The organism is Streptomyces sp. NPDC042201 (genome assembly GCF_055582185.1).
Genome location: NZ_JBVJDS010000004.1, coordinates 1 through 230,686, shown reverse-complemented (window position 1 = coordinate 230,686; position 230,686 = coordinate 1). Strand labels below are relative to the sequence as shown.

Annotated in this window: 88 protein-coding genes and 2 pseudogenes (1 of these 90 cut by a window edge); 55 read left to right on the top strand and 35 right to left on the bottom strand. The window is 71.5% G+C overall.

Features of this window, described 5'->3' with window-relative positions; all coding sequences use genetic code 11:
- The 3 genes and pseudogenes from ACZ6MZ_RS11425 to ACZ6MZ_RS11415 form a co-directional block, all read right to left on the bottom strand.
- Nucleotides 1-1,148, bottom strand: partial view of a DUF6056 family protein gene (locus ACZ6MZ_RS11425; protein ID WP_469351257.1) — the 5' portion only. Its footprint begins 358 nt before the window's first position; only the first 1,148 of its 1,506 coding nucleotides appear in the window; its start codon is at nucleotides 1,146-1,148; its stop codon lies off the left edge, out of view.
- 116 nt (nucleotides 1,149-1,264) lie between these two features.
- Nucleotides 1,265-1,567 (bottom strand): annotated as a pseudogene (locus ACZ6MZ_RS11420) (GtrA family protein); the annotation flags it as partial.
- A complete protein-coding gene (locus tag ACZ6MZ_RS11415; RefSeq protein ID WP_384193437.1) occupies nucleotides 1,564-2,556 on the bottom strand; it encodes a glycosyltransferase family 2 protein in 993 nt (330 codons plus the stop codon). The gene ACZ6MZ_RS11415 and the pseudogene ACZ6MZ_RS11420, both read right to left, overlap by 4 nt.
- A 590-nt stretch (nucleotides 2,557-3,146) precedes the next feature.
- Between ACZ6MZ_RS11415 and ACZ6MZ_RS11410 the strand changes: the two genes are divergently transcribed.
- From ACZ6MZ_RS11410 to ACZ6MZ_RS11385, 6 genes are read left to right on the top strand one after another with little or no spacing between them, the layout of a single operon-like run.
- On the top strand, nucleotides 3,147-10,043 hold the full coding sequence (locus tag ACZ6MZ_RS11410; RefSeq protein ID WP_469351255.1) for an SDR family NAD(P)-dependent oxidoreductase: 6,897 nt from the start codon (nucleotides 3,147-3,149) through the stop codon (nucleotides 10,041-10,043).
- A 5-nt stretch (nucleotides 10,044-10,048) separates the two neighbouring features.
- The gene (locus ACZ6MZ_RS11405) at nucleotides 10,049-14,524 is read left to right on the top strand and encodes a beta-ketoacyl synthase N-terminal-like domain-containing protein (protein WP_469351253.1); all 4,476 of its coding nucleotides are present in this window, start codon (nucleotides 10,049-10,051) and stop codon (nucleotides 14,522-14,524) included.
- Nucleotides 14,521-14,871, top strand: coding sequence for an acyl carrier protein (locus ACZ6MZ_RS11400; protein WP_384189157.1), 351 nt, complete (start codon nucleotides 14,521-14,523; stop codon nucleotides 14,869-14,871). The genes ACZ6MZ_RS11405 and ACZ6MZ_RS11400 overlap by 4 nt, the downstream gene beginning before the upstream one ends.
- A 4-nt stretch (nucleotides 14,872-14,875) precedes the next feature.
- The gene (locus tag ACZ6MZ_RS11395; RefSeq protein ID WP_469351251.1) at nucleotides 14,876-15,682 is read left to right on the top strand and encodes an alpha/beta fold hydrolase; all 807 of its coding nucleotides are present in this window, start codon (nucleotides 14,876-14,878) and stop codon (nucleotides 15,680-15,682) included.
- Nucleotides 15,679-16,863 (top strand): glycosyltransferase, encoded by a 1,185-nt coding sequence (locus ACZ6MZ_RS11390; protein ID WP_469351250.1) that lies wholly within the window; start codon nucleotides 15,679-15,681, stop codon nucleotides 16,861-16,863. The genes ACZ6MZ_RS11395 and ACZ6MZ_RS11390 overlap by 4 nt, the downstream gene beginning before the upstream one ends.
- 31 nt (nucleotides 16,864-16,894) lie before the next feature.
- On the top strand, nucleotides 16,895-18,787 hold the full coding sequence (locus ACZ6MZ_RS11385) for an ABC transporter ATP-binding protein (protein WP_469351248.1): 1,893 nt from the start codon (nucleotides 16,895-16,897) through the stop codon (nucleotides 18,785-18,787).
- 89 nt (nucleotides 18,788-18,876) lie between these two features.
- Here ACZ6MZ_RS11385 and ACZ6MZ_RS11380 read toward each other — a convergent pair whose 3' ends face one another.
- The 5 genes from ACZ6MZ_RS11380 to ACZ6MZ_RS11360 form a co-directional block, all read right to left on the bottom strand.
- The gene (locus tag ACZ6MZ_RS11380) at nucleotides 18,877-19,677 is read right to left on the bottom strand and encodes an SGNH/GDSL hydrolase family protein (RefSeq protein ID WP_469351247.1); all 801 of its coding nucleotides are present in this window, start codon (nucleotides 19,675-19,677) and stop codon (nucleotides 18,877-18,879) included.
- A gap of 104 nt (nucleotides 19,678-19,781) precedes the next feature.
- Nucleotides 19,782-20,459, bottom strand: a complete 678-nt coding sequence (locus tag ACZ6MZ_RS11375) for a 4'-phosphopantetheinyl transferase family protein (protein ID WP_469351246.1) — start codon at nucleotides 20,457-20,459, stop codon at nucleotides 19,782-19,784.
- Nucleotides 20,456-21,304, bottom strand: coding sequence for a metallophosphoesterase family protein (locus ACZ6MZ_RS11370; RefSeq protein ID WP_469351245.1), 849 nt, complete (start codon nucleotides 21,302-21,304; stop codon nucleotides 20,456-20,458). The genes ACZ6MZ_RS11375 and ACZ6MZ_RS11370 overlap by 4 nt, the downstream gene beginning before the upstream one ends.
- A 61-nt stretch (nucleotides 21,305-21,365) precedes the next feature.
- The gene (locus ACZ6MZ_RS11365) at nucleotides 21,366-23,201 is read right to left on the bottom strand and encodes an ABC transporter ATP-binding protein (RefSeq protein WP_469351243.1); all 1,836 of its coding nucleotides are present in this window, start codon (nucleotides 23,199-23,201) and stop codon (nucleotides 21,366-21,368) included.
- Nucleotides 23,179-24,936 carry an ABC transporter ATP-binding protein gene (locus ACZ6MZ_RS11360; RefSeq protein ID WP_469351241.1) on the bottom strand — a complete coding sequence of 586 codons (1,758 nt, stop codon included), beginning with the start codon at nucleotides 24,934-24,936 and terminating at the stop codon, nucleotides 23,179-23,181. The genes ACZ6MZ_RS11365 and ACZ6MZ_RS11360 overlap by 23 nt, the downstream gene beginning before the upstream one ends.
- 274 nt (nucleotides 24,937-25,210) lie before the next feature.
- Here ACZ6MZ_RS11360 and ACZ6MZ_RS11355 point away from each other — a divergent pair, with 274 nt between their 5' ends.
- From ACZ6MZ_RS11355 to ACZ6MZ_RS11335, 5 genes and pseudogenes are all read left to right on the top strand, one after another.
- Complete coding sequence (locus tag ACZ6MZ_RS11355) at nucleotides 25,211-26,245, top strand: GDP-mannose 4,6-dehydratase (protein ID WP_389785481.1); 1,035 nt, start codon at nucleotides 25,211-25,213, stop codon at nucleotides 26,243-26,245.
- 186 nt (nucleotides 26,246-26,431) lie between these two features.
- Nucleotides 26,432-54,928: a type I polyketide synthase gene (locus ACZ6MZ_RS11350; RefSeq protein ID WP_469351239.1), complete on the top strand. Its 28,497-nt coding sequence runs from the start codon at nucleotides 26,432-26,434 to the stop codon at nucleotides 54,926-54,928.
- Nucleotides 54,929-54,950: 22 nt separating this feature from the next.
- The gene (locus ACZ6MZ_RS11345; RefSeq protein WP_469351237.1) at nucleotides 54,951-71,312 is read left to right on the top strand and encodes a type I polyketide synthase; all 16,362 of its coding nucleotides are present in this window, start codon (nucleotides 54,951-54,953) and stop codon (nucleotides 71,310-71,312) included.
- A gap of 76 nt (nucleotides 71,313-71,388) precedes the next feature.
- Nucleotides 71,389-77,559: pseudogene (locus ACZ6MZ_RS11340) on the top strand (type I polyketide synthase); the annotation flags it as partial.
- Nucleotides 77,560-77,695: 136 nt separating this feature from the next.
- Nucleotides 77,696-78,880: a cytochrome P450 gene (locus tag ACZ6MZ_RS11335; RefSeq protein ID WP_469351235.1), complete on the top strand. Its 1,185-nt coding sequence runs from the start codon at nucleotides 77,696-77,698 to the stop codon at nucleotides 78,878-78,880.
- An 83-nt stretch (nucleotides 78,881-78,963) separates the two neighbouring features.
- Here the strand turns inward: ACZ6MZ_RS11335 and ACZ6MZ_RS11330 are convergent, their stop codons facing one another.
- The 4 genes from ACZ6MZ_RS11330 to ACZ6MZ_RS11315 all read right to left on the bottom strand — a co-directional run bounded on the left by ACZ6MZ_RS11330 (nucleotide 78,964) and on the right by ACZ6MZ_RS11315 (nucleotide 82,925).
- Entirely contained in the window at nucleotides 78,964-79,158 is a 195-nt protein-coding gene (locus ACZ6MZ_RS11330; protein WP_384189134.1) for a ferredoxin, read from the bottom strand.
- Between the two features lie 62 nt (nucleotides 79,159-79,220).
- Nucleotides 79,221-80,396, bottom strand: coding sequence for a cytochrome P450 (locus tag ACZ6MZ_RS11325; RefSeq protein WP_389785469.1), 1,176 nt, complete (start codon nucleotides 80,394-80,396; stop codon nucleotides 79,221-79,223).
- Between the two features lie 63 nt (nucleotides 80,397-80,459).
- On the bottom strand, nucleotides 80,460-81,518 hold the full coding sequence (locus ACZ6MZ_RS11320) for a DegT/DnrJ/EryC1/StrS family aminotransferase (RefSeq protein WP_389785468.1): 1,059 nt from the start codon (nucleotides 81,516-81,518) through the stop codon (nucleotides 80,460-80,462).
- Between the two features lie 12 nt (nucleotides 81,519-81,530).
- The gene (locus ACZ6MZ_RS11315; protein WP_469351233.1) at nucleotides 81,531-82,925 is read right to left on the bottom strand and encodes a glycosyltransferase; all 1,395 of its coding nucleotides are present in this window, start codon (nucleotides 82,923-82,925) and stop codon (nucleotides 81,531-81,533) included.
- Nucleotides 82,926-83,271: 346 nt separating this feature from the next.
- Between ACZ6MZ_RS11315 and ACZ6MZ_RS11310 the strand changes: the two genes are divergently transcribed.
- The 11 genes from ACZ6MZ_RS11310 (at nucleotide 83,272) to ACZ6MZ_RS11260 (ending at nucleotide 147,387) form a co-directional block, all read left to right on the top strand.
- Nucleotides 83,272-87,423, top strand: a complete 4,152-nt coding sequence (locus tag ACZ6MZ_RS11310; RefSeq protein ID WP_469351231.1) for a type I polyketide synthase — start codon at nucleotides 83,272-83,274, stop codon at nucleotides 87,421-87,423.
- Between the two features lie 44 nt (nucleotides 87,424-87,467).
- Nucleotides 87,468-97,061 carry a type I polyketide synthase gene (locus ACZ6MZ_RS11305; RefSeq protein WP_469351230.1) on the top strand — a complete coding sequence of 3,198 codons (9,594 nt, stop codon included), beginning with the start codon at nucleotides 87,468-87,470 and terminating at the stop codon, nucleotides 97,059-97,061.
- A gap of 19 nt (nucleotides 97,062-97,080) precedes the next feature.
- Nucleotides 97,081-129,759 (top strand): SDR family NAD(P)-dependent oxidoreductase, encoded by a 32,679-nt coding sequence (locus ACZ6MZ_RS11300; protein WP_469351228.1) that lies wholly within the window; start codon nucleotides 97,081-97,083, stop codon nucleotides 129,757-129,759.
- 252 nt (nucleotides 129,760-130,011) lie between these two features.
- Entirely contained in the window at nucleotides 130,012-130,767 is a 756-nt protein-coding gene (locus tag ACZ6MZ_RS11295) for a thioesterase II family protein (protein ID WP_389786282.1), read from the top strand.
- A gap of 277 nt (nucleotides 130,768-131,044) precedes the next feature.
- Nucleotides 131,045-134,032, top strand: a complete 2,988-nt coding sequence (locus ACZ6MZ_RS11290; protein WP_469351226.1) for a helix-turn-helix transcriptional regulator — start codon at nucleotides 131,045-131,047, stop codon at nucleotides 134,030-134,032.
- A gap of 63 nt (nucleotides 134,033-134,095) precedes the next feature.
- A complete protein-coding gene (locus tag ACZ6MZ_RS11285) occupies nucleotides 134,096-136,945 on the top strand; it encodes an AAA family ATPase (protein WP_469351225.1) in 2,850 nt (949 codons plus the stop codon).
- Nucleotides 136,935-139,715 carry an ATP-binding protein gene (locus ACZ6MZ_RS11280; RefSeq protein ID WP_469351223.1) on the top strand — a complete coding sequence of 927 codons (2,781 nt, stop codon included), beginning with the start codon at nucleotides 136,935-136,937 and terminating at the stop codon, nucleotides 139,713-139,715. Before ACZ6MZ_RS11285 ends, ACZ6MZ_RS11280 begins: the two co-directional genes overlap by 11 nt.
- 609 nt (nucleotides 139,716-140,324) lie before the next feature.
- Nucleotides 140,325-140,957 carry a PAS domain-containing protein gene (locus ACZ6MZ_RS11275; RefSeq protein WP_389786290.1) on the top strand — a complete coding sequence of 211 codons (633 nt, stop codon included), beginning with the start codon at nucleotides 140,325-140,327 and terminating at the stop codon, nucleotides 140,955-140,957.
- Nucleotides 140,958-141,725: 768 nt separating this feature from the next.
- Nucleotides 141,726-145,094, top strand: a complete 3,369-nt coding sequence (locus ACZ6MZ_RS11270; RefSeq protein ID WP_469351222.1) for an NACHT domain-containing protein — start codon at nucleotides 141,726-141,728, stop codon at nucleotides 145,092-145,094.
- Nucleotides 145,095-145,285: 191 nt separating this feature from the next.
- The gene (locus tag ACZ6MZ_RS11265) at nucleotides 145,286-146,536 is read left to right on the top strand and encodes a hypothetical protein (protein ID WP_469351220.1); all 1,251 of its coding nucleotides are present in this window, start codon (nucleotides 145,286-145,288) and stop codon (nucleotides 146,534-146,536) included.
- A gap of 41 nt (nucleotides 146,537-146,577) precedes the next feature.
- A complete protein-coding gene (locus ACZ6MZ_RS11260) occupies nucleotides 146,578-147,387 on the top strand; it encodes a M23 family metallopeptidase (RefSeq protein WP_469351219.1) in 810 nt (269 codons plus the stop codon).
- A 79-nt stretch (nucleotides 147,388-147,466) separates the two neighbouring features.
- Here ACZ6MZ_RS11260 and ACZ6MZ_RS11255 read toward each other — a convergent pair whose 3' ends face one another.
- Nucleotides 147,467-148,900 (bottom strand): lipase family alpha/beta hydrolase, encoded by a 1,434-nt coding sequence (locus ACZ6MZ_RS11255; RefSeq protein WP_469351218.1) that lies wholly within the window; start codon nucleotides 148,898-148,900, stop codon nucleotides 147,467-147,469.
- An 83-nt stretch (nucleotides 148,901-148,983) separates the two neighbouring features.
- Nucleotides 148,984-153,408 carry an AAA family ATPase gene (locus ACZ6MZ_RS11250; RefSeq protein WP_469351216.1) on the bottom strand — a complete coding sequence of 1,475 codons (4,425 nt, stop codon included), beginning with the start codon at nucleotides 153,406-153,408 and terminating at the stop codon, nucleotides 148,984-148,986.
- A 92-nt stretch (nucleotides 153,409-153,500) separates the two neighbouring features.
- Between ACZ6MZ_RS11250 and ACZ6MZ_RS11245 the strand changes: the two genes are divergently transcribed.
- A complete protein-coding gene (locus ACZ6MZ_RS11245; protein ID WP_469351214.1) occupies nucleotides 153,501-154,505 on the top strand; it encodes a translation initiation factor 2 in 1,005 nt (334 codons plus the stop codon).
- 29 nt (nucleotides 154,506-154,534) lie between these two features.
- Here ACZ6MZ_RS11245 and ACZ6MZ_RS11240 read toward each other — a convergent pair whose 3' ends face one another.
- Genes ACZ6MZ_RS11240 through ACZ6MZ_RS11225 form a run of 4 tightly spaced genes read right to left on the bottom strand, consistent with a single transcriptional unit; the run spans nucleotide 154,535 to nucleotide 158,687 of the window.
- Nucleotides 154,535-155,566 carry a LacI family DNA-binding transcriptional regulator gene (locus ACZ6MZ_RS11240; protein ID WP_469351213.1) on the bottom strand — a complete coding sequence of 344 codons (1,032 nt, stop codon included), beginning with the start codon at nucleotides 155,564-155,566 and terminating at the stop codon, nucleotides 154,535-154,537.
- Nucleotides 155,567-155,599: 33 nt separating this feature from the next.
- Nucleotides 155,600-156,466, bottom strand: coding sequence for a carbohydrate ABC transporter permease (locus tag ACZ6MZ_RS11235; RefSeq protein WP_469351211.1), 867 nt, complete (start codon nucleotides 156,464-156,466; stop codon nucleotides 155,600-155,602).
- Nucleotides 156,463-157,371 (bottom strand): carbohydrate ABC transporter permease, encoded by a 909-nt coding sequence (locus tag ACZ6MZ_RS11230; protein ID WP_389786251.1) that lies wholly within the window; start codon nucleotides 157,369-157,371, stop codon nucleotides 156,463-156,465. The genes ACZ6MZ_RS11235 and ACZ6MZ_RS11230 overlap by 4 nt, the downstream gene beginning before the upstream one ends.
- Nucleotides 157,371-158,687 (bottom strand): ABC transporter substrate-binding protein, encoded by a 1,317-nt coding sequence (locus tag ACZ6MZ_RS11225; RefSeq protein WP_469351209.1) that lies wholly within the window; start codon nucleotides 158,685-158,687, stop codon nucleotides 157,371-157,373. The genes ACZ6MZ_RS11230 and ACZ6MZ_RS11225 overlap by 1 nt, the downstream gene beginning before the upstream one ends.
- Before the next feature lie 201 nt (nucleotides 158,688-158,888).
- Here ACZ6MZ_RS11225 and ACZ6MZ_RS11220 point away from each other — a divergent pair, with 201 nt between their 5' ends.
- Both ACZ6MZ_RS11220 and ACZ6MZ_RS11215 read left to right on the top strand, forming a co-directional pair.
- Nucleotides 158,889-160,910 (top strand): beta-galactosidase, encoded by a 2,022-nt coding sequence (locus ACZ6MZ_RS11220; protein ID WP_469351208.1) that lies wholly within the window; start codon nucleotides 158,889-158,891, stop codon nucleotides 160,908-160,910.
- Nucleotides 160,911-160,995: 85 nt separating this feature from the next.
- On the top strand, nucleotides 160,996-162,579 hold the full coding sequence (locus tag ACZ6MZ_RS11215) for a glycoside hydrolase family 53 protein (RefSeq protein WP_469351206.1): 1,584 nt from the start codon (nucleotides 160,996-160,998) through the stop codon (nucleotides 162,577-162,579).
- Nucleotides 162,580-162,631: 52 nt separating this feature from the next.
- On the opposite strand, the gene ACZ6MZ_RS11210 is transcribed toward ACZ6MZ_RS11215, so the two are convergent.
- Nucleotides 162,632-162,826, bottom strand: a complete 195-nt coding sequence (locus ACZ6MZ_RS11210; protein ID WP_389786240.1) for a DUF1918 domain-containing protein — start codon at nucleotides 162,824-162,826, stop codon at nucleotides 162,632-162,634.
- Between the two features lie 170 nt (nucleotides 162,827-162,996).
- Here ACZ6MZ_RS11210 and ACZ6MZ_RS11205 point away from each other — a divergent pair, with 170 nt between their 5' ends.
- Entirely contained in the window at nucleotides 162,997-164,427 is a 1,431-nt protein-coding gene (locus ACZ6MZ_RS11205; protein ID WP_469351204.1) for a DUF2252 domain-containing protein, read from the top strand.
- 13 nt (nucleotides 164,428-164,440) lie between these two features.
- Here ACZ6MZ_RS11205 and ACZ6MZ_RS11200 read toward each other — a convergent pair whose 3' ends face one another.
- Complete coding sequence (locus tag ACZ6MZ_RS11200) at nucleotides 164,441-165,253, bottom strand: Fpg/Nei family DNA glycosylase (protein WP_469351201.1); 813 nt, start codon at nucleotides 165,251-165,253, stop codon at nucleotides 164,441-164,443.
- Between the two features lie 95 nt (nucleotides 165,254-165,348).
- Nucleotides 165,349-166,494: a glycoside hydrolase family 88/105 protein gene (locus ACZ6MZ_RS11195; RefSeq protein ID WP_469351199.1), complete on the bottom strand. Its 1,146-nt coding sequence runs from the start codon at nucleotides 166,492-166,494 to the stop codon at nucleotides 165,349-165,351.
- 266 nt (nucleotides 166,495-166,760) lie between these two features.
- Here ACZ6MZ_RS11195 and ACZ6MZ_RS11190 point away from each other — a divergent pair, with 266 nt between their 5' ends.
- The 4 genes from ACZ6MZ_RS11190 (at nucleotide 166,761) to ACZ6MZ_RS11175 (ending at nucleotide 169,922) form a co-directional block, all read left to right on the top strand.
- Nucleotides 166,761-167,204, top strand: a complete 444-nt coding sequence (locus tag ACZ6MZ_RS11190; RefSeq protein WP_389786229.1) for an SPW repeat protein — start codon at nucleotides 166,761-166,763, stop codon at nucleotides 167,202-167,204.
- 244 nt (nucleotides 167,205-167,448) lie between these two features.
- Nucleotides 167,449-168,750 (top strand): ThuA domain-containing protein, encoded by a 1,302-nt coding sequence (locus ACZ6MZ_RS11185; RefSeq protein ID WP_469351197.1) that lies wholly within the window; start codon nucleotides 167,449-167,451, stop codon nucleotides 168,748-168,750.
- A gap of 127 nt (nucleotides 168,751-168,877) precedes the next feature.
- Nucleotides 168,878-169,534, top strand: a complete 657-nt coding sequence (gene def, locus ACZ6MZ_RS11180; RefSeq protein WP_389786224.1) for a peptide deformylase — start codon at nucleotides 168,878-168,880, stop codon at nucleotides 169,532-169,534.
- Between the two features lie 58 nt (nucleotides 169,535-169,592).
- Nucleotides 169,593-169,922, top strand: coding sequence for an SCO4225 family membrane protein (locus ACZ6MZ_RS11175; RefSeq protein WP_469351195.1), 330 nt, complete (start codon nucleotides 169,593-169,595; stop codon nucleotides 169,920-169,922).
- A gap of 71 nt (nucleotides 169,923-169,993) precedes the next feature.
- On the opposite strand, the gene ACZ6MZ_RS11170 is transcribed toward ACZ6MZ_RS11175, so the two are convergent.
- Nucleotides 169,994-170,686 carry a hypothetical protein gene (locus ACZ6MZ_RS11170; RefSeq protein WP_469351194.1) on the bottom strand — a complete coding sequence of 231 codons (693 nt, stop codon included), beginning with the start codon at nucleotides 170,684-170,686 and terminating at the stop codon, nucleotides 169,994-169,996.
- A gap of 393 nt (nucleotides 170,687-171,079) precedes the next feature.
- Here ACZ6MZ_RS11170 and ACZ6MZ_RS11165 point away from each other — a divergent pair, with 393 nt between their 5' ends.
- The 3 genes from ACZ6MZ_RS11165 to ACZ6MZ_RS11155 all read left to right on the top strand — a co-directional run bounded on the left by ACZ6MZ_RS11165 (nucleotide 171,080) and on the right by ACZ6MZ_RS11155 (nucleotide 173,427).
- The gene (locus ACZ6MZ_RS11165) at nucleotides 171,080-172,624 is read left to right on the top strand and encodes an extracellular catalytic domain type 1 short-chain-length polyhydroxyalkanoate depolymerase (RefSeq protein ID WP_469351192.1); all 1,545 of its coding nucleotides are present in this window, start codon (nucleotides 171,080-171,082) and stop codon (nucleotides 172,622-172,624) included.
- Nucleotides 172,625-172,776: 152 nt separating this feature from the next.
- On the top strand, nucleotides 172,777-173,103 hold the full coding sequence (locus tag ACZ6MZ_RS11160) for a hypothetical protein (RefSeq protein ID WP_384188191.1): 327 nt from the start codon (nucleotides 172,777-172,779) through the stop codon (nucleotides 173,101-173,103).
- Between the two features lie 39 nt (nucleotides 173,104-173,142).
- Nucleotides 173,143-173,427, top strand: a complete 285-nt coding sequence (locus tag ACZ6MZ_RS11155) for a hypothetical protein (RefSeq protein WP_384188190.1) — start codon at nucleotides 173,143-173,145, stop codon at nucleotides 173,425-173,427.
- A gap of 42 nt (nucleotides 173,428-173,469) precedes the next feature.
- On the opposite strand, the gene clpX is transcribed toward ACZ6MZ_RS11155, so the two are convergent.
- Nucleotides 173,470-174,777 carry an ATP-dependent Clp protease ATP-binding subunit ClpX gene (gene clpX / locus ACZ6MZ_RS11150; protein ID WP_389786215.1) on the bottom strand — a complete coding sequence of 436 codons (1,308 nt, stop codon included), beginning with the start codon at nucleotides 174,775-174,777 and terminating at the stop codon, nucleotides 173,470-173,472.
- A 134-nt stretch (nucleotides 174,778-174,911) separates the two neighbouring features.
- Here clpX and ACZ6MZ_RS11145 point away from each other — a divergent pair, with 134 nt between their 5' ends.
- The 11 genes from ACZ6MZ_RS11145 to ACZ6MZ_RS11095 all read left to right on the top strand — a co-directional run bounded on the left by ACZ6MZ_RS11145 (nucleotide 174,912) and on the right by ACZ6MZ_RS11095 (nucleotide 201,643).
- Nucleotides 174,912-176,033, top strand: a complete 1,122-nt coding sequence (locus ACZ6MZ_RS11145; RefSeq protein ID WP_469351189.1) for a TetR/AcrR family transcriptional regulator — start codon at nucleotides 174,912-174,914, stop codon at nucleotides 176,031-176,033.
- A gap of 196 nt (nucleotides 176,034-176,229) precedes the next feature.
- Nucleotides 176,230-176,631 carry a hypothetical protein gene (locus ACZ6MZ_RS11140; RefSeq protein ID WP_469351188.1) on the top strand — a complete coding sequence of 134 codons (402 nt, stop codon included), beginning with the start codon at nucleotides 176,230-176,232 and terminating at the stop codon, nucleotides 176,629-176,631.
- A 264-nt stretch (nucleotides 176,632-176,895) separates the two neighbouring features.
- On the top strand, nucleotides 176,896-178,374 hold the full coding sequence (locus ACZ6MZ_RS11135; RefSeq protein WP_469351186.1) for an amino acid permease: 1,479 nt from the start codon (nucleotides 176,896-176,898) through the stop codon (nucleotides 178,372-178,374).
- Between the two features lie 896 nt (nucleotides 178,375-179,270).
- Nucleotides 179,271-181,673 (top strand): hypothetical protein, encoded by a 2,403-nt coding sequence (locus ACZ6MZ_RS11130; RefSeq protein WP_469351184.1) that lies wholly within the window; start codon nucleotides 179,271-179,273, stop codon nucleotides 181,671-181,673.
- 1,012 nt (nucleotides 181,674-182,685) lie between these two features.
- On the top strand, nucleotides 182,686-186,615 hold the full coding sequence (locus tag ACZ6MZ_RS11125) for a non-ribosomal peptide synthetase (RefSeq protein ID WP_469351772.1): 3,930 nt from the start codon (nucleotides 182,686-182,688) through the stop codon (nucleotides 186,613-186,615).
- Nucleotides 186,612-195,935: an amino acid adenylation domain-containing protein gene (locus tag ACZ6MZ_RS11120; RefSeq protein ID WP_469351183.1), complete on the top strand. Its 9,324-nt coding sequence runs from the start codon at nucleotides 186,612-186,614 to the stop codon at nucleotides 195,933-195,935. The genes ACZ6MZ_RS11125 and ACZ6MZ_RS11120 overlap by 4 nt, the downstream gene beginning before the upstream one ends.
- Before the next feature lie 76 nt (nucleotides 195,936-196,011).
- On the top strand, nucleotides 196,012-197,079 hold the full coding sequence (locus tag ACZ6MZ_RS11115; RefSeq protein ID WP_469351181.1) for a GSCFA domain-containing protein: 1,068 nt from the start codon (nucleotides 196,012-196,014) through the stop codon (nucleotides 197,077-197,079).
- Nucleotides 197,024-197,719: a hypothetical protein gene (locus ACZ6MZ_RS11110; RefSeq protein WP_384188174.1), complete on the top strand. Its 696-nt coding sequence runs from the start codon at nucleotides 197,024-197,026 to the stop codon at nucleotides 197,717-197,719. The genes ACZ6MZ_RS11115 and ACZ6MZ_RS11110 overlap by 56 nt, the downstream gene beginning before the upstream one ends.
- 58 nt (nucleotides 197,720-197,777) lie before the next feature.
- Entirely contained in the window at nucleotides 197,778-198,650 is an 873-nt protein-coding gene (locus tag ACZ6MZ_RS11105) for a TauD/TfdA dioxygenase family protein (protein WP_384188172.1), read from the top strand.
- Between the two features lie 41 nt (nucleotides 198,651-198,691).
- The gene (locus tag ACZ6MZ_RS11100) at nucleotides 198,692-199,477 is read left to right on the top strand and encodes a SpcZ (RefSeq protein WP_469351180.1); all 786 of its coding nucleotides are present in this window, start codon (nucleotides 198,692-198,694) and stop codon (nucleotides 199,475-199,477) included.
- 126 nt (nucleotides 199,478-199,603) lie between these two features.
- Nucleotides 199,604-201,643, top strand: coding sequence for a GTP-binding protein (locus ACZ6MZ_RS11095; RefSeq protein WP_469351178.1), 2,040 nt, complete (start codon nucleotides 199,604-199,606; stop codon nucleotides 201,641-201,643).
- Here ACZ6MZ_RS11095 and ACZ6MZ_RS11090 read toward each other — a convergent pair.
- From ACZ6MZ_RS11090 to ACZ6MZ_RS11080, 3 genes are read right to left on the bottom strand one after another with little or no spacing between them, the layout of a single operon-like run.
- Nucleotides 201,640-202,395: an FAD:protein FMN transferase gene (locus ACZ6MZ_RS11090; RefSeq protein ID WP_469351176.1), complete on the bottom strand. Its 756-nt coding sequence runs from the start codon at nucleotides 202,393-202,395 to the stop codon at nucleotides 201,640-201,642. The two genes, ACZ6MZ_RS11095 and ACZ6MZ_RS11090, sit on opposite strands and share 4 nt — an antisense overlap.
- Entirely contained in the window at nucleotides 202,388-202,810 is a 423-nt protein-coding gene (locus ACZ6MZ_RS11085; RefSeq protein WP_469351174.1) for an FMN-binding protein, read from the bottom strand. Before ACZ6MZ_RS11085 ends, ACZ6MZ_RS11090 begins: the two co-directional genes overlap by 8 nt.
- 30 nt (nucleotides 202,811-202,840) lie before the next feature.
- Nucleotides 202,841-204,205, bottom strand: a complete 1,365-nt coding sequence (locus ACZ6MZ_RS11080) for a ferredoxin reductase family protein (protein WP_384329805.1) — start codon at nucleotides 204,203-204,205, stop codon at nucleotides 202,841-202,843.
- 149 nt (nucleotides 204,206-204,354) lie between these two features.
- Here ACZ6MZ_RS11080 and ACZ6MZ_RS11075 point away from each other — a divergent pair, with 149 nt between their 5' ends.
- The 4 genes from ACZ6MZ_RS11075 (at nucleotide 204,355) to ACZ6MZ_RS11060 (ending at nucleotide 207,997) form a co-directional block, all read left to right on the top strand.
- The gene (locus ACZ6MZ_RS11075) at nucleotides 204,355-205,089 is read left to right on the top strand and encodes a response regulator transcription factor (protein WP_384188162.1); all 735 of its coding nucleotides are present in this window, start codon (nucleotides 204,355-204,357) and stop codon (nucleotides 205,087-205,089) included.
- Nucleotides 205,086-206,552, top strand: coding sequence for a sensor histidine kinase (locus tag ACZ6MZ_RS11070; RefSeq protein WP_469351171.1), 1,467 nt, complete (start codon nucleotides 205,086-205,088; stop codon nucleotides 206,550-206,552). The genes ACZ6MZ_RS11075 and ACZ6MZ_RS11070 overlap by 4 nt, the downstream gene beginning before the upstream one ends.
- Before the next feature lie 75 nt (nucleotides 206,553-206,627).
- Nucleotides 206,628-207,254: a GntR family transcriptional regulator gene (locus ACZ6MZ_RS11065; RefSeq protein WP_389677886.1), complete on the top strand. Its 627-nt coding sequence runs from the start codon at nucleotides 206,628-206,630 to the stop codon at nucleotides 207,252-207,254.
- A 47-nt stretch (nucleotides 207,255-207,301) separates the two neighbouring features.
- Nucleotides 207,302-207,997 (top strand): alpha/beta fold hydrolase, encoded by a 696-nt coding sequence (locus ACZ6MZ_RS11060; RefSeq protein ID WP_469351169.1) that lies wholly within the window; start codon nucleotides 207,302-207,304, stop codon nucleotides 207,995-207,997.
- Between the two features lie 42 nt (nucleotides 207,998-208,039).
- On the opposite strand, the gene ACZ6MZ_RS11055 is transcribed toward ACZ6MZ_RS11060, so the two are convergent.
- Both ACZ6MZ_RS11055 and ACZ6MZ_RS11050 read right to left on the bottom strand, forming a co-directional pair.
- Nucleotides 208,040-208,831 carry a carbon-nitrogen hydrolase family protein gene (locus tag ACZ6MZ_RS11055; protein WP_469351167.1) on the bottom strand — a complete coding sequence of 264 codons (792 nt, stop codon included), beginning with the start codon at nucleotides 208,829-208,831 and terminating at the stop codon, nucleotides 208,040-208,042.
- Between the two features lie 79 nt (nucleotides 208,832-208,910).
- Nucleotides 208,911-210,290, bottom strand: coding sequence for an MFS transporter (locus tag ACZ6MZ_RS11050; RefSeq protein WP_384188155.1), 1,380 nt, complete (start codon nucleotides 210,288-210,290; stop codon nucleotides 208,911-208,913).
- A 122-nt stretch (nucleotides 210,291-210,412) separates the two neighbouring features.
- Between ACZ6MZ_RS11050 and ACZ6MZ_RS11045 the strand changes: the two genes are divergently transcribed.
- Complete coding sequence (locus ACZ6MZ_RS11045) at nucleotides 210,413-211,099, top strand: DUF2848 domain-containing protein (protein ID WP_389786176.1); 687 nt, start codon at nucleotides 210,413-210,415, stop codon at nucleotides 211,097-211,099.
- Nucleotides 211,100-211,112: 13 nt separating this feature from the next.
- Here the strand turns inward: ACZ6MZ_RS11045 and ACZ6MZ_RS11040 are convergent, their stop codons facing one another.
- Nucleotides 211,113-212,027 (bottom strand): glutaminase, encoded by a 915-nt coding sequence (locus ACZ6MZ_RS11040; protein ID WP_469351166.1) that lies wholly within the window; start codon nucleotides 212,025-212,027, stop codon nucleotides 211,113-211,115.
- Nucleotides 212,028-212,269: 242 nt separating this feature from the next.
- Here ACZ6MZ_RS11040 and ACZ6MZ_RS11035 point away from each other — a divergent pair, with 242 nt between their 5' ends.
- From ACZ6MZ_RS11035 to ACZ6MZ_RS11020, 4 genes are all read left to right on the top strand, one after another.
- Nucleotides 212,270-213,085 carry an SAM-dependent methyltransferase gene (locus tag ACZ6MZ_RS11035; protein WP_386878975.1) on the top strand — a complete coding sequence of 272 codons (816 nt, stop codon included), beginning with the start codon at nucleotides 212,270-212,272 and terminating at the stop codon, nucleotides 213,083-213,085.
- 26 nt (nucleotides 213,086-213,111) lie between these two features.
- Nucleotides 213,112-213,840, top strand: a complete 729-nt coding sequence (locus ACZ6MZ_RS11030) for a ribonuclease H family protein (RefSeq protein WP_469351164.1) — start codon at nucleotides 213,112-213,114, stop codon at nucleotides 213,838-213,840.
- A gap of 149 nt (nucleotides 213,841-213,989) precedes the next feature.
- Nucleotides 213,990-214,160: a hydrophobic protein gene (locus ACZ6MZ_RS11025; protein ID WP_384188148.1), complete on the top strand. Its 171-nt coding sequence runs from the start codon at nucleotides 213,990-213,992 to the stop codon at nucleotides 214,158-214,160.
- A 170-nt stretch (nucleotides 214,161-214,330) separates the two neighbouring features.
- Entirely contained in the window at nucleotides 214,331-214,756 is a 426-nt protein-coding gene (locus ACZ6MZ_RS11020; protein ID WP_384188146.1) for an SRPBCC family protein, read from the top strand.
- A gap of 258 nt (nucleotides 214,757-215,014) precedes the next feature.
- On the opposite strand, the gene ACZ6MZ_RS11015 is transcribed toward ACZ6MZ_RS11020, so the two are convergent.
- Nucleotides 215,015-216,481, bottom strand: a complete 1,467-nt coding sequence (locus tag ACZ6MZ_RS11015) for a M20/M25/M40 family metallo-hydrolase (RefSeq protein ID WP_389786162.1) — start codon at nucleotides 216,479-216,481, stop codon at nucleotides 215,015-215,017.
- Nucleotides 216,482-216,847: 366 nt separating this feature from the next.
- Here ACZ6MZ_RS11015 and ACZ6MZ_RS11010 point away from each other — a divergent pair, with 366 nt between their 5' ends.
- The gene (locus ACZ6MZ_RS11010) at nucleotides 216,848-217,582 is read left to right on the top strand and encodes a helix-turn-helix domain-containing protein (protein WP_469351161.1); all 735 of its coding nucleotides are present in this window, start codon (nucleotides 216,848-216,850) and stop codon (nucleotides 217,580-217,582) included.
- Nucleotides 217,583-217,645: 63 nt separating this feature from the next.
- Here the strand turns inward: ACZ6MZ_RS11010 and secD are convergent, their stop codons facing one another.
- The 3 genes from secD to ACZ6MZ_RS10995 all read right to left on the bottom strand — a co-directional run bounded on the left by secD (nucleotide 217,646) and on the right by ACZ6MZ_RS10995 (nucleotide 221,738).
- Nucleotides 217,646-219,994 (bottom strand): protein translocase subunit SecD, encoded by a 2,349-nt coding sequence (gene secD / locus ACZ6MZ_RS11005; RefSeq protein WP_469351159.1) that lies wholly within the window; start codon nucleotides 219,992-219,994, stop codon nucleotides 217,646-217,648.
- A gap of 533 nt (nucleotides 219,995-220,527) precedes the next feature.
- Nucleotides 220,528-221,349 (bottom strand): rod shape-determining protein, encoded by an 822-nt coding sequence (locus tag ACZ6MZ_RS11000; RefSeq protein ID WP_469351158.1) that lies wholly within the window; start codon nucleotides 221,347-221,349, stop codon nucleotides 220,528-220,530.
- Between the two features lie 62 nt (nucleotides 221,350-221,411).
- Nucleotides 221,412-221,738: a TraR/DksA family transcriptional regulator gene (locus ACZ6MZ_RS10995; protein WP_469351156.1), complete on the bottom strand. Its 327-nt coding sequence runs from the start codon at nucleotides 221,736-221,738 to the stop codon at nucleotides 221,412-221,414.
- Nucleotides 221,739-222,298: 560 nt separating this feature from the next.
- Between ACZ6MZ_RS10995 and ACZ6MZ_RS10990 the strand changes: the two genes are divergently transcribed.
- Nucleotides 222,299-222,622 (top strand): SH3 domain-containing protein, encoded by a 324-nt coding sequence (locus tag ACZ6MZ_RS10990; protein ID WP_469351154.1) that lies wholly within the window; start codon nucleotides 222,299-222,301, stop codon nucleotides 222,620-222,622.
- Nucleotides 222,623-222,813: 191 nt separating this feature from the next.
- Here the strand turns inward: ACZ6MZ_RS10990 and ACZ6MZ_RS10985 are convergent, their stop codons facing one another.
- Complete coding sequence (locus tag ACZ6MZ_RS10985) at nucleotides 222,814-223,317, bottom strand: ATP-binding protein (protein WP_469351153.1); 504 nt, start codon at nucleotides 223,315-223,317, stop codon at nucleotides 222,814-222,816.
- A gap of 605 nt (nucleotides 223,318-223,922) precedes the next feature.
- Nucleotides 223,923-230,537 (bottom strand): SDR family NAD(P)-dependent oxidoreductase, encoded by a 6,615-nt coding sequence (locus ACZ6MZ_RS10980; RefSeq protein WP_469351152.1) that lies wholly within the window; start codon nucleotides 230,535-230,537, stop codon nucleotides 223,923-223,925.
- Between the last annotated feature and the right edge of the window lie 149 nt (nucleotides 230,538-230,686).

The following is a 230,686-nucleotide window of genomic DNA, read 5'->3' as shown; positions in this document are numbered from 1 at the left end:
ACGTACAGCAGGAGGTAGTCGTTCCAGGTGCGTGTCGCTGTCACCACCCGTGAGCCGAACATGGGGTACGTGATGACCGTGCACAGATAGCCGGCGGCGAGGAAGGTGAGGGCGCCGGCGGCGGCCAGGAAGAGAGGCCGGCACGGGAGCAGAAGCGACGCGCGCGGTGCCCGGCTGCTGGCCAGCAGACCCAGCAGCACCCCTGCCGCCACCGCCCCGGCGTACTGCCAGGTCATGAGGAGGCTCTCCAGGATGTCCGTGAACGCGCGCAGTGATGCCGTCAGTGACTCGGGCGCGAACATCGACGTGGTCTGCGCGCCGTAGCGTTCGCGGCGGTTGCGCGACCCCGGGGAGGTGAGCAGGACAAGCGTCCCGATGCCGACCCCGGCGACACCGGTCAGACACCAGGCACGCGCGAAGCCCCGTACCCGCGGGGTGAAGATTCCGCGGCTGATCAGAAGAACGGCCGAGAGCACCACCAGGGTGACCACCGACGCCTCCTCGGAGAGCGTGCCGATGAAGGCCCCGACGACGAGCGCGGCGGTGAGAGCGGCGATCCGTCCCCCGCGCGACCGCGCCCACAGCAGGGGAATCGCCGCGGCGCAGGCCAGTACGGGCGCCGCGGTGTGCGACACGGAGGAGGCGGGCCAGTAGAAGGTCTTGTACGTGTTGGGGGTCGCGAAGAGGAAGACCGCCGTCATCATGGACGCCACGAGCAGGGGGATCCCGCGCGGCGCCGTCCGGCCGGCCATGCGCAGCAGCCGGACGGTCACGGCCCACAGCAGGCCCAGCATGACCACACCACTGATCACACCGAACCACTGGTGGCCCGCGACCCCGAACTTCGCGTACACCCCGACCAGCAGGCCGTTGCCGAGGCGTCCGTTGTCCGCGTAGTAGAACTTCCCGATCAGCCCCGAGATGCCGGTGTCCCGCACGCTGGGCAGGAAGCACCACTCGTCGGCGCTGGGGCGGACATGACGGCCGAGCCACGAGGCCATGCCGAGAAGCCCGAGCGGCAGGAGCGAGAGGCACACCGGCCAGAACGCCGTCCACGCGCGTACGGATCCCCGGTGGCCGTCCCCGCCCGGCCGGACTCGCTCGCCCGGCTGTCTCGGGATGGTGACGCTCGATGCGCCCGCGGCCATGTGCACCACTGCCTTTCGGTTTGGTTCGAACCGGCCTCGGCGGCCGCGCCGGAGGTGATGGCCCACCGCGCGAGCAGGAACGAGAGCGGTGTGACGAGCACACCGGCGGCGACGGCGGCGACGTTCTCGTCCACGCCCAGCCTGCTGACGGTGATCTGGAGCAGGACCCCGGAGGCCACGAGATTGACCGCGCCCGACAGGGGATACCGGGCGAAGGCACGCCAGGTCGGCCGCGTCCGGCACGTGATGTACGAGTTCAGCAGGAACGATCCCGTAATGCTCACCAGGTATCCCAGTACATGGGCGGCCAGATAAGGGATCCAGACATTTATCGAGGCATAGACCGCGAAGTAGACAGCTGTGTTGGCGACGCCGATCACCGTGAAACCGGCGAACTGGCGCAGTGTGCGGGACCTCATGGCTCCGAACGCGCCTGCGCGACGGTCGTCGATGACGGGCCGCCGGCCGGGAAGGCCGCGCGGGTCTCATTCGTTTCGCGGACCACATAATGAGGGCGCCGTTTCGCCTCGTGATAGATCCGTCCCACGTATTCCCCGATGATGCCGAGCGTGGCGAGCTGAATTCCGCTGAGCGCCACGACGGCGGTCATCAGCGTGGTGTAGCCCGGTGCGTCGACCCCGTTCAGCGCGACGTTCATGATGATCCAGAGGGCGTAGACGAGCGCCGACAGGAAGAGACAGAGGCCGGTGTGGATCGCCAGGCGCAGCGGCCGGCTGTTGAACGAGAGCAGCCCGTCGATTCCGTAGTTGAGGAGGTTTCTGCCGCCCCACTTGGAATGCCCGGCCGCCCGCTGGACATTGCGGTAGGTGAAGCTGGCCGTGTCGAAACCGATCCAGGAGAAGATTCCCTTGGAGAACCTGTTGCTCTCGGGCAGCGACAGCACACTGTTCACCGCGCGGCGCGACAGCAGTCTGAAGTCTCCGGCCCCGTCGACGACATGGACCTCCATGCAGCGGCGGACCAGCCGGTAGTAGGCCAGGCTGAGCGCCGTACGCAGGGCGTTCTCGCCCGCGCGGTCGCGCTGGGCGATCACCTGGTCGTAGCCGTGCCGGTGCAACTCCAGCATGCGGGGGACGAGTTCGGGAGGGTGCTGCAGATCGGCGTCCATGAGGACCACCGCGTCGCCCCGGGACATACGGAGTCCCGCGAGCATCGCGGCTTCCTTGCCGAAATTACGGCTGAAGGAGGTGTAGCGGACTCGCGGATCCATTCTGGCGAGATCGCTCAGATGGCCTCTGGTCCGGTCGTTGCTTCCGTCGTCGACGTAGCAGATCTCAAATGTCTGCCGGGTTGGTTCGAGGGCGGTGATCAAAGCTTTGTGGAAGGTCCTGATCACCTCGCTCTCGTTGAAACACGGTACGACAACCGAAACCTGAAGCATTGTCATCTCACTCCACGCGACCGCGAAATGCCAGGATTCCAAAGGCTATGACCGCCCTCTTCTTCCTTGTTGACATTCGAGTTGACATCCGACGTTGATCGTCTTGTCTCCACCATAGAATTTATCGATCCCCCGTCAAGCGTCGCGGCGGCACGGCGTAAACGCCGTGAGGATGTTTCTTTGGGATGATCTGATTGTCGGTCTGAGATACGTTGTGAGGACTGGCCGGTTTCGCACGATGTGCGAGAGTGTGTCGGTCGGACCGACGTGTCGGCGGACGCTGTGTCACACCGTGTAGGCGCCTCGCGCGGATGGTCGCGCCAAGCCTTGAGTTGTTGTGATGTTGAGCACAGTGGTTATCCCCGGAGCCGGGTCAGCATTTCATGCACATGACAGGTCGATATCGCTTATGTGATCCCGCGATGGAGGTCCTGGGAAGTGCCGGTGCTACGTCCCCATACAGCAAACCTCCCACTACACACCGTGCGAAAAGGTATACGCAAGGTGAGGTGTTGCTCAGTGTGACCGGTTGACCCCGGGGAAGCCGGGCCAGTTAACTACCGGCCGGTACCCCCCACATCGATCCGGGAGACTTCATGCGGATGCCGGACCCCGGCGAGTCCATTGGCTTCTCGCTGACACATTCGGTCATCGCGGTCAACCCCCTGCACCGCCCGTCGCCACGGCTCACCGCCGTCGCCGCCCGCGCGGGAGCCGTCAGTGTGCTGGAGCTGCCCGTCGGCGATCCCAGGGATGTCGCCGACACACTGGACCGCACCTGCCGCTGGTCGCCGCTGCCGTTCGGAGTGCGGATACGGCCCGGTTGCACCGTGACCGCCGCCGACCTGCCCGAGCCCGTGGACACCGTGCTGCTCGCGGACCCCGGGCGGTCGCCCGCGGAGTTCGCCGGCCGCCGTGTGCTGGTGGAAGTGACCGACCGGGCGGGCGCGCGCCGTGCCGCCGGGGCCGGAGCCGCCGGCCTGATCGTCCGCGGCGCCGAGAGCGGGGGCCGGGCCGGCGAACTGAGCACCTTCGTCCTGCTCCAGCAGGTCCTGGCGGACCCGGCCCTCACCCTGCCGGTCTGGGCGTGCGGAGGCATCGGGCCGCACACGGCCGCCGCCGCCGTCGCCGGGGGCGCGGCGGGCGTCGTGCTCGACACCCAGCTCGCGCTGTTCGACGAAGCGGGGCTGCCGACGGACATCACCGGCGCGCTCACCGGGCTCGACGGCTCGGAGACCGTGCTGCACCACGGGACGCGCGTACTGCGCCGCCGTGGCCCCGGCGCCCCCGAACTCCCCGCCGACCCGGACGAGTTCGCGGCCAGGATCGGCAGCGACGATCTCCGGACGCAGTTTCTCCCGGTCGGCCAGGACGCGTTCCTCGCCGCCACCTTCGCCGAGCGCTGGAAGACCGTGGGCGACGCCGTCCGGGGCATCAGGACGGCGATGACCGCCGCGATCGAGGACGACGGGCCCGCCGCGGCGCTGGCCGCCGGATCGCCGGGCGCCAGGGCGCTGGGCACCCGACTGCCGGTCGCCCAGGGGCCGATGACCCGCGTCAGCGACCAGCCCGAGTTCGCCGCCGCCGTCGCGGCCGGGGGCGGGCTGCCGTTCCTCGCGCTGGCGCTCGCCGGCGCCGACCGGACCCGCTCGATGCTGGAGCGCACCCGGGACGCCCTCGGGGACGCCCCGTGGGGCGTCGGTGTGCTCGGCTTCGCCGACGAGGAGATCAGGGCCGCGCAGCTGGAGGTCGTCCAGGAGCTGAAGCCGACGCACGCGATCATCGCGGGCGGCAGGCCGGCCCAGGCCGCCGCGCTGGAGGCGGAGGGGATCACCACCTTCCTGCACGTCCCGTCACCGGGACTGCTGCGGCAGTTCCTCGCCGCCGGCGCGCGCACCTTCATCTTCGAGGGCGCCGAGTGCGGCGGACACGTCGGGCCGCGCAATAGCTTCCCGCTGTGGGAGGCCCAGACGGATGTCCTGCTCGACTTCGTGGCGGAGGCCGGCGACGAGGCGGCCGCCGAGCTGACGGTGCTGTTCGCGGGCGGCATCCACGACGAACGCTCAGCGGCGATGGCCGCCGCGCTCGCCGCCCCGCTGACCCGCGCCGGAGTCGCGTTCGGCGTGCTGATGGGCACCGCGTACCTCTTCACCCAAGAGGCGGTGGCGGCCGGAGCGATCCAGCCGCTCTTCCAGCGGCAGATCGTCGCCGCCGAGCGGACCGACCTGCTGGAGACCGCGCCAGGACACGCCACCCGCTGCGCGCACAGCGCCATCACCCAGGACTTCGCGGGCCTCAAGGACGACCTGCGCGGACAAGGCGTGCCCGACCGGGAGATCTGGGAACAGCTGGAGCGGTTCAACGTCGGCAGGCTGCGGCTGGCCAGCAAGGGCATCGAGCGGGTCGGCGACGAGCTGCGGCCGGTCGACGAGGCCCGCCAGGCCGGCGAAGGCATGTTCATGGCGGGGGAGGTGTGTGTGCTGCGCGACGCCATCACCACCGTCGCCGCGCTCCACATGTCCGTCGCCGACGGGGCCGCCGCATGGCTGCGCACCCGGGCCGCCGCACTGCGCGCCGGACTCGGCCTCGGCGATACGGCCGAGGAGCCGGCGCCCGAGCCGCTGCGCATCGCCGTGGTGGGCATGGCGGGCATGTTCCCCGGCGCCCCGGACGTGGCCGAGTTCTGGGCCAACATCCTCGCCGGCAAGGACTGCGTGACCGAGGTCCCGGCGCACCGCTGGGACGCGGAGCAGTACTACGCGCCGGACGGCGACGGCGAACGCACCCCGTCGCGCTGGGGCGGCTTCCTGCCCGAGATCCCCTTCGACCCGCTGCGCTACGGCATACCGCCGGCCTCACTGGCCAGCATCGAACCGGTGCAGCTGCTCGCGCTGGAGGCCGCACGGCGCGCGCTGGCCGACGCGGGGTACGCCGGTGAGACCGACCACGCCCGTACCTCCGTGGTGTTCGGCGCCGAAGCGGGCAGTGACCTGTCCAACGCGACCACCCTGCGCACGGTGCTGCCCGGGTACGTGGGCACCATCCCGCCCGCCCTCGACGAGCAGCTGCCCCGGCTGACCGAGGACTCCTTCCCCGGCATGCTCGCCAACGTCATCGCCGGCCGGATCGCCAACCGGCTCGACCTCGGCGGCGCCAACTACACCGTCGACGCGGCCTGCGCGTCCTCGCTCACGGCCGTGGACGTCGCCTGCAAGGAACTGGTCACCGGCACCAGCGATCTGGTGCTGTGCGGCGGCGCCGACCTGCACAACGGCATCAACGACTATCTGCTCTTCTCCTCCGTGCACGCCCTGTCCCCGTCGGGCCGCTCGGCCACCTTCGACGGCGCCGCCGACGGCATCGCCCTCGGCGAGGGCGTGGCCTGTGTGGTGCTCAAGCGGCTGGCCGACGCCGAGCGCGACGGCGACCGGATCTACGCCGTGATCGACGGCGTCGGCAGCGCGAGCGACGGCCGCGCCCTGGGCCTGACCGCGCCCCGCCCGGCCGGCCAGCGCGCCGCGCTCACCCGGGCCTACCGCAACGCCGGAGTCTCACCCGCCGACGTCGGTCTGATCGAGGCGCACGGCACCGGCACGGTCGTCGGCGACCGTACCGAACTGGCCACACTCACCGAGGTGTTCGCCGAGGCCGGAGCCCAGCCCGCCAGTTGCGCGGTCGGTTCGGTGAAGTCCCAGATCGGACACACCAAGTGCGCCGCCGGACTGGCCGGGCTGATCAAGACCACGCTGGCGCTGTACCACGGTGTGAAGCCGCCGACCCTGCATGTGCGGCAGCCCAACGCGGCCTGGGACGGCGAGAGCAGCCCGTTCGTCTTCCATACCGCCGCCCGGCCCTGGGCCACCGAACCGGCGGACCGGATCGCCGGGGTGAGCGCCTTCGGCTTCGGCGGTACGAACTTCCATGTCGTCCTGCGCGCGTACGACCAGCCGCCGCCCGCGCACGCGCTGAACGCGTGGCCGGCCGAACTCTTCACCTTCCGCGGCCGGGACGCCGCCGCGGCCCGGCGGGCCGCGCGCGCCCTGCTCGACCTGACGGAACGCGGCGGCCAGTGGCGGCTGCGTGACTACGCCCGTCATATGTCCCGCCGCAGCGACCAGGCGGCCGTCCGCGGTGAGTCCGTACTGATCGCCGTGGTCGCGGACAGCCTCGCCGGGCTGCCCGAGCTGCTGCGCCGCGCCGCCGACGGGGAGCACGCGCCGGAGGCCGGCATCTACGCGGCCGATGCCGTCGCCGAGGGCTCGTCCGAGGAGACCGGGACCGGCGCGCTGGCGTTCCTCTTCCCCGGGCAGGGCAGCCAGCGGCCCGGCATGCTCGCGGAACTGTTCGTCGCCTTCCCCGAGTTGCAGCGCTACCTCCACCTCGGCGCACGCTGGGCGGAGGCGCTCTACCCGCCGGCCGCGTTCGACGAGGAGGGGAAGGCCGGCCAGCTGGCCCGTATCACCGACACGGCCGTCGCCCAGCCCGCACTCGGCGTCGTCGAACTCGCGGCCGCCGAACTGCTCGCCTCGGTGGGCGTACGGCCCGCCATGGCCGCGGGTCACAGCTACGGCGAACTGGTCGCGCTCGGCGTGGCGGGAGCCCTCGCGCCGCAGGACGTGCTCACCGCGAGCGCCGCGCGCGCCGAGGCCATCCTGACCCAGGTCGAGGGGCGCGACGCCGGCACGATGGCCGCCGTCACCGCCACGCCCGAGCAGGTCGAGGAAGTGCTCCGGCTCGCCGGTCTCGACGAGGACGTCGTCGCCGCGAACCGCAACTCGCCCGTGCAGACCGTCATCTCAGGACCCACGGAGCCGGTGGCCGTGGCGGTCTCGCGGCTGCGCGACGCCGGTTACTCGGCCAAGCCGCTCCAGGTGGCCTGCGCCTTCCACAGCCCCCTGCTGGCCGGCGCGGGCGACGCCTTCGCCGACAGCCTGGACGGCATGACGGTGTACGCGCCCGCGTTCGACGTCTGGGCCAACCGCACGGCCGCGTCGTACCCCGCCGAGCCGGCGGCCGTACGGGCCGGGCTCGCCGCACAGATCGGCGCGCCGGTCCGGTTCGCCGAGCAGATCGAAGCCATGTACGCCGCGGGCGCCCGCGTCTTCGCCGAGGTCGGCCCCGGCCGCGTACTGAGCGGGCTGGTCGCCGCCGTGCTCGGTGACCGCCCCCACCGCACCGTCGCGCTGGACGGCGGCCGGGGAGCCGGGCTGACCGGCTTCCTCACCGCCCTGGCCCAGCTCGCCGTCAGCGGCGCCGATGTCCGCACCGGCCGGCTCTTCCAGGGACGGGACGCGGTCGACCCAGAGACCGCGGTCGCCGACCGGCCCGCCGGCTGGACCGTGGACGGCCAGCTCGTCCGCCGCGCCGACGGCACCATCCCGCCCAACGCCCTGCATCCCGCCCGACCCGTTACGGAGCTGATCGTGCCGGAGAACCACGCCCCCCACGGCGCCGCAGTGTCCGGTCCGGACGCCCTTGTCGCCGAGTTCCTGCGCACCAGCCGGGACTTGGTCGCGGCGCAGCGTGACGTCATGCTGCGCTACCTGGGAGGTCCCGAGACCGTCCCCGCCTACCAGGCCCCTGCCTACCAGGGCGTCGCTTACCAGGCCGTCGGCTACCCGGCGGGGCAGCCCGCGGCCGTCCCCGCCGCGCTGCCCGCGCCCGTCCCGCAGCATGTGCCCGTCGCCCCGGCGCCCTCGCCCGTGACGGAGCCGGTCGCCGCCGTCATGGACCTGGACACGGTGCTCGCGTCGGTGCTGGCGGTGGTGGCCGAACGCACCGGCTACCCGGTGGACATGATCGAGCCCGAACTCGATCTGGAAGCCGATCTGAGTGTGGACTCGATCAAGCGCACGGAGATCGCGGGCGAGCTCGCCGTCCGGCTCGGCCTGCCGATGGACGCTGGCGCGGATCTCGAAGGGCTGAGCGCCGCGCGCACCGCGGCCGGCATCGCCGAGCTGCTCGTCACCCGGCTCGCCGGCCCGGGCGGAGCGGACGACGGCCCCGCCGGGGCCCCGGCGGCCGAGCAGCCCGCGCCCGCCGGCGCCGAGGCCGAGATCGTGCCCCCGCAGCGGCTGGAGTTCACCGAGGCCCCTCTGCCCGAGGTGACCGGCGCGATCGAGAGCGGCAGTACGGTACTGCTGCTGGGCGGCGGCGAACTGGCCCCGGTGCTCGCCGAGCGGCTGCGCGCGGCCGGCGCGCTGCCCCAGCTCGTGCCCGCCGGAGAACTGCCGCAGGCCACCGCGGACGCCGTGCTCTACCTGGACACCCTCGACGCGGCGGACGCGCCCCTGCCCGAGGCGTTCCCGCTGTTCCAGACCGTGCTGGCCGGCGCGCCGCGCAAGCTGATCGCCGTCGAGCGCAGGACGGAAGGCGCTGCCAGCGGGCTGCGCGGCTTCTTCCGCAGCGTCGACCGCGAGTACCCGGACCTCTCCGCGACCCTGGTCGAGGTGGCGCCGGGCGCCGGACCGGAGGCGGTGGCCGAGGCGCTCGTCACCGAACTCGCCGCCACCGACCGGGAACCGGTCGTGCTGACCGACGGGGGCAGCAGGCGCGCTCTGCGGCTGACCCTCACCGACCTGGGCACGCTGGGCTCCACCGGCGCGGGCCCGGCCGGCGACGGCGTCGCCGAGGCCGAGGCGGCCGGGCTCGACCGGGAGTCGGTCGTCCTGCTCGTCGGCGGCGCCCGCGGGATCACCGCGCGGTTCGCCCGTACGATCGCCGCCGCGAGCCGGTGCCGCATCGAACTCATGGGCCGTACACCGGTGCCCGCGGGCACGGAGGACCCGGCGACCGCCGGCGCCGCGGACCGCGACGCGCTGCGGGCCGTCTTCCTCGGCTCCGGCATGACCTCGCCCGCCGACGTCGAGCGCCGGGTGTCCGCCGTACTGGCCGAGCGCGAGGTGCGCGCCACGCTCGCCGGGCTGCGGGCGCTCGGCAGCGAGGTGCGCTACCACTGCGTCGACGTGCTCGACACGGAGCTGGTGGGGGCCGCGGTGAAGGACATCCACGCCGAGCACGGCAGGCTCGACGGCGTGGTCTACGCGGCCGGCGTCATCGAGGACAAGCTGATCGCGGAGAAGCCTGTCGAGTCGTTCCGCCGGGTGTTCACCACCAAGGTGGGCGGCGCGCGGGCGGTGCTCGACGCGGTCGACGCCCTGCCCACCGGGCCGCGCTTCGCGGTGCTGTTCGGCAGCATCGCGGCGGCGCTGGGCAACCGCGGCCAGTGCGACTACGCGGCGGCCAATGACGCGCTGGAGGAGCTGGGGCGCCGCTGGTCCACCGAGGACCGCCGCGGTCTGACCGTCCACTGGGGGCCGTGGGCGGCCTCGGAGACGAACAGCGGCATGGTCACCCCGGAGCTGATGCGCTCGTACGCGGCCCGTGGCATCAAGCTGATCGACCCCGAGGAGGGGCCGCTGAGCCTGCTGCGTGAACTCGCCTGGGGCGCCCCCCAGGTGCACGCGGCGGTCTACACCGCGTCGGGCTGGTGACCCGCATGCCCTCCAGCACGCCGGTCGCCATCGTCGGCATGGCCGCGTTCTTCCCGGGCGCCAGGAACCTGGACAGCTACTGGCACAACATCGTCAACGGCGTCGACGCGATCACCGAGGTGCCCGCCGACCGCTGGGACGAGGAGTTCTACGCGCCCGACGGGCCCCGGCGCAGCGACCGGGTGTACTGCCGGCGCGGCGGATTCGTCGACCAGGACGCCGAGTTCGACGTCACCCGGTTCGGCATCATGCCCACCTCCGTGCCGGGCACCGAGCCCGACCAGCTGATCGCGCTGGAGATGGCCCACCAGTCCCTCGCGGACGCCGGTGGCGAGCCGGTGCTCCCGGCCGACCGGCAGCGCGCCGGGATCGTCCTGGGCCGGGGCGGCTATCTGACACCCGGTCTCGTCCGGCTCGACCAGCGGGTGCGCACCGCCAACCAGGTGGTCCGCACGCTCCGTGAGCTGGCGCCCGAACTCGGCGACGACCGGCTGGAGGAGGTGCGGTCGGCGTTCGCCGCGCAACTCGGCCCGGAACGGCCGGAGTCGGCCATCGGGCTCGTACCCAACCTGGCCGCCTCACGCGTCGCCAACCGGCTCGACCTGCGCGGTCCCGCCTACACCGTCGACGCCGCGTGCGCGTCCTCGCTGGTGGCGGTCGACCACGCCGTGCGCGAACTGGCCGCCGGGCGGTGCGACGTCATGCTGGCCGGCGGGGTCCACCACTGCCACGACATCACGCTGTGGAGTGTGTTCAACCAGCTCGGCGCGCTGTCGCCGAGCCAGCGGATCCGCCCGCTGCACCGCGACGCCGACGGGGTGCTCATCGGCGAGGGCACCGGCATCGTGGTGCTCAAGCGTCTCGCGGACGCCGAGCGCGACGGGGACCGGATCTACGCCGTGGTGTCCGGGACCGGAGTGGCCAGCGACGGCCGCTCGGCCAGCCTGTTCAACCCCGATCCCGACGGCCAGGTGCGCGCGGTCCGGCAGGCGTGGGACGCGGCGGGACTCGACCCACGCGCGGCGGACGCCATCGGGCTGCTGGAGGCGCACGGCACCGCCACCGCCGCCGGTGACCGGGCCGAACTGGCCACCATCACCGAGGTGTTCGGACCCGCCGTGGGTGAGCGGGCCGCCATCGGCTCGGTGAAGTCCATGATCGGCCACACCATGCCCGCCGCGGGGATCGCCGGACTGATCAAGGCCGCGCTCGCCATCCACCACGGTGTGCTGCCGCCCACCCTGCACTGCGACGAGCCGAACCCCGCCCTGGAGGCCACCAGGTTCGCCCCGCTGGAGCGGGCCAGGCCCTGGACGGAGTCCGCCACCGGGGCGCCGCGCAGGGCGGGCGTCAACGCCTTCGGCTTCGGCGGCATCAACGCCCATGTCGTACTGGAGCAGCCGGCCACCGCGCCGGCCGCACGCACCGCCCGTACGACGGTGAGTGAGCCGGAACGGGTACTGCGGCTCGCCGCGGCCGACCCGTCCGCACTGGCCGCGCTGCTGGACGCCGACGACTCCGCGGTGCTGGCCGCCGGGCTCGACGAACGCGCCCCGGCGGCGGGACCGGCCAGGCTGGGCATCGTCGACCCGAACGCGCGCCGGCTGAAGCTGGCCAGGAAGGCGGTGGGCAAGGGAGCCGCCTGGCGCGGCCGCAGCGATGTGTGGTTCAGCCCCCGCCCGCTGCTCGGTGAGGCCGGTGGCAGGACCGCGTTCGTCTTCCCCGGCCTCGAAGCCGAGTTCGAGCCCCAAGTGGCCGAACTGGCCGAGCGGTTCGGTCTCGCGTGGGCGGCCGGCGAGGACGCCAGGGTCGGTGACGTGGGGCGGCACGGCGCGGCGGTGTTCCAGCTCGGCAGGCTGCTCGACACCTCGCTGCGCAGGCTGTCCGTGGTGCCCGACGCGGTCGCCGGGCACAGCGTGGGGGAGTGGACCGCCATGGCGTGCGGCGGTATCCACTCCGCCGACGAGGTCGACACCTTCCTGGCCGGCTTCGACCCGGACGCCCTGCGCGTGCCCGGCGCGGCCTTCGCCGTCCTCGGCATGCCCGCGGAACAGGTGCTCGCCGAACTGGCCGGCCGCGGCGACGTGGTGCTCTCGCACGACAACGCGCCGAACCAGTCGATGATCTGCGGCCCGGAAGAGGCGGTCGGCGAGCTCGTCCAGCGCTTCAGGGCCCGGGGTGTGATCGGCCAGGTGCTTCCGTTCCGCTCGGGCTTCCACACCCCGATGCTCGCGCCGTACCTCGATCCCATCCGGCGGGCCGCGGAGACGTACACCCTGCATCCGCAGTCCACCCCGGTGTGGTCGGCGACGACCGCCGCGCTCTACCCGGACGACCCCGCCGCCGTACGGGAGCTGTTCGTCCGGCATCTGCTCGAACCGGTGCGGTTCCGGCTGCTGATCTCCGCCATGCACGACGCGGGCTACCGCGCGTTCATCCAGCTGGGCGCCGGTCAGCTCGGTTCGCTGATCGACGACACCCTGGCCGGCAAGGACCGGCTGGTCGTCTCCGCCCACTCCCCGGCCAGGGACAGCCTCGCGCAGCTGCGCCGGGTGGTCACCGCGCTGTGGGTGGACGGCGGGACGCCCGACGCAGGACCGCTCCTCGGACCCGTGTCCACGGTGTCCGCCACGGCCGCCAGGACATCTGGGCCCGGGGTCAGGCTCGACCTCGGCGGGGCTCTGGTGTCGCTGCCCCCGCAGGCCAGGAAGGCCCTCGCCGGGACCGTGACCCGCGCTCCCGCCCCCGCCGTCGCCGACGGCGGAGCGCTTGACCTGCTGGGACAGGCGGGCGCCCGCTTCCCGGTGGCGGCGGAACTGTCCGCGCTCCTCAACGACACCGCGTCCCTCGCCAACGAGCTCATCGGCGCCGGCGCCGCGCGCCGGGCGGCTCCGCCGGCCCGCCGCATCCCGCCGCGGCCGCCCGTGCTGCCGGGGCCGGGCCCGGCCCCGGTGCCGTCGGTGCTGCGCGTGGACGTCGCGGAGATGCCGTACCTCCTCGACCACTGCTTCTTCCGGCAGCGGCCCGGCTGGCCCGACGAGGCCGACCGGTGGCCGATCGTGCCCGCCACCACGGTGATCGGGCATCTCATGGAGATCGCGGAACGCGCCGTGCCCGGCATGCGGGCGGTCGCGGTGCACGACGTACGGCTGCTGAAGTGGATCGAGGCCATGCCGGCCGTCGAGGTGCCGGTGGCGGTACGGCAGGTCGCGCCCGACCGGGTCGAGGTCAGCCTGACCGGCTACTCGCGGGCGGTGGTGGAACTGGCCCCCGGGCATGCCCCGCCGCCGGAGCCGTGGCCCGTCGACCCGGCCGCCGAACGCGTCCCCGAACTGCGGGCCGAACAGCTCTACTCCGAGCGGTGGATGTTCCACGGGCCGCGCTTCCAGGGCGTCAGCGAGCTGACCGCCATCGGTGACCTCCACGTACGCGGCATCATCACCGCGCCGGAGGCCCCCGGCGCCCTGCTGGACAACGTCGGGCAGCTGCTGGGCTACTGGATCATGGCGACGCTCACCGAGCGCACCACGGTCTTCCCGGTACGCATGGACCGCATCCGCTTCCACGGTCCTGATCCCCGGCCGGGGGAGCGGCTGGTGTGCTCGATCCGCATCACCGAGGTCACCGACAGCACCCTGACCGCGGACATGCAGCTGGTCCACGACGGGCGGGTGTGGGCGGAGTTCACCGGCTGGCAGGACCGCCGGTTCGACACCGATCCCAACATCCGCGAGGTGGACCGCTTCCCCGGTGACCACACGCTGTCCACGCCGCAGCCCGAGGGCTGGACGATGGTGCACGAGCGCTGGCCGGATCTGGCGACCCGGGAACTGATCATGCGCAACATGCTCGGCGGCGCCGAGCGCGCCCGGTACGACGAACTGCCCCCGGTCCGCAGGCGGCAGTGGCTGCTCGGCAGGGTCGCCGCCAAGGACGCGGTGCGCGGCCTGCTGTGGCGGGAGGGCGCGGGCGAGGTCTACCCCGCCGAGGTCGCCGTACGCAACGACGACGCGGGACGGCCCCTGGCGTACGGCGTGCACGGGCGCGAGGTGGGCGAGTTGACGGTGTCCCTCGCGCATCGCCGGGAGACGGGGGTCGCCCTCGCCGGCCGCGGACCGTGCGGGATCGACATCGAGGAGATCACCGAACGGCCCAGGGCCACCGCCGAGATGGCCTGCGACGCCGGGGAACTGGCCCTCCTCGACGGGCTGGTGGCCGGTTCGGCCGGCAGCGGACCGCTGTGGTTCACCCGGTTCTGGGCGGCCAAGGAGGCCGTCGCCAAGGCCCGGGGCACCGGGCTGCGCGGCCGCCCGGCCGAATACCGCGTGGTGGCCGCGGACGCCGACCGGCTCCGCGTGCTGACAGAAGGCCGGTCGTACGAGGTACGCGTCCGGCAGGTGACCAATCCACCGGGACTGCCCGAGCGACGGTACGTCGTCGCCTGGACGACCGATGACAACGAGACAGGAGAGCGGGAATGAGCACTGAGGCGATCGGGTTCGCGGCCGCGGAACAGCGGGAGCGCACGCCACTCGGCCCCGATGATGCCGCTGTGCTGGCGGACATCACGGGCCTGCTGCGGGAACTGCTGGAGGAGGACGGCCTCGACGACGCCGAGATCACGCGGGAGACCACCTTCCACGACGACCTCGAACTGGAGAGCATCGACCTGGTGACGCTCGCGGGCAAACTGCGCGAGCACTACGGGGAGCGCGTCAACCTCGCGCTCTTCATCGCCGATCTCGACCTCGAAGAGATCATCGCGCTCACCGTCGGCGAGCTCGCCGACTACGTCGTGGCGTCGCTGCGCGCCACCGAGCAGGGCTGAGCCGATGAAGATACGCACCGGAGAGATCACCACCCATGTGCAGCGGCTCCCCGCGGCGAACCCGCCGGCCGACGGCGCCGAGCCGTCCGTCGTGGTGTTCGTCCACGGCCTGCTCACCGACAGCCTGGCCAGCTACTACTTCACCCTCGGCCCGGCCTTCGCCGCCGCCGGCTTCGACGTGATCATGTACGACCTGCGCGGTCATGGCCGCAGCGACCGGCCACGGACCGGCTACCGGCTGGAGTCCTTCGTCGACGACCTCGCCGGGCTGCTCGACGCGCTGGGCGAGACCCGCCGGGTCCATGTGGTCGGCAACTCCTTCGGCGGTACGATCGCCACCGCGTTCGCCGCGTGGCACCCGGACCGGGTCGCCACCGTCACCATGATCGAGTCCGAGCCGCCGGTCGCGGAGTGGACCCGGCACATGGCCGACGGCCTCGCGGACGCCAAGAACCAGCTCGCCCGCGAAGAGGTCATCGGCTGGATCTCCGCCAACCATGGCGCGCACACCGCCCGGCTCTCCCGTGGCGCCAGCCGCATCCTGCGGACCACCACACTCGCCGAGGACGTTCCGGCGGGACGTGTCATCGGCGACGACCTCGGTGACCTCGGCTGCCCCGTGCTGGCGATCTTCGGCGACGAGTCGGGACTGAGCGCCCAGGTCTCCTCCCTGGAAGCCAAGCTGGCCCGGTGCCGCACCGTGGTCCTCGCCGAGCAGGGGCACTCCGTCCTGGTCGAAAGGACCGACGAGACCCGCGAACTGATCCTGAAGTGGGTACGGGAACACGTACCGGCCGAGGCGGTGCGGTGACCCGCTTCCTGCTTGTCGTCCCCCCACTGGTCGGGCACATCAACCCCCTGGTGGGGGTCGCCCGCGAACTGGCCGGCCGCGGCCACCAGGTGGCGTGGGCGGGCCACGCCGACCAGATCCGCCGCCTCGCGGGCGAGAACACCGCGGTGTTCGACTGCCCGATGCCCGAAGGCGGGCTGAGCCGGCCACCGGGCATGACAGGACCCGCCGCGTTCCGGTTCCTCTGGGCGGAGTTCTTCGTACCGCTGGCCGATCTGATGGCGCCGGGTGTCGACGCCGCGATCGACGCGTTCCGGCCGGACGTCGTCCTCACCGACCAGCACGCCGTGGCAGGCGCGCTCGTCGCCGAGCGCCGTGGGATCACGCATGTCACCTCCGCCACCACCTCGGCCGAACTCATCGACCCGTTGGGCGGGTTGCCCAAGGTGGGCGCCTGGCTGAGTGAGCTGCTCGGCGCCCTGCGCGGACGGATCGGAGATCCGGAGCGGACGGGCGACCCGCGTTTCTCCCCGTACGGCGTCATCGCGTTCACCGGGCGCGAGCTGCTCGGGGACGCGCCGCTGCCGCACGAGCGGGTGCATCTGGTCGGACCGGCCATCGCCCCTCGCTCGGACCGCTCGGACTTCCCCTGGGAGTGGCTGGACCCGGAACGCAGCACCGTCCTCGTCTCGCTCGGCACGGCCAACGTGGACGCGGGCGGCCGGTTCCTCGCGGAGGCGGTCACCGCGCTCGACCGCCTCGGCGACCGGGTGCAGGGCGTCGTCGTCGACCCGGGACATACCCTCTCCGACGTGCCGCCCGGCGTACTGGTGCGCGAGCATGTGCCCCAACTCGACCTGCTGGCACTGGCCGACGCCGTGGTCTGCCACGGCGGCCACAACACCGTGTGCGAGTCGCTGTGGCACGGGCTGCCGCTCGTACTCGCCCCGATCCGCGACGACCAGCCCATCGTCGCAGGACAGGTGGTCGACGCGGGCGCGGGTGTGCGGGTCCGCTTCAGCCGGGTGGACGCCACCCGGCTGGCCGCCGCCATCGAAACCGTACTGGACGGAAGCGGTGGCCACCGGGCGGCGGCCGAGGCCATCGGCCGTTCCCTGCGCGCGGCCGGCGGCCAGGTGGCCGCCGCCGACCACCTCGAACAGATCGCGGCGCGGCACACGCATGTCCCCGCACCCCACTGAACATCTCCCGCCCGCGACCCCGGGACCTCCCATGACAACCGCTTCCGAATCCGCCGCGACCGACCGGGCCCGCCCACCGGCGGGGGCCGACGCGGCGTCGCCGCCCTCCCCGCCTCCCGGGACAGCCCCGCTGCGGGTGCTGCTGCGCTACGCGCGCCCGCACCGGGCGGTGCTGTTCGCCACCCTGCTCCTGGTCCTGGCGGCCAGCGCCGCCGGGCTGGTGCAGCCGCTGGTGGCGCAGCACGTACTGGAAGGGCTGAGCGACAGCCGCGGTGTGCTCGGCCCTGTCCTGCTGCTCGCCGCACTGGTCGTGGTGGGCGCCGGGCTCACCGGGCTGCAGTCGTGGTGGCAGCAGCGCACCTCGGAACGCGTGGTCCGGCAGATCCGCCGCGACCTGGTGTTCCGGCTGGTCCGGCTGCGGGTGCCCGAACTGGACCGCCGCCCGCCGGGCGACCTCATCGCCCGCGTCACCTCCGACAGTGCCCTCGTACAGAACGCGGCCACGGAGGGGCTGGTGATGGTCGCCAACGGGGTGCTCAGCATCCTGGGCGCGGTGATCCTGATGGGCGTGGTGCACCTCGGACTGCTCGCGGTGACCGCCGGCGTACTGCTCGCCGTCGCCCTGGTCATGGTCCTCATCCTGCCCCGGATCCGCGAGGCGGTGGCCCGTGGGCAGGAGTCCGTCGGCGCGGTGGGCGCCGCGCTCGACCGTACGCTCGGCGCCGCCAGGACCGTGAAGGCCAACGGCGCGGAACGCCGGGAGACCGCTCTCGCCGGAGAGGCGATCGAGGGCGCGTACCGGGCCGGTCTGCTCGGCGCCCGCTATGTGGCCATGGTGAAGGTCCTGTCCGGGGTATCCATCCAGGCGGCGTTCCTCGCCGTGCTCGGGGTGGGCGGAGCCCTGGTGGCCTCCGGCGAGCTCGAAGCGGCCGCGCTGATCGCCTTCCTGCTGTACGTCTTCTACCTGGCGAGCCCGATCGGCTCACTCGTGGCCGGCCTCAGCATGCTGCAGCAGGGGCTCGGCGCCGTCGGCCGTATCGAGCAGGTCAAACACATGCCGGTCGAGGACGACGTCGACGTACCCGACCGGCCCGCGGGACCACGCGGGCCCGGCGCGCCACCCGTCGAGTTCAGGGAGGTCCGGTTCTCCTACCCGGACCGCGCTCCCGCCCTGCGCGGGATCTCGTACACCGTCCCCGGCGGCACCCAGACCGCCCTGGTCGGACTGTCCGGCGCGGGCAAGACCACCATGTTCGCCCTGCTGCAGCGCTTCCACGAACCGGCGGCGGGACAGATCCTCATCGACGGGGTGGACATCGCCACCCTGCCCCGCGCGGAGGTCCGCCGGCGCATCGCCTATGTGGAGCAGGAGTCGCCGGTCATGGCGGGCACCATCGAGGACAACCTCCGGTACGCGGCGACCGACGCCTCCCCGGAGGACATCGCGGAGGTCCTGCGGCTGACCCGACTCGACACACTGATCGACCGCCTTCCGGACGGGCTGCGCACGGAGGTCGGCAACCGCGGTGTCACGCTGTCGGGCGGCGAGCGTCAGCGGCTGGCCATCGCGCGGGCCCTGCTGCGCAGGCCGGAGGTGCTGCTGCTCGACGAGGCCACCGCCCAGCTCGACGCGAGCAACGAACGGGCGCTGCGGGACGCGGTCGACCAGGCGGCCAGGCGCTGCACCGTGATCCTCATCGCGCACCGGCTGTCCACGGTGACCGAGGCGGACCAGATCGTGGTGCTCGAACACGGTCTGGTGCGGGCCGCGGGAACCCACCGGGAGCTGGTGGAGGCCGATGTGCTCTACCGCGAACTCGCCTCCTCCCAGATGCTGGTCAGCGCGTCGAGCGCCGGTGTCGGCCAGAGCGGTGACATCGGCGAGAGCGGTGACCTCGGCGAGCTCGCCGAGGCGCCGCGCTGACAGCCCTGGCGCTGACGGACCGGCAACGACAGTGAGGGCGTTCCGCAGACGATGCGGAACGCCCTCACCTGTTCAGTCGGCTTGCTTGATCATCCGGTCAGACCGTTGAGAGCGGCGAGGTAGCCGTCCCGGTGGCCCGCGGCGTTCGGGTGGTAGGACTCATTGATCTTGTCCCATTCGAGGCTGGTCACCCAGGTCGAACCACTCGAGCAGATGGTGTGCGGGTCGAAGACCGGCCGCGCGTCGAGGAATGTGAAACCGGCCTCTGCCGCCCGGGCGGACATGATATCGGCGAGCGTGTCGGCTGCCGAGTTCATGGCCGTGCGTTCTTTGTCACTCAGACCGAAAATTCCGCAGGAACCGCTGATGGTGTAAAGCCGCGGATAACCGACGACAATGACTCTCGCATTGGGGGCGGCCGCACGCACGGCGGCGTAGGTCTGCGAGAGCGCGGGGGACAGGTACGCCGCGGCGGCCTGCTTCGCGAGGTCGACCCCGTTGAGGCAGTCCTGGTCGTCGATGGTGAGGATGCAGTTCGTCAGTACGTCGACGAAACCGACGTCATTGCCGCCTACCTGCAGCGTCACCAGTGTGGTGTCCGCGGTCAGCTGGGGAATCTGCGAGCTGAGGACGTCGGCCGTGGTCGCGCCCGAGCACGACGCTTCCACGAACGCGGTCGACGGGTGCTGGGCCGCCCACAACCGGGAATAGGTGAGCGGGCCACGGCGGCACGCGTCGTCAGGGTTGTCGTAGGTCCAGGTGCCCGGGGCGACGGCGTAGGAGTCACCCAGGGCCACGTACTTGCCGTCGGCCGCTTGCGCCGGGGCCGATATCGTGATGGCCGCGGCGAATGCCAAGAGGACGGCGAAAAGTGGCTTTAATGAGCGCACGGAGATGCTTCTCCAATGGTGGGGGGACATGGACTCCACCTGGATATCAGCTCTGTGTGTCTTGTCATGCTCACTTCAAAGAAAAAATGATTACGATTCAGCTTTCACGGCGCTGTGGAATGCGGGATGTGGATGGCGGTGGCCACCAGGCCGTGCGCGGCGTGCCAGCGGCCGGAGAATCCGTCGAGGGTGCGGCCCCCGACCACCGGGCCCGGTACCAGGAGCCGGGCGTGGAAGGTCCGGCCGAGCGGATCGATGGCTATCTCCGCCTCGCTGAAGTCGAGCTCGCGTCCGGTGAGGGGGTACCACACCTTGAAGACGCTCTCCTTGGCGCTGAAGAGGAGCCGGTCCCAGCAGACCCCGGCATGACGCGCCATCAGGAAGTCCATGCGCGAGGACTCGTACGGCAGCGCGATGGAGTCCAGCACGCCCGGCGGCAGCGGCTTGTCGGGCTCCGCGTCGATGCCGACCGCCGCCGTCCCGGCCGACCTGGCCACGACCACGGCGCGGTATCCCTCGCAGTGGGTCATGCTGCCGACGAAGCCCGCCGGCCACTGCGGCGCACCCCGGGGGCTGGGCAGCAGGGGCACGGGAGGCTGCCCCAGACGCAGCAGCGCGCGCCGGGCCAGGAACCGTACGGTGGTGAACTCCTGCTGCCGCGTCAGGACCGACGTCGCCACGACGGCGCGCTCCTGCGGGAACAGCTTCTCGTCCGGCTCCGCCACACGGTCGTCGTACGCCACCTCCGTCACGACCGAGGCGGGCAGAATCGCCTCGATCACCGGACGCCCCGGCTTGCCGGGGCGGGCAGCACCTGACGCAGCGGCAGCCGTGGCGGCCGCTTGCGCCATTCGCGCGGGTAGCCGACCGAGACCTCTTCGAAGCGCACGCCGTCGTGCCAGGTGACCCGGGGGATGTGCAGATGCCCGTAGATCACCGCGGCGGCCCGGAAGCGCACATGCCAGTCGGCGGTCAGCTCGGTGCCGCACCACTGGGCGAACTCCGGGTAGCGCAGCACCCGGGTGGGGTCGCGCACCAGGGGGAAGTGGTTGACCAGGACGGTGCGCAGGGCCGGGTCGACGGCGGAGAGCCGGCGTTCGGTCTCCGCGACCCGGGCCCAGCACCAGGCGTCCCGGCCGGCGTAGGGCTCCGGATGCAGGAAGTACTCGTCGGAGCAGACCACACCCGCGTCGGTGGCGATACGCAGCGATTCGGCCGTGGTGGTGGCGCCGGGCGCCCGGAACGAGTAGTCGTACAGCACGAACAGTGGAGCCACCGCCACCGGGCCGCCGGCGCCGCGCCATACGGGATAGGGGTCCTCGGGCGTGGCGATGCCCAACTCCCGGCACAGCTCGACGAGATGGAGGTAGCGCTTCTCCCCGCGCAGGTCACACGGGTCCTGGGGGTGGGTCCACAGCTCGTGGTTGCCCGGCACCCAGATCACCTTGGCGAAGCGGTCGCTGACCAGCCGCAGCGTCCATTCGATGTCGGTGTACTTCTCGGCGACATCGCCCGCGACGATCAGCCAGTCCTCGTCCGATTCGGGTCGCAGCGTCTCGACCAGCGCGCGGTTCTCGTCGTAGACGACATGCAGATCGCTGACGGCCAGGAGTTTTCCGTCGGGCACAGTTCCGTCCTTCTCGCTCGGGCTCGGACGCCTGACCGGGCCGGCCTCGGGTGCTGCGGGATCAGTCGCCGGCCGGCAGCCCGGCGCGCGGCGACTCATGGGCGCGCGCAGCATGCAGTCGGGCGTAGGCACCCTGGTGGTGGATCAGTTCGTCGTGGGTGCCCTGCTCGACGATACGCCCGGACTCCATCACCACGATGACATCCGCGTCACGGATGGTGGACAGCCGGTGTGCGATGACAAAGCTGGTCCTGCCCTCGCGCAGGGTGTTCATCGCGCGCTGGATGAGGACTTCGGTACGGGTGTCGACCGAGCTCGTCGCCTCGTCGAGCACCAGGACCGCCGGCTTGGCGAGGAAGGCCCTGGCCACCGTGATCAGCTGCTTCTCGCCCGCGCTCACACCGGCCGACTCGTCGTCGAGCACGGTGTCGTAGCCGTCCGGCAGGGTGCGGATGAATCGGTCCGCGCAGGTGGCGCGGGCCGCCGCCACGATCTCGTCGCGGGTCGCCCCGGCGTGTCCGTAGGCGATGTTCTCGGCGATCGTGCCCCGGAACAGCCAGGTGTCCTGGAGCACCAGACCGAACTGTGCCCGCAGGTCGTCGCGGGTCATCGACGCGATGTCCGTCCCGTCGAGCAGGATGCGGCCGTCGCCGACCTCGTAGAACCGCATGAGCAGATTGCCCAGCGTGGTCTTGCCCGCACCGGTCGGTCCGACGATCGCCACGGTGCTGCCGGGTTCCACGGTGAGCGACAGATCCTCGATCAGGGGGGTCTCGGGGGAGTAGCGGAACGAGACCCGGTCGAACCGCACCCGGCCGCCGGCCCGGCCCGGCCTGACCGGGCGCTTCGGGTCGGGGCCCTGCTCCTCGGCGTCCAGGAGGGTGAAGACCCGGGCGGCGGAGGCGATCCCGGACTGGAGGCGGCCGGCCACGCTCGCGACCTGGACGATCGGCTGGCTGAACTGGCGGGAGTACAGGATGAACGCCTGGACGTCGCCGAGGCTCAGCGAGCCGTTCACCACCTTCCACGCGCCGACCACCGCGACGACCACATAGCCGAGGTTGGCGATGAACATCATCGACGGCTCGATGGTGCCCGAGGCGAACTGGGCCTTCCTGCCCGCGCGGAACAGCGCCTCGTTGTGCGCGTCGAAGTGCCGCTCGGCCTGTTCGCGCCTGCCGAAGCCCTTGACCAGCGAATGGCCCGTGTAGATCTCCTCGACATGCCCGTTCATCGCGCCGGTGGCGGCCCACTGGTCCGCGAACCGGGGCTGGGCGCGCTTGCTGATCCAGGCCGCCAGCACGGCCGACACGGGCACGCTCGCCAGCATGATCAGCGCCAGGGACGGCGAGATGACCAGCATCAGGATCAGCATCGTCACGATGGAGAACACCGAGGTGATCAGCTCGGCGAGGGTCTGCTGAAGCGTCTGCTGGAGGTTGTCGACATCGTTGGTGGCGCGGCTCAGCACCTCGCCCGCCGGATTACGGTCGAAGTAGCGCAGCGGCAGCCGCGCGAGCTTGTCCTCCGCCTTCTCCCGCAGAGCGAAGACCACCCGCTGCACGACGGCCGCGATCAGCCGCCCCTGCGCGAGCATGAAGAGCGAGGCCGCGACATAGAGGACGAGCAGGATCAGCAGCACCCTGCCGACCTCGCCGAAGTCGACGCCGGGCGCCTCGGAGCCGACGGCGGTGCCGGGAGCGTGGCCGAGGACGCCGTCGACGATCAGGTCCGTGGCCTTGCCGAGGAGCAGCGGGCCGAACGCGTTGAGCGTGATCCCGCCGATCCCCAGGGCGAGCGCCAGCGAGATGAGGGAGCGGTGCGGCCTGAGCAGGCCGAGGAGCCGGCGGCCGGGCCCGCGCGCTCCGGGTTCGCTACGGCTGCCGGGCGAGACCATCGACGGCCTCCTCTTCGGTGAGCTGGGAGAGCGCGATCTCGCGGTACGTCGTGCTGTCGCGCAGCAACTCGGCGTGGGTGCCGGTGTCGACGACGCGACCCTGGTCGAGGACCACGATGCGATCGGCGAACCGGACGGTGGCGACCCGCTGGGCGACCGTGATCACCGTCGCCCGGGCCGTCTCGGGCGCGAGGGCGGTCCGCAGCGCGGCGTCCGTGGCATAGTCGAGCGCCGAGAAGCAGTCGTCGAAGAGGTAGATGTCGGGCCGGCGCAGCAGGGTGCGCGCGATGGCCAGGCGCTGGCGCTGCCCGCCCGAGACATTCGTGCCGCCCTGAGCGATCTCGGCGTCCAGACCGCCGGGCATGCGCTCGACGAACTCGGCCGCCTGAGCGACCCGGAGGGCCTGCCACAGCTCCTCGTCGGTGGCGTCGGGATCGCCGAAGCGGAGATTGGTCGCGACGGTGCCCGAGAACAGATACGGCTTCTGCGGTACGAAGCCGACGGCGCGGCTGAGTACCTCCGGGTCGAGCTCCCGTACGTCGACGCCGTTGACGCGCACCGAACCGTCGGTGACGTCGAACAGCCGGAGGACCAGGTTGAGCAGTGTCGTCTTGCCGCTGCCGGTGCTGCCGAGGATCGCCACGCTCTCGCCGGGACCGGCGGTCAGGTCGATTCCTTGCAGTACGGGCTTCTCCGCGCCCGGGTAGCGGAACTCCGCGGCGCGCAGCACGAGATGCCCGGAGGCGGCGGGCGCGGTCCCGGCCGGCTCGGCCGGCGGGGTGACGCTCGTGGGGGTGGTGAGGATCTCCTGCACGCGTGCGGCGGACACCTTCGCGCGGGGCACCGAGAGGAACACGAACGCGACCATGACGACCGACATCAGGATGAGGGAGAGATAGCTGAGGAACGCGCTGATTGCGCCGATCCGCATCGTCCCCGCGTCGATCCGGTGCGCGCCGACCCACAGGATGGCGACCATGAACGCGTTCATGAGCAGCAGCACCACGGGGAGCATGGTCGCGATGAGCCGGCCGACACGCTGCGAGACCTCGAAGAGTTCCGTGTTGGTCCGGGCGAACCGCTCGCGTTCATAGGCGTCCCGGACGAAGGAACGCACCACGCGGACCCCGGTGATCTGCTCGCGCAGCAGCCTGCCCAGCCGGTCGAGGTAGGTCTGCATCCGCTCGTAGAACACCCCCATACGGGCCAGGAGCAGACCGAACGCGACACCGACGACCAGGACGAGCAGCACCAGGATCAGGGCCAGCGGAACATCCTGCTGAAGCGCCAGCGCGACGCTGCCCAGGCACATGAGGGGCGCCGACACCACGATGCCGAAGCCCGACAGGGCCAGGGTCTGTATCTGCTGGACGTCGTTGACCGTCCGGTTCATCAGCGACGGCGTGCCGAACCGGCCCACCTCGCGGGCCGAGAAGTCCAGCACCCGGCGGAAGACGACGGAGCGGATGTCACGCCCCATCGCCATCGCGGTGCGCGAGCCCAGCGACACCGCGCCGACGGCCGACACGATCTGCACGAGCGCCACGGCGATCATGATCGCGCCGACCCGTGTGATGTAGCCGCTGTCCTCTCTGACCACGCCGTTGTCGATGAGCGCGGCGCCGAGGGTCGGCAGCAGCAACGTGGCGAGAATCTGGGCCAGTTGCAGGAGGACCAGCAGAGCGGCCGCTCGCCTGTAGGGACGTACATGGGTACGCAGGAGTCTGAACAGCACGGAAAGACACTCCGGTTGACAGAGCCGGCCCGGACGCCGACGCACACAGTGCACCGCACGGGACGCCCGAAAATTACTAGTGTTCTCCGCTTCCCGCTTTCCGGCCGGCGGCGGGACTCAGGAATTCCCTAGTATGCCGGGGATTTCTTGACACCGTGGTCGGCGGCTTGCGAGCGTGCCGATGTCTATCGTCCGGACAGAAGCGTATTCGATGCAAGGTCGTCGACCGAGCTCTGCGTTTGGACGGTCTCTCCGTGGTCGAGAAGGGGTTGGAATGTCCAAGCGTGCGCTGATCACTGGAATTACCGGGCAGGATGGATCCTATCTGGCCGAGCACCTGCTCTCGCAGGGCTACCAGGTATGGGGATTGATCCGGGGCCAGGCCAACCCGCGAAAGTCGCGGGTCAGCCGGCTCGTCTCGGATCTGTCCTTTGTCGAGGGCGATCTCATGGACCAGGCCAGCCTGGTGTCCGCTGTCGACACCGTGCAGCCGGACGAGGTCTACAACCTCGGCGCCATCTCGTTCGTGCCGATGTCGTGGCAGCAGGCCGAACTGGTCACCGAAGTCAACGGAATGGGCGTGCTCCGGGTCCTTGAGGCGATCCGCATGGTGAGCGGCCTCAACAGCTCCCGCACCGCAGCGGGCACCGGCCAGATCCGCTTCTACCAGGCGTCGTCCTCGGAGATGTTCGGCAAGGCGGCCGAGACCCCGCAGCGCGAGACGACGCTCTTCCACCCGCGCAGCCCGTACGGCGCCGCCAAGGCGTACGGGCACTTCATCACCCGTAACTACCGTGAGTCCTTCGGGATGTACGCGGTCTCCGGGATGCTCTTCAACCACGAATCCCCCCGCCGCGGTTCGGAGTTCGTGACCAGGAAGATCTCCCTGGCGGTCGCCAGGATCAAACTGGGACTCCAGGAGAAACTGCACCTGGGGAACCTCGACGCGGTACGCGACTGGGGCTTCGCCGGCGACTATGTGCGCGCGATGCACCTCATGCTCCAGCAGGACGACCCGGACGACTACGTGGTGGGCAGCGGCACCATGCACTCGGTCTCCGACGCGGTGCGGATCGCCTTCGAGCATGTGGACCTCAACTGGGAGGACTACGTGGTCATCGACCCCGAGCTGGTCCGCCCCGCCGAGGTGGAGATCCTCTGCGCCGACAGCAAGCACGCCCAGACCCAGCTGGGCTGGAAGCCCTCCGTCGACTTCCCCGAACTGATGCACATGATGGTCGACGCGGACCTCGACCAGGTCTCCCGCGAACACCAGTACGGGGACCTTCTGCTGGCCTCCAGCTGGTAGTGGACCGCAGGACCGCGAAGAACTAGGGAATTCCCGTCGCGGTCGCGACGACACTCGCCACATGGCTTCCCCCGTAATCGGCTGTGAAGCCATGTGGCTTTCTCATTAATTGCATTGCACGACGAGCGCGAGATGTCCGGCGTGATTCATGTTCGGCCGCTGGCTGTCGAGATGGGTTGAGTTGAGATGGACAACGAACAGAAGCTCCGGGACTACCTCAAGCTTGCGACCGCCGATCTCCGACGGACGCGGCAGCGGGTGAGTGAACTCGAGACGTCGGCTCAGGAGCCGATCGCCATTGTCGGTATGACCTGCCGCTATCCCGGGGGAGTAAGCAGCCCCGAAGACCTGTGGCGGATGGTCGAGGCCGGCGAGAACGGCATCTCCGAGTTCCCCACCGACCGCGGCTGGGACACCGAGGCGCTCGCCTCGTCCAGCACCACCTCCGGCGGCTTCCTGCACGAGGCGCCCGACTTCGACGCCGACTTCTTCGGCATCTCGCCGCGCGAGGCCGTGGCGATGGATCCGCAGCAGCGCGTCGTGCTCGAATCCGCCTGGGAGGCCTTCGAGCGCGCGGGCATCGACCCGACTTCCGTCAAGGGCAGCCAGACCGGCGTGTTCATGGGCGCGATGGCCCAGGACTACCGGGTCGGGCCCGCCGACGGCGCGGAAGGATTCCAGCTCACCGGCAACACGGGCAGCGTCCTGTCGGGGCGGATCTCCTACTCCTTCGGCACGGTCGGCCCCGCTGTGACCGTGGACACCGCCTGCTCGTCGTCCCTGGTGGCCGTGCACCTCGCCGCCCAGGCGCTGCGCGCGGGGGAGTGCACCCTCGCGCTGGCCGGCGGCGTCACCGTCATGTCCAGCCCCGGTACGTTCATCGAGTTCAGCCGCCAGGGCGGACTGTCCGCCGACGGCCGCTGCCGCTCCTTCGGCGACTCCGCCGACGGCACCGGCTGGGCCGAGGGCGTGGGCATCCTCGTACTGGAGCGGCTGTCCGACGCCCGGCGCAACGGCCACGAGATCCTCGCCGTCGTGCGCGGCAGCGCCGTCAACCAGGACGGTGCCTCGAACGGCCTCACCGCGCCGAACGGCCCGTCCCAGCAGGAAGTCATCCAGCAGGCCCTGATCAACTCCCGGCTCTCCGCCGACCAGATCGATGTCGTCGAAGCACACGGCACCGGCACCACGCTCGGCGACCCGGTCGAGGCGCAGGCCCTGCTGGCGACCTACGGCCGCGACCGCGACGAGAGCCGCCCGCTGCTGCTCGGCTCGGTCAAGTCCAACATCAGCCACACCCAGGCCGCGGCCGGCGTCGCCGGCGTCATCAAGATGGTCATGGCGATGCGGCACGGAGTGCTGCCGCGGACGCTGCTGGCCGACGAGCCCTCCTCGCACGTGGACTGGACGCAGGGCGCGGTCAAGGTCCTCACCGAGAACGCCGCGTGGCCCGAGACCGGAGCGCCCAGGCGGGCGGCCGTCTCCTCCTTCGGCATCAGCGGCACCAACGCGCACACCATCGTCGAGCAGGCCCCGGAGCCGGAGGCGCCCGAGGCGGCGGACGGCGCGAACGCCGAGCCCGGCGTCGAGCCCGGTGTCGTACCCGTGCTGCTGTCCGGGCGGACCTCTGACGCGCTGCGGGCACAGGCCGCCGGCCTGCTGTCCGCGCTGGACGCCGACGCCGCGACACCCCTCCTCGACACCGCCTTCTCGCTGGCCACCACCCGGGCCGGCTTCGAGCACCGCGCCGTGGTCATGGCCGCCGACCGCGACGCCGCGCTCGCCGGACTGACCGCCCTCGCCGAGGACACGCCGGCGGCCGACCTTGTACAGGGCTCCACACAGGGCGCCGCGCAGGGCGATGGCAAGCTGGCGTTCCTGTTCACCGGCCAGGGCTCCCAGCGGCTCGGCATGGGCCGCGAACTGTACGGCCGCTTCCCCGTGTTCGCCGAGGCTCTCGACGCGGCGCTCGCCGAGCTGGACCAGCGGCTGGACCGTCCGCTGCGCGACGTGCTGTGGGGCGAGGACGCCGACACGCTGGACCGTACCGAGTACGCGCAGCCCGCGCTGTTCGCCGTCGAGGTGGCGCTGTTCCGCCTCGTGGAGTCCTGGGGCATCAAGCCCGACTACCTGACCGGCCACTCGATCGGTGAGATCGCCGCCGCCCATGTGGCCGGGGTGCTCTCCCTCGGCGACGCCGCCGCGCTCGTCGCCGCCCGGGGCCGGCTGATGCAGGCCCTGCCCGCCGGCGGCGCGATGGTCGCCGTACAGGCCACCGAGGACGAGGTCACGCCGCTGCTGGCCGGCCACGAGGACCGGGTGTCCCTCGCCGCGGTCAACGGTCCGACGGCCGTCGTCCTCGCCGGCGACGAGCACACGGTCGGCGAGATCGCCGCCCGGCTGGAGGCCGACGGGCGCAAGACCAAGCGGCTGCGGGTCTCGCACGCCTTCCACTCGCCGCTCATGGAGCCGATGCTCGACGAGTTCCGCGCCGTGGTCGCGGGACTGTCCCTCCAGGCCCCGCTGATGCCGTTCGTCTCCAACGTCACCGGTGAGCCCGCGACGGTAGGACAGGTGACCTCCGCCGACTACTGGGTGGACCATGTCCGCCGCGCGGTCCGGTACGCGGACGGCGTCGACTGGCTCCTCGGCCACGGCGTCACCACCTTCCTGGAACTCGGTCCCGACGGCGTCCTGTCCGCCATGACCCAGGACGGCGCCGACGCGGCGGGCGCCGACGGCGCCGCCGCGCTCCCCGTACTCCGGGCCGGCCGCCCGGAGACCCACACGATCACCACGGCCCTGGCCGGTCTGCACGTCCGGGGCGTCACCGTCCGCTGGGACGACTACTTCGCGGGCACCGGCGCCCGCCGCGCCGATCTGCCGACCTACGCCTTCCAGCGCCGCAGGTACTGGCCCAAGGGCACCCAGGGACACACCGCGGACCTGCGGGCCGCCGGACTGGGCGCCGCCCACCACCCGCTGCTCTCCGCCGCCGTCTCCCTGGCCGACTCCGAAGGCGCCCTGCTCACCGGCAGGCTCTCGCTCCAGTCCCACCCGTGGCTGGCCGACCACGCCGTACGCGGCACCACGCTGCTCCCCGGCACCGCCTTCCTCGAACTGGCCGTCCGCGCCGGTGACGAGGTCGGCTGCGACCGGGTCGAGGAACTGACCCTGGCGGCGCCGCTGATCCTCCCGGAGCAGGGCGGCATCCAGGTCCAGCTGTGGATCGGCAACCCCGACGACTCCGGCCGCCGCACCGTGAACGTCTACTCCCGCCCCGAGGGAAGCGACGAGAACGCGTGGACCCGGCACGCCACCGGCGTGCTCGCCCTCGGCGAGCAGCGCTCCGTCCTCGACACCGCCGTGTGGCCCCCGGCCGGCGCGGAACCGGTGGGCATCGACGGTCTCTACCGCCGGCTGGCCGAGGACGGCTTCGGGTACGGCCCGGTGTTCCAGGGCCTGCGGGCCGTCTGGCGCCGGGACGACGAGGTGTACGCCGAGGTCGTGCTGCCCGAGGGCGGCGAGGCCGACGCGGACGCGTTCGGACTCCACCCCGCGCTGCTGGACGCGGCCCTGCACGCCGCCTCCTTCGTCGAACTCGGTGCGGAGAGCCACGGCGGACTGCCCTTCTCCTGGGAGGGTGTGTCGCTGCACGCGACCGGCGCCTCCGCGCTGCGCGTACGGCTGTCCCCGGCCGCCGAGGACGCGGTGTCCCTCACCGTGGCCGACGCCTCGGGCGAGCCGGTCGCCTCCATCGACTCGCTGGTGCTGCGCCCCGTCGCGGCCCAGCAGTTCGGCACCGTCGCCCTGGTCGGCAGGGACGCGCTGTTCGGCCTCGACTGGACCCCGGTGCGGACCGGGACGGCGGCCCCCGGGCCGGTGGCCCTGGTGGGCCCCGACCTGTTCGGGCTCGCCGAGGACCTGGCGCCGGTGAGCACCGCCGTGACCTACCCGGATCTGCTGTCGCTGGCGGCGGCGGAGTCCCCGGTCCCGGATGTCGTACTGACGGCGCTCGCCGGTGAGTCCGGCGACGGCGCTGCGAGGTCCGCCCACGCGCTGGCGGCGGACGCGCTGGCGTCGGCCCAGGCGTGGCTGGCGGACGAGCGGTTCGCCGACGCGCGGCTGGTGTTCGTGACGCGGGGCGCCGTCGGCGGCCGTGACGTGGCCGCGGCCTCGGTGTGGGGCCTGATCCGCTCCGCGCAGGCGGAGCACCCCGGCCGGTTCGGCCTGGTCGATCTGGACCCCGAAGCGCCGGCCGCCCTGCCGCCGCGGGCTCTGGGCGTGGCCGAGCCGCAGTTGGTGGTCCGCGGCGGTGAGGTACGGGCCGGGCGCCTGGTGCGCCGGCGGACGGCCGGCGGCGCGGGCGTGGGCCCGGTCTGGGGCGCCGGCGGCAGTGTCCTGATCACCGGTGGTACGGGTGGTCTGGGCGCGGTGCTGGCACGGCACCTGGTGGCGGAGCACGGCGTACGGCGGCTGCTGCTGGTCAGCCGGCGCGGACGGGCCGCCGAGGGCGCCGAGGAGCTGGTGGCCGAGCTGGAGCTGCACGGCGCCGAGGTCGCGGTCGAGGCCTGCGATGTCGCCGACCGCGACGCACTCGCGGGCCTGCTGGCCGCGCACCCGGTCTCCGCCGTGGTGCACACGGCGGGAGTGCTGGACGACGGCGTCATCGGTTCACTGACTCCGGAGCGGCTCGACACGGTCCTGCGGCCGAAGGCCGACGCGGCCTGGAACCTGCACGAGCTGACCCGTGATCTCGACCTGTCCGCGTTCGTGGTGTTCTCCTCCGTGGCCGGCGTGTTCGGCAGTGCGGGCCAGGGCAACTACGCGGCGGGCAACGCCTTCCTGGACGCGCTCGTGGAGCGCCGGCGGGCCGAGGGCCTGCCCGGCTCCTCCCTGGCCTGGGGTCCGTGGGACCGTACCGGCGGAATGACCGGCGGTGTGACCGACGCGGACATGGAGCGGATGGCCCGCGCGGGCATGCCGCCGCTGTCGGTGGAGCAGGGTGTCGCGCTGTTCGACGCCGCGCTGGCCACCGGTGAGGCGGCGGTGGCGCCGGTGCGGCTGGACCTGGCGGTGCTGCGGGCCCAGGGCGAGGTCCCGCCGCTGCTGCGGACGTTGATCCGTACCCGCTCCCGCCGGGCCGCGGTCGCCGGCTCCGCGACGGCGAGCGATCTCGTACAACGGCTGAACCGGCTGGACGAGACCGACCGGCACGACATGCTGCTGGACCTGGTCCGCGCGCAGGTCGCGCTCGTACTCGGCCACGCCAGCGGTGCGGACATCGACGCGGAACGCGCGTTCCGGGACCTGGGCTTCGACTCGCTGACGGCGGTGGAGCTGCGGAACCGGCTCAACACCGTGACCGGGCTGCGGCTGCCGGCCACGCTCGTCTTCGACTACCCGACCGTGCGGAACCTCGCCACGTACCTCCTCGACGAGCTGCTCGGCTCGGACGCCGCGGCGCCCGCCGCCACCCGGACCGCGGCGGTGGCCGACGATCCGATCGTGGTCGTCGGCATGAGCTGCCGCTACCCCGGCGGAGTGACCTCACCGGAAGACCTGTGGCGGCTGGTCACCGAGGGCGCCGACGCGATCTCCGGATTCCCGGTCAACCGTGGCTGGGATGTCGAGTCGCTGTATCACCCGGACCCGGACCACGCCGGTACGGCCTACACCCGCTCGGGCGGATTCCTGCACGAGGCGGGTGAGTTCGACCCGGCGTTCTTCGGGATGAGCCCGCGCGAGGCGCTGGCGACGGACTCGCAGCAGCGCCTGCTGCTGGAAGCGTCCTGGGAAGCGGTCGAGCGGGCGGGTGTCGACCCGCTGTCCCTGCGGGGCAGCGCCACCGGCGTGTTCGCCGGCGTGATGTACAGCGACTACAGCGCCGTGCTGGCGAGCCCCGAGTTCGAGGGCTTCCGGGGCGGCGGCAGTTCGGCGAGTCTGGCCTCGGGCCGGGTGTCGTACACGATGGGCCTTGAAGGCCCGGCCGTCACCGTCGACACCGCGTGCTCGTCCTCGCTGGTCGCCATGCACTGGGCCATCCAGGCCCTCCGCTCGGGCGAGTGCTCGCTCGCCCTGGCCGGCGGCGTCACCGTCATGTCGACGCCCTCGGTGTTCGTGGACTTCTCCCGGCAGCGCGGTCTGTCGCCCGACGGCCGCTGCAAGGCGTTCTCCGAGTCGGCCGACGGTGTCGGCTGGGCAGAAGGCGTCGGCATGCTCGTCCTGGAGCGGCAGTCCGACGCGGTACGCAACGGCCACCGGATCCTGGCCGTGGTGCGCGGCTCCGCGGTCAACCAGGACGGCGCGTCCAACGGCCTGACCGCCCCCAACGGTCCCTCGCAGCAGCGGGTGATCCGGCAGGCGCTCGCCAGCGGCGGACTCTCCGCCGACGAGGTCGATGTCGTCGAGGCGCACGGCACGGGCACCACCCTGGGTGACCCGATCGAGGCCCAGGCGCTGCTGGCCACCTACGGCCGGGACCGTGACCCGGAGCGGCCGCTGCTGCTCGGCTCGGTGAAGTCCAACATCGGTCACACCCAGGCCGCCGCCGGCGTCGCCGGGGTGATCAAGATGATCATGGCGATGCGGCACGGCACCCTCCCGCAGACGCTGCATGTCGACGCCCCGTCCTCCCATGTGGACTGGACCGAGGGCGCGGTCGAGCTGCTGACCGAGCCGACCACCTGGCCGGACACCGACCGCCCTCGGCGCGCCGGTATCTCCTCGTTCGGCATCAGCGGTACGAACGTCCACACCATCATCGAGCAGCCCCCGGCCACCCCGGCCCCGGCGCGGACTGCCCCGCCCCGCGAGGCCGGAGCCGTACCGTGGCTGATCTCGGGCCGGACCCGCGACGCCCTGCGCGGCCAGGCGGCGCGGCTGCTGTCCTACGTACAGGCGCAGCCCGAACTCGACCTGGTCGACGGCGCGTTCTCGCTGGCCACCACCCGTTCGCAGTTCGACAGGCGCGCGGCCGTGGTGGCGCAGGACCGTACCGCGCTGCTGAGGTCGCTCAGCGCGCTCGCCACCGGCAGGACCGACGCCGGGGTGATCGAGGGCGAGGCCGCACGGCGCGGCAGGACCGCCCTGCTCTTCACCGGCCAGGGCAGCCAGCGGCCCGCCATGGGCCGTGAACTGTACGAGCGCTTCCCGGCGTTCGCCGAGGCGCTCGACGCGGTGTTCGCCGAACTCGACCCGCTGCTCGACCGCCCGCTGCGCGAGGTGCTGTTCGCCGCCGAGGGAACGGCCGAGGCCGCGCTGCTGGACGAGACCGGCTGGACGCAGCCCGCGCTGTTCGCCATCGAGGTGGCGCTGTTCCGTCTCGTACGGACCTGGGGCGTCAAGCCCGACTTCGTGGCCGGCCACTCGATCGGTGAGATCGCGGCGGCCCATGTCGCGGGCGTGCTGTCGCTGGCCGACGCGTGCGCCCTGGTCGCGGCGCGCGCCACGCTGATGCAGGCGCTCCCGGCCGGCGGTGCGATGGTCGCGGTGCAGGCCACCGAGGACGAGGTCGTCCCCCTGCTGTCCGAGCGGGTGTCGATCGCCGCCGTCAACGGCCCCACGTCGGTCGTCGTCTCCGGTGACGAGGACGCGGTCCTGGACCTCGCCGCCTCGTTCGGCTCCCAGGGACGCAAGACCAAGCGCCTGCGGGTGAGCCATGCCTTCCACTCACCCCGTATGGCCGCGATGCTCGACGCGTTCCGCGAGGTCGCCGAGGGGCTGACCTTCACGGCGCCGGACATCCCGCTGATCTCCAGCCTGACCGGCCGGCAGGTCACGGACGAGCAGGTGTGCTCCGCGGAGTACTGGGTCGCACAGGTGCGGGAAGCGGTCCGCTTCGCCGACTGCGTACGGACACTGCGCGACGCGGGCGTCACCACCTTCCTCGAACTGGGCCCCGACGGACCGCTGTCCGCGATGGCCCAGGACACCCTCGGCGACGACTACGACGCAGAACTGATCCCGCTGCTGCGCGCCGGCCGCGCCGAGGAACTGGCCGTCACCACGGCGCTCGCCCGGCTCCAGGTGCACGGCGTCGCCGTGGACTGGCCGGCCTACTTCGCGGGGCGCGGCGCCCGCCGGGTGGACCTGCCCACCTACGCCTTCCAGCACGAGTTCTACTGGCCGCAGCTGCCCGCGCTCCCCGCCGCCGCGACCGCCGACCCCGCCGACCAGCGTCTGTGGGCCGCCGTGGAGCGCGGCGACGCCGACGAACTGGCCACGATCCTCGGACTCGGCGAGCAGGAGCACTCCTCCCTCGGCTCCCTGCTGCCCGCACTGACCTCCTGGCGCCGCGGCAAGCAGGAGAAGACCCTGCTCGACTCGCTGCGCTACCGGGTCGAATGGACCGGTCTGCGCAAGCCCGCCGCCCCGGTGCTGGACGGCACCTGGCTGCTCGTCAGCAGCGAGGAGACCGACGACACCCTCTGCGACGACCTGGTGGGCGCGCTCAGCACGCACGGCGCGCGGGTGCGCCGTGTGGTCCTGGACGCGTCGTGCGCCGACCGCGGCGTGCTGGCGGCGCGGCTCGAAGGCACCGAGGACTTCGACAGCACGGCGAACGTGCTGTCCGTCCTCCCGCTGGACGAGCGCCCGAGCGACGCGTTCGCGCCGCTCACCACCGGGCTCGCGCTGACGGTCGCGCTCGTCCAGGCACTGGGCGACACCGGGTCCGCAGGACGGCTGTGGACGGCCACCCGGGGCGCCGTGTCGACCGGACCCGCCGACCCGGTCACCCGGCCCGTCCAGGCAGCGGCCTGGGGACTCGGCCGGGTCGCGGCCCTCGAACACCCCCAGAGCTGGGGCGGTCTCATCGACCTGCCGGCCACGCTCGACCAGCAGGCCGGACAGCGGCTGGCGGGCGTGCTCGCCACGAAGGACGCCCCCGACGGCGAGGACCAGGTGGCGCTGCGCGCCTCCGGGGTCTCCGGCCGCCGCCTCGTCCGGCACACCGTCGACGCACTGCCCACCGCCCATGAGTTCACCGCGCGGGGCACCGTGCTGGTGACCGGTGGCACCGGCGGCCTCGGCGCCGAGGTGGGCCGCTGGCTGGCACGCTCCGGAGCGCAGCAGCTGGTCCTGACCAGCCGCCGCGGCCCGGACGCCCCCGGCGCGGCCGAGATCCGCGCCGAGCTGGAGGAGCTGGGCGCCCGCGTCGAGATCGTCGCCTGTGACGTCTCCGACCGCGACGCGCTCGCCGCCGTACTGGACCGGATCCCGTCCGAGCTGCCGCTGACCGGTGTGGTGCACACCGCGGGCGTCGGCCACTTCGGACCGCTGGAGCAGCTCAGCCTTCCGGACTTCGCCGAGCTGACCTCGGCGAAGCTGGCGGGCGCGGCCCATCTCGACGCCCTGCTCGGCGACCGCGAACTGGACCTCTTCGTCCTGTTCGGCTCGATCGCCGGCGTCTGGGGCAGCGGTGGTCAGAGCGCGTACGGCGCGGCCAACGCCTACCTGGACGCCCTGGCCGAGCACCGGCACGCCCGTGGACTCACCGCCACCTCCGTGGCCTGGGGTCCGTGGGCCGAAGCGGGCATGGCCGTCGACGAGACGGTCTCCGGAAGCCTGAAGCGACAGGGCCTCGGCTTCCTGGACCCCGGTCCCGCGATGACCGAACTCCGCCGCGCGGTCGTACGGCAGGACGTGACCGTCACGGTCGCCGACGTCGACTGGGACCGCTACGCGCCGGTCTTCACCTCGGGACGGCCCAGCGCGCTGCTCGCCGGCCTGCCCGAGGTACAGGCGCTGACGAGCGGCGCCGAGCAGGACACGGCCGGTGACGCCTCCGAGTTCGTCACGCGCGTGCGCGCTCTGGCCGAGCCCGAGCAGGACCGGCTGCTCGCCGACCTCGTCCGCGACGAGGCGGCAGCCGTGCTGGGCCACAGCTCCGCCGACGGTGCACCGGAGGGGCGTGCCTTCCGTGACATCGGCTTCGACTCGCTGACCGCGGTCGAGCTGCGCAAGCGGCTGTCCACCGTGACCGGCCTGACCCTGCCGAGCACGATGGTCTTCGACTATCCGACCCCGCTGGAGCTGGCGCGGTATCTGCGCTCGGAGATCCTGGGCGCCGTGCTGGAGGTGGCAGGACCGGTCGCCACCCTGGCGGCCGACGACGAGCCGATCGCCATCATCGGCATGAGCTGCCGCTTCCCCGGCGGAGCCGGCTCGCCCGAGCAGCTGTGGGACCTCGTCACCAACGGCGCGGACGCCGTGACGGAATTCCCCGTCAACCGCGGCTGGGACGCCCAGGGGCTCTTCGACCCGGACCCGGACCGGCAGGGCAGGACCTACTCGACACAGGGCGGATTCCTGCACGAGGCCGACGAGTTCGACCCGACGTTCTTCGGCATCTCCCCGCGCGAGGCACTGGTGATGGACCCCCAGCAGCGGCTGCTGCTGGAGACCACCTGGGAGTCCTTCGAGCGCGCGGGCATCACCCCCGGTGCGGCACGGGGCAGCCTCACCGGCACCTTCATCGGATCCAGCTACCAGGACTACGGCATGGGCGCCGGCGACGGCGCCGAGGGCCACATGGTCACCGGCAGCAGCCCGAGCGTGCTCTCCGGGCGGATCTCGTACGTCTTCGGTCTTGAGGGCCCCGCGGTCACCGTCGACACCGCGTGCTCCTCCTCGCTCGTCGCCCTGCACCTCGCCTGCCAGTCCCTGCGCAACGGCGAGTCCACGCTCGCCGTCGCCGGCGGAGCCACGATCATGACCACGCCCGCCCCCTTCGTCGCGTTCAGCCGGCAACGGGCCCTTGCCCAGGACGGCCGCTGCAAGGCGTTCTCCGACGACGCGGACGGCATGACCCTCGCCGAGGGCGTCGGCATCCTGCTGGTCGAGCGGCTCTCCGACGCCCGGCGCAACGGCCACCCGGTCCTCGCGGTGATCCGCGGCTCGGCGATCAACCAGGACGGCGCGTCCAACGGACTCACCGCGCCCAACGGCCCCTCGCAGCAGCGGGTGATGCGGCAGGCCCTGGCCAACGCGCGCCTCTCGCCGGGGGACATCGACGCCCTGGAGGCCCACGGCACCGGTACGCCCCTCGGCGACCCGATCGAGGCGCAGGCGCTGCTGGCCACCTACGGCAGGGACCGCGACCCGGAGCGCTCCCTGCTGCTCGGTTCGGTCAAGTCCAACATCGGGCACACCCAGTCCGCCGCCGGAGTCGCGAGCGTCATCAAGATGGTGATGGCGCTGCGCAACGGCGTGCTGCCGCGGACGCTGCACGCGGAGACCCCGTCGTCGCACGTGGACTGGTCCTCGGGCGCGGTACGCCTGCTGTCCGAGGCGGTCGCATGGCCCGAGACGGGCCGGCCGCGCCGTGCGGCGGTCTCGTCGTTCGGGATCAGCGGCACCAACGCCCACACGCTGCTGGAGCAGGCGCCCGTCGAGGAAGAGACCGAGGAGACCGGGCCCACGGCCGAGCCGGTGCCCGTCGCGGGCGGCGTGGTGCCGTGGGTGGTGTCGGGCCGTACCGGTTCCGCCGTACGGGAGCAGGCGGCACGCCTGCTGTCGTACGTGGAGACCGCGGGATCCGCGTCGCGGCCGCTCGATGTGGGCTTCTCGCTCATCTCGTCCCGGTCCGTCTTCGAGCACCGGGCCGTGGTGGTCCCCGCCGAGGACGCGGACCCGCTGGAGGCCCTGCGCGCGATCGAGCGCGACGGACCGTCGTCCGTGGTGGCCCGGGGCGTGGCCGATGTGGAGGGGAAGACGGTGTTCGTCTTCCCGGGTCAGGGTTCGCAGTGGGTGGGGATGGGGGCTCGTCTGCTGGACGAGTCGCCGGTCTTCGCGGAGCGGATCGGTGAATGCGCGGCGGCTCTCAGTGAGTTCACCGACTGGTCGTTGGTGGATGTGCTGCGCGGCGTCGAAGGCGCCCCGTCGCTGGAGCGGGTGGATGTGGTCCAGCCCGCCTCCTTCTCGGTGATGGTGTCACTGGCCGCCCTGTGGCGCTCGCGCGGCGTCGAGCCCGCGGCCGTCGTCGGCCATTCCCAGGGCGAGATCGCGGCCGCCGTTGTCTCCGGTGCGCTCTCCTTGCAGGACGGCGCGCGGGTGGTGGCGCTGCGCAGCCAGGCGATCGGCCGGCGGCTCGCCGGACACGGCGGAATGATGTCCGTGGCGCTGCCCGTGGCCGACGTCGAGAGCCGGCTGGAGGCGTGGTCGGGCCGGGTGTCCGTCGCCGCGGTCAACGGCCCGCGCTCGGTCGTCGTCTCCGGCGAGCCGGAGGCCCTCGACGAGCTGTCCGCCGAGCTGACGGCCGAGGACATCCGGGTCCGCCGGATCGCGGTGGACTACGCCTCGCACTCCGCGCAGGTCGAGGACCTGCGCGACGAACTGCTCGACGTCCTGGCGCCGGTACGCCCTCAGGTCTCCGAAGTCCCGTTCTTCTCGACCATGACCGGCGCGTGGCTGGACACCGACGGGATGGACGCCGGGTACTGGTTCCGCAACCTGCGGCAGCGGGTGCTGTTCGCCGACGCGGTACGCGACCTGCTGGACGCGGGACACCGCGCCTTCATCGAGGTCAGCTCGCACCCGGTGCTCACCATGTCGGTGCAGGACATGATCGACGAGACCGGTGAACCGGGCGTCGCGACCGGTACGTTGCGCCGTGACACGGGTGGCGTGTCGCGGTTCCTGCTCTCGGCCGCCGAGGTCTTCGTCCGTGGCGTCGACGTCGACTGGGCGGGCGTTTTCGCGGGCGCGGACGCCCAGCGGGTGGACCTGCCCACCTACGCCTTCCAGCACGAACAGCTGTGGGCCATACCGCCCGCGCCCGAGAACGCCGTCGCCACCGACCCCGCCGACGCCGAGTTCTGGGCGGCGGTGGAGCAGGAGGATCTCTCCGCGCTGTCCTCGACGCTGCGTACGGACGAGGGTTCCGTGGCCGCCGTGCTGCCGGCGCTGTCGTCCTGGCGCAGGTCGCGCCGGGACCGGTCGACGGTCGATTCCTGGCGCTACCGCGTCTCCTGGTCCCCGGTGAGCACCGTTCCGCAGAAGTCGCTGTCGGGCGCCTGGCTGGTGGTGTCCGCCGAGGGAATCGACGACGCCGCGGTCGTCGGCGCACTGAGCGGCCATGGCGCCGAGGTACGGCGTCTGGTGCTGGACGAGTCGTGTGTCGACCGTACGGTCCTGGCGGAGCGGCTGGCCGGGAGCGGCGAGGTCGCCGGAATCGTGTCCGTGCTCGCCGGGGCGGAGAACCCGGGCGAGCAGTACCCCGGCCTGTCCCTCGGTCTCGCGCTGACGGTCTCGCTGGTGCAGGCCCTGGGCGATACCGAGACCGGCGCCCCGCTGTGGTTCCTCACCGAAGGCGCGGTCTCCACCGGCCGTTCCGACGAGGTCACGTCCCCCGTCCAGGCTCAGGTGGCCGGGGTGGGCTGGACGACCGCGCTGGAGCATCCGCAGCGCTGGGGCGGGGTCATTGATCTGCCGCCGGTGCTGGACCAGCGTGCCGGTCAGCGTCTGGTGTCCGCCCTGGCGGGCGCGCTGGGCGAGGAGGACCAGCTCGCCATCCGGTCCTCCGGCGTCTTCACCCGTCGTATCGTCCGCGCCGCGGCCGGCCGGCAGGGCCCCTCCCGGGACTGGACGCCGCGCGGCACCACCCTCGTCACCGGCGGCTCGGGCACCCTCGCCCCGCATCTCGCCCGCTGGCTGTCCGGACAGGGCGCCGAGCACCTGGTGCTGACGAGCCGTCGGGGCATGGACGCTCCTGGCTCCGCCGAACTCGTCGCCGAACTGGCCGAGCTGGGCACCGAAGCGACCATCGCCGCCTGCGATGTGACCGACCGCGAGGCCGTGGCCGCGCTCCTGGCGGAGCTCAAGGCCGACGGACGGACCGTACGGACCGTCGTGCACACCGCCGCGCTCATCGAGCTGTACTCGCTGGCCGAGACCGGCATGGACGCCTTCTCCCGCGTCATGCACGCGAAGGTGGTCGGCGCCCAGGTCCTGGACGAACTGCTCGACAACGACGACCTCGACGACTTCATCCTCTACTCGTCCACGGCCGGCATGTGGGGCAGTGGCGCGCACGCCGCGTATGTGGCGGGCAACGCCTACCTCGCCGCGCTCGCCGCCCACCGCAGGGCCCGCGGGCTGCGCGCCATGTCGCTCTCCTGGGGCATCTGGTCCGACGACCTCAAGATCGGCCGCGTCGACCCGCAGCTGATCCGCCGCAGCGGCCTGGAGTTCATGGACCCGCAGCTGGCGCTGAGCGGACTGAAGCGGGCCCTGGACGACGACGAGACCGTCATCGCGGTCGCCGACGTCGACTGGGACACGTACTACCCCGTCTTCACGTCGAGCCGTCCCACGGCCCTCTTCTCCGAGGTCCCCGAGGTCCGCAGGCTCACCGAGGCCGCCGAGCAGACCACGGGCACCGTCGTGGAGGGCGAGTTCGTGGCCCGGCTGCGCGCGCTGTCCGCCGCGGAGCAGGAGCGGCTGCTGCTGGAGGTGGTCCGTACCGAGGCCATGGCCGTTCTGGGGCTCACGTCCGCCGACGCCCTGCCCGACCAGCGCGCCTTCCGTGACGTCGGCTTCGACTCGCTGACCGCCGTCGGGCTGCGCAACCGCCTCGCGTCCGTCACCGGGCTGACGCTGCCGACGACCATGGTCTTCGACTATCCGAGCCCCGCCGCGCTGGCCGGCTTCCTGCGGTCCGAGCTGGCCGGGGCGCAGCCCGCGACCGGCGCCCCCGCCGTTGTCGCGTCGGCCTCCGCCGCCGATGACGACCCGATCGCCATCATCGGCATGAGCTGCCGCTACCCCGGCGGGGTCACCTCGTCGGAGGAGCTGTGGAAGCTCGTCCTGAACGGCTCCGACGCCATCTCCGGCTTCCCCGCCGACCGTGGCTGGGACGCCGAGGGCCTGTACGACCCGGACCCCGACCGGTCGGGCAGGACCTACTCCGTCCAGGGCGGATTCCTGCGCGACGTCGCCGACTTCGACCCCGGGTTCTTCGGCATCTCGCCGCGTGAAGCGGTGTCCATGGACCCGCAGCAGCGCCTGCTGCTGGAGACGTCCTGGGAAGCCTTCGAACACGCCGGAATCGACCCGGCCTCCCAGCGCTCCAGCCTGACCGGCACCTTCATCGGCGCCAGCTACCAGGACTACACCTCCGGCGTGGCCAACGCCGCCGAGGGGTCCGAAGGCCACATGATCACCGGCACGCTCTCCAGCGTGCTGTCGGGCCGGGTGTCCTACCTCTTCGGCTTCGAGGGCCCCGCCGTCACCCTCGACACCGCCTGCTCGTCCTCGCTCGTCGCGCTCCACCTGGCCTGCCAGTCGCTGCGCAACGGAGAGAGCTCCCTCGCGCTCGCGGGCGGCGTCAGCATCATGTCCACCCCCAGCGCCTTCGTCGGCTTCAGCCGGCAGCGGGCGCTCGCGGTCGACGGCCGCTGCAAGGCCTACGCCGAGGCGGCCGACGGCATGACGCTCGCCGAGGGCGTCGGCCTGGTGCTGCTGGAGCGCCTCTCCGAGGCCCGGCGCAACGGCCACCAGGTGCTGGCCGTGGTGCGCGGCTCCGCGGTCAACCAGGACGGCGCGTCCAACGGACTCACCGCCCCGAACGGCCCGTCGCAGCAGCGGGTGATCCGGCAGGCCCTGGCCAACGCCGGACTCCGGTCCCGCGAGGTCGATGTCATCGAGGGCCACGGCACCGGCACCGCGCTGGGCGACCCCATCGAGGCGCAGGCGCTGCTGACCACGTACGGACAGGACCGGGATCCCGAGCACCCGCTGCTGCTCGGCTCGGTCAAGACCAACATCGGCCACACCCAGATGGCCTCCGGCGTCGCCAGCGTCATCAAGATGGTCCACGCCCTCCAGCAGGGCATCGTGCCGAAGACACTGCACATCGACACGCCGTCCTCGCACGTGGACTGGTCCTCCGGCGCCATCGATCTGCTGACCGAGCAGACCGCGTGGCCCGAGACCGGCCGTCCCCGCCGCGGCGCCGTCTCCTCGTTCGGCCTCAGTGGTACCAATGTGCACACCATCCTGGAACAGGCTCCCCCGGAGGAGCCCGCCGAGCAGCCGGCACCCGAGCGGGAGCCCCGGCCTGGCATCGTGCCCCTGCTGGTCTCCGCCCGGAGCGAGGCGGCGCTGCGCGCCCAGGCCGGCCGGCTGCTGTCCCTGGTGGAGGAGCGGCCCGACGCGCACCTCACCGACCTCGCCTTCTCGCTGGCCACCTCCCGTTCGAGCCTGGACCGGCGGGCCGCCGTCGTGGCGGAGGAGCGCGACGAACTGCTGCGCGGTCTGCTGGCCCTGCGCGACGGACTGCCGGGCCCCGGTGTGGTCCAGGGCAGCACGGGCCGCGGCCGTACCGCGTTCCTGTTCAGCGGACAGGGCAGCCAGCGTCCCGGCATGGGCCGGGAGCTGTACGAGCGGTTCCCCGCGTTCGCCGACGCGCTCGACGCCGTACTGGCCCGGGTCGACGGTGAGCTGGACCGGCCGCTGCGCGAGATCATGTTCTGCGAGGCGGGATCGCCCGAGGCCGCCCTGCTCGACCGGACCGAGTACGCGCAGCCCGCGCTGTTCGCCGTCGAGGTCGCGCTGTTCCGGCTGGCCGAGTCCTGGGGCGTCACCCCCGACTATCTGGCCGGGCACTCCATCGGCGAGCTCGCCGCCGCGCATGTCGCGGGTGTGCTCTCCCTGGAGGACGCGTGCGCCCTGGTGGCGGCGCGCGGCCGGCTGATGCAGGCACTGCCTGCGGGCGGCGCGATGATCTCCCTTCAGGCCGCCGAGGACGAGGTCCTCCCGCTGCTGGCGGGAATCGAGGACCAGGTGTCGATCGCCGCCGTCAACGGCCCCGCCTCGGTGGTCGTCGCCGGAGTCGAGGACGCCGTCCTCGACCTCGCCGCCCGCCTCGGGGCCGAGGGACGCAAGACCAAGCAACTGCGGGTGAGCCATGCCTTCCACTCGCCGCTCATGGACGCCATGCTCGACGACTTCGGCCGGATCGCGAGCGGTATCACATACCACCCGCCGGTGATTCCCTTCGTCTCCAACGTGACCGGTGAACTCGCCACCGACGACCAGGTGTGCTCCCCGGAGTACTGGGTCCAGCACGTCCGCCGTGCGGTCCGCTTCGCCGACGGGGTGAGCTGGCTGTCGGAGCGGGGCGGGGTCCGTACGTTCCTGGAACTCGGCCCCGACGGGGTGCTCTGCGGCATGGCGCGGGAGAGTCTCGCCGACGCGTCGCGGTCCGCGCTCCTTCCGCTGCTGCGCGGCGACCGTCCCGAGGTACGGGCCGTCCTCACCGCGCTGGCCGGCGCGCACGCGCACGGCGTGGACGTCGACTGGTCCGTCTTCTTCGCCGACACCGGAGCACGCCAGGTCGAGCTGCCCACGTACGCCTTCCAGCGCGAGCGGTACTGGCCCGAGGCACCCGCACAGCAGGCGGGACCGCAGTCGGCCGAGAACGCGCTCGACGCCGAGTTCTGGTCGGCGGTGGAACGGGACGACGTACGGTCCCTGGCCGCCTCGCTGGACCTGGACGACGACACCGTCACCGCGATGGTCCCGGCCCTGACCGCCTGGCGCCGCCGCCGCGGTGAGCAGTCCGCCGTGGACGCCTGGCGCTACCGCGTCACCTGGAAGCCGCAGACCGGCTCCACCGCGCCGACCGTGCTGTCGGGGCGCTGGCTCGTCCTGACCCCGGCCCGCGCGGAGGACGCCGTGTGGGCCGCCGAGGTCGTCGGCGCCCTCGGGACGCAGACCGTCACGGTCGAGGTCACCGAAGTTGACCGCGCCGCGCTCGCCGCGCGACTGGAGGCACTCGGTGCCGAGGACGGTGGCTTCACGGGCGTCCTGTCGCTGCTCGCCCTCGCCGGCTGCGAAGGCGTCGCGCACTCCGGTGTCCCCGCTTCGCTCGCCCTGACGACCGTCGCCGTGCAGGCGCTCGGTGACGCGGGGATCGACGCACCGCTGTGGAGCGTCACCCGCGGCGCGGTGTCCGTCGGCCGCTCGGAGCATGTCGTCAGCCTCGACCAGGCGGCCGTCTGGGGCCTCGGGCGCGTCATCGCGCTCGAACATCCCGGCCGTTGGGGCGGCTCCGTCGACCTGCCCGAGCAGCTCGACTCCCACGCCGGCCGCCGGCTGCGCGGCGTCCTGGCCGGCGCCGCCGGCGAGAACGAGGCTGCCGTACGCGCCTCCGGCGTGTTCGTACGCCGCCTCGCCCACAGCCCCGCCGCACCGGCCACGGCCGGGCGCCCGCTCGACGCGTCGGGCACCGTACTGATCACCGGCGGCACCGGCGGCCTCGGCGGGCACGTCGCCCGCGGGCTCGCCCGCTCCGGTGCAGGACATCTGCTGCTCACCAGCCGACGGGGCGAGGACGCCCCCGGCGCCGACGAGCTGCGCCGCGAACTCACCGAACTCGGCGCCCGGGTCACCATCGCCGCCTGCGATGTCGCGGACCATGACGCCCTGGCCGCCCTGCTCGCCTCCGTCCCCGAGGACGCGCCGCTCACCGCGGTCTTCCACACGGCCGGTGTCGTCGTGGACAGCGTCGTGGACGCGCTGACGGCGGACAACTTCACTCCCGTACTGCGCTCCAAGGTCGTCTCCGCGCGCAATCTGCACGAGCTGACCGCGGACCTCGACCTGTCGGCGTTCGTCCTCTTCTCCTCCACGGCCGGCGTCTTCGGCGCCGCCGGACAGGGCAACTACGCCGCGGCCAACGCCTATCTCGACGCCCTCGCCGAATACCGGCGCGCACACGGCCTGACGGCGCTCTCCGTCGCCTGGGGCCCCTGGGCCGGATCCGGCATGGTCGCCGACGCCGCGGAGATCGAGAGCCGGGTGCGGCGCGGCGGATTCGAGCCGCTGGCGCCGGAACCCGCCGTCCGCGCCATGCTCCAGGCCGTCGAACACGACGACACGGCCGTCGCGGTCGCCGACATCGACTGGAGCCGCTTCCTCCGCGCCTTCGCCTCGACCCGCCCCCTGCCGCTCATCAGCGACCTGCCCGAGGTACGGCAGGCCGCCACCGCGTCGGCCGGGGCGGCTGCCGGGGAACCAGAGCTGCGGCAGCGGCTCGCTGAACTCCCCGAGGCCGAGCGCGGCGGCTACGTGCTCGACCTGCTGCGCGCCCAGGTGGCCGCGGTGCTGGGGCACTCCGACGCCAGGAACATCGAGGACGACCGCGCCTTCCGCGACCTGGGCTTCGACTCGCTGACGACGCTCGAACTGCGCAACGGGCTCGCCGCCGTCACCGGGCTGAGCCTGCCCGTCTCCCTCGTGTACGACCTGCCCACCCCGCGCGAGATGGCGGAGTTCCTGCTCGCCGAGCTGGTCGGCTCGCTGCCCGACACGTCGGCGGCGCTCCCGGTCGCCACCGGCCGGCCGGTGGACGACGACCCGATCGCCGTCGTCGGCATCAGCTGCCGCTTCCCCGGCGGGGTGTCCTCGCCGGAGGAGCTGTGGCAGTTGCTCCAGGACGGCGGGGACGGCATCTCCTCGTTCCCGGCCGACCGCGGCTGGGACATCGAGGCGCTCGGAGCGGGCGCCTCGGACACCCTCGACGGCGGATTCCTCACCGGGGTCGCCGACTTCGACGCCCGCTTCTTCGGCATCTCGCCGCGTGAGGCCCTGGCGATGGACCCGCAGCAGCGGCTGCTGCTGGAGGCGACCTGGGAGGCGCTGGAGCGGGCCGGTATCGACCCGTCAGGACTGCGCGGCTCCGCCACCGGCGTCTTCGTCGGCACCAACGGCCAGGACTACCCAACCCTGCTGCGCAGGTCCGCCTCCGACGTCCAGGGCTATGTGGCCACCGGCAACACCGCCAGCGTCATGTCGGGCCGGCTCTCCTACGCGCTCGGCCTGGAGGGCCCGGCGGTCACCATCGACACCGCCTGCTCGTCCTCGCTGGTGGCGCTGCACTGGGCCGGCAAGGCGCTCAGCTCGGGGGAGTGCTCGCTGGTGATCGCGGGCGGCGTCTCCGTGATGTCGAGCCCCGACTCCTTCGTCGAGTTCAGCACCCAGGGCGGCCTGGCCCCCGACGGCCGGTGCAAGGCGTTCTCCGACAGCGCCGACGGCACCGCCTGGTCCGAGGGCGTCGGCATCCTGGTACTGGAGCGGCTCTCCGACGCCCTACGCAACGGGCACGAGGTGCGCGGCGTCATCCGCGGCACCGCCGTCAACCAGGACGGCGCGTCCAACGGGCTCACCGCCCCCAACGGCCCCTCGCAGCAGCGGGTGATCCGGCAGGCGCTCGCCGACGCCGGACTGGCCACCGCCGACATCGACGCCGTCGAGGCGCACGGCACGGGCACCACCCTCGGTGACCCGATCGAGGCGCAGGCCCTGCTGACCACGTACGGCCGGGACCGCGAGCGCCCGCTGCTCCTCGGCACGGTCAAGTCCAACATCGGTCACACGCAGGCCGCGGCTGGCGTCGCGGGTGTGATCAAGATGCTGATGGCCATGCGGCACGGCACCCTGCCGAAGACCCTGCACATCGACACCCCGTCGGCGCACGTCGACTGGTCCGCGGGGGCCGTGTCACTGCTGCGCGAGCCGCAGGCGTGGCCGGAGACCGGCCGGCCGCGCCGGGCCGGCGTCTCGGCCTTCGGCGTCAGCGGTACGAACGCCCACGTCATCGTGGAGCAGGCACCCGCCGTCGAACAGCCCCCGGCCGACCCGGAGACCGCCGCCCCGGCCGTCGCGCCGACGGTCGTGCCGTGGATCGTGTCCGGCAGGACCCGTGAGGCGCTCCAGGCCCAGGTCGAGCGGCTCACCTCCTTCACCGAGCGCCACAGCGGGCTCTCGCCCCTGGACATCGGCCACTCGCTCGTGTCGGACCGTACGGCCTTCCCGCACCGCGCGGTGCTGCTGGCCGGGCCCGACGGCGTACGGGAGGCCGCGCGCGGCGTCGCGAGCCGCGTCCCCGGCAGGACCGCGTTCCTCTTCTCCGGCCAGGGCAGCCAGCGGGCCGCCATGGGACGGGAGTTGTACGAGCGCTTCCCCGTCTTCGCCGAGGCCCTGGACGCGGTGCTCGCCCATCTGGACAGGGAGCTTGAATTCCCGCTGCGTGAGGTGCTGTTCGCCGAGCCGGGCACCTTCGAGGCGGAGCTGCTGGACGAGACGGGATGGACCCAGCCGGCCCTGTTCGCCGTCGAGGTGGCGCTGTTCCGGCTGATGGAGTCGTGGGGCATCACCCCGGACTTCGTGGCAGGACACTCCATCGGTGAGATCGCCGCCGCCCATGTGGCGGGCGTGTTCCCGCTGGAGGACTCCTGCCGGCTGGTCGCGGCGCGCGCCTCACTGATGCAGGCTCTGCCCCAGGGCGGCGCGATGGTCGCGGTGCAGGCCACCGAGGACGAGGTCACCTCGCTGCTCGGTGAGCATGTCTCGATCGCCGCGGTCAACGGCCCCGAGGCGCTGGTCATCGCCGGTGCGGAGGACGCCGTCCTGGAGATCGCCGACCTCTTCGCCGCGGACGGGCGCCGCACCAGGCGGCTGCGGGTGAGCCATGCGTTCCACTCGCCGCTGATGGACCCGATGCTCGCGGACTTCGCCCGGGTCACCGAGGGCCTCGCGTTCGAGGAGCCCCGTATCCCCGTGGTGTCGAACCTGACCGGTGAGGTCGCCACGGCACAGGAGCTGGGCTCGCCCGCCTACTGGGTGCGGCACGTACGGGAGGCCGTCCGGTTCGCCGACGGTGTCCGCACCCTGCGGGACGCCGGCGTCAGCACCTTCGTGGAGCTCGGCCCCGACGGAGTGCTCTCCGCCATGGCCCAGCAGAGCCTGGAGGGCGTCGAGCCCGCCCCGGCCGTGGTGCCCCTGCTCCGCAAGGCCCAGGGCGAGGAGGCGGCCGTGGCCGCCGCGCTGGCCACCCTGCACACGCACGGAACGGGACCGCGGTGGTCCGCGTTCTTCGCGGGCACCGGAGCGCGCCGTGTCGAGCTGCCGACGTACGCCTTCCAGCGCGAGCGGTACTGGCCCGAGCCGGCGGCCCCGGCCGCCGTCGGTGCCCCGGACCCGGTGGACGCCGAGTTCTGGTCGGCCGTGGAGCGGGAGGACCTGGAGTCACTGGCCACCTCGCTGGACCTGGACGGCGACACCGTCACCACGATGGTGCCCGCGCTCTCCGCGTGGCGCCGCCGCAGGGGCGAGCAGTCCGCGGGCGAGAACTGGCGCTACCGCGAGAGCTGGACGCCGCTCACCGCACCGGCCACGGCCGCGGCGTCCGGCGACTGGCTGGTCATCGTGCCGGCCTCCGGCGCCGAGGACACCTGGATGTCCGACGCCGTCGCGGCACTGGGCGCGCGGGCGGTACGGGTGGAGGCCGACGCGGCCGACCACGCGGAGCTGTCGCGGCGGCTGGCGACGGCGCGCGAGGACGGGACCGGTTACGCCGGTGCCGTGTCGCTGCTCGCCGCCGCCCGCCCGGACGCGGAAGCCACCGGTGCGCATCTGCCGCAGGACCTGGCGTGGCCGACCGCGCTGCTGCGGGCGCTGGACGAGGCGGGGATCGACGCGCCGCTGTGGTGCGTCACGCGGGGCGCCGTTTCCGTGGCCCCGTCGGAGCACCTGGTGAACGCCGGACAGGCCGCCGTCTGGGGCCAGGGGCGGGTCACAGCACTGGAACACCCGGACCGCTGGGGCGGACTCGTCGACCTCCCCGAGACCATCGACGACCGGACGGGCGCCCGCTTCGCCGCGGCCCTGGCCGGCCAGGACGGCGAGGACCAGATCGCGGTCCGCCCCACCGGGGCCTTCGGGCGGCGGCTGAGCCGTACGGCACCGTCCCCGGCGGGCGGCTCGTGGCGGCCCACCGGCACGGTCCTCGTCGTCGGGGGTACGGGAACGATGGGCGGCCGCGCCGCCCGCTGGCTGGCCCGCGAGGGCGCCCAGCACCTCGTACTGACCGGCCGTCATGAATCCGACCTGGCGGGCGCGGCCGCGCTCGAAGCCGAACTGACGCAACTCGGCGCCACCGTCACGGCCGCCGTCTGCGAGGTGTCCGACCGCGACGCGCTCACCGCGCTGCTGGCGGCGATCCCCGAGGACAGGCCACTGACCGCGGTGATCCACGCCGAGGAGGCCGCCGGCGACACCGGCCCCGGAGCCGCGGCACTCTCCGCGGCGCTGGCCGGAGTCGTCCAGCTGGACGCCGTCCTCGGCGACCGGCCGCTGGACGCGTTCGTCCTGTTCGGCTCGATCGCCGGAGTCTGGGGTGTCCGCGGCCAGGAGACACAGGCGGCGCTCGGCGCGTACGTGGACGCCGTCGCACGGCAGCGCCGCGACCGGGGCGCCACCGCCCTGTCGGTCGCCTGGGGCGCCTGGACGGATGCTGTGGACCGCACCATGGCCGCGCATCTGCGGATGAACGGACTGCCCGTGATGGACGCCGACGCGGCGCTCGCCGCGCTCGGCCGCACCCTCGCCGACGGCGAGAGCGCGGTGACCGTCGCCGACGTGGACTGGGAGACCTTCGCCCCCGCCTTCACCGAAGGCCGCCGTAGCACCCTGCTGGCGGACCTCCCGGAGGCCCGCGCCGCCATCGCCGCCGCCGAACGCGAGCGCCGGGACGAGCAGTCCGCCGCCGGCACCTACCGGCAGGGGCTGCTGGAACTGCCCGAAGCCGAGCGGGCGGACGCGCTGCTCTCCCTGGTCACCGGGAAGGTCGCCGTGGTCCTGGGACACGCCGACGCCGGCGTGGTCGAGTCCGACCTGCCGTTCCGCGACCTCGGGTTCGACTCGCTGACCGCCGTCGACCTGCGCAACCAGCTCATGGCCGCGACCGGCCTCAGCCTGCCGGCCACCCTCGTGTTCGACCATCCGACCCCGGCCGAACTGGCCGGTCATCTGCGGACCGTGCTGCTCGGCGAACTGCCGGACGTCGCGGCGCCCGTGGCGGCCTCGGGGCACATCGGCGACGACCCCATCGCGATCGTCGGCATGGCCTGCCGCTATCCGGGAGGTGTCGGTTCCCCCGAGGACCTGTGGAAGCTCGTCACCGAAGGGACCGACGCCGTCGGTGAGTTCCCCACGGACCGCGGCTGGGACCTCGACACCCTGCTCGGCGGCGGAACGGAGGGCGGCAGCGGCCACAGCGCCACCGGCCACGGCGGCTTCCTCTACGACGCGGCCGACTTCGACCCCGGCCTGTTCGGCATCTCGCCGCGCGAGGCCATGGTGATGGACCCGCAGCAGCGCATCGTGCTCGAAGCCGCCTGGGAGGCGCTGGAGCGGGCCGGTATCGACGCGGCGACGCTCCGAGGGAGCGCGACCACCGGCGTCTACGTCGGCGGCGGCAGCGGTGACTACCGGCCGCCGAAGGAGTTCGGACAGTGGGAGACGGCCCAGTCGGCGAGTCTCCTGTCCGGCCGGCTGGCGTACTCCTTCGGCCTCCAGGGGCCCACGGTGTCGGTCGACACGGCGTGCTCCTCGTCCCTGGTGGCCCTCCACCTGGCGGCGCAGGCGCTGCGCTCCGGAGAGTGCTCGATCGCGCTGGCCGGTGGGGTGACCGTCATGGCCACTCCGGTGGGCTTCGTCGAATTCACCGCCCAGGGCGCGCTGTCCTCCGACGGCCGGTGCAAGGCGTTCTCCGAAGAGGCGGACGGCACCGGCTGGGCCGAGGGCGTGGGAATGCTCGTCGTCGAGCGGCTCTCCGACGCGCGGCGCAACGGCCACCACGTCCTGGCGGTCCTGCGCGGCTCCGCCATCAACCAGGACGGCGCCTCCAACGGTCTCACCGCGCCGAGCGGACCCGCGCAGCAGCGGGTGATCCGGCAGGCGCTCGCCAACTCCGGCCTGGCGCCCGCCGACGTGGACGCGGTGGAGGCACACGGCACCGGAACCAAGCTCGGTGACCCGATCGAGGCACAGTCGCTGCTGGCCACCTACGGCCAGGACCGTGACCCGCAGCGCCCGGTGCTGCTCGGCTCGCTGAAGTCCAACATCGGTCACACCCAGGCCGCTTCCGGCGTCGCGGGTGTGATCAAGATGGTGATGGCGATGCGGCACGGCACCCTGCCGAAGTCGCTCCACGCGCAGACGCCGTCGTCGCACGTGGACTGGACGGCGGGCGCCGCCCGGCTGCTCACCGAGCCGGTCGCCTGGCCCGACGCGGGCCGTCCGCGCCGCGCCGGGGTCTCCTCGTTCGGCGCCAGCGGTACGAACGCGCACGTCATCCTGGAACAGGCACCGTCGGCCGACGCCGACACGGCTCCCACGGCCCCCGCAGGGACCGAAGGGGCCGCACGCGAGGCGGGAACGCTGCCGGTGCTGCTGTCCGGCAGGACGGAGAGCGCGCTGCGCGACCAGGCCCGCCGACTGCTCGCCCAGGTGACCGCGCACCCGGACACCGCCCTGGCCGATCTGGCCTTCTCGCTCGCCACCACCCGCTCGGTCTTCGAGCACCGGGCAGCCGTCACCGTCACCGAACGCGAGGGTCTGCTCGACGGCCTCGCGGCGCTGGCCGAGGGCAGCACCGTCTCGCACGTGGTCGAGAACCAGGTGGAACGGATCGGCAAGCGCGCGTTCCTCTTCTCCGGCCAGGGTTCGCAGCGGCTGGGGATGGGCCGGGAGCTGTACGACGGCTTCCCGGTGTTCGCCGAGGCTCTCGATGCCGTACTGGCCCAGCTGGACGGTGAGTTGGACCGTCCGCTCCGTGAGGTGATCTGGGGCGAGGACGCCGACCTGCTGAACGAGACCGGCTTCACCCAGCCGGCGCTGTTCGCCATCGAGGTGGCGCTGTTCCGGCTGGTGGAGTCGTGGGGTGTGACCCCGGACTTCGTGGCCGGCCACTCGATCGGTGAGATCGCCGCCGCGCATGTGGCGGGGGTGTTCTCGCTGGAGGACGCCTGCCGCCTGGTGGTGGCGCGCGCCGGGCTGATGCAGGCGCTGCCGTCCGGCGGTGCGATGGTGGCGGTGCAGGCGACGGAGGACGAGGTCGCTCCGCTGCTGTCCGAGCGCATCTCCATCGCCGCGGTCAACGGCCCGACATCGGTGGTGATCTCCGGCGACGAGGTCGTGGTCCTGGAGGTCGCGGCCCGGCTCCAGGAGCAGGGCCGTAAGACCAGCCGGCTGCGCGTCTCGCACGCCTTCCACTCACCCCTGATGGACCCGATGCTGGCGGACTTCCAGCGGGTCGCGGAGAGCCTGGCGTTCCAGGCGCCCCGGATCCCGGTGGTGTCCAACCTGACCGGCGGCCTGGCGACGGCCGACGAGCTGTGCTCCGCCGCCTACTGGGTGCGGCACGTACGGGAGGCCGTCCGGTTCTCCGACGGCGTACGGACGCTGGCGGACCGCGGCGTGAGCACGTTCCTGGAACTGGGCCCGGACGCGGTGCTCTCCGCGATGGCCCAGGAGTCGGCGCCGCAGGGCGCGGTGGCCGTGCCGGTCCTGCGCAAGGGCCGCGGCGAGGAAGCCACCCTGGTGACCGCGTTCGCCCGGCTGCACGTCCACGGAGTGAGCCCGAGGTGGTCCGCGTTCTTCGCGGGCACCGGCGCCCAGTGGGTGGACCTGCCGACCTACGCCTTCCAGCACGGCCGGTTCTGGCCGGACGCCCTGCCCGGTGCGGACGCCACGGCCGCCTCGCAGGAGTCGGACGCGACCGACCGCGCGTTCTGGGAGGCGGTGGAGCAGGAGGACTTCGCCTCCCTGGAATCCGTCCTGGACATCGAGGGCGACACGCTGTCGAAGGTGCTTCCCGCGCTGCTCGACTGGCGCAGGCACCGCCAGGACGAGTCGGTCGTGGAGGGCTGGCGGCACCGGATCGTATGGAAGCCGCTGGCCGGCGCCACCACCGCCAACCGCAAGCCGCTGACGGGCACCTGGCTCGCCGTGGTCCCCGAGGAACAGACCGAGGACACCTGGGTCCGCGCCGCGCTCGACGCGCTGGGCACCACGGTGGTACGGGTAGCGGCCGGCACGCCGGACCGGGCCACGCTCGCCGGGGAACTCCGCGCCCTCGCCGACGACGCGCGCGCCGAGGACGGCACGGCCTTCGCCGGAGTCGTCTCTCTCCTGGCGCTGCGGGACACCACGGCGGGCAGCGTGCCCGAGGGCGTCGCCCTCACCGCGGTGCTGCTGCAGGCGCTGGGTGACGCCGGGATCGACGCCCCGCTCTGGGCCGTCACCCGGAGTGCGGTGTCCGTGAACCGCGCGGACACGCCACGCAACCCGCTCCAGGCCGCCGTCTGGGGCCTGGGCCGCGTCGCCGCGCTGGAGTACCCCGAGCGCTGGGGCGGTCTGATCGACCTCCCCGAGGAGCTGGACGAGCGGACGGCCGCGGGCCTCGCCGGAGCGCTGGCCGGGACGGACGGTGAGGACCAGATCGCCGTACGGGCCTCCGCGGTCCTCGCCCGCCGGCTGGTACAGGCGCCCGGCAAGCACCCCGCTCGCGTATGGGATCCGAAGGGCACGGTGCTCATCACCGGGGGCACCGGCGCCCTCGGCGCCCATGTCGCCCGCCGGCTGGCCAGGGACGGCGTCCAGCACCTGGTGCTGCTCAGCCGCCGCGGCCAGGACGCACCGGGCGCGGCCGGTCTGCGGGCCGAACTCGACCGGCTGGGCACCGGCGTCACCGTCGCCGCGTGCGACGTCGCCGACCGCGCCCAACTCGCCGCCGTACTCGCGGACATCCCGGCCGAGCACCCGCTGACCGGCGTGGTGCACGCGGCGGGTGTCCTGGACGACGGCGTGCTCGACCGGCTCACCCCGGAGCGGTTCGAGGCGGTCTTCCGCTCGAAGGTGACCTCGGCCTTCCTGCTCGACGAGCTCACCCGTGATCTGGACCTCACGGCGTTCGTCCTGTTCTCCTCCGCCTCCGCGGCCGTGGGCAACCTCGGCCAGGCCAACTACGCGGCGGCGAACGCGGTGCTCGACGCACTGGCCGAGCGGCGCCGGGCACTGGACCTCCCGGCGACCTCGATCGCCTGGGGCGCCTGGGGCGGCGGCGGAATGGCCGAAGGGGCCGGGGCCGACGAGGCCGCCAAGCGCGCCGGGGTCGGCGCCATGGACCCGGAGCTGGCCTGCGAGGCACTCCTGCGGCTGGTCATGGGAACCGAACCGACCGCGGTGGTCGCCGAGGTCGCCCTCGAACGCTTCGTGGGCGCCTTCGGCGCGGCCCGGCCGAGCGCCCTGCTCCGGGAGTTCCCCGGATACCGGGACATGGTGGCCGCGACGGCCGCGGCGCCCGAGAGCGGCGCGGGCGAAGCCGGCCTGCGGGACCGGCTCGTGGGCATGCGGGCGAACCGGCGCCTCGAAGTGGTCGTGGATCTGGTCCGTACCCGGGCCGCCCAGGTACTGGGCTACCCGGACACCGACGCCGTCGGCGCCGAACGGTCCTTCCGTGACCTCGGAGTCGACTCGCTCGGAGCCGTCGAGCTGCGCAACCAGCTCAACGCGGCCACCGGCCTGAGCCTGTCCGCGACGCTCGTCTTCGACCATCCGACCCCCACGGCCCTCGGTGAGCACGTGCTCGGGCAGCTCGTCCCCGACGAGGGCCCCGACGCGCGGACCGACGCGGAAGAGGCGGAGATCCGGGCCCTGCTGGCCTCCGTACCGCTCGCACAGCTGCGGGACATCGGCGTACTGGAGCCGCTGCTCCAGCTGGCAGGGCGGGGCGAGACGGCCCCGGCAGAGGACGACGAATCCGACGAGTCCATCGACTCGATGGCCGTGGCAGACCTGGTGCGGGCCGCGCTCAACGGCCAGTCCGACCTGTAGCGCGAGAGTGACGGAGCAGACGATGAATGCCCCCACCGAGAATGCCCCTACCGCGGGTGTCGTAGAAGCACTCCGCGCCGCGATGAAGGAGGCCGAGCGGCTCCGGCGGCAGAACCGCATGTTCGTCGCCGCGGCCAAGGAACCCATCGCCATCGTCGGAATGAGCTGCCGGTTCCCCGGCGAGGTCTACTCCCCGGAAGGCCTCTGGGACCTCGTCGCCTCAGGCACCGACGCCATCTCCGGATTCCCCACCGACCGGGGGTGGGACCTGGACGCGCTGCGCGACAGCTCCACCGACGAGCGCGACACCTCCGTCAGCCAGCAGGGCGGATTCCTCAGCTGCATCGCCGACTTCGATCCCGGCTTCTTCGGCATCTCGCCCCGCGAGGCGGCCACCATGGACCCCCAGCAGCGGCTGCTGCTGGAGACCACCTGGGAGGCCATCGAGCGGTCCGGTATCGACGCCACCCGGCTGCGGGGCACCCGTACCGGCGCGTTCATCGGCACCAACGGCCAGGACTACGCCTACCTGTTGGTCAGGTCGCTCGACGACGCGACCGGCGATGTCGGCACCGGCATCGCCGCCAGCGCGGTGTCCGGCCGGCTCTCGTACACGCTCGGTCTCGAAGGCCCCGCGATCACGGTCGACACCGCGTGCTCGTCCTCGCTGGTCGCCCTCCACCTGGCCGTGCAGTCGCTGCGCAACGGCGAATGCGGGCTGGCGCTCGCCGGCGGCGTCAATGTGATGTCCACCCCCGGCTCGCTGGTCGAGTTCAGCCGCCAGGGCGGTCTGGCACGCGACGGCCGGTGCAAGGCGTTCGCCGAGTCGGCCGACGGCACCGGCTGGTCCGAGGGCGCCGGCGTCCTGATGCTGGAGCGCCTGTCGGACGCCCAGCGCAACGGACACCCCGTCCTCGCCGTGGTCCGGGGCTCCGCGGTCAACCAGGACGGCGCCTCCAACGGCTTCACCGCGCCCAACGGCCCGTCACAGCAACGCGTCATCCGGCAGGCGCTCGCCAACGCGGGCCTCTCCCCGGCCGATGTCGACGCGGTGGAGGCGCACGGTACGGGCACCCCGCTGGGCGACCCCATCGAGGCGCAGAGCCTGCTCGCAGGCTACGGACAGGACCGCGAGCGGCCGCTGCTGCTCGGCTCGGTGAAGTCCAACATCGGGCACACCCAGGCCGCTTCCGGCGTCGCGGGCGTGATCAAGATGGTCATGGCGATGCGGCACGGCGTGGCGCCGAAGACCCTCCACGCGGACGAGCCGTCGTCGCACGTCGACTGGTCCGCGGGCAAGGTCGAGCTGCTCACCGAGGCGCGCGCGTGGCCGGACGCGGGCCGCCCGCGCCGTACGGGCGTCTCCTCGTTCGGGGTCAGCGGCACCAACGCGCACGTGATCATCGAGCAGGCCCCGGCCGCCGACGCCGCCCCCGCCGAGCGGGAGGAGACCGCCCCCGCCCAGGAGGCCACCGCCCTGCCGTGGGTCATCTCGGGACGGACCGCCGAAGCCCTGCGGGACCAGGCGACCGTTCTGCTGAGCCGGCTGGAGCGCGAGCCCGGCCTGCGCCCGGTGGATACGGCGCTGTCCCTGGCGACGTCCAGGGCGAGCATGGAGCACCGCCTCGCCGTCGTCGCGGACAGGACCGGCGAAGCGGGCCGCGAGGCACTGGAGGCATGGCTCAGGAACGGCGCGGCACCGGGCGCGGTCGACGGCGCGGTCGCCGGACGCACGAAGTACGCGGTGCTGTTCTCGGGCCAGGGCTCGCAGCGGCTGGGGATGGGCCGCGAGTTGTACGACAGGTTCCCGGTGTTCGCCGAGGCCCTCGATGCCGTACTGGCCCGGCTGGACGGTGAGTTGGACCGTCCGCTCAGGGACGTGATCTGGGGCGAGGACGCCGACCTGCTGAATGAGACCGGCTTCACCCAGCCGGCCTTGTTCGCCATTGAAGTGGCGCTGTTCCGGCTGTGGGAGTCGTGGGGCGTGGCCCCGGACTTCGTGGCCGGCCATTCGATCGGTGAGATCGCGGCGGCTCATGTGGCGGGGGTGTTCTCGCTGGAGGACGCGTCCCGTCTGGTCGTGGCCCGCGCGAAGTTGATGCAGGCACTGCCGTCCGGTGGTGCGATGGTCGCGGTGCGGGCGACGGAGGACGAGGTTCTCCCGCTGCTCTCCGCCGGTGTCTCGATCGCGGCGGTCAACGGTCCTTCGTCCGTGGTGATTTCCGGCGACGAGGACGCGGTCCTGGAGGTCGCGGCCCGGCTGGCGGAGCTGGGCCGTAAGACGAGCAGGCTGCGTGTCTCGCACGCCTTCCACTCCCCGCTGATGGACCCGATGCTGGACGAGTTCCGCACCGTCGCGGAGACCCTGACCTACGCCGAGCCGTCCGTGCCGGTGGTGTCGAACCTGACCGGCGGTCTGGCCTCGGACGGGGAGTTGTGCTCGGCGGAGTACTGGGTGCGGCATGTCCGGGAGGCCGTCCGGTTCGCGGACGGGGTGCGGACGCTGGGCGAGCAGGGTGTGACGACGTTCCTGGAGCTGGGCCCGGACGGCGTGCTCTCCGCCATGGCCCAGGAATCGGTCCCGAGCGGCGCCGTGACCGTACCGTCGCTCCGCAAGGACCGGCCCGAGGAGACCTCGGCCGTCACCGCACTGGCCCACCTGCATGTCCACGGTGTACGGGTGGACTGGCCGGCGTTCTTCGCCGGAACCGGCGCCCGGCAGGTCGATCTGCCGACCTACGCCTTCCAGCACGAGCGGTTCTGGCCGAAGGTGACCTTCCAGCCGGCCGAGGCGGCCGGTCTGGGCCTGACCTCCGCCAACCACCCGCTGCTCGGCGCGGCCATGTCCGTGGCGGGCTCCGACGAACTGCTGCTGACCGGCACGCTGTCGCTGGCCACCCACCCGTGGCTGGCCGACCATGTCGTCAGCGGGATGGTCTTCTTCCCCGGCACCGGATTCCTGGAGCTGGCGATCCGCGCCGCCGACCAGGCCGGCTGCGACCGGGTCGAGGAACTGATGCTGGCCGCCCCGCTCATCCTGCCCCGCACCGGCGCGGTCCAGGTCCAGATCTCCGTCGGCGGCGCCGACGACGACGGCCGCCGTGAACTGCGGTTCTACACGCGCCCGGCCGACGCGCCCGACGACGAGTGGACGCTGCACGCCTCCGGGCGGATCGGCGGCGGCGAGCGCCTGATCGACTTCGACGCGTCCGTATGGCCGCCCAAGGGCGCGACCGTGGTGGACGTGGAGGGTCTCTACGACCGCTACGCGAGCAACGGGCTGGAGTACGGTCCCGTCTTCCGCGGTCTGCGCGCGGTCTGGCGCCGGGGGGAGGAGATCTTCGCCGAGGTCGCGCTCGACCGTGACGTCAGCGACGCGGACTCCTACGGGGTGCACCCGGCGCTGTTCGACTCCGTCCTGCACAGCACGGTGTTCGCCAGCGCGGACGGCGACGACCGCAGCCTGCTGCCGTTCGCCTGGAACGGCGTGTCGCTGCACGCCTCCGGGGCGTCGACCCTGCGGGTCCGGGTGACCAGCAACGGCCAGGACGCGGTCCAGTTGGCCGCGGTCGACATGCGGGGTGAACCGGTGATCTCGGTGGAGTCGCTGGTCCTGCGGGCGGCCGGGCCCCAGCCGGCGGGCACGGCCCGCCGCGACGAGCTGAACTCGCTGTTCCGTGTCGACTGGGTGCCGGGAACGCCGGAGAAGGTGTCCGACGACACCACCTGGGTGGTGCTCGGCCAGGACGAGCTGGGCCTGACGGCCGCGCTCGGTTCGACAGCCGCGGTCCGGCTCCGTCCTCCGGTGGCCACGCTCGCGGAGCTGACCGGGCCGGCCGCCGGTGACGACGCGGCGGTGCCGCAGGTCGTGGTCGTCCCGCTCACGGGCGACAGCACGCGGGGCGCCGAGTCGGCGCACGAACTCGCCCGTCACGCGCTGGCGTTGGTGCAGGAGTGGCTGGCCGAGGACCGGTTCGCCAACTCACGGTTGGTGTTCGTCACCCGGGGCGCCGTCGAGGACGGCGCCGAGGACGTCTCCGATGTCGCCGCCGCCTCGGTATGGGGCCTCGTACGGTCCGCGCAGGCGGAGAACCCCGGCCGGTTCCTGCTGGTGGACGTGGACGCTTCGGCGGACTCGGCGGTCGTACTCCCCGGCCTGCCGGGGCTGGTGGACGCCGAAGAACCGCAGGCCGTGGTCCGCGCGGGCACGCTGCGGGTCGGCCGGCTCGCCCGGCTGGAGTCCGGTACGGGGCTGGTGCCGCCGGCCGGGGTGCCGTGGCGGCTGGGCAGCCGGGCCAAGGGCAGCCTGGACGGGCTGACCCTGGCGCCCTTCCCCGAGGTCCTCGAACCGCTGACCGGCCGCGATGTACGCATCGAGGTCCGCGCGGCCGGAGTGAACTTCCGTGATGTCCTCAACGCCCTGGGCATGTACCCCGGCGACGCCGGGCTGTTCGGCTCCGAGGCGGCTGGCGTGGTCGTCGAGACCGGGCCCGAGGCGACCGAACTGCGGGTCGGCGACCGGGTCACGGGCATGCTCTTCGGCGGCTTCGGCACCCATGTCGTGGGCGACGAACGCCGCATGACCCCCGTACCGGAGGGGTGGTCGTGGGAGACGGCGGCTTCGATGCCGCTGGTGTTCCTGACGGCCTATCACGCCCTGGTGGACCTCGGTGGGCTTCAGCGCGGTGAGAAGGTGCTGATTCATGCCGGCGCGGGTGGTGTGGGTATGGCGGCGATCCAGGTGGCGAACCATCTGGGCGCCGAGGTGTTCGCGACCGCGAGTGAGGGCAAGTGGGAGGTCCTGCGGTCGTTGGGTGTGGCGGACGATCACATCGCTTCGTCGCGTACGACAGATTTCGAGGCGGCGTTCGCCGGGGTCACGGACGGCCAGGGTGTCGATGTCGTACTGAACTCGCTGGCCGGTGAGTTCGTGGACGCGTCGCTGCGGCTGGTCGGGGCGGGCGGCCGCTTCCTGGAGATGGGCAAGACCGACGTCCGTGACGCGGCGGACCTGCCCGACGGCGTGAATTACCAGTCGTTCGACCTCGGTTGGGTGGACCCCGCCGGCATTCAGCGGATGCTGGGCGCGCTGATGGAGCTGTTCGACCGGGGTGTGCTGGAGCCGCTGCCGGTCCGTTCCTGGGATGTGCGCCGGGCGCGCGACGCCTTCCGGTTCATGAGCATGGCCAAGCATGTGGGCAAGATCGTGCTGAGCATGCCGCCCGTGTGGGATGCCCGTGGCACGGTTCTGATCACCGGCGGTACCGGCGGTCTGGGGGGCGTGCTGGCATGCCATCTGGTCGCCGAGCGCGGAGTACGGCGTCTACTGCTGACCAGCCGTCGCGGCATCGAGGCTCCGGGCGCGGCCGAGCTGGCCGCCGAGCTGAGGACGCAGGGCGCCGACGTATCGGTCGCCGCGTGCGATGTGGCCGACCGGGAAGCGCTGGCGGGGCTGTTGGCATCGGTGCCGTCCGGGCATCCGCTGACCGCCGTGGTGCATACGGCGGGCGTGCTGGACGACGGCGTCATCGGCTCGCTGACCCCCGAGCGGCTGGCCACGGTCCTGCGGCCGAAGGTCGACGCCGCCTGGAATCTGCACGAGCTGACCCGGGACCTCGACCTCGCCGCGTTCGTGGTGTATTCGTCGACGTCCGGCGTCATGGGCGGCCCCGGACAGGCCAACTACGCGGCGGGCAACGCGTTCCTCGACGCCCTCGCCGCCCACCGGCGCGCCCAGGGCCTGCCCGCGCTCTCGCTGGCCTGGGGCGCCTGGGAACAGGGCATCGGCATGACCAGCACCCTGGAGGACCACGACGTACGCCGGGTCAGCGGCTCCGGGATGCCGCTGCTGTCGGTGGAGCAGGGCCTCGCCCTGTTCGACGCCGCCACGGGCAGCGACGAGGCACTGGTCGTCCCGCTCGGCATCGGCGGCGGCGCGATCCCCTCGGCGGCCGGAGTCCCGGCCATCCTGCGCGGGCTCGTACGCACCGGCCGCCGCGCCGCGAAGAGCGGCGCCGCCGGCGTGTCCCGGGCGGGCCTCGTCGAGCGGCTGGCCGCGCTGGGCGAGAGCGAGCGCCCCCGCCTGCTGATCGATCTGGTCCGTACCGAAGCCGCCGTGGTGCTCGCGCACTCCTCGGCCGAGGCCATCGTCGCGGAACGGGAGTTCCGCCAGCTGGGCTTCGACTCGCTGACCGCCGTCGAGCTGCGCAACCGGCTGTCCTCGGCCACCGGTCTGACGCTGCCCGCCACCCTCATCTTCGACTACCCCACGCCCACTCGGCTCGCCGGATACCTGCTCGACGAGCTGGTGGGCGCGGACGACGTCGCGGCCGTCACCGCACGTGAGTCGGCCGACAGCGCCGATGCCACCGACGATCCGATCGCGATCGTCGGGATGAGCTGCCGCTTCCCCGGCGGAGTGGAGTCCCCCGAGGGCCTCTGGGACCTCGTCCTCTCCGGCGAGGACGCCATCTCCGGCTTCCCCACCGACCGTGGCTGGCAGGCCGACTCGACCATCGGCGCCACCGAGGGACAGGGCGGATTCCTGCGCGACGTGGCCGACTTCGACGCCGGGTTCTTCGGAATCTCGCCGCGCGAGGCCCTCGCCATGGACCCGCAGCAGCGCGTCCTGCTCGAAGTCTCCTGGGAGGCGGCCGAGCGCGCCGGAATCGACCCGGCGACCCTGCGTGGCAGCCGTACCGGCGTCTTCGTCGGCGTGAGCGGCCAGGACTACGTCGGCCTCGTCATGCGCTCGAAGGACGACATGGCGGGCCACGCGACCACCGGCCTCGCCGTGAGCGTCGTGTCGGGCCGGCTGGCGTACGCGCTCGGTCTGGAGGGCCCGGCGATGTCGGTCGACACCGCCTGCTCCTCCTCCCTGGTGTCACTGCACCTCGCCGCCCAGGCGCTGCGCAGCGGTGAGTGCTCGCTCGCCCTCGCGGGCGGTGTGACGGTGATGACCACCTCCGCGAACTTCGCCGGATTCTCCCGTATGGGCGGACTGGCCGGCGACGGGCGGTGCAAGGCGTTCTCCGACTCGGCGGACGGCACCGGATGGTCCGAGGGCGCGGCCGTACTGGTCATGGAGCGGCTGTCGGACGCCCGGCGCAACGGGCACAAGGTCCTTGCGGTCGTACGGGGCAGCGCGGTCAACCAGGACGGTGCCTCGAACGGTCTGACGGCGCCGAACGGCCCGGCCCAGCAGCGCGTCATCCGGCAGGCGCTGGCCAACGCGGGCCTGGCCCCGGCCGAGGTGGACGCGGTGGAGGCGCACGGTACCGGGACGCCGCTGGGCGACCCGATCGAAGCGCAGGCGCTTCTCGCGACGTACGGGCAGGACCGTGAGCTCGACCGGCCGCTGCTGCTGGGCTCCGTGAAGTCCAACATCGGCCACACACAGGCCGCCGCGGGCGCCGCCGGGCTGGTCAAGATGGTGATGGCGCTGCGGCACGGAACGCTGCCGCGGACACTGCATCTGACGGAGCCGTCGTCGCACGTCGACTGGACGGCCGGCGCCGTGGAGCTGCTGGCCGACAACACCGCGTGGCCGGAGACCGGGCGCGCGCGCCGGGCCGGCGTGTCGTCCTTCGGCATCAGCGGCACGAACGCGCACGTGGTCCTGGAGCAGTCCGACCCGGCGGATGACGCCGCGGACCGTTCGCCTGTCACGCCGGACGTGGTTCCCCGCGCCGTGCCCTGGCTCGTGTCGGCCAAGAATGAAGCGGCCCTGGACGGACAGATCAGCCGGATACGGGCCTTCGCGAGGCAGCACCCCGGGCACTCCCCGGTGGATGTCGGGTTCTCGCTGGCGACCGGCCGGTCGGCGTTCGAGCACCGCGCGGTGCTGCTGGCCACCGGCGAGGGCGTCGCGGACGTCGCCCGGGGCATGGCCACCGAGCGGACATCGGCGGTGCTGTTCTCCGGTCAGGGCAGTCAGCGGCTGGGGATGGGCCGCGAGTTGTACGAGCGCTTCCCCGTCTTCGCGAAGGCGCTGGACGCCGTACTGGCGCGGCTGGAAGGGGAGTTGGACCGTCCGCTCAGGGACGTCATCTGGGGCGACGACGCCGAGCTGCTGAACGAGACCGGCTTCACCCAGCCGGCTCTGTTCGCCATCGAGGTCGCTCTCTTCCGCCTGGTGGAGTCGTGGGGTGTCACCCCTGACTTCGTGGCCGGTCACTCGATCGGTGAGATCGCGGCGGCTCATGTGGCGGGGGTGTTCTCGCTGGAGGACGCGTCCCGCCTGGTCGTGGCCCGCGCGAAGTTGATGCAGGCGCTGCCGTCCGGCGGTGCGATGGTCGCGGTGCAGGCGACGGAGGACGAGGTTCTTCCGCTGCTCTCCGACCGTGTGTCGATCGCGGCGGTCAACGGCCCGACGTCGGTGGTGATTTCCGGTGACGAGGACGCGGTCCTGGAGGTCGCGGCCCGGCTGGCGGAGCTGGGCCGTAAGACGAGTCGGCTGCGCGTCTCGCACGCCTTCCACTCGCCGCTGATGCAGCCGATGCTGGACGAGTTCCGCACGGTGGCCGCCGGTCTGTCGTTCCAGGAGCCCGGCATCCCGCTGGTCTCCAACCTGACCGGCCGACTGGCGTCGGCCGAGGAGCTGTGCTCGGCGGAGTACTGGGTCCGCCATGTCCGGGAGGCCGTCCGGTTCGCCGACGGCGTACGGACCCTGGCCGATCAGGGCGTCGGTACGTTCCTGGAGCTGGGCCCGGACGGCGTGCTCTCCGCCATGGCGCGCGAGTCCCTGCCCGGCGACGCCGAGGTGGTTCCCGCGCTGCGCAAGGACCGCGACGAGGAAGCGGCGCTGATCACCGCGCTGGCGCGGCTGCATGTGGCCGGAGCCCCCGTCGACTGGACCGAGGTGTTCGCGGGAACCGGTGCCAGGCAGGTGGATCTGCCGACCTACGCCTTCCAGCGCGAGCGGTTCTGGCCCGAAGTGGTCGGCGCCGCGTCGGCGGACGGTACGGATCCGGTCGACGCGGAGTTCTGGGCTGCGGTGGAGCGGGCGGATCTGGAGTCCCTGTCGTCCAGCCTGGATGTGGACGGCGATTCCCTCGGGGCCGTACTGCCCGCCCTGTCGTCGTGGCGGACCCGGCGCAAGGCCCGGTCGGCCGTGGACGCGTGGCGCTACCGCGCGAGCTGGAAGCCGCTGAACGCCGACAGCTCCCAGGACACCCTGTCCGGGACCTGGCTGGTGCCGGTCCCGGCCGGAGGCGACGACGCCTGGGTGACGTCGCTGATCGCGGCGCTCGGCCCGGCCGCGGTGCGGGTGGACATCGGTGACACCGACCGTGACCGTACCGGCCTCGCCGGGCGGCTGTCCGAGGCGGCGGCTTCGAGCGGCGCGGACATCGCGGGTGTGGTGTCGCTGCTGGCCCTGGACGAGTCGTCAGGACCCGCCGGGGTGCCCGGTGGCCTGGTGTCCACCGCCGTGCTCGTACAGGCGCTCGCGGACGCGGGCCTCGCGGCCCCGCTCTGGGCGGTCACCCGGGGCGCGGTGTCGGTCGGCCGCTCAGAGCCGCTGGTCAGCCCGGGGCAGGCCGCCGTGTGGGGCCTCGGCCGCGTCGCCGCGCTCGAACACCCCCGCCTCTGGGGCGGGCTGGCCGATCTCCCCGAGGAGCTGGACGACCGGTCCGTACGGCGGTTCGTCTCCGTGCTGGCGGGCCGGAGCGACGAGGACCAGGTCGCTGTCCGCGCGTCGGGCGTGTTCGGCCGGCGGATGGTGCCCGCGCCCACCGCGGAGACCGTGGGGGAGCGCGAGGGACGGTGGGAGCCGTCGGGCACCGTGCTCATCACCGGCGGTACCGGCGCGCTCGGCGCGCGGGTGGCCCGCCGGCTGGCGAGCGAGGGCGCCCGCCATCTCGTACTGCTGAGCCGCCGTGGCCCGGACGCCCCCGGCGCGCGGGAGCTGCACGCGGAGCTGACGGACCTCGGCGTACAGGTCACCCTCACCGCCTGCGACGCGGCCGACCGGGAGCAGCTGGAGCGAGTGCTCGCAGCGGTCCCGGAGGACTGCCCGTTGACCGCCGTGGTGCATACGGCGGGTGTGCTGGACGACGGCGTGCTGGCCGGTCTGACGCCCGAGCGGTTCGAGACGGTGTTCCGGCCGAAGGTCGCCTCGGCCCTGCTGCTCGACGAACTGACCCGTGAGCTGGATCTTTCGGTGTTCGCGCTGTTCTCGTCGGTGGCCGGCGCGGTGGGCAACCCCGGCCAGGCCAACTACGCGGCGGCGAACGCGGTGCTCGACGCACTGGCCGAGCGGCGGCGGTCGCTGGGGCTCCCCGCGACCTCCATCGCCTGGGGCGCGTGGGGCGGCGGCGGCATGGCCCGGCAGGCCGGGATCGACGACACCGCCGGCGCACCGTCGGGCGCGGTCGGCCATGAGCAGCCGCCGGGTCTGCTCGACCCCGAGCTGGCGCTCTCCGCGCTGTCCCGGGTGGTGCGGGAGCCGGAACCGACCGCGGTCCTCGCCGATCTTCAGCAGCCGCGTCTCCTCCAAGCCCTGCTGAGCCTGCGGCCCAGTCCGCTGCTGGCCGACCTGCCCGAGGCCCGGCGCGCGCTGACGACGGCGCGGGAGGCACGGCAGGAGAGCGAGTCGGCGGCCTCCGGGCTGCGGGAGCGGCTGTACGGAGCGTCGGAGGGCGAGCGCACCGCCGTGCTGCTGGCCGCCGTCCGTACCCAGGCCGCCGCGGTGCTCGGACACGCCGGCGCCGAGGCCATCAGGGGCGAGAAGGCGTTCCGTGACCTCGGCTTCGACTCGCTGACCGCGGTGGAACTGAGCAACCGGCTCTCGCGGCTCACCGGTCTGGCGCTGCCCGCCAGCCTGGTGTTCGACTACCCCACCCCGCAGGCGCTCGCCGGCCATCTGATCGCCGAGCTGCTCGGCGAGCGGACCGGCCTCGACGCCCCCGCCCTCACCCCTGTCCTTACCCCCGGCGTCGCGGACTCCGACGACCCGATCGTGATCGTCGGCATGGCGTGCCGGTTCCCCGGCGGGGTGCGCTCGCCCGAGGATCTGTGGCAGCTCCTGGCCGACGGCCGGGACGGGATCGTCGAGTTCCCCACCGACCGGGGCTGGAACCTCGATGTCCTGGCCGGTGACGGCCAGGGCCGCAGCGCGACGCGGGAGGGCGGATTCCTTTACGAGGCCGCCGACTTCGACCCCGGCTTCTTCGGGATCTCGCCGCGTGAGGCCCTCGCCATGGACCCGCAGCAGCGCTTGCTGCTGGAGGTGGGCTGGGAGGCCTTCGAGCGGACCGGCACCGACCCGGCCTCGCTGCGCGGCAGCCGGACCGGTGTGTTCGTCGGCACCAACGGCCAGGACTACGCCAACCTGATCCTCCGGGCCAGCGAGGACGTGGAGGCCCACGCCGGCACCGGTCTCGCCGCGAGCGTCATCTCCGGCAGGCTCTCCTACGCCTTCGGCTTCGAGGGCCCCGCGGTCACGGTGGACACCGCCTGCTCCTCCTCCCTGGTGGCGCTGCACTGGGCCGCCCAGGCGCTGCGCGGCGGTGAGTGCTCCATGGCGCTGGTCGGCGGGGTCACCGTGATGACGACCGCCACGAGCTTCGCCGGGTTCACCCGGCAGGGCGGTCTCGCCCCGGACGGGCGCTGCAAGGCGTTCTCCGACTCGGCCGACGGCACCGGATGGTCGGAAGGCGTCGGCGTGGTCGTCGCCGAGCGGCTGTCGGACGCCCGGCGCAACGGTCACGAGATCCTGGCCGTCCTGCGCGGGTCGGCCATCAACCAGGACGGCGCGTCGAACGGTCTGACCGCCCCGAACGGCCCCTCCCAGCAGCGGGTGATCCGCCAGGCACTCGCCAGCGGCGGTCTGACGCCCGCGGATGTGGACGCCGTCGAGGCACACGGCACCGGCACCACGCTCGGCGACCCCATCGAGGCGCAGGCTCTGCTCGCGACGTACGGGCGTGACCGCGACCCGGAGCGGCCGCTGCTGCTCGGGTCCGTGAAATCGAACCTCGGCCACACCCAGGCGGCCGCCGGCGTCGCGGGCGTGATGAAAATGATCCTGGCGCTCCGCAACGGCCGGCTGCCGCGGACGCTGAACGTGAGCGAGCCCTCGACCCGGGTCGACTGGTCGGCGGGGGCGGTGGAGCTGCTCACCCAGCAGGTGGAGTGGCCGGACGTCGACCGCCCCAGGCGTGCCGGGGTGTCGTCCTTCGGCATCAGCGGCACCAACGCGCATGTGATTCTGGAGCAGGGCCCGCCGGCCGAGGACACGGCCGAGCGGCCGTCGGCCCCCGCCGTGACGCCGACGGCGGTGCCGTGGCTCGTATCGGCCACCAGCGAAGCCGCGTTGGACGGGCAGCTGGAGCGGCTGCGGTCCTTCGTGGCCGAGCGCCCCGGGCTGTCCCCGGTCGACATCGGGTTCTCGCTCGCCACGGGCCGCTCGGTGTTCGAGCACCGAGCCGTGCTGACGCATTCCGGCGAGGGAGTGGCGGAGGTCGCCAGGGGAGTGGACGCGCGGCGGCCCGCCGCGGTGCTGTTCTCCGGTCAGGGGTCGCAGCGGCTGGGGATGGGCCGGGAGCTGTACGAGCGCTTCCCGGTCTTCGCCGACGCGCTGGACGCCGTACTGGCGCGGATGGACGGGGAGTTGGACCGTCCGCTGCGCGAGGTGATCTGGGGCGACGACGCCGATCTGCTGAACCGGACCGCGTTCACCCAGCCGGCCCTGTTCGCGATCGAGGTGGCGCTGTTCCGGCTGGTGGAGTCGTGGGGTGTGACGCCGGACTTCGTGGCCGGTCACTCGATCGGCGAGATCACCGCCGCGCAGGTGGCGGGGGTGTTCTCGCTGGCGGACGCCTGCCGTCTGGTGGCGGCCAGGGCCCGGCTGATGGAGGCGCTGCCCACGGGCGGGGCCATGATCGCGGTGCAGGCCACCGAGGACGAGGTCGCCCCGCTGCTGTCCGACCGGGTGTCCGTCGCCGCGGTCAACGGACCCACCTCCGTCGTCCTCTCCGGCGACGAGGAGCAAGTGAGGACGGCCGCGGACCTCCTGGCGGCCGAGGGACGCAGGACGTCACGGCTCTCGGTCAGCCACGCGTTCCACTCGCCGCTGATGGACCCGATGCTGGACGAGTTCCGCGCCGTCGCGCGGCGGCTGGCCTTCCAGGCGCCCCGTATTCCCGTGGTGTCGAATCTGACCGGCCGGCTCGCGTCCGCCGAGGAGCTGTGCTCCGCCGAGTACTGGGTACGGCATGTCCGCGAGGCGGTCCGCTTCGCCGACGGGGTGCGGACCCTCGCAGAGCAGGGCGTCGGTACGTTCCTGGAGCTGGGCCCGGACGGGGTGCTGGCCGCCCTGGCCCGCCCCTGCGTGCCGGCCGAGGCCGTGGTGGTGCCGTTCCTGCGCAAGGGCCGCTCCGAGGAACTGACCGCCGTCACCGCGCTGGCCCGGGTGCACGCGAACGGGGTGACGGCCGACTGGGCCGGGATCTTCGCCGGCACGGGCGCGCGCCGGGTGGAGCTGCCGACCTACGCGTTCCAGCGTGAGCGCTACTGGCCTTCGGTGTCGGTGGCCGCGGGAGACGCCTCGGGGCTCGGCCTGGTGGCCGCGGGGCATCCACTGCTGGGCGCGGCGATGACGGTCGCCGGGTCGGACGAGACGGTGCTGACCGGCCGGCTGTCGGTCCAGTCGCACCCCTGGCTGGCCGGCCATCAGGTGCTCGGCAGGACCGTGCTGCCGACGGCGGCCTTCGCCGAGCTGGCCGTACGGGCCGGTGACGAGGTCGGCTGTGACCGGGTCGAGGAACTGTCCGTCGCGGCGGGTCTGGTCGTGCCCGAGCAGGGCGCGGTGCGCGTACAGGTGCGGGTGGGAGCCGCCGACGAGGCGGGCCGCCGCGCGCTGCACGTACACGCGCGTCCCGACGCCGCGGCGGACCTGCCGTGGACCCTGCACGCCACTGGAGTACTGGCCGCCGGTGACCGTAGGCCGGAGGCCGAGTTCGACACCGCGGTATGGCCGCCGGCCGGCGCAGAAGCCGTACGCCTGGACCTGGACTTGGACCCGGACGTGGACCCGGACCTGGATCTGGACGGTGCCGCCGAGCGGCTCGGTCTCCGGGCGGCCTGGCGGCGGGACGGCGAGGTGTTCGCCGAGGTGGAGCTCGCCGAAGAGGCCCGTACGCACGGGGCCTTCGCGATCCATCCGGCGCTGCTGACCGCCGCCGTCCGCGCGGCCGGCCTGCTGGACACCGACGGCGCGGCCGCCGGAGCGGAGCCGTCCGAGTGGCACGGACTGACGCTGCACGCCGCGGCCGCCACGACGCTGCGCGTACGGCTCACCCCGGCCGGCGAGGACACCGTGTCGCTGGCGGCGGTCGACGAGGAGGGCGCGCCGGTGATCTCGGTGCGCTCCCTGACCCTGCGCCCGGTCACCGAGGCGCAGACCGCCACGGCCGCCGACGAGGACGCCTCGCTGTTCGGCGTCGAGTGGGTGCCCGCGCCGGTGTCTCCCGCGTCCCCCGCCGGCATCCGGTGGGCGGTCGTCGCCACGGACGCGGCGGGGCCGTCCGGCGCGCTGGAATCGATGGGCGGCCTGTCCGCCGTAAGGGCCGGCTCGCTGGCGGAACTCCTCGACGCCGAGGGCCCGGTGCCGGACGTCGTGCTGGCCCCGGCCATCCGGGACCTGACCGGCGCACCCGAGCCGGTCCCCGGGGCCGTACGGACCGTGACGACCGCTGTCCTGGACCTGCTGCGGGAGTGGACGGCCGATCAGCGGACCGCCGGATCGCGGCTGGTCCTCGTCACCCGGGGCGCGGTCTCGGCCGGTGACAAGGACGTACCGGACCTGGCCGCCGCCCCGGCGTGGGGTCTGGTGCGCTCCGCGCAGTCGGAGAACCCCGGCAGCTTCCTGCTCCTCGACCTGGACGACACGGACGCCCTGCCGGCCGCTCTCCCCGCCCTGCCGGGACTGCTGGACGCCGGTGAGACACAGGCGGCGCTGCGCGGCGGCGAGATACGGGTGGCCCGGCTGGCCCGGCTGCCGGAACGCGCCCCGGCGGCCCGGAACGCGGCCCGTTCGTGGGACCGCGACGGTACGGTCCTGATCACCGGCGGTACCGGCGGCCTGGGCGGTGAGCTGGCGCGGCACCTGGTGGCCGGACACGGCGTCAAGCACCTGCTCCTCGTCGGCCGGCGCGGACCGGACGCGCCGGGCGCGGCGGACCTGCGGGCGGAACTGACCGCCCGGGGCGCCGAGGTGACCGTCGCCGCCTGCGACGTCGCCGACCGTACGGCGCTGGACGCGCTGCTGGCGGCCGTACCGGCCGAGCACCCGCTGACCGCCGTCGTACACACCGCCGGGGTGCTGGCCGATGCCACGATCGGCTCGCTGACGCCCGGACTGCTCGACCGGGTGCTGCGGCCGAAGGCGGACGCCGCCTGGCATCTGCACGAGGCGACCCGCGACCTGGACCTGGCGGGCTTCGTCCTGTACTCCTCGGTCGCCGGTATCACCGGCGGCCCCGGCCAGGGCAACTACGCCGCCGCCAACACGTTCCTGGACGCACTGGCCCGTCACCGCGCGGGCCTCGGCCTGCCGGCCCTGTCGCTGGCCTGGGGCCCGTGGGCCCGCAGCGGCGGCATGACCAGCGGTCTCAGCGACACCGACATGGAGCGGATGTCCCGCTCGGGCATGCCTCCGCTGCCGGTGGACCAGGGCCTCGCCCTGTTCGACGCCGCGACCGTACGCGACGAAGCCCTGGCCGTTCCGGTACGGATCGCCGCCGGAGCGGGCGCCGCGACGCCGCGCGACCCGGGCGAGGTCCCGGCGATCCTGCGGGGGCTGCTGCGGACCCGGCGCCGCACGGCCGCCGCCGCACGCGACGGCGCCACCGGTCTCGCCCAGCGCCTCGCGGGGCTGGGGGAGGAGGAGCGCGAGCTGCTCCTCGTGGACCTGGTGCGGGCCGAGACCGCCGCCGTACTGGGGCACACCACCCCGGACGCGATCCCGGCCGACCGCGACTTCAGCCGGCTGGGCTTCGACTCCCTGATGGCGGTGGAGCTGCGGACGCGGCTGACCGCGACAGCGGGGGTGCGGCTCTCCGCCACCCTCGTGTTCGACCATCCCACGCCGGTCGCCGTCGCCCGGCATCTCGCGTCCGCGCTGCTGGGCGAGGCCGCACCGGCCGCGAGCCCGTCCCCGCTGGCCGAACTCGACCGGCTGGAGGCGGCGCTCGCCGCGGGCGTGCTGGACGAGGTCACCAGGTCCGGGGTCGCGGGACGGCTGCGGCACCTGCTCGCGAGGTGGGACGGATCCGACCCCGAGAACGACGAAAACGCCACTACGGAACGGATCGAGGCTGCGAGTGCCGATGAGGTCCTCGCCTTCATCGACAACGAGCTCGGCCGGTCGGCGGATTCCTGACCGACGGACTCCTGACCGACGTACCGACGGTCGAACTCCCTTCGCGCTCGAAACATCTGAGGAAGGTTCACGGACGATGCCGGACGAAAAGAAGCTCGTCGAATACCTGAAGTGGGTCACGACGGACCTGCACCAGACCCGCCAACGCCTCCAGGAGGCCGAATCCGGCCGCCACGAGCCGGTGGCGATCGTCGGGATGGCGTGCAGGTTCCCCGGCGGGGTCCGGTCTCCGGAGGACCTGTGGGAGCTGCTCGCCTCCGGCCGGGACGCGATCTCCGGGTTCCCCGCCGACCGTGGCTGGGACCTGGAGGCGCTCGCCGGGGACGAGGAGGGACGCAGCGCCACCCAGGAAGGCGGCTTCCTGTACGACGCACCCGAGTTCGACCCCGCCTTCTTCGGGATCTCGCCACGCGAGGCCCTGGCGATGGACCCCCAGCAGCGGCTGCTGCTGGAAGTGTCCTGGGAGGCCATCGAGCGTACGGGCATCGACCCGGCCAGGCTGCGCGGCAGCAGGACCGGGGTGTTCGTCGGCACCAACTCCCAGGACTACGCACACCTCGTCCTCGCCTCGCAGGACGACATGGGCGGCTACGCGGGCAACGGCCTCGCGGCCAGCGTCATGTCAGGCCGGCTGTCCTTCGTGCTCGGTCTCGAAGGGCCCGCGGTCACCCTCGACACCGCCTGCTCCTCGTCGCTGGTGACCCTGCACCTCGCCGCGCAAGCCGTACGGAACGGCGAATGCTCGCTGGCGCTGGCCGGCGGGGTGACCGTGATGACGACCTCGTCGAGCTTCGCCGGGTTCAGCCTGCAGGGAGGGCTCGCCCCCGACGGGCGCTGCAAGGCGTTCTCCGACGCCGCGGACGGCACCGGCTGGTCCGAGGGCGTCGGCATGCTGGTGGTCGAGCGGCTGTCGGACGCCCAGCGCAACGGACACGAGATCCTCGCGGTGCTGCGCGGCAGCGCGGTCAACCAGGACGGCGCGTCCAACGGGCTCAGCGCCCCCAACGGGCCCTCGCAGCAGCGGGTGATCCGCCAGGCCCTGGCCGGCGCCGGGCTCTCCCCGGCCGATGTGGACGCGGTCGAGGCACACGGTACGGGCACCACCCTCGGCGACCCGATCGAGGCCGGGGCCCTGCTGGCCACCTACGGGCAGGACCGCGACCCGGAGCGCCCGCTGTGGCTGGGCGCGGTCAAGTCGAACCTCGGTCACACCCAGGCGGCGGCGGGCGTCGCGGGCGTGATGAAGATGGTGATGGCGCTCCGCAACGGCCTCCTGCCCGAGACACTCCATGTGGACGCGCCGTCGTCACACGTGGACTGGTCGGCCGGCGGCGTACGGCTGCTGACGAAGCCGGTGGAGTGGCCCGAGGGCGACCGGGTGCGCCGCGCCGGCGTCTCGTCGTTCGGGATCAGCGGCACCAACGCGCACGTACTCATCGAGCAGGCCCCGCCGGTCGAGCCCGACGCCGCCGCCCCCGCCCAGACCCCGGTCGCACCGCCCAAGGCCGTGCCGTGGCCGGTGTCGGCCAGGAGCGAGGCCGCGCTCGACGCCCAGCTGGAGCGGATCCGGTCCTTCGCGGACGCCGGCCGGAACCCGGTCGATGTCGGCTTCTCGCTCGCCACGACCCGGTCCGCCTTCGAGCACCGGGCGGTGCTGCTGGCGTCCGGCGCAGACGTCGTCCAGGCGGCGCGCGGCGTGGCCGCCAAGGGCCCGCTGGCGGTGCTGTTCTCGGGCCAGGGATCCCAGCGGCTCGGGATGGGCCGCGAGCTGTACGGCCGGTTCCCCGTCTTCGCCGAGGCGCTGGACGCCGTACTCACCCAGCTGGACGGGGAACTGGACCGTCCGCTGCGGGACGTGATCTGGGGCGACGACGCGGTCCTGCTCCATGACACCGGCTACACCCAGCCGGCGCTGTTCGCCCTTGAAGTGGCGCTGTTCCGGCTGGTCAGGTCCTGGGGCGTCAAGGCGGACTTCCTGGCCGGTCACTCGATCGGTGAGATCACGGCCGCCCATGTGGCCGGGGTGTTCTCGCTGGCGGACGCCTGCCGCCTGGTGGCCGCCCGGGCCCGGCTGATGCGGGCGCTGCCGGCCGGCGGGGCGATGGTGGCCGTACGGGCCACCGAGGACGAGGTGACCGCGCTGCTGGACGACCGGGTGTCGGTCGCCGCGGTCAACGGCCCCGACGCGGTGGTGATCTCCGGCCACGAGGACGCGGTGCTGGAGATCGCGGAACGGCTGGCGGCCGAGGGACGCAAGACCACCCGGCTGTCCGTCAGCCACGCGTTCCACTCACCGCTGATGGAACCGATGCTCGACGAGTTCCGCGCGGTGGTGGAGGGGCTGTCGTTCCAGCAGCCGACCGTACCCGTCGTCTCGAACCTGACCGGGGATCTGGCCCCGTCCGACGAGCTGGGCTCCGCCGACTACTGGGTCCGGCACGTCAGGCAGGCGGTCCGGTTCGGCGACGGGGTGCGGACGCTCGCCGGGCGCGGCGTGAAGACCTTCCTCGAACTGGGCCCGGACGGGGTGCTCTCCGCCCTGGTGGGGGAGTCCGTGCAGGACCCGTCCGTCACCGCCGTGCCGGTGCTCACCAAGAACCACCCCGAGGAGAGCGCCGCCGTCACCGCGCTCGCCAGCTTGTACGCCCACGGCGTGGCCGTCGACTGGGCCGGGCTGTTCTCCGGCACGGGCGCGCGCCGGGTGGACGTGCCGACGTACGCCTTCCAGCGCGAGCGGTTCTGGCCCACGGTGCGGATGCCTGCCGGTGACGCGTCGGGCCTCGGCCTGGTCGCCGCGGGGCACCCGCTGCTGGGCGCGGCGATGATGATGGCCGGGGCGGACGAGACCGTACTGACCGGCAGGCTGTCGGCGCAGTCGCATCCCTGGCTGGCCGACCATCGGATCTCGGGCCGGATCGTGCTGCCGGGCACGGCCTTCGCGGAACTCGCCGTCCGGGCCGGGGACCAGTCGGGCCAGGACCGGGTGGCGGAACTGACGCTGCTCGCCCCGCTCGTGCTGACCGAGCGGGACGCGGTCTCGATACAGGTGCGGGTGGGCGCGGCGGACGAGTCGGGGGGCCGCGAGCTGACCATCCACTCCCGCCCCGACGGCCGGGACGACGCCCAGGACGGACAGCCCTGGACACTCCACGCCCGCGGTGTGCTGACATCCGGCGACCCGGCGGGTGAACTCGCCGGGGACAGCGCCGGATTCGACACCGCCGTCTGGCCGCCGCGCGACGCTTCCCCCGTACCCCTCGACGGTCTGCACGCGCGGTACGCCGGCGCCGGACTGGCCTACGGGCCGGTGTTCCAGGGCCTGTCGGGCGTATGGCGGCGCGAGAGCGAGGTGTTCGCCGAGGTGTCGCTGCCCTCGGCGGCCACCGACGCCGCGGCGTTCGGTATCCACCCGGCGCTGCTGGACGCCGCGCTCCGGGCGGCGGGCGCGCTGGACGCCGACGGCGCCGCCGCCACCGTCCCCGTCTCGTGGAGCGGGCTGACCCTGCACGCCGGGGCCGCCTCCGCCCTGCGGGTACGGATCACCGCGGCCGGTCCCGGCGAGGTGGCGCTGACCGCCGTCGACGCGACAGGCGCCCCGGTGCTCTCGGTGGACTCGCTGGTCCTTGGCCCGCCCTCCGGGGAGCCGCAGCCGGCGCCCGCCGGCAGCGGCCCCGAGCGCGGTTCGCTGTTCGCCGTCGACTGGGTGCCCGCCGCGGTGGATCCCGCGTCCGTCACCGGTACCCGGTGGGCGGTCGTCGGCGCGGACGAACTCGACCTGGGCTACGCGATGCACCGCGCGGACGAGACCGTCAGCGCGTACGCGGACTCCCTGACCGGCGCGGTCGGCGACAGCGGGGTCGCCCCCGATGTCTTCCTGGTGCCTGTGGTCGGCGACGCGGACCAGGACCGGCCCGCGTCGGTGCGCGCCCTGACGTCCTGGGTGCTCGGCCTGATCCAGGAGTGGCTGAACGAGCCGCGGCTGGCGGGATCGCGGATGGTCTTCCTCACCCGCGGTGCGGTCGCCCTCGACGGCGAGGACGTCCAGGATCTGGCCGCGGCCGCCGTATGGGGTCTGGTGCGATCAGCGCAGACGGAGAACCCGGGCAGCTTCCTGCTGGTCGACATGGACGACACGTTCCTGTCGGCCGGGGTGCTGCCGGGCCTGCTCGCCCTCGACGAGCAGCAGATGGTGGTGCGCTCCAACACCGTCCGCGTCGGACGGCTGACGCGTCTTCCCGAGAGCGGGGACGCCTCCCCGGCCGGGGAGGCGGGGCGGCCCTGGGACCGCGAGGGCACCGTACTGATCACCGGTGGTACCGGTGGCCTCGGCGGGGAGCTGGCGCGGCACCTGGTCGCCGAGCACGGCGTACGGCATCTGCTGCTGGCCAGCCGGCGCGGGCCGGCGGCGCCGGGCGCGGCGGAGCTGCTCGCGGCCCTCGCCGACCAGGGCGCCGAAGCCGCCGCGGTCGCCTGCGACCTGGGCGACCGGGACGCGGTGACCGCGCTGCTGGCGGGTGTGCCCGCCGAGCGTCCGCTGACCGCGGTGGTGCACACCGCCGGGGTGCTGGGCGACGCGCTGACCGGCTCGCTGACGCCGGAACTGCTGGAGCGCGTGATGCGGCCGAAGGTGGATGCCGCCTGGTATCTGCACGAGGCGACCCGCGACCTCGACCTGTCCGCGTTCGTGCTCTACTCCTCCATCTCCGGTGTGCTGGGCAGTCCGGGCCAGGGCAACTACGCCGCGGCCAACGCGTTCCTCGACGCGCTCGCCCAGCACCGCGCCGGCCTGGGACTGCCCGCGGTGTCCCTCGCGTGGGGACCGTGGGGGCAGGGCAGTGGCATGACCAGCCATGTCAGCGCCACCGACTTGGAGCGGATGGCCCGCGGCGGTATGCCGCCGCTGGCCATGGAGCAGGGCCTCGCGCTCTTCGACGCCGCCACCGCCCGTGGCCGTACGACGGTGGTCCCGACCCGGCTCAATGTGGCCGGACTCCAGGAACAGCAGGCGCTGCCGGCGCTCTGGCGCGAGCTGGTGCCCCGTACCCGGCGCTCGGCCGCCGCGGCCGACCGCTCACCGGTCACCCTGCGGGAGCGGCTGCGGCACCTCGGCGCGGCCGAGCAGGAGAACCTCCTCATCGAACTCGTGGTGGGCTACTCCGCCGGTCTGCTCGGGCACCGCGACCCCAGCGGGGTCGACCCCGAACGCGGCTTCCTGGAGCTGGGCTTCGACTCGCTGGTCTCCGTCGGGCTGCGCAACCAGCTCTCCGACGCGCTCGGCCTGCGGCTCCCCAGCTCGGTGGTGTTCGACAACGGGACGCCCATGAAGCTCGCGCGCTGGCTGCACGGCGAGCTCGCGGGACAGCTCGCCCCGTCCACCGCGAGCGGCACCTCCGCCGCCGCGCGGCCGGCCGCGAGCATGGACGAGACGCTGGAAGGTCTCTTCTACGCCGCGGTCAAGGGCGGGAAGATGGTCGAGGGCATGCGCATGCTGAAGGCGGTCGCCAACACGCGGCCCACCTTCGAGACCCCCGCCGACCTGGAGGAACTGTCGGCGCCCGTCGTCCTGGCTGACGGCCCGAGCAACCCGAGGCTGGTCTTCGTCAGCGCCCCCGGCGCCACCGGCGGCGTCCACCAGTACGCGCGCATCGCGGCGCACTTCCGCGGCAAGCGGCATGTCTCCGCGCTGCCGCTCATGGGGTTCGCCCCCGGCGAGTCGCTGCCGGCCACCAGCGAGGCCGCGGCCCGCATCGTGGCGGAGAGCGCCCTGCACGCCAGTGACGGCGAACCCTTCGTCCTGGTGGGGCACTCGACGGGCGGCTCGCTCGCCTATCTGGCCGCCGGGGTGCTGGAGGAGACCTGGGGGATCACACCCGAGGCGGTGATCCTGCTGGACACCGCGTCCATCCGCTACCGGGCGGGCGAGGGCAAGGACCTGGACAGGACCACCCGGTACTACCTCGCCGACATCGACTCGCCGTCGGTGACGCTGAACAGCGCCAGGCTGTCCGCGATGGCGCACTGGTTCATGGCGATGACCGACATCGAGTCGGTGCCCACCAGCGCGCCCACGCTTCTCGTCCGGTGCATGGAGTCGCTGGACGGCTTCCTGTTCGACACCGCGGGGGTTCCCGCGAACGAGATCCGTGAGATCGAGGCCAACCACCTGTCGCTCGCCAAGGAACACTCCGCGCTGACCGCGCGGACCATCGAGGAGTGGCTCGACGGCCTGCCGGCCACCGAGGCGTAACAGCGCGGTCCTGGCGGCGGGGCCGCGCCGCCAGGACCACGCGCACCGACACACACCGGGGTCGCCCCGGCCCGGTCCCGGTCCGTGGGCGGTCGGGGCCCAGCACACACGCACCACCGTCCAGAGGAGAATCCCCATGACCACATCCCAAGAGCTGCCCTCGCTCAAGGGCCAGCAGCAGTCCGTGCTGCGGCTGAGCCCGCTGCTGCGCGAGCTCCAGGCCGAGAACCCCGTGTGCAAGGTACGCACCCCCGCCGGTGACGAGGGATGGCTGGTGACCCGTCACGCCGAACTCAAGGAACTGCTCCGCGACGAGCGGCTGGGACGGGCGCACGCCACCCCGGCCACCGCCCCGCGCTATGTCCACAACCCCTTCCTCGACATGCTCGTCAGCGACGACGCCGAACTGGCCAGGAAGCTGCACACCGAGACCCGGGCGCTGCTCACCCCGAACTTCTCGGCCCGGCGCGTGCTCAACATGATGCCGAAGGTCGAGGCCATCGCCGAGGGCGTGCTGGCGAACTTCATCGCCCAGGGCCCGCCCGCCGATCTGCACAGCCAGTTCTCGCTGCCGTTCTCGCTGGCCGTCCTCTGCGAACTGATCGGCGTCCCCACCGAGGACCACGGTCTGCTCGTCAGTCATCTGTCCCGGATGGGCGGCCTCGACGACCCGGACACCGTCCAGGGCGGGCAGCAGGACCTCTTCGGCTACCTGGTGGAGCTGGCCGGCCGGAAGAGGGCCGAGCCCGGCGACGACGTGATCTCACGGCTGTGTGTGAGCGAGCCCTCCGACGAGCGCATCGGCCCGGTCGCGGCCGGGGTCCTGTTCGCCGGCCTGGAAGCCGTCGCCAGCCATGTCGACCTCGGCGTGGTGCTGTTCACCCTCTACCCCGAGCAGCGCGCGGCGGCCATGAGCGACCCCAAGCTGATGGCGGGCGCGGTGGAGGAGATCCTGCGGTCCGCCAAGGCCGGCGGCTCGGTGCTCCCGCGGTACGCCACCGACGACGTGGAGATCAGCGGAGTCACCATCCGCACCGGTGACCTGGTCCTGCTGGACTTCACCCTCTCCAACTTCGACACGCGGGTCTTCGACAAACCCGAGCTGTTCGACATCACCCGGTCCCCCAACCCGCATCTGACGTTCGGTCACGGGATGTGGCACTGCATCGGCGCCCCGCTGGCCCGGATGCAGCTGAGGACCGCGTACACCCTGCTCTTCACCCGGCTGCCCGAGCTGAGCCTCGCGCTCCCGGTCGAGGAGCTCCAGGTGCTGGGCGGCCAGCTCTCCGCCGGCCTCACCGAGCTGCCGGTCAGCTGGTAGCGCGGTCCCGCGCGACAGCGGCAAACGGGCGCTGCCCCCACCGTCGGTGGGGGCAGCGCCCGTTGTATAGGCGGGGGAGCCGCTCAGCTCTCCCGGACGGTGATCGCCTGCGACGGGCAGATCAGGCCCGCCTGCCGCGCCGCGTCCCGCGCCGGATCGTCCGACGGCTCCTCCAGGACCATGACGATCCCGTTGTCGTCCTGGTCGAAGACATCGGGAGCCGACAGCACGCACTGTCCCGCTCCGACACAGCGGTCGGTGTCCACGCTGATCTGCACCATCATTCCTCCGTCGGTTGCTTACGGTCTTGCCGGGGGCCGCCCATGATCGCTTGCCGGTCCTACCAGCGGACGGGCAGCTCGTGCAACCCGTACAGCACTCCGTCGTACTTGAGCGGCAGTTCTTCGACCGGCACCGCCAGCTCCAGCGAGGGGATCCGCTCGAACAGCGTCCGGTAGGCGATGTCCATCTCGACCCGGACCAGATTCTGTCCGAGGCACTGGTGCACGCCGTACCCGAACGCCACATGCGAGCGGGCCGACCTGCTGGGGTCGAACTCGTCGGGACGGTCGAAGACGGTCCCGTCGTGGTTGGCGGCGGCCACCAGCGGCACGATGCCCTCGCCCGCCTTGATCAGCTGGCCGCCGATCTCGACGTCCTCGACGGCCACCCGGAAGGCCACCAGGTCGGCCACCGAGTAGTAGCGCAGCAGCTCCTCCACCGCCCGCTCGTCGCCGATCCACTTCGGATTGGTCAGCAGGGTGACCACCCCGAGGCCGATGTTGTTCGCCGTCGTCTCGTGCCCCGCGATCAGCAGGAGCATCGACACGCCGGACAGTTCCTGCTTGCTCAGCGTCCCCTCGCCCAGCAGCTGACTGATGAGGTCGTCGCCCGGCCGCTTCTGCTTGATGGTGATCAGCCGGTTGAGATAGCGCAGCAGCGCCATGGACGCCGCCTGGCGCTGTTCGTCCGTGGAGGTGAGCGTGACCAGGACCCGGGTCTTCGTCTCGAAGAAGTCGCGGTCCGCGTTGGGTACGCCGAGCAGACTGGAGATCACCAGCGACGGCACGGACAGCGCGAAGTCGGCGATCAGATCGGCGGTGTCGCCCGCCGCGAGCATGGCGTCGATGCGCTCGTCGACGATCTGCTGGATCGCCGGCCGCATCTCCCTGACCTTGCGCACCGTGAACTCGGGAATCAGCGTCTTGCGGAACCTGCCGTGCTCCGGCGGGTCCAGCGCCACGAACCAGCCGGGCACCTCGTCCTGGGACGGGACACCGCCGGTCTTCGCCGCCCGGGGAAAACCCGGGTGCGAGGGGTTGGAGCTGATCCGCGGATCGGTGAGCACCGTACGTACGTCTTCGTGCCGCGTCACCAGCCATACCCGGACCCCGGAGGGCAGCGTCGTCTGTACGAGGCCGTCCTGCGCGCGGAAGTCCGCGTACTCCGGCGGCGGAAAGGTCTGGCCGGGCCGCCGCAGCGGGAAGGCGACCGGGCACCTGTCAGTAGTTGTCATCTTTTAGGTTCCTCTGAGGATCGGAACTTCCCGTGTCGTCCGTGTCGTACTCCCTCGCGGGGCTCACGAGGCGCCGTAGAACGCACGGACCTTCTCCGTGATGAATTCCTGGTCGTCCTTGGTCAGCCCGGTATGGGTCGGCAGATAGAAGCCGTCCTCGCTGAAGCGGCTGGCGTTCAGCGACGGCCAGTCCGCGTCGTAGTAGCCGGGCTGCCGGCTCATCGGCTTGAAGAACAGCCGGGTCTCGATGCCCTCGGCCGCGAGGAAGGCACGCAGCTCCTCACGGCGTTCCGCGCGCAGGTCGTACATCCACAGCACGTCGCGCGGCGGCATCAGCGTGATCCCGTCGACGCCCCGCAGCCCCTCGTCGTAGCGCCGCTCGATCTCCCGGCGGGTCTCCAGGATCGAGTCCAGCTGCTCGGTCTGCGCCAGGGCGACGGCCGCCTGCATGCTCGTCATACGGAAGTTGTAGGCGAGCTTCTTGTGCAGGAAGCTGTGGTCCTTGGTGAAGGCCATCGCGCGCAGATGGGCCATCTGCTCGGCCAGCCGCTCGTCATTGGTGAGACAGACGCCGCCCTCGCCGGCGGTGATGATCTTGTTGGCGAAGAGCGAGAAGCAGGCGATGTCGGCTACCGGCCGTACGCCGTGCGCCTCGGCGGAGTCCTCCACGACACGCAGGTTGTACTCGTAGGCGATATCCATGATCTGGTCCATGTCGCACCGCCGCCCGTAGATGTGCACGGGCATGATCACCTTGGTCCTGGAGGTGATCTTCTCCTCGATGAGCGAGACATCGATATTGAGGTCGTCCCCGCAGTCCACGAAGACGGGGGTCGCGCCCACATAGGTGACCGCCCAGGCACTCGCGATCATCGTGAACTCGGGGACGATCACCTCGTCGCCGGGACCGATGCCGAGCGCCCGCAGGGCAAGGGTGAGCGCCGTCGTACCCGAGGAACAGGCGACGCCGTGCGCCACCCCGTTGTACCGGGCGAACTCCTCCTCGAACCGCCGGACATAGGGCCCCTGCGACGAGATCCAGCCGTCGCTGACGGCCTCGGTCACATACTCGAGCTCACGCCCGCCGAGCCAGGGTTTGGAAACCGGATGGGTGAAAGACATGGGATGCCCCGATCAGTGAGTAGCGGGTGCTGTGGCGAGTACCGGGAGGCCGAGCAGCAGGTCCGCCGCCGAACTCCGGCCGCCCGCCGCGCGCAGAAGCTCTCCGAAGTGCTCCGCGCGCTCGCGGAACGCGCTGTCGTCGAGCACCCGGGTGAGCTTGTCGTACACATCGTCCGGATCGACGGTCTCCGGACGGTCGAGGGTCAGGCTGACGCCGAAGTCCTGGCCGCGGACCGCCTGGTCGTCGCAGTCCACCCAGAGCGGCCGCACCACCAGCGGCTTACCGAAGTACAGCCCCTCGTGATAGCCGTTGCCGCCCGCGTGGGTGAAGAAGACCTTGACGTTCGGATGGGCCAGGACATCGAGCTGCGAGGGAACCCAGTTCTCGATCCGCAGATTGTCCGGCAGATCCTCCGGCAGCAGATGCTGCTGTTCCCTGGGCAGTTTCCACAGGACCGCGTGCCGGTCCGACAGCCGCCGCGTCACCTCCACCAGCGCGCCGACCTGCTCGCGCGTCAGCCTGGTGATCGTGCCGAACCCCATGTAGACGACGGAGTCCTGGGCGGCGAGCCAGTCGGAGAGGCCGTCGTCGTCCGGTGCCTGCGGCAGCGGCGGCACCATGGCACCGACCAGCCGCATCTTGTCCGGCACGGGGAAGGGGTAGTCCAGTTCGGGCACCGAGTAGCACAGCACCATCTCGGCATGGTCGATCCTGGCCATCATCGCGCGCGCCTCGGGCGCGATCCCCAGCTCCTCGCGGATCTGGTTGTCCTCCTCGACCACCTTCCGCATCGAAGAGGTCATGAACATCCCCAGCGTCCGCAGCCGGAACAGCTGGTTGGCCACCCGCTGCGGGAAGCTCATGTCCAGCGGAAGACCGGAGTGCGGCACCGGGAAGCCGCCCGGGGTATAGGACTTGGCGAAGGGCACGTGCGACGTGAGCACATTGCTGGGCACGAACGGCACGCCCAGCACGAAGGGAATCTTCTTGGTGATGGCCAGTTCATAACCGAACTGGCACATGCTCTCGATCACCATCAGCGCCGGCTTGACCTCGTCGACGATGGCTTCCAGACGCCGGTACTTCTCAACCCGCGACCGCGGCGCGAACGAGTGCTTGATGACCGCGCGATGCGCCTTGAACCGCGAACGCTGGGTCACCTCCCGATACGTCTCGTCGTCCCAGGTGACGGCCGACATCTCGGACACGACCTCGCCGAGGGACGCGAACTCGACAGGGGTTTTGACTTTGACCGCTCCGATATCGGAGCGTCCTTTCTCATCCGTCGCGAACCACAGGTCTTCCACTCCGCGACGTGACAATTCCTCCGCCAGCACGAGCAGCGGGTTGAGGAGACCGCTTTCGGCATAGCTGACGAACAGGATCGGCCGCCGAATCGAGTCCATGGACAACACCCTTCGGAAGTGGCAGTCCGATGGCTCGGTGCCACGCGTACACACACGGCCGGTCGCCGGGTGGCCGCGTTCATCGCCGCCGCCCCCCGGTCCGCGCCGTCCCGGGGGGACCGGCACCGGCCGGCATCGACGGGCGCGCCGCGCGATGAAGCGGGACAGTAACTTGGTCTCACACCACGTTCCGGAGAATCCCTAGTCTTCGCGCCGTCCCGCGACTTTGTGCGCGCTGTACGAGCCGTCCGCGCGCCGCCGCGCAATGACCGGCGGGGGATCCGGCGAATTCCTTAGGGAAAAGTACAGCCTTGCCGCCCATACGATCCGGCACGGAGAGATGTCCGTGGCCCGACTTTCCCTAGGGGTGTGCAACGTGATGACGATCGGAGCCGACGAAGACCCGGTAGTGGTCGTCGGGATGGCGTGCCGCTATCCGGGCGGGGTGCGCTCCCCCGAGGAGCTGTGGGATCTGGTCCTGACGGACCGCGACGCGATCTCCGGCTTCCCGGCGGACCGCGGCTGGGACCTGGACACGCTCGCCGGCGAAGGACCCGGCCGCAGCGTGACCCGCGAGGGAGGATTCCTCCACGAGGCGGCGGACTTCGACGCCGGCTTCTTCGGTATGTCGCCCCGCGAGGCGGTGTCCACGGACCCGCAGCAGCGTCTGGTGCTGGAAACGTCGTGGGAGGCCGTCGAGCGGGCCGGGATCGACCCGCTGTCGCTGCGCGGCAGCAGGACCGGCGTGTTCGTCGGCACCAACGGCCAGGACTACGCCACCGTCACCCAGCGCTCGCGGGAGGACCTGGCCGGCCACGCCATGACCGGCCTCTCGCCCAGCGTCGCCTCCGGGCGGCTCGCCTACACCCTCGGTCTCGAAGGACCGGCGGTCACGGTGGACACCGCTTCCTCCTCCTCGCTGGTGGCCCTGCACTGGGCGGCGCGTTCGCTGCGCTCGGGGGAGTGCTCGATGGCCCTGGCCGGCGGCGTCACGGTGATGTCCACCCCGGTGGGATTCGTCGGCTACTCCCGGCAGGGCGGCCTGGCACCCGACGGCCGCTGCAAGGTGTTCTCCGACGACGCGGACGGCACCGCCTGGGCCGAGGGCGTGGGCATGGTGGTGTTGGAACGCCTGTCCGACGCGCGGGCCAACGGGCACCCCGTCCTCGCCGTCATCCGCGGCTCCGCCACCAACCAGGACGGCGCGTCGAACGGGCTGACCTCACCGAGCGGCCAGGCCCAGGAGCGGGTGATCCGTCAGGCGCTGGCCGACGCGGGCCTCTCCCCGGCCGAGGTCGACGTGGTGGAGGCACACGGCACCGGCACGAAGCTCGGCGACCCGATCGAGGCGCAGGCGCTGCTGGCCACGTACGGCCAGGGCCGCGCCCCCGGACGCCCGCTGTGGCTCGGCTCCCTCAAGTCGAACATCGGGCACGCCCAGGCGGCCGCCGGTGTCGGGGGCGTCATCAAAATGGTGATGGCCATGCGGTACGGGCTGATGCCGCGGACCCTGCATGTGAACAAGCGGACGTCCCAGGTGGACTGGACGAGCGGCGCGGTGGAGTTGCTCACCGAGCCGGCCCTGTGGGGCGAGGACGGGCGTCCGCGCCGGGCGGGGGTGTCGTCCTTCGGCATCAGCGGCACCAACGCCCACATGATCATCGAGCAGGCCCCGGCCGCCGAGCCGCGCACAGGCCCGCCCGCCCCGCCCGGCCGCGAGCCCGAAGCGGCGCCCGGCGTCGTGCCGTGGCTCGTATCGGCCAGGACCGAGGCGGCCCTCGACGCCCAACTGGCCCGCCTCACCTCCTTCGTGGACGGCCACCCCGGGCTCAGCCCGGTGGATGTCGGCTTCTCGCTGGCGACGGGCCGGGCGGCGCTGCGCCACCGGGCCGTGCTGCTCCCGTCCCTTGCGCCCGGCGAGGCGCAGAATGTGGGCGCAGCGGCCCGCGGCGTGGCCGGCGACGGCGCCACAGCGGTGCTCTTCCCCGGCCAGGGCAGCCAGCGGCTCGGTATGGGACGCGAACTGTACGAGCGTTTCCCGGCGTTCGCCGACGCCCTGGACGCGGTGGAGTCCGAACTGAACGCGTACCTCGACCGCCCGCTGCGCGCGGTCATGTGGGGTGACGACCCGGAGCGGCTGAACCGTACCGGCTGGACCCAGCCCGCCCTGTTCGCCATCGAGGTGGCGTTGTTCCGCCTGATGGAGTCCCTCGGCGTACGCCCCGCTGTCGTGGGCGGCCACTCGATCGGCGAGATCGCGGCCGCGCATGTCGCCGGAGTCTTCTCGCTGGCCGACGCCTGCCGGCTGGTCGCGGCGCGCGCCTCACTGATGCAGGCGCTGCCCCCGGGCGGGGCGATGGTGGCCGTGCAGGCCGCCGAGGACGAGGTCCTGCCGCTGCTCGCCGGGCGCGCGGACGAGGTGTCCGTCGCCGCTGTCAACGGACCCGAGTCCGTGGTGGTCGCGGGCGAGGAGAGCGCGGTCCTGGAGATCGCCGCACACTTCACCGCACTGGCGCGCAAGACGAACCGGCTGTCGGTGTCGCACGCCTTCCACTCCCCGCTGATGGACCCGATGCTCGCGGACTTCCGGCACGTCGTGGAGGGACTGGCCTTCCACGAGCCGGCCGTACCCGTGATCTCGAACCTCACCGGCGAGCTGTCCACCGGGCAGCTGAGCACCCCCGAGTACTGGGTGGAGCATGTACGGCAGGCGGTTCGCTTCGCCGACGGGATCACGGCGCTGCTGGACGAGAACGTGGACGTTCTGCTGGAACTGGGGCCCGGCGGCGTGCTGTCCGCGATGGCCCAGGGCAGCCTGGGCGAGGCGGCCCCGCGCATGACCGTCGTGCCCGCTCTGCGCAAGGACCGTACCGAGGAAACCGCCCTGGTCACCGCGTTGGGCCGGCTGCACACCGCCGGTGTCCCGGTCGACTGGCGCAGCTTCTTCGCGGACCTGGCGGCCCGGCGGGTCGATCTGCCGACGTACGCCTTCCAGCACGAGCGCTTCTGGCCGGCCGCGCCGGCGGACGGCACCGGCGGCTCCGGCGCGGGCGCGACCGGACACCCCCTGCTGGGCGCCACGCTGGAACTCGCCGACGGCGAGGGCCTGGTGTTCACCGGCACTCTCTCGGCGCGCTCGCACCCCTGGCTGGCCGACCACGTGATCGCGGGGCGGATCCTGCTGCCGGGCACGGCCTTCCTGGAACTGGTCGTCCGCGCCGGCGACGAGGTCGGCTGCGACCGGATCGAGCAGCTGGTCCTGACCGAACCCCTCGTCCTGCCCGAACACGGGGCGGCCCGGATCCAGATACGCGTCAGCGCGGCGGACGGAATCGGCTGGCGCGTCGTCACCATCCACTCCAGGCCGGAGGGTGCGGTGAACGAGCCGTGGGCGCAGCACGCGACCGGTGTGCTGACACCCGGCTCGGACGACACCGCGCCGGACGACGGACTCGGCGCGGGCGTCTGGCCGCCGGAGGGCGCGGTGCCGGTGGACCTGGAAGACCACTACGAGCGGCTGGCCGACAGCGGCTTCGACTACGGCCCGCTCTTCCGCGGGCTGCGGGCGCTGTGGCGGCGCGGCGACGAGATCTACGCCGAGGCCGCCCTGCCCTCCGGGGTGCCGGACGCGGAGTCGTACGGTCTGCATCCCGCCCTGCTCGACGCGGCCCGGCACGCGGCCATGACGGACGGCGGCAGCCTCCCGCTCTGCTGGCAAGGGGTGTCCCTGCACGCCTTCGGCGCCTCGGCGCTGCGGATACGGCTCTCCCCGCGCGACGACGACGCGATGTCGCTGCTGGCTGCCGACATCTGCGGGGCGCCGGTGCTCTCGGTCGAGGCGCTGCGCGTCCGCCCGTTGTCGGAGGAGGAGAAGGCCCCCGCCCTGCGGGAGGCCCACAGCGGGACCGCGACACCGGCCGAAGGACCGCGCACCACCCGGCCGGCGGCGGCGAAGCCCGGTGTGGCGGGCGGCGAAGCGCCCACGCTGGTGACCCGGCTGGACGGCATGCCGGAGAGCAAGCGGGCCCGCTATCTGCTGGATCTGGTACGGACCGAGGCCGCCGCGGTGCTCGGCCACGGCAGCCCGGACGCCGTCGGCGCCCAGCAGGTCTTCAAGGAAATGGGATTCGACTCACTGGCGGGGGTCGAACTCTGCGACCGGCTCAATGCCCTCACCGGCCGGCGGCTCCCCAGCACGCTCGTATTCAACTTCCCGACTCCGGTTCTGGTGGCCGAGTATCTGTCGGCCAACCTCACCGCCCCCGCCACCGCCGCGACGGGTTCGGCGGACGACGAACTCGCCAGGTTCGAGGCTGTCATGCAATCGGTTCCGGCGGACGGCTCCGAACGCCAGGGGATCGCGGACCGCCTGGAGAAAATCGTTTACACGCTACGACAATCCGCGCCATCCGCAATGCGCTCTTCGGGCGAGGACATCGAGACGGTGTCGGTCGACAGGCTGCTCGACATCATCGATGAAGAGTTCGAAACCACATAACGAATTGTTGCTTTCGTTCGCGACCCGATGATGAGGACGGACCGGTGCCAGAAGACCAGCAGGACAAAGTCGTCGACTACTTGAGGCGGGTCACCTCAGATCTCCGCCGCGCGCGTCAGCGCATCGGCGAACTGGAACTCAAGAACAACGAGCCCATCGCCCTTGTGGGAATGAGCTGCCGCCTCCCCGGCGGCGTCCGCTCCCCGGAGGCCCTGTGGGATCTCGTCGATTCCGGTGGCGACGCCATCTCCGGATTCCCGGCGGACCGCGGCTGGAATCTGGACCGGCTCACCGGCGACGGAGAGGGCAGCAGCGCGACCCACGAGGGCGGATTTCTCTACGAGGCGGCGGAATTCGACGCCGGATTCTTCGGTATCTCCCCGCGCGAGGCCCTCGCGATGGACCCCCAGCAGCGGCTGCTGCTCGAAGTGTCGTGGGAAGCCCTGGAACGGTCCGGGATCGCCCCGACCTCGCTGCGCGGCAGCCAGGCCGGTGTCTTCGTCGGCGCCTACCACTGGGGACAGCCGTCGGCCGGAACGGCCGGTGAGCTCCAGGGGCACGCGCTGACCGGAACCGCGGCCAGTGTGCTGTCGGGCCGGCTCGCCTACACCCTCGGGCTCGAAGGCCCCGCCATCACGGTCGACACGGCCTGCTCCTCCTCGCTGGTCGCGCTGCACGTGGCGGCGCAGTCGCTGCGCAACGGCGAGTCCTCGCTCGCCGTCATCGGCGGCGTCACGGTGCTGTCGGAGCCCTCGGTCTTCGTGGAGTTCAGCAAGCAGGGCGGGCTGGCGCCCGACGGCCGCTGCAAGGCGTTCTCCGACGACGCGAACGGTACGGGCTGGGGCGAAGGCGTCGGCGTACTCGTCGCGGAGCGCCTCTCGGACGCCCGGCGCAACGGGCACCAGGTCCTCGCCGTACTGCGCGGCTCCGCCGTCAACCAGGACGGCGCGTCCAACGGGCTCACCGCGCCCAACGGTCCCTCGCAGGAGCGGGTGGTCCGCCAGGTCCTCGCGCAGGCGGGTCTGTCGACGGCGGATGTGGACGCGGTGGAGGCGCACGGCACCGGCACCAGGCTCGGTGACCCGATCGAGGCGCAGGCGCTGCTGGCGACGTACGGCCAGGACCGGGATCCGGAGCGCCCGCTGTGGCTGGGCTCGCTCAAGTCCAACATCGGTCACACGCAGGCGGCCGCCGGGGTCGCCGGGGTCATCAAGATGGTGATGGCGCTGCGCAACGGGGTGCTGCCGCGGACCTTGCACGCGCAGTCCCCGTCGTCACAGGTGGACTGGTCGTCCGGCGCGGTGCGGCTGCTGTCGGAGGCCGTGGAGTGGCCGGAGACGGGAAGGCCGCGCCGGTGCGCGGTGTCGTCGTTCGGCATCAGTGGAACGAACGCCCACGCGCTGCTCGAAGAGGCGCCGGCCGCCGAGGAGGCCGAGCCGCAGACGGAGCCGGTGCCCGTCGCGGGCGGCGTGGTGCCGTGGGTGGTGTCAGGTCGCGGCCGGTCGGCGGTACGGGACCAGGCGACGGCTCTCGTCTCCTGGGCGGAGACCGGTGTGGCGACCGATGCCGGGACCGGTCAGCAGCCGCGGCCGGCCGATGTGGGCTTCTCGCTGGTCTCGTCGCGGTCGGTGTTCGACCACCGCGCCGTGCTGGTCGGCGAGGACCACGACGAACTCCTGGCCGGAGCCCGCGCGCTGGGCGCCGCCGAGTCCTGGGCCGGTCTGGTCGACGGTGTGGCCGATGTGGAGGGGAAGACGGTGTTCGTCTTCCCGGGTCAGGGTTCGCAGTGGGTGGGGATGGGGGCTCGTCTGCTGGACGAGTCGCCGGTCTTCGCCGAGCGGATCGGTGAATGCGCGGCGGCGCTGAGTGAGTTCACCGACTGGTCGTTGGTGGATGTGCTGCGTGGCGCGGAGGGCGCCCCGTCGCTGGAGCGGGTGGACGTGGTCCAGCCCGCGTCCTTCTCGGTGATGGTGTCGTTGGCCGCGCTGTGGCGTTCGCGCGGTGTCGAGCCGGACGCCGTGGTGGGGCACTCGCAGGGCGAGATCGCGGCCGCGGTGGCCTCGGGCGCGCTGTCGTTGGAGGACGGCGCGCGGGTGGTGGCGCTGCGCAGCCAGGCGATCGGCCGGCGGCTGGCGGGGCATGGCGGGATGATGTCGCTCCCGCTGCCCGTGGCCGAGGTGGAGAGCCGGCTGGAGGCGTGGTCGGGCCGGGTGTCCGTCGCGGCGGTCAACGGCCCGCGCTCGGTTGTCGTCTCGGGTGAGCCGGAGGCCCTGGACGAGCTGTTCGCGGAGCTGACGGCCGAGGAGGTGCGGGTCCGCCGGATCGCGGTGGACTATGCCTCGCACTCCGCCCAGGTCGAGGACCTGCGCGACGAACTCCTGCGTGAGCTGGGGCCGGTGCGTCCGCGCGTCTCCGAGGTGCCGTTCTTCTCGACGGTCACCGGTGACTGGCTGGACACCGAGCAGATGGACGCCGGGTACTGGTTCCGTAATCTGCGGCAGCGGGTCAGGTTCGCCGACGCGGTCCTCGACCTCCTGGGCAGCGGGCACCGTGCCTTCGTGGAGGTCAGTTCTCATCCGGTGCTGACGATGTCGGTGCAGGACATGATCGACGATGCGGGCGAACCCGCTGTCGCGACAGGGACATTGCGCCGGGACACGGGTGGTCTGTCGCGGTTCCTGCTCTCGGCCGCCGAGGTCTTCGTCCGTGGCGTCGATGTCGACTGGGCGGGCGTTTTCGCGGGCACGGACGCCCGACGGGTGGACCTGCCCACCTACGCCTTCCAGCACGAGCGTTTCTGGAACATCCCCGACGTGCTCGACCAGGTCGCCGCGGTCGATCCCCTGGACGCGGCGTTCTGGTCGGCGGTGGAGCAGGAGGATCTCTCCGCGCTGTCCTCGACGCTGCGTACGGACGAGGGCTCGGTGGCCGCCGTGCTGCCGGCGCTCTCCTCGTGGCGCAGGTCGCGGCAGGACCGGTCGACCGTTGATTCCTGGCGCTATCGCGTCTCCTGGTCCCCGGCCGGCAATGTTCCGCAGGCTTCCGTGTCCGGGACCTGGCTGGTGGTGTCCACCGAGGGGATCGACGACGCGGATGTCGTCGACGCACTGAGCGGATCGGGCGCCGAGGTACGGCGTCTGGTGCTGGACGAGTCGTGTGTGGACCGTACGGTTCTGGCGGAGCGGCTGGCCGGGAGCGGCGAGGTCGCCGGAATCGTGTCCGTGCTCGCCCGGGCCGAGAAGCCGGGCGAGCGGTACCCCGGCCTGTCCCTCGGGCTCGCGCTGACGGTGTCCCTGGTGCAGGCCCTGGGCGACGCCGGAATCGGCGCCCCGCTGTGGTTCCTCACCCAGGGTGCGGTCTCCACGGGCCGTTCCGACGAGGTCACGTCCCCCGCGCAGGCTCAGGTGGCCGGGGTGGGCTGGACGACGGCGCTGGAGCATCCGCAGCGCTGGGGCGGGGTCATCGATCTGCCGCCGGTGCTGGACCAGCGGGCCGGTCAGCGTCTGGTGTCCGCCCTGGCGGGCGCGCTGGGCGAGGAGGACCAGCTCGCCATCCGGTCCTCCGGTGTGCTGACCCGTCGTATCGTCCGCGCCGGCGCCGGCCGGAAGGCCTCGTCCCGGGACTGGAAGCCGCGCGGCACCACGCTCGTCACCGGCGGCTCGGGCACCCTCGCCCCCGGCCTCGCCCGCTGGCTGGCGGCGCACGGCGCCGAGCATCTGGTGCTGGTGAGCCGGCGGGGCATCGAGGCCCCCGGTGCTCCGGAACTCGTCGCCGAACTGGGCGAGCTGGGCACCGAAGCGACCATCGCCGCCTGCGACGTCACCGACCGCGACGCGGTGGCCGCGCTCCTGACGAACCTCAAGAACGACGGCCGCACGGTCCGTACGGTCATCCACACGGCCGCCGTCATCGAGCTGTACTCGCTGGCCGAGACCAGCATGGAGTCCTTCTCCGACGTCGTGCACGCGAAGGTCGCCGGCGCCCGGCACCTGGACGAGCTGCTGGACGACGAGGAACTGGACGACTTCATCCTCTACTCGTCCACGGCCGGCATGTGGGGCAGTGGCGCGCACGCCGCGTATGTGGCGGGCAACGCCTACCTCGCCGCGCTCGCCACCCAGCGCCGGGCCCGTGGCCTGCGCACCACCTCGCTGCACTGGGGCAAGTGGCCCGACGACATCGAGCGCGAGCTCGCCGACCCGCACCAGATCCGCCGCAGCGGTCTCCAGTACCTGGACCCGCAGCTGGCGCTGAGCGGGCTGAAGCGGGTCCTGGACGACGACGAGACCGTCATCGGGGTGACGGACGTCGACTGGGACACGTACTACCCCGTCTTCACCTCCGGCCGCCCCACACGCCTCTTCGACGAGGTGCCCGAGGTACGACGGCAGCTGGCGGAGAGCGCCGAACAGGGCGGCGCAGGGCCGGAGATGAGCGATCTCGCGGCGCGGCTGCACGAGCTGACCGCCCCCGAGCAGGAACGCCTGCTGCTGAATCTCGTCCGTACGGAGGCGGCCGCCGTCCTGGGCCACGCCTCCGCCGAGGCGTTCCCCGAGCGGCGCGCCTTCCGGGACATCGGCTTCGACTCGGTCACCGCGGTGGACCTGCGCAACCGCCTCGTGTCGGCCACCGGTCTGAAGCTGCCGTCGACCATGGTCTTCGACTACCCGAGCCCCGCCGTGCTGGCCGGCTTCCTGCGGTCCCAGGCCGTGGGTGACGCGCAGGCGTCGCCGGCGGCGACCGCGTCCGCCGGTACCGACGCCGACGACGAGCCGATCGCCATCATCGGCATGAGCTGCCGCTACCCCGGCGGCGCCGGCTCCCCCGAAGAGCTGATGCGAATCGCCCTCGACGGCGCCGATGTCATCTCGGAGTTCCCGGCCGACCGTGGCTGGGACGCCCAGGGGCTCTACGACCCTGACCCGGACCGGCAGGGCAGGACCTACTCCGTCCAGGGCGGATTCCTGCACGAGGCGGCCGAGTTCGACCCCGGGTTCTTCGGCATCTCGCCGCGTGAAGCGGTGTCCATGGACCCGCAGCAGCGCCTGCTGCTGGAAACGTCCTGGGAAGCCTTCGAGCGTGCCGGAATCGAGCTGGACTCGCTGCGCGGCAGCACCGCCGGTACGTTCATCGGCGCCAGCTACCAGGACTACTCATCGAGCGTGCAGAACGGAGCCGAGGGCTCCGAGGTGCACATGGTCACCGGCACGGCGGCCAGCGTGCTGTCGGGCCGGGTGTCCTACCTCTTCGGCTTCGAGGGCCCCGCCGTCACCGTCGACACCGCCTGCTCGTCCTCGCTGGTCGCGATGCATCTGGCGTGCCAGTCGCTGCGCAGCGGCGAGAGCTCTCTCGCGCTGGCCGGCGGCGCGGCCGTGATGGCCACCCCGCACGCCTTCGTGGGCTTCAGCCGGCAGCGGGCGCTCGCGCTCGACGGCCGCTGCAAGCCGTTCTCCGAAGCCGCCGACGGGATGACGCTGGCGGAAGGCGTCGGCGTCGTCCTGATGGAGCGCCTCTCGGACGCGCGGCGCAACGGGCACCGCGTGCTCGCGGTGGTACGCGGCTCGGCGATCAACCAGGACGGCGCGTCCAACGGACTCACCGCGCCCAACGGCCCCTCGCAGCAGCGGGTGATCCGCCAGGCGCTGGCCAACGCCGGTCTGTCGACGGCGGATGTGGACGCGGTGGAGGCGCACGGCACCGGCACCAAACTCGGCGACCCGATCGAGGCGCAGGCACTGCTGGCGACGTACGGCCAGGACCGGGATCCGGAGCGCCCGCTCTGGCTGGGCTCGCTCAAGTCCAACATCGGTCACACACAGGCGGCCGCCGGGGTCGCCGGGGTCATCAAAATGGTGATGTCCATGCGTGACGGTGTCCTTCCCAGGACACTGCACGCGGGCACTCCGTCGTCGCACGTCGACTGGACCGCGGGCGCGGTGGAGCTGCTGCACGAGCAGACCGCGTGGCCGGACGCCGGCCGCCCGAGGCGGGCCGGAGTCTCGTCCTTCGGGATCAGCGGCACCAACGCGCACCTCATCTTGGAACAGGCCCCCGCGGCCGAAGAGCCGGCCGATCAGCCTGCCGAGGAGACGCCGGACGAGCCCGGACAGGACGCGGCACACGAAGGCGTGCTGCCCTGGCTGATCTCGGCGAAGTCCGACGGAGCGCTGCGTGAGCAGGCGGCCCGGCTGCTCGCCCACGCCGACGCCGACCCTCTCCTGTCGCCCGCGCGGGTGGGCTGGTCGCTGGCGGCCGGCCGGTCCACCTTCGCCCACCGCGCCGTGGTGCTCGGCGAGAGCAGGGACGACTTCCTGCGCTCCCTGGACGCGCTGGTCACCGAGCGGAGCGCCGCGGGCGTGGTGCGCGGGGTGGCGGACGAGGACGCGGCCGGCGGCCCGGTGTTCGTCTTCCCCGGCCAGGGATCCCAGTGGTGGGGGATGGGCCGCGACCTGCTCGCGAGCTCCGACGTGTTCCGGGAGACCGTGGACGCGTGCGCCGAGGCGCTGGCCCCGTACATCGACTGGTCGCTGCACGACGTGCTGGCCGGTGAAGGAGACCCGGCCCTGCTCGAACGGGTGGACGTGGTCCAGCCCGCGCTGTTCTCGATGATGGTGGCGCTGTCCGCGCTCTGGCGCTCCTACGGCGTCGAGCCCGCGGCGGTGGTCGGCCACTCGCAGGGCGAGATCGCCGCGGCGTACGTGGCCGGCGCGCTGACCCTGGAGGACGCCGCGGCCGTCGTCGCACTGCGCAGCCAGGCCCTGCCCCGTCTTTCCGGCCTGGGCGGCATGATGTCGGTGGCCGCGCCGGTCGAGCGGGTGACGGCCCTGCTGGCACCCTGGAGTGAACTCCTCTCGGTGGCGGCGGTCAACGGACCCTCCTCGGTCGTCGTGTCCGGCGACGCCCGGGCCCTGGACGAACTGCTCGCCGCGTGCGAACAGCAGAACGTCCGCGCCCGCAAGGTCTCGGTGGACTACGCCTCGCACGGGGCGCACGTCGAAGCGGTACGCGACGAGCTGTCGCGGGTGCTCGCCACCGTCCGCTCCACCTCTCCCCGGGTGCCCTTCTACTCGACGGTGACCGGCGGCCGGCTGGAGACAGCCGCGTTCGACGGCGACTACTGGTACACCAACCTGCGGCAGACGGTACGGATGGAGGAGGCGACCCGGGCGCTGCTGGCCGACGGGCACCGGGTCTTCATCGAGGCCAGCCCGCATCCCGTACTGGCCGGGCCCATCCAGGAGACCCAGGAGACAGTGGCGGAAGCCGCCGGATCCGCGGTGGTCCTGGGGTCGCTGCGCCGGGACGAGGGCGACACCGGGCGCTTCCTGGCCTCCCTCGCCGAGGCGCATGTGCACGGGACACCGGTCGACTGGCGCACGGCGTACCCGGCCGGCGGTCTCACCCCGGTGGAGCTGCCGACGTACGCCTTCCAGCGCCGGCGCTACTGGCCGGAGCAGAAGCCCGTCGAGAACGGCGGCGCGACCGGCACCGACGCGGACGCGGCGTTCTGGCGGCTCGTCGAGAACGAGGACCTGGAGTCCCTCGCCGACGAACTGGGCGTCGGAGCCAACGGTGAGCGTTCCTCGCTCGGCGCCGTACTGCCCACGCTCTCGGCCTGGCGCGCCAAGTCGCGGGAGCGCTCACTCGTCAACGAGTGGCGCTACCGCGTCGACTGGACCCGGCTGAGCGAGCCGGCCGCCGGCCCTGCCGAGGGCCGCTGGCTCGCGGTGGTCGCGGCAGGCGGGACCGACGACCCGTGGGTCTCCACCGCGCTCGCCGCGCTCGGCCGGGACACGGTCCTGTTCGAAGCCGGGACCGAGGGCGCCGACCGCACCGTCTGGGCCCAGCGGCTCACTGAACTGGCCGCCGACGGAGGCGAGTTCGCGGGCGTGCTGTCGCTGCTGGCCCCCGTCGAGGAAAGGCATCCGGACTTCGGCTCGGTGCCCGGCGGGCTGGCCCTGACGCTCACCCTCGTCCAGGCACTGGGCGACGCCGGGCTCGGCGCACCGCTGTGGTGCGCCACCCGCGGCGCCGTCTCCGTCGGCCGGGACGACCGGCTGACCAGCCCGGTGCAGGGCGCGCTGTGGGGCCTCGGCCGCGTGGTCGCGCTGGAGCACCCGGACCGCTGGGGCGGTCTCGTCGACCTCCCCGGGACGGTGGACGCGCGGGCCGCGGCCCGGCTGACCGCCGTGCTGGCCGGCCTCGACGGTGAGGATCAGGTCGCCATCCGACCCTCGGGTGTCTACGGACGCCGCATGGTGCACGCCGCGCCCGCGGTCGCCACCCCCGGACGCCGCTGGCAGGGCCGCGGTACGGCACTGATCACCGGCGGCACCGGCGGTATCGGTGGCCGGGTCGCCCGCTGGATGGCCGAACGCGGCGCCGAACACCTGGTGCTGACCAGCCGCCGCGGCGAGGACGCGCCCGGCGCGGCCGGACTGCGCGCGGAACTGGAGGAACTGGGCGCCCGGGTCACCATCGCGGCCTGCGACGCCGCCGACCGCGCGGCGCTGGCCGGCGTACTCGCGGCGATCCCCGCCGATTCCCCGCTGACCTCCGTGTTCCACTCCGCGGGGGTCGCGGACGGCGACGACACCGTGCGGTCACTGACGCTCGGACAGCTCGACGCGCTCATGCGGTCGAAGCTGACCGCCGCCCTGCATCTGCACGAACTGACCCGCGACCTGGACCTGGACGCGTTCGTCCTGTTCTCCTCGGGCGCGGCCATCTGGGGCAGCGGCGGCCAGCCCGGATACGCGGCGGCCAACGCGTTCCTCGACGCGCTGGCCGAGTACCGCAGGGCCGAGGGCCTCACCGCCTCGTCCGTCTCTTGGGGCACCTGGGCCGAGGTCGGCATGGCCACGGTCTTCGAGGTCCATGAGCGGCTGCGGCGCCAGGGCGTACGGGCGATGGAACCGGCGCCGGCCCTCGCCGCCCTCCAGCGGATGCTGGAGGACGACGACACGGCGCTCACGGTGGCGTCGATGGACTGGGACGTGTTCACCCCCAGCTTCACCGCGACCAGGCCCAGCCCCCTGCTGGCCGGGATCCCGGAGGCCGGCCAGGCGCTGGCCACCGAGAACGGCCTCCCCACCGGCGACACCGACGCCGACGTACCGCCGCTGCGGCGGCGGCTCGACGCACTGCCGACCGCGGAGCGCGCCCGCGCCCTGCTCGAAGCGGTACGCGCCGACGCGGCGGCGACACTCGGCCACGACGTGGCCGACGCCATCCCGGCGACCCGGGCCTTCCGCGACGTCGGGTTCGACTCCGTGACGGCGGTCGAGCTGCGAAACCGGCTGCGGACCGGCCTCGGCCTGCCCCTGCCGGCGGCGCTGGTCTTCGACCACCCGACCCCGGCCGCACTCGCGCAGCATCTCGCCCCGCTCCTCTTCGGGGCCGTACCCGCGCAGGACGCGGACCGGGCGAACGACCCGGAAGCGCGCATGCGCGACGTCCTCGCATCCGTCCCGATCAGCCGACTCCGCAAAGCGGGCCTGCTGGACATGGTGTTGAAACTCGCCACCGCCGACGACGCCGAGGCCTCAGGCCCGGCGGCCGACGGCGGGAGCGACTCGCTCGACGACATGGACGCGGAAAGCCTGCTGCGGCTCGCCACCGAGAACTCGGCGAACTGAAAGAGATCTGGAGAGAACGATGAGCACGTCCCCCAATAAGTATGTCGAGGCGCTGCGGTCGTCCCTGAAGGAGATCGAGCGGCTCCGTCAGCAGAATCAGCAGCTGGTGGCGGCTGCGGAGGAGCCCATCGCCGTCGTCGGAATCGGCTGCCGCTACCCGGGCGGGGTGACCTCCCCCGAGGCCCTGTGGGAGCTGGTCGCCGAGGGCCGCGACGTCATGGCCGGCTTCCCCGCCGACCGTGGCTGGGACCTGGACCGCCTCGCGGGGGACGGCCCCGGCCGCAGCCTGGCCAGGGAGGGCGGGTTCCTCTACGACATGGCGGAGTTCGACCCCGGGTTCTTCGGGATCTCCCCCCGTGAGGCCGTCGCCATGGACCCCCAGCAGCGGCTGCTGCTCCAGGTGTCCTGGGAGGCGCTGGAGCGGGCCGGGATCGACCCGGCCACGCTGCGCGGCAGCCGGGCTGGCGTGTTCGTCGGCACCGCCGGGCAGGACTACGGCTCGGTGGTCAAGGCGTCCGACGAGGACATGGAGCTCTATGCCACGACCGGGCACGCCGCCAGCGTCATCTCGGGCCGTCTCTCCTACACACTCGGCGCCGAGGGGCCGGCCGTCACGGTCGACACGGCCTGCTCCTCCTCGCTGGTCGCGCTGCACTGGGCGGCGCAGTCCCTGCGCAACGGCGAGTGCACGATGGCCCTGGCCGGCGGGGCGTCCGTGATGGCCACGCCGGGCCCCTTCGTCTCCTTCACCGCGCAGAACGGGATGGCCGCCGACGGCCGGTGCAAGTCGTTCTCCGACGACGCCGACGGCACCGGCTGGGGCGAGGGCGCCGCCGTCCTCGTACTGGAGCGGCTCTCCGACGCGCAGCGGGCGGGACGCCCGGTCCTGGCCGTACTGCGCGGCAGCGCGATCAACCAGGACGGCGCGTCCAACGGTCTGTCGGCCCCCCACGGCCCCTCGCAGCGGCGGGTCATCCGCGCCGCGCTGGAGAACGCCCGGCTGGCGCCCGGCGACGTGGACATCGTCGAGGCGCACGGTACGGGTACGACGCTCGGCGACCCGATCGAGGCACAGGCGCTGCTGGCCACCTACGGCCAGGACCGCGAGCGCCCGCTGCGGCTGGGCTCCGTCAAGTCGAACATCGGACACACGCAGGCGGCCTCGGGCGCCGCGGGCGTCATCAAGATGATCATGGCGATGCGGCACGGGCTGATGCCGCGCAGCCTGCACGCGGCCGAGCCGTCCGCCGACGTCGACTGGACCACCGGCTCGGTGGAGCTGCTGAACGAGCCCGTCGAGTGGCCGGAGACCGGACGGGCCCGGCGGGCCGCGGTCTCCTCCTTCGGAGTCAGCGGCACCAACGCGCACGTGATCCTTGAGCAGGCGCCGCCGGCGGCCGCGAAAGCCGCCACCGAGGACGCCGTCGCCGAGGACGCCGTGGAACCGGGCGTCATCCCCTGGGCCATCGCCGGCAGGACCGCGGCGGCGCTGGAGGCCCAGCGCGCACGACTGCTCTCGTTCATCGAGCGGAACCCGGGCATCCGGCCGGCCGATGTGGGCTTCTCCCTCGCCGTGGGCCGCTCGGTCTTCGAACACCGGGCCGTCCTGCTCGCCGGGGGCGCCGACGCCACGGAGGTCGCCCAGGGCGTCGCCGGCGAAGGCCCGCTCGCCGTACTGTTCTCGGGCCAGGGCTCCCAGCGGCTCGGCATGGGCCGTGAACTCCACGCGCGCTTCCCGGTGTTCGCCGAGGCGTTCGACGCGGTCGCCGACGCACTCGACACGCACTGCGACCGTCCGCTGCGGGACATCGTCTGGGGAACCGACCCCACGGAACTGGGCGAGACCCGCTGGACCCAACCGGCGCTCTTCGCGATCGAGGTGGCGCTGTACCGCCTCGTCGCGTCGCTCGGCGTCACCCCCGACTTCGTCGGCGGCCACTCCATCGGTGAGATCGCCGCCGCCCATGTGGCCGGCGTGTTCTCACTGGAGGACGCCTGCCGCCTCGTGACGGCCCGCGCCTCGCTGATGCAGGCCCTGCCGCGCGACGGCGCCATGGTCGCCGTACGGGCGACCGAGGACGAGGTCGCACCGCTGCTCACCGACCGGGTGTCCATCGCCGCGGTCAACGGGCCCGAGTCCGTGGTGATCGCGGGCGACGAGAGCGCCGTACTGGACATCGCCGCGCACTTCGAGACACAGAAGCGCAAGACCAGCAGGCTGCGCGTCTCGCACGCCTTCCACTCACCGCTCATGCAGCCGATGCTGGAGGAGTTCCGCGCCGTCGCGGAGGGCCTCACGTACCAGGAACCCCGGATCCCGGTGGTGTCGAACGTGACCGGCCGCATCGCCGCGGTCGAGGAGCTGTGCTCCGCCGACTACTGGGTCAGGCACGTACGGGAGGCCGTACGGTTCGCCGACGGCGTCCGCACCCTCACCGGACGAGGCGTCACCACCCTGCTGGAACTGGGCCCGGACGGGGTGCTCTCCGCCATGGCCCAGGACTCGCTGCCGGACGGGGCGGCGATCGTGCCGCTGCTGCGCAAGGACCGCCCCGAGGAGCTCGCCGCGGTCACCGCCCTCGCGCAGGTGCACGTCCGCGGCGCCACCGTGCGGTGGGCCGGGCTCTACGCCGGATCCGGCGCCCGGCAGGTGGACCTGCCGACCTACCCCTTCCAGAACCAGCGCTACTGGCCGGCCGTCTCCCTCAACAAGGCCGGCGACATGCGCGCGGCGGGCCTCGGCTCCGCCGGGCACCCCCTGCTGGGCGCGGCCGTCGAACTGGCCGACGGCGAGGGCGCCCTGTTCACCAGCAGGCTGTCGGTGCAGTCCCACCCCTGGCTCGCCGACCACGGAGTGCGGGGCCGGGCCCTGCTGCCGGGAACGGCCTTCGTCGAGCTGGCCATCCGCGCCGGTGACGAGGTCGACTGCGACCGGGTCGAGGAGCTGACCCTCGCCGCGCCCCTGGCATTCCCCGAGCACGGCGCCGTACAGCTCCAGGTCCGCGTCGGCGCCGCCGACGTCGCGGGACGCCGCCCGCTGGGCATCTACTCGCGGGCCGAGGGCGTCGTGGACCTCCCCTGGTCGCAGCACGCCACCGGTGTACTGGCCCCGGGCACACCGGGCGCGGACCCCGCGGACCCCGGCTTCGACGCCACGGTGTGGCCGCCGCCCGGCGCGGAACCCGTCGACCTGGACGGCTGCTACGAGCGCCTCGCCGGACTCGGCTTCGACTACGGCCCGGTCTTCCAGGGCCTGCGCGCCGCGTGGCGGCGCGGTGACGAGGTGTTCGCCGAGGTCACCCTGCCGGACGGCGCCGACTCCGAGGCGAGCGCCTTCGGTCTGCACCCGGCGCTGCTCGACGCCGCCCAGCACGCGGCCGCCTACACCGATCTCGGCGCCATCAGCCGGGGCGGCCTGCCGTTCGCCTGGGAGGGTGTGTCGCTGACCGCCTCCGGGGCATCCGCGGTGCGCGCCCGGCTGTCCCCGGCGGGCGAGGACACGGTGTCGATCGCGGTGTACGACGCGGCAGGCGGCCCGGTCCTCTCCGTGGACTCCCTGGTCTCCCGCTCGATGCCCGCCGAGCGGCTGCACGACACCGGCGCGGTACACCGGGACTCGCTGTTCCGCGTGGAGTGGACCAAGGCCAAGGGCTCCACGCCGGCCGGCCCCGGCCCGGTGGCCGTGGTGGGCGCGGACACGCTCGGCGTGGCCGCCGCCCTGCACACCGCCGGCGCGCCCGTCACGGTCCACCCCGACCTGGCGTCGCTCGCGGCGGCGGACGGCCCGGTGCCCGGCGTGGTCATGATCGCCGCGGTCGGTGAGCCCGACGGCCCCGGCGACGGCGTCGTGGCGTCGACGCACGCCCTCGGTGCCCTCGTCCTCGGACACGTACAGCAGTGGCTGGACGAGGACCGGTTCGCCGACGCCCGCCTGGTGTTCGTGACCCGGGGCGCGGTGGACGGCGACGACCTCGCCGCCGCCTCGGTCCACGGACTCGTACGGACGGCGCGCACCGAGAACCCAGGACGCTTCGGCCTCCTGGACCTGGACCCCGGCACGGCCTCACTCCCCCCGGAGGCCGTGCCGGCTGTACTCACCTCGGCCGCCGTGACGGACGAGCCGGACCTCGCGGTACGGGGCGGCGAACTGCTCGCCGCCCGCCTGGCGCGCGTCCCGGTCCCCGACGGGCCGGCCGGCTGGGACGCCGAGGGCACCGTACTGATCACCGGAGGCACGGGTGGCCTGGGCGGTGTGCTGGCCCGGCACCTGGTCGCCGAGCGGGGCGTACGGCACCTGCTGCTCGTCAGCCGCCGCGGCCTCGCCGCCGAAGGAGCAGGACAGCTCGTCGCCGAACTGACCAAGCAGGGCGCCGAGGTGACGGTCGCCCCCTGTGACGTGACCGACCGGGCCGCCCTCGCGGAGCTGCTCACGACCGTTCCGGCCGAGCACCCCCTGACCGCCGTCGTCCACACCGCCGGGGTGGTCGACGACGGCGTGGTCGGCTCACAGACCCCCGAGCGGCTGGCCGGTGTGCTGCGGCCGAAGGTCGACGCGGCGTGGAACCTGCACGAGCTCACCCGCGGACTCGACCTCGCCGCCTTCGTGGTGTTCTCCTCCGTCGCCGCCACCCTCGGCAGCCCCGGACAGGCCAACTACGCGGCCGGAAACGCCTTCCTGGACGCGCTCGCCACCCACCGGCGGAACACCGGACTGCCCGGCCTGGCCCTCGCCTGGGGCCCGTGGACCCAGAGCGTCGGCATGACCAGGACGCTCACCGACATCGACGTGGAACGCATCGCACGCTCCGGCATGCCGCCGCTCTCCGTCGAGCAGGGCGTGGCGCTGTTCGACGCCGCCCTCGCCACCGGCGCCGCCGCCGTGGCACCCGTACGCCTCGACCTGCCGGTCCTGCGCGCCCAGGGCGACATACCGGCGCTGCTGCGCGGCCTCATCCGGGCCCCGGCCCGGCGCGCCGCCGCCCAGGTCTCCGAGACGGCCGGCGGCCTCGCCCAGCGCCTCGCCGGACTGAACGGCGCCGAGCGCCGCGAGATCCTCCTCGATCTCGTACGCGGCCAGGTCGCGCAGGTACTGGGACACGCCGACGCGGCGGAGGTCGAAGCGGCCCGCCAGTTCCAGGACCTCGGCTTCGACTCCCTGACGGCGGTCGAACTGCGCAACGGCCTGAACACCGTCACCGGCCTGCGGCTGCCCGCGACCATGGTCTTCGACTACCCGACGCCGAGCGCGCTCGCCGACCATCTGCGCGACGAACTCCTCGGCGGCGAGGCGGAAGCACCGGCCGTACCGGTCCGCGCCCTGCCCCCGGTCACCGACGACCCCATCGCGATCGTCGGCATGGCCTGCCGCTACCCCGGCGGAGTGACCTCACCGGAAGACCTGTGGCGGCTGGTCACCGAGGGCACCGACGCGATCTCCGGGTTCCCTGCCAACCGTGGCTGGGACATCGACGGACTCTACGACCCGGACCCCGACCGCCCCGGCAGGACCCATGTCCGCGAAGGCGGATTCCTGCACACGGCGGGCGACTTCGACCCGGACTTCTTCGGGATGAGCCCCCGTGAGGCGATGGCCACGGACTCGCAGCAGCGCCTGCTGCTCGAACTCTCCTGGGAGGCCGTCGAGCGCGCCGGCATCGACCCGGTGTCGCTGCGCGACAGCCAGACCGGCGTCTTCGCCGGCGTGATGTACAACGACTACGGCCCGCTGCTCACGGGCGAGGAGTACGAGGCCTTCCGCGGCAACGGCAGCGCACCGAGCGTCGCCTCCGGCCGGGTCTCCTACACCCTCGGTCTCGAAGGCCCCGCCGTCACCGTGGACACCGCCTGCTCCTCCTCCCTGGTCGGCATGCACCTCGCCGCACAGGCGCTGCGCGCCGGCGAATGCTCGCTGGCACTGGCCGGCGGTGTGACCGTGATGTCCACGCCCAGCACGTTCGTCGAGTTCTCCCGGGCGCGGGGTCTGGCCCCCGACGGCCGGTCCAAGGCGTTCTCCGAGTCGGCCGACGGGGTCGCCTGGTCGGAGGGCGTCGGCATGCTGGTGCTGGAGCGCCTCTCGGACGCGCGGCGCAACGGCCACCAGGTGCTCGCGCTGCTGCGCGGCAGCGCGATCAACCAGGACGGTGCGTCGAACGGTCTGACCGCGCCGAACGGTCCCTCGCAGCAGCGGGTGATCCGGCAGGCGCTGGCGAGTGGCGGTCTTTCGGCGGACGACGTCGATGTGGTGGAGGCGCATGGTACGGGCACGACGCTCGGTGACCCGATCGAGGCGCAGGCGCTGCTGGCGACGTACGGCCGGGACCGTGATCCGGAGCGGCCGCTGCTGCTCGGCTCGGTGAAGTCCAACATCGGTCATACGCAGGCCGCCGCCGGTGTAGCGGGTGTGATCAAGATGGTGATGGCGATGCGGCACGGAGTGCTGCCGCGCACGCTGCACGTGACCGAGCCGTCGACGCATGTCGACTGGACCGCGGGCGCGGTGGAGCTGCTGAGCGAGCAGACCGCCTGGCCGGAGGCCGGACACGCGCGACGCGCCGGTGTGTCGTCGTTCGGTATCAGCGGTACGAACGCGCACGTCATCCTGGAGCAGGCGCCCACGGTGATCCAGGGAACGGTGCTGGACGGCGCCGCCGCCACTCCGGTGGCGGAGCCGGGGGTGGTGCCGTGGGTGCTCTCGGGCAGGACGCCGGAGGCGCTGGCCGCTCAAGCGGCGCGGCTGCTTTCCGCTGTCGAGTCGGAGGCCGGGCAGCGGCCGGTTGATGTCGGATTCTCGCTGGCTACGGGCCGGTCGGTGTTCGACCACCGCGCGGTGGTGCTGGCGGGCGATCCCGCGGACACGGTCCGTGCGCTGGCGGCGCTGGCGGCCGGCGGGGCGGACGCCTCGGCGCTATCGGGCTCGGTCGCCGGTGGTAAGCGCGCGTTCCTGTTCTCGGGCCAGGGTTCGCAGCGGCTGGGGATGGGCCGGGAGTTGTACGACAGGTTCCCTGTGTTCGCCGAGGCGCTGGATGCCGTACTGGCCCAGCTGGACGGGGAGTTGGACCGTCCGCTGCGTGAGGTGATCTGGGGCGAGGACGCGGACCTGCTGAACGAGACGGGCTTCACTCAGCCCGCGCTGTTCGCCATTGAGGTGGCGTTGTTCCGGCTGGTGGAGTCGTGGGGTGTGACCCCGGACTTCGTGGCGGGTCATTCGATCGGTGAGATCGCCGCGGCTCATGTGGCGGGGGTGTTCTCGCTGGAGGACGCGTCGCGTCTGGTCGTGGCGCGGGCGAAGTTGATGCAGGCGTTGCCGTCCGGTGGTGCGATGGTGGCGGTGCGGGCGACGGAGGATGAGGTTCTTCCGTTGCTGTCCGCCGGTGTGTCGATCGCGGCGGTCAACGGTCCGTCGTCCGTGGTGATTTCGGGCGACGAGGACGTGGTCCTCGCGGTCGCGGCCCGGCTTCAGGAGCAGGGCCGTAAGACGAGCAGGCTCCGGGTCTCGCACGCGTTCCACTCCCCGCTGATGGACCCGATGCTGGAGGAGTTCCGCGCGGTGGCGGAGGGCCTGGTCTTCCAGGCGCCGCGTATGCCCGTGGTCTCGAACCTGACCGGCGGTCTGGCCTCGGACGGGGAGCTGTGCTCGGCGGAGTACTGGGTGCGCCATGTCCGGGAGGCCGTCAGGTTCGCGGACGGTGTACGGACGCTGGGCGATCAGGGTGTGACCACGTTCCTGGAGCTGGGCCCGGACGGTGTGCTCTCCGCCATGGCCCAGGAATCGGTGCCGGACGACGCCGTGACCGTACCCCTGCTCCGTAAGGACCGGCCGGAAGAACTGGCCGCCGTCACCGCGCTGGCGCGGCTCCATGTGCGAGGTGTGTCGACCGAATGGGCCGCCGTGTTCGCGGGGACGGGCGCGGCGCGGGTGGACATACCGACGTACGCCTTCCAGCACCAGTGGTTCTGGCCGGCGGGGCCGCAGTCCGGCGCGGGTGACGTACGCGCGGCGGGGCTGGGCTCCGCCGGACATCCGCTGCTGGGCGCGGCGGTCGAACTGGCAGAGGGCGAAGGAGTGCTGTTCACCGGCCGGCTCTCCGTCCAGTCGCATCCGTGGCTCGCCGACCACGCGGTCCTCGACCGGATCCTGCTGCCAGGAACGGCCCTGCTGGAACTGGCCTTCCGCGCCGGTGACGAGGTCGGCTGCGACCGCGTCGAAGAGCTGACGCTCGCCGCGCCGCTCACGCTGCCGGAGCACGGTGCGGTCCGGGTCCAGGTGCGCGTCGGGGTCGCGGACGACACCGGCCGGCGCTCCGTCGCGGTGCACTCCCGGATCGACGGCGCCGACGAGCGGTCGTGGACGCAGCACGCGATGGGCGTACTGACGGTGGCCGGCCAGGTGCCGGCCGACGGATTCGACGCCACGGTGTGGCCGCCGACCGGCGCCGAGCCCCTGGACGTCGAGGGGTGCTACGAGCGCTTCGCCGAGCTCGGGTTCGGCTACGGCCCCGTGTTCCAGGGACTGCGGGCCGCCTGGCGGCGCGACGGCGAGATCTTCGCCGAGGTGAGCCTCCCGGAGAGCGCGGAAGCCGACGCGGCCGCGTTCGGCCTCCATCCCGCACTGCTCGACTCCGCTCTGCACGCCTCGCTCCTCGCCGGTGACGGCGAGGAGGGCAACGGCGGTCTGCCGTTCTCGTGGGAAGGCGTCTCGCTGTACGCGACGGGCGCCAGTGCCCTGCGGGTCCGGATCGCCCCGGCCGCCGGCCGGGACGCGGTGTCGATCGCGGTCGCCGACACGTCCGGTGCCTCGGTCGCGTCGGTCGACTCGCTGCTCGTACGAGCCGTGTCGAGCGAGCAGCTGAGCGAGGACGCCGCGCTGGCCCGGGACGCGCTGTTCGGACTGGACTGGGTTCCCGTGCCGTCCGGTTCCGCCGTGCCCGAGTCTCTCGCCCTGGTGGGGCCGGATCCGCTCGGGCTCGCCGGCGGGGTGGCCGAGTCCGGCGCCCGTGTCGAGACGTTCACCGATCTGGCGGCGCTGGCAGCGGGGGAGTCCCCGGTGCCCGGCGTCGTCCTGATCGGCGTGTCCGGTGTGAACGGCACGGACGGTGCCGGGGTGGCGGAGTCCGCCCACACGCTGACCGCCGACGTACTGGCGTCGCTCCAGGCGTGGCTGGCCGAGGACCGGTTCGCCGGTTCGCGGCTGGTGTTCGTGACGCGGGGCGCCGTGGCGGCCGGTGACGAGGATGTCTCCGATGTCGCCGCCGCCTCGGTGTGGGGTCTGGTCCGGTCCGCGCAGACCGAGAACCCCGGCTGCTTCGGCCTGGTGGACCTTGGCTTCGCGGACGACGCCGTCGCGCGGCTCGCGACGTCACTCGGCGCGGACGAACCGCAGGTGGTGATCCGCGACGGCGGAATCCAGGCAGGCCGGCTCGCGCGGCTGGACTCCGGTACGGGGCTGGTGCCGCCGGCCGGGGTGCCGTGGCGCTTGGACAGTAAGACGAAGGGCAGCCTGGACGGGCTGACCCTGGCGCCGTTCCCCGAGGTCCTTGAGCCGCTGACCGGCAGCGATGTACGGATCGACGTGCGCGCGGCCGGGGTGAACTTCCGCGACGTCCTCAAGGCGCTGGACATGTACCCCGGTGACGCCGGGCGGATGGGGCGCGAGGTCTCGGGTGTGGTGACCGGGACCGGACCCGATGTGACCGGGCTGCGGCCCGGCGACCGGGTCACCGGTCTGGTGTCCGGTGGCTTCGGCTCGCAGGTGGTGGGCGACGCACGGCTCCTCACCCGGATGCCCGAGGGCTGGTCGTGGGAGACGGCGGCTTCGATGCCGCTGGTGTTCCTGACGGCGTACTACGCCCTGGTGGACCTCGGTGGGCTTCAGCGCGGTGAGAAGGTGCTGATTCATGCCGGCGCGGGTGGTGTGGGGATGGCGGCGATCCAGGTGGCCAATCATCTGGGCGCCGAGGTGTTCGCGACCGCGAGTGAGGGCAAGCATGACGTTCTGCGGTCGTTGGGTGTGGCGGACGATCACATCGCTTCGTCGCGTACGACAGATTTCGAGGCGGCTTTTGCCGGAGTCACGGAGGGCCAGGGTGTCGATGTCGTACTGAACTCGCTGGCCGGTGAGTTCGTGGACGCGTCGCTGCGGCTGGTCGCGCCCGGCGGCCGCTTCCTGGAAATGGGCAAAACCGACATCCGCGATGAGGCGGACCTGCCGGAGGGCATGGACTACCAGTCCTTCGACCTCGGGTGGGTGGAGCCCGAGGGTATCCAGCGGATGCTGGTCGCGTTGATGGAGCTGTTCGACCGAGGTGTGCTGGAGGCGCTGCCGGTCCGCTCGTGGGATGTGCGGCAGGCCCGGGACGCGTTCCGGTTCATGAGCATGGCCAAGCATGTGGGCAAGATCGTGCTGAGCATGCCGCGAGTGTGGGATGCCGACGGGACGGTTCTGATCACCGGCGGTACCGGCGGTCTCGGCGGTGTGCTGGCGCGCCATCTGGTCGCCGAGCGCGGTGTACGGCACCTGCTGCTGACCAGCCGTCGCGGCATCGAAGCTCCGGGCGCGGCCGAGCTGGTCGCCGAGCTGACGGAGCAGGGCGCCGACGTATCGGTCGAGGCATGTGATGTGGCGGACCGCGTGGCGCTGGCAGGACTGCTGGGAGCGGTGCCGTCCGAGCATCCGCTGACCGCCGTGGTGCACACGGCGGGCGTGCTGGATGACGGCATCATCGGCTCGCTGACCCCCGAGCGGCTCGACACGGTCCTGCGGCCGAAGGCCGACGCGGCCTGGAACCTGCATGAACTGACCCGGGGCCTCGATCTGGCCGCGTTCGTGGTGTTCTCCTCGGTCTCCGGCCTGATCGGTGGCGCGGGACAGGGCAACTACGCGGCGGGCAACACCTTCCTGGACGCGCTCGCCGCGCACCGGCAGGCCGAGGGCCTGCCGGGCGTCTCCCTCGCCTGGGGCGCCTGGAACCAGGGCGCCGGCATGACCAGCGGTCTCGGTGAGGCCGATCTCCGCCGGGCGGCCGAGGCGGGAATGCCTCTCCTCTCGGTCGAACAGGGCGTGGCCCTGTTCGACGCCGCGCTGGCCACCGGCCGGGCCGCGGTGGCGCCGGTGCGACTGGACGTGGCGACGCTGCGTACGCGGGGCGCCGTCCCGCCGCTGCTGCGGGGTCTGGTCCGTACGGGCTCCCGGCGCACCGCGGTCGCCGGAGCGGGAACGAGCGCGGACGCCGGTCTGGCGGAGCGCCTGAGCCGGCTGGAGCGCGCCGAACGGCGTGAGACGCTGGCGAATCTGGTACGCGGCCAGGCGGCCATGGTGCTCGGCCACGCGAGTGGTGACGGGGTCGACCCGGCACGGGCCTTCCGTGATCTGGGCTTCGACTCGCTGACGGCGGTGGAGCTGCGGAACCGGCTGAACACCGCGACCGGGCTGCGGCTGCCGGCCACGATGGTCTTCGACTACCCGACGGTCGGGGCGCTGGCGGACCATCTGCTCGAAGAGCTCCTCGGCCCGGACGCGGCCGCGGCCGCGGTGCCGGAACTCTCGCGGGCTCTGCTCGACGACGACCCGGTCGTGGTCGTGGGCATGAGCTGCCGCTTCCCCGGCGGCATCGGTTCGCCGGAGGACCTGTGGCGGCTGGTCACCGAAGGCGCCGATGTCGTCACGGACTTCCCGGTCAACCGTGGCTGGGACGTGGACGCGCTGTTCAACCCCGACCCGGACCACATGGGGACGTCCTACACCCGCTCGGGTGGATTCCTGCACGACGCCGGCGAGTTCGACCCCGACTTCTTCGGGATGAGCCCGCGCGAGGCGATGGCCACGGACTCCCAGCAGCGACTGCTGCTGGAGACGTCCTGGGAGGCCATCGAGCGGGCCGGTATCGACCCGGTGTCGCTGCGCGACAGCCAGACCGGTGTCTTCGCCGGTGTGATGTACGGCGGCTACAACACCACACTCAGTGGCAAGGAGTTTGAAGGCTTCCAGGGCCAGGGCAGCGCGCTGAGCGTGGCCTCGGGTCGCGTCTCGTACACCTTCGGGTTCGAGGGCCCCGCCGTCACGGTGGACACCGCCTGCTCGTCGTCCCTGGTCGCGATGCACCTCGCCGCGCAGGCGCTACGCGGCGGTGAATGCTCACTGGCGCTGGCCGGCGGTGTCACCGTCATGTCGATCCCCGACACCTTCGTGGAGTTCTCGCGGCAGCGGGGCCTGGCCCCCGACGGCCGGTCCAAGCCGTTCTCCGAGTCGGCCGACGGCGTCGGCTGGTCCGAGGGCATCGGCATGCTCCTCCTGGAGCGCCAGTCGGACGCCCTGCGCAACGGCCACGAGATCCTCGCGGTGCTGCGCGGCTCCGCGGTGAACCAGGACGGCGCGTCGAACGGTCTGACGGCGCCGAACGGTCCCTCGCAGCAGCGGGTGATCCGGCAGGCCCTGGCCAGCGGCGGACTCTCGCCCGCCGATGTGGACGCGGTGGAGGCGCACGGTACGGGCACCACGCTGGGTGACCCGATCGAGGCGCAGGCACTGCTCGCCACCTACGGCAGGGACCGCGAACAGCCGCTGCTCCTGGGGTCGGTGAAGTCGAACCTCGGCCACACCCAGGCGGCCGCGGGCGCCGCGGGTGTGATCAAAATGATCATGGCGATGCGGCACGGAGTGCTGCCGCGGACGCTGCATGTGACCGAGCCGTCGTCGCACGTGGACTGGTCGGCGGGCGCGGTGGAACTGTTGCGGGAGAACACCGCCTGGCCGCAGAGCGACCGTGCGCGGCGCGCGGGTGTCTCGTCGTTCGGTATCAGTGGTACGAACGCGCACGTCATCCTGGAGCAGCCGGCCACGGTGATCCAGGGGACGGTGGTCAACACCGCTGAAGCTCCGGCGGTGGAGCCCGGCGTGGTGCCGTGGGTGCTGTCCGGCAAGACGCCGGAGGCGCTGCGCGGCCAGGCGGCGCGGCTGCTCTCGTACATCGAGGCGCGGCCCGATCTGCGGCCGCTGGACGTCGGGTTCTCCCTGGCCACGAGCCGGTCGAGCTTCGAGCATCGAGCGGTGGTGCTGGCCGGTGACTCCGTCGACACGGCACAGGTACTGGCGGCGGTGGCGGTCGGCGAGCCGGATGTCTCGGCCGTGTCCGGTTCGGTGATCGGCGGCAAGACGGCGTTCCTCTTCTCCGGTCAGGGCAGTCAGCGGCTGGGGATGGGCCGGGAGTTGTACGAGCGGTTCCCGGTGTTCGCCGAGGCGCTCGACTCCGTACTGGCCCAGCTGGACGGGGAGTTGGACCGTCCGCTCAGGGATGTGATCTGGGGCGATGACGCGGAGCTGCTGAACGAGACGGGCTTCACTCAGCCGGCACTGTTCGCCATTGAGGTCGCTCTCTTCCGGCTGGTGGAGTCGTGGGGTGTCTCCCCGGACTTCGTGGCGGGTCACTCGATCGGTGAGATCGCTGCCGCGTATGTGGCGGGGGTGTTCTCGCTGGAGGACGCGTCCCGTCTGGTCGCGGCGCGGGCCAAGCTGATGCAGGCACTGCCGTCCGGCGGTGCGATGGTCGCGGTGCAGGCGACGGAGGACGAGGTTCTTCCGCTGCTGTCCGAGCGCGAAGCCCAGGTGTCCATCGCCGCGGTCAACGGCCCTTCGTCGGTAGTGATCTCCGGCGATGAGGACGTGGTACTGGAGGTCTCGGCGCGGCTTGAGGAGCAGGGCAGGAAGGCGACCTGGCTGCGCGTCTCGCACGCCTTCCACTCGCCGCTGATGCGGCCGATGCTGGACGAGTTCCGCGCCGTCGCGCAGACCCTGACCTTCGCCGAGCCGTCGGTTCCGGTGGTGTCGAACCTGACTGGCCGGCTGGCGTCGGCCGAGGACCTGTGCTCGCCCGACTACTGGGTGCGGCATGTCCGGGAGGCCGTCCGGTTCGCCGACGGCGTGCGGACCCTCGCCGATCAGGGCGTCGGCGTGTTCCTGGAGCTGGGCCCGGACGGGGTGCTCTCCGCCATGGCCAGGGAATCGGTGCCCGACGAGGCCGTCACTGTGCCGGTGCTCCGCAAGAACCGCCCCGAGGAGACCTCCGCGGTCACCGCCGTGGGCCAACTGCACACGCACGGCGCGCTCGTGGACTGGACCAGGTTCTTCGCCGGGACCGGCGCGTCCCGCGTGGATCTGCCCACGTACGCCTTCCAGCACCAGCCGTTCTGGCCCGGGGGCGTACGAGGCGGCGCCGACGCGGCCGCGATCGGGCTCATGTCCGCAGGACACCCCCTCCTCAACGGCGTTGTCGAACTGGCCGAGGGCGAAGGCGTGTTGTTCACCGGTCGGCTGTCGGTGCAGTCGCACCCATGGCTGGCCGACCACGCGGTGCTCGGCCGGATCCTGCTGCCGGGTACGGCGCTGCTGGAGCTGGCGATCCGGGCCGGCGACGAGGTCGGCTGCGACCGCGTCGAGGAACTGACCCTCGCGGCGCCGCTGGTGCTGCCGGAGCGCGGCGCCCTGCAGACGCAGGTACGGGTCGGAACCGCCGCCGATGAGACCGGGCGGCGCACCCTCACCGTCCACTCCCGTCCCGAGGGCGCGATCGAGTCACCGTGGACCCAGCACGCCATGGGCGTACTGGCCGTCGGTGCCTCCGGCGCGTCCGCCGACTTCGACGCCACGGTCTGGCCGCCCGCGGGCGCCGAGCCGATGGACCTGGACGGCTTCTACGATGCCCGGGCCGCCGACGGTTTCGCGTACGGTCCGGTGTTCCAGGGACTGCGGTCCGTGTGGCGACGCGGCGGCGAGGTCTTCGCCGAGGTGAGCCTGCCGGACGGCCTCCAGGACGAAGCGGAAGCGTTCGGCCTGCACCCCGCGCTGCTGGACGCCGGGCTGCACGCGGCCTGGTTCACCGGTCAGGATCAGCGGGCCGGTGTGCCGTTCTCCTGGAGCGGCGTCTCGCTGCAGGCGTCCGGGGCCTCGGCCGTACGGGTCAGGATGACCCGCGACGCCGACGGAGCGGTCTCGATCGCTCTCGCCGACACCACGGGGGCGCCGGTCGCGTCGGTGGAGTCGCTGGCGATGCGGGCGCTGTCCACCGAGGCGCTGAGCGACTCCGCGGCATTGACGCGGGACGCCCTGTTCCGGCTGGACTGGACTCCGCTGGCCGCGCCCTCCACCGACGCCCCGCAGACGGTGACGGTGCTCGGCCCGGACACCGTGGGTCTGGTGACAGCCCTGCGTGACGCGGGTGTCGAGCCGGACATCCACCAGGAGTTGATGGCTGCGGCGGCCGGAGATACTCCGCTGCCCGGCGTCGTACTGATCCCCGTGGCCGGCGAGCCGACCGCGGACACCGCCGGCTCGGTGCGCGCACTCACCCACCAGGTCCTGGCACAGCTCCAGGCGCGGCTGGCCGAGGAGCGGTTCGCCGCGTCCCGCTTCGTCTTCGTCACCCGTGGCGCTGTGGGCGGTCGCGATGTGGCGGCGGCCTCGGTGTGGGGTCTCGTACGGTCCGCGCAGTCGGAGAACCCCGGCTGCTTCGGACTGGTCGACCTGGACGTGGACGAGTCGGCCGCGCTGCCGCTGTGGGCCCTGGACGCCGATGAGCCGCAGGTGGTGGTCCGGGACGGCGAAGTCCTGGCCGGGCGCCTGCTCCGCAGGCCGGCGGCCGAATTCGATATGACCCCGGCGTGGGGCGCCGAGGGCAGCGTGCTGATCACCGGTGGTACGGGTGGTCTGGGCGCGGTCGTCGCGCGCCATCTGGTGGCCGAGCACGACGTACGGCGGCTGCTGCTGGTCAGCCGGCGGGGACGGGCCGCCGAGGGCGTCGAAGAGCTGGTGGCCGAGCTGGAGCTGCAAGGGACCGCGGTCGCGGTCGCGGCCTGCGATGTGGCCGACCGGGACGCGCTGGCGGACCTGCTGGCCGCGCACCCGGTGTCCGCCGTGGTGCACGCGGCGGGTGTGCTGGACGACGGGGTGGTCGGTTCGCTGACCCCGGAGCGGCTCGACACGGTCCTGCGGCCGAAGGTCGACGCGGCCTGGCATCTGCACGAACTGACCCGGGACATGGACCTCGCCGCTTTCGTGGTCTTCTCCTCCGCGGCGGCCACCTTCGGCAGTCCGGGGCAGGGCAACTACGCGGCGGGCAACGCGTTCCTGGACGCGCTGATGGAGCGCCGGCAGACCGAGGGCCTGCCGGGGACGTCCCTCGCCTGGGGCCCGTGGGACCAGTCCGGTGGCATGACCGGGACGCTCGCGGAAGCGGACACCGACCGGATGGCGCGCTCCGGCGTGCCCCCGCTTCCGGTGGAGCAGGGTGTGGCGCTGTTCGACGCGGCGCTGGCCACCGGGGACGCCGTACTCGCGCCGGTCCGGCTGGACCTGCCGGTGCTGCGTGCCCAGGGTGAGGTGCCGCCGCTGCTGCGGGCTCTGATCCGGACCCGGTCCCGTCGAACGGCGGTCGCCGGATCGGCCACCGCCGCGGGACTTGTGGAGCGGCTGGCCGGGCTCACCGCCGTGGAGCGTCAAGAGGTGCTGCTCGACCTCGTACGCGGGCAGGTCGCCCTCGTACTGGGGCACGCCGACGCCGAGGCGGTCCATCCGGGCCGCGCGTTCCGCGAGCTGGGCTTCGACTCGCTGACGGCGGTCGAACTGCGGAACCGGCTCAACACCGCCAGCGGGCTGCGGCTGCCCGCCACGATGGCCTTCGACTATCCGACGGTCCAGACACTGGTCGACCATCTGCTCGACGAGCTGCTCGGCTCGGACGCGGCGGTGGCCGCGCCCGCTGCCACCCGGACCGCGGCGGTGGCCGACGACCCGATCGTGGTCGTCGGGATGAGCTGCCGGTATCCGGGCGGGGTCGGTTCGCCGGAGGATCTGTGGCGGCTGGTGACCGAGGGCGCCGACGCGATCTCCGGATTCCCGGTCAACCGTGGCTGGGACGTGGACGGGCTGTTCCACCCGGACCCCGACCACATGGGTACGTCCTACACGCGTTCGGGCGGGTTCCTGCACGAGGCGGGGCAGTTCGACCCGGCGTTCTTCGGGATGAGCCCGCGTGAGGCACTGGCGACGGACTCGCAGCAGCGGCTGCTGCTGGAGGCCTCGTGGGAGGCCATCGAGCGGGCGGGGATCGACCCGGTGTCGCTGCGGGGCAGCGCGACGGGGGTCTTCGCCGGTGTGATGTACAGCGACTACACCGCCGTGCTGGCGAGCCCGGAGTTCGAGGGCTTCCAGGGCGGTGGAAGTACGAGTCTGGCGTCCGGCCGGGTGTCGTACACGCTGGGTCTCGAAGGCCCCGCCGTCACCGTCGACACCGCGTGCTCGTCGTCGCTGGTGGCGATGCACTGGGCGATGCAGGCGCTGCGCAGCGGTGAGTGCTCGATGGCGCTGGCCGGCGGGGTGACGGTGATGTCGACGCCGACGGTGTTCGTGGACTTCTCGCGGCAGCGTGGTCTGTCGCCCGACGGGCGGTGCAAGGCGTTCTCCGAGTCGGCCGACGGTGTCGGCTGGTCCGAGGGTGTCGGCATGCTGGTGCTGGAGCGGCAGTCGGACGCGCTGCGCAACGGTCACGAGATTCTGGCTGTGGTGCGAGGCAGTGCGGTGAACCAGGACGGTGCGTCGAACGGTCTGACGGCGCCGAACGGTCCCTCGCAGCAGCGGGTGATCCGGCAGGCGCTCGCCAGTGGCGGACTCACCGCCGACGAGGTCGATGTGGTGGAGGCGCACGGCACGGGCACGATGCTCGGCGACCCGATCGAGGCGCAGGCGCTGCTGGCGACGTACGGCCGGGACCGTGACCCGGAGCGGCCGCTGCTGCTCGGCTCGGTGAAGTCCAATATCGGTCACACGCAGGCCGCCGCCGGCGTCGCCGGGGTGATCAAGATGATCATGGCGATGCGGCACGGAAGCCTGCCGCAGACGCTGCATGTCGACGCTCCGTCCTCCCATGTGGACTGGACCGAGGGCGCGGTGGAGCTGCTGACCGAGCCGACCGTCTGGCCGGAGAGCGACCGTGCGCGGCGCGCGGGTGTGTCGTCGTTCGGTATCAGTGGCACGAACGCGCACGTCATCCTGGAGCAGCCGGCGACGGTGATCCAGGGGACGGTGGTCGGCAAGACCGATGCTCCGGTGCTGGAGCCCGGGGTGGTGCCGTGGGTGCTGTCGGGCAAGACGCCGGAGGCGCTGCGGGGCCAGGCGGCGCGGCTGCTCTCCTTCATCGAGGCGCGGCCGGAGCTGCGGCCGGTGGATGTCGGATTCTCGCTGGCCACGGGCCGGTCGGTCTTCGACCATCGGGCGGCAGTGCTGGCGGACGGCTCCGCGGACACGGTACGAGCCCTGACGGCGCTCGCGGCCGGTGAACCGGACCCGTTGGCCGTATCCGGCTCGGTCACCGGCGGGAAGACGGCCTTGCTCTTCTCGGGCCAGGGTTCGCAGCGGCTGGGGATGGGCCGGGAGCTGTACGAGCGGTTCCCGGTGTTCGCCGAGGCGCTCGACTCCGTACTGACCCGGCTGGACGGGGAGTTGGACCGTCCGCTCAGGGACGTGATCTGGGGCGAGGACGTCGACCTGCTGAACGAGACGGGCTTCACTCAGCCGGCGTTGTTCGCGATTGAGGTGGCGTTGTTCCGGCTGGTGGAGTCGTGGGGTGTTTCCCCGGACTTCGTGGCCGGCCATTCGATCGGTGAGATCGCTGCCGCGTATGTGGCGGGGGTGTTCTCGCTGGAGGACGCCTGCACGCTGGTGGTGGCGCGGGCGAGGCTGATGCAGGCGCTGCCCGTCGGTGGTGCGATGGTGGCGGTGCAGGCGACGGAGGATGAGGTTCTTCCGCTGCTGTCCGACCGTGTGTCGATCGCGGCGGTCAACGGCCCGACGTCGGTGGTGATTTCCGGCGATGAGGATGTGGTCCTGGAGGTCGCGGCGCGGCTGGAAGAGCAGGGCCGTAAAACAAGCAGGCTGCGGGTCTCGCACGCCTTCCATTCTCCGCTGATGCAGCCGATGCTGGACGAGTTCCGCACCGTAGCGCAGGGGCTGGTCTTCCGGACGCCTCGTATTCCGGTGGTGTCGAACCTCACCGGTGAAACGGCGACAGCCGAGGAGCTGTGCTCCGCCGACTACTGGGTGCGGCATGTCAGGGAGGCGGTCCGGTTCGCCGACGGGGTGCGGTTCCTGGAGGGCGCGGGCGTCAGGAAGTTCATGGAGCTCGGGCCGGACGGGGTGCTCTCCGCCATGGCGCGGGAGTCCACCGACGCCGACACGCTCGTGCTGCCGGTGCTGCGCAAGGACCGGCCCGAGGAACTGTCCGCCGTCACCGCGTTGACGCGGCTCCACGTCCAGGGCGTTCCCGTGGACCGGGCCGCCGTGTTCGCCGGGTCCGGCGCGTTGCGGGTGGATGTGCCGACGTACGCCTTCCAGCACCAGTGGTTCTGGCCCGCCGGCCCCCTGGGCGGAGCGGGTGATGTGCGGGCGGCGGGTCTCGGTTCGGCCGAGCATCCGTTGCTGGGCGCCGCGGTCGAACTGGCTGAAGGCGAAGGAGCGTTGTTCACCGGCCGGCTGTCGGTGCAGTCGCATCCGTGGCTGGCCGACCACGCCGTCATGGACCGGGTCCTGCTGCCCGGTACGGCGCTGCTGGAGCTGGCGTTCCGCGCCGGTGACGAGGTCGGCTGCGACCGCGTCGAGGAGTTGACGCTCGCCGCACCGCTCCTGCTTCCCGAGCAGGGCGCGGTGCAGGTGCAGGTACGTGTGGGCGTCGCTGACGACGAGGGCCGGCGCTCGGTCGCGGTCCACTCCCGGCTCGACAGCGCCGACGAGCGGTCCTGGACGCAGCACGCGACGGGTGTACTGGCCGTCGGTGTTTCCGGCGCGTCCACCGACTTCGACGCCACGGTCTGGCCGCCTGCGGGCGCCGAGCCGCTTGATGTCGAGGGCTGCTATGAGCGGTTCGCCGAGATCGGGTTCGGTTACGGGCCGGTGTTCCAGGGGCTCCAGGCTGCCTGGCGGCGTGGCGGTGAGATCTTCGCGGAGGTGAGCCTTCCGGAGGACGCCGACGCGGCCGCGTTCGGTCTGCACCCCGCCCTGCTCGACTCCGCGCTGCACGCTTCCCTGCTCGCCGGCGACGGTGAAGAGGGCAACGGCGGTCTGCCGTTCTCGTGGGAGGGCGTCTCGCTGTACGCGACGGGCGCGTCGGCCCTGCGGGTACGGATCGCTCCCGCGGGCAACGACGCGATATCGGTGACGGTCGCCGACACGTCCGGTGAGCCGGTCGCCTCGGTCGACTCCCTTCTCGTACGGACCGTGTCGAGCGAGCAGCTCCGTGGGGCGGCGGGGCCGGCCAGGGACGCGTTGTTCGGCCTGGGCTGGGTGCCGGTGGCTGTTCCGTCCGAGGCCCTGTCCGGTGCGGTCGCGGTGGTCGGCCCGGATGCTCTCGGCCTGGCCGAGGGCTTGGAGGGGACGGGCGTCACGGTCGGTACGTACCCGGATCTGGCGTCGGCGGCGGGGGAGTCCCCGGTGCCGGACGTGGTGCTGGTGGGTGTCGCCGACACGTCCGACGGTCAGGTGGCGGAGTCCGCGCACGCGCTGACCGCCGACGCGCTGGCATTGGTGCAGGAGTGGCTGTCCGAGGACCGGTTCGCCGGTTCGCGGCTGGTGTTCGTGACCCGGGGCGCCGTGGCGGCCGGTGACGAGGATGTCTCCGATGTCGCCGCCGCCTCGGTGTGGGGCCTTGTCCGGTCCGCGCAGACCGAGAACCCGGGCTCCTTCGGCCTGGTGGACCTCGGGTCCGATGAGCCGGCGGCCGTACTGCCGCGGGCTCTCGGTGCGGATGAACCACAGCTGGTGATCCGAGATGGTGGCATGCGTGCCGGGCGCCTCGCCCGTATGACCGTCGCCGAGCCGGAGGCGGGTGCGGCGTGGGACGCCGAGGGCACCGTATTGATCACCGGTGGTACGGGCGGTCTGGGCGGTCGGCTGGCGCGGCACCTGGTGGCCGGGCGGGGTGTACGGCACCTGCTGCTGGTCAGCCGTAGCGGTCTCGCGGCCGAGGGCGCCGAGGCGCTGGTCGCGGAGCTCGCCGAGCAGGGCGCCGAGGTCTCGGTCGCCGCGTGTGACGTGGCGGACCGGGAAGCGCTGACGGAGCTGTTGGCGTCGATGCCGGTGGACCATCCATTGACCGCTGTGGTGCATACGGCGGGTGTGCTGGACGACGGCGTGATCGGTTCGCTGACGCCGGAGCGGCTCGACACGGTCCTGCGGCCGAAGGCGGACGCGGCCTGGCATCTGCATGAACTGACCCGTGATCTCGATCTGGCCGCGTTCGTGGTGTTCTCCTCGGTCGCCGGCGTCTTCGGCGGCGCGGGACAGGCCAACTACGCGGCGGGCAACACCTTCCTGGACGCGCTCGCCGCGCACCGGCAGGCCGAGGGCCTGCCGGGCCTGTCGCTCGCCTGGGGCCCGTGGGAGCAGGGCGCGGGCATGACCAGCGGTCTGGCCGACCGTGATCTGCGCCGGGCCGAGGACGCGGGCATGCCGCTGCTCTCGGTCGAACAGGGGATGGCCCTGTTCGACGCGGCGCTGGCCGGCGGCGAGCCGCTCGCGGTACCGGTGAGGCTGGACCTGCCGGTGCTGCGCGCACAGGGCGTCGCCCCGGCGCTGCTGCGAGGGCTGATCCGTACGCCTTCACGCCGGGCCGCCACGACGGGATCGGGCGGGGACGCCGGCCTGGCGCAGCGGCTGAGCCGTTTGAACCTGGCGGACCGACAAGAAGTGCTGCTGGATCTCGTCCGTGCCCAGGCGGCTCTGGTGCTGGGCCACGCGAGCGTCGCCGACATCGACTCGGAGCGTGCCTTCCGTGATCTGGGCTTCGACTCGCTGACGGCGGTGGAGCTGCGGAACCGGCTCAACACCGCGACCGGGCTGCGGCTGCCGGCCACGATGGTCTTCGACTACCCGACACTGACGGCGCTGGCGGACCATCTGCTGGACGAACTGCTCGGAGCCGAGGCCGAGGTGGCGATCCCGGTGTCGTCGCTGCCGCCGATGGCGGACGACCCGATCGTGGTGGTCGGGATGGCCTGCCGGTATCCGGGCGGGGTGGCCTCGCCGGAGGATCTGTGGCGGCTGGTCACCGAGGGCGCGGACGCCGTCTCGGACTTCCCCGCCAACCGTGGCTGGGACGTGGACGCGCTGTTCCACCCCGACCCCGACCACAGCGGGACCTCTTACACCCGCTCGGGTGGGTTCCTGCACGAGGCGGGGCAGTTCGACCCGGCGTTCTTCGGGATGAGCCCGCGTGAGGCCATGGCGACGGACTCCCAGCAGCGGCTGCTGCTGGAATCGTCGTGGGAGGCGATCGAGCGGGCCGGTATCGACCCGGTGTCGCTGCGCGACAGCCAGACCGGTGTCTTCGCCGGTGTGATGTACAACGACTACGGCACCACCCTCAACGGCAAGGAGTTCGAGGGCTTCCAGGGCCAGGGCAGCGCGGGCAGCGTGGCCTCGGGCCGGGTCTCCTACACCTTCGGGTTCGAGGGCCCCGCAGTCACCGTGGACACCGCCTGCTCGTCGTCGCTGGTGGCGATGCACTGGGCGATGCAGGCGCTGCGCAGTGGTGAATGCTCGCTGGCGCTGGCCGGCGGTGTCACGGTGATGTCGACCCCCGGCACCTTCGTGGAGTTCTCCCGGCAGCGTGGTCTGTCGCCCGACGGACGGTGCAAGGCGTTCTCCGAGTCGGCCGACGGTGTCGGCTGGGCGGAAGGCGTCGGCATGCTGCTCCTGGAGCGGCAGTCGGACGCCCTGCGCAACGGTCACGAGATTCTGGCCGTCGTGCGTGGCTCGGCGGTGAACCAGGACGGTGCGTCGAACGGTCTGACGGCGCCGAACGGTCCCTCGCAGCAGCGGGTGATCCGGCAGGCGCTCGCCAGTGGCGGACTCTCGCCCGCCGATGTGGACGCGGTGGAGGCGCACGGTACGGGCACCACGCTGGGTGACCCGATCGAGGCGCAGGCGCTGCTCGCCACCTACGGTCAGAGCCGTGAGCCCGAGCGCCCGCTCTGGCTGGGCTCGCTCAAGTCGAACATCGGGCACACCCAGGCGGCCGCCGGTGTCGCCGGGGTCATCAAGATGGTCATGGCGCTGCGGCACGGAGTGCTTCCGCGGACGCTGCATGTGACCGAGCCGTCCTCACACGTCGACTGGTCGGCGGGCGCGGTGGAGCTGCTGAGCGAGCAGACCGCCTGGCCGGAGGCCGGTCGGGTACGGCGTGCGGGTGTGTCGTCGTTCGGTATCAGTGGTACGAACGCGCACGTCATCCTGGAGCAGCCGGCCACGGTGATCCAGGGAACGGTGGTCGGCAAGGCCGATGTTCCGGCGGTGGAGCCGGGTGTGGTGCCGTGGGTGCTGTCGGGCAAGACGCCTGAAGCACTGCGGGGCCAGGCGGCGCGGCTGCTCTCCTTCATCGAGGCGCGGCCGGAGGTGCGGTCGGTGGATGTCGGATTCTCGCTGGCGACGGGCCGGTCGAGGTTCGAGCACCGAGCGGTGCTGCTGACCGGTGACCCGGCTGAGGTGGCTCGAGCGCTGGCGGCGGTGGCGACCGGTGAGCCGGACGCCTCGGTGGTGTCCGGTTCGTCGGGCGGCGGCAAGCGCGCGTTCCTGTTCTCGGGTCAGGGCAGTCAGCGGCTGGGGATGGGCCGGGAGCTGTACGAGCGGTTCCCGGTGTTCGCCGAGGCGCTCGACTCCGTACTGGCGCAGCTGGACGGGGAGTTGGACCGTCCGCTCAGGGACGTGATCTGGGGCGAGGACGTCGACCTGCTGAACGAGACGGGCTTCACCCAGCCGGCGCTGTTCGCCATTGAGGTCGCTCTCTTCCGCCTGGTGGAGTCGTGGGGTGTTTCCCCGGACTTCGTGGCCGGCCATTCCATCGGTGAGATCGCCGCCGCGCATGTGGCCGGGGTCTTCTCGCTGGAGGACGCGTCCCGTCTGGTGGCGGCCCGCGCGAAGCTGATGCAGGCGCTGTCGTCCGGTGGTGCGATGGTGGCGGTGCAGGCCACCGAGGACGAGGTCGTCCCGCTGCTCTCCGACAGTGTGTCGATCGCGGCGGTCAACGGCCCGGCGTCGGTGGTGATTTCCGGTGATGAGGATGTGGTGCTGGAGGTCGCGGCGCGGCTGGCGGAGCAGGGCCGTAAGACGAGCAGGCTGCGCGTCTCGCACGCCTTCCACTCCCCGCTGATGCAGCCGATGCTGGACGAGTTCCGCGCCGTCGCGGAGAGCCTGGTCTTCGCCGAGCCGTCGGTGCCGGTCGTGTCGAACCTGACCGGGCAGCTCGCGACGGTCGAAGAACTGTGCTCGTCCGACTACTGGGTGCGGCACGTGCGCGAGGCGGTCCGCTTCGCCGACGGTGTGCGGACCCTCGCCGACCAGGGCGTGACCACGTTCCTGGAGCTGGGCCCCGATGGTGTGCTGTCGGCGATGGCCGCGGAGTCGGTGCCGGACGGCGCGGTGACCGTACCGGTGCTGCGTAAGGACCGGCCCGAGGAGACGACGGCTCTCAGCGCACTGGCCCAACTGCAGGTGCGCGGTGTACGCGTGGACTGGCCGGCGTTCTTCGCCGGAACCGGCGCGCGGCAGGTCGATCTGCCGACGTACGCCTTCCAGCACCAGTGGTTCTGGCCGACCGGTTCGCACGGAGTGGCGAACGGGGCCGCGGTCGGGCTGACGTCCGCCGAACACCCCCTGCTCAACGGCGCCGTTGAACTGGCCGAGGGCGAGGGCGTGCTGTTCACCGGCCGGCTTTCCGTGCAGTCGCATCCGTGGCTGGCCGACCATGCCGTCATGGGCAGGATCCTGCTGCCCGGTACGGCGCTGCTGGAGCTGGCGTTCCGCGCCGGCGACGAGGTCGGCTGCGACCGGGTGGACGAGCTGACTCTCGCGGCGCCGCTGGTGCTGCCGGAGCGCGGCGCCCTGCAGACACAAGTACGGGTCGGCGTCGCCGACGACACCGGGCGGCGTACCGTCACGGTCCACTCCCATCCCGAGGGTGCGGCGGACGCGTCCTGGACGCAGCACGCGATGGGCGTACTGGCCGTCGGTGCTTCCGGCGCGTCCACCGATTTCGACGCGACAGTCTGGCCGCCCGCGGGCGCCGAGCCGCTTGATGTCGAGGGCTGCTACGAGCGGTTCGCCGAGATCGGCTTCGGTTACGGTCCGGTGTTCCAGGGGCTGCGGGCCGCCTGGCGGCGTGAGGGTGAGATCTTCGCGGAGGTGAGCCTCCCGGAGGACGCCGACGCGGCCGCGTTCGGTCTGCACCCCGCCCTGCTCGACTCCGCGCTGCATGCCTCGCTGCTCGCCGGCGACGGCGAAGAAGGCAACGGCGGCCTGCCGTTCTCCTGGCAGGGGGTCTCGCTGCACGCGACAGGCGCTTCGGCACTGCGGGTACGGCTCGCTCCCGCAGGCAACGACGCGCTGACGATCGCGGTCGCCGACACCACCGGTGAGCCGGTCGCGTCCGTCGACTCGCTGCTCGTACGGACCGTGTCGAGCGAACAGTTGAGTGATAACGGAGCGGTCGGCAGGGACGCGCTGTTCCGGCTGACCTGGATCCCCGTATCGGACGAGCCGCTCGGTTCGCAGTCGGTCGCCGTGCTCGGTGCGGGCGCGTCGGCTCTGGCCGACGCGATGGCGGAGGCCGGCGTGGCCGTCGAGGCGTACGCCGACCTGGCGGCGCTGACGGCGGGGGAGACCCCGGTGCCGGACGTGGTGCTGGTGGGCGTGACCGGTGAGACCGAAGGCCGGGTGGTGGAGTCCGCGCACGCGCTGACCGCCGACGTACTGGCGCTGATCCAGGGATGGCCGGCCGAGGAGCGCTTCGCCGGCTCGCGCCTGGTATTCGTGACGCGCGGCGCGGTAGCGGACGGCGGCGAGGAGGTCACGGACATCGCCGCGGCCTCGGTATGGGGTCTGGTGCGGTCCGCGCAGACCGAGAACCCCGGCTGCTTCGGCCTGGTCGACCTCGGCTCCGACGAGGCGTCGACGGCGCTGCTGCCGCGGGCTCTCGGTGTCGACGAGCCACAACTGCTGGTCCGCGACGACGGAATCCGCGCGGGACGGCTGGCCCGGGTGCCCGTCGGCGACATCCGGGCGGATCACGCCTGGGATGCCGAGGGCACGGTGTTGATCACCGGCGGTACGGGCGGTCTGGGTGGCGTGCTCGCGCGGCACCTCGTGGCCGAGCGTGGTGTGCGGCATCTGCTGCTGGCGAGCCGCCGGGGCGCGGACGCGCCGGGCGCGGCGGAGCTGGTGGCGGAGCTCACCGCTCAGGGCGCCGAGGTCACGGTCGCGGCGTGCGACGTCGCCGACCGGAGCGCGGCGGCCGGTCTGCTGGCCGGTGTGCCGGCCGGACACCCGTTGACCGCCGTGGTGCATACGGCGGGCGTGCTGGACGACGGCATCATCGGATCCCTGACTCCGGAGCGGCTCGACACGGTCCTGCGGCCGAAGGCGGACGCGGCTTGGCATCTGCACGAACTGACCCGTGATCTCGATCTGGCCGCGTTCGTGGTGTTCTCCTCCGTGGCGGGTCTGTTCGGCGGTGCCGGGCAGGGCAACTACGCCGCCGCGAACGCGTTCCTGGACGCGTTGGCAGGCCGTCGGCGGGCCGAGGGCCTGCCCGGTGTGTCGCTGGCCTGGGGCCCGTGGGACCAGTCCGGCGGGATGACCGGAAGCGTGACCGAGGCGGACATGCAGCGGATGGCCCGCTCCGGTATGCCGCCGCTCTCCCTCGACCAGGGCGTGGCGCTGTTCGATACGGCGCTGGCCACCGGCGAGGCCGTGGTGGCGCCCGTGCGGCTCGACCTGCCGGCGCTGCGTGCGCGGGGTGAGGTCCCGCCGCTGCTGCGGGCGTTGATCCGTACCCGCTCCCGACGGACCGCCGTGGCCGGATCCGCCACCGCCACCGGGCTCGCGAGCCGGCTGGCCGGGCTCGACTCCGTACAGCGGCAGGAGGCGCTCCTCGATCTCGTACGGGGTCAGGTCGCCCTTGTGCTCGGCCACACCGGCGCGGGAGCCGTGGACGCGGCCGCACAGTTCCGGGACCTGGGCTTCGATTCGCTGATGGCGGTCGAGCTGCGGAACCGGCTGTCCACGGTGACCGGCCTGCGGCTCACTGCCACGTTGATCTTCGACTATCCGACCGCGACGGCGCTGGCGGACCATCTGCGTGACGAGTTGTTCGGAACGGAGGCCGACGTGTCGGTCCCGGTCCGGCTGCTGCCGTCGCTGGCCGACGATCCGATCGTGGTCGTCGGGATGAGCTGCCGGTACCCGGGCGGCGTCGGTTCGCCGGAGGATCTGTGGCGGCTGGTGACCGAGGGCGCCGACGCGATCTCGGGATTCCCGGACAACCGCGGCTGGGATATCGAATCGCTGTATCACCCCGACCCCGACCACGCCGGCACGGCCTACACCCGCTCCGGCGGGTTCCTGCGGGACGCCGGCGCGTTCGATCCCGCGTTCTTCGGGATGAGCCCGCGTGAGGCCATGGCGACGGACTCCCAGCAGCGGCTGCTGCTGGAAGCGTCGTGGGAGGCGGTCGAGCGGGCCGGTGTGGATCCGGTGTCGCTGCGGGGCAGCGCGACGGGCGTGTTCGCCGGTGTGATGTACAGCGACTACGGCACCACCCTCAACGGCAAGGATTTCGAAGGCCATCAGGGTCAGGGCAGCGCGGGCAGCGTGGCGTCGGGCCGGGTGTCCTACACCTTCGGGTTCGAAGGGCCCGCGGTGACGGTGGACACGGCGTGCTCGTCGTCGTTGGTGGCGATGCACCTGGCCGCGCAGGCGCTGCGCGGCGGCGAATGCTCGCTGGCGCTGGCCGGTGGTGTGACGGTGATGTCGACTCCCGGCACCTTCGTGGAGTTCTCCCGGCAGCGTGGTCTGTCGCCTGACGGACGGTGCAAGGCGTTCTCCGAGTCGGCCGACGGTGTCGGCTGGGCGGAAGGCGTCGGCATGCTCGTCCTGGAGCGGCAGTCCGACGCGGTGCGCAACGGCCACGAGATCCTGGCCGTGCTGCGCGGCAGTGCGGTCAACCAGGACGGTGCTTCGAACGGTCTGACCGCGCCGAACGGTCCCTCGCAGCAGCGGGTGATCCGGCAGGCCCTGGCCAGTGGCGGACTCTCCGCCGACGAGGTCGACGCCGTGGAGGCGCATGGCACGGGCACCACACTCGGTGACCCGATCGAGGCGCAGGCGCTGCTCGCGACGTACGGCCGGGACCGTGATCCGGAGCGGCCGCTGCTGCTCGGCTCGGTGAAGTCCAACATCGGTCACACGCAGGCGGCCGCCGGCGTCGCCGGTGTGATCAAGATGATCATGGCGATGCGGTACGGAACGCTGCCGCAGACGCTGCACGTCGACGCTCCGTCGTCCCATGTGGACTGGTCGGCGGGCGCCGTGGAGTTGCTGACGGAGTCCACCGAGTGGCCCGAATCCGGCCATGTCCGGCGTGCGGGTGTGTCGTCCTTCGGGATCAGCGGTACGAACGCGCACATCATCCTGGAGCAGCCCGCGTCGGTGGCCGAAGCGGCCGCCGAGCCGGCCGGGGCCGAGCTGCCCGACACGGGGGTGCCGTGGGTGCTCTCGGGCAAGACGGCGGACGCGCTGCGGGACCAGGCGGCCCGCCTGCTGTCCGCTCTTGAGGCGCGGCCGGAGCTGCGTCCGGTGGATGTCGGGTTCTCCCTGGCCACGAGCCGGTCGAGCTTCGAGCATCGAGCGGTGGTGCTGACGGGTGATCCGGCCGACATGGTGCGGGCGCTGGCGGCGCTGGCGGCCGGCGAGCCGGACCCGCTGGCCGTCTCCGGTGCGGCCACCGGCGGAAGGACGGCGGTGCTGTTCTCCGGTCAGGGCAGCCAGCGGCTGGGGATGGGCCGGGAGCTGTACGAGCGGTTCCCGGTGTTCGCCGAGGCGCTCGACTCCGTACTGGCGCGGCTGGACGGCGAGTTGGACCGTCCACTGCGTGAGGTCATCTGGGGCGAGGACGCCGAGCTGCTGAATGACACGGGCTTCACCCAGCCCGCGCTGTTCGCCATTGAAGTGGCGCTGTTCCGGCTGGTGGAGTCGTGGGGTGTGACCCCGGACTTCGTGGCAGGACATTCCATCGGTGAGATCGCCGCCGCCCATGTGGCGGGGGTGTTCTCACTGGAGGACGCGTCCCGTCTGGTGGTGGCGCGGGCTTCGCTGATGCGGGCGCTGCCGGCCGGTGGCGCGATGGTGGCGGTGCAGGCGACGGAGGACGAGGTGGTCCCGCTGCTGTCCGACGGCGTCTCGATCGCCGCCGTCAACGGTCCGGCCTCCGTGGTCGTCTCCGGGGCCGAGGACGCCCTGCTCGACGTCGCGGCACGGATCGAGGAACTCGGCAGGAAGGCGACCTGGCTGCGTGTCTCGCACGCGTTCCACTCGCCGTTGATGCAGCCGATGCTGGAGGAGTTCCGCGCGGTGGCGGAGGGCCTGGTCTTCCGGGCGCCGCGTATCCCGGTGGTGTCGAACCTGACCGGCGGTCTGGCCTCGGACGGGGAGCTGTGCTCGGCCGAGTACTGGGTACGGCACGTCCGGGAGGCGGTCCGCTTCGCCGACGGTGTACGGACCCTCGCCGACCAGGGCGTGACCACGTTCCTGGAGCTGGGCCCGGACGGGGTGCTCTCCGCCATGGCCCAGGAATCGGTGCCGGACGGCGCCGTGACCGTCCCGGTCCTGCGCAAGAACCGGGACGAGGAACTCACCGCCCTCGCCGCGCTGGCTCAGGTGCACGCGCACGGTGCCACGGTCGACTGGAGCGGGTTCTTCACCGGAACGGGCGCGCGACGGGTCGAACTGCCCACGTACGCCTTCCAGCACCAGTGGTTCTGGCCGGCGGGATCGCGGTCCGGCACCGGTGACGTACGCGCGGCGGGGCTGGGCTCCGCCGAGCACCCGCTGCTGGGCGCGGCGGTCGAACTCGCCGCAGGGCAAGGCGTGTTGTTCACCGGCCGGCTGTCCGTGCAGTCGCATCCGTGGCTGGCCGACCACGCGGTCATGGACCAGATCCTGCTGCCGGGTACGGCGCTGCTGGAGCTGGCGATCCGGGCCGGCGACGAGGTCGGCTGCGACCGGGTCGAGGAACTGACCCTCGCGGCCCCGCTGCTCCTGCCGGAGCGCGGCGCCGTGCAGGTGCAGGTCGCGGTGGGTACGCCCGACGAGTCGGGCCGCCGCTCCGTGGGGATCTACTCCCGGCCCGAAGGCGCGACCGACGCGCCGTGGACCCAGCACGCCACCGGCGCGCTGGCCGAAGGCGCCGGACCGGAGAACACCGGGTTCGACGCCACGGTCTGGCCGCCGAAGGACGCGGAGGCCCTGGACCTGGACGGCTGCTACGAGCGGTTCGCCGAGATCGGGTTCGCCTACGGCCCGGTGTTCCAGGGGCTCCACGCCGCCTGGCGGCGTGACGGCGAGGTCTTCGCGGAGGTCAGCCTGCCCGAGGAGGCGCAGGGTGACGCGGCCGCGTTCGGTCTGCATCCCGCGCTGCTCGACGCCGCGCTGCACGCCTCTCTGCTCGCCGGTGACGGCGGGTCGGGCGGCGCCGCTCTCCCGTTCTCCTGGGAGGGCGTCTCGCTCCGGGCGAGCGGCGCCGCCGCGCTGCGGGTACGGATCGCTCCGGCCGGGGACGACGCGATATCGATCGCGGTCGCCGACACCTCCGGCGCCTCGGTCGCCTCGGTCGACTCGCTGCTCGTACGGGCCGTGTCGAGCGAACAGCTGAACGCCGCCACCGGAACGGGCAAGGACGCGCTCTTCGTACAGAACTGGATTCCGGTGCCCGCCGCAGGCCAGGCCGGGTCCGGCACACCGAGCGCCGGTCCGGTCGCCCTGGTGGGGCCGGATCTCCTCGGACTCGCCGCCGGCGCGGCCGGATTCGGTGCGCTCGTCGAGACGCATACCGACCTGGCGTCGCTGGCCGCGACGGATGCCCCGGTGCCGGGTGTCGTGCTGATGCCCGTACTCGGCGACGCGGCCGACACCGTGCCCGGATCGGTACGGTCGCTCACATCCCGGACGCTGGAGCAGCTGCAGCGGTGGCTGGACGAGGACCGGTTCGCCGGGTCGAAGCTGGTGTTCGTCACCCGGGGCGCGGTGGCTGTGGACGGCGGCGGTGTGGCCGATCTGGCGGCGGCTTCCGTCCGGGGCCTGGTGCGGTCCGCGCAGTCGGAGAACCCCGGCTGCTTCGGTCTGCTGGACCTCGACCCCGCCGACGGCGCCGAGCGGCTTCCGCTGGCGCAGGCCCTTGGCTCGGACGAGCCGCAATGGGCGCTGCGCGGCGGTGAGCTCAGGGCCGCGCGGCTGGACCGGGCGTCACTCCCGGAGCCGGTCCCCGGCGACGCCGGGGACGACGGCGATGGCTGGGAGCGGGGCGGCACGGTGGTGATCACCGGCGGCACCGGTGGTCTGGGCGGTGTGCTGGCCCGGCACCTGGTCGCCGAGCGCGGCGTACGCCGTCTGCTGCTGCTCAGCCGCCGAGGTCTCGGCGCGGACGGCGCGGAAAAGCTCGTCGAAGAGCTGGAACTGCTCGGCGCCGAGGTCACGGCCGCGGCCTGTGACGTCGGCGACCGGGCCGCCCTGGCCGAGGTCCTGGCGGCGGTGGACCCGGCGCGTCCGGTGTCGGCGGTGGTGCACGCCGCCGGCGTGCTGGACGACGGCGTGATCCGTTCCCTGACCCCGGCGCGGCTGGACACCGTACTGCGGCCGAAGGTCGACGCGGCCTGGAACCTGCACGAACTCACGCGGGACCTCGACCTCTCCGCGTTCGTGGTGTTCTCGTCCGTGGCCGGCGTGTTCGGCGGCGCCGGGCAGGGCAACTACGCGGCCGCGAACACCTTCCTGGACGCGCTGATGGAACACCGGCGGGCCGAGGGACTGCCGGGCGTGTCGTTGGCCTGGGGTCCGTGGGATCAGGCCGGTGGGATGACCGGCGGCGTCACCGAGGCGGACATGCGACGGCTGGCCCGCTCGGGTATGCCGGCGCTCTCCACCGACCAGGGGGTGGCGCTGTTCGACGCGGCGCTCACCGCCGCGGCGGCGCTGGTGCTGCCCGTACGGCTGGATCTGCCGGCACTCCGGGCGCAGGGCGAGATCCCGGCCCTGCTCCGGGGCCTCATCCGTACGCCTGCCCGGCGGTCCGCGACGGCCGCTCCGCAGTCGGCCGACTCGCTCGCACAGCGGCTGACCGGACTGACCGAGGAGGAGCGCCGCGACGTTCTTCTGAAGCTGGTCCGCGACCAGGCCGCCGTGGTGCTCGGACACGCGGACGGGACGGCTGTCGGGGCCACCCGCCAGTTCCAGGAGCTGGGCTTCGACTCGCTGACGGCGGTGGACTTCCGGAACCGGCTGAACGCGGCCACCGGGCTGCGTCTGCCGGCCACCCTGTTGTTCGACTACCCCACCCCGGCCGATGTCGTGGACCATCTCCGCGACCAGCTGGTGACCGAGGAGGCCACCGGGGCGGGATCGGTTCTCGCCATTCTCGACCAGTTGCAGAAGGCGATGACGGAGATGACCGTCGACGCGCAGGAATACAAGCATGTCGCCGGACGAATCGAGGTACTCAGGACGAAGTGGGCCGCACTGAACAAGGAGTCGGCGAACGGCAGCGGCGAATTCGACCTCGAAGCGGCGTCGGACGACGATGTGTTCGCGCTTCTCGACGACGAGCTCGGCCTGTCCTGACCTGGCCCGTGCCCACCTCCGGACGCCTCCGGAGGTGGGGGAAGGGGTAAGCGGTGTCACCCGGGACCGCGGAGAGACTAGGGAATTTCCCACTGTCCGTCCTAGTGAAATGGGGTGGTCGGTCACCGGGCCGACGGTGCTGGTCGGCGTTACACGCGGTGTGAGCGGTATATCCGCTCTGTCTTTCGGGGCAAGCGGCGAACAGCTGTATGGTCCGGATCGCTCGGCCTACCGCTAGGAGGATGCAACACGATGACGACGTCCACCGAGGAGAGCCTTTGGGCGCGGCGCTTCCACCCGGCGCCCGACAGCGCGAGACAGCTCTTCTGTTTCCCCCACGCGGGTGGCTCGGCGTCTTTCTACTTCCCCGTATCCGCTCAACTGTCGTCCGTGGCCGAGGTGTTCTCGGTGCAGTACCCCGGCCGCCAGGACCGGCGCAGGGAGACCAGTCCCGGTGACATCGGGGCCATGGCCGACCAGGTCTACGAGGCGCTGCGCGAGCAGCTCTTCGCACGGCCGACGACGTTTTTCGGACACAGCATGGGCGCGACGATCGCTTTCGAGGTCGCGCGGCGGTTCGAGGCGGAGGGCGGCGAGCTCTCTCGGCTGTTCGCCTCGGGGCGGCGCGCGCCGTCGCGTTTCCGGGACGAGGACGTGCACCGGCGCAGTGACGACGGGATCGTCGCGGAGCTGAAGCTGATGTCCGGTACGAATACGGCGCTGCTCGGCGACGAGGAGATCCTGCGGATGATCCTGCCGGCGATCCGCAGCGACTATCAGGCCATCGAGACCTACCGCTGCGAGCCGGGGACGGCGGTACGGGCCCCGGTCTCCGTGCTGACCGGGGACAATGACCCGAAGACCTCGCTGGACGAGGCCGAGGACTGGCGCGGGCACACCAGCGGATCGTTCGACCTGAAGGTCTTTCCCGGCGGGCATTTCTATCTGACGTCCCAGGCGCCCGCCGTGATAGCGCTCCTGCGGGAACATCTGGCCACCGTGGCCTAGTTGAGCCCGGCCGACCTCACCCCCGTGGACCGGCCGTGCGAAGGTCCGGCATCGGCTGTGCGTGATCCGCTCCCCGCGGGGTAGTGCCCAGGTATCGATAAGTCGATCACTCGTTCAAAGGCGTACGGTGCCACCGATTGTTCCTGGACTTCGTAGGCTGCACGGTCCAACGATCATGTAACCTCGCGCTCTCGATCGCGGTGTTTCAACTTTTCCGTGCGGGACGTGTCGGCGAGTCAGTGCACCTGTTGTGTCCCCGAGAAGCGAGGAGACCTTGATGCTGGATCAGGCCGATCTCACCGGTTTGTCCAGCATTCTGGTCGGTCGCGCAGAAGAGCTGCGGGTGCTGAACCGCCACGCCGAGGCGGCGCGGGCGGGCCGGGCCGGACTGGTGATCCTGTCCGGCCCGGCCGGCATCGGGAAGACCAGCCTGCTGCGCACCTTCCTGGCCGGCGAGGCATGCCGGAACATGACCGTGCTGTACGGGGCCTGCGGCCATGTCATGGCCGGCTCGGGATACGGGGGTGTCCGGGAGCTGTTCGGCCCGCTGGGGCTCAGCGGCGAGGACGCCGAAGACTCACCCCTGCTGCACGGTCTCGCCCGCCGTGCGCTGCCCGCGCTCACCGAAGGACCGCTCAGCCAGGCCCCGTTCGGCGCTCCGGCCGCCTATCCGGTGCTGCACGGGCTGTACTGGCTCGCGGCGAATCTGATGGCGGACCGTCCGCTCGTGCTGGTGCTCGACGATGTGCACTGGTGCGACGAACGCTCCCTGTGCTGGGTCGACTTCCTGCTCCGGCGCGCGGACGACCTGCCGCTACTCGTCGTGCTCGCGCTGCGCGGCGAGACCGAACCCGTCGCCCCCGCCGCCCTGGCGGAGATCGCCGCGCAGCGCCGGCCCACCGTGCTGCGCCTGGCGCCGCTGACGCATACGGACGTCGGCGAGATGGTGCGGCAGATCTTCTCCCTTCCCGACGAGACACACGCCGCGGCTCACACCGGGGACACGGCCAGCACCCCCGCCGAGATCTGTGCGGCGGCGCTCGCGTGCACCCCCGTCGAACGGACCTTCACCGAGCGCGCCACGGCTGTCTCCGGCGGCAACCCCCTCACCCTCAGCCGGTTGCTGGACGCGCTGCGCGCTGAAGGCGTGCGGCCGGACGAGAAAGGGGTGCGGAGAGTCGCCGAGGTGGGCGGCCAGGTGATCGCCCTCTCCGTACGGCGGCTGCTGGACCAGCAGCCGCCCTGGGTGCGCGATGTGGCCAGGGCCGTCGCGGTCCTCGGCGAGGAGTCGGCCGGCCTGGTCGGCATGCTGGCCGACGTGCCCCCCACGCTCGTGGCGCAAGCCCTGCTCATCCTCCGGCGCGCCGAGGTGATCGCGTCCGACCGGGCGGATCTGGTCCACGACGTGGTGCGTTCGGCCGTACTCGAACCGGTCGGCGCCGAGGCGCTGGCCGATCTGCGGACCAGAGCCGCCTTGCTGCTCAGCGACGCCGGCCGGCCCGCCGAGGACGCCGCAGGCCAGCTCATGCTGCTGCCCTCACTGCCTCAGCCGTGGATGCCGGGCGTCCTTCGCGACGCGGCGGACCAGGCCGGGAGCCGGGGCGCCCCCGAGGCCGCGGTGCGCTATCTGTACCGGGTGCTGGAAGTGGAGCCGGACAGCGTGTCGTTGCGCGTCCAGATGGCCAAGTCGCTGGCGGAGGTCAATCCGCCGGAGGCCATCCGGCTGCTGGAGGAGGCGCTGGCGCGGTCCCGTGACATCCGCACCAGGGCGACGGTCGCCGTCCAGTACGGGATGACCTGCCTCGCCGTACAGGAGTCACCCGCCGGGGTACGGGTTCTCGAAGAGGCGCTGGAAGCCCTGGAGGCCGGACTCGGGCTCAGCTCCGACCCCGCTGACCGCGAACTGCGCACCCTTGTCGAATCGGTTCTGCTGATCGTCGGGGCGGACGAGAAGGTGACGATCTCCGCGGTCCGTGACCGGGCCGCGCGACTGACCGCCCCGCCCGGCGACACGCCCGCCCAACGCCAGATGCTCTCGATGATGACCGTACTGACCGCGATGGACGGCCGCTCCGCCGAGCGGACGGTCGAACAGGCCCGCCGGGCACTGCGGTTCCCGGGATTTGAGCTGGAGAGCTGGTCGCTGATCACCTCGTCGTTCGCGCTCAGCCTCGCCGACGAGGTCGGCGAGGCGCTGGACGCGCTCGACCGCATGCTCCAGTACGGCCAGGACAACGCCGCGGTCTGGACGTATGTGCTCGCTCTGTCCACCCGCGCTCTGCTGCTGCACAACATGGGCGCGATCCCCGACGCGCTGGCCGACGCCCAGACGTCGATCGAGATCATCGGCCAGGAGAGCTGGGGCGACAGCGCGGCGCTGCCGCAGACCGCGCTCGCGACCGTGCTGGTCGACCGGGGCGAGCCCGAACGGGCCGAGGAACTGCTCACCGGGATCAAGCGGCCGCGCCTGGACCGGTTCGTCATCGAATACCACTGGCACCTGATGGCCCGCGCCCGCGCCCGGCGGGCGCTCGGCGACCAGGAGGCGGCGCTCGGCCTGTTCCTCCAGTGCGGCGAGTCCCTGGAGAAGGCCCGGTTCACCAACCCGGCGTTCCTGCCGTGGTGGGCGGAGGCCGCGTGTCTGCTGGCGGTCATGAACCGCGCGGACGAGGCCCGGGAGATGACCGAGTACGGCAGCGAGCTGGCCGGGCGGTGGGGAACACCCCGCGTGCTGGGCCTCGCCGCGCTCGCCCACGGGGTGATCACTCCCGGCGGGGCGGGCGTCGACCTGCTCACCGAATCGGTCCGGATCCTGGCCGAATCGCCCGCCAGGGCCGAGCACGCCAAGGCCGAATACCTCCTCGGCCGCGCGATGCTGAAGACGGGCGACCAGCGCGCCGCCCGCGAACATCTGCGCACCGCCGCCGACCTCGCCCAGCGCTGCGGGGCGCTCGCGCTCGCCGGCACCGCACGCAAGCTGCTGGTCACCGCGGGCGGCAGGATGCGGAAGATGAGCGCCTCCCCCCTGGACATGCTGACCGGAATGGAACGCAGGGTGGCGGGCCTGGCCGCGGAGGGGGCGAGCAACCGGTCCATCGCGGAGTCCCTCTTCGTGACCGTACGGACCATAGAGACGCATCTGACGAGCGTGTACCGGAAGCTGGGCGTCAGCCGGCGTACCGAACTCGGCTCTGTCCTGCACACCCCCGACATCCCCGACAGACAACCACCTGGCTGGGCGTTCGAGTCACGCCGGCGAAGCTGAAGCGACCTGAGCGAGGCGGTGCGTGTGACTGGCCGGGGTGATGAGTGTCCGAACCTGAGAACCATGGAGTCGACGTACGGTCCGAGCCTTCGCCGGGGTGCGATACCGCTGCTGGAGCGCCGGCCCGAGCAGGCGGTGCTGGCCTCGGTGCTCGCCGGCCTGAGCGGGGGGCGCGCGGCGTTCGTGACCCTGACCGGCAGAGCCGGCCACGGGCAGAACGCCCTGCTGCGGTGGGCCGCCAGGCTCGCCAGGGACAGCGGGCTGCGGGTGCTGCGCGCACGGGCCACCCCGGCCGAACGCGAGCTGCGCTACGGCGTGATCGTCCAGCTCATGACGCCGGCGGACGGGCCGGCCTGCGCCCTCCTCCAGACCCTGATGGAGCATCAGCCGTCCGATCCGCCCCCGGGCATTGACGAACTCCTGCGCTTCGCGCGGGACGTGCCCACGGTGCTGGTGATCGAAGACACCCAGTGGCTGGATTCCGCCTCCCTGAACTGGCTCAGCTCGCTCGTCAGGCGGCTGACGCCGGACCTGCCGGTCGCGGTGCTGGCGAGCGGCAGTGACGTGTCCGCCAGGGGCGAGGACTGGCTGACCGTGCTCCCGCAGACCCCGACTCCGCAGACCTCGCCTGCGTCAGCCACGACCTCGCAGGCACCGGCCCCACCGTCCTCGGTCACCACGAAACGGCTCGTGCTGCCGGGCCTGAGCGAGCGCGGCGTCGCCGCCGCGGTGGAGCTGATCTGCGGCGCCCCCGGTGACCAGCGGTTCACCGCGGCGGCCACCGAGGCCACGGTCGGCAACCCCGCCGTACTGAGCGATGTGCTGCGCCTGTTCACCGACCGGGGCCACGCGCCGGTCGCCGCCCGGCTGCCGGAGCTGCACGCGATCATCGCCGCAGTCGTCGGCGACCACACGACCCGCGCGCTGAACGTCCTGCCCGGCGAGGCGTCCACGCTCCTGCGGGCGCTGGCCGTCTGCGGCGACCTGCTGAACTTCCCCCTCGTACGCGAACTGGCCGGACTGCGGTTGGTACGCGGGCAGGAGCTGCGGGCGACGCTGCGGGCGGCCGGTCTCACCGTCTCCGTCGGTACGAGGGAGCACCTCCGCTTCCCGGCGATGCGGGCCCGCGTGCTGCAGGACATACCCACCGACGAACGGGCCGACCTGTACGCCCGCGCCGCCGACCTGGCGCACCGCGCGGGCGCCAACGACGAGGACATCGCCCATCTCCTGCTGCGGTCGCCGCCCCTCGGCGCCCCCTGGGTGATCCCCGTACTGCGCCGGAGCTTCTCCGCCGCCCAGCGGAAAGAAGACCACGGCGGCGCCGGCGCCTATCTGGTCCGCGCGCTGCGCGAACCGCAGGAACCGTACGAACGCGCCCTGCTGACCCTGGAACTGGCCGCCGCCGAAGCCGTGGCCGTACCCGAGGCCGGTGACCGCCGGCTCGGCGAACTCGCCTGCAGCGCCGGCCCCGCCGCCGCCGGGCTGAGAGTCCGCGCCATCGACCTCGGACTCGCCCGGGGCAACTACGACTGGGTACGCCGGGCGGCCGCCGAAGCGCTGCCCCACGCCCGGTACAGCGAACGGGACGGTCTGGTATCGCTGTTCTGGCTGGCCGATCAGGCCCGCGACGACACCGAGCCGATGGTGCCCGAGGTGCCCGCCCTGCCCGACCGTCCGGTGTCGCCCGCGCAGGCGGGCGTACGCGCCTGGCAGCTCGCCGTCCGGGGCGACGACCTGGCCACGACCAGAGCACTGGCCCGCGCGGCCCTCGCCGGTGACGGCCCCGACGGCGCTCTGGTGGTGCCCCGGCTGGCCGCCTGCCGGGCCCTGATCCTGACTGACGACTACGAGGAGGCGGGAGCCGAGCTCGACGCGCTGCTCACCGTGGTCCGGCGCGGTCATCTCAGGGCCGCCACCGCCCGGATACTGACCCTGCGGGCCGAACTCCATCTGCGCTCCGCCAGGATCGACGCCGCCGAAGCGGACCTCGAAGCAGCCGAACGGGCTCTTCCGCTGCCGAGCTGGCACCCGCTCATCGCGCCGGGCCTGACGGGCCTGCGTATCTCGACCGCCGTGGAAGCCGGCCGCTACGCACACGCGAGGTCGCTCGCCGCCGCGCCCACGCCCCCCGGCGCGGAGGACGGCGTGGCCTGGGCCACCCTCCTCTTCGCCAGGGCGCGCGTCGCCGCCGTCGACGAGCGGTGGGCCGAATCCATGGAGCTGTCCAAGGAGAGCGGCCGACGGCTGCTGCGCCGGCAGTGGAGCAACCCGGCGCTGCTGTGCTGGCGCCCGCTGGCCGCCGAAGCCTGCCTGGCCCTCGGCGACCGCGAGGAAGCGGCGAAGCTGAGCCTGGAGGAGCTGACCCTGGCCCGCCGGTGGGGCACGGCGGGCGCGATCGGCATGGCAGAACTGTGGACCGGGCCGATGACCGGCGCGGGCGGCAGACCCGTGGTCAGAGCCCGTGAGGCGCTACGCGTCCTGCGTGACTCACCCGCCCAACTGGCCGGCGTGTGGGGGCTGGTCCAGCTGGCCGCCGCCGAACTGGAGGAGGGCGACCGCCGCGCGGCCGCACGCTCCATGGCCGAGCTCTCCGCGTTCACCACGGCCCATCCGGCGAGCCGTCCCGCCGAGTGCGTACGCCGCCTCACCGAGCGGCTGGAGAAGCCGGCCAGGACGCCGCTCCCGGCCCTGCCACGCGAATGGCTGACGCTCTCGGAGGCCGAACAGCACACCGCGACCTTCGTGGGGCGCGGCCACGGCAACCGCGAGATCGCGGAACTGCTGTCGGTGAGCCGGCGCACGGTGGAACTGCGCCTGAGCAATACGTACCGGAAGCTGCGTATCACCGGGCGTGAGGAACTGTGCGCGCTGGTGCGGACCATGGAAGGACGGCCGAGCGATGCTCCTTGAGCGGGACACCGAACTGGCACGCGTGGACGCCGCCCTGAGAGCCGCCGACTCGGGCACGTCGTCGCTGATACTGGTGACCGGACCGCTCGGTATCGGACGGTCCGCACTGCTGCGGCAGCTGCCCGGCCTGGCCGCCGGTGAGGACGTGCGCGTCCTGCGCGCGAATGCCGCGCCGATGGAACAGGACTTCGCCTTCGGCGTGGTGCGGCAGCTGTTCGACAGCCTGCTGACCGGCGCTCCTGAGGACGACCGCGAGCGCCGGACGCCGGAGGCCGATCACATCACCCGGCTGCTGGCCGCCGACACCACACTGTCCGGCGGCGACCGGACCGGCGCCGCGTCCGAGACGATCCTCCTCGGTCCGCGGTCACTGCTCGCCGACGCGGGACCGCACACCCGGCTGCTCATCCTGGTGGACGATCTGCAGTGGGTGGATGTCCCCTCGCTGCGCTGGCTGGCCCACCTGGCCAAACGGCTGAACGGACTGCGCGCCGTGCTCGTCTGCACGCTCCGCGACGGAGACGAGAGGGCCCGCCACCCCTTGGTGCGGGAGGTCGCCGACACGTCCACGCAGGTGCTGCGCCCCGCACCGCTGTCGCTCGACGCCACCAGGACTCTGATCCATGAGCAGTACGGCAGGCCGGGACACGAGGAGTACGCCCGCGCCTGCCACGAGGCGTCCGGCGGCAACCCGCTGTTCCTGATGTCCGTACTGCTGGGTATGGAGGCCAGAGGCTTCCCGCCGACCGCCGAACACAGTGGCCCGGCGCGCTCGTTGCGGCCCTCGGGCCTGCGCGAGCGGCTGGCGAGCTTTCTGCGGACCCAGCCACCGGCGGTACGCGACCTGGCAGCGGCCGTCGCGGCCTTCGGCGACCAGGGCGACCCGGCGCTCATCGAGCAACTGGCGGGACTGGACGAGAACGGCTTCGGCGCCGCGCGGCGCGCGATGTACGACATGGGGCTGCTGGCCGACGCGCGCGAGCCGCGCTTCATCCACGGTGTCGTGCGCGACGCGGTCGAGTCGTCGATGAGCGCCGCGGAGCGGGAGCGCTCACACACCGCCGCCGCTGACCTGCTGTACCGGTGCGGCCGGCCGGCCGAGCAGGTCGCCGCCCATCTGCTGGCCGTGACCACCGACTGCCGCCCCTGGTCGGTGGTGGTGCTGCGCGCCGCGGCCGACACCGCGCTGCGCCGGGGCGCCCCGGAGACCGCGGCTCGCTATCTGCGCCACGCGCTGCTGCACCACCACGCCCAGGACGAGCGCCGGGCCCGGCTGCTGATCGACCTGGCCACCGCGGAGCGCGGCTACGACCCCGAGGCGTGCGAACGGCACATCACCCAGGCGACATCGCTGCTGACCACGGCCAGGGACCGGGCCGCCGCCGCGCTGCGGATCCCGCCGGCCCTCCTCGCCAGGGCGTCCCCGCTGGCCACGGGCCTGCTGCGCCGGTCCGCCGCGGAACTCGGCGCGCCCGCCTCCTTGGACGGACCGGCGCGCGAGATGGCCCTGCGTATCGAGGCACGGCTTCGGCACCACGGCCACGAGAGCCCGGGGGAACTGGCCTCGGCAGCCGAACGCCTGCGTGAGATGGGGGAGGAGCCGTCGCTCGGCTCCGCCGCCGAACGCGAACTGATGGCGGTCCTTCTCTGCTCGGGGACGCTCACCGGCCGGCTCTCCGCCGCCGAGGCCGCCAGGACCGCCAACCGCATCCTGGAACGCGAACCCGCCGCTTCGGCGCGCGCGCACACCGCGCTGCCGCTGGTCGTGATCACGCTGTTCGCCGCCGAATCCGTACAGGGCGTCGATTCCTGGCTGTCGACCGAGCAGCAGACCCGGCGGCAGAACGCGACCGGCGCCGACGATGTGCTCCTCTTCGCCGAGCGGGCGCTCGTCCTCGTCTCGCAGGGCAGGCTGACCCAGGCGCGCGAACATGTCGAGCGCGCCATGGGACTGGCCGAAACGGACTGGCGCGAGATGTCCGTCATCGCCCTCTCCTCGGTCGCGCTCGAACTGCGCGACCCGGCGCTCAGCGAACGGATCCTGGCCAGGGCCCGTGGACGCCGCTCGGCCGGCCTGGCCCTGGCGGCGACCCTGCAGATCCTCCAGGCGTCGGTCGACGCCCAACGAGGTCTGCGGGCCAGGGCCCTGGAGAGCCTGCTCGCCTGCGGCCGGCAACTGGACGGCTCCGGCTGGCAGAACTCGGCGCTCTTCCCGTGGCGGCCGCACGCCATCGGCCTCCACCACCGGCTCGGCGACTCCCGCTCCGCGCTGCGCCTCGCCGAGGAGGAACACGCGTGGGCCACGGAATGGGGAGCGCCCACCGGACTCGGCCGGGCGCTGCGGCTGAAGGGCTGGCTGCGCGGTGGCGAGGGCGCCCCCCTGCTGCGCGAGGCGGTCGAGGTACTGCGCGGCTCGGCGTACGAGCTCGAACTCGCCAGGACCCTGGTGCTGTTGGGCCGTCAGCTGGGGAACGGCCCGGAGGCGGAGGCGGCGCTACGGGAGGCGGGCGCGCTGGCGGCGGCCTGTGGCGCTCCCTGGCTGGTCGAGCGGGCCGAGCTCGGCCTCGGCACCGCCGCTCCGCCGCGGAAGGTCGTGCTCACCCGCAGTGAGCGCCGAGTGATCTCCCTCGTCGGCCGCGGCCTGACCAATCAGGAAATTGCGGGCGAACTCGGGGTAAGTTCCCGCGCCGTTGAGAAACATCTTACGAATTCCTATCGGAAGCTTGGCGTTTCGGGCCGGCATGAGCTCGCGGATGCTCTGCCCGCCTAAGGGCTGTCCCGTAATCCGTGGTGGATCAGCGCACGGCGTCAGATGCGGTGCATCGCAAGGCGGAGGGACGTCCGCATACTGGATGTATTCGGGCGTTCCGACAACGCAGCGAGGTGCCGTAGCTGTCGTTGTGCGCCCGCCACGGATTACGGGACAGCCCTTAGTCGAGGCGCATATGCGTGAGCGCTGGTCTATGGGCGCGGTGGGGTTCTCCGGCGGCCGTGTCCGGCGGTCCGGCGCGCGTTCGGCGAAGAAACCTCAAGGGAACCTCAAACGCGACTCAATTGTGTGGATGCGTCCGAATCGACCGGACGGGCATGCTGAGTTCGGCTCCGTAGGTGTCGGCATTGCGGACCGTACCTTCGGGGGGTGCGACCACAGCTTTAGCCAGCAGAACATGGACGTTGTTGACGTGCAACTGCAAATTACCTAGTCTCAATTTGGTAAATGGATAGACCGGTCGAGCGGGATGCGTGAGGCCGGATACTGGCGCCATCGGGCGCGTAACGTCATTGCATATTCCGAAGAATCCGGGGGAACCGAAAGGATGGCGGTCTCGTGGAGATTGCTGCACTTGCAGATTCGGCGCAGGTCACAACCAGCGAACTCATACCTGACCAGATCGGGCGTGGAGGCGCCCGGCAGTTCGACCAGCTGGGGCTGTGCGTGGCCTCGCTCGACCCGGCTCTGACCATCCAGCAGGCGAACCAGGAGTTCTTCCGCCAGTTCGGCGACTCCTCGGTGGGCGTCTGCGGTCGCAGCTTCCGCGATCTGGTGCATCCCAGCGTCCAGCAGCCACTGATGCGCCAGTTCACCCGACTGATCGAGGGGAAGCGCCAGCGGTTCGCCTCACATGTGGTGGCCGTGGGGCCGGAGGACTCCGCATTCGCAGGCACGCTCACCGCTGCGGCCGTGAGTGGGGAGACTCCCGACGTGGCGGCGATCCTGGTGCTCATGCGTTCGACGAAGGGCGCCGACGACGCGGGTGTCCTGACCAACCAGAAGAAGATCCTTACCGAGATCGACGCGCGCATTCTTGAAGGTATCGCCGCAGGTCTGTCCACGATTCCGCTGGCCTCGCGGCTCTATCTGAGCAGGCAGGGCGTTGAGTACCACGTAACCGGCCTGCTCCGGAAGCTCAGGGTTCCCAACCGGGCCGCCCTGGTCTCCCGCGCCTATTCCATGGGCGTCCTGAACGTCGGCACCTGGCCGCCGAAGGTCGTTGAAGACTTCATCAAGTGAGCCGGGGGGCGGCCGGCCCGCCGACCGCCCCCTGACTCACGCGGACCCGCACACCGCCCGCCGGACGGTGGCGCCCTGTCGAAGGGCTCCACGGTTTCGGCGGGCTTCTGCGTTCACCCCTGGATCGGGCGGGGGGCAGGCGGGGTCATGCGCGGGTAAAAATTCCGGCCGCGGACGTCCGCTTCAGCTGTCGCGTTGTCTGTTTGTGCGGTGATTAGTGATGATCATGCAGTGCGGGCGGGGCCGCCGTGGGGTGAGCGAGGCGGCACGGGATAACGCGCCGGTGGCGTCCAGGTGTATGCGATATTTCGCGCGATGGCGTGCGGGAAGCCTTTCGCGACACCTGTGAGACGCCCGTACTTTGCGGAGATCGCTGCGGCCGAGCAAATTACGCCCCGAAGGGTGTTCTCATTGTCGCGAGTTCGAATTAAAGGATTGCCGTGTGGTTTTGGCCGTCGTGGCTGTGGTTTTACTGCCCGACTGTTTCGGTGATTTCAGCCGGGGTATCCACGGCCGGGATGCGGGCAACGCGGCGGTATCCGAGGAGTGCGATGCGCGTAGACCCGCTTCCTTCACCGGTGCATTACTGCTATTTCCCGCACCCGCCATTCATTCCCGGCATTGACACCCGAATCCGGACCGACAGCGCCCGCGGGCGCACACAGGGCGCCATGCGGGCATCTCATGGCCATCTCGCGGGCCCGGCGGCCCGCCGCGTGGTAGAAGTGGCGCGGGGCGCGGCACACGGTCGTGGGCAGGAGCGGGGGAATGGTGCGGGGGCGACGACGGCTTCTCAGTTTCAGTGACGCGGCGGCGGTCCTGGGTGGGGACGGCGCGGCGCTGGCGGCCGCCGACCAGGCCCTCGGCGGCGCGCTGTCGATGGCGACGGGCGGGGTCAGTGACACGGTGCTCAGCGTGTTCGACGCCCAGGGACGATTACTCCGGCTCGGGCGCGATCTGACGAGCGGGCTGCGCGACCGCCTGGGCTCGTCGGAGCGGGCCGAGCGCACGGAACGGCTCGCCGCGGCACACGCGGTGCTCGTCGTCACCGCCTACTTCGAGGCCTTGGGCGAGCTGGAACTGCCCCTCGGCCTGCGCGCCATGGAGCTCACCCGGAGCGAGCAGATCCGGCTGGCCGGAGGGGACGACGCCGCGCAGGACTTCATTCGGACGCTGGTCGCCGCAGCCGTGCCACAACCCGCCCCGCACGTACCGTACGAGCAGGTCCTCCATGAACTCCATGTCTGGTACGCGCAGCTCTCGGAGCGGCTGGAGCGCTTCGCGCGCGGGCTGGCGGCCTGGGACGGGCTGACCGAAGCGCAGCGCCAGGAGACCTCGTCGGCGCTGACGCGGCATCTGATCCCGCTGGCGACCGGGCGCTATGAGGAGCTGTACGCGCGACTGGCACTGGAGGTGCCCGAGTTCGGTTTCTGGTCCGGCCAGGTGGAGCACCAGGCCACGCGCGCCGGTCTGCGCCAGGCACTGACCGGCATCGAGACCGCGCTCGCGGGCCTCAGCGCCGTACGCCCCCTCACCCAGGTCGCCGCTTCTCTCGCCACCGGATACCGGAAGGCGCTGCTGCGGCCGATCCTCGCCGAGGGCGATGCCCCCAGCGGCGTACACCTGCCCCTCCTCGGCGAGGGCTATGTAGACCCCGACTTCCGGGTACGGGCCGTGCCCGACGGCCCGGGCGGCCCGGGCGGTCCGGACAGCCCGGGCGGTCCGGCGGACGAAGACTGGTGGGGCGCCACGCCGGTACGCTCCGATCTCACCGAGTATCTGGCGGGCGCTCTCACTTCCGTCGCCTCGGACAGCGCGCCGCTGCTCGTCCTGGGCCAGCCCGGCGCCGGAAAGTCCGTACTGACCAAGATCCTCGCGGCCCGGCTGCCCGCTGCCGGGTTCCTGCCGGTCCGGATCATCCTGCGCGAGATTCCTGCCGACGCCGACGTACAGGACCAGATCGAACACGCCGTGCGCGCCACGACCGGTGAACGGGCTTCCTGGCCCGAACTGGCCAGGTCGGCCGAGGGAGCCGTCCCGGTCCTTCTCTTCGACGGCTTCGACGAGCTGCTCCAGGCCACCGGCGTCAGCCAGTCCGACTACCTGTTACGAGTGGCCCGTTTCCAGCAGCGCGAGGCCGACCAGGGCAGGCCGGTGCTCGCCCTGGTCACCAGCAGGACCGCCGTCGCCGACCGCGCCCGCTGCCCGGAGGGCACCGTGGCGCTACGTCTCGAACCCTTCCGTGCCGAGCACATCGAGACCTGGCTCGCCCTGTGGAACCGCCTCAACGCCCCGGACCTCGCGCTCCAGGGACTCAGGCCGCTGCCCGCCGAGGTGGCCGGCCGTCACGAGGCCCTTGCCTCTCAGCCGCTGCTCCTGCTGATGCTCGCCCTGTACGACGCCACGTCCAACGTCCTCCAGCGGGGAGCCACGGGCGACGAACCGCTGGGTGAGGCGCAGCTGTACGAGGAACTGCTGACGTCCTTCGCCGTCCGCGAGGTCGGCAAGGGCCACCAGCCACTGACGGAGCGGCAGCTGGCGGACCGCGCCGAGCAAGAGCTGCAGCGGCTCTCCCTGATCGCCTTCGGCATGCTCAACCGGCATCGTCAGTGGATCACCACCGCCGAGCTCGAAGAGGACCTGACCGCACTCCTCGGCCGCGCCGAAACGGCGCAGGCGGACCTGCGGGCGCCGCTCAACCAGGCCGAGATCGCGCTCGGCCGGTTCTTCTTCGTCCAGCGGGGCCAGGCGGTCAGGGACGACCAGCGGCTGACGACGTACGAATTCCTGCACGCGACCTTCGGCGAGTACCTGGCCGCCCGGCTCGCCGTACAGCTTCTCCAAGGTCTCGCGGCCCAACGGCCGGTCCTCGCCCTCGGCAGGATCTCCGTCGACGACGACCTGTTGTACGTCCTGCTGTCCTACGCGCCGCTCTCCTCCCGCCAGATGCTGAGGTTCGTCGACGCCCGCATCCGTCACCTCACCCCGGAGGACCAAAGCCGGCTCGGCGCACTCCTCGTCACCGTCATGGCCGACCACTGCGACCGTACGGAGCACAAGTTCGCCACGTACCGGCCGACGCAGCGCGCCACCTTCTCGCGCCACGGCTTGTACGGTGCGAATTTGATGATCCTGACGGTCCTGGTCACCGGGGGCACCACGGCGAGCGAGGTGTTCCCCGAAGCTGACGATCCGGTGGGTACCTGGCACCGCCACGCGCTGCTGTGGCGGGCGGCGTTCACCGAACCGGAGTGGACCGACTTCTCGCTGGCCATCAGCGTCGGCCAGACCTGGAGCGGCGACCGGAGGGAGCTGACCGTCCTGCCGGGGAGTCCCGTCGAATTTCCTGTACCGGAACCGGTGGACCCCCACTGGCTCTACCGCCACCCGCCGGGCCATGAGATCCGCACCCGGGGAATGGCCTGGTCCCGTACCTACTGGGACCGGATATGGCGCAAGATGTCCCTCTCGGGCGGCACCAACGACTCCGTCGTCCTGCATGCCCTCGAACCCGTGTTCCAGCGGTTGGGACCGTCCCTCACCACCTTCATCAGCTCACCCCACGGCAGTGCCGAGTCGGCTGCCCACAACCTGATCGAGTTGTGGCTGGCGAGCGGCCTGGGCGTGTCGGAGGACGAACTGGCCGCACTCTACGAGCGGTGTATCGAGTGCCTGCTCCTGCCGTGGTTCTTTCCGGACGATGAGACCCGTCGCCGGGTGATCCGGCTCGTCTTACGGCAATTGGTCATCGACGCTGCCAGGCTTCCCGCGGACGTGGTCGAGCGGGTGCTGCGCAGGCCGAACGTGGAGGAAGACGACCCGCACACGCGGGAAATGATGGTGCGCGCCGCCATGGCCGCGCTGCGGAGGCCTGGTCCGGCCGAGGTCCGGGAAGGGCTCCGGGCGCAGCTGGAGTCGGACATCGCCATCCTTGTACGTACGGATCCTGCCCGAATACTGGCGCTCTGGGGGGAGGCCGAGGATCCGGAGCGGACTCGTGAATGGTTCGGCGCGAGCCCTCTGGAGGCGTTGCGTGGTATGTCCGCGGACGAGCTGCGGGTGGTTCCGCCCGAGCTCCTGCGGCGCGTGCGGGCACTTGCCGCTCCCGACGACCCGGCCCCGCCCGCGTCGGCCTGACGTTCGGCAGGACCGGCGGTTCCGGGCCGCCGGGATTCCAGTCCGCTCTTGTTGTGGACATGCCAGGATCGCTACGGTGGCCCGGGTCGCGTCGCTCGGACACGATCCGCGCCAGATCCCGATGTGTCCGGTCGTTCCGCCCTGCGTGCGTGCCGGGGGCGATCCGTCCGGCCCGACGAAAGAGACTGTGGATGCGCCAGAGACGGCAGCGACAGCGTTGGTTGAGCGGACTCGTGGCGACGCTCGCCTGTGCGGGGCTGGCGGTGAACACCTCACCGGCCGGGGCGGCCGACAGCCAAAAATCCACGCGCGTAGCGTCCGGTGGGATCACCTGGCCGGCGAACCTCACCCGTATCGACGCCGACGATGTGAACGTGCGGTACGCGCAGGGTGCGCTGCGGATCCGGCAGCAGGACTTTCACTCGGCCTCCGCGGGCACCGAACAGGGTTACGGCACCCAGGTGCTCGCGCCCAAGAAGCTCGACCGGCCCGTCAACCGCGTCCAGGCGGAGCTTTCCGCGCGGGTGCCCTCCGGGGCACGCGTGAGCGTCGATGTCCGCGGGCGCGCCGAGGACGGTTCGTGGACGGAGTGGCGCGAGGCGGCGGGGACCGCGGCGGCCCTGCCCCGTACCGTCACCACCGTGCAGGCCCGGATCACGATCTGGGACAAGGACGGGACGGCACGGATCCAGGGACTGCGGCTGACGGCCGACCGCGGCCCCGAGCCGCGGACCGAGCGGCGCGCCGCCGCCTTCAGCGCCCGCGTCTTCGCGACCCGCGAGGGCCTCGTCGGCGGAACGACCGCCAACGGTCACATCATCAAGCCGAACGACCACTTCGTCGCCCTGCCCTCCAGGCGCGGCCTGTCGCCGAACGGCAGCAGCCAGTACTCCGTCCAGGTCTGCGGCCCGGCGCGCTGCGAGACCGCCCCGGTCTGGGACGTCGGCCCGTGGAACACCCGCGACGACTACTGGAACCCCTCCTCGACCCGGGAGAGCTTCAAGGACCTGCCGCAGGGCAAGCCCGAAGCGCAGGCGGCGTACGAGAACGGCTACAACGGCGGTCTCGACGGCTCGGGCCGGCGGGTGGCCAACCCGGCCGGTATCGACCTCGCCGACGGCACCTTCGCCAACGTCGGCCTGTCGGACAACGGCTGGGTGACCGTCACCTATCTGTGGACCGGCAGCCAGACCGGCAAGACCTTCCCGACCTGGGGCACCGACGTACGCATCCGTCAGCAGGCGACGACGGCGTCCGCCGAGGTCGGACGGCTGGCCGGGCCCACGCAGGTCAACGTCCAGTGCCAGGTCCACGGCCAGCGGATCACCGTGGACGGCATCACCAACGACGCGTGGTCCTATCTGCCGAGCTACGGCGGCTACATCTCCAACATCTTCATCGACGTGGCCGACTCGTGGCTGCCCGGCGTCCCCCAGTGCTGAACGCCGCCCGCACTCTCCCACCCGGAAAAGGAGTAGTCCGTATGCACCGCAGACGGCTGTTGTCCGTCCTCGTCACCGCCCTGTTCGCGATAGCCGGCCTCACCGCCGCTCCCGCCCAGGCACAGAGCCGGCCCGGCCCGGAGGCCACGCTCGCGGCCCCGAACTTCAAGGCGCCCTACCCGTGCGGCCAGAAGTGGACCTTCAGCCACCACTCCGCCGAGGTCCGCCGGGCACTGGACTACGTCCGCGCCGACGGCGGCTCGACCGCGGGCACGCCGGTCCTGGCCTCCGCCGCCGGGACGGCGACGCGGATGTCGGAGCCCAGCGGCGCCGGCAACTACATCGTCATCGACCACGGCGGCGGCTGGAAGACCTACTACTTCCACCTCGCCTCGTACTCGGTGTCCAGCGGCGCCTCGGTCGGCCAGGGACAGCAGATCGGTGTCACCGGCTCCACCGGCAACTCCAGCGGAGCACACATCCACTACGAGCAGCTGCTCAACGGAGTCGGCCAGAACATCGTCATCAACGGTGCGGGACAGCCCTACCCGTCCCAGTACAACCAGTCGTACCTGACCAGTGACAACGGCTGCGGTGGCGGCGGCAGCAACTTCCGCACCTGGGGCACCGACATCCGCGTCCGCGCGGACGCCCGCCTGAACGCGGCAGTGGTCACCACCCTCCCCGGACCGACCAACGTCACGGTGGTGTGCCAGAAGCAGGGCGACACCGTCACCGCTGAGGGCTACACCAACAACTGGTGGAGCAAGCTCCGCGACCAGGGCGGCTTCATCTCCAACATCTACATCGACCACCCCTCCGCCCAACTCCCAGGCGTCCCCACCTGCTGAGCCCGGCCTTCCCGCCCCCACCGCCCCGGCACCCGGCGCACCACACACGCCACGCGCCGGGGCGGCCAGGGGGCCTCTCTTATCCGCCGGCGACGAGCACCACGTCGCGGTGGACGACGCGCGGATGGTCCGCGACGACTTCCAGCACCCACGTTCCTGCGGCGGAGACCAACTCACCCCGCAGGTTCCCGGCGCCGTCCGGCGTCAACGGCACCTCCGGAGTCTCCGGCTGTCCTGGTGCGCTCAGACGGACTCGGACCCCTCGGTCCGCCTCGGCACCGACGGCTACGATCTCGAACGGTTCGCCCTCCACCGCGAGATCGGGTACCTCCACGCCGAAGTCGCTGCCCCCAGCCAGTGTCTCTCGTGCGGACTTCCCCTGGAAGATGTTCACGAGTTGCATCTCGACCGACTCCTCGCCGGCCATCCCGGCGTGCCGGTAGCCGTTCCAGATGGCATCGCCCATGTCGTCCAGCGCCCACTTCGCGAACGCCGACTCCTCCGGAACGGTGCCGTCACCGGTCCACTCCTGGTCATCGTTCAAGGAGATGGGGAAGTCGAGCTTCTCCGGCGCCAGGATCACCCCGTGCACGGTGGGGTGGTTACGGCCGCCGAGGACGTAGACCTTGTAGGGGCGCTTCCCGTCCGCCTCGTTACGTTCCTGGGCATCGGTGAACTCGCGTTGGAAGGCGAACACGTCCCGCACGAGTTCACTGCCCAGTTCCGGGACGATGACGTCTTCGAGCGGCTGGAGGCGGGTCTTCCCCGGCTCTCTCACCGCGTCGTACACAGGAAGCAGTTGCGCGATCGAGGGGAAGGTCCTGCACAGTTCGGCGACTTGGGGGTTGTACCGCTCGGCGACCTTGCCGATCACCAGGTCGCGGACCGGCCCCTTCCCGGGGCGGGGATCAATCGCGTGACCCGTGAGGAACTTGACCGTCTTGGCCGCGCCCCGGTGTGGCGTACCGATGGTCACCAGAGTCCGTGCGATCTCCCGGCCACCCAGCACCTCCAGGTAGTAGCGGGCGATCAGGCCGCCCATCGAATGGCACAGGAACACCACCTTCGGCTCGTCATGTCCCGGATACAGCGTCCTGGCCCGCTCCCGCCAGAGACTCAGCGCCCGCTCGACCTTCTCTTGGAGATCGGCGGCGGAGAGCCGGTTCGACAGTCTCCAGTCGTACGGGAAGGGCAGGAACTGATCCTTGTGGAGTCCTTTGAGCGCGGGCCGGACATCCGGGTAGCCCGGGGTGATGCCGATACGAGATGCGAGCGCGGTGAAGAGGCCGGGAAGAGCGTCGGGGGCCTTGATGAGGTGATCGGCGCGCAGCGCGTGTGGTCCCTCCGGCCTGGCGTCACCGATGCCGGGAGGCAGCTGGAAGTCTTTCAAGAGCCTTCCAGGGTGGCGGAGTTGCAGGAGCGCCTGCTTGGACAGCTCCCACATGTCCTTGCCGTCACGCGTCAGCCGGCTGCCCGTAATACCGGGAACGAACACCACCAGGTCGTGTTTCATAGGGGAATTCCCATCCTCCGTGGATTGTCGACGGTGTCCGAGGACCACCCGCCGGGGCTGGAGCGGACCAGGTCACCCAGCCCTTAGCTGAACTGGAAAGAACTGATGCCCATCCGCTCGGCGAGGCGCTTACGGCCCAGGAACAGCTGGTCACATCGGTTGCGCCCCTGGAGCATCAGCGTGATCCCGCTGTCGTCGAACGCGGCAGCGGCGCGCTCCACCTGGTAGCCGCGATCCGGTACGTCCCCCGGGGACAGCCACCGCTTTCCCACCACGTCCCATATCGCCACCGCGGTGGATCCGCCACCGCAGACCAGAAGCAACGGACGCCGCCGGCCGCCGGTGAACACCAGGGACGTCGCCTGCGAGAAGTCGCCCTTCAGTTTGTCGCCCTCCGGACGCGAGCGGTCGCATCGGGCCACACGGACCCGCCCGTCGGACGACAGCCAGGCCAGGAGCGGAACGAACTCCGTGCCCTCCAGGTGCCCGCCCACCGCCACCGCCTGGGCCTGGAGCGGTGTGCGTACGGTCCTGACGACGGGGGAGCCGTCGAGGCGGGACAGTTCCCACAGACCGATCGATGTCACGCCGTTGGCCGCCAGCCAGGTACGGCCGTTCGCGGACACCGAGCCGGTCCAGTCGATCGACGCGCCGCCCTGGAGCGACATCGGGCTCACGGGTCGCCACTGCCGGGTCTGCCCGGCGGGCCCGGCTGCCGTGGCCCAGCACCGCAGTTCCTGGCCGAGCGGCGCGAAGGCCAGCATCTGGCCACCGACGACCGCCACCCCCACCGTGGACACGGATTCGCCCGGGTCGGCGCCCATGTCGAACTCGTCTTCTTTCACCGGTGCCTTGAGGTCGTCCGCCACTCGCCAGATGTGTACGGTTCCACCGGTGACGGACGCCACGGTCCAGCACGCTCCGGTGCGCAGCGCGGATACCGCGGTGACCTGTTTCGGATGGCCGTCCAGTACCAGCGGCGCTGCGGCTTCACGACTGTCGTTGGATCGGTGGAGGGTGAGCAGGACGGTTCTGTGCGAGACCCGGCACAGCAGGTGCCGCCCGTCGTCGCCGGTCGCCAGATGAACGATGACGCGTTCGCGGTGGGGTCTGCCGCGGGCTCCGTCGCCGCCAGCTTGGCCGGGCGTGGTCTGCAGCACACGCACGGCGGATCCGTCGGCCACCGCCAGCCGTCCCGTGCCCTCGGGATCGAACGCCAGTGACGCGTGCTGGTCGCCGGCGGAGAAGCTGAAGTACGGGTGCTGGTCGGCGATTCTCCGTACGCGGATCCTTCCCTGCTCCTGGATGGCGAGCAGCGGTGTGTCCCCGGCGTGACCGACGGCGATCCCCCGGGCTCCGGATTCGATCTCCAGGGCGTGTTCGACGACCGGCTGCCCGTAGCCCTCGGCTGTCAGCCGCCAGACGCGGACATGTATTCCGTCGGCCGCGGCCAGCCAGGCACCGTTGTCGCCCTGAACCACCGCGGCGACCGCGAGCACCGGTTCCACGTCCTGCGCCAGGAGGGTTTCCGGGCCCAGGGGCGAATCACCCTCCCGCGGCCGCCAGGCGAACTCGTGCAGTGTGACCGTGTCATGGCCGCCGGCAAGGAGGAAATGCCGGTCGGCCAGGGGAAGCAAGGTGACGCGGCGGGCCCTGACGGGGATCAGGGCATGGCGGAGTCCCCGCGTCGACGGCCCTGCCTCCACCGGCCATTGCCATAGCCAGACGCGGTGTCCGTCAGCCGCCGCCACGTGGGCCGTTCCACCGAATTCGGAGGCGGAGAGGCTGTCCGGCGAGCCGCCCCAGAAGAAGCTTTGCCGGGGCAGCCGTCTGTTGCCGGGCCAGATGTGTACGTTGCTCCCGTCAAGGCCCACGACGGTCCGGCGATGACCGCGTCCGAGCTCCGCCACATTGCGCTGGGGGACTCGTCCCGTCCCGGGATCCGACTTGGGCTGGTGCACTCGTACGCGTCGGCCCGTGTCGGCCAGGTGGGTGACGATCTCGCCGCGTCCCGATGCGGAGATCAGTCCGCCGGCGGCCGGGGACCAGGAAACCGCGCACGCTCCTCCCGCCGGCCCCTGCCAGCTCTGATGGAACGGCTCCGGTCCGGCGTCCGTCCAGATGTCCTTCCACAGCACGGACGGCGGCGGTTCCATGTGGTCGAGAGCCCTGGGGTGGCCTGCCAGCGCGGTGGCGCTGAGCAGAGCCCACCGGTCCGCGGCGGCGGGCCGGTGACGGAATGTGCCGGCCACCCGCCGGTACAGATCGGCCCGGTCGCTGTCCGGCACGAGCGGAACGACCAGGGGCAGCATGACGTCGGGGTCGGCGTGCAGGAGATAGTCCGCCGTGTTGATCAGATACTCCAGTTCCCCGGGACCGCCGAGTGCCGCATGTGCTCCGAGATGCCGTTGGATGTAGGTGCCCGCGCTGCCCCAGTCCTCCTGGCAGAGTTCGTTGAGAGCCGCGAAGACGGTGCTGTGCCACGCACGTTGCTCGGCCGCGGTGTCCGCCAGCAGGTGGGAGCCGAAGCTCGGATGCTGGAATCGGTAGATCTCGTCTCCCTCGTCGTCGGCCACCTTGGTGATCAGTGAACCCCTGGCGATGCGCGGCAGGTTGCGCAGCTGCTGATCGGTGAGTTTCCTGGACCCGTCCCTGCGCAGGGCATTGGCCATGGCCAGCCAGACGTCCGTGAGAGGCAGCCCAGACCCTTGTGCCAGGGCGAGAGGGCGGAGCAAGGGTTCCAGACCGTAGCTCCCGTCGGGGTCCAGATGCCGGATCTCGGCGGTTATACGCTCCTTCAGCTGAGCGTTTCCGGCGTGAAGGAAGTCATCGAGGCGGTCCGCCGACAGCGGTGTCCGCAGGCCCGCCAGCGCCCGCGCGGACAGATCGGCGACGAGGAACAGTCTGCTGCTGTGTCTCGCGATGCGTGTCGCGGCACGGCTTCGTTCGCCGTCCGCCTCGGGCCGTGCGTAGGGCGACCCTTCGGCGCTCAGGACCGCTTCGGCGTATCGTGCGATGTCCCCGTCCGCGTCCTTGTCGAGATCCAGCGCGAGGGCGGGCACGGTCTGGTCCAGCGCCTCGTACAGCGTCTCCTCCAGCACCCGGCCCGGCAGGACGCGACGGGGCTGTACGCGCGTTCCCACAAGGACCTTGACCCCGGGAGAGGCGGCCAGCCGGTTGAGGAGATCCCGCGCGATGTCATGGGCCTGACCGGCGGCTGCCTCGTCCAGACCGTCGAAAACCAGATTGAGGACACCGGCCTTCTGGGCGAGGGCCGCCACCTGCGCGACGCACGCGTCAGGGGTCAGATCACCGTGGGCCGGCGGCTCGATACCGAGGGGCTCCAGGGCATGGCAAAGGTCGGCACACAGTTCGTGCAGAGTCTTGCCGAAGCAGGGCAGTGCCGCGTGGATGGAGCCGGGGCGGGGCTGCGCGTCCAGGGGCGGCGGAGAATCGAGGCTGTCGAGATACCGGGGGATGGAAAGGTGCGCCAAGCGGCTCAGAAGCGTGGTCTTGCCGGAACCGGCAGGACCGGTGACAGCGAGCAGACCGCTCGCATGCGACTCCTGCCATTTCACCATGCGGCTCAGGGCCGTGAGGCGGCCGGTGAACTGGAGCATGCTTCTGGTTCTCGCGTCTCCGGCGAGCGAACGGACAAATCGGCTGTCAAGCTCTTCGAGGAACGTGGCGTCGTGCTCAGCAGGCCGCACCGCCGTGCGCGGCAGCCGGCCCTCGTTGAAGTAGGGGTTGTGCAGGAACGCTCCGTCGAGCAGCCGGATCTCGGCGAAGGCAGGTAATCGGCTGGGGTCCTCGACGCCGTCGTCTGCCGCCGCGGAGTTGACCGCCTTCATCAGATACGAGAATGGCACGTACGGAACGCTCTCCTGGAACGGGTGCACACGCTCGTCGACCATGGTCGCGGGATCGTCGAGGACCGCTTCGAGCCAGTCGGCCCACTGCCCTTCATCGACGGTGCGCTCCACACCCGCGGTGCAGACCAGTGCGAAACCCGAACCGGCTGCCTCTTTTCCCGTGAACTCGTTCACGAGGAACCTCTGCCGGATCCACGCCAGCAGGCTCTGGGAGTAGCAGGCGTCGATGACGATCAGCACCTCGGACGTCTGGCTTTTCAGGCGGCCGACGAGACTGTCGACATTCACGGACCTGGCCGGGACGACCGTGTCACCCGGGCCGTCGAGATAACTGTCCCCGCACGCCAGGTAGTAGTCGTCTTGCTGGGACAGACCGTGACCGGTCCAGTAGAAGATCTTGCGCAGTGCCTGGTACCGCTCGAACTGAGTGATACCCCGCTCCACATCCTCGTGTGTACCGGTTCCCTCCAGCCTCTTCGCGACACCGAAGCCAAGTCGCCCGCACGCGCGCATGAACCCCTCGCGCGCCTTCTCCACGTGCCCCCGATCGCGTCGCCCCGCGCCGTAGCTACCGATGGCGAACGTGCCGGCGAAGCCGGCCTGGCGCTGTTCCTCACGGTCGAGGTACATGGACATGAGGTCTCTCCCGGGGTCACTTATATGATGGCGCATCACGTGTGATGCGTATCACCACACACGATTGGTCGAGAGCAGGGGGGAACGATTTCATGACGCAGCGGGACAGGTTCACGGTTGCGGGCCGGCAGACCGACTGTCATGTCTTCGAAGGCGAAGGAACGCGGCCCATCCTGGAGAAGAACCTGCGGGTCCGCTACAACCCGAAGCAGGTGGAGTTCCCGGACGAGATCGGCCAGTGGCGGCGTGAGGTCGAGGAGGAGCAGAAGCGCGCGGAGGCGGCGGGGGAGCCGCACCGGTGGAACAACCCGCGGTTCGCCGTGGAGAGGCTCGTCATCCGGCGGACCCACACACTGGAGGACCCCGGCGCCACACTGACCCTGTGCGACGCCGACTACTACGACTTCCTCGCCACCTCCATCAACCTCGACCGCAAGCGGGCGAACGGCGTCACGCTGCGCGAGGAGTACCTGGAGCGCAGGGATCCGGTCGACGCCCCCGCCTTCATGTTCTGCAGTCTCGGGGTGAACGTCGCGGTGGAGACCGGCCGTGACCACAAGATGCTCTTCTCCCACCGCAGCGCGCTGGTCGCCGGGCCGAACAAGCGGAGGTGGAACTCGTCCGCCAACGAGGGCCTCGCACGCAATCACGACCTGCCCGAGGATGGCTCCGCCATCAGTCTCCATGCCGTCGCCCGCCGGGCGTTGAAGGAGGAACTGGCCGTCCACGCGGGGGACGAGGTCGATCTCGAACTCCTCGGGTTCGGCCTGGACCTGCGGAACAACCAGTGGGCGGCCTTCTTCCGCGCGGTGCTGAAGGACCTCGGCGAGGACGAGCTGCGCGACCGCTGGACCAAGGGCGTCGAGGACAAGTGGGAACACGACAAGCACGCCTTCGTGCCGGCGGACGCCGAGTCGATCCTGCGCTTCATTCTCGATCAGCCGGAGGAGCACTGGACCCCATGCGCTCCCGCGTTGTTCTACCTGGCGCTGGTCCGCGGCGCCGTGCTCGCGCGCGGCGGCGACCCGGCCGGACGCCTGGACGTGGAAGCGGTGGAACGCCGCTTGATGCGGGACAGGGAGCAGGACGACGCCTGAGGGCGGGGCCTCTTCGGACCGTCCGCGTGTCAGGCGGAGCCGCGGCGGACCAGTTCGGTGGGGAGGATGACCGTGGAGGTGTCCTCCCCGCCGATCTGCGCGAGCAGCACACGCACCATCTCCGAGCTGATGCGGTCCCAGGGCTGGCGAATCGTGGTGAGGGCCGGCCGGGTGTCCAGGGCCGCGGGGGAGTCGTCGAAGCCGCCCACGGCGACATCGTCGGGTACCCGGCGGCCGGCGTCCTGGAGTGCGGTGAGTACGCCTTGGGCCATGAGGTCGGACGCGACGAACACCGCGTCCAGATCCGGTGCGCGCCGCAGCAGTTCCCCCGCGCAGGACTCGCCGCTGGCCCGGCTGTAGTCCCCGGAGGCGATGAGCCGTTCATCCGCCTCGATGCCGGACTCGGCGAGGATCTCCCGGTAGCCGGCGAGCCGTTCGGTGCCGCCCGGGGTGTCGAGCGGGCCGGTCACGGTGGCGATGCGGCGGCGTCCGCTGCGTACGAGATGGCGCACCATCTCCCGCGCGCCGTCCCGGTCGTCGGCCGCGACGTAACTGACCTTCGAACTCTGCCCGAGGGGTTTGCCGCAGGCCACCAGCGGGACGCGCGCCGCGCGCAGTTGCTCGGCGACCGGGTCTCCGGAGTGGCTGGACACCAGCAGCACCCCGTCGACATGGCCCGCGGTGATGTACCGCGTTATCCTGCGCCGTTCGTCCTTCGTCCCCGCGATCATCAGCAGCAGCGGGATGTCGTGTCCCGCCAGCGCCTGGGTGCAGCCGCGCAGCAGTACGTTGAAGTTGGGGTCCTCGAAGAACCGCTCCTGCGGCTCGGTGAGCAGGAAGGCCACCGAGTCGGAACGGCCCGTGATGAGGCTGCGTGCGTGCCGGTTGACGACGTACCCGGTCTTGCGGATCGCGGCGTTGACCGCTTCCTCCGCAGCCGGGCTCACATAGTGGCCGCCGTTGAGGACGCGCGAGACGGTGCCCCGGGAGACACCCGCTTCGCGCGCCACGTCGTGGATCGTGGGCGGCTTGCGCCGGCCGTTGCTGCCCGTGCGGCTCATACCTGTCGTTCTCTCATGATCGTGCCTGTCGCGTCAGGACTTTACGGCCCCGGACAGCAGATCCAGACTCCAGAACCGCTGGATGACCAGGAACAGCGCGATCAGCGGCAGCACCGCGAGCAGCGCACCGGTGATCACCAGAGTGTAGAGGGCGGGGGTGGTGGAGCCCTGCTGGAGCAGGGTGTAGAGGCCGAGTGTGACGGGGAACTTCCGGTCGTCGCCGAGCATGATGTAGGGGAGCAGGAAGTTGTTCCAGATGGCGACGAACTGGAAGAGGAACACCGTCACCAGGCCGGGCAGCATCATCGGCAGAGCCAGCGACCGGAAGATCCGCCACTCGCCGCCCCCGTCCATCCGGCCCGCTTCCACCACATCGAGCGGTACGGACGCCGCCGCGTAGATCCGGGCGAGGTAGACGCCGTACGGGGACAGGATCAGCGGGAGCAGCACCGACAGATAGCTGTCGGCCAGGTCGGCCTTCGCCATCAGCAGGTACTGCGGTACGGCGAGGACGACCGGCGGCATCAGCACGCCCGCGAGCAGCACATTGAAGATGCTCTCCCGGCCCCGGAACCGGTAGATCGCGAGCGCGAAGCCGCTGAGCGCGGACACCCCGGTCGACAGCAGGGCGCCGAACCCGGCGTAGAAGAGCGAGTTGAGCATCCACCGCCAGTACACGCCGTCGCGGTAGGCGGACAGGTCCGCGACGTTGTCGGTGAAACCCGTGCCGGGCAGGAAGGTGAAGGTGGAGAACAGCTCCCGCCCGGACTTGGTGGAGGCCATCACGATCCAGGCCACGGGCAGCAGGCAGTACACGGCGCCGAGCAGCAGCGCGAGCGTCGGCACCCAGGCGATACGGCGCCGGTGCCCGTCGCGGGCGCGGGCGATGACAGCGGTCACTGGGTCTCTCCCCGGTTCGAACGGGAGCCCACGGTCCTGAGGAAGCCGAAGGACAGCGCGAGGGTCACGACGGCGATGACCACGGAGGTGGCGGCCGCCGAGTAGATGTCTCCCTTGACGAAGGCGTCCTGATAGACCTTCATCAGCGGGGACCAGGTGGTGGACAGCGAGTTGGTGAGCGGCTTGAGGGTGGTGGGCTCGCTGAACACCTGGAGCGTCGCGATGATCGAGAAGAAGAAGGTCAGCACCAGCGAGGGCACGACGATCGGGATCTTGATCCGCAGGGCCGTCTGGAGCTGTGAGCAGCCGTCGAGCCTGGCCGCCTCGTGGATCTCGGCGGGGATGGAACGCAACGACGTATAGATGACGATCATGTTGAAGCCGGTGCCGCCCCACAGGGCGATATTGGCCAGTGCCGCGTAGAGCGGCCCGCCGTCCAGCAGATCCGGCTGCGGCAGGCCCGCCCTGTCCAGCAGGTAGTGGAACGGGCTGACGTCAGGAAGGTAGAGGAAGCCCCACATCAACGCGGCGATCACGCCCGGGACGGCGTACGGCAGAAAGATCGCGAGCCGGGAGAAACCGCTGAGCCGGGTGCGCTCGGCGTCCAGCATCAGCGCGAGGACCAGGGCGAGCCCGAGCATCGCGGGCACCACGATCGCCCCGTAGCCCAGCACCCGCAGGGAACTGGAGAGCAGCTCGGAGTCGGACAGCGCATCGGTGTAGTTGGACAGCCCCGCCCACACCTCCTCGCGTGCGCCCGCGCCGAGCCCCAGTCCCTTGACCTCGACCTTGCGAAGGCTCAGGAAGAGGGCGTAGCCGATGGGCAGTGCGAAGAAGAGCGCGAACAGGACGAGGGCGGGGAGGAGGAACGCGTAAGGGGCGTTGCGTACGCGCCGGCCGGCCATCACCCCGCGACCTCGAAGCCCTGCTTCTTGAGGTCGGCGACGGTGGCCTGCTGCATGGCGGTGAGCGCCGCGGTGAAGTCCGACCTGTTCTTGGCGGCGGGGGCGAAGGAGTCCCGGAAGACGGTGTACGCGACGTTCACGTTCGGACCCCACGCGGAGGGCGCGGTGGTCTTCGCGATCTCGGCCGCCCGGGCGTAGAAGTCCGGCTGGTTCGGGAAGTAGCCGGGGGCCGCGCTGAGCGCGCCGCCCGTCTGCGCGGCGGTGGCGGCCGGGTAGATACCGCTCTCCTTCACCAGCGCGGCGAGCGCCTGGCTGTCCGTGTTCAGCCAGCTCGCGAACCGCGCGGCGGCCTTCTTGTGCGGCGAGTCGTTGGTGACCCCGGTGGACGATCCGCCCCAACTGCCGGTCGCGGACTCTCCCTCGCTCCACTGCGGCAGCGGGGCCATCGCCCACTTGCCCTTCGTGTCCGGCGCCGCGGTGACCAGGGTGCCGGGTGCCCATACGGCGCTCACCCACGCGATCTGCTTGCCCGTGTTGAGTGCCTTGTTCCAGGCCGGGGTGTACATGGGCTGGTTGTCTATCGCGCCTTCCGCGACCAGGCCGCCCCAGAAGCTCGCGACCTTCTTCGTGGCGGCGTCGTCGATGCCGACCTTCCAGCTCTCGCCCCCCGCGGTCCACCACTTGGCGCCCGCCTGCTGCGCGAGGCCGGCGAACAGCCCCGGGTCGTTACTGGAGAACGTGGTCAGGGCCTTGGACGGGTCCTTCTTCTTCAGCGCGCGCGCCGTACCGGCGAACTCGTCCCAGGTGGTGGGAACCGTCAGCCCGTACTTCTTGAAGAGGTCCTGGCGGTAGTAGAACATCATCGGCCCGGAGTCCTGCGGGACCGCGTAGACCGCGTCGGTGCCGAGCGTGGTCTGCTGCCAGACCCCCGGCGCGAACTGGCTTCTGGCGTCGGAGACTTCGCCGGATATGTCCGCGAGGACGTCATTGCTGACGAGCGTCGGGAGGGCCTGGTACTCGGCCTGCACCAGGTCCGGGGCCTTCTTCGCCTTGGCCGCAGTGATGATCTTGGTGACCAGGTCGTCCCCGGAGGCCTGCTTCTTGACCGTGACGGTGATGCCGGCCTTCTTGCCCTCCGTGGAGTTCCAGAGGTTGGCGACCTTGTCCATGCCGGGTGCCCAGGCCCAGTAGCTGAGTGAGACGGGGCCGGTACTTTCCTCGTCGCCGCTGCCGGAACCGCAGGCGGCGAGGGTGGTCGCGCCGAGCGCGATGGTGAGGGACGTGGCCACGAGGCGTCGGTGCGTCGTGAATTGCATGGTGATTCTCCCCTGACGAAGGTCCCCGGCACGAGTGCGGCAGACCGGCCATGCTCTGTGAGCGTTCACAGTAGAGAAACGTCCCGGACACTTGTCAATGGTTGTTCGTGTGCGGTTATGTTGGATCTGCGTCGCCGACCATGTGTGTGCACGTTCCCACAATGACGCAGTCATCCCCGCAGGCAGCATCAGGAGGCATCCATGCCGGAGACCGCACCCGAGGGCCTCGAAGGGCTCGCGTTCGGCGGAGACTACAACCCCGAACAGTGGCCGGAGGCCGTCTGGCAGGAGGACGTCCGCCTCATGCGCGAGGCCGGCGTCACCCTGGTGAGTCTCGGCATCTTCTCCTGGGCGCTGCTCGAACCCGAGCCGGGCCGCTACGACTTCGGCTGGCTCGACCGGATCATCGCCCTCCTGCACGAGAACGGGATCCGCATCGACCTGGGCACCCCCACCGTCGCCCCGCCCGCGTGGTTCTACCGCGCCCACCCGGACGCACTGCCCGTGAGCCGGGAAGGCGTGCGGTACGAATTCGGCTCGCGCGGCGCGATCTGCCACAGCTCACCCGCGTACCGCGAGGCAGCGGCGGCGATCACCGAGCAGCTCGCCCTGCGCTACGGCAGCCACCCGGCGCTGGCGCTCTGGCACGTCCACAACGAGTACGGCGTTCCCGTCGGCGCCTGCTACTGCGCGAACTGCGCCGCCCACTTCCGCCGCAGGCTGCGCGCCACGTACGCGACCGTCGACGCGCTCAACGAAGCCTGGGGCACCGCCTTCTGGGGCCAGCGCTACGGCTCCTTCGACGAGATCGAGCCGCCCCGCGCCACCCCCACCGTGTGCAACCCCGCGCAGCGCCTCGACTACGCGCGCTTCGCCGACGCCACCATGCGGGAGAACTTCGTACGGGAACGCGACCTGCTGCACCGGCTCTCCCCGGGCATCCCCGTCACCACCAACTTCATGACGGCCCTCAGCCAGTGCGACTCCGTCGACTACTGGGCCTGGGGACGCGAGGTCGACCTGGTCACCAATGACCACTACCTCATCACCGACGGCCGGCGGACCCATGTGAACCTCGCCATGGCCGCCGACCTCACAAGGTCCGTGGCCGGCGGCGCCCCCTGGCTGCTGCTCGAACACTCCACCAGCGGGGTCAACTGGCAGCCGCGGAACCCGGCCAAGGCCCCCGGCCAGATGGCCAGGAACAGTCTCGCCCACGTGGCGCGCGGTTCCGACGGCGCGATGTTCTTCCAGTGGCGCCAGTCCCGGCGCGGCGCGGAGAAGTTCCACTCGTCGATGGTGCCGCACGCCGGCACCGACAGCCGCGTCTGGCGCGAGGTCGTCAGGCTCGGCGCGGATCTGGACCGGCTGGCGGCGGTGCGCGGTACGAGAACGGTCGCCGATGTCGCCATGGTCTGGGACTGGCAGTCCTGGTGGGCCCAGCGGCTGGAATGGCGGCCGAGCGAGGACCACGACGCCCGCGAGCGGGCCGACAGCTTCTACGAGACGCTCTACGACCGCCACCTCACCGTCGACTTCGCCCACCCGGAAGCCGATCTGTCGGGCTACCCGCTCGTCGTGGTGCCCGCCCTCTACCTCGCCTCCGAGGCCACGGGACGCAATCTCCGTACCTACGTCGAGAACGGCGGCACCCTGGTCGTCTCGTACTTCTCCGGAATCGTCGACGAGCACGACGCCGTTCACCCCGGCGCCCACCCGGGCGTGCTGCGTGAGGTCCTCGGCCTCACCGTCGAGGAGTTCTCACCCCTCGGCGCGGGCGAACGCGTCCGGCTCACCGCGGCCGACGGCGCGGAGCTGACCGGAGACGTCTGGAGCGAGTTCGTGGTGCCGCGGGGCGCCGAGACGATCTGGACGTACGCCGACGGGCTGGTCGCCGGACAGCCGGCCATCACCCGGCACCGGCTGGGCCGGGGGACAGCCTGGTATCTCTCCACACGCCTTGGCCCCGACGCCCTCGACACGGTCCTCGGCGCCGCCGCCGAGGACGCCCGCCTGGCGCCGCGCACCGGTCTGCCGCGCGACGTCGAGGTGGTACGCCGTACCGGGGAGCGCGGCACCTACCTCTTCGCCCTCAACCACACCGGAGCGGACACCAAGGTGCCGCTGTCCGCCCACGGGACCGAACTCCTCACCGGCGACCGGGCCGCGGGCAGGCTCGGCCTCCCGGCCGGAGCGGTACGTGTCGTGAAACTCGACGACTGAGCCCCGGTCGTCCCGCCCCACCCCCGCCCAGGTCCTCCCGCCCCGCCCCACCCGCCTCGCTCATCCGGTCGAAGGGACATCGACGATGCACACCGCACACCGCATACGCCGCACACCGCTCGGAGCGGTCGCTCTCTCCGCGCTCGGCGCGCTGCTCCTCACCGCCCTGCCCGCTCAGCAGGCCCAAGCGGCCGACGGCCCCGGCAACGCCGGGTTCGAGACGGACGGAACGGGGACGAGCACCCCGGCCGACTGGAGCACCCGGTCGGCGCCCCGCCAGGGCAACGCCTCCTTCACCGAGAACGGGGGCCACAGCGGCAGCCTCCGCCTCACCCACTGGTCGGCCTCGGCCTACCGGACCCAGACGTATCAACGCCTCTCGGGTCTGACCGACGGCACCTACACGCTCAGCGTCTGGGTCCGCTCCAGCGGCGGCCAGAACTCCGCCTACATCGCACTGCGCGACTGCGGAAGCGCAGACCGGCGCACCGATCTGCCGCCCACCCCCGACGGCGAGTGGATCCGCGTCGTGACCTCGGTGAAGGTACGCGGCGGATCCTGCACCCTCAGCCTCAACTCCGACGCGCACGCCGGGCAGTGGGCCAACTTCGACGACATCGGCTTCACGGCCGGATCGACGGGCCTGGACGTCAGGGGCGGAGACCTGTCGACCCTCGCGAAGAACGAGGCGTTCGGAGCCACCTACCGCACCGCCGGCGGCGTACGGCAGGACCCGCTGCGCATTCTGCGCGGCGCCGGGATGAACTACGCCCGGCTCAAGGTCTGGGTGAACCCGGCCGACGGCTACAACGACAAGAAGCATGTCCTCGCGGTGGCCAAAAGGGCCAAGGCCGCGGGGATGAAGCTCCTGGTCGACTTCCACTACTCGGACGGCTGGGCCGACCCGGGCAAGCAGAACAAACCGGCCGCCTGGGCCACACACTCGTACAGCCGGCTGCGCACCGACGTGTACGACCACACCTTCGATGTCCTGAACGCCCTCAAGGCACAGGGCACCACCGCCGACATGGTCCAGATCGGCAATGAGATCAACGGCGGCATGCTGTGGCCCGACGGCTCCACCGACGACTGGACGCGGCTCGCGGGGCTGCTCACCTCAGGGGCCCGGGCGGCGAAGGCCGTCTCGCCCTCGACCCAGGTCGCCCTTCATCTGGCCGAGGGCGGCGACAACGCCGGCACCCGCTGGTGGTTCGACCAGGCCGTGGCGCACCAGGTGCCGTTCGACGTGATAGCCCTCTCGTACTACGGCTACTGGCACGGCCCGCTGTCCGACCTCCAGACCAATCTGGACGATGTGTCGGCCCGCTACGACAAGCCGGTGCTGGTGGCCGAGACCGCCTACGCGCACACCCTCGCCAACGATGACTTCCTGGAGAACAACGTCGCCACCGCCGACCAGCTGGTACCGGGCTACCCGGCGACCCCGGCCGGTCAGGCGGCCAACCTGCGGGACGTGATGAACGTCGTCAAGGCGGTCCCGGAGGGGCGCGGTCTGGGCATCGTCTACTGGGAACCGGCCTGGACCGCGGTGAACGGGAGCGGCTGGGATCCGCAGGACCCCTCCTCAGGAAACGCCTGGGAGAACCAGGCGCTCTTCGGATACGATAAGAAGCTGCTGCCCGCGGCGCGGTGGTTCGCGGACCGGTAGCGCGGAGGACGGCTGAGAGCGGCGGAGCCCCCGAGCCCGCCGACGGGGGCTCCTACTTGCGTGGTTTGCGCGACTCCACCGCCGCGTCGGGCCCGGGCGACACGATCGATTCATGACCGTCCTCGGAGCGCACCTTGAAGGGCGGCGTGCCGTCCGGCCCCAGCACCTCCACGATTTCCACGACCCGGTCATGCTCACCGACGACCCTGCCGTGCCTCACCAGGCGGTCGCCCTTGTTTGCTTTCATGTGCGCTCCCCATGTCACGAGATGTAATCAGGACTGTACGGAACGCCGCGTGTTCCGGCCTCCGGGGCGTACGGAGATGCATGACCGGCGAAGGCGTGTTTCGGTGGTGGGGGAGCGCGCCGATCGGGTGAAACTGCCCTGCGGCGGCTCCCTGACAGGAGGAACCACCCATGACCTCTGTCGTCAGTGCGCACGGCCGGGCCGGACCGCCGAAACGACCGCAGCCACCCTCCTGCCGCGAACGGGCCGAACGTGGCAAGGCCGCCCGGGCGCAGGTGCCCCGTTCCGCCCACGCTGTCTACGAACCGGCCCAGGACCGGGCGGATCCGGTGGACCTCGTCGAAGCGCAGTCGGCGGCGCGGGTGAGTGAACTCATCCCCATCCGCTACGGCCGGATGACCGAATCGCCGTTCCGGTTCTACCGAGGCGCCGCGGCGATCATGGCGGCCGATCTGGCGGGGACACCGCGCTCGGGTATCACCGCTCAACTCTGCGGGGACGCGCACCTGCTGAACTTCCGGCTGCTGGCCTCGCCCGAGCGGCACCTCATGTTCGACATCAACGACTTCGACGAGACCCTGCCGGGCCCCTGGGAGTGGGACGTGAAGCGGCTGGCCACCAGCCTGGTCATCGCCGGCCGGGCGAACGGCTATACGCGCCGGCAGCGCGCGGAGATCGTCCGCTCGACGGTCCGGTCCTACCGTGAACGGATGCGCGTGTTGGCCGGTATGGGCAATCTGGACGTCTGGTACGACCATCAGGACACGGCGGAGCTCGAGGCCGTGGTGGCCGAGGGAATGAACAGGACCCGCCGCAAGCGCCTGTCGCACGTGCTGGACAAGGCCCGCTCACGCGACAACCTCCAGGCCTTCGAGAAACTGACCTGTGTCGTCGGCGGCGAACGTACGATCACCCCCGACCCGCCTCTGGTGACCCCCCTCGAAGACTTGCTGCCCGACCTGGAACGCCGGCAGCTGGAACAGAACCTCGCGGAGCTCGTCTCGGGGTACAGCGACACTCTGCAGTCGGACCGCCGCGCGCTGCTCGGGCAGTACCGGCTGGCCGACGTGGCCCGGAAAGTGGTCGGCGTCGGCAGTGTCGGCACCCGCTGCTGGATCATCCTGCTGCTCGGCAGGGACGGCGAGGACCCGCTCCTGCTACAGGCGAAGGAGGCCGACGTGTCGGTCCTCGCGCGGTACGTGGGCGGAAGTGCGTACGAGAACCAGGGCGAGCGGGTCGTCGCGGGCCAGCGTCTGATGCAGGCCACCAGCGACATCTTCCTCGGCTGGAAACGGACCGAGGGCATCGACGGACGGCAGCGCGACTTCTACGTCCGGCAGTTGCACGACTGGAAGGGCGTCCTCGAACCGGAGGGAATGCTGCCGGACGGTCTGCGGAGGTTCGGCGTACTCTGCGGTGCCACCCTGGCCCGCGCCCACGCGCGGTCGGGTGACCGGATCGCCATCGCCTCCTACCTCGGCCGAGGGGACTCGTTCGACCGCGCGCTGCCGGTGTTCGGGGAGGCCTACGCGGACCAGAACGAGCGGGACCACGCGGTACTGACCGAGGCGGTCCGCACCGGCCGCGTACCGAGTGTCTGACGGCGCTGCCGAATCAGGCAGGGCCGGGGCCGCTCTGGCAGCGCGGACACCAGTACGTCGGGCGCTCGCGGCCGGTCCGGCCGTGTGTCTCGGAGGCGACGCGGACGGCGGCGCCGCAGACCAGGCAGGGGCGGCCGGCGCGACCGTAGACGTACAAGCGATGGGCGGACCGCGCGCGGACGGCGGTGCTCGTCGTCGTACGGTCGAAGCGTTCCCGGTTCGCCTCCAGAAGGCGCTTGGCCGCGGCGACGACGCGTTCGGGGGACGGGACGTCCCCGGCCGGCGTCCAGGGGGTGACCCTGGCGAGGAAGCAGAGTTCCGCCATGAAGACATTGCCGATGCCGGCGAGATTGCGCTGATCGAGCAGAGCGGATCCGAACGGCCGGCCCGGATCGTCCAGGAGGCGGCGCAGCGCCTCGTCCTGATCCCAGTCCGGGCCCAGCAGGTCGGGCCCGAGATGGCCGACCACCCGCTGCTCGTCCGTGGTGCGCAGGAGTTCGAGGACAGGGAGGCGGTAGCCGACGGCCGTACGGTCGCCGGCGTCAAGGACGGCCCTGATCTGATGCCCGGGCCCGCCGCGCCATCGGTCCCCGGCCGAGTAGACCTTCCACGCCCCGTCCATACGGAGATGCGAGTGCAGGGTCAGTCCGCCCTCGATCCGCATGAGCAGGTGCTTGCCGCGCGGCGTGACATCGAGGACGGTGCGGCCGCTCAGATCGGTGGTGGCGAGTGTGGGCACGCGCAGGTCGGACCGGACGAGCGTACGGCCGGCCAGGGCGAGGTGCAGGCGCCGGGCGGCCTGCCAGACGGTGTCTCCTTCGGGCATACCGTCCATCATGCGGCCCGGGCCGACGATGACGGCAGGGCAGCCGCCCCTGGCGTGGAGCGGCCGCGCCGGGCCACCGTACGTACGTCCGGAACCTAAACGGCCAGGACGGCGAGTTCGGTTCCGGCCAGCAGGAACGCGCCCACGGCGAAGTCCGCCGTGCTGTCGTAGGTGATGGGCTGGCTGGATTCGGGGCGGTCACCCACCTTCTGGACGTAGCCCAGGAAGCCGTCGGGGTGAACGGCGGTGGTCACGAGGCCGTTCCAGGCGCGGGCGGCCACCGGCAGAAAGGCGGATCCGGTGACCAGTCCCGCGCTGATGGCGTAGGCCGTGCCGTACGCGAAGAAGGCGGTGCCGCTGGTCTCAGGACCCGGCAGGTGCGAGGCGTCGGCGAGGTTGACGTTCCAGAAGCCGTCGGTCCGCTGCACCGCGGCCGTCGCGGTCACGAGCCGGGTGAGTGTGTCGCGGTACTCGGCGACATGACGCTCCCCGGCCGGCAGGACCTTGAGCGTCTTGGTGTGGCCGCCGGCCACCCAGCCGTTTCCGCGTGACCAGAGTACCGGCTTGCCGTTGGGCGAGGTGATTTTTCCGGGCAGGAAGCGGTCGTCGCGGTACCACAGGCCGCTTCCCGCGTCGTACAGACCGGGTCCGCCCCGCACCTGCTTGGTGTGGTGGTAGAGGCTGTAGAGCTTCTCCCAGTACTGCGGATCGCCGCGCAGCGCGCCGATACGGGCGAACGGCGGCATGGCCATGTGCAGGGCGTCGTCCCACCACCAGTCGTCGTTCTTGGCCGGCTGGTCGGTGTAGACCATGCGGCGCAGGGACGCCTCGATCGCGGTGAGCTTCTGCTCCTCCGGCTCGACCTCGTACAGATCGAGATAGGCCTGTCCGGCGCAGTGGTTGTCGGCGTGCCGGGTGCTGACGCCGCCCATCAGACCGTACGCGTGCTTCTCCGCCCAGCCTCTGGCGTAACCGAGGTACCGGGTGTCGCCGGTGAGGCGGTGAAGGGCGAGCAGGCCGCTGAAAAAAGTCGCATTGGCCCAGCCGTTGTCGCCCGAGTTGCTGTGCGCGCCGATCCAGTGGTCGGCGACGCGGCGCAGCACGCTGATGATCGCTGCTCTGGACGGCAGTTGGGGTGAGGGGGCGGCGGGTGCGGCCGTCGCGGGGCCGGCCAGGCCGGGCAGTACGGACGCGGTCGCCGCGAGCGCGGCGCCACCGGCGAGCAGGTGTCGTCTATCCATGTGAACGACTCCTCTGGATGTGGGGGAGCTCTATCTTCAACTCCCGGCCCTGGGCTGTCCATGGCGTGTGCGCGTGCTTCTGGAGGTGGTCGTTGTTCACATACAAGAACGTGAGGCGGTGTATGAATCCCGTGGACGGCGCCGGTGAGTCGAGGATGCCCGGACTCCGCTACACAAAAGCCTGCAAAGCGCGCAAAATGGTTTTGGTGCGTGACTCCGAGTCGCGCGACCTGGTCAGACTTGCGCGATCGAAGGAGGCGAGTCGTATGGCCGACGTGTCACATACGAGGGGGGACCTGGCCGGTCATCCCGACGTTCCCGAGATGCGAGCGCGTTACGCCCGCATGCTCGGAGGGCACGATGTGGCACTCGTGGACGGACCGGTGTTTCTCGTCGGCCTGTACTGCGCTGTGTCGCCCTGGATCATCCATTTCTCGAGCACCCAGCCGTCCCTGGCGACGCACAACGTCATCATGGGCATCGCGATTGCCGTGCTGGCGCTCGGTTTCACCGCCACTCCCGGGAGGATGTACGGCCTGAGCTGGGCCATGTGTGTCATGGGCGCCTGGTTGATCGCGGCTCCCTGGGTCGTCGGCAGCAGTCCTGACGCCGGCGTCATCTGGAGCAACGCCGTCATCGGTGGTCTCACCGCCTTGCTCGGTCTGCTGTGCGTGGGCGCGACGATGAGAAGCAGTCGCCGAAGGGCGTGAAGTGAGCGGCCGGCCTGCCCCTGGCAGGCCGGCCGCGTTCTGCCGCGCATTGGTCCATACCAAAACCTTGACAGGGGGTTCGTTCACTTCTTAAATCACGAAGTGAGCCGTGCTCCCCCTTCCCCGGGCGGTGCATCCCCACGATCGCGCTGTGTACGTCCGTGGCGTACACCTGTCATGCGCATGGCAAGTCCACTGTGTGAACTCACCCCCCATAGCCGGTCGAGGAAAGGATCATCCCCGGATGACCAGGAACAGAGTCGGTGCGAGGCACATGGCCCTGCGGCTGCTCGCACTGCTGGCCGTGCTGCTCGGCCTGACCGCCGCCCCCGCCCACGCGGCCGTACAGCAGCCGAGCGCACCGTCGTTCAAGGTGCTGGCCTTCTACAACGGCACCTGGGACGACGCCCACATCAGCTTCGTCCGGGAAGCCAACGAGTGGTTCCCCCGGACCGCGGCCGCCAATAACTTCTCGTACACGGCGACCAACAACTGGGAGCTGCTGTCCAGCATCACCCCGCAGCAGTACCAGGTGGTGCTGTTCCTGGACGACGCCCCGCAGTCGGCCGGCCAACGGTCCGGGTTCGAGCGCTATATGCGCGGCGGAGGTGCCTGGATGGGCTTCCACGTCTCGGCTTTCACCACCAGCGCCCAGAGCTGGCCCTGGTACTACAACGAGTTCCTCGGCTCCGGGAACTTCCGGTCGAACACCTGGGGGCCCACCACCGCGACCCTGCGCGTCGAGGACCGGACCCACCCCTCGACCACGGGCCTGCCCGCCACGTTCACCTCCTCGGTGAGCGAGTGGTACAGCTGGAACAACAACCTCAGGAACAACCCGAACATCAAGACCCTGGCCTCGGTCGACCCGGTGAGCTTCCCGTTGGGCACGGACCCCAATCAGTCCTGGTACAGCGGCGACTACCCGATCATGTGGACCAACACCAACTACAAAATGATCTACGCGAACTTCGGGCACAACGCCATGAACTACAGCACGGGGCAGACCCTGTCGTCGACGTTCGGCAGCGAGACCCAGAACCGCTTCATCATCGACAGCCTGAAGTGGCTGGGCACGGGCGAAGGGGGCGGACCGGCGCCGACGGGTCCGATCTCCGAGACCGCGTGGTACACGCTCGTCAACGGCGGCAACAACCTGTGCGTCGACGCCCGCGCGGCGGCCACCGCCAATGGGACGGCGATCCAGCAGTACACCTGCAACGCCACCACGGCCCAGCAGTTCCAGTTCCGCGCCACCAGCGGCGGATTCTCCCGGATCGGCATCCGCGCCAACAGCCAGCAGGCCATCGACGTCACCAATGTGTCGACCGCCGACAACGCCCCGCTCCAGCTGTGGACGTACTCCGGCGGAACGAACCAGCAGTGGCAACCCGTGGCAGAGGCCAACGGCCGCTACCACTTCACCGCCAGGCACAGCGGGAAATGCCTCAGCGCCCCGGACAGCGCCACATCCGGCACCCAGCTGGTCCAGCGTTCCTGCAACGGCTCAGCGGCGCAGTCCTTCCAGCTCGTCGAGCAGCCGTGACCGGTGAGTTGAGGAGCCACGGGACGTAGCGCGCCCCGGCGCCCGGTCCTCCGCCCGCCAGGACCGGCGGAGGACCGTTCCGAGGACCCGCCCTTCGCCGGGCGCGCGCGTCTGGGAAAGTGGATCCATGCAGGCCATCACGCTGACCGAACTCGTCGACGGAGTCCTCGACGGTCCTCGTCCGCTGCCCATCGTCTCCGCCGGTGACCCGGTGCTGCGGACTCCCGCGCTGTCGTACGAAGGGCAGCTCGGCGACGAACGGCTCCACCGGCTGGTACGAGCGATGCGGGAGACGATGCGCGCCGCCCCCGGGGTCGGGCTGGCGGCGCCCCAGGTGGGAATCCCGCTGCGGCTCGCCGTCATCCAGGACCCGGCCGAGGTCCCGGAGGCGGTGCGGGAGGCGCGTTGCCGCGTTCCCCAGCCCTTCCGTGTCCTGGTCAATCCCTCGTACGAGCCCGTGGGTGAAGCGCGGGCCGCCTTCTTCGAAGGCTGCCTCAGCGTCCCCGGCTGGCAGGCCGTGGTCGCCCGCCACGAACGTGTCCGGCTGCGCGGGCAGGACGAGGCGGGGCAGCAGATCGACGAAGAGTTCTCGGGATGGGCGGCGCGCATCGTCCAGCACGAGACCGACCACCTCGGCGGAACGCTCTACGTCGACATCGCCGAGACGCGGTCGCTCTCCGCCACGCACCACGTGATCGAGCGCTGGTCGCAGCCCACCCCCGACCTGGCGGCGCGGGAGCTCGGCTTCACCCTCGCCAACCGCCCGCCGGCCGAAGGGGTTTGAAGCCGGGCACAGCGAGCAGTCGGTTGGGCTGCGGGTCCTACTCGGCGTTGGAGGACGGATGAACGGCAACAGTACGGTGCGGCGCGTCGTTGACGCGGTCGTGGGCAACTGGGCGTCACGGGTCTATCTGGCCGTGGCGGCGGCCCTGATCATCTGGGTGTGGATCGACACCGCTTTCGTGGCCCACGACGACGCTTCGTTCGCCGGGATCTTCCCGCTCCTCTTCACCGCGCCCACCAGCTTCCTCGTCCTGTTCTTGGACGTCGAAGGCATGGCTGTTCTGCCCTTCCTCGCGGTGGCGGCGCTGGTCAACGCGGCTGTGATCGGCCTGACGGTCCACAAGGCCGGCGGCGGTGGGACGGCGCCCAACGGGCTCTCGCCACGTTGAGCGACGCCGTCACCCCCGTTGTCACCGCCTACCTGGTTGACGCCGCCGGCCCGGCCCTCGTCGTCCCCCGCTCAGTTGCCGGGGGACTGGTAGAGACCGCGTCCCGCGCGGTGGGCGCGTGAGGTGGCGACGAGGCGGTCGAGCGTGCTGCGTACGGCGTTGATGCTGCCGGGAGTGTCATCGCGTCCCAGCGCCTGCGCCACGTCGCGGGCCCGGACAGGGGCGTCACCGGCCTTGGACAGGATCTCGACGACCTGCTCGGTCAGGCCACTGGGGTGCTTGTCCTCGACGGCCTTGTCCTGGACGGCCGGCGCCGACTCCTTCGCCGCGCCGCCCTTCGCGGGGCGGTGCTTCTGCTCCTTGGGCTCGTCCGTCTTCCCCTTACGGCTCGCGCCGGTGGCGCGGTTCGTGTCCGAGCTCGCCTTGCGGGACTTGCGGCGTGCGGGGGCAGCCGTCTGCTCGGTGGGGGAAGTCTGCTCCGCGGTGGGCTCCGCTTCCGGGACCGTCGCGGCCGCGGCGCCCCCCGAAGCGCTGGGCGCCGCCGCCGACGCGTCGTCCGCTGACACCGCCGGCTCCGCCACGTAGGGGGCGAGGGACAAGCCGTGCAGGGCGCTCAGGGCGGTACGGACCGACTCCAGGCGCTCGGTGACGGTCGCCAGGTCCTTTTCGAGTATCTGCTGGTGTGCTTCGAGCCGGGGGAGTTCCGCCTGCAGGAGTGCTGTGGTCGCTTCGATACTGCCTGGTGTGCCGAATGCGGATGTCATGGTGTCGCCCTTCGTTCCGGGCCGCCGCTGTTGCCCCCGCTGGTGGCCGCCGGACAGCAGCCTAATCTTGTTGGTGGGAACGGGGACGAGCAGGGCGGAAACCATCGTCGACGCTCGCAAGTGGTGTTATGGCTCCGGGGTGGCCTCGGCGGGCGAAAGAGTGTGCCACGGACCGGAGTTCGACTCCCCGACCTCGTGCGCGAGGGGTGGCTGCCACCGGCCGGCTCGGCCAGGGCAGTTTCACGACCGAACACCGGTGCGCCACACGGACGTCCATGTGGCCGGGCCCCACCGCTCCGTTGGATTGATAGGGGTCCGGCCCGTGCTGCGCCGTGTGTGAGCGGCTCTACAGTCCGTATCCCGCCACAGGGGGGACGCCTCGAAGGAGCCGCCATGCAGAGAACCCGTACATCGAGAAAACTGTCCACCGCCGGGCTGCTGCTCGCGCTGCTCGTCACCCTGCTCGGGATGGGCGGGCCCGGGTTCGTGCCCACGGCGCAGGCCGCGTCGCTCACCGAAGTGACCGGCTTCGGCACGAACCCCGGCAACCTGCGGATGTTCCGGTACGTGCCGGACGGCCTGCCCGCCGGCCGCCCCCTCGTCGTGGCGATGCACGGCTGTACGCAGTCGGCAGCCGCGTACGACGCGGAGACCGGCTGGACCAAGTGGGCCGACCAGTGGGGCTTCGCGCTGCTGCTGCCCCAGCAGCAGTCCGGGAACAATCTCAACTCCTGCTTCAACTGGTTCGAGTCCGCGGACATCGGGCGCGGCGCCGGCGAGACACTGTCGATCAAGCAGATGACGGACCGGATGAAGACCGACCTGGGCAGTGACGCCGCCCGGGTCTACGCGACCGGGCTGTCCGCGGGGGCCGCGATGACCAACGTCATGCTCGCCGCCTACCCGGACGTGTTCGCCGCGGGAGCGCCGGTGGCCGGCCTGCCCTACGCCTGTGCGACCAGTGTGGTCGACGCCTTCAGCTGCATGAACCCCGGGAAGAACCTGACTCCGGCGGCCTGGGCCGACAAGGTCCGTGCCGCGTACCCCGGTTACGGCGGGCCGTGGCCGGCGGTCTCGGTCTGGCAGGGGACCAGCGACACGACGGTCGCCCCCGTCAACATGACGGAGACCGTGGAGCAGTGGACCGCTGTCCAGGGCACGGACACCACGGCCGATGCCACCGACACCGTGGCCGGCTATCCGCACGCGGTGTATCGCAACAGCGCCGGACGGGCCGTGGTGGAGACCTACTCGATCACGGGCATGGGACACGGCCAGCCGGTCGACCCGGGGACGGGAGCGCAGCAGTGCGGCACCGCGGGCGCCTACGTCCTCGACGTCAATCTGTGCGCCTCGTACCGCATCGGCCAGTTCTGGGGTCTCGGCGACGGCGGCGGCGGAACACCACCCGGGAACGAGACGCACACCGCGGTGCTGCCGAGCCTGGCCGCGGACGACGGGTATGTGAAGGCGTCCGCGACCGGCGGCACCCCGGCGGTCGGCACGCTCGAAGGCAGCCTGGGCGTGGCGGTCGGCCGGGGCACGGACGGGCTGCACAACCGGGCCGTGTTCTCGTTCGACACCGCTTCGCTCCCGGACGGGGTGAAGGTGAAGAGGGCGTTCCTGACCGTGGCGCGCGCCAGTGGCAGTGGCGACCCGTGGGCGGCGGGCAACCGGATGGTTCTGGACATCAGGTCCGGCTGCTTCGGGGCGAGCTGCGCGACGGCCGCCGACGACTGGTCCGCCGCGGCCACGGCGGCCGAGGCGGCGCAGATCGGCAGCTTCACCTCAGGTACGAAGGCGTCCAGTGACTTCACCGCGGTGAACCTCACCGGCACCACGCAGGTGCGGCTGCGCCTCGCGTCCGCGCCGGCCTCCACCGCGTACGCCTTCATGAAGTCCGGCGCCGACGCCACACTCACGGTGGAGTGGGAGTAGCGGTTACGCCAGGGGGTGCCGGGCGGCTGTCGCCCGCCCGGCACCCTCACCCGCACCCTCGGCCGGCAGTGGGCCCGTCGGCGGTGTTGTCCGGGAACGGGCCTTGCCCCGTCCTCTGGACCGCGTACCCACCGGCACTTACTATCTCCCTCATGCTCATGACAAAGCGGCTGCGTGTGATGACGGGCCTCTGCGCACTTCTCGGCGGGTCTCTGGCACTCGCACCGTCGGCCGCCCAGGCGGATCCCACGGTGCCGGACCACGCCGTCATCGTGTGCGACAGCGCCAGTTTCTACGCCAACTACGACAGCGCGAGCGGCCCGGTGGGTCTCAAGCGGACGCTCCTGCGCGGCGACAAGGTCGGCCACACCCGCGGCGCTCACCCCGTTTACAACGGCTGGGCGGCCACCTTCGACTTCGGTCCCAACGACTGGGGCTTCGTCCGGCAGGAATGCCTGGGCGGCTTCGGATCCTGGTAACCCCGCTCCTTCCTCACACCCACCCAACGGAGTCCGTCGATGACACGTCACCTCGCGCGCGCCACCTGCGCGCTGTCGCTCGCGCTCGCCGCCACATTCCTCACGACACCGGCGCAGGCCGCGAACGGCACCGTGGGCCAACGGGAAGCCGTGTGCGCCAACGACCTCTTCGTCCGTGTCACAGCTCCGCACGGCGCCTGGATGGGCACCCTCACCCGCGGCCAGACCTTCCTGGTGGAGCAGGTGAACGGCGACTGGGTCTACGGCTTCGCCTACGGAGACATCAACCGGCGCGGCTGGGTGCAGAACGGCTGGTTCTGCTGACCTGACGCTGATCGCCGTACACCGGCCGGGCAGGGGAGCGGCTCAGGCGGACCTCTCGCCGCGCTCCCCGCCCCGGCGGGGCACTTCGCGTGGCACCAGCGTCGGATTGACGTTGTCGAGCACGGTGTCGCGGTCGACCACGACACGGGCCACGTCGTCCCGGCTCGGCACCTCGTACATCACATTGAGCAGGACCTCTTCGAGGATCGTGCGGGCGGCCCGGGCGCCGGTGCGGCGGAGCAGGGCCTGTTCGGCAATCGCGCCGATGGCGTCCTCGGTGAACTCCAGCTCGACGCCGTCGATTTCGAAGAGCTTCTGGTACTGCTTGACCAGCGCGTTGCGCGGCTCGGTGAGGATCCGGACCAACGCTGTGCGGTCCAGCGGCTGGACGGCCGACACCACCGGGAGCCGGCCGACGAACTCCGGGATCAACCCGAACTTCAGCAGATCCTCGGGCATGACCTCGGCGAACGCGTCCCGCTGCGCCCGCTCCTCCTTGCCGTGGACCGCGGCGCCGAACCCGATGCCCTTGCGGCTGGCCCGCTGCTCGATGATTCCCTCCAGGCCGGCGAAGGCGCCGCCGACGATGAACAGCACATTGCCCGTGTCGATCTGGATGGACTCCTGCTGCGGGTGTTTCCGGCCGCCCTGCGGGGGGACCGAGGCGGTGGTGCCTTCCAAGATCTTCAGCAGGGCCTGCTGGACGCCCTCGCCGGAGACATCGCGGGTGATCGACGGGTTCTCGCTCTTGCGGGCGACCTTGTCGATCTCGTCGATGTAGATGATCCCGGTCTCGGCCTTCTTGACGTCGTAGTCCGCCGCCTGGATCAGCTTGAGCAGGATGTTCTCGACGTCCTCGCCGACATAGCCGGCCTCCGTCAGCGCCGTCGCGTCGGCGATGGCGAAGGGGACATCGAGCATCCGGGCGAGCGTCTGGACGAGGTACGTCTTGCCGCAGCCGGTCGGCCCGACCAGCAGGACGTTGGACTTGCCGAGTTCGACCAGCTCTTCCCTCGCGCTCGCCCCAACGCCCCTCTCACCGCCGTTCTTGCCGGCCTGGATCCGTTTGTAGTGGTTGTGGACCGCCACCGAGAGCGCCTTCTTGGCGCTCTCCTGTCCGATGACGTACCGCTCGAGGAACGCGAAGATCTCCCTCGGCTTCGGCAGCTCCAGCGGCCCGCCCTCCGCGGCCGCGCCGAGGTCCTCCGCGATGAGTTCATTGCAGAGCCCGACGCATTCGTCGCAGATGCAGAGGGGACTCGGGCCCGCGATGAGCTTCTTGACCTGCTTCTGGGTCTTCCCGCAGAACGTGCACCTCAGCAGGTCGCCTCCGTCACCGATGCGTGCCACTCGGAAACGTCTCCTCAAGTGTTGTGCGGGCGGGTGAGCTTCATTCGAATGGTGCGTACATATGACGTCACCATCTGAATGGTCACGGTATCTTGAAGCCGGACGGACGGCAACGCGGGGATGAGTGAGGGGCGATGGGCCGGCTCAGCAGGGCGGAGCTGCAGGAGCGCAATCGCGCCAAGGTGCTGACAGCGGCCAGGAACGAGTTTGCCGAGCGCGGTTTCCGGGACGCCAAGGTGGACGGCATCGCCGAGCGCGCCGGACTGACCCGTGGCGCGGTCTACTCCAACTTCCCCGGCAAGCGCGCGCTGTACTTCGCGGTCCTGGCCGAACTCGCCGAGCGCGCGCCCGAGCCGCCGCACCCGGAGCCGGGCCGCACCGCCCGTGAGGCGCTCGGCGCGCTCGCCCGCGCCTGGGTCGCACGGCTCCCGCTCGCCGACACCGACGAGCAGCACGGAGCGGCCAGGCTCGGCATGCACCTGCTGCCGGAGATCCTCGCCGAGGAGCGGATCCGGCGGCCGTTCGCGCAGCTGATGAAGCTGAACGCGATCCTGCTCGGGCTGGCCCTGGAGCGTCTGGGCCCGCCCGGCGCACCGCAGGGCCGCCTGGTGCGCGTCGCGGAGGCGGCCCTCACGACCCTGCACGGCGCGAACCAGATGGCCGCCGCCGCGCCCGGCTTCATCGAGCCCTTCAACGTCGTCAGCGCCTGCGAGCAGCTGGCGGGCCTCGATCTCAACGACGGGTGGTGGCCGCCCACCCCATGGATTCCGGCCGCGCGGCCCGCCGACGAACCGTGGTCACCACCGGCCGCGGTGGACGCGGTACGCGGCGAGCCCGCCCGGCTCGCGGGCGACGGCGTGGTGGCGATCCTCGGGCTGCACCGGCTCGAAGCCGCCGAGGAGGCGGTACGGGCGGCGCCGTACGGAGCCCACGTCACCGCCGTCCTGGTCACCGGCGATCCGGCCGAACTGGCGCCGCTGGCCCGGCTGGCCGTCGCCGAGCTCTGCAACTGTCTGCGCCGGGCCTTTCCCCCCTCGGCACTGCCACGCCTGCAGGTGGTGTTCGACGAGTCGGGCGCCCTCGCCGCGGCGGCCGGTGTGCCCGCCGTCAGCGACGGGACCGAGGCCGCCGTCCGTACCGTGGCGAACCGGATCGTCGCCCGCGCCGACGGCCGCGGCGCCTGCCACGCGGCCGCGTCGGCCGGGCTGTCCGCGCCCACCGGTCAGGCCCCGCCGTCGACGCGACACCTCGGATAGCCTTCTGCGGCAACCGCCTTGGGCCGACGGCGATGTCAACGGCGCGGGCGGTCCCGGCCCGAACGAGGTCATCCGTGACGGTGGTTCTGTGGCGTGCCGCCCCCGGGCTCGGCACGATCAGGAGCAGGGTGGACGAATGCGCCACACCATCATGCTGCCTCTCGCTCTCGCACTCTTCCTCGGCACAACGGGCTGTATGTCCGTGTCACCCCCCGAAAACCCGCCGCTCCCGAACCTCGCACCGGCGCAGAACCGGTCGCCCGCTCCGGTCGAGTCATCCCGGCCGGCGCAGTCGCCGGCCCGCGAAGAGCTCGCGGCGACGGGCCCCGAAGACACGCCGGAGAGCACCAAGTCCGCCGCTCAGCAGGACCGTTCGGACGACCGTCAGGCGCCGGAGAGAGCCGCGGCGGACCCCTTCGTACACGGACCCGGAGCGCCCGAGGACGAGCTGCGGCGCCCCCGTACGCAGCCGCGTCTCGGTGTGCGACCGCTGCGTCCCCGACAGGACTTCAACGACATGCGCGGTCTCTGTGCGGCATCGGACGGCGTCGCGAAGTCGCCCATCGTAGAGCTGTGCCGCAATACGTACGGCCGCTGACACCACCCACCGGTGCCTCACGGCACTAGGTCCTGTCCGGCGGATCTTCGCGGGCCCGCGACGCCTGGCACCGCACCTCGCCGCGTTGTCGGAGTCACCCAAGTACATCCAGTACATGGGCGATCCTCCCCCTTGCGATGCACGGCACCAGACGCCGCGGGCTGATCCACGAAGATCCGCCGGACAGGACCTAGGGAGATCATTACTCGGCCTCGCCTAGGGTTCGGCTGAACTTCCCCCCTGAGTGAAGCGAGATGAACCACTGTGCGCAAGGAAGCCGTCCGGGACACGCCCCCCTCACTCAAGGAGGTCACAGCCGGCGCGTCGTCGCCGGACGCGGGGGACGCCGGGTACAGCAAGGATCTGAAGTCCCGTCACATCAACATGATCGCGATCGGCGGCGCGATCGGCACCGGGCTCTTCCTCGGCGCGGGCGGCCGGCTCGCCTCGGCCGGCCCCGCCCTGGCCGTGGCCTACGCGGTCTGCGGCATCTTCGCCTTCTTCGTCGTACGAGCCCTCGGCGAACTGGTGCTGCACCGGCCGTCCTCGGGCTCCTTCGTCTCCTACGCCCGTGAGTTCCTGGGCGAGAAGGGTGCGTACACAGCCGGCTGGATGTACGTCGTGAACTGGTCGACCACCGGTATCGCCGACATCACGGCCGTCGCGCTCTACGCCCACTACTGGAGCCTGTTCACCGATGTCCCGCAGTGGGTGCTGGCCCTGATCGCGCTGACCATCGTGCTGAGCGTGAACCTGATCTCCGTCAAGATCTTCGGCGAAATGGAGTTCTGGTTCGCGATCGTCAAGGTCGCCGCGCTCGTCGGCTTCATGGCGATCGGCATCTTCCTGCTGGTCACCCAGCACCCGGTCGGCGGGCAGACGCCCGGACTGCACATCATCAGTGACCACGGCGGCTTCTTCCCGTCCGGCCTGGTGCCCGTCGTCGTGGTCCTCCAGGGCGTCGTGTTCGCCTACGCCGCCGTCGAACTGATCGGTGTCACCGCGGGAGAGACCGCCGAGCCGCACAAGGTCGTACCGCGCGCGGTGAACTCCATCATGTGGCGCGTGCTGGTCTTCTACGTCGGCTCCGTCGTACTGCTCGCGCTGCTGATCCCCTACGACGGGTACTCGGCCTCGGAGAGCCCCTTCGTCACCGTGCTCTCCAAGATCGGGGTGCCGGCGGCCGGCGATGTGATGAACCTGGTGGTGCTCACCGCCGCGATGTCCAGCCTCAACTCCGGTCTCTACTCCACCGGCCGCATCCTCCGGTCCATGGCGATGGCCGGCTCCGCGCCGAGGTGGACGGGGCTCATGAACCGGCACCAGGTCCCGTACGGCGGGATCATGCTCACCGCTGCCGTCTGTGTGCTCGGCGTCGCGCTCAACTACGTCGTGCCGGGTGAGGCGTTCGAGATCGTTCTCAACATCGCCGCGCTCGGTGTGCTGAGCACCTGGGGCATCATCATGCTCTGCCACCTGGCCTTCGTCCGGCGATCACGTGAAGGACGGCTGGAGCGCCCCTCCTACCAGCTGCCGGGATCGCCGGCCATCCAACTGGTCACCCTCGCCTTCCTGGCCGGGGTCGTCGTGCTGATGTGGGCCGACGGCGGTGTGGGCCGGCGTACGGTCATGCTCATCCCGGTCATCGCCGCCGCACTGATCGCCGGCTGGTTCGCCGTACGCGGACGGGTCCGCAGCACGGCCGCCGCGGCAGCCACCCAGGAGACAGCGGACCGCGGCTGATCGGCAGCGCCTCGTGGGCGGCGAGGGCGGCCTCGGCGTCACCGGGGGTGCGGCCCCAGCGGTGGCCGTCACCGGGCCGTTCGGCGGCACGGCGCGGACTGCGCGTGCACCTCGACCAGGCGGTGGCCCCGGAGCGGAGCAGCGAGCCCGACTCGCCACCACCTCCACCGAACGTCAACGGGACAACGTGCCCGCCGCAGTGGAGGCTGTCGGCGGGCACGTCATAGCCAGGGCCGACCAGCCAGACACCCGATGAATCTGTGCCTGTGGGCAGTTCAGGTGGCCGCTGTAAGCGTGCGGTGGCGACCGCATGCTCAACACCCTTGCCGGAACAGAAGCGTTGGTGCGGCACGCTTGCGCAGGCCCTTGACAGGAAGGGGCGGGCAGCCCGACTATTCACCAAACATCGGATGTAAGTGTGCGGTCCAGGCCCTCAGCCCGCCGGAGCACCTCTCAGACGCACGCGAGTCTTCCAGCGGACGCAATACCCGTTCGTCCTTTACCACCCGGGTCCGAGCTCCCGACGCTGGAACGCCCTTGATGAATATTCGCGCTGCCCGGCCCTCCACGCCAACCCTCCGGTCACTCAGAATCACCTCATCTCCGTACATGGGAAGGACCCGCCCGTGTCACCACAAGGTTCGATCACGCGGAGGCTGCTGCGCCGCGTCGGCCCGATCGCAGCGGCCCTCGGTCTGATTCTGACGGCACCCGTAGTTCAATCCGCCACGGCCGCGCCCTCCGTGACGCTCTACGCGTCGCCGTCCGGGGCGGGTTCGACCTGTTCCTCCTCGGCCCCGTGTTCCCTGTCCGGTGCCCAGGAGGCGGTTCGAACCCATCTCGCCGCAGAGGGTTCCGCGGACGTCAGCGTGCTGCTGGCCGACGGTGTGTATCGCTTGTCGAAGACCTGGTCCCTCGGCCCGGCGGACTCGGGCACGCCGGGCCACCCAGTGGTGTGGAGGTCCGCGCCAGGGGCGCATCCGGTGATCTCGGGGGCCTCACAGGTCACCGGATGGACGCAGCGCGGATCGAGCGGGGTGTGGTCCGCTCCGGTACCCAGCTCCAGCAACAGCCGCCAGCTGTATATCGACGGCCATAAGGCCCCGATAGCGCAGGCGACCCCAGCGAGCCTGGGATTCCGGGGCTCGTGGACCGGAACGTCGACGGGCTACACGATCTCCGGCGACCAGGCGGCGATGGCGTGGTTCGGCTCGCTGACCTCAAGCCAGTTGGCGGGAGTCGAGTTCGACTACCCCGGTGGCAACGGGCCGTGGACCGAGTCCAGGTGCCGCGTGGCAAGCTTCTCCGCGGCTGCCGGAACGCTGAGGATGAGCCAGCCGTGCTGGACCAATGTGACCGCCCGGGCGTCCTTCGCGCAAGCAAGCGGTGGCCTGCCGTCCATGTCGCCCCACACGATGCCCGCGCGGATCGAGAACGCGCAGGCACTGCTCGGTTCCGGGCAGTGGTTCCTGGACGGCGCCAGCGGCACGTTGTACTACAAGCCTTCCGCAGGCCAGCAGATGTCCGCCCTCGACGTGGAACTGCCGCGCCTCGAGACCCTGGTCCAGGGCGCCGGCACTCTCGCCGCGCCCATCCACGACATCAGCTTCAGCGGTCTTCAGTTCTCGTTCGCGACCTGGAACGCTCCCTCCACCAGCTCCGGGTTCGCCGACGTGCAGAGCAATCTGCGGATGACCGGCGCGAACAACCAGGGCATGTGCACGTTCTCCAATCCCGCAGGAAGCTGCCCCTGGGGATCGCTGACCCAGCCCCTGGCGAACGTCTCGTTCACCGCTTCCAAGAACATCACGCTCACCGGCAACCGGTTCACCGAACTCGGCGGGGCCGGACTGGGCGTGATGTACGGAGCGACCAACACCCTCATTCAGGGCAACGAGTTCACCGACATCGCCTCCACCGCGATCCTCCTCGGTTGCACCTACGACCCGCTGCCGACCGACCCGTCCGACGCTGCGGTGATCAAGCAGAACTGCACCCCCAATGGAGCAAATGAAACCGCTGCGATCGGCACCAACGAAATCCTGACCGGTACCACCGTGGCGGACAACGTCATCCATCACATCGGTACCGACTACTCCTCGGCCAGCGGCATCACCCTGCTGTTCTCGCAGCACACGACCATTACCCGGAACAACCTGTACGACCTGCCCTACACCGGCATCACAGCCGGAGTCATCCAGGGTCACGTCAATCAGGCGAGCACCCCGCAGAACACCACGAACATCAACAGCTCGAACACCATCAGCAACAACATCCTCCATGACTACCTGTCCGTCCGCAGCGACGGCGGCGCCGTCTACGTCGAGGGACACCAGGCGCAGTACGTGTACCAGGCGGACGGGACGACGATCGACCCGGTGCAGACTCTGGCCAAGGGCCTTCAGGTCACCGGCAACATCGCCTACAACGGCCCCTCGACCAACTTCACCTACTACAACGACGCCGGCTCGGAATGGATCAACTGGCAGGGAAACGTCGCCTTCCGCGCCGGTGACAAAGCGCACGGCGGCTGTAGCCCGACGGGCCACTTCTGGATCACCGGCAATTACTTCTCCGCCGGCATCCAGTCATACCCGTGCGCCCAGCCGGTCGACACTCACGCGAGTGGGAACACGACCATCCCGGCAACCCCCAAGCCGACCGACCTTCCCAACGCCCTGCTGCGCGCCGCGGGCACGGGCTCCGGGTCCTTCACGCCGGTCCTCTCCGTCCCCGCGAGAATCTTCTACGTGTCGCCCACGGCCAACGCGACGGAGGTCCTCGTTGCCGGCGAGGGCTTCGGCCCGGCAACGCCGGTATACATCGGCACCACCCCGGTCGCCAATGTGACCCACCTGTCCAGCGGATTCATGATCGTCCCGGTTCCGGCCGGCACCACAGCCGGGCAGATCTCCGTCACTCCGCAGGTCCCTGGATCCATCCGGCTCAACGACGACGACAGCAGCATCACCTACAGCGGATTCGCGTACGCGGGCGGCCGCTCCTACGGCGACCATCAGAACGACGTCCACTACGCGACGTCGAACGGGTCGACCGCGTCGCTCACCTTCACCGGCACCAGAGTCACGGTGTACGGCGAGCAGAACACCGACCAGGGAAACATCGGCATCAGCATCGACGGCGGACCGCAGCAGGTCGTCAGCACACTGCCGAGCGACGGCGTACGACATGCGAACGTCGCGGTGTACACGTCCGGTCTGCTCTCCTCGGGCAGACACACCATCGTGGTGACCAAGTTGTCCGGTCAGTACAGCACCCTCGACGGATTCACCGTGTGAAGGCGAGCGAACCGGTTTCGACGCAGCACTGACCGGGGGAACCGCTTCTCCCTGCCGCGCGGCGAATTCGAGGGGTCGGCGGACGGCCACCCGGCTTCGCGGCGCGGCCCACTGCTCAGTGCCCAGCAGTCCCTGGCGCTTGCCTTGCTGATGCCTCCCATCGCGTAGGCGTACGCGAGGAGATTCGCAGGCTTGGTCAGCGCGAACTCGGGTCCGTGCTTGGGCGGGCGGCCGTTGGTGCCGACATCCATCACCATCAGGATGTCCGGATCGCCCGCGTGCCAAGCAGTGCGTCGGCGAGTTCAAACAGCGCATCCGCACGAGCAATCAGGCAGTCGTAGAAATCTGCGCGGAAGCGGGACAGCACGGACAGGTCGAGGGGCGGTCAGGTGAAAACCGAGCGACAGACTACCCAGGTACCCGGTCGCCGCGTCAAGGGCTCAAAGTGCTGCCCATCGCCCGCAGTTGGCCCCTCCCAAGGTGCCCATTGACAGGCTGTCGGAGCGTGATCAATTATCGCCGTGCGCCCTGGCAGCCTCACTGACCCCACCGAGCCAGGCGCGATGTCCTCACGTCCGCTGTGTGGCTCACGAGGAAGCTGGTACGCCCTGTGAAACGTCGCTCCGGCGCCCACGACATGCGTTGGCAACGTTGTCGTCGCATGTGCGTCTGTAAACGCCCGTGAGTATGTCCCCTGCCCCCACCAGTACCGGCACCGGCATCGGTACCAGGTGACCGAAGCGGCCTACTGACCACCGAGCCTGGAGACGTCCGGGTCGGCGCCCCCCGCGAGCACCTCCTTTCCCGGCTCCGCACGGGCTCGAAGCATGCGTGAAAACACCCCATTCTCCGTAGAGGGGATGAACAAGCCTTGCCGTCTCACCCCACCCCCCGCACCCCTTCCTCCCACTTCCCCGCTCCACACGAGCGCGATGGTCAGCGCCAACCCGCCCCCGGACATGAGGTGGCGCCCTCGTCCTTCCCGCAGCAGCGCATGTGGTTCCTGTCCCAGATGCCCGGCGCCGGCGAGGCCTACAACGAGGCCATGGCCTTCCGGCTGCGCGGGCCGCTCGACCGGCGCGTCCTCGGGCAGGCGCTCGACACGCTGGTCCGCCGGCACGAGACGCTGCGGACCCGGCTGGCCGAGGCCGGGGGCGAGGTGCTCCAGTACATCGATCCGCCCGGCACCGGCTTCACCCTCGTGGTGGAGGACCTCACGGGCCGTGCCGACGCCGAGGAACGACTGGCCGCCCTGCGGTACGAGGAGCTGACCACCCCCTTCGACCTGCGCCGGGGACCGCTCGGGCGCGGCCGTCTCGTCGTCATCGGCGAGCGCCATCACGTACTGCTGCTGACGATGCATCACTCCGTGTTCGACGGCTGGTCGATGGACGTGCTCCTGCGTGAACTGGGGCTCTCGTACGCGGCTTCGGCGAGCGGCGACACAGATCCGCTGCCTGCACCGGTCCTCCAGTACGCCGACTACGCCCGCGCGCAGCGCGCGCAGGCCGAGGGCGAGGAGTCCGCCGCGCAGGCCGCGTACTGGCAGCGGAACCTCGACGGAGCGCCCGCTCTCCTCCCGCTGCCCACCGACCGGCCACGCCCGCCCGAGCAGGACCACCGGGGCGGCCGCGTCAGTTTCCGTCTCGACCAGGAGCTCACCGCGGCGCTGAAGTCCGTGGCGCGGAAGTCCGGTGGAACGCTGTTCGTCGCCGTACTCACCGGCTGGTCGGTCCTGCTGTCCCGGCTGACCGGACAGAGCGACATCGTGGTGGGCACCCCGACGGCCAACCGCCGCCACGGTGAGGTGAAGGGGCTGATCGGTTTCTTCGTCAACTCCCTCGCGCTGCGCGTCGACCTGTCCGGTACCCCGACGGCGGCGACCGCGTTGAAGCGGGTACGCGGTGTCGTACGCGCCGCACTCGACCACCAGGACCTGCCGTTCGAGCGCGTCGTGGAACTGGTCAACCCTCCGCGCAGCCCCGCGCACACGCCGCTGTTCCAGACCATGTGCGTCTGGGTGCCCTCCCGGCAGGGGATGCTCGTGCTGCCGGAGGTCGACGTGGAGCCGCTCGACATCCCCGACGCGGCCGCCAAGTTCGACCTGGCGCTGTCGCTGACGGAGACCGACGGGTGTGTCGTGGGCCATCTCGACTACGCCCGGGCCCTGTTCGATCACGCGACGGCCGAGCGGTACGCCCGGCACCTGCGGCACCTGCTGACGGGTATGGCCGCGCGGCCCGACACCGACCTCGCGGACCTCCCCCTGATGGACGAGGAGGAGACCCGGCTGCTGGTGGCGGACTGGGACGCAGGCCGACCGGCCGGCCGACCCGGACCGGGCGTACCGGACGTGCCTGCCGACCCGGACGGTCTGGTGCGGCGCTTCGAGACCCAGGTACGGCTGCGGCCCGACGCACCCGCGCTCGTCTGCGGCAGCGTCCGGCACAGTTACGCGGAGCTCGATCAGCGGGCCAACCGCCTCGCGCACGCGCTGATGGCCCGCGGGGCCGGTCCCGGCCAGGTGGTCGGTGTGCACACGGGGCGGACCGCGGAGCTGGTGGTGGGCGTTCTCGGTGTCCTGAAGGCGGGCGCCGCCTGGCTTCCGCTCGATCCGGGACAGCCCGCCGCCCGGCTGGCCTCGATGGTCGAGGACGCGGCACCGACGCTCGTACTCAGCGACCTCAGCGACCTCAGCGACCTCAGCGACCTCGGCGATCTCGGCAACACGGACACACCGCCCGGGCCGTGGCGGTCCCTGCCCGCGGTCGAGGCGGAGGCCACCCGCGACGACGCGCCCGGCGTGCGGGTGCTTCCCTCGCAGCCGGCCTACGTGATCTACACCTCGGGGTCCACCGGCCGTCCCAAGGGCGTCGCGGTGACGCACGCGAGTGTCCTCAACCTCTTCGACACCTGGCTGGCCAGGATGGGGGCCGAGCCGGGGGAGGCGTCGTCGGCGTGGTCCGGCATCGGCTTCGACGCCTCCGTACACGAGCTGCTGATGCCGCTCACCACGGGCGGCGTCCTGCACCTGGTCCCCGACGAGCTGCGGGGTGATCCCGAGGCGCTGATGGCGTGGCTGCGGGAGCACCGGATCGCGCAGGCCTTCCTGCCGCCCGCGTACATCAAGTGGATCGACGAGGATCCGGCGCGGCGCGTGGCCGGACTGGGCCTGCGGCGACTCCTGACCGGTGTGGAGTCCCTGCCCGAGATGGCGCTGTACCGCATGACGCGGAACCTGCCGGGACTGCGCGTCTGTTACGGCTACGGCCCCACCGAGGCCACCCTCTACAGCACCGCCTACTACGACCCCCAGCCGCTGGAGAGGCAGTGCCCGATCGGCCGGCCGCTGCCCGGCACGCGGCTGTATCTGCTGGACGACCGGCTCCGGCCCGTCCCGGCCGGGGTCGCCGGCGAGGTCTACCTCGGCGGCGCGAGCCTCGCCCAGGGCTATCTGCACCGGCCCGACCTGACGGACGAACGCTTCATCGCCGATCCGTTCGTCCCCGGCGAGCGCCTCTACCGCACCGGTGACCTGGCCCGGCGCCTGCCCGACGGCAACGCCGAGTACCTGGGCCGCTCGGACGACCAGGTGAAACTGCGCGGCTTCCGCATCGAACCGGGCGAGGTCGAGGCGGCGGTCCTGGCGCTCGACGGTGTCAGGGAGGCGGCCGTGCTGGCGGACCGCGACGCCGGCGGCCAACTGCGCCTGGTGGCCGGGGTCGGCAGAGGTGACGCACCCCCGCGTCCGCCGCACGAGTGGCGCGCCCTGCTGGCGGCGCGGCTTCCCGACTACATGATCCCCGCCCTCTTCGTGGAGCTCCCCTCCCTGCCGCTCAACCGCAGCGGCAAGCTCGACCGGGCGGCCCTCCTCGAACTGGCGCGCTCCAGCGCGGCCACCCAGGTCAACATGGCCAGTCCGCGCGACCACATAGAGCTGAGCCTCTATCAGATCTGGCAGGACATCTTGCTGACCGAGGACATCGGCATCCGCGACAGCTTCTTCGACCTGGGCGGTACGTCCCTGTCCGCGATCAAGATGGCGCACCGGGTGCGGGAGACGCTGGGCGAGACGATCGCCGTCCGCGACATCATGCTCCACCCGACCGTCGAAGACCTCGGCGGGCTCATCAGGCGGGGCGCGTCCGGGCGGCCGGCGAGCAACCTCATCGAATTCCGAGCCGGTGAGAACGGCCGGCGCGTGGTGTGCGTGCACCCCGCCGGAGGGACCGCCTTCTGCTACCTCTCCCTGGCCAAGGCACTGCCCGACGACATCGGCCTGTACGGCGTCCAGTCACCGGGAGTGAACCCGGGCGAATCGTTCCTGCCCAGCGTCGAGGCCATGGCCGAGGCGTATCTGCGGCTCATCGAGCCCCTGGGCGACGGCCCGCTGGTGCTGACGGGCCTCTCCTACGGCGGTCTCGTCGCCCATGAGATGGGACGCCGGCTGGCCGAGGCGGGCAGAACCGACGTCAGTGTGGTCCTGCTCGACACGCAGGCGACCGACGACCCCGCCGAGCGCGCCGCCGTCACGCCCGTGGACATCGCCGAGTTCCGCGACAAGCTGGTCCGCTTCAACGGCATGTACCCCGGCATCGACGACGAGCAGATCGAGCAGTACTTCCGTATCTACAACCACAACCGCATGACGGCGCGCGAGCACATCCCCGCCCGTTCCGCGGCGCGGCTCGTGCTGCTGCAGGCGGTCGGCGGGGGCGCGGACGAGGCGTTCCTCGACGCCGTGCGGACGTTCTGGCGCACGCGCGCCGACGGCGACAACCACGTGGAACCGATGGACTGCGACCACTGGGAGATGCTGGAGAACGCCGAGGCGCCGCTGGTCGCCGCCGTGATCGAGCGGGAACTGAAGCAGTGCGCTGCGCCGCCCCTCCCACGGCCCGCACCGCAGGACGCCTCCGCCCGGGTCCGGGAGGCGCGATGACTCCGGACTTCGCCGAGGCGCCCCGTACCTCCGGTCCTCCCGCGGCGAAGGGTCTGGCGGCGGCGGTGCTGGCCGGTGTGCGGCGCGCGCCGCACACGCCCGCGATCGTGGACGGCGGGCACGTGGTCGACCGAGCCGGGCTCGACAGGCTGAGCGCGGCCGTCGCCGACTCCCTGCGTCTGCACGGGATACGGCGCGGCCAGGCGGTCGCGGTGTGTCTGCCGCGCTCCTGGCAGCTGGTCTGCGTCATGCTCGGCGTGCTGCGGGCCGGCGCCGTCGTCGTACCCCTGGACGCGCAGAGCCCGCCCGAGCGGCGCGAGCACATTCTGCGGGACGCGGGTGCCACGGTGCTGGTGCACGACGGTGCGCCACAGGAAGCGCTGCCCGCGGCCGTCTCGGGTCTCCTGTGCTCGGCGCTGCTGGCACCCGCCGACGGACCAGACGCTCTCTCGCCGGAGCCGGTCGCCCCGGTCGCCGACGCGCGGCCGGAGCCGTCCGGAGAGCCGTCGGTCTCGTTCCTCTTCTACACCTCCGGAAGCACCGGCCGCCCCAAGGGCGTCGAGGTGCGGGACGCCGGTGTCCTGCGGCTGGCCCGCGACGGTTACCTCGACCTGACCGAAGGCGCCCGCTACGCCTGCCTGTCCAACCCCGCCTTCGACGCGCTGAGCTTCGAGGTGTGGGTGCCCCTGCTGACCGGCGGCTGCTGCGTGATCCTGCCCGACGAGGACGTGCAGACACCGCACGCACTCGACGCGGCACTCCGGCGCGAGGCCGTCGACACCATGTTCCTCACGGTCGCCCTGTTCAACGCGGTGACCGACCAGGTGCCCGGCTGCTTCTCCTCGGTGCGGCAGGTCCTGATAGGCGGCGAGCAGCTCAACGCCCCGCTGATCAGCCGCTGGTACCGGCGCAACGCGGCCACGTCCACGACGCGGCTGTTCAACGTCTACGGGCCGACCGAGTCCACCACGTTCGCGCTGTGTCACCCGGTCCCGCGTGACTTCGACGGCGATGTCGTACCGCTCGGTGACACGCTGCCCGGCACCGGCACGCTCCTCGTCGCGGACGGCACACGCCTCGCGCAGCCCACGGAGGTCGCGGAACTGTACCTGTCCGGGGACGGCCTTGCCGCCGGATACCGCAACCTGCCCGAGGAGACCGCCCGCCGGTTCGTGTCGCTGCCGTGGCATGATGCCGGCCGCAGCCGCTGGTACCGCACCGGCGACCTTGTGCGCCGTGACGAGAAGGGCCTGATCACGTACGTGGGCCGCGCCGACCGGCAGGTCAAGGTGCGCGGCTTCCGTATCGAGCCCGGCGAGGTCGAACGCTGCCTGGTGTCCCACCCGGCGGTCCGGCAGGCGTACGTCTGCACCCGCCGCGACGCCACCGGCGCCAACGAACTCCTGGCCTATCTGGTCCCGCGCGGCGAGCTGTCGTTCGAGCGGTTCGACCGTCATCTGGCCGCCGGTCTGCCCGCCTACATGCGCCCGCACCACCTGCACCTCGTGGACGCGCTCCCGCTCACCGCCAACGGCAAGGTCGACCGGGACGCCCTTCTGCGCCGAGCCGTCGAACCCTGGCGCCCCGCGCGCGGCGCGGACACCCGTACCACGCCCTGGCAGCGCGAGATACTCGACCTCGCCGGTGACGTCCTCGGCGTTACAGACCCGCGCCTCGAAGACCGGTGGATCTCGCTGGGCGGTGACTCCCTCAAAGCGCTGAGACTCCGCTTCGAGGTGCGCAGACGCCACGGCTGCGACGTGCCGCAGTCGCTGGTCCTCGGCTCCGATCTCGCCGCGCTGGCCGCCGCCGTCGAGGCGGGCCGCGCCGCGGGCGACCGCGTCCACCCGCCGCTGCCCGCGCCGGTCACCGGTCGCGACCGTGCCCCGGCGACCGCCGAGCAGCAGCGCCTGTGGCTGATCCAGCAGCGCGACCCGCACTCCCGCGCCTACGACGTGCCCCTCGCCTTCCGGGTACGCGGCGACCTCGACGTCCCCACGCTGCGCCGGGCGCTTCGGGGGCTGGTCGTACGCCACCCCGCCCTGCGCACCGCGTTCGAGGCCACGGCCGGTGGACTCGTGCAGCGCGTGGCCGAGCCGTACGACCCGTGGCACCCGGTCGTGGCCGGTGACGGGGAGGACAGCGACGACGGGGAGGCAGCGGCCCGGCAGCTGTCCGGCACGCCCTTCGACCTGGCCGATCCGCGGCTGCTCAGGGCCGGATGGCTGCCGTGGGACGGCGGTGGGACGCTCCTGCTGCACCTGCACCACATCGCCGTCGACGGCTGGTCCCTCAACGTACTGTTCCGTGAACTGTCCGCCGGCTACGCCACCGCCCTGGGCGACGGCCGGCGCCACGGCGCGGACCCGGAAGCCGAGCGGCCCGAAGACGGCAGCGCCGCAGCCACCCCGCTGGACCTGGCGCTCTGGCAGCAGGACTGGCGCACGCACGACGCCTACCGCACCCGGCGCGCGGACCTTCGCGCGTACTACGGCGGCCTTGAGCCCGTCTCCCCGCCCCTGGAGCCACTGCGCACGGCGGAACAGCCGACCGGCCGCGAACGCTCCACCGGCCGCGAACGCCCCACCGGCCGCCTCGTGCGCACCTCGCTCGACCTCGTACGGCGCACGGCTCTGGACCGGCTGAGCGCCGAACTGGGCCTGACCCGCTTCCACCTGCTGCTCAGCGCGTACGCGTGGAGTCTGTACGGCGTCACAGGACAGCTCCGTCCCGTCATCGCCGCCCCGGTCGCCGGCCGGCCGCTGCCCGACTTCGAGACCAGCGTGGGCATGTTCGCCAACACCGTGCTCCTGCCGGTGGCCCTCGACCCCGCCGCGGAGTTGGGCAGCCAGGTGCGGACCCTGTCGGCGGCCGTACAGACGGTCCTCGACCGGCAGGACGTGGGGCTCGCCGACGTACTGGACGACTGGCGCACGCGCAGCGGCGGGACGCCCTTCGACTTCATGTTCGTACTGGAGAACACCGACTTCGGGGCGCTGGCGCTGCAAGGCTGCGACAGCCGCCCGGAGTTCCCGCAGCCGGCCGAGGCCAAGTGCCCGCTGACGCTCTCCGTGGTCGAGCACGAGAACGGCTTCGACTGTCTGTGGGAGTACGCCGACGACTATTTCGACCCCGCGGACATCGAGTCCCTCACCGGCCTGTTCGTCCAGGGGCTCGACCGGCTGGCCGCGGGCGGTACGGGCACACTCGCCGAGATCGTGGCCCCCTACCGGCGCGCTCTCGCCGACCCGGGCCGCGGTGCGCCGGGCACGCCCGCTTTCACCACCGTGGCCGAGGGCTTCGCCCGCCAGGTACGGCGCACCCCGCACGCCCCGGCGGTGACGTACGGCGACCGCACACTGAGCTACAGCGAACTGGACGCCCAGGCGGCGGCGCTGGCCGACGAACTGCGCACCCGGCACCCGCTGCCTACGGCCGACGCACCGGCCCGTGTGGCACTGCACCTGTCACCGTCCATCGAACACGTGGTGGCGCTGCTCGCGCTCGCGCGCCTCAACATCACCGCTGTGCCGCTCGATCCGGCCTATCCGCCCGCGCTGCTACGGCAGATCCTCGGCCGCGTCGAGCCGCTCTGTGTCCTGCTGTCACCCGGCGAGGAGTCCGCCCTCGACGCCGTCGCCGGCGTGGACGTGCCCCGCCATCCGGTCACCCTGCTGCCCGCGCCGCCCGCCCCGCCGGCCTTCCGGCCCCACCAGGGCCTGCGACCGCTGTACATCCTGTTCACCTCCGGCTCCACGGGCACGCCCAAGGGCGTCCAGGTGCCCGACAGCACCCTGTGCAATCTGCTGGCGTGGCAGACCGGGGAGGGCGGTCTCCCAGGGCCCGCCGTCACGCAGCAGTTCTCGATGCTGTCCTTCGACGTGTCCTTCCAGGAGATCTTCACCACCCTGTGCGGCGGCGGCCGGCTGTATCTGATCCGGCCCGGCTGGCGCCAGGACGTGCCCGCCCTCCTGGAGCAGCTGGAGACCGCCGCCGTCGAACGCCTCTTCATGCCGTACGTGGCCCTCAGCCTGCTCGCCGAGCACGGCGTCCTGCTGGGTCGCTATCCGTCGCGGCTGCGCGAAGTCATCACCGCGGGAGAGCAGTTGGTGTGCACCGACGCGATCCGGCGCTGGTTCGCCGGGCTTTCCGGGGCGCGGCTGTTCAATCACTACGGGCCGACCGAGACGCACGTGGTGAGCGGGCTGTGCCTGGACGGCGACCCCGCCCGCTGGCCGGACCGCCCCGCCATCGGCCGCCCCGTCGCGAACGCGCACCTTAAGGTGGTCGACGACGACGGGCAGCCCGTGGCGCCCGGCCGCACGGGCCACCTGCTCATCGGCGGTTCCATGGCCGCGCCCTGCTACGTGGGTGACGCCGGCCTGAACCGGACCCGGTTCGCGCACGACGAGGAATCGGGCACCTTCTACCGCAGCGGTGACCTCGCCCGTTTCGACCGCCAGGGCCTCCTGCACTACTCGGGCCGCGACGACGAGCAGGTCAAGGTCAGCGGTCACCGCGTCGAACTCGGCCAGATCGAGGCCGCCCTGCTGCGGCATCCCCGGATCGTCCAGGCCGTCGTCGTCCTCGACGGCACCCACCTGGTGGCCTGCCTCCAGTGGCGAGACGGGGAGGCCCTGCCGCAGGACATCGGCGCCCATCTCGCGGCCCTGTTGCCGGCCCATATGCGTGTGCACCGCTTCCGCCGCCTGCGCACGCTGCCCCGTACGCCCAGCGGCAAGCTGGACCGCCGGGCGGCACTGGAAGCGAGCACGGAAGAGCGCGTCGCCGTCGGCGCCGAGCGGGCGCCCGGCCCCTCGGCACACGAGGCGCGCCTGTCCGGGCTGTTCACCGCGGCCACGGGCCGGAGCGTCTCCCCGGAACAGCGCTTCTTCGACGCCGGCGCCACCAGCCTCGACCTGATGCGCTTCCACCTGCGCTGCGTGGCCGAACCGGACCTGGACTTCACCATCCCCGACCTGTTCGAGCACGTGACGATCCGGGCACTGAGCCGCTTCCTCGCCGCGCGAAGCGACGAAGCTCCCGCGCCTGCTCCCGCCTTCGACTTCGCCTCCGTCTCGGACGAACCGATCGCCGTCATCGGCATGGCCGTCCGGCTGCCCGGCGCCTCCGACCTGGCCGCCTTCTGGGACATGGTCGAGTCGGGCGCCCGGGGTATCGAACACTTCGACGCCCCGGACGGAAAGGTGGGCGCCCGCAGCCAGATGGACGGTCTGCTGGCATTCGATCCCGGTCACTTCTCCATCAGCCGCCAGGAGGCCCGGCTGATGGACCCCCAGCAACGGCACCTGCTGATGAGCTGCGTCGAGGCACTCGCCCACGCCGGCATCGCCGATCCGGCCGTACGACGTGTCGGTATCGTCGCCGGCTGCGGAGAGAACACGTACTTCCAGTCGATGCTGCGCGAAGGCGACCCGGCGGCCCTGCCCGACTCCTTCCAACTGGCCCTCCACCACGAGAAGGACTTCCTCGCCACCAAGGCCGCCTACCATCTGGGCCTCACCGGCCCGGCGCTCACCGTGCAGGCCGCCTGCGCCAGCTCCCTGGCCGGTGTCCACGTCGCCGCCGGCCTGCTCCGTCAGGGCGACGCCGACGTCATGCTCGCGGGCGGAGTCCTGGTCGACACCCAGCTCAGCGACGGCTACACCTACCGGCCGCAGCACATTTTCTCCCCCGACGGCCACTGCAGGCCCTTCAGCGACGACGCGGGCGGCACCATCGGCGCCAGCGGCGTCGGCGTCGTGGTCCTCAAACGGCTCTCGCGGGCCCGGCGCGACGGCGACACCGTCTACGCGGTCGTCACCGGGTCGGCCCTGAACAACGACGGCGCCGACAAGATGAGTTACAGCGCCCCGTCCCTGGCGGGCCAGCGCGAAGTCATCCGTACCGCGCTGCGGCGCAGCGGCCGCCGCAGCGCCGACCTCGGCTACGTGGAGGCACACGGTACGGCCACCCGGCTGGGCGACCCGGTGGAGGTGGACGCCCTGCGCCAGGCGTTCGACCTGGCCGAGTCCGGGCGCTGCGCGCTGTCGTCCGTCAAGAGTCAGATCGGGCACCTCGGCGCCGCCGCCGGGGTCGTCGGACTCGTACGGGCCGCCCTCGCGGTGCACCACGGCCGGATACCCCCCAACGTCGGCTTCCGCCGCCTCAACCCGCACCTCGGTGACGACCCGACACCGTTCCACGTACCGGCCCTGTCCGCTCCGTGGCCGGCGGGCCGGCCGCGGGTGGCGGCCGTCAGCAGCTTCGGCATCGGCGGCACCAACGCCCATCTGATCCTCGAACAGGGCGCGCCTACCGACCCCGTACCGGAGCCCGTGACCGTGCCTTGCCTCGTCCTGTCCAGCCGCAGCGCGGCGGGACTGCGGGCCGACGCGGCCCGCGTCGCGGCCTACCTGAGCGCCCGGCCGGACCGGTACGAGCAGGTGCTGCGCCACCTCCAGGCGGGCCGTCCCGCCCACCGGTGGCGGGCCGCCGCGGTATGCCCCGACGCCGCGTCGGCCGTCGCGTGGCTGCGTACGGCCACCGGTACGCAAGCGTCTCCCGCCGACGAGGCGCCGCTCGCCGCGGACCGCGCCCCGGAACGGCTGGCCGCCGCGTGGACGGCCGGGCGCCCCGTCCGGTGGCCCGCCGGTCCGGCTCAGGCCCCGTGGGACTTCCCGCCGCCCGCCTTCGACCTGTCCGAGCACGACTTCCCCCGGCTCGCGTCCGGCGCGGAGACCGGCCGCGGCGACGGCGTGCGCCGGCTGCCCGAGGACCGGTGGCTGCACCAGCCGGCCTGGGTGCGGCTGAGGCGAGCCGCCCCCGGGACCGGCAAGGACCGTGCGCGGGTCCTGGTCGTCATGACCGCCACGCCGTCCGAGGCGGCCGACTGGCAGGACCTGGCACGCGCGTACGGGCGAGTGGTCCGGGTCGGCGCAGGCGACGCCTTCGCCCGGTGCGCGGACGACGTCTATACCATCGATCCCGCCGATTCCACCTCGCTCGGCCTGCTGCTGCGCGCCCTGCGGGAGGAGGCGCCGGCCGGTCTCGACTGGCTGCACGCCCTGCCACTGGCGGTGGACGGCGAGGTCGGTGAGGCGGCCCTCGCACGGGCCCGCTGGGCCTGCCTGGACACGCCCGCCGCGCTGGTACGGGCGATTGCCGAGGACGCCGAAGCCGCCGAGGACGCTGGTCCGACTCGCGTCTGGTGGCTGTCGCACAGGGCCCAGCCGGTCGAAGGACCGGTGAAGCGCCCCGAACTGGGGCTCCTCGCGGGGGCCGTGGAGGTGCCGCGTCAGGAGACCGGCCTGTCCACGTGCTGGCTCGACCTGCCGACTCCCCGGCCTGCGCACTGGGCCGCGTCGCTGGCGTCCGTGCTGGCGGACGAGAACGAGGCGGTGCTGCCCCGGCGGCTGGCGCTGCGCTCCGGATACTGGTGGCACGCGACACCGCACCCCGTCGAGACTCCCACCCGTTCCGCGCCGCCCTACCGGGATCCGGCCGGCAGCGAGGAGGCCCGCTGGATCGTCCTGGGCGGCACCGGCGGAATCGGCGGCACCATCGCCGCGCACCTGCTGGAGACGACCGACTGCCGTGTCGTCCTGGTGGCGCGGCGTGCGAACCTGCCGCAGGCGCTGACACGCTGGGCGGACCGCGTCGAGTTCATCGAGGCCGACCTGGCCGAGGAGCCGCCCGAGCGGGTACGGGCCCGCATCGACGCGGACGGCCGGCGCATCGATGGCATCGTCCACGCGGCGGGTGTCGCGTCCGGCGCCCTGCTGGTGCGGCGCGACGCCGACGCCATGCGACGCGGGACGGAGGCCAAGCTGCGCGGGGCCCTGCTGATGGAAGGGCTCATCGCGACGCACCGCCCCGCCTACGCCGTCTACTGCTCGTCGATGTCTGCCTGGTACGGCGGCATCGGCCAGTTCGACTACGCCGCCGCCAACGGGCTCCTGGACGGTTTCGCCCAGCACCGGCCCGGACCGGCCGACAACACCGTCCGTATCGCCCTCGACTGGGACATCTGGCGCGACACGGGCATGGCCACGAACGCCCTGCACCACGACGCCCGGCACCAGGCCCACCTGGCGGTCGGTCTCACCGCGGACGAGGGCCGGCGGGTGTTCGCGGACGCACTGCGGCTCCAACTGCCGCACCTGATGGTCTCCACCACGGCCCTCGACCGGGCACAGTCGTTCTACGAGCCCGCCGAGCCCACCCCGGTCCCGGCAACGGCAGCGGCGGTGGCAACGGCAACCGCAACGGCGGCGGTGGCGGCAACGGTGGCGAGCACGGGTTCGGGCGCTCTCCCGACCGCCGCCGAGCTGGCCGGTCTGCTGTGCCGGACCCTGGGGACGGACTCCCTCGACCCGTCGGCCTCGTTGTACGACTTGGGCGCCGATTCCCTCACGTTCCTCGAACTGATCACGGACGTCCACGACCGGTACGGGATCGAGCTGGAACTGTCCCGGCTCAGCCACCGCGTCAGCCTCGACGAGATACTCGAACACCTCGGCGCCGCGGCCCGCGCCGAGACTCCCGGCGCCGATCCGGTGCGGCTGGAGATCTGGCAGGCGGGCACGGGCCGCGACGTGCTGTGCCTGGTGCACCCCGTGGGCGGTGACATCCAGGCGTACCGGTCCCTGGTCACGGCCCTCGATCCCCGGCTGACCGTGTGCCTGATCGCGGACCCGGCGCTGCGCGACCCCGGTCTGCCGCCGTGGACCCTCACCGAACGAGCCGCGCGCTACTACACGGCCGTAGAGGCCCGCTTCCCGCACACCGAGTGGCGCCGGCGGCTGGCCGGCTGGTCGTTCGGTGCCTGGGTGGCGCTGTCCATGGCGGCCGCGGCCGAGACGGACGCACAGCCCGTGGACCACGTCTACCTGCTCGATCCACCGCCGCCCGGCGCCGGGCCGGTCCTCGGCGGCTACGACGAGCAGCAGATCCGTACGGTGTTCGCCCACGAGCTGGCCCGCCAGGTCACCGACCGCCCGCTGGGCGAGGAGGCGCAGCAGTACGCGGACCGGCTCACCCGGTGCTGCCGCGCCAATCTGCGCAGCATGGCGGACCACCGGCTGCCGCGGCTGAGCCGTACGCCGAGCACGCTGTGGCTGGCCGGGCTGCCGACGCCGGGGCTGCCGGTGCCGGGGTCGCCGGACGCCCAGGCCGCGGCCTGGGAGGCGCTGCTGCCCCGGCCGTCGAGCCTGCGTCACCTGGAGACCAGCCACTACGACATCGTGCGGCCGCCCCAGGTGAAGCACGTGACCGAGGCCGTCAACGCGGACACGCCGCCCCGCTCGGAGGGGCGATGACCGCATCCGGCCCGCCTCACCTCCCGCGCCTCGCCACGCCATGCATCGCCTCGCCTCGCACCAGGAAGTGACCTTCGTGCATCCTTACGCGTCCCTCTCCGCGCGCTCGTTCTGGCGCACGGCCGTCGCCGAGCCCGATCCGGCGGACATCACCGGGCTGTGGACGCCCAAGTTCACCCTCGGGCAGGACGATCCCGTACTCACCGCGGGCTCCTGCTTCGCCCGCCATCTCGGCCCCGCCCTGCTGGAGGAGGGCATGTACTGGCAGGACGCCGAACCGGCGCCGCCGGGTCTCACCGCGGCCGAGCGGCGGGAACGCCACTACGGCCAGTTCTCCTTCCGCACCGGCAACATCTACACCGCCGCCGCCCTGCTGCAGTGGCTGTCCTGGGCCTTCGGGGAGACGGAGCCGCCGGAGGAGGTGTGGAGCGAGGCGGGCAGTCACCACGACCCCTTCCGGCCGTCGGTGGAGCCCGGAGGCTTCGCCTCGCCCGGCGCCGTGGCGGCGGCCCGGCAGGTGACGCTGGCGGCGATACGCGACGCGGTGTCGTCGGCGAGCTGCCTCATCTTCACCCTGGGGCTGACGGAGGCGTGGCTCGACCGCGCCACCGGCGCCGTGCACCAGGTCTGCCCCGGCACCGTGCACGGCACGTTCGACCCCGCTCGCCACGTCTTCCACAACTTCACCGCGGCCGAGGTGCACAGGGACCTGTCCGCGGCCGTCGCGCTCGCCCGCCGGGCCAACCCCGGTCTGCGGGTGCTGCTCACCGTCTCCCCGGTGCCGCTGACGGCGACGGCCACCGGCGGGCACGCCCTGCCGGCCACCACGTACTCCAAGTCCGTACTGCGGGCCGCAGCAGGGCAGTTGGCGGTGGAACTCGACCACGTCGACTACTTCCCCTCGTACGAGATCGTCACCGGCCTGCCCTTCGGACGGCGGTTCTTCGAACCGAACCTGCGCACCGTCACCCCGCAGGGCGTCGCCTTCGTGATGCGCCACTTCTTCGAGGCGCTGGGGCAGCGCGCCGCCGCGACCCGCCCCGTGCCCACCCCTGACTCCCGGACTGCCGGCGGAGAGGACCACTGGTGTGAAGACGCCGTACTCGACTACTACAACCGCGGCCAGGTTCCTCCTGCTCGGTGACTCCCACGCCGGGCCCGTCGGCCGCGCCGCCGAGGCCGCTCGTGTGCCGTTCCGGGGCGGACCCCTGGGCGCGGGCCGTGAGTTCCACGCGGACTTCTTCGACGTACGCGGCACGGACGTGGTCTTCCGCAAGGAGGAGACCGAGCGCCTCTACCGCGGGTTCCTCGCCGAGCTGGGTGCGGAAGGCCTCGGGGCGCTGGACATCCCGCTCGTGACGACGTTCGGCTTCAGCGCCCATACGGTCGCCACGAGCGAGAACTGGCGGATCTACCGCGTGCGGGGCGGCGGTTTCGCGCCCGGCTTCCTCGGCAGCGGCCTGTTCGCCGACATCGTCCGGGCCATGGTCCGCGACGCGCTGGCCTTCTACGAGCACGCCGTCGGACTGGGGCTGCGGGTCGTGTCGCTGATGCCGCCGCAACGCGTGCCCGGCATGTCGGATCCGCAGGTGTTCTTCGCCGCCCAGGAGACCGTTCGCGCCGAACTGGCCGCGCGTGGCGTCGAGATCGTGGACGTCCGTGCGCGCGTGACCGACGGGACGGGGTTCCAGCGGCCCGCCTTCTGCGAGGCGGACGACACCATCCACGGCAACCTGGCGTTCGGCCGGCTGATCCTGGCCGACCTCCTCGCCCGCGGCCTCTGACCCCGCTGCCACCCGACCGACCCAAAAGCTTCCCCCACACACAGAGGAGAGAACGACCGTGGAACAGTTCGCACTCGACGCCATCGAGCGCATCACCACCAGGCCGAGGGAACACAGCACATCCATCACCGTCGACCCGCTGACCCCGCTCCTCGGCGCGGAGGTGTCGGGCCTGGACCTCTCGAAGGAACTGACCCCCGAACAGACGGACGACGTCAGGCGGGCCTTCCTGACCCATCACGTCCTGGTGTTCCGCGACCAGACTCTGACGGACGAGGAGCACAAGCGTTTCGCCGGTCTCTTCGGTCCGCTGCACCCCGTCGCGCTTCCCGCCGAGGGCTCCGACCCCTACGTCCTGGAGATCAGCGCCGACAAGGAGTCGCGGGCCGTCGCCGGCAACGGCTGGCACGCCGACGGCACGGCGGACGCCGAGCCCTCGCTCGGATCGATGCTCCACATCACCCGTATCCCCGAGGCGGGCAGCGGCGGCGACACCCTGTTCGCCAACATGCACCTCGCCTACGACATGCTCTCCCCGGCGATGAAGACGTTCCTGGAGGGCCTGACCGCCGTCCACGACGGCGCGCTGCCCTGGATGGGACAGACCCCGCCGCCCGAGTACGACATCCCGAAGAACGAGCACCCGGTCGTGGTCCGCCATCCCGAGACCGGGCGCAAGCTCCTCTTCGTCAACGCCCCCTACACGTCGCACATCGCGCAGCTGTCACGCGTCGAGAGCGACGCGGTGCTGCAGATGCTGTACGCCCACATCGCGCGCACGCCCCTGTTGCACTGCCGGGTCAGCTGGCAGCCCGGCACCCTGGTGTTCTGGGACAACCGGTGCGTCCAGCACCACGCGATCTGGGACTACTACCCGCACTCGCGTTACGGCCGGCGCGTCGCCATCGACGGCACCCGTCCGAAGGCTTGAGCGACCGAGACGGCCGTACGCCGAGAAAGCCGAGGGAGAGAGTGAACGGGCACGCGAGGGGTTTCGTCGTCCTGCTCGACCAGGGAGGGCCCGCGGACCCGCCAGGCCCACCCGGCCCGCCCGGAACACGGCAGGCCGGTGATCCGGCGATACCGGTGTGGGCCTGGCACCTGCTCGCCGCGCTGTACGACGGCCAGGACGAACCGGCGGCCGAGAGCTGGGCCCTGCGGGCGCACGCCGTGCTCGAACTCCTCGACGGACCCGTCGACTTCAGGGTCGTCCACGCGTGGCACGCGGACGTCGTCCTGCCGATGCTCGCCGAAGCGACCACACGGCGCGGCCGGAGCTCCCAGCCGTACGAGGCGCCGGCTCGGCTGCACGCGGCTGCGGCGGCGGGCGAGCGGCACGACCGGGCCACATGGGAAGCGGCTCTGGAGCCGGCTTTGAGGGAGGTGTACCGGCACGCGTATGCCACGGCCGAGGCCGGCGAGACGGCCTACGCGAACGCTCGTGCCTACGCCGTCGCCAACGGGTACGACGAGGCGGAGGCCGACCGGTACGGTCGCCGCTACGCCGATCTGAGCACCGACGCGGGCGTGCGTGCCTTCTCCGACGCCAATGCCGTGGCCAACGCGCGGGCCACGGCGGCGGCGTACACGACGGCCGACGACCGGGCGCGGGCATGGGCGTTCTGGGGTGCGCGGGTCCACGCGTACGCCCGCGCCGGTGCGGTGGGGTCCGCCGACGGCGGCACGGACCCGGCGGCGGAGCGGTCGGCGGCCTACGGCCGCCTCGCCGAGGGCCTGCTCGACGCTCTCAGTAAATAGGTTGCCCTCCCAAGTGGCCGTCTGCTGTAATCCCCAGCAGCCAATCGATCAAGGAGACGGAAATGCGGAAAGCGTTCATGTTCAGTCAGACGGGAACTTTCACCTATCTTGAGGACATGACGCTTCGTGCGAACGTTGAACTTGGGGATCCTGGCGCATGTCGACGCCGGTAAGACGAGCCTGACCGAGCGGCTGCTCCATTCCGCCGGTGTCATCGACGAGATCGGCAGCGTTGACGACGGCAGCACCCAGACCGATTCCCTGGCGCTGGAACGGCAACGCGGCATTACGATCAAATCGGCCGTCATGTCGTTCGTCATCGACGACATCACGGTCAATCTCATCGACACGCCCGGCCACCCGGATTTCATCGCCGAGGTGGAACGGGTGTTGAGCGTGCTTGACGGCGCCGTACTGGTCGTCTCCGCCGTCGAGGGCGTGCAGGCGCAGACCCGCGTATTGATGCGGACGCTGCAGCGGCTGCGCATTCCCACCCTCATCTTCGTGAACAAGATCGACCGCGGTGGCGCGCGATACGAACACGTGCTGCACAGCATGTCCGAGAGGCTGGCCCCGGCGGTCATCCCGATGGGATCGGTCGACGGACTGGGTACCCGCGGTGCTCGGTGCGCGCCGTTCACCGACGCCGACGCCGACTTCACCTCCAGGCTGGTCGATCTGCTCGCCGACCACAACGACGCGTTTCTGGCCGCGTACGTCGATGACGAGGCGACGGTCTCGTATCCCCGGCTCCGGGGCGAGCTGGCGGCACAGACCCGGCAGGCGCTGGTACATCCGGTGTACTTCGGCTCGGCCATCACGGGCGCGGGCGTGGAGGCGCTGATCACCGGTATCACCGAGCTGCTGCCCGCGACGGAAGGCGATGTGGACGGCCCGGTCTCGGGCACCGTCTTCAAGATCGAACGCGGGCCGGCCGGGGAGAAGATCGCGTACGTCCGCATGTTCTCGGGAACGGTACGAACGCGCGATCTCCTGCGATTTTGTGGCGAGGGCGACGACGACGGCGAGGGGAAGGTCACCGCGGTCAGCGTCTTCGACCGTGGCCCGGCCGTTCGCCGCGCGTCGGTCGACGCGGGGCAGATCGGCAAGCTCTGGGGTCTCGGTGATATCCGGATCGGCGACGCGATCGGCGTATCGCGAACGGGCCCGGCGCGTCACCACTTCGCCCCGCCGACCCTGGAAACGGCCGTCATTCCCTGCCGCCCGGCCGATAAAGGGACGCTGCATGTCGCACTCGTCCAGTTCGCCGAGCAGGACCCGCTGATCAACCTGCGGCAGGACGATATTCGGAAAGAAGTATTCGTCTCGCTGTACGGAGAGGTCCAGAAAGAGGTAATCCAAGCAACGCTGGCGAACGAATTCGGCATCGACGTCACCTTCCGCGAGACAACGACCATCTGCGTCGAACGGCCCAACGGCACCGGCGCCGCCGTCGAGATCATGGGCAAGGACTCCAATCCGTTTCTCGCGACCGTCGGGCTGCGCATCGATCCGGCTCCGATCGACACCGGCGTGGAATTCCGGCTGGAGGTCGAGCTCGGGTCGATGCCGTACGCGTTCATGAAAGCGGTCGAGGACACGGTCAAAGAGACGCTCCACCAAGGGATCCACGGATGGCAGGTCACCGACTGCACGGTCACCATGACGCATTCCGGCTACGCGCCGCGCCAGAGCCACTCCCATGCCATCTTCGACAAAAGCATGTCGAGCACGGGCGCGGACTTCCGCAACCTCACCCCGCTGGTCCTGATGAGCGCGTTGAAGCAGGCCGGCTCCGGGGTGTACGAACCGATGCACCGCTTCCACCTGGAGCTCCCGGCAGACACATTCGGAGCGATCATGCCCGCCCTGGCCCGGCTGCGTGCCATTCCGCTCTCGCCGGAGGTCCGGGGCCCGTCGTGCCTGCTGGAGGGTGAGATCCCGGCAGCCCGGGTGCACGAGCTGCAACAACAGCTACCGGCGCTGACGCGCGGCGAGGGAGTGCTGGAATCCGCCTTCGACCACTACCAACCGGTCACCGGCGCCATCCCGACCCGGACTCGCACAGACCATGATCCGCTCCACCGCAAGGAGTACCTGCTGAACGTCGTCCGGAGGGTCGCCGGACGCAGGGAGGACGCGTCAGGTGCGTCAGACAGGCCCTAGCAGGGAAAGCCGTCGCTTTGCCATGTCCTGCCGTCGGCGGTGACCGCCATCGCCTCGTAACCGTCCTGCGAGGCGATCCAGGAGCGCGCCCCGTCGCCCATCGCGAAGGCGGCGGTGGCGAAGACATCGGCCCGGGTCAGAGAACGGCCGGTCACAGTGATGGACAGCAGGCCGGAGGCCGGCAGGCCGGTGCGGGGGTCGAGGACATGAGCGCCCCGCTCGGCCGTTCCCGACGTCGCGACGGCCAGGTCACGGCCGTCGACGACGCCGATCAGCCGGTCCCGGGACCGCGGATGGGCGATGCCGATCCGCCAGGGGACACCCGGAGACGCTTCCCCCCGGAGCTGGAGATCGCCGCCGCCGTTGACGTACGTGTCGTGCGCTCCGGACTCGTACAGAATCCGCGAAGCGCGCTCCACGGCCCACCCCTTGACCAGGCCGGACGGGTCGAGCCGGCCGCCGGGCGTGACCGTGAAGAACCCTCCGGTGACCCGGGTCGCCTCCGCGCAGAGTTCGAGGACCTCGGCCACCACCTCCGGGCACCGGTCCACGGTCGACTCACCACGGGAGAGGCGGCTGATGGCGCTGTCCGCGCGGTACGTCGAGAAGACCGCGTCCATCTCGTGCAGCCACGCGACGGCCTCGGCGAGGGCCCGGCGGATGTCCCGGGTGACCGCGCCGCGGATGTCGAAGGAGAACACGGTTCCCATGACGTGCTCGACATGGCGCAGGCCGTTGGCGCGGTCAGACACCGGCCTGGTCCAACGCGCTCTGCAGGGACTGTATATAGCCCTCGCTGGTGTAACTGGCCCCGGAAACGGCGTCGATGTGCGCGCTCTGGGCGCCCAGGGCCTCCTGGGTGAGGCGTGGCACCGCGTAGGCGGCGATCTCCTGGTCGCGGCCACTTCCGGAAGGCACCTGAACGGCCCTGACGGCCGTCAGCCTGCCCTGCTCGACAGTGACCGCGACCTGGACCGGTCCGTACTGGGTGTCGATCACATCACCGGTGAACGTGCCGTTCGTGGTGCCCTGTGACGGGTGCCCGGACGGTGACGCGGACGGCGGCCGTGTCGCGACGGCGGGTGGTGTGCTCTGGTGCGGTTTGAGCGACAGGAGCAGGACGATGCCCGCCGCCGTCGAAAGGAGGGTGAGTACTGCTCGGCGCATGGCGGATCCGGTCTCCTCGGGCGGGCGGTCTCAGAACGCGAACGACTCGTGATGGATACGGTGGCGTGGCACACCCGCCGTGCGCAGGGCCCGCCGCGCCGCGTCGGTCATGCCGGGCGGGCCGCACAGGTACACGTCGTGGTCGGCCACGTCGGGAACGAGACGCAGCAGCGCGCGGGCGGTGAGCGGCACGGAGTGCGAGGCGGGTTCGTCGACCGCGTACAGAACCCGGGCGCCGCGGGCCGCGGCGATGGCGTCGAGCTCGTCGCGCAGCGCCAGATCGTGCGGACGCCGGGCGCGGTACATGAGGGTGACGTCACCCGGGAGCGTCTCGAACAGGGTGCGCAAGGGGGTGATCCCGACTCCTCCGCCGATCAGCAGGGTCTTCCGGCCGGTGCCGCGGGCCGCGGTGAAACCGCCGTACGGGCCCTCCGCCCACACCCTGGTGCCGGGCGCGAGCCGGGCGAGCGCCGCGCTGTGCGTACCGGCCGCCTTGACCGTGATGCGCAGGAACCGGGGGTGGGCGGGAGCGGAGAGCGAGTAGGGATTGGCGGTCCACCACAGGCCGGGCGCCAGAAAACGCCAGCGGAAGAACTGGCCCGGTTCGGCGGCGAGTTCTTCGAGCCGCTCACCCGTCAGATACACCGAGACCACGCCGGGCGCCTCGGGCCGTACCTCCGTGACACTCAGACGGTGACGCAGGGCCCGGCGTACGGGGACGAGGAACCGGAACCAGACAAGCAGTACGGCCACCGTGAGGAACAGGGCGTACCACGCCACCCGGGCGGCGGGGTTCGTCACGAAGTCGGCGCCGTTGGCGAGCTGGTGTCCGAAGGCCAGAAACACCGCCAGGTAGGTGGCGAAGTGCAGATAGTGCCATGTCTCGTAGCTCATCCTGCGGCGGGCCGCACGCGCGGAGAGCACCCCGGTGGCCAGGAGCAGGACGAATCCCGCCGTCGCCTTGAGCATGTCCGGATACTGCAGAACGAGCGTCCGGGTCTGGTCCACCACCGTCGACCGGGACGTCAGTGTGTAGCCCCAGATGATCAGCAAGGTGTGGGCCAGGACGAGCGAGACGGTGTACCTGCCACCCAGCGCGTGCCACCGGGCCAGCCGGTCGGTCCCGATGCCCCTGTCCAGCAGCGGAACCCGCGCCATGAGGGCGAGCAGGACCGCGCAGGCGTAGCCGGCGAGCAGCCCGGTGATGCGACCCGCGCCGGTCAGCCATCCCGCGGGGCCGACGACCGACGTGGTGTCGCTCCACCACAGACCGAGGACCGCAGCGGCGCCCGACCAGATCAGGGCGTGGACGGCGAACGGGAGGAAACGCTGAGCCCGGAGGCGGACCGGTGGCCCGCAGGGGGCGGCACGGCGCTCGTACGTAGGAGTGGCCACGAGGTGTCCCTCTTTCGGAGGCGGACCGCCAGCCTCACAGTGCCCCTTCTGAGAAGCCTCTGAAGAGACATCCGCACCGACGATTCAGAGGAAACTCAGAGCTCCGGCGACCCGCGCCCGGCCCGGCCACGGGGGATGCTGGACACACCATGGACAACCACGCCCCGCCACCCGTTCTGAGCAGGCCCGACGGCACCCCCGTGCGCGTCCTCGTCGTCGACGACGAGCCCGACCTGACCGAGGTACTGTCCGGCGCGCTCCGGTACGAGCGGTGGGAGGTGCGGAGCGCGTGCGACGGCGCCTCCGCCGTCAGCGCGGCCCGCGCCTTCCGCCCTGACGCGGTGGTGCTCGACTGGATGCTGCCCGACATGGACGGTCTTCGGGTGCTGCGCGAGCTGCGGGCGGCTCAGCCGGGCGTCTGCGTCCTCTTCCTGACCGCGCGCGACGCGGTGGAGGACCGCATCGCGGGCATCACCGCGGGCGGCGACGACTATGTCACCAAGCCGTTCAGCCTGGAGGAGGTGCTCGCCCGGTTGCGCGGACTCCTGCGAAGGGCCGGCATGGCCCGGGAGCCGGGCGGCAGCCGGCTGGTGGTGGGAGAGCTGGTGATGGATGAGGATGCCCGCGAGGTCAGCAGGGCGGGCGTGGCGGTAGAGCTCTCCCGTACCGAGTTCGAGCTGCTGCGCTTCCTGATGCGAAATCCCCGCCGGGTCCTGTCGAAGGACCAGATCCTGGACCGTGTCTGGTCGTACGACTTCGGTGGCCGGGCGCACATCGTCGAGCTGTACATCAGCTACCTGCGCAAGAAGATCGACGCGGGCCGGACACCACTGATCCACACCGTGCGCGGGGTCGGCTACGTCCTCAAGCCGGACACCTCATGAGGCGACTGCCCGTGCCGCGCACCCTGAGGGCACGGCTCACCGCGGGTCTCGTGCTGCTGCTCACCCTGGCGTGCCTGGCGGTGGGGGTGACCACCGTGGTGGCGCTCGAAGGCTTTCTCGTACGCAAGCTGGACCAGCAGCTCGTCGCGACCGGGGGCCGGTTCGCGGCGAGCCTGGAACACGAGGCGCGCCCGGACGCGGACAACGCACCCGACACCAGGGGCCAGTCGGACGGCACGTTCGGCGCCCGGCTGCTGCACGGCAGAACCACGCAGGCATCCGTCGTACGCGATGAGACGAACGCCCCCGTACCGCTCACCGCGGCGGACCGGCGGGCGCTGGCCGCCGTACCGCCCGACGAGACGGGCCACACCCTCCGGCTGTCCACCCTCGGCGCCTACCGGGTCGTCGCCGTCGTCGGGGACGACAACGACGTGCTCCTCACGGGACTGCCGTTGCACGGCGTTGCGGAGACCGTGCATCGCCTGGAGGCGGTGGAAGCCGTGGTGTTCGGCGCCACCCTCGCCGTCACCGGAGTGGCGGGGGCGCTGTGGGTACGGCTGTCCCTCAGACCGCTCAGCCGCGTCGCCGCCACCGCGACCGAGGTGACCCGGCTGCCGCTGGCCAGCGGGGAGGTGGCCATGCCCGCCCCGGTACCGGAAACCGACCCCCGTACCGAAGTCGGCCGGGTCGGCGCCGCTCTCAACCACATGCTCGGCCATGTCGGCGACGCGCTCTCCCGCCGGCACGCGAGTGAGGAGAGGCTGCGCCACTTCGCCGCGGACGCCAGCCATGAACTGCGTACCCCCGTGGCCACCGTGCGCGCGCACGCGGAACTGGCGCTGCGCCACCCGGGCACCGTACCGGGCGAGGTGCGGCACGCGCTGGAGCGCATCCAGTCCGAGAGCGAACGGATGACCGGGCTCGTCGACGATCTCCTGCTGCTGGCACGCCTGGACGCCGGCCGGCCACTGGCGCGTGACACCGTGGACCTCACCCGGCTCGCCCTCGACGCCCTGAGCGACGCGCGTGCGGCGGCGCCGGATCATCGCTGGCTGCTGGACCTGCCCGAGGAACCGGTGACCGTCACCGGTGACGGCCACCGGCTCTACCAGGTGGTGGCCAACCTCCTGAACAACGCCCGCACGCACACGCCGGCCGGCACCTCCGTGACCCTGGGCATCGCCGGCGAGGAAGACATCGCCGACGGGGAGGGCATGGTCGTACTGACCGTGACGGACACCGGCCCCGGCATTCCCGCGGAGCTGCGGGCCGAGGTCTTCCAGCGGTTCACCCGCGCGGATCACGGTCGCTCACGGACCGCGGGAGGCACCGGTCTCGGCCTGGCGATCGTTTCCGCGGTGGTGGGGGCTCACCACGGCACCGTCGACGTGACCAGCGTCCCCGGACGCACGGCTTTCCGCATGCGGCTGCCCGTGGACCCGGACCCGCGATCGGGATGACGGCGATGCGGCTTCACGGGCTGTGGCAGCGGGCGGAATTTTGTATACTCGTTGTATGCAACCGTGGGGGAAGTCGTGATATCGGGCCGGGACAAGGCGTACGCGTTTCTCAAGGAGACCGTCCTCACCGACCCGGACATGCAGGGTGGGTTCCTCTCCGAGCAGGAGATCGCCGACCGTATCGGGGTGTCCCGTACCCCCATCCGTGAGGCGTTGCTGCTGCTCGCCGCCGAGGACCTCGTGAAGCTGGTCCCCAAGCGCGGGGCGCAGATCGTCGCGCTGTCGGGGCGGGAGATCACCGAGCTGATGGAGCTGCGCGGCATTGTCGAGCGGTACGCGGCCGAGCGGACCATCCCCGAGGGCCGAGTTCCCGTGTCCGAGCTGACCGGACTCCTGGACCGTCAGCGCGCGCTCAGCGGGCCCGAGCACGCCAAGGAGTTCATCGCGGTGGATCACCTCTTCCACGCGACGATCGTCTCGGCGGTGGGCAACTCCCTGCTCAACCGGCACTACGAGGGGCTGCGCAGTCGGCAGATCCGGGCCGGGGTGGTAGCGCTCTACAACGAGCACGGCCGGCAGGAAGCCGTGCTCGACGAGCATGTGGCGATCCTGGCCGCGATGGCCTCAGGTGACGCGCGCGCGGCGTGCGCCGCGATCGACAGTCATCTGGAGACCACCCTCAAGGTCCTGCTCGCCGGATAGGCAAGTGGTCCGGCGGGGATGTCAGACCGCTCCGCTACGGTGCCACCATGACGGAATTCGTACTGGTCGCAGGCGCGTGGCTCGGATCCTGGGCGTGGGACGAGGTGGTGCCGGAGCTGCGCGCGGCCGGCCACCACACCCATCCCTTGACGCTGTCCGGCCTCGCCGACAAGCAGGGCGTGCCGGCCGGACAGCGGACTCATGTCCAGGACATCGTCGACGAGGTCGAGCGCCACGATCTGCGCGACGTCATCCTGGTCGGGCACAGCTACTCGGGCATCCCGGCCGGCCAGGCCGCCGAGCTGATCGGTGACCGGCTGGCCCGCGTGGTCTTCGTGGATTCCAACGTGCCGGCCGACGGCGAGTCGTTCGTGTCCGGCTGGCCGTACGGCCGGGCGATGGTGGAGGCGTCGATCGCCGAGAGCGGGGGTTTCTGGGCCCCGCTGCCCGCGGCCGACTACGCCGGCCAGGGTCTCAGTGACGAGCAGATCGCACGGATCGTGGCCGGCTCGACACCGCACCCGGGCGCCACGCTGACCGAGCCGGCCGTGCTGGCACGGCCGCTCGGCGAGCTTCCGGCGACATACATCAAATGCCTGCTCGACGGCGCCGAGCCGAGCGACGAGGTGGCCGAGCTGCTGACCAGCGAGCACTGGCGGCTGGTCGAGATGGACACCGGCCACTGGCCCATGTTCTCCCAGCCGCGCGAGCTGGCGCGGATCCTCCTCGACGCGGCCGGGTAGTCACGCCACGGCGCCCCGGACACCAGCCTTCCCGGACAGGGCCTAGAGCCGGCGGTTGGCCAGTACGGGTACGGCGCGGCGAACAGCGGCGACCTCGGCGAAATCCAGGTCGGCCAGCAGCATCCCCGGTCCTGCTTCGAGACGCTGCCGTACGGTTCCGTCGGGACCGACCACCGCGCTGTGGCCGATTCCGGTGGGAGCGTTCGACGCCGTGGGAGTTCCGGACGCCGCCGGGTCGGCCTGGTCCACGGCGGCGAGCCAGAGGGTGGCGTCGAGTGCTCGGGCGCGGATCAGCAGTTCCCACTGCTCACGCTTGCCGGGACCGGCGCCCCAGGAGGCGGGGAGCAGCGACAGGACCGCTCCGGCGTCGGCGTGTGCCCTGAACAGTTCGGGAAAGCGGACGTCATAGCAGGTGGCGAGGCCGATGCGAGTGCCGTCGACATCGATGGTGACGACCTGGGAGCCGGGTGCCACGGTGTCGGACTCCGCATAGCCGAAGGCGTCGTAGAGGTGGATCTTGTCGTAAGCCGCCTCGACGCCGGGGCCGGTGGCCAGCAGGGTGTTCGCCACCTTGCCGTCCGGGGCGGGGGTGAACATGCCCGCGACCACGACGAGACCGGTCTCCTCGGCGATCCGGCGGACCGCCGTGGCCCACGGGCCGTCCAGCGGTTCGGCCAGCGGGGCCAGGGGCGTTCCGAAGCACGCCATCGCGGCCTCGGGGAAGACGGCGACGCGGGCCTCGGCGTCGGCCGCGCGACGGGCCTGTTCGCGGAGGAGCGCGAGGTTCTGCTCGGGGTCGGGGCCGGTGGTGATCTGGCTCAGTGCGATGCGCACGGGGCTACCTTCCTCGGTGCGGGTGCGGGTGCGGGTGCGGGTGCCGATGTTGGTGCCGGTGCCGACGTTGGCGCTGGGGTCAGCCGGCCGATGCGGTCTGCGAGCCAAGGGGCTCTGACGTACGGTCCTCGCTGTCGCTGCCCCCGATCAGCTCCTCCTCGTCCGACCGCCCCCCGTCGCGGCCCAGACACAGCCCGGTGATCGTGACAGCCGCGGTGACCACGATGTAGAGAGCCAGCGGAACCCACGACTCGTAGGCGTCGAGCAGCGCGGTGAACAGCAGGGGCGCGACGGCTCCACCGACGACACCGGCCAGCGTGTAGGCGAGCGAGGAACCGGTGTAGCGCAGTCGCGGGGAGAACTGTTCGGCGATGAAGGCCGCCTGCGGTCCGTACATCAGCGAGTGGATGGCCAGTGCCACCACGACACCGAGGACGAGCAGCGGCCAGCTCCCCCCGCCGATCATGGGGAAGAACAGGAACGGCCACACCCCGGCCGCCGCGGCGGAGACTCCGTACACCAGCCGCCGGTTGACGCGGTCGGACAGAGCTCCGGCCAGCGGGATGAGGAACACCTGCAGGGAGGAGCCGATGAGGACGGCGGCCAGTGCCGAGCCTCGGGACATGCCGAGTTCACCCGTCGCGTAGGTGAGGACGAAGACGGTGAAGAGCGCGTACAGCACGTCCGGAGCGATACGGCTCAGGATCGCGGCCGTCAGGGCGCGGGGGTGCGTGGCGAAGACTTCCCTGATCGGTGCCTGGGGACGATTCTGCTCGGCCTCCATGGCCTTGAAGACGGGGGTTTCCTCAAGCTTCGTACGGATCCACAGGCCGAAGACGACGAGGACCCCGGAGAGCAGGAACGCCACCCGCCAGCCCCAGGTCAGGAACTGGTTCTCGGTCAGCAGTGCGCCGAGGGCCGCGAGTACCCCGTTGGCCAGCAGGTTGCCGGCCGGCGGGCCGATCTGGGCGGCCGAGGCGAAGAAGCCGCGCCGCCGAGGGTCGCCGAACTCGCTGGACAGCAGGACGGCACCGCCCCACTCGCCACCGACACCGACGCCCTGGGCGAAGCGGAGTATGACCAGGGCGATGGGGGCGGCCACGCCGATCGTGGCGTAGGAGGGGAGCAGACCGATCAGGAGGGTGGCGATCCCGATCAGTACGAGGGTCGCGATGAGGACCTTCTTGCGGCCGATCTTGTCGCCGAGGCGGCCGAAGACGAAACCGCCCAGCGGCCGTGACACATAGCCGACGGCGTAGGTGGAGAAGGCCAGCAGAGTGCCGGTTGCCGGGTCCTCGGAGGGGAAGAAGACATCACCGAAGACCAGCGCCGCGGCCACGGAGTAGATGGCGAAGTCGTACCACTCCAAGGCGGTTCCGGTGAGGCTGGCGAAGAAGGCGCGGCGGACCGCGGACCCGCCGATCGGGTGCTTTTCCGTACTCGTGCTGGTGTGCTTCACGACGTCCGTCCTTGAGTGGGGGCGCTATCGACCTTCCGGCATACTTCTTGTATACAGGTCGTATGCGCAAGCCTTCCGCGCAAAGTTAACCTCCCCGATACCCCGACCGATGTGGAGAAACCATGGCGCCGCTGACCTTCGAACTGCCCGATGGCACCCTCCGGCACGTCGATGTCGTCCAGGTGCTCAACGCCGGCTACGCCGGACGCAGCCAGGTCGATGTCGCCGCGCACGTGGCCGAGCTCGCCGAGCTGGGCGTGCCCGCGCCGTCCGTGACCCCCGCGCTCTACCCGGTTTCCCCGTACCTCGCCCAGCACACCGACCAGGTCAGCGTGCAGCACGGCCGTACCTCGGGGGAGGCGGAATGGGCGCTGGTGGTGGACCGCGACGGTGAGCTGCTGCTGACGGCAGCCTGCGACCACACCGACCGTGAGCTGGAGGTGCACGGAGTGGCGTGGAGCAAGAACGCGAGCCCCGATGTGCTCGCCCGCCGCGCCTGGCGCCTGGCCGACGTACAGGGGCGGCTGGACGATCTGACCCTGCGGGCGTGGGTGACCCACGCGGGGCGGGAAACCGCCATCCAGAACGGCACCCTGGCCGAGCTGCTCACCCCCGGCTACTGGGCCGATGTGCTGCGTGAGCGCGGTGACCTGGTGCCCGGTACGGTGCTGATCTCCGGCACCATCCCCATGGCCGAGGGCGTGGACCAGTTCGCCGACCGCTGGCGCGTCGAACTGAGCGACCCGGTCACCGGGGACGCGATCGAACTCGCCTACGACGTGGTCCGCATGCCCGCGCCGATCGGCTGACCCGCGCCGGCGGTCAGAAGACCGACCAGCCGGAGGCGGTGGTGAACGCGTCCAGGGCGGCGACCGCCGCGACGGAGTTCCCGACCTCGTCCAGGCTCGGGCCCCACGCGCACAGTGCGGCACGTTCGGGCAGGATGGCCACGATGCCGCCGCCGACCCCGCTCTTGCCGGGCAGCCCGACCCGGTAGGCGAACTCTCCCGCCGCGTCATAGGCGCCACAGGTGAGCAGGACCGCGTTGATCCTCTTGGCCTCACTGCACGACATCAGCCGGGAGCCGTCGGCGCGCAGCCCGTGCCGGGCCAGAAACCGGCCGGCCAGCGCGAGGTCACGGCAGCTGGCGGCGAGCGAGCAGTGCGCGTAGTAGTGGTCCAGCACGGTCTCGACCGGGTTCTCCAGATTGCCGTGGCTCGCGATGAAGTGGGCCAGCGCGGCGTTGCGGTGACCGTGCCCGGCCTCCGACGCGGCCACAGCCGGGTCCGTGTCCAGGAGCGGGTTGCCGGACTCCTGGCGGAGGAAGTCACGCACGGCTCCGGCGGCGTCTCCGGTCAGACTCTGCAGCCGGTCGGTGACCACGAGCGCGCCCGCGTTGATGAAGGGGTTGCGCGGGATGCCGTGCTCGTTCTCCAGCTGGACCAGCGAGTTGAAGGGGTTGCCGGACGGCTCCCGCCCCACACCGCGCCAGATCGCTTCACCGCCATGAGCGAGTACGAGAGCGAGAGAGAAGAGCTTGGAGACGCTCTGGATCGAGAACGGCTGTTCCCAGTCGCCCACGCCGTACAGATCGCCGTCGACCGTCGCGAGGGCCATTCCGAACGCGTTCGGATCCGCCGTGGCAAGTGCCGGGATGTAGTCGGCGACCCGCCCCAAACCCGCGGTTTCGTGGGCCGCCGCCATCGCGGTGAGCAGGAGTTCCTGGTACTCAGGCATGTACGAGCGGGTCCGGCGTCGGCTTCGTCTGCATGATCCGGATCTTCTCAGAAGAGCCTCGGGCTCCTGTACCCGGCCCGGCGGCCCTGGTTCAAGTAGCGCCGGGATGTGCCCGATCGCCGAGAACTCGCGCGAACCTGCGATCACTGAGTGTCTAGACTCTGGGCCAAGGCTTCAGCTGATACGGGCGCGGTACGGATGCTTCGCGTGAGGCGCGGGCGAGGTACCGGGGAGGACGGAAGATGGCGGCGCAGGGCAGTCCAGCAGACCGGTTCAACACGGGGGAGGCGCACTCGGCGCGCGTCTACGACTACGTGCTGGGCGGTAAGGACAACTACCCCGTGGATCAGGAGGCCGGTGAGGCGATGATCCGCGAGTGGCCGGCTCTGCGGGTCCATATGCGAGCCAACCGGGAGTTCATGCACCGGGCGGCCCGCTATCTCGCACGGGAGGAGGGCATCCGGCAGTTCCTGGACATCGGTACCGGTCTGCCCACCGTGCCCAACGTGCACGAGATCGTGCAGGAGGTCACCCCCGACAGCCGGGTCGTCTACGTCGACAACGACCCGATCGTGCTCGCGCACGCGCGTGCCCTGCTGACCAGCAGTCCCGAAGGCCGCACCGCCTACATCGACGCCGACATGCGCGACCCCGACGCGATCATCGGCTCTCCGCAGTTCCAGGAGATCCTGAACCTGCGGCAGCCGGTCGGGCTCATGATCATCGGGATCCTGCACTTCATCCTTGACACCGACGACGACCACGGCCTCGTACAGCGTCTGCTCGCCCCGCTGCCCGCGGGCAGCTTCCTGGCCATGACCATCGGCACCGCCGACTTCGCCCCGCAAGAGGTCGGCCGCGTCGCCACCGAGTACGCCCGCCGCGGCATGCCCATGCAGCTGCGTACCCAGGCCGAGGCCGAGGCGTTCTTCACCGGCCTGGACCTGGTCGAACCCGGGGTCACCCAGGTCCATCACTGGCGGCCCGACGCCGACCAGGGAGCCATAGACGACCGCGACATCGCCATGTACGGAGCCGTCGCCCGGAAGAACACCTGAGTCGTCCGACGTGCCGCCGCCCTGGCATGATCGGAAGCATGGCTGAACGTGTGATCGCCGCGTGTGACGGGGCGTCGAAAGGAAACCCCGGGCCCGCCGGCTGGGCCTGGGTCATCGCCGACGGTGAGGAGACTCCGGCCCGCTGGGAGTCCGGCCCGCTGGGTACGGCGACGAACAATGTCGCGGAGCTCACCGCCCTGGAACGCCTGTTGACGGCGGCCGCGCCCGGCGTTCCCATGGAAATCCGGATGGACTCGCAGTACGCGATGAAGGCCGTCACGACCTGGCTGCCCGGCTGGAAGCGCAACGGCTGGAAGACGTCCGCGGGCAAGCCCGTCGCCAACCAGGAACTGGTCGTCCGCATCGACGCGCTGCTCGAGGGCCGCTCGGTGGAGTTCCGGTACGTGCCCGCGCACCAGGTCGGCGGAGATCGGCTCAACGACTTCGCCGACCGGGCCGCGAGCCAGGCGGCACTGGTCCAGAAGACCGCGGGCAGCGAGCACGGCTCCCCGGAGCCGCCGGCCGCGCCCGACACCGTACGGTCGGGCGGCGCCCGCCGCGGCTCCTCCGGCGGAGCGACGAAGACAGCCTCGTCGCGACGGCGCACCTCGGCGGGCGCGGCGCGGACCCTCAACGCCAAGTTCCCCGGCCGCTGCCGCTGCGGGCGCTCGTACGCCGCGGGTGAGTCCATCGCCAAGAACGCGGAAGGCTGGGGCCACCCGGCCTGCGCCACCGCCAAGGGCGACGAGGCTTAAGGGCTGTCCCGCAATCCGTGGCGGAACATGAATCCGGCGCTGTTCGGAAGAGCGGGTCCTCATGGCCCGGGAGTAGAATGAGAAACGCCTGGTTTCGCACGCGCGATTGCGCCGCCTCCGGGCAGACATTGACTTGGAGGCTGGTAGTCATGGGTCCTCTGCTTCTCGTTCTCCTGCTCGTCCTGATCATTCTCGGAGTGGGGTTCGTGATTCATGCTCTGTGGTGGATCGCGGTCGTCGTATTCGTGGTGTGGCTGCTCGGATTCCTGATCCGGCCGGCCTCCAGTGGCGGTCGCAGGGGCCGCTGGTACCGCTGGTAGACAGGGCAAGAGGGTGCTCGGACGACATCGTCCGAGCACCCTCTTCTATCGTCCGAGCACCTTCTTCCCGTGCATGTCCCAGGGAAGCGCATCTGTGGATGAACGGCGGTTTTCCGGGTAGCCGCCAGGTCAGCCACAGCATTGCAGCATCCAACGAAGGGACAGCACCCATGGCGTCTTCGCTGCTCGAGACCGTAGACATCAAGGCCCCCGTCGCCGTGAGTTGGGACCTGTGGAGTGACGTGACGCGCTGGCCGAAGTTCCTCAGTCATGTGAAGCACGTCGACCGCATTGACGAGCGCCGCTTCGCCTGGCAATTGTCGCTTCCCGGCGCGGACAAGAGTTTTGTGGCGGAGCTTACCGAGGTGATTCCGGAAGACCGCATCGCGTGGAAGACGACAGAGGGTGTTCACCACGCGGGCGTCGTCACTTTCCATCGTCTCAGTGACACGACGAGCCGTGTCACTCTCCAGATCGAATACGACCCGCACGGATTCGTGGAGCATGTCGGCGCGCTGACCAACCTGGACTCCGCATTGGCCAACTATGACCTGGGGGAATTCCAGAAGCTCGCCGAAACGGCAGCCGCCGGCTGAGTACGGGAATCAGTATGCCGCCCTCCGGCCGACTTCTGCCGGAGGGCGGCACACCTGTTTTCGGTTCCGGTCGCGCCCGGCCTAAGGGCTGTCCCGTAATCCGTGGTGGATCAGCGCACGGCGTCAGATGCGGTGCATCGCAAGGCGGAGGGACGTCCGCATACTGGATGTATTCGGGCGTTCCGACAACGCAGCGAGGTGCCGTAGCTGTCGTCGTGCGCCCGCCACGGATTACGGGACAGCCCTTAGGGCCGTCGGTCAGCGCTGCGGTACGGGGAAGGCCACCGGGCTGCGATGGCCGGCCCGGTTCACCGCGCGGACGCCGAAGAAGACGTTGTCCTTGGACAGGTCCACGGTGTGGCTCGTCGCACCGGCGGCCTTGATCACGTGGGTCCACTCCGGCGCGGTCGTCTCGCGCCACACCACCTCGTGCCCGGCCAGATCGGATTCCGTGCCGGGTTCCCACACCAGTTCGGTGGAGTTGGTCAGCGAGCTGGTGACGATCTTCACCCCACGCGGAGCCGCCGGGGCCTGGGCAAGGGTCCACAAGGCCGCGCCATTGACCCGGGCCACGCGGGCGATGTACGCGAAGTCGCAGAACTCGGGCAGGTCACCGTACTGCTGACCGTCCTCCACCCGTACGTCCTGGTGCTGGTGCGCGAAGTCTTCGGTCGGCTCGGTGAAGCGGGCCGCGGTGTAGCCGCGTTCGAGGAAGGGGATGTGGTCGCCGCCACGCAGATAGCGGTCGCGGCGGTAGATCACGCGGACGTTCATGCCCGTGGCGTCGTTGTTCGCGACGTCGCGGACGAAGCGCGCGAGCTGGCGGGCCGGTGAGTCGTTCTCGCCGCCGACCGAGCGGCGGGTGTCGGCCTGTTGCGGCGTCTCGGAGGTAGGGACGCCTTCGGCGAAGAGGCGCACGGTGTACGGGTCGCGGGTGCCGTCGTCGGCCCTGGGACTGCCGACGATGTCGTTGGTGAACATGCCGTGGACGTCCGAGCCCGCGGCCTTGAACTGCTCCGCCATATGGGTGGACCCGTACAGCCCCTGTTCCTCGCCGGCGACGGCGGCGAAGACGATGGTCGCGGCCGGGCGTCGCCTCGCCATCACGCGCGCCAGCTCCATCGCCACCGCGACCCCGGAGGCGTCGTCGTCGGCGCCCGGCGCGTCGCTGACCGCGTCCATGACGTCGGTGGCACGCGAGTCGTAGTGGCCGGAGACGACATAGACGCGGTCGGGGTCGACCGAACCGCGAAGGGTCGCGACGATGTTGGTGATCCGGGTCGCCACCGGGATCCGCGAGGCGGGCTCCTGTACGTACGACTGGAGTTCGACGGTCATCCGGCCGCCGGAGGCCGCGGCGTAGCGCTTCAGCTCCGCGTATATCCAGTCGCGCGCGGCGCCGATACCGCGGTCGGGGTCGTCCTGGGTGGACAAGGTGTGCCGGGTTCCGAACGCGGCGAGCCGGCGCACGGTCGCCTCGATCCGGTCACGGTCGACCTCTTTGAGCAGTTCCCGCAGTTCCCGGCCGGGGGACTGGGCGGTGGCCGGGCGGTCTGCGGTGTCCCGCCCGGTGGACGCGGCCGCGGGCGCCGCGGAGGCCGCCTGAGCCACCGACGGCACGCCGACCACAGCGGTCGCGACCGTGGCCGACAGTACGGTCCTTCGGGGCATCCCTGTCGGGTCCTGGGGCATGGCGAGTCCCTTCCACGGCTGCGTCAGTGACATGGCGCTCCATGGTCATGGACAGGCCAACAACAGCACAAGGTCGCCAGACCGGCCGGGCCCGCCGTTATTCGACCGGCGCGCGGCCGAAGCGGCGCTCAACGCCTTCCCGCACTACGGTGCCGAGGTGCCGGACAGCAGGTGCACTTCATTCACCTACGCGGCAAGCGCCCAACGCGCCGTTCACTGATCCGCGTGTTTCAGTTGAGGACCGGCCTGCCGGAGTGAACCAAGCCGTCGTCAGCGGAGCCCGCAGCGGACGGGGCGGTCGACGCACTGAACGTCCGGCGCCCATGTCGACAAGTTGCCCAGTGGCCCGGGTGCTGATTTGGTCGTTCAAGACCGCCCAGGCGAAGGGACGTGCTCCTCATGTCGGAAGGTCCGCCACAGAGCTCCGCCACGCCTCACCCGCCACCCACGCCGGGCGACATCGGCCGCCGGGCCGCTGTCCGCCGCGAGCAGCTCGGGCTCACGCGCGCGGAGGTGGCCGAGCGCGCGGGCTCGGCGCCCGGCTACATCCAGTACGTGGAGGAGAAGCCCGCCGTTCCCGGCATCGGGTTCCTGCTGCGTCTGGCCGACGCGCTGCAGACGACGGTCGAGGAACTGACCGGCGGAACGGTCGACCTGCCACCCGGAATCGGCGAGGCCGCCTATCACCCCGAGCTGGTCGCGCTCGACGAGGACGAGTGCCGCGCCCTGCTGGGTACGCACGGCGTGGGCAGGGTGGGCGTGACCACAGCCGAGGGGCCCGCCATCGTGCCGGTCAATTACTTGATCGTCCACGGCGATGTGGCGTTCAGAACGGCCCCCGAAGCGCTCCCGGCCGAAGCGGCGGGCCACGAGGTCGCCTTCGAGGTGGACCATATCGACGAAGCGCTGAGCCAAGGATGGAGCGTGCTGATCGTCGGCGGCGCGCGAAAGGTCACCGACCCCCATTCCGTACGCGCACTGGACGAGATGGCCTACACCGCGCCATGGGCCGGCGGAACCCGCCCCCTGTGGATCGCTATCACGCTCGCCCGTGTCACAGGCCGCCGGATCAACGTCCGGCAAACGCATGTCCCGCCCGGGACCGGGCAGCCCGCACAGCCCGCACGGGACTGACCGCGGCAAGGCGCGTACGGTGCGCGGGCGGGGCCACGTCAGCGGCCCCGCCGTTGCCGGCCACTACACCTGCGCGCCGTTGTCGCGGCCGCGGGTCCGAGCGGTGGAGGCGAGCCGGCGTTTGATCCTCGCCACCGGCCTGGGAGGCGGCCCGCCGCGCCGCGCCTCCAGCGCGATGGAGGCCGGGACAGCCAGGAACACCGATGAGTAGGTGCCCACCACGATGCCGATGAGGAGCGCCAGCGCGAAGTCCCGCAGCGAGTCTCCGCCCAGAATCGCCAGGGCTGTCAGGATGAAGAGGGCGCCCATCCCGGTGTTGACCGTGCGGGGAACGGTCTGCAGCACCGCGGCCGTGGCCACCTGCGGGAACGGCGTACGGCGGGCCTTCGCCCACAGTTCCCTGACCCGGTCGAAGACGACCACCGAGTCATTGACCGAATAACCGATGACGGTCAGCAGCGCGGCCGGGAAGATGCCGTCGACGGGGCGCCCCATCCAGGCGAACGCACCCAGCAGAAGCGTCACATCGTGAGCCAGCGCCGCCACCGACGCCAGGGCGAACGACCGGCGGAACCGCACGGCCAGATAGAGGAACTGGGCCAGCAGCGCGACCGACAGGGCGATCAAGGCGTTGCGCCGCAGCTCGTTCCCGATGCTGGGACCGATGGACTCGTCGCGCACTTTGGTGACCGTGCCACCGTGTTCGGCCAGCACGTCGTGGATCTGTCTCTCCTCGTCGTGGGTGAGCGCGGCGGTGCGTACGGAGATGCCGCCCTCACCCGAGCTGTTGACCTCCGCGTGCGGGAGTCCCGCCCGGGCGAGCGCGTGACGGGCGACGTCCGCCTCGACGGTCCGTGCGGTCGTGTACTCGGTGAGCCGCCCCCCGGTGAACTCCACGCCGAAGTTGAGCCCTCGTACGGCGATTCCCGCCACGGCGAGCACGGTCAGCAGAGCGGAGAGCAGAAGCCATCGCCGGGAGGTACGGAAGAGCGTCGCGCCTCGCCCACTCAGCCATGTACGGACCCAGCCGGGGCCCGAAACGCCGGTGACGCCGGGCCTCTTCGCCACGAACCCGCGTCGCACCGCCACTTCGGCCAGGACCCGGGCGACGACCAGAGCGGAGAACATGGACGCCACCACGCCGATGGCCAGGGTCACACCGAATCCGCGCACCGGACCGGAAGCCAGCAGGAAGAGCAGTCCGGCGGCAAGCAGAGTGGTCACATTGGAGTCCGCGATAGCGCTCCAGGACCGGCGGAAACCCGCTGCCAGCGAGGAACGCAGCGTGCGGTGTCCGCCCGAGGCTTGCTCCTCCCTCGCGCGTTCGAAAACCAGCACGTTGGCGTCCACCGCCATGCCGATCGCGAGAACGAATCCGGCCAGCCCGGGCAGCGTAAGAGTGACGCCCAACGCCACGAGCGTGGCATAAGAGATCACTCCATAGGCCGCCAGCGCCACAGCGGCCAGCGCCCCCAGAAGCCGGTACACGGCCATGATGAACAGGGAAGTGAGCGCGACGCCGATGACCGCGGCCTGCGCGCTCGCACTGATCGCTGCGGCCCCCAGGGTCGGGCCGACCGTACGCTGCTCCACGATGTCAACCGGCACCGGCAGCGCACCGCCCTTGATCAACAGCGCCAGTTCACGGGCCTCCTGGGCGCTGAACATGCCGGTGATCTGCGTCGCCCCGGAACTGATGCCGACTCCGCACCCGATCGACCGCTCCACCTGAGGCGCGGAGATCACCTCGTTGTCGAGCACGATCGCGACCCGCCGGCGGTCGTCCCCCTCCGCATGACAGGCGGCCGACCCGGTCAGCCGCGCCCACTGCTTCTTGCCGTCGCCGCGGAACTCGACCGAGACGGACCACCCCGATCCCTGCTGCGCGTCGAAACGCGCTTCGGCGTCCTTGAGGCTCGATCCCGTCAACACGGCCGCACCCAAACGCAGTTCGCGGCCGCTCTCGTCCGGCAGGATGAGACTGCCGTCCCCGGCGGGTGGTTGTGTGATCCCTGGGCCGTGTGTCCCGCCCGAGCCCTGTGGGGCGGAGGGATCGTCCCCGTTCCCCTCGACCGGATGGAATGTCAACTGCGCTGTGCGGCCCAATACTTCGGCGGCCTCCCGCGGGTTCTGCACATCGGGCAGCTCGACGATGATCCGGTTCTGGCCGGAACGGGTGAGGGTCGGTTCTGCCACCCCGAGCGCGTCGATCCGCCGCCGTAGAACTTCCATGGTGAGGTCGGTGCTTTCGCCGTCCGCCGTGACGGTCGCGGAGTCCTGGGTCCGCAGAACGATCTGCGTACCTCCTTTGAGATCCAGCCCCAGCCGGGGCGGCGTGGTCAGAGCGATGCATATGGATGCGAGCAGTACGGCGGCAGCCAGAACCGCCCGCACCACAGTGGCGCGAGTCATAGGGGGTGCCTCCAGCGGAGCGCGCCGGCGCACCCGCGCACAGGAGACGGGCGGGGAGCCGGCTGGTCAGGGAACAGGACGGGACACGGCCCGCCCCGGAGGTCCCCGGACCCCGGGAAGCGCGTACGGTACGGCGGGCTCTGCCGCCTCCCGCGTGCGTACGGTGCGCGGCACTCCGGCAGGCGCCCACGGCAGGCGAGGGCCGGCGAGAAGGACGCCGTGGGCGGGGTGGCCCACGCCATGCGCGCGCCACCCCGCCGAAAGACCGGCGACCCGGGGCGGGTCGCCGAGGCGCTCGCGGGACTCGGCCGATGTCCGCGTGTCCGCGTCTTCCCGTACCTGCCTCGTCCGTTGGACAAGGCAGCCCAGGCCCTGTCCCTGCTCGGCGGACGGCGCCGTGCGCGAACCGTGAGCGGCCGCCGGTGAACCTGTGAGGACCGCCGACTGCACGGAACACACCGCCGCCACGGTGGCGAAGAGCGCGAGGATGACGACGATCCACCGGGGCACGTCGCCCTCCGCACGCTTCCGCGTCACGTCGTCCAGCTGTGTGTGCGGGGCCACGGGGCGCTGCCCGGATGGCGGAGTACGGACAGCAGGGCCGAGGCGGCTCCCCGCACCACCGCGGTGGACGGCGCGGGGGAGGGACGTACGGGCGTGCGGAGGCGCGTTGCCAGCTGACCCCTGAGGTCGCCTTGCACAGCGCCGCCGCCGACCAGCAGAGGGCCCCGGCGCAGCGCGCCGGTCATGGCACCGTCCTTGTCGCGCCGGAGCATGTCCTCGACCATGCCGGCGGCCGCTTCCACCAGTGTGGAAGGGGAACCGGGCGCCATGGGGCCGAGGTCACGCAGGCCGATTTCCGCCTGCCGCGCGTCCGTCACACTGCCGCACGCGAGGAGGGTGACCTCCAACAGGTCTGCTCCGACATCCACCACCAGCAGGGGACGCTCGTCGTACGCGCCGCCGGCCCTCGCCGCTGTCCCTGCCGCAGCTCGCGCACTGTCGATGACGACGACCGCTGACGGTCGCAGGACCGACAACGCCTCGGTCACTGCGGCACGGTGGTCAGGACCGGCCAGAACTGGCCGGGACAGCACGACCACGGGGCGTGGACAGCTGAGCCGCGTGCCCGACGGGAGGAATTGTCGCAACATGTCCGCACAGGCGACGGGGTCGACGACGCGTCCCCGCCGTACGGGACGGACGACCTCGCCACCGGCCGACACCGAGCTGGGCAGATCGAGAAGCGTCTTCCAACCCGGGGCCCAGATACGGGTCCGGGAACTGCCGAGGTCGATGGCGAGTCCACGGCGGACCTCGGTGCCCTTGGCACCAACTGCCGTACAGATGTTCATGGTTCTTTGACTTCCGCAGAAGGGTCAGGGCAGCCCGGTGCGGCCTTCACCGCGAAGTAGGTTCAGGCCGGGAGTCCCTGGCAGCCGACGCAGAAACGTACGTACGGCCTGATTTCCAGCCGTTCCACGGGGATGTCCCTCTCGCAGCGTTCGCATGTCCCGAAGACTCCGTCCTCCAGGCGCTGAGCGGCCTGGTCGATCTCGTTGAGCAACTCTTGGGCCGAGGCGGTCCGGGTAGCCAGTAGTGTGCTTTCGCTCCACTGGTCGCCCCGCTCGACATCGGCCAACTGTGCTTGAAGGGCCTCGCGTTCCCGCGCCAGCCATTGGTGGGCCTGCTGCACGGAGACTTCGTGGGGAGGGTGTTCGGGGTGCGGGCTGTCCATGATCATGGCAAGGATTTCCTCTGGGTCAGGGATGTCTGAGGTGAAAGGCCCCCGTAGGGGCGGGGTGAAGCACGGTCTGCGTCGGGCTGTATGAGCCAAGGACGACGAGGCGGACCCTCAGCTGAAGCGAGGGCCGCCCGGCGGCGGTGACCCGCCGAATCTCCGATACAGAGGCAGACTCATGGCATCACTATGGGATATCCCGGTCAGGAAAGCCAGTGGGCTGCGAACGCCAGGGCGCGTGCCGGTGTCGTCCTGGCTCGGAAATCATCGCGCGCTGCTCGACGGGTCATGACGATGACGCCCCGACAGGGACGGCCGGGCTGGGGAGATCAGCTTCCCACCCGGCGTGCGCCGGGCGCTGTTCCTGGCGCCAACGCGCCACGCCCACACCTGACACTGACTCGTCCGAGTGAGGAATCCGTCTCCGTCTAGCTTTCGCCTCGGCGGACGTGTCATAAGGATGTAACACCCAAAAAGGGAAAGAGGGAACTGTGTACACACTTCGCATCAAGCGTCGAGTCACCGCAGCGCTCGCCGTATTCATGATCGCTGGTTCCGGGGCCTTGACTGCCACGCCCGCCATCGCGGCCACCACCCCCGACACCGTCGCAGGTACGGTCTCGGCCCCGGCGCCGAGGGCGACCGCGGTGCTTCCCAAGGGCAAGGTCGTCTCGCGGGTCACACTGAACATCCGTCAGCGGCCAACCGCCAACTCCGCAGACCTGGGCGGCATCCAGCCGGGCACGATCATCTCCCTGTCCTGCAAGGTCGCGGGCCAGAACGTGGACGGCAACAACCTCTGGTATCTGCTCGGCGGCGGGAGGGTCGGCTACGTCGCCGCCCGGTACGTCAAGAACCTGTCGCCCGTGCCGTACTGCGTGCGCTGACGATCCCAGGACCGTGAGCAATCGCTGACCGTTGCCGCACGCAGCAACGGCAGCCCGAATAGCGCCGGATCGGTGGTTTGGCCAACCGCCGATTCGGCGCTTCGTTTGTGTATGTCGCAAGCGCGCTCGGCGGAGATCTCGCTCCCCGGGAGATCTCGACGCCGTGGTGACCCGGTCCCGGGCTGGGATGCCTACGGGTTGATTCGTAACGTAGCCAGAACGGTGCAGTTGCCGTTGGTGTCAGTTTCTACACCCCAGTCTTCGGCGAGTTCGGTGACCAGTTCCAGGCCGCGGCCTGATTCCTTGATGTGGTGGACGGGCAGGGGCTGTTGGGGGATGGAGGTGGTACGTCCCTGGTCGCGGACTTCGATGTGCAGGCGGTCGCCGGCTTTGTGCAGATGGCTGCTGATCTGGGCGCTGCCGGAATGCTCGACCGCGTTGGTCATCAGTTCCGATATGACGAGGAGGGTGGTGTAACGCGTGTCCTCGTCGGTGACGTTCTGAGTGCTCAGCCAAAGCTGGGCGAGATGGCGGGAGATGGGGACGGCTCGCTTCAGCGAGGGTACGGAGAACGATATCGGTTGCCCTGCGGTGCAGTGAGCGACCAAGGCCTGGGGGTGTGTCCCTTCTGGCCATTCATCGAGGTCCTGGGCGGTCAGTACCAGTTCGGTGAGCGGGATCGCGATCAGTGACATGTGGCTTCTCTCCTCGGTGGGGGATGGCGGTGTTCGTCATCCGGGGCTGCCGGCACGGGTGTCGTTGTTGTTATCCGTACCGGTGGCGTTGAGGATTGGGCCATAGCCGACCGTGTTGTTGCCGTGAGCCCGTGCCCGTCGCGAGGACCGTGACGGCTGGGCCGGTGCTGAATGTCCGCGTTCTTTTATGAGGGTTCACAATGCCTCCCGTATCCATGCGTTCGCATGGTTCGGGCGAGACGTTGGTTTCGAGATGTGGAGGTGGCTGCTGTGGAGGGCCGGGGTGCCGGTCGTGGGGACCGGTGTGTCTCGCTTCTCCTATTCAAGCAGGTGGGTAATTCAGGGGGAAGGCGTGAAGTGTTTTTGTAGGGAGCGGAATGCGCGAATAGGTTGCGATGTGTGTTCATCGCAAGAATACGGTTGTGGGCTGTGCTGAGCCATTTCCCTTTAGGGGGCCGGTATTCGGCGTCCGAATCATGGCATGGCGACGAAGGTTGTATATCACATCACGAAGCGTGAGAGCGACGACGACCCTTTTCGGGCTTGGATGTAGGGCGACGTGAAGGGCAGACGGTCGGGCCTGTGGTTGGTGGGGGTCTGCAATTTCAATTCTCTGGTGTGGGCGGGGTTTGAGCGGTGTGTTGGGTGAGGTGGGTGGCGAGGGCGGTGAGGGTGGGGTGTTGGTAGATGTAGTTGGTGGGGAGGGTGATGTGGAGGTCGTTTTGGATGTGGTTGCGGAGTTCGAGGGCGAGGAGGGAGTCGAACCCGAGGGTGGTGAGGGGGGTTTGGGGGTCGAGGGCGGTGGTGTTGAGGTGAAGGATGGTGGTGATCTGTTGGTTGAGGTAGTTCTCGAGGTTGGTTTGTTTGCTGGGGTCGGGTCCGGCGGGTGCGGGGCTGGGGGTGGGGACGGCGCTGGTGGGCGCGGGTGAGGGTTCGGGGCTGGGGCGGGGGTTGGGTTCCGGTCGGGGGCTGGGGGCCGGTGTGGGTGCGGGTGTGGAGTCTGCGGCGAGGTGGGTCATGAGGGGGATGGGGGTGGTGGTGCGGGGGAGCCAGGTGTCGGGTGGGCCCGGGATGACGGCGGTGTTGGTGCGGGCGTGGGTGAGGAGGGTGTGGAGTGCGGTGAGCCCCTGGTGGGTGGAGATGGTCTGGTAGCCGTGCTGGGCGTAGTGCGTGGCGGCTCCGGTCTGCCCCCAGGGGCCCCAGTTGACGGCGAGGGTGGGGTGTCCCTGGTGGGTGCGCCAGATGGCGAAGGCGTCGAGCCAGGAGTTGGCCGCGGCGTAGAGGGCTTGTCCGGGGTTGCCGATGAGGGAGGTCATGGAGGAGTAGAGGACGAACCAGTCGAGGGTGTCGTGGCGGGCTGCTCGGTGGAGGTTCCAGGCGCCGTGGGTTTTGGGATTCCAGACGCTGGCGACGTGGTCCTCGTGGATGTTGGTGAGGGTGGCGTCGTGGAGGGTCATGGCGCTGTGGACGATGCCGCGGAGGGGGTGGCCGTGGGCGGTTGCGGTGGTGACGAGACGTTCGGCGGTCTCGGGTTGGGTGATGTCGCCGAGGATCAGGGTGATGCGGGTTCCGGTCTGGCTGAGTTGTTCGATGGTCTGGGTAGTGGCAGGGGTGGGCGGGGTGCGGGCGTTGAGGACGACGTGGCCGGCATTGTGTTGGGCGAGCCAGCGTGCGGTGGCGAGGCCGAGGCCGCTGAGGCCGCCGGTGATGATGTAGGAGCCGTTGGCGCGGATGACGGGTGGGCGGGGTTGACGGGCGGTGGTGCGTCCGTGGTCGGGGAGGGTGAGGATGAGCTTGCCGGTGTGGTGGGCGCCGGCCATGAGGCGGAAGGCTTGGGTGGCTTGGTCGAGGGGGTAGGCGGTGTGGGGGAGGGGCTGGAGGCGGCCTTCGGTGATTTCGGTGAGGGTGTCGCGGAGCAGGGTCGTGTAGGTGTGGGGGTGGTGCTGTTGGAGTTCGATGAGGTTGATGGTGGCGAGGGTGATGTTGTGGAGCAGGGGGGCGAGGCCGAGGGGGGTGTCGGCGTGAGTGTCGCGGACGCCGAGTTCGATGAAGCGGCCGAAGGGGCGGAGGGTTTTGAGTCCGGCGCGGATGGCGGGGCCGGGGAGTGAGTTGAGGACGACGTCGACGCCTTGGCCGTCGGTGGCGCTGAGGGTTTGTTCGGTGAAGTCGAGGGTGCGGGAGTCCATCACGTGGCGGATGCCGAGGTCGCGGAGGTATTGGCGCTTCTTGTCAGAGCCGGCGGTGGCGAGGACCTCGGCGCCGAGGCGGCGGGCGACGGCGATGGCGGCGAGGCCGGTGCCTCCGCTGGCGGAGTGGATGAGGATGCGTTCGCCCGGGCTGAGGCGGGCGATGTGGTGAAGGGCGTACCAGGCGGTGAGGTAGGCGGTGGGCAGTCCTGCGGCGGTGGTGGGGCTGAGTCCCGGCGGGATGGGGGCGACGGTGTGGGCGGGGAGGGTGGTGAAGGAGGCGAAGGCGCCGCCTTCGAGGTGAGCGGCGAGGACAGGGTCGCCGATGTGTAGATGGTCGACGCCGGGGCCGGTCCTGGTGACGACTCCCGCGCACTCGAAGCCGATCGGCCCACAGGCATCCCGGTCCTGGCCCCGAGCCTGATCCAGGTCCAGGTCCAGATTGAGGTCTTGGCTTTGGCTTTGGTTGTGGGGGAGCAGGCCCATGACGGTGAGCACGTCGCGGAAGTTGATGCCGGCGGCTTGGACGCGTACTTCTACTTCGCCGGGTCCTGGTGTCCGTCGTGGGGCGGTGGTGAGTTCCAGACTGGAGAGGTCGCCGGGGCGTGCCGCGTGGAGGCGGAAGCCGTCTTCGGCGAAGTGCACGGTGCGGGAGGTGTCCGAGGGGCGTTCGGAGTCCTGTACGGGACGGTAGTCGAGCCGGGCGACATGCCGTGCGGAGCCGCGCAGAGCGACTTCGTCCTCGCTGCCGCCGGCGAGCAACTCCCCGACCAGATTCACCAGAACCGGATCCTCCTCGGCCGAGCGGGCCTCTCCGGCCAACTCCTCCTCGGCCGGATCCTTCGCGCCCTGCTTGTCCGGGGCGATGTCCACGAGCGTGGCCCGCATGTCCGGGTGTTCGAGCGCGAGTACGCGTACTACCCCGCGTAGGGCGCCTTGCCCGAGGTCGGTTGTTTCGCCTGTCAGTACTGTGCGGGCGTCGCGGGTGACCACGTACAGGCGGGGCGGGTCGGTGTGGCGGGCGTGTGCTTGGGCGATGCCGAGGAGCCGTCGGGTCCGCCGCAGTGCGTTCACGGTGGGATCGTCCGCGGGGCCGGCTTCTGCTGTCGGGTGGTTTGTCGGTGTGGTGGGGGTGGGGGTTTGGCAGAGCATGATGACGGCGTGGGGGAGGTGGGGTTGGGTGGTGAGGTGGGCGTTGAGTGTGGTGGCGATGGACTCGAGTGGGTCGTCGTTGAGGGGGGTGTCTTGTACTTCGGTGTGTGCTCCGGCGGTGTGCAGGGCATCGGCGAGGTGCTCAGCGGCGCCGTCGCCCTCGCCGATGATGAGCCAGTTTCCAGCTGAGGTTGGGCGAGTGGTGGGTGAGCGGGGGGCGGGGTGCCAGTCGATTTCGAGGAGCGATTGGTCGGGTGGGGTGGTGCCTTGCGTGGTGTGTTCGCGGTGCGTGAATTGGGCGCCGTCGAGGGTGAGGACGGGGGCGCCGGTGGGGTCGAGGAGGCGGATGTGTCCGGTGAGGGTATTGGCGGTGGTTTCGGTGATGCGTGCGTGGCAGTAGGTGGCGGTGGAGGGATCGCCAAGGATGCGTACGGAGTTGATTTTGACGGGGAGGATGAGGCTGTGGCTGGTGTTGTTGATGAGACGGGTGGTGATGAGTTGGAGGCAGAGGTCGATGAGGACAGGGTGGACTCTGAGGGCGTGTGAGGGGTTGTGGGCAGAGGGCGGGATGTTCACGGTGGCCCAGAAGCTTTCCAGGTTGCGTGAGGTGTGCAGGTCGGTGATGCCGGTGAAGGCAGGACCGTGCTGGAGTCCTCGGCTGCGCAGGCCGGCGTAGAGGGTGTCGGGGTCGAGAGTGAGGGGGTGTTTGAGGGCGAGGGTGGTGAGGGAGGCAGGGCGGGGCGGGGGTGGGGGCGAGGCGTGGTGGTGGAGTACGGCGGAGGCGTACAGGGTCCATTGGCCGGTGTCGTCGCGTGCGTGGATTTCGCAGGTGGCGCGGTCAGGGGTGGAGAGGATCGCGGTGGTGGTCAGGCCGGTGTGGGGGGTCAGGTGGAGCATCTGGTGGAAGGTGATGTCGGTGACTTCGACGGTGGCCGGCGTGGTGTCGAACATGTCGCAAGCTGCGCTCAGGGCGACGGCGTAGTAGGCGGCGCCGGGCATGACGGGGCTGTTGTGGACCTGATGGTCGGCCAGCCAGGGAAGGGCTGCGGTCCCGGCCTCCGCGTGCCACAGATGGCGCACGGGATCACCCGGCACTTCGGTATGAACACCAGGCAGCCCGCCACCGGCCGGGGTGTCGCCGGGCTGGGTGCCGTCGGCCGGGGTGTCGCCGGGCTGGGTGGTGGTGCTGGCCGTGGCGGGGTGGGCGGTTCCGCTCCAGTGGTGTTGGCGGTCGTAGGTGATGGTGGGCGCGTCGGTGAGGTGTCCGTCCGCGTACAGGGGAGCCCAGTCAATGTGTACGCCGGCGCAGTGGAGAGCGGCGAGTTGGGTGCGCAGGGTGGTGGCTTCGTCTTCTCCGCGGCGCAGGGTGGGCAGGACGAGGTGGGGGCTGGTCCGAGTGGTGTGCGGGGTGAGGGTTTCGGTGAGGGCGCGGGTGATGACGGGGTGGGGGGAGACTTCGACGTAGATCAGGTGGCGGTCGGCGGCGGCCGCGGTGACGGCGGTGGTGAAGCGGACGGGGTTGCGGAGGTTGGCGCACCAGTAGGCGGCGTCGAAAGCGGGCGGGGTGTCGAGGTTTTCGAGGGCGGTGGAGTAGAAGGGGGTGTGGAGGGGCCGGGGGGTGAGGTCGGCGAGGCCGGTGAGGAGTTCGGGTAGAAGGGGGTCTACCTGTGAGCTGTGGGAGGCGACGTCGACGTCGATCGGTGCGGCGAGGATTCCCCGGGCCTGCCAGGCGTCGATGAGCTGGCTGATGTGCGCGGGGTCGCCGGTGATGACGGTGGAGTGGGGTGAGGCGTAGACCGCGATGGTCACGGACGGAGTTGCGGCGATATCGTTTTCCACGGTGGCGGGAGGCAGGGGCACGCTGGCCATGGCGCCATTTCCGGCGATCCGGGTCAGGAGTGCGGAGCGCCGGCAGATGACGCGTACTCCGTCTTTGAGGGAGAGGGCTCCGGCGACGACTGCGGCCGCTGCTTCCCCCATGGAGTGGCCGATGACCGCGGCCGGCTGGATTCCGTGGGCGCGCCAGGTGGCGGCGAGGGCGATCTGGAGGGCGAACAGGGTGGGCTGGACTGTGGCGCAGCCGGTGACCTGTTGGCCGGTACGCACCGTCTGAAGTACGGAGAATCCGCTCTCGGCAGCGATGAGGGCGTCGGTTTCGGCGAGGGAGGCTGCGAAGGCGGGTTCTCGTCGTAGCAGTGTGCACCCCATGCCGGCCCATTGGGAGCCCTGTCCGGAGAAGACCCATACCGGTTTGCGGGACACGGCGGCGCCCACGGCGCCGGAGGTCACGGCGGGATGCGGGTCTCCGGCGGCGAAGGCTCGCAGCGCCTCGACGGCTTCGCCGCGGGTGGCGGCCACTACCCCCAGGCGTCCGCGTCCGGCGCTGCGGCGGAGGGCCAGGGTGTGGGCGACGTCGCGAAGTGGTACGTCCGCGCCGTCGCCTTCGAGCCAGTCGGCCATGCGCTGTGCGGCGGCCGGTAGTACGGCGGGGGATCCGGCGGGGACGAGCAGGACGTCGGGTGCGGCTGTCGTGGCGCGGCGGGGTGCGGGCAGGATGGGACGGCGTTTGGCGGCGGGGGGCTGTTCCAGTACGACGTGGGCGTTGGTGCCGGAGAATCCGAAGGAGGACACCGCGGCCAGTCTCGTGGTGCCCTCTACGGGCCAGGGGGTGAGTTCGGTGGGGACGAAGAGACGGGTGTCCTGTGCGGTGATGGCGGGGTTCCAGCGGGTGAAGTGCAGGTTGGGCGGGATGAGGCCGTGTTGGAGGCACAGGACTGTTTTGATGAGCGCGGTGACGCCGGCGGCGGGTTCGAGGTGGCCGAGGTTGGTTTTCACCGATCCCAGGGCGCAGCGTTGCCGGCCGGTGCCGTAGACCTTTGCCAGGCTCGCGAATTCGACGGGGTCGCCGAGCGGGGTTCCGGTGCCGTGTGCCTCGATCAGTCCGACGTCGCGCGGGTCGACTCCGGCGTTGCCGAGTGCGGCGCGGAGGACGGCTTGCTGGGCGGCGGGGGAGGGTGCGGCCAGGCCGTCGGAGCGGCCGTCCTGGTTGACGGCGGAGCCGCGCAGGACGGCGAGGACGCGGTCGCCGTCGCGCAGGGCGTCGGCCAGGCGTTTGAGGACGACGGCCCCGCAGCCTTCGCCGCGGACGAAGCCGTCGGCGGCGGCGTCGAAGGTGTGGCACCGTCCGGTCGGTGAGAGCATGCCCATCCGCGCGAAGGACAGCGTGATCCTGGGCTGGAGCATGAGGGTGACGCCCGCGGCCAGGGCGAGGTCGCACTCGTTGTTCCGCAGCGACTGGCAGGCCAGGTGGACTGCGACCAGGGAGGACGAGCAGGCGGTGTCGAGCGCCAGGCAGGGGCCTTGGAGTCCCAGCAGGTAGGAGATACGGCCGGCGGCGACGCTGTGCCCGTTGGTGAGGATGGAGCCTTCCAGTTCCTGGGGCTGTCCGGCGAGGCTGTCCATGTAGTCGTTGTAGCTGAGACCGGTGAAGACCCCGGTGGGGGAGCCGGCCAGCCGCTCCGGTGGGATTCCGGCGTGTTCCAGTGCTTCCCAGGCCACTTCCAGCAGCAGGCGGTGCTGGGGGTCGAGTACGTCCGCCTCGCGGCCGGAGATGCCGAAGTAGTCGGCGTCGAAGGTGGATACGTTGTTGAGGTATCCACCGCGGCGGGAGGGCGGGGTCGCCCGGTGCGGGGTGTGTTCGGTGTGCTCCGGTGTCCAGAGTTCTTCTCGTCCCGGGGGTGGTTCTCCGACCGCTTCGCGTCCCTCGGTGAGCAGCTGCCATAGGGCGGCGGGGGAGTCGGTGTCGCCGGGAAGCCGGCAGCCCATACCGATGATGGCGATGCGGGTCGCGGTTTTGCCCGAGGCACGTGTGCGTTTGCCCATGGGGTTCTCCTTGTCCGGTCAACACTCGGGGGCGGGCGGGTTGGTGTTCGTTGGGGGTGGTTTATGTGGGGTGGTTGTTGGTGAGGTGGGTGGCGCTTTTGAGTCCTCCGATTTGGTAGTTGAGGGTGAGGGCGTGGTGGAAGGTGAGG

Bases quoted from the DNA above. Each gene is read 5' to 3' on its own strand.
- ACZ6MZ_RS11170 (WP_469351194.1), bottom strand. From the start codon at position 170,686: ATGACATCCGCATTCGGCACACCAGGCAGTATCGAAGCGACCACAGCA.
- ACZ6MZ_RS11355 (WP_389785481.1), top strand. From the start codon at position 25,211: ATGTCCAAGCGTGCGCTGATCACTGGAATTACCGGGCAGGATGGATCC.
- ACZ6MZ_RS11015 (WP_389786162.1), bottom strand. From the start codon at position 216,481: ATGTCACTGACGCAGCCGTGGAAGGGACTCGCCATGCCCCAGGACCCG.
- ACZ6MZ_RS11190 (WP_389786229.1), top strand. From the start codon at position 166,761: ATGGCCGACGTGTCACATACGAGGGGGGACCTGGCCGGTCATCCCGAC.
- ACZ6MZ_RS11030 (WP_469351164.1), top strand. From the start codon at position 213,112: ATGATCGGAAGCATGGCTGAACGTGTGATCGCCGCGTGTGACGGGGCG.
- ACZ6MZ_RS11210 (WP_389786240.1), bottom strand. From the start codon at position 162,826: ATGAAAGCAAACAAGGGCGACCGCCTGGTGAGGCACGGCAGGGTCGTC.
- ACZ6MZ_RS11265 (WP_469351220.1), top strand. From the start codon at position 145,286: ATGCGCCAGAGACGGCAGCGACAGCGTTGGTTGAGCGGACTCGTGGCG.
- ACZ6MZ_RS11120 (WP_469351183.1), top strand. From the start codon at position 186,612: ATGACTCCGGACTTCGCCGAGGCGCCCCGTACCTCCGGTCCTCCCGCG.
- ACZ6MZ_RS11400 (WP_384189157.1), top strand. From the start codon at position 14,521: ATGAGCACTGAGGCGATCGGGTTCGCGGCCGCGGAACAGCGGGAGCGC.
- ACZ6MZ_RS10985 (WP_469351153.1), bottom strand. From the start codon at position 223,317: ATGTCACTGATCGCGATCCCGCTCACCGAACTGGTACTGACCGCCCAG.
- ACZ6MZ_RS10980 (WP_469351152.1), bottom strand. From the start codon at position 230,537: ATGGGCAAACGCACACGTGCCTCGGGCAAAACCGCGACCCGCATCGCC.
- ACZ6MZ_RS11175 (WP_469351195.1), top strand. From the start codon at position 169,593: ATGAACGGCAACAGTACGGTGCGGCGCGTCGTTGACGCGGTCGTGGGC.
- ACZ6MZ_RS11335 (WP_469351235.1), top strand. From the start codon at position 77,696: ATGACCACATCCCAAGAGCTGCCCTCGCTCAAGGGCCAGCAGCAGTCC.
- ACZ6MZ_RS11365 (WP_469351243.1), bottom strand. From the start codon at position 23,201: ATGGTCTCGCCCGGCAGCCGTAGCGAACCCGGAGCGCGCGGGCCCGGC.
- ACZ6MZ_RS11250 (WP_469351216.1), bottom strand. From the start codon at position 153,408: ATGTCCATGTACCTCGACCGTGAGGAACAGCGCCAGGCCGGCTTCGCC.
- ACZ6MZ_RS11415 (WP_384193437.1), bottom strand. From the start codon at position 2,556: ATGACAATGCTTCAGGTTTCGGTTGTCGTACCGTGTTTCAACGAGAGC.
- ACZ6MZ_RS11280 (WP_469351223.1), top strand. From the start codon at position 136,935: ATGCTCCTTGAGCGGGACACCGAACTGGCACGCGTGGACGCCGCCCTG.
- ACZ6MZ_RS11260 (WP_469351219.1), top strand. From the start codon at position 146,578: ATGCACCGCAGACGGCTGTTGTCCGTCCTCGTCACCGCCCTGTTCGCG.
- ACZ6MZ_RS11345 (WP_469351237.1), top strand. From the start codon at position 54,951: ATGAATGCCCCCACCGAGAATGCCCCTACCGCGGGTGTCGTAGAAGCA.
- ACZ6MZ_RS11405 (WP_469351253.1), top strand. From the start codon at position 10,049: ATGCCCTCCAGCACGCCGGTCGCCATCGTCGGCATGGCCGCGTTCTTC.
- ACZ6MZ_RS11215 (WP_469351206.1), top strand. From the start codon at position 160,996: ATGCACACCGCACACCGCATACGCCGCACACCGCTCGGAGCGGTCGCT.
- ACZ6MZ_RS11070 (WP_469351171.1), top strand. From the start codon at position 205,086: ATGAGGCGACTGCCCGTGCCGCGCACCCTGAGGGCACGGCTCACCGCG.
- ACZ6MZ_RS11145 (WP_469351189.1), top strand. From the start codon at position 174,912: ATGGGCCGGCTCAGCAGGGCGGAGCTGCAGGAGCGCAATCGCGCCAAG.
- ACZ6MZ_RS11300 (WP_469351228.1), top strand. From the start codon at position 97,081: ATGAGCACGTCCCCCAATAAGTATGTCGAGGCGCTGCGGTCGTCCCTG.
- ACZ6MZ_RS11155 (WP_384188190.1), top strand. From the start codon at position 173,143: ATGACACGTCACCTCGCGCGCGCCACCTGCGCGCTGTCGCTCGCGCTC.
- ACZ6MZ_RS11195 (WP_469351199.1), bottom strand. From the start codon at position 166,494: ATGGATAGACGACACCTGCTCGCCGGTGGCGCCGCGCTCGCGGCGACC.
- ACZ6MZ_RS11295 (WP_389786282.1), top strand. From the start codon at position 130,012: ATGACGACGTCCACCGAGGAGAGCCTTTGGGCGCGGCGCTTCCACCCG.
- ACZ6MZ_RS11075 (WP_384188162.1), top strand. From the start codon at position 204,355: ATGGACAACCACGCCCCGCCACCCGTTCTGAGCAGGCCCGACGGCACC.
- ACZ6MZ_RS11325 (WP_389785469.1), bottom strand. From the start codon at position 80,396: ATGACAACTACTGACAGGTGCCCGGTCGCCTTCCCGCTGCGGCGGCCC.
- ACZ6MZ_RS11205 (WP_469351204.1), top strand. From the start codon at position 162,997: ATGACCTCTGTCGTCAGTGCGCACGGCCGGGCCGGACCGCCGAAACGA.
- ACZ6MZ_RS11185 (WP_469351197.1), top strand. From the start codon at position 167,449: ATGACCAGGAACAGAGTCGGTGCGAGGCACATGGCCCTGCGGCTGCTC.
- ACZ6MZ_RS11035 (WP_386878975.1), top strand. From the start codon at position 212,270: ATGGCGGCGCAGGGCAGTCCAGCAGACCGGTTCAACACGGGGGAGGCG.
- ACZ6MZ_RS11255 (WP_469351218.1), bottom strand. From the start codon at position 148,900: ATGAAACACGACCTGGTGGTGTTCGTTCCCGGTATTACGGGCAGCCGG.
- ACZ6MZ_RS11350 (WP_469351239.1), top strand. From the start codon at position 26,432: ATGGACAACGAACAGAAGCTCCGGGACTACCTCAAGCTTGCGACCGCC.
- ACZ6MZ_RS11085 (WP_469351174.1), bottom strand. From the start codon at position 202,810: ATGCGCCGAGCAGTACTCACCCTCCTTTCGACGGCGGCGGGCATCGTC.
- ACZ6MZ_RS11160 (WP_384188191.1), top strand. From the start codon at position 172,777: ATGCTCATGACAAAGCGGCTGCGTGTGATGACGGGCCTCTGCGCACTT.
- ACZ6MZ_RS11040 (WP_469351166.1), bottom strand. From the start codon at position 212,027: ATGCCTGAGTACCAGGAACTCCTGCTCACCGCGATGGCGGCGGCCCAC.
- ACZ6MZ_RS11230 (WP_389786251.1), bottom strand. From the start codon at position 157,371: ATGGCCGGCCGGCGCGTACGCAACGCCCCTTACGCGTTCCTCCTCCCC.
- ACZ6MZ_RS11140 (WP_469351188.1), top strand. From the start codon at position 176,230: ATGTCCGTGTCACCCCCCGAAAACCCGCCGCTCCCGAACCTCGCACCG.
- ACZ6MZ_RS11245 (WP_469351214.1), top strand. From the start codon at position 153,501: ATGACGCAGCGGGACAGGTTCACGGTTGCGGGCCGGCAGACCGACTGT.
- ACZ6MZ_RS11020 (WP_384188146.1), top strand. From the start codon at position 214,331: ATGGCGTCTTCGCTGCTCGAGACCGTAGACATCAAGGCCCCCGTCGCC.
- ACZ6MZ_RS11320 (WP_389785468.1), bottom strand. From the start codon at position 81,518: ATGTCTTTCACCCATCCGGTTTCCAAACCCTGGCTCGGCGGGCGTGAG.
- ACZ6MZ_RS11220 (WP_469351208.1), top strand. From the start codon at position 158,889: ATGCCGGAGACCGCACCCGAGGGCCTCGAAGGGCTCGCGTTCGGCGGA.
- ACZ6MZ_RS11200 (WP_469351201.1), bottom strand. From the start codon at position 165,253: ATGCCCGAAGGAGACACCGTCTGGCAGGCCGCCCGGCGCCTGCACCTC.
- ACZ6MZ_RS11045 (WP_389786176.1), top strand. From the start codon at position 210,413: ATGGCGCCGCTGACCTTCGAACTGCCCGATGGCACCCTCCGGCACGTC.
- ACZ6MZ_RS11060 (WP_469351169.1), top strand. From the start codon at position 207,302: ATGACGGAATTCGTACTGGTCGCAGGCGCGTGGCTCGGATCCTGGGCG.
- ACZ6MZ_RS11270 (WP_469351222.1), top strand. From the start codon at position 141,726: ATGGTGCGGGGGCGACGACGGCTTCTCAGTTTCAGTGACGCGGCGGCG.
- ACZ6MZ_RS11000 (WP_469351158.1), bottom strand. From the start codon at position 221,349: ATGAACATCTGTACGGCAGTTGGTGCCAAGGGCACCGAGGTCCGCCGT.
- ACZ6MZ_RS11010 (WP_469351161.1), top strand. From the start codon at position 216,848: ATGTCGGAAGGTCCGCCACAGAGCTCCGCCACGCCTCACCCGCCACCC.
- ACZ6MZ_RS11285 (WP_469351225.1), top strand. From the start codon at position 134,096: ATGGAGTCGACGTACGGTCCGAGCCTTCGCCGGGGTGCGATACCGCTG.
- ACZ6MZ_RS10995 (WP_469351156.1), bottom strand. From the start codon at position 221,738: ATGATCATGGACAGCCCGCACCCCGAACACCCTCCCCACGAAGTCTCC.
- ACZ6MZ_RS11395 (WP_469351251.1), top strand. From the start codon at position 14,876: ATGAAGATACGCACCGGAGAGATCACCACCCATGTGCAGCGGCTCCCC.
- ACZ6MZ_RS11225 (WP_469351209.1), bottom strand. From the start codon at position 158,687: ATGCAATTCACGACGCACCGACGCCTCGTGGCCACGTCCCTCACCATC.
- ACZ6MZ_RS11385 (WP_469351248.1), top strand. From the start codon at position 16,895: ATGACAACCGCTTCCGAATCCGCCGCGACCGACCGGGCCCGCCCACCG.
- ACZ6MZ_RS11025 (WP_384188148.1), top strand. From the start codon at position 213,990: ATGGGTCCTCTGCTTCTCGTTCTCCTGCTCGTCCTGATCATTCTCGGA.
- secD (WP_469351159.1), bottom strand. From the start codon at position 219,994: ATGACTCGCGCCACTGTGGTGCGGGCGGTTCTGGCTGCCGCCGTACTG.
- ACZ6MZ_RS11410 (WP_469351255.1), top strand. From the start codon at position 3,147: ATGCGGATGCCGGACCCCGGCGAGTCCATTGGCTTCTCGCTGACACAT.
- def (WP_389786224.1), top strand. From the start codon at position 168,878: ATGCAGGCCATCACGCTGACCGAACTCGTCGACGGAGTCCTCGACGGT.
- ACZ6MZ_RS11315 (WP_469351233.1), bottom strand. From the start codon at position 82,925: ATGGACTCGATTCGGCGGCCGATCCTGTTCGTCAGCTATGCCGAAAGC.
- ACZ6MZ_RS11290 (WP_469351226.1), top strand. From the start codon at position 131,045: ATGCTGGATCAGGCCGATCTCACCGGTTTGTCCAGCATTCTGGTCGGT.
- ACZ6MZ_RS11240 (WP_469351213.1), bottom strand. From the start codon at position 155,566: ATGAGCCGCACGGGCAGCAACGGCCGGCGCAAGCCGCCCACGATCCAC.
- ACZ6MZ_RS11165 (WP_469351192.1), top strand. From the start codon at position 171,080: ATGCAGAGAACCCGTACATCGAGAAAACTGTCCACCGCCGGGCTGCTG.
- ACZ6MZ_RS11125 (WP_469351772.1), top strand. From the start codon at position 182,686: ATGCCCGGCGCCGGCGAGGCCTACAACGAGGCCATGGCCTTCCGGCTG.